The sequence below is a fragment of the Amycolatopsis sp. NPDC048633 genome (assembly GCF_040650695.1).
Classification (GTDB): Bacteria; Actinomycetota; Actinomycetes; order Mycobacteriales; family Pseudonocardiaceae; genus Amycolatopsis.
Genome location: NZ_JBEZHS010000021.1, coordinates 1 through 162,433, shown reverse-complemented (window position 1 = coordinate 162,433; position 162,433 = coordinate 1). Strand labels below are relative to the sequence as shown.

Annotated in this window: 166 protein-coding genes; 59 read left to right on the top strand and 107 right to left on the bottom strand. The window is 70.6% G+C overall.

From position 1 onward, the window contains the following. Nucleotides 1-96: 96 nt before the first annotated feature. Genes AB0C38_RS31465 through htpX form a run of 3 tightly spaced genes read right to left on the bottom strand, consistent with a single transcriptional unit; the run spans nucleotide 97 to nucleotide 3,408 of the window. Nucleotides 97-1,407: an NtaA/DmoA family FMN-dependent monooxygenase gene (locus AB0C38_RS31465; RefSeq protein WP_360680450.1), complete on the bottom strand. Its 1,311-nt coding sequence runs from the start codon at nucleotides 1,405-1,407 to the stop codon at nucleotides 97-99. Nucleotide 1,408: 1 nt separating this feature from the next. Then, on the bottom strand, nucleotides 1,409-2,503 hold the full coding sequence (locus tag AB0C38_RS31460; protein ID WP_360680447.1) for an LLM class flavin-dependent oxidoreductase: 1,095 nt from the start codon (nucleotides 2,501-2,503) through the stop codon (nucleotides 1,409-1,411). A gap of 53 nt (nucleotides 2,504-2,556) precedes the next feature. After that, the gene (htpX, locus tag AB0C38_RS31455; protein ID WP_360680444.1) at nucleotides 2,557-3,408 is read right to left on the bottom strand and encodes a zinc metalloprotease HtpX; all 852 of its coding nucleotides are present in this window, start codon (nucleotides 3,406-3,408) and stop codon (nucleotides 2,557-2,559) included. A 136-nt stretch (nucleotides 3,409-3,544) separates the two neighbouring features. Here htpX and AB0C38_RS31450 point away from each other — a divergent pair, with 136 nt between their 5' ends. Further along, nucleotides 3,545-4,513 (top strand): YncE family protein, encoded by a 969-nt coding sequence (locus AB0C38_RS31450; RefSeq protein WP_360680441.1) that lies wholly within the window; start codon nucleotides 3,545-3,547, stop codon nucleotides 4,511-4,513. A gap of 40 nt (nucleotides 4,514-4,553) precedes the next feature. Continuing rightward, nucleotides 4,554-5,429 carry an LLM class F420-dependent oxidoreductase gene (locus tag AB0C38_RS31445; RefSeq protein WP_360680438.1) on the top strand — a complete coding sequence of 292 codons (876 nt, stop codon included), beginning with the start codon at nucleotides 4,554-4,556 and terminating at the stop codon, nucleotides 5,427-5,429. Nucleotides 5,430-5,484: 55 nt separating this feature from the next. On the opposite strand, the gene AB0C38_RS31440 is transcribed toward AB0C38_RS31445, so the two are convergent. Then, complete coding sequence (locus AB0C38_RS31440; RefSeq protein ID WP_360680435.1) at nucleotides 5,485-5,853, bottom strand: YrdB family protein; 369 nt, start codon at nucleotides 5,851-5,853, stop codon at nucleotides 5,485-5,487. 210 nt (nucleotides 5,854-6,063) lie between these two features. On the opposite strand from AB0C38_RS31440, the gene AB0C38_RS31435 reads away from it, so the two are divergent. From AB0C38_RS31435 to AB0C38_RS31380, 12 genes are all read left to right on the top strand, one after another. Continuing rightward, a complete protein-coding gene (locus tag AB0C38_RS31435) occupies nucleotides 6,064-7,296 on the top strand; it encodes a class I SAM-dependent methyltransferase (protein WP_360680432.1) in 1,233 nt (410 codons plus the stop codon). Between the two features lies 1 nt (nucleotide 7,297). Then, entirely contained in the window at nucleotides 7,298-8,089 is a 792-nt protein-coding gene (locus tag AB0C38_RS31430) for a glucose-1-phosphate cytidylyltransferase (RefSeq protein ID WP_360680429.1), read from the top strand. Next, entirely contained in the window at nucleotides 8,086-8,733 is a 648-nt protein-coding gene (locus tag AB0C38_RS31425; protein ID WP_360680426.1) for a PIG-L deacetylase family protein, read from the top strand. The genes AB0C38_RS31430 and AB0C38_RS31425 overlap by 4 nt, the downstream gene beginning before the upstream one ends. 4 nt (nucleotides 8,734-8,737) lie before the next feature. Continuing rightward, entirely contained in the window at nucleotides 8,738-9,757 is a 1,020-nt protein-coding gene (locus AB0C38_RS31420) for an SDR family oxidoreductase (RefSeq protein ID WP_360680423.1), read from the top strand. Further along, on the top strand, nucleotides 9,757-11,037 hold the full coding sequence (locus tag AB0C38_RS31415; RefSeq protein WP_360680421.1) for a DUF4910 domain-containing protein: 1,281 nt from the start codon (nucleotides 9,757-9,759) through the stop codon (nucleotides 11,035-11,037). Before AB0C38_RS31420 ends, AB0C38_RS31415 begins: the two co-directional genes overlap by 1 nt. Nucleotides 11,038-11,042: 5 nt before the next feature. After that, nucleotides 11,043-12,425, top strand: a complete 1,383-nt coding sequence (locus AB0C38_RS31410; RefSeq protein ID WP_360680418.1) for a hypothetical protein — start codon at nucleotides 11,043-11,045, stop codon at nucleotides 12,423-12,425. 7 nt (nucleotides 12,426-12,432) lie between these two features. After that, the gene (locus tag AB0C38_RS31405; RefSeq protein ID WP_360680415.1) at nucleotides 12,433-13,377 is read left to right on the top strand and encodes a glycosyltransferase family 2 protein; all 945 of its coding nucleotides are present in this window, start codon (nucleotides 12,433-12,435) and stop codon (nucleotides 13,375-13,377) included. Beyond that, nucleotides 13,374-14,558, top strand: a complete 1,185-nt coding sequence (locus AB0C38_RS31400; RefSeq protein WP_360680412.1) for a polysaccharide pyruvyl transferase family protein — start codon at nucleotides 13,374-13,376, stop codon at nucleotides 14,556-14,558. The genes AB0C38_RS31405 and AB0C38_RS31400 overlap by 4 nt, the downstream gene beginning before the upstream one ends. After that, nucleotides 14,555-15,103: a dTDP-4-dehydrorhamnose 3,5-epimerase family protein gene (locus AB0C38_RS31395; protein WP_360680410.1), complete on the top strand. Its 549-nt coding sequence runs from the start codon at nucleotides 14,555-14,557 to the stop codon at nucleotides 15,101-15,103. The genes AB0C38_RS31400 and AB0C38_RS31395 overlap by 4 nt, the downstream gene beginning before the upstream one ends. 5 nt (nucleotides 15,104-15,108) lie before the next feature. Beyond that, on the top strand, nucleotides 15,109-16,425 hold the full coding sequence (locus tag AB0C38_RS31390) for a glutamate-1-semialdehyde 2,1-aminomutase (RefSeq protein WP_360680407.1): 1,317 nt from the start codon (nucleotides 15,109-15,111) through the stop codon (nucleotides 16,423-16,425). Between the two features lie 159 nt (nucleotides 16,426-16,584). Further along, a complete protein-coding gene (locus AB0C38_RS31385) occupies nucleotides 16,585-18,000 on the top strand; it encodes a right-handed parallel beta-helix repeat-containing protein (RefSeq protein ID WP_360680462.1) in 1,416 nt (471 codons plus the stop codon). Nucleotides 18,001-18,165: 165 nt separating this feature from the next. Further along, complete coding sequence (locus AB0C38_RS31380) at nucleotides 18,166-18,780, top strand: HAD-IA family hydrolase (RefSeq protein WP_360680404.1); 615 nt, start codon at nucleotides 18,166-18,168, stop codon at nucleotides 18,778-18,780. On the opposite strand, the gene AB0C38_RS31375 is transcribed toward AB0C38_RS31380, so the two are convergent. The 16 genes from AB0C38_RS31375 to ddaH all read right to left on the bottom strand — a co-directional run bounded on the left by AB0C38_RS31375 (nucleotide 18,767) and on the right by ddaH (nucleotide 39,101). After that, nucleotides 18,767-19,381 carry a maleylpyruvate isomerase family mycothiol-dependent enzyme gene (locus AB0C38_RS31375; RefSeq protein ID WP_360680401.1) on the bottom strand — a complete coding sequence of 205 codons (615 nt, stop codon included), beginning with the start codon at nucleotides 19,379-19,381 and terminating at the stop codon, nucleotides 18,767-18,769. The genes AB0C38_RS31380 and AB0C38_RS31375 overlap by 14 nt on opposite strands. 298 nt (nucleotides 19,382-19,679) lie before the next feature. After that, entirely contained in the window at nucleotides 19,680-20,327 is a 648-nt protein-coding gene (locus AB0C38_RS31370; RefSeq protein ID WP_360680398.1) for a phosphatase PAP2 family protein, read from the bottom strand. After that, the gene (locus AB0C38_RS31365; protein ID WP_360680396.1) at nucleotides 20,324-21,499 is read right to left on the bottom strand and encodes a glycosyltransferase; all 1,176 of its coding nucleotides are present in this window, start codon (nucleotides 21,497-21,499) and stop codon (nucleotides 20,324-20,326) included. Before AB0C38_RS31365 ends, AB0C38_RS31370 begins: the two co-directional genes overlap by 4 nt. Then, nucleotides 21,496-22,749 (bottom strand): O-antigen ligase domain-containing protein, encoded by a 1,254-nt coding sequence (locus AB0C38_RS31360; protein WP_360680393.1) that lies wholly within the window; start codon nucleotides 22,747-22,749, stop codon nucleotides 21,496-21,498. The genes AB0C38_RS31365 and AB0C38_RS31360 overlap by 4 nt, the downstream gene beginning before the upstream one ends. Nucleotide 22,750: 1 nt before the next feature. After that, nucleotides 22,751-24,274 carry a right-handed parallel beta-helix repeat-containing protein gene (locus AB0C38_RS31355; protein ID WP_360680390.1) on the bottom strand — a complete coding sequence of 508 codons (1,524 nt, stop codon included), beginning with the start codon at nucleotides 24,272-24,274 and terminating at the stop codon, nucleotides 22,751-22,753. A 9-nt stretch (nucleotides 24,275-24,283) separates the two neighbouring features. Next, a complete protein-coding gene (locus AB0C38_RS31350) occupies nucleotides 24,284-26,230 on the bottom strand; it encodes an alginate lyase family protein (protein WP_360680460.1) in 1,947 nt (648 codons plus the stop codon). Between the two features lie 31 nt (nucleotides 26,231-26,261). After that, entirely contained in the window at nucleotides 26,262-28,439 is a 2,178-nt protein-coding gene (locus AB0C38_RS31345) for a bi-domain-containing oxidoreductase (protein ID WP_360680387.1), read from the bottom strand. Further along, nucleotides 28,436-30,340 (bottom strand): asparagine synthase (glutamine-hydrolyzing), encoded by a 1,905-nt coding sequence (gene asnB / locus AB0C38_RS31340; protein WP_360680384.1) that lies wholly within the window; start codon nucleotides 30,338-30,340, stop codon nucleotides 28,436-28,438. Before asnB ends, AB0C38_RS31345 begins: the two co-directional genes overlap by 4 nt. Nucleotides 30,341-30,376: 36 nt before the next feature. After that, the gene (locus AB0C38_RS31335) at nucleotides 30,377-32,146 is read right to left on the bottom strand and encodes a Wzz/FepE/Etk N-terminal domain-containing protein (protein ID WP_360680381.1); all 1,770 of its coding nucleotides are present in this window, start codon (nucleotides 32,144-32,146) and stop codon (nucleotides 30,377-30,379) included. Then, nucleotides 32,143-33,498 (bottom strand): exopolysaccharide biosynthesis protein, encoded by a 1,356-nt coding sequence (locus AB0C38_RS31330; protein ID WP_360680378.1) that lies wholly within the window; start codon nucleotides 33,496-33,498, stop codon nucleotides 32,143-32,145. The genes AB0C38_RS31335 and AB0C38_RS31330 overlap by 4 nt, the downstream gene beginning before the upstream one ends. Before the next feature lie 109 nt (nucleotides 33,499-33,607). Next, nucleotides 33,608-34,789, bottom strand: coding sequence for a glycosyltransferase family 4 protein (locus AB0C38_RS31325; RefSeq protein WP_360680376.1), 1,182 nt, complete (start codon nucleotides 34,787-34,789; stop codon nucleotides 33,608-33,610). After that, nucleotides 34,779-36,095 (bottom strand): nucleotide sugar dehydrogenase, encoded by a 1,317-nt coding sequence (locus tag AB0C38_RS31320; RefSeq protein ID WP_360680373.1) that lies wholly within the window; start codon nucleotides 36,093-36,095, stop codon nucleotides 34,779-34,781. The genes AB0C38_RS31325 and AB0C38_RS31320 overlap by 11 nt, the downstream gene beginning before the upstream one ends. 185 nt (nucleotides 36,096-36,280) lie before the next feature. After that, complete coding sequence (locus tag AB0C38_RS31315) at nucleotides 36,281-36,544, bottom strand: helix-hairpin-helix domain-containing protein (protein ID WP_360680370.1); 264 nt, start codon at nucleotides 36,542-36,544, stop codon at nucleotides 36,281-36,283. A 62-nt stretch (nucleotides 36,545-36,606) separates the two neighbouring features. Then, on the bottom strand, nucleotides 36,607-37,305 hold the full coding sequence (locus tag AB0C38_RS31310; protein ID WP_360680367.1) for a glycoside hydrolase family 75 protein: 699 nt from the start codon (nucleotides 37,303-37,305) through the stop codon (nucleotides 36,607-36,609). A gap of 213 nt (nucleotides 37,306-37,518) precedes the next feature. Beyond that, a complete protein-coding gene (locus AB0C38_RS31305; protein ID WP_360680364.1) occupies nucleotides 37,519-38,175 on the bottom strand; it encodes a polysaccharide deacetylase family protein in 657 nt (218 codons plus the stop codon). Nucleotides 38,176-38,255: 80 nt separating this feature from the next. Then, entirely contained in the window at nucleotides 38,256-39,101 is an 846-nt protein-coding gene (gene ddaH / locus AB0C38_RS31300) for a dimethylargininase (RefSeq protein ID WP_360680361.1), read from the bottom strand. Nucleotides 39,102-39,175: 74 nt separating this feature from the next. On the opposite strand from ddaH, the gene AB0C38_RS31295 reads away from it, so the two are divergent. Further along, nucleotides 39,176-39,622 (top strand): Lrp/AsnC family transcriptional regulator, encoded by a 447-nt coding sequence (locus AB0C38_RS31295; RefSeq protein ID WP_026468878.1) that lies wholly within the window; start codon nucleotides 39,176-39,178, stop codon nucleotides 39,620-39,622. A gap of 406 nt (nucleotides 39,623-40,028) precedes the next feature. On the opposite strand, the gene AB0C38_RS31290 is transcribed toward AB0C38_RS31295, so the two are convergent. Then, on the bottom strand, nucleotides 40,029-40,418 hold the full coding sequence (locus AB0C38_RS31290; protein ID WP_360680357.1) for a hypothetical protein: 390 nt from the start codon (nucleotides 40,416-40,418) through the stop codon (nucleotides 40,029-40,031). Nucleotides 40,419-40,441: 23 nt separating this feature from the next. On the opposite strand from AB0C38_RS31290, the gene AB0C38_RS31285 reads away from it, so the two are divergent. From AB0C38_RS31285 to AB0C38_RS31270, 4 genes are all read left to right on the top strand, one after another. Further along, nucleotides 40,442-41,197: an enoyl-CoA hydratase gene (locus tag AB0C38_RS31285; RefSeq protein ID WP_360680354.1), complete on the top strand. Its 756-nt coding sequence runs from the start codon at nucleotides 40,442-40,444 to the stop codon at nucleotides 41,195-41,197. Nucleotides 41,198-41,458: 261 nt separating this feature from the next. Further along, nucleotides 41,459-43,384 carry a 2-oxoacid:acceptor oxidoreductase subunit alpha gene (locus AB0C38_RS31280; protein WP_360680352.1) on the top strand — a complete coding sequence of 642 codons (1,926 nt, stop codon included), beginning with the start codon at nucleotides 41,459-41,461 and terminating at the stop codon, nucleotides 43,382-43,384. Between the two features lie 34 nt (nucleotides 43,385-43,418). Further along, nucleotides 43,419-44,483 (top strand): 2-oxoacid:ferredoxin oxidoreductase subunit beta, encoded by a 1,065-nt coding sequence (locus AB0C38_RS31275; protein ID WP_360680349.1) that lies wholly within the window; start codon nucleotides 43,419-43,421, stop codon nucleotides 44,481-44,483. Between the two features lie 108 nt (nucleotides 44,484-44,591). Next, nucleotides 44,592-44,921 (top strand): VOC family protein, encoded by a 330-nt coding sequence (locus tag AB0C38_RS31270; RefSeq protein WP_360680346.1) that lies wholly within the window; start codon nucleotides 44,592-44,594, stop codon nucleotides 44,919-44,921. 64 nt (nucleotides 44,922-44,985) lie between these two features. Here AB0C38_RS31270 and AB0C38_RS31265 read toward each other — a convergent pair whose 3' ends face one another. The 3 genes from AB0C38_RS31265 to AB0C38_RS31255 form a co-directional block, all read right to left on the bottom strand. Next, nucleotides 44,986-46,290, bottom strand: coding sequence for a hypothetical protein (locus AB0C38_RS31265; RefSeq protein WP_360680343.1), 1,305 nt, complete (start codon nucleotides 46,288-46,290; stop codon nucleotides 44,986-44,988). A 16-nt stretch (nucleotides 46,291-46,306) separates the two neighbouring features. Further along, nucleotides 46,307-47,359 carry a polyprenyl synthetase family protein gene (locus AB0C38_RS31260; RefSeq protein ID WP_360680457.1) on the bottom strand — a complete coding sequence of 351 codons (1,053 nt, stop codon included), beginning with the start codon at nucleotides 47,357-47,359 and terminating at the stop codon, nucleotides 46,307-46,309. Between the two features lie 115 nt (nucleotides 47,360-47,474). Continuing rightward, on the bottom strand, nucleotides 47,475-47,789 hold the full coding sequence (locus tag AB0C38_RS31255) for a DUF6204 family protein (RefSeq protein WP_360680340.1): 315 nt from the start codon (nucleotides 47,787-47,789) through the stop codon (nucleotides 47,475-47,477). 171 nt (nucleotides 47,790-47,960) lie between these two features. Between AB0C38_RS31255 and AB0C38_RS31250 the strand changes: the two genes are divergently transcribed. The 5 genes from AB0C38_RS31250 to AB0C38_RS31230 all read left to right on the top strand — a co-directional run bounded on the left by AB0C38_RS31250 (nucleotide 47,961) and on the right by AB0C38_RS31230 (nucleotide 51,811). Then, a complete protein-coding gene (locus AB0C38_RS31250) occupies nucleotides 47,961-48,617 on the top strand; it encodes a hypothetical protein (RefSeq protein ID WP_360680337.1) in 657 nt (218 codons plus the stop codon). Between the two features lie 165 nt (nucleotides 48,618-48,782). After that, on the top strand, nucleotides 48,783-49,205 hold the full coding sequence (locus AB0C38_RS31245; protein WP_360680334.1) for a hypothetical protein: 423 nt from the start codon (nucleotides 48,783-48,785) through the stop codon (nucleotides 49,203-49,205). Further along, a complete protein-coding gene (locus AB0C38_RS31240; RefSeq protein WP_360680331.1) occupies nucleotides 49,205-49,813 on the top strand; it encodes a DUF3558 domain-containing protein in 609 nt (202 codons plus the stop codon). Before AB0C38_RS31245 ends, AB0C38_RS31240 begins: the two co-directional genes overlap by 1 nt. Beyond that, the gene (locus AB0C38_RS31235; RefSeq protein ID WP_360680328.1) at nucleotides 49,813-51,090 is read left to right on the top strand and encodes a PPE domain-containing protein; all 1,278 of its coding nucleotides are present in this window, start codon (nucleotides 49,813-49,815) and stop codon (nucleotides 51,088-51,090) included. Before AB0C38_RS31240 ends, AB0C38_RS31235 begins: the two co-directional genes overlap by 1 nt. A gap of 28 nt (nucleotides 51,091-51,118) precedes the next feature. Further along, nucleotides 51,119-51,811, top strand: coding sequence for an ESX secretion-associated protein EspG (locus AB0C38_RS31230; RefSeq protein WP_360680325.1), 693 nt, complete (start codon nucleotides 51,119-51,121; stop codon nucleotides 51,809-51,811). A gap of 28 nt (nucleotides 51,812-51,839) precedes the next feature. Here AB0C38_RS31230 and nuoN read toward each other — a convergent pair whose 3' ends face one another. The 17 genes from nuoN to AB0C38_RS31145 form a co-directional block, all read right to left on the bottom strand. Further along, complete coding sequence (gene nuoN / locus AB0C38_RS31225; protein WP_360680322.1) at nucleotides 51,840-53,411, bottom strand: NADH-quinone oxidoreductase subunit NuoN; 1,572 nt, start codon at nucleotides 53,409-53,411, stop codon at nucleotides 51,840-51,842. Nucleotides 53,412-53,413: 2 nt separating this feature from the next. Continuing rightward, nucleotides 53,414-54,964 carry an NADH-quinone oxidoreductase subunit M gene (locus AB0C38_RS31220; RefSeq protein WP_360680319.1) on the bottom strand — a complete coding sequence of 517 codons (1,551 nt, stop codon included), beginning with the start codon at nucleotides 54,962-54,964 and terminating at the stop codon, nucleotides 53,414-53,416. Continuing rightward, nucleotides 54,964-56,901, bottom strand: coding sequence for an NADH-quinone oxidoreductase subunit L (gene nuoL, locus AB0C38_RS31215; protein WP_360680316.1), 1,938 nt, complete (start codon nucleotides 56,899-56,901; stop codon nucleotides 54,964-54,966). The genes AB0C38_RS31220 and nuoL overlap by 1 nt, the downstream gene beginning before the upstream one ends. Nucleotides 56,902-56,911: 10 nt before the next feature. Then, a complete protein-coding gene (nuoK, locus tag AB0C38_RS31210; protein WP_360680313.1) occupies nucleotides 56,912-57,211 on the bottom strand; it encodes an NADH-quinone oxidoreductase subunit NuoK in 300 nt (99 codons plus the stop codon). After that, nucleotides 57,208-58,071: an NADH-quinone oxidoreductase subunit J gene (locus AB0C38_RS31205; RefSeq protein ID WP_360680309.1), complete on the bottom strand. Its 864-nt coding sequence runs from the start codon at nucleotides 58,069-58,071 to the stop codon at nucleotides 57,208-57,210. Before AB0C38_RS31205 ends, nuoK begins: the two co-directional genes overlap by 4 nt. Beyond that, nucleotides 58,068-58,592, bottom strand: coding sequence for an NADH-quinone oxidoreductase subunit NuoI (gene nuoI, locus AB0C38_RS31200; RefSeq protein ID WP_360680307.1), 525 nt, complete (start codon nucleotides 58,590-58,592; stop codon nucleotides 58,068-58,070). Before nuoI ends, AB0C38_RS31205 begins: the two co-directional genes overlap by 4 nt. Next, entirely contained in the window at nucleotides 58,579-59,928 is a 1,350-nt protein-coding gene (nuoH, locus tag AB0C38_RS31195) for an NADH-quinone oxidoreductase subunit NuoH (RefSeq protein WP_360680304.1), read from the bottom strand. Before nuoH ends, nuoI begins: the two co-directional genes overlap by 14 nt. Beyond that, nucleotides 59,925-62,402: an NADH-quinone oxidoreductase subunit G gene (locus AB0C38_RS31190; RefSeq protein WP_360680301.1), complete on the bottom strand. Its 2,478-nt coding sequence runs from the start codon at nucleotides 62,400-62,402 to the stop codon at nucleotides 59,925-59,927. The genes nuoH and AB0C38_RS31190 overlap by 4 nt, the downstream gene beginning before the upstream one ends. After that, complete coding sequence (gene nuoF, locus AB0C38_RS31185; RefSeq protein WP_360680298.1) at nucleotides 62,399-63,697, bottom strand: NADH-quinone oxidoreductase subunit NuoF; 1,299 nt, start codon at nucleotides 63,695-63,697, stop codon at nucleotides 62,399-62,401. Before nuoF ends, AB0C38_RS31190 begins: the two co-directional genes overlap by 4 nt. After that, entirely contained in the window at nucleotides 63,697-64,560 is an 864-nt protein-coding gene (gene nuoE, locus AB0C38_RS31180) for an NADH-quinone oxidoreductase subunit NuoE (RefSeq protein WP_360680295.1), read from the bottom strand. The genes nuoF and nuoE overlap by 1 nt, the downstream gene beginning before the upstream one ends. Continuing rightward, nucleotides 64,557-65,888 carry an NADH-quinone oxidoreductase subunit D gene (locus AB0C38_RS31175; protein ID WP_284750518.1) on the bottom strand — a complete coding sequence of 444 codons (1,332 nt, stop codon included), beginning with the start codon at nucleotides 65,886-65,888 and terminating at the stop codon, nucleotides 64,557-64,559. The genes nuoE and AB0C38_RS31175 overlap by 4 nt, the downstream gene beginning before the upstream one ends. Then, nucleotides 65,885-66,634: an NADH-quinone oxidoreductase subunit C gene (locus tag AB0C38_RS31170; protein ID WP_360680292.1), complete on the bottom strand. Its 750-nt coding sequence runs from the start codon at nucleotides 66,632-66,634 to the stop codon at nucleotides 65,885-65,887. Before AB0C38_RS31170 ends, AB0C38_RS31175 begins: the two co-directional genes overlap by 4 nt. A 4-nt stretch (nucleotides 66,635-66,638) precedes the next feature. Then, nucleotides 66,639-67,187: an NADH-quinone oxidoreductase subunit B gene (locus tag AB0C38_RS31165; RefSeq protein ID WP_155548771.1), complete on the bottom strand. Its 549-nt coding sequence runs from the start codon at nucleotides 67,185-67,187 to the stop codon at nucleotides 66,639-66,641. Between the two features lie 4 nt (nucleotides 67,188-67,191). After that, complete coding sequence (locus AB0C38_RS31160) at nucleotides 67,192-67,611, bottom strand: NADH-quinone oxidoreductase subunit A (RefSeq protein WP_360680290.1); 420 nt, start codon at nucleotides 67,609-67,611, stop codon at nucleotides 67,192-67,194. A gap of 446 nt (nucleotides 67,612-68,057) precedes the next feature. Then, nucleotides 68,058-69,344, bottom strand: a complete 1,287-nt coding sequence (locus tag AB0C38_RS31155; protein ID WP_360680288.1) for a geranylgeranyl reductase family protein — start codon at nucleotides 69,342-69,344, stop codon at nucleotides 68,058-68,060. Between the two features lie 10 nt (nucleotides 69,345-69,354). Beyond that, entirely contained in the window at nucleotides 69,355-70,044 is a 690-nt protein-coding gene (locus tag AB0C38_RS31150; protein WP_360680285.1) for a demethylmenaquinone methyltransferase, read from the bottom strand. A 9-nt stretch (nucleotides 70,045-70,053) separates the two neighbouring features. Beyond that, nucleotides 70,054-70,599, bottom strand: coding sequence for a DUF4386 domain-containing protein (locus AB0C38_RS31145; protein ID WP_360680282.1), 546 nt, complete (start codon nucleotides 70,597-70,599; stop codon nucleotides 70,054-70,056). A 53-nt stretch (nucleotides 70,600-70,652) separates the two neighbouring features. Between AB0C38_RS31145 and AB0C38_RS31140 the strand changes: the two genes are divergently transcribed. Next, a complete protein-coding gene (locus tag AB0C38_RS31140; RefSeq protein WP_360680279.1) occupies nucleotides 70,653-71,120 on the top strand; it encodes a MarR family transcriptional regulator in 468 nt (155 codons plus the stop codon). Here AB0C38_RS31140 and AB0C38_RS31135 read toward each other — a convergent pair whose 3' ends face one another. Both AB0C38_RS31135 and AB0C38_RS31130 read right to left on the bottom strand, forming a co-directional pair. Continuing rightward, nucleotides 71,121-72,224 (bottom strand): glycosyltransferase family 1 protein, encoded by a 1,104-nt coding sequence (locus AB0C38_RS31135; protein ID WP_360680276.1) that lies wholly within the window; start codon nucleotides 72,222-72,224, stop codon nucleotides 71,121-71,123. A 1-nt stretch (nucleotide 72,225) separates the two neighbouring features. Continuing rightward, nucleotides 72,226-73,296, bottom strand: coding sequence for a glycosyltransferase family 1 protein (locus AB0C38_RS31130; protein WP_360680274.1), 1,071 nt, complete (start codon nucleotides 73,294-73,296; stop codon nucleotides 72,226-72,228). A 177-nt stretch (nucleotides 73,297-73,473) separates the two neighbouring features. Here AB0C38_RS31130 and AB0C38_RS31125 point away from each other — a divergent pair, with 177 nt between their 5' ends. Next, nucleotides 73,474-74,310: an inositol monophosphatase gene (locus AB0C38_RS31125; RefSeq protein ID WP_360680271.1), complete on the top strand. Its 837-nt coding sequence runs from the start codon at nucleotides 73,474-73,476 to the stop codon at nucleotides 74,308-74,310. Between the two features lie 314 nt (nucleotides 74,311-74,624). Here AB0C38_RS31125 and AB0C38_RS31120 read toward each other — a convergent pair whose 3' ends face one another. From AB0C38_RS31120 to menD, 3 genes are all read right to left on the bottom strand, one after another. Continuing rightward, entirely contained in the window at nucleotides 74,625-75,074 is a 450-nt protein-coding gene (locus tag AB0C38_RS31120) for a DUF3592 domain-containing protein (protein WP_360680268.1), read from the bottom strand. A 22-nt stretch (nucleotides 75,075-75,096) separates the two neighbouring features. After that, the gene (locus AB0C38_RS31115; protein WP_360680266.1) at nucleotides 75,097-76,608 is read right to left on the bottom strand and encodes a M1 family metallopeptidase; all 1,512 of its coding nucleotides are present in this window, start codon (nucleotides 76,606-76,608) and stop codon (nucleotides 75,097-75,099) included. A 134-nt stretch (nucleotides 76,609-76,742) separates the two neighbouring features. Beyond that, nucleotides 76,743-78,419: a 2-succinyl-5-enolpyruvyl-6-hydroxy-3-cyclohexene-1-carboxylic-acid synthase gene (gene menD, locus AB0C38_RS31110; protein ID WP_360680263.1), complete on the bottom strand. Its 1,677-nt coding sequence runs from the start codon at nucleotides 78,417-78,419 to the stop codon at nucleotides 76,743-76,745. A gap of 51 nt (nucleotides 78,420-78,470) precedes the next feature. Here menD and AB0C38_RS31105 point away from each other — a divergent pair, with 51 nt between their 5' ends. Genes AB0C38_RS31105 through AB0C38_RS31090 form a run of 4 tightly spaced genes read left to right on the top strand, consistent with a single transcriptional unit; the run spans nucleotide 78,471 to nucleotide 81,646 of the window. Further along, the gene (locus tag AB0C38_RS31105; RefSeq protein ID WP_360680261.1) at nucleotides 78,471-79,394 is read left to right on the top strand and encodes a 1,4-dihydroxy-2-naphthoyl-CoA synthase; all 924 of its coding nucleotides are present in this window, start codon (nucleotides 78,471-78,473) and stop codon (nucleotides 79,392-79,394) included. 1 nt (nucleotide 79,395) lies between these two features. Continuing rightward, complete coding sequence (menE, locus tag AB0C38_RS31100; RefSeq protein WP_360680455.1) at nucleotides 79,396-80,529, top strand: o-succinylbenzoate--CoA ligase; 1,134 nt, start codon at nucleotides 79,396-79,398, stop codon at nucleotides 80,527-80,529. A gap of 51 nt (nucleotides 80,530-80,580) precedes the next feature. Further along, nucleotides 80,581-80,724, top strand: a complete 144-nt coding sequence (locus tag AB0C38_RS31095; protein WP_360680259.1) for a hypothetical protein — start codon at nucleotides 80,581-80,583, stop codon at nucleotides 80,722-80,724. Between the two features lie 49 nt (nucleotides 80,725-80,773). Next, a complete protein-coding gene (locus tag AB0C38_RS31090; RefSeq protein WP_360680256.1) occupies nucleotides 80,774-81,646 on the top strand; it encodes a 1,4-dihydroxy-2-naphthoate polyprenyltransferase in 873 nt (290 codons plus the stop codon). On the opposite strand, the gene AB0C38_RS31085 is transcribed toward AB0C38_RS31090, so the two are convergent. From AB0C38_RS31085 to AB0C38_RS31075, 3 genes are read right to left on the bottom strand one after another with little or no spacing between them, the layout of a single operon-like run. After that, on the bottom strand, nucleotides 81,643-82,725 hold the full coding sequence (locus AB0C38_RS31085; protein WP_360680253.1) for a PLP-dependent cysteine synthase family protein: 1,083 nt from the start codon (nucleotides 82,723-82,725) through the stop codon (nucleotides 81,643-81,645). The genes AB0C38_RS31090 and AB0C38_RS31085 overlap by 4 nt on opposite strands. Further along, nucleotides 82,722-83,009, bottom strand: coding sequence for a DUF4229 domain-containing protein (locus AB0C38_RS31080; protein ID WP_360680251.1), 288 nt, complete (start codon nucleotides 83,007-83,009; stop codon nucleotides 82,722-82,724). The genes AB0C38_RS31085 and AB0C38_RS31080 overlap by 4 nt, the downstream gene beginning before the upstream one ends. A gap of 11 nt (nucleotides 83,010-83,020) precedes the next feature. After that, the gene (locus tag AB0C38_RS31075; RefSeq protein ID WP_360680248.1) at nucleotides 83,021-83,494 is read right to left on the bottom strand and encodes an Lrp/AsnC family transcriptional regulator; all 474 of its coding nucleotides are present in this window, start codon (nucleotides 83,492-83,494) and stop codon (nucleotides 83,021-83,023) included. A 281-nt stretch (nucleotides 83,495-83,775) separates the two neighbouring features. Here AB0C38_RS31075 and AB0C38_RS31070 point away from each other — a divergent pair, with 281 nt between their 5' ends. Together AB0C38_RS31070 and AB0C38_RS31065 are read left to right on the top strand one after the other, a co-directional pair. After that, entirely contained in the window at nucleotides 83,776-83,988 is a 213-nt protein-coding gene (locus AB0C38_RS31070) for a BldC family transcriptional regulator (protein WP_072474890.1), read from the top strand. Between the two features lie 153 nt (nucleotides 83,989-84,141). After that, the gene (locus tag AB0C38_RS31065) at nucleotides 84,142-84,327 is read left to right on the top strand and encodes a hypothetical protein (protein WP_360680245.1); all 186 of its coding nucleotides are present in this window, start codon (nucleotides 84,142-84,144) and stop codon (nucleotides 84,325-84,327) included. A 71-nt stretch (nucleotides 84,328-84,398) separates the two neighbouring features. Here AB0C38_RS31065 and AB0C38_RS31060 read toward each other — a convergent pair whose 3' ends face one another. From AB0C38_RS31060 to AB0C38_RS31040, 5 genes are all read right to left on the bottom strand, one after another. Then, a complete protein-coding gene (locus tag AB0C38_RS31060; RefSeq protein ID WP_360680243.1) occupies nucleotides 84,399-85,751 on the bottom strand; it encodes an AAA family ATPase in 1,353 nt (450 codons plus the stop codon). Between the two features lie 75 nt (nucleotides 85,752-85,826). Next, nucleotides 85,827-86,795: a c-type cytochrome biogenesis protein CcsB gene (gene ccsB / locus AB0C38_RS31055; protein ID WP_360680240.1), complete on the bottom strand. Its 969-nt coding sequence runs from the start codon at nucleotides 86,793-86,795 to the stop codon at nucleotides 85,827-85,829. Nucleotides 86,796-86,799: 4 nt separating this feature from the next. Then, a complete protein-coding gene (locus tag AB0C38_RS31050; RefSeq protein ID WP_360680237.1) occupies nucleotides 86,800-88,395 on the bottom strand; it encodes a cytochrome c biogenesis protein ResB in 1,596 nt (531 codons plus the stop codon). Next, a complete protein-coding gene (locus AB0C38_RS31045) occupies nucleotides 88,392-89,165 on the bottom strand; it encodes a cytochrome c biogenesis CcdA family protein (protein ID WP_360680234.1) in 774 nt (257 codons plus the stop codon). The genes AB0C38_RS31050 and AB0C38_RS31045 overlap by 4 nt, the downstream gene beginning before the upstream one ends. Before the next feature lie 72 nt (nucleotides 89,166-89,237). Then, the gene (locus AB0C38_RS31040; protein WP_360680232.1) at nucleotides 89,238-90,299 is read right to left on the bottom strand and encodes an NAD(P)/FAD-dependent oxidoreductase; all 1,062 of its coding nucleotides are present in this window, start codon (nucleotides 90,297-90,299) and stop codon (nucleotides 89,238-89,240) included. Nucleotides 90,300-90,388: 89 nt separating this feature from the next. Here AB0C38_RS31040 and AB0C38_RS31035 point away from each other — a divergent pair, with 89 nt between their 5' ends. Beyond that, entirely contained in the window at nucleotides 90,389-90,940 is a 552-nt protein-coding gene (locus tag AB0C38_RS31035) for a TetR/AcrR family transcriptional regulator C-terminal domain-containing protein (protein WP_360680229.1), read from the top strand. A gap of 55 nt (nucleotides 90,941-90,995) precedes the next feature. Here the strand turns inward: AB0C38_RS31035 and AB0C38_RS31030 are convergent, their stop codons facing one another. The 4 genes from AB0C38_RS31030 to hemL form a co-directional block, all read right to left on the bottom strand. After that, nucleotides 90,996-91,367, bottom strand: a complete 372-nt coding sequence (locus AB0C38_RS31030) for a hypothetical protein (protein WP_360680227.1) — start codon at nucleotides 91,365-91,367, stop codon at nucleotides 90,996-90,998. Nucleotides 91,368-91,453: 86 nt separating this feature from the next. Continuing rightward, nucleotides 91,454-92,026, bottom strand: coding sequence for a TlpA disulfide reductase family protein (locus tag AB0C38_RS31025; RefSeq protein ID WP_360680225.1), 573 nt, complete (start codon nucleotides 92,024-92,026; stop codon nucleotides 91,454-91,456). Beyond that, on the bottom strand, nucleotides 92,023-92,649 hold the full coding sequence (locus AB0C38_RS31020; protein WP_360680223.1) for a histidine phosphatase family protein: 627 nt from the start codon (nucleotides 92,647-92,649) through the stop codon (nucleotides 92,023-92,025). Before AB0C38_RS31020 ends, AB0C38_RS31025 begins: the two co-directional genes overlap by 4 nt. Beyond that, nucleotides 92,646-93,947: a glutamate-1-semialdehyde 2,1-aminomutase gene (gene hemL, locus AB0C38_RS31015; protein WP_360680221.1), complete on the bottom strand. Its 1,302-nt coding sequence runs from the start codon at nucleotides 93,945-93,947 to the stop codon at nucleotides 92,646-92,648. The genes AB0C38_RS31020 and hemL overlap by 4 nt, the downstream gene beginning before the upstream one ends. Nucleotides 93,948-94,007: 60 nt before the next feature. On the opposite strand from hemL, the gene AB0C38_RS31010 reads away from it, so the two are divergent. Further along, a complete protein-coding gene (locus AB0C38_RS31010) occupies nucleotides 94,008-94,484 on the top strand; it encodes a TspO/MBR family protein (RefSeq protein ID WP_360680218.1) in 477 nt (158 codons plus the stop codon). Here the strand turns inward: AB0C38_RS31010 and AB0C38_RS31005 are convergent. From AB0C38_RS31005 to hemB, 8 genes are all read right to left on the bottom strand, one after another. Next, nucleotides 94,481-95,092, bottom strand: a complete 612-nt coding sequence (locus AB0C38_RS31005; protein ID WP_360680215.1) for a hypothetical protein — start codon at nucleotides 95,090-95,092, stop codon at nucleotides 94,481-94,483. The genes AB0C38_RS31010 and AB0C38_RS31005 overlap by 4 nt on opposite strands. A gap of 13 nt (nucleotides 95,093-95,105) precedes the next feature. Further along, nucleotides 95,106-96,311: an ABC transporter permease gene (locus AB0C38_RS31000; RefSeq protein ID WP_360680212.1), complete on the bottom strand. Its 1,206-nt coding sequence runs from the start codon at nucleotides 96,309-96,311 to the stop codon at nucleotides 95,106-95,108. Further along, a complete protein-coding gene (locus AB0C38_RS30995) occupies nucleotides 96,308-97,012 on the bottom strand; it encodes an ABC transporter ATP-binding protein (protein WP_360680209.1) in 705 nt (234 codons plus the stop codon). Before AB0C38_RS30995 ends, AB0C38_RS31000 begins: the two co-directional genes overlap by 4 nt. Next, nucleotides 97,009-98,310 (bottom strand): HlyD family efflux transporter periplasmic adaptor subunit, encoded by a 1,302-nt coding sequence (locus tag AB0C38_RS30990; RefSeq protein ID WP_360680207.1) that lies wholly within the window; start codon nucleotides 98,308-98,310, stop codon nucleotides 97,009-97,011. Before AB0C38_RS30990 ends, AB0C38_RS30995 begins: the two co-directional genes overlap by 4 nt. Nucleotides 98,311-98,372: 62 nt before the next feature. After that, nucleotides 98,373-98,711, bottom strand: coding sequence for a hypothetical protein (locus AB0C38_RS30985; RefSeq protein ID WP_360680204.1), 339 nt, complete (start codon nucleotides 98,709-98,711; stop codon nucleotides 98,373-98,375). 13 nt (nucleotides 98,712-98,724) lie between these two features. Continuing rightward, on the bottom strand, nucleotides 98,725-99,171 hold the full coding sequence (locus AB0C38_RS30980; RefSeq protein ID WP_360680201.1) for a hypothetical protein: 447 nt from the start codon (nucleotides 99,169-99,171) through the stop codon (nucleotides 98,725-98,727). Further along, nucleotides 99,168-99,725, bottom strand: a complete 558-nt coding sequence (locus tag AB0C38_RS30975; RefSeq protein WP_360680198.1) for a hypothetical protein — start codon at nucleotides 99,723-99,725, stop codon at nucleotides 99,168-99,170. The genes AB0C38_RS30980 and AB0C38_RS30975 overlap by 4 nt, the downstream gene beginning before the upstream one ends. 18 nt (nucleotides 99,726-99,743) lie before the next feature. Next, entirely contained in the window at nucleotides 99,744-100,715 is a 972-nt protein-coding gene (gene hemB, locus AB0C38_RS30970) for a porphobilinogen synthase (protein WP_360680196.1), read from the bottom strand. A gap of 111 nt (nucleotides 100,716-100,826) precedes the next feature. On the opposite strand from hemB, the gene AB0C38_RS30965 reads away from it, so the two are divergent. Both AB0C38_RS30965 and AB0C38_RS30960 read left to right on the top strand, forming a co-directional pair. Next, nucleotides 100,827-101,621, top strand: a complete 795-nt coding sequence (locus AB0C38_RS30965) for an AraC family transcriptional regulator (RefSeq protein ID WP_360680193.1) — start codon at nucleotides 100,827-100,829, stop codon at nucleotides 101,619-101,621. After that, a complete protein-coding gene (locus AB0C38_RS30960) occupies nucleotides 101,618-102,496 on the top strand; it encodes an NAD(P)-dependent oxidoreductase (RefSeq protein ID WP_360680190.1) in 879 nt (292 codons plus the stop codon). Before AB0C38_RS30965 ends, AB0C38_RS30960 begins: the two co-directional genes overlap by 4 nt. Nucleotides 102,497-102,547: 51 nt before the next feature. On the opposite strand, the gene AB0C38_RS30955 is transcribed toward AB0C38_RS30960, so the two are convergent. The 7 genes from AB0C38_RS30955 to AB0C38_RS30925 all read right to left on the bottom strand — a co-directional run bounded on the left by AB0C38_RS30955 (nucleotide 102,548) and on the right by AB0C38_RS30925 (nucleotide 111,187). Beyond that, nucleotides 102,548-104,080: a bifunctional uroporphyrinogen-III C-methyltransferase/uroporphyrinogen-III synthase gene (locus AB0C38_RS30955; protein WP_360680187.1), complete on the bottom strand. Its 1,533-nt coding sequence runs from the start codon at nucleotides 104,078-104,080 to the stop codon at nucleotides 102,548-102,550. 83 nt (nucleotides 104,081-104,163) lie between these two features. Then, on the bottom strand, nucleotides 104,164-105,093 hold the full coding sequence (gene hemC, locus AB0C38_RS30950; protein WP_360680184.1) for a hydroxymethylbilane synthase: 930 nt from the start codon (nucleotides 105,091-105,093) through the stop codon (nucleotides 104,164-104,166). Between the two features lie 21 nt (nucleotides 105,094-105,114). Further along, nucleotides 105,115-106,422, bottom strand: coding sequence for a glutamyl-tRNA reductase (locus tag AB0C38_RS30945; protein ID WP_360680181.1), 1,308 nt, complete (start codon nucleotides 106,420-106,422; stop codon nucleotides 105,115-105,117). Continuing rightward, nucleotides 106,419-107,333 (bottom strand): redox-sensing transcriptional repressor Rex, encoded by a 915-nt coding sequence (locus AB0C38_RS30940; protein ID WP_360680179.1) that lies wholly within the window; start codon nucleotides 107,331-107,333, stop codon nucleotides 106,419-106,421. Before AB0C38_RS30940 ends, AB0C38_RS30945 begins: the two co-directional genes overlap by 4 nt. A 342-nt stretch (nucleotides 107,334-107,675) precedes the next feature. Next, nucleotides 107,676-109,232, bottom strand: coding sequence for a molybdopterin-dependent oxidoreductase (locus AB0C38_RS30935; protein ID WP_360680176.1), 1,557 nt, complete (start codon nucleotides 109,230-109,232; stop codon nucleotides 107,676-107,678). A gap of 190 nt (nucleotides 109,233-109,422) precedes the next feature. Continuing rightward, the gene (locus tag AB0C38_RS30930) at nucleotides 109,423-109,659 is read right to left on the bottom strand and encodes a glutaredoxin family protein (RefSeq protein WP_360680174.1); all 237 of its coding nucleotides are present in this window, start codon (nucleotides 109,657-109,659) and stop codon (nucleotides 109,423-109,425) included. A gap of 10 nt (nucleotides 109,660-109,669) precedes the next feature. After that, nucleotides 109,670-111,187 (bottom strand): long-chain fatty acid--CoA ligase, encoded by a 1,518-nt coding sequence (locus AB0C38_RS30925; RefSeq protein WP_360680171.1) that lies wholly within the window; start codon nucleotides 111,185-111,187, stop codon nucleotides 109,670-109,672. Between the two features lie 313 nt (nucleotides 111,188-111,500). Here AB0C38_RS30925 and AB0C38_RS30920 point away from each other — a divergent pair, with 313 nt between their 5' ends. The 3 genes from AB0C38_RS30920 (at nucleotide 111,501) to AB0C38_RS30910 (ending at nucleotide 114,366) form a co-directional block, all read left to right on the top strand. Then, nucleotides 111,501-112,193, top strand: coding sequence for a sigma-70 family RNA polymerase sigma factor (locus AB0C38_RS30920; protein ID WP_155548730.1), 693 nt, complete (start codon nucleotides 111,501-111,503; stop codon nucleotides 112,191-112,193). Nucleotides 112,194-112,308: 115 nt separating this feature from the next. Further along, entirely contained in the window at nucleotides 112,309-113,382 is a 1,074-nt protein-coding gene (locus AB0C38_RS30915; protein WP_360680168.1) for a DUF5667 domain-containing protein, read from the top strand. A gap of 75 nt (nucleotides 113,383-113,457) precedes the next feature. Then, nucleotides 113,458-114,366: an HAD-IB family hydrolase gene (locus AB0C38_RS30910; RefSeq protein ID WP_360680165.1), complete on the top strand. Its 909-nt coding sequence runs from the start codon at nucleotides 113,458-113,460 to the stop codon at nucleotides 114,364-114,366. Nucleotides 114,367-114,369: 3 nt separating this feature from the next. Here the strand turns inward: AB0C38_RS30910 and AB0C38_RS30905 are convergent, their stop codons facing one another. The 5 genes from AB0C38_RS30905 to AB0C38_RS30885 all read right to left on the bottom strand — a co-directional run bounded on the left by AB0C38_RS30905 (nucleotide 114,370) and on the right by AB0C38_RS30885 (nucleotide 117,993). Next, nucleotides 114,370-115,389, bottom strand: coding sequence for a lysophospholipid acyltransferase family protein (locus AB0C38_RS30905; protein ID WP_360680163.1), 1,020 nt, complete (start codon nucleotides 115,387-115,389; stop codon nucleotides 114,370-114,372). A gap of 74 nt (nucleotides 115,390-115,463) precedes the next feature. Then, nucleotides 115,464-116,510, bottom strand: coding sequence for an NAD-dependent epimerase/dehydratase family protein (locus tag AB0C38_RS30900; protein WP_360680160.1), 1,047 nt, complete (start codon nucleotides 116,508-116,510; stop codon nucleotides 115,464-115,466). Between the two features lie 255 nt (nucleotides 116,511-116,765). Continuing rightward, complete coding sequence (locus tag AB0C38_RS30895) at nucleotides 116,766-116,867, bottom strand: AURKAIP1/COX24 domain-containing protein (RefSeq protein WP_007030867.1); 102 nt, start codon at nucleotides 116,865-116,867, stop codon at nucleotides 116,766-116,768. 166 nt (nucleotides 116,868-117,033) lie between these two features. Further along, nucleotides 117,034-117,249 carry a helix-turn-helix domain-containing protein gene (locus AB0C38_RS30890; protein WP_013222402.1) on the bottom strand — a complete coding sequence of 72 codons (216 nt, stop codon included), beginning with the start codon at nucleotides 117,247-117,249 and terminating at the stop codon, nucleotides 117,034-117,036. Nucleotides 117,250-117,438: 189 nt separating this feature from the next. Beyond that, a complete protein-coding gene (locus tag AB0C38_RS30885) occupies nucleotides 117,439-117,993 on the bottom strand; it encodes a carboxymuconolactone decarboxylase family protein (protein WP_360680157.1) in 555 nt (184 codons plus the stop codon). Nucleotides 117,994-118,032: 39 nt separating this feature from the next. On the opposite strand from AB0C38_RS30885, the gene AB0C38_RS30880 reads away from it, so the two are divergent. Continuing rightward, entirely contained in the window at nucleotides 118,033-118,365 is a 333-nt protein-coding gene (locus AB0C38_RS30880) for a helix-turn-helix domain-containing protein (RefSeq protein WP_360680154.1), read from the top strand. On the opposite strand, the gene proC is transcribed toward AB0C38_RS30880, so the two are convergent. The 8 genes from proC to AB0C38_RS30840 all read right to left on the bottom strand — a co-directional run bounded on the left by proC (nucleotide 118,353) and on the right by AB0C38_RS30840 (nucleotide 126,956). Then, on the bottom strand, nucleotides 118,353-119,162 hold the full coding sequence (gene proC / locus AB0C38_RS30875; RefSeq protein WP_360680150.1) for a pyrroline-5-carboxylate reductase: 810 nt from the start codon (nucleotides 119,160-119,162) through the stop codon (nucleotides 118,353-118,355). The two genes, AB0C38_RS30880 and proC, sit on opposite strands and share 13 nt — an antisense overlap. Before the next feature lie 24 nt (nucleotides 119,163-119,186). Beyond that, a complete protein-coding gene (locus tag AB0C38_RS30870) occupies nucleotides 119,187-120,014 on the bottom strand; it encodes a thioesterase family protein (protein ID WP_360680147.1) in 828 nt (275 codons plus the stop codon). A gap of 134 nt (nucleotides 120,015-120,148) precedes the next feature. Next, nucleotides 120,149-120,961, bottom strand: a complete 813-nt coding sequence (locus tag AB0C38_RS30865) for a sugar phosphate isomerase/epimerase family protein (protein WP_360680144.1) — start codon at nucleotides 120,959-120,961, stop codon at nucleotides 120,149-120,151. Between the two features lie 146 nt (nucleotides 120,962-121,107). Next, nucleotides 121,108-122,760 (bottom strand): hypothetical protein, encoded by a 1,653-nt coding sequence (locus AB0C38_RS30860; protein ID WP_360680141.1) that lies wholly within the window; start codon nucleotides 122,758-122,760, stop codon nucleotides 121,108-121,110. Nucleotides 122,761-122,917: 157 nt separating this feature from the next. Further along, on the bottom strand, nucleotides 122,918-123,901 hold the full coding sequence (locus tag AB0C38_RS30855; protein ID WP_360680138.1) for a Ppx/GppA phosphatase family protein: 984 nt from the start codon (nucleotides 123,899-123,901) through the stop codon (nucleotides 122,918-122,920). 112 nt (nucleotides 123,902-124,013) lie between these two features. Further along, nucleotides 124,014-124,703 carry a response regulator transcription factor gene (locus AB0C38_RS30850; RefSeq protein WP_285482158.1) on the bottom strand — a complete coding sequence of 230 codons (690 nt, stop codon included), beginning with the start codon at nucleotides 124,701-124,703 and terminating at the stop codon, nucleotides 124,014-124,016. Continuing rightward, nucleotides 124,700-125,941 carry an ATP-binding protein gene (locus AB0C38_RS30845; RefSeq protein WP_360680134.1) on the bottom strand — a complete coding sequence of 414 codons (1,242 nt, stop codon included), beginning with the start codon at nucleotides 125,939-125,941 and terminating at the stop codon, nucleotides 124,700-124,702. The genes AB0C38_RS30850 and AB0C38_RS30845 overlap by 4 nt, the downstream gene beginning before the upstream one ends. Before the next feature lie 145 nt (nucleotides 125,942-126,086). Next, on the bottom strand, nucleotides 126,087-126,956 hold the full coding sequence (locus tag AB0C38_RS30840) for an oxidoreductase (protein ID WP_360680131.1): 870 nt from the start codon (nucleotides 126,954-126,956) through the stop codon (nucleotides 126,087-126,089). Between the two features lie 66 nt (nucleotides 126,957-127,022). Between AB0C38_RS30840 and AB0C38_RS30835 the strand changes: the two genes are divergently transcribed. Both AB0C38_RS30835 and AB0C38_RS30830 read left to right on the top strand, forming a co-directional pair. Beyond that, on the top strand, nucleotides 127,023-127,661 hold the full coding sequence (locus AB0C38_RS30835) for a DNA-binding response regulator (protein WP_360680128.1): 639 nt from the start codon (nucleotides 127,023-127,025) through the stop codon (nucleotides 127,659-127,661). Beyond that, nucleotides 127,658-128,542, top strand: coding sequence for a hypothetical protein (locus AB0C38_RS30830; RefSeq protein WP_360680125.1), 885 nt, complete (start codon nucleotides 127,658-127,660; stop codon nucleotides 128,540-128,542). Before AB0C38_RS30835 ends, AB0C38_RS30830 begins: the two co-directional genes overlap by 4 nt. Nucleotides 128,543-128,606: 64 nt before the next feature. Here the strand turns inward: AB0C38_RS30830 and AB0C38_RS30825 are convergent, their stop codons facing one another. From AB0C38_RS30825 to AB0C38_RS30795, 7 genes are all read right to left on the bottom strand, one after another. Continuing rightward, the gene (locus tag AB0C38_RS30825) at nucleotides 128,607-129,356 is read right to left on the bottom strand and encodes a phosphoglyceromutase (RefSeq protein WP_360680122.1); all 750 of its coding nucleotides are present in this window, start codon (nucleotides 129,354-129,356) and stop codon (nucleotides 128,607-128,609) included. A 457-nt stretch (nucleotides 129,357-129,813) separates the two neighbouring features. Further along, nucleotides 129,814-130,701, bottom strand: a complete 888-nt coding sequence (locus AB0C38_RS30820; RefSeq protein ID WP_360680119.1) for a DUF4349 domain-containing protein — start codon at nucleotides 130,699-130,701, stop codon at nucleotides 129,814-129,816. Nucleotides 130,702-130,771: 70 nt separating this feature from the next. Beyond that, a complete protein-coding gene (locus tag AB0C38_RS30815; RefSeq protein ID WP_360680116.1) occupies nucleotides 130,772-131,284 on the bottom strand; it encodes a YbjN domain-containing protein in 513 nt (170 codons plus the stop codon). Continuing rightward, nucleotides 131,281-132,585 (bottom strand): D-inositol-3-phosphate glycosyltransferase, encoded by a 1,305-nt coding sequence (gene mshA / locus AB0C38_RS30810; protein WP_360680113.1) that lies wholly within the window; start codon nucleotides 132,583-132,585, stop codon nucleotides 131,281-131,283. The genes AB0C38_RS30815 and mshA overlap by 4 nt, the downstream gene beginning before the upstream one ends. 21 nt (nucleotides 132,586-132,606) lie before the next feature. Continuing rightward, a complete protein-coding gene (locus AB0C38_RS30805; RefSeq protein ID WP_360680110.1) occupies nucleotides 132,607-133,422 on the bottom strand; it encodes an alpha/beta hydrolase in 816 nt (271 codons plus the stop codon). Nucleotides 133,423-133,425: 3 nt separating this feature from the next. Continuing rightward, complete coding sequence (locus tag AB0C38_RS30800) at nucleotides 133,426-134,601, bottom strand: Ig-like domain-containing protein (protein ID WP_360680107.1); 1,176 nt, start codon at nucleotides 134,599-134,601, stop codon at nucleotides 133,426-133,428. Nucleotides 134,602-134,761: 160 nt separating this feature from the next. After that, on the bottom strand, nucleotides 134,762-135,817 hold the full coding sequence (locus AB0C38_RS30795; protein ID WP_360680104.1) for a UDP-N-acetylmuramate dehydrogenase: 1,056 nt from the start codon (nucleotides 135,815-135,817) through the stop codon (nucleotides 134,762-134,764). Between the two features lie 24 nt (nucleotides 135,818-135,841). Here AB0C38_RS30795 and AB0C38_RS30790 point away from each other — a divergent pair, with 24 nt between their 5' ends. From AB0C38_RS30790 to purU, 4 genes are all read left to right on the top strand, one after another. Continuing rightward, nucleotides 135,842-136,348 carry a DUF2505 domain-containing protein gene (locus AB0C38_RS30790; protein WP_360680101.1) on the top strand — a complete coding sequence of 169 codons (507 nt, stop codon included), beginning with the start codon at nucleotides 135,842-135,844 and terminating at the stop codon, nucleotides 136,346-136,348. Then, nucleotides 136,327-137,121 (top strand): class I SAM-dependent methyltransferase, encoded by a 795-nt coding sequence (locus AB0C38_RS30785; RefSeq protein WP_360680097.1) that lies wholly within the window; start codon nucleotides 136,327-136,329, stop codon nucleotides 137,119-137,121. Before AB0C38_RS30790 ends, AB0C38_RS30785 begins: the two co-directional genes overlap by 22 nt. A gap of 153 nt (nucleotides 137,122-137,274) precedes the next feature. Beyond that, nucleotides 137,275-137,976 carry a VTT domain-containing protein gene (locus tag AB0C38_RS30780; protein ID WP_360680094.1) on the top strand — a complete coding sequence of 234 codons (702 nt, stop codon included), beginning with the start codon at nucleotides 137,275-137,277 and terminating at the stop codon, nucleotides 137,974-137,976. Between the two features lie 123 nt (nucleotides 137,977-138,099). Further along, nucleotides 138,100-138,966 (top strand): formyltetrahydrofolate deformylase, encoded by an 867-nt coding sequence (purU, locus tag AB0C38_RS30775; protein WP_360680091.1) that lies wholly within the window; start codon nucleotides 138,100-138,102, stop codon nucleotides 138,964-138,966. 19 nt (nucleotides 138,967-138,985) lie between these two features. Here purU and AB0C38_RS30770 read toward each other — a convergent pair whose 3' ends face one another. Beyond that, the gene (locus tag AB0C38_RS30770; protein ID WP_360680088.1) at nucleotides 138,986-140,035 is read right to left on the bottom strand and encodes an NAD(P)-dependent alcohol dehydrogenase; all 1,050 of its coding nucleotides are present in this window, start codon (nucleotides 140,033-140,035) and stop codon (nucleotides 138,986-138,988) included. Nucleotides 140,036-140,126: 91 nt separating this feature from the next. Here AB0C38_RS30770 and AB0C38_RS30765 point away from each other — a divergent pair, with 91 nt between their 5' ends. The 3 genes from AB0C38_RS30765 to AB0C38_RS30755 are packed head-to-tail and all read left to right on the top strand — an operon-like array spanning nucleotide 140,127 to nucleotide 141,999. Continuing rightward, on the top strand, nucleotides 140,127-140,738 hold the full coding sequence (locus AB0C38_RS30765; RefSeq protein ID WP_360680085.1) for a helix-turn-helix domain-containing protein: 612 nt from the start codon (nucleotides 140,127-140,129) through the stop codon (nucleotides 140,736-140,738). A 9-nt stretch (nucleotides 140,739-140,747) separates the two neighbouring features. Next, nucleotides 140,748-141,362, top strand: coding sequence for a pyridoxamine 5'-phosphate oxidase family protein (locus tag AB0C38_RS30760; RefSeq protein WP_360680082.1), 615 nt, complete (start codon nucleotides 140,748-140,750; stop codon nucleotides 141,360-141,362). 4 nt (nucleotides 141,363-141,366) lie between these two features. Next, nucleotides 141,367-141,999 (top strand): haloacid dehalogenase type II, encoded by a 633-nt coding sequence (locus AB0C38_RS30755; protein ID WP_360680079.1) that lies wholly within the window; start codon nucleotides 141,367-141,369, stop codon nucleotides 141,997-141,999. Nucleotides 142,000-142,005: 6 nt separating this feature from the next. On the opposite strand, the gene AB0C38_RS30750 is transcribed toward AB0C38_RS30755, so the two are convergent. Together AB0C38_RS30750 and AB0C38_RS30745 are read right to left on the bottom strand one after the other, a co-directional pair. Beyond that, entirely contained in the window at nucleotides 142,006-143,016 is a 1,011-nt protein-coding gene (locus AB0C38_RS30750; RefSeq protein ID WP_360680076.1) for an NADP-dependent oxidoreductase, read from the bottom strand. 95 nt (nucleotides 143,017-143,111) lie between these two features. Further along, entirely contained in the window at nucleotides 143,112-143,546 is a 435-nt protein-coding gene (locus AB0C38_RS30745; protein WP_360680073.1) for an SRPBCC family protein, read from the bottom strand. 84 nt (nucleotides 143,547-143,630) lie between these two features. On the opposite strand from AB0C38_RS30745, the gene AB0C38_RS30740 reads away from it, so the two are divergent. Continuing rightward, entirely contained in the window at nucleotides 143,631-144,113 is a 483-nt protein-coding gene (locus AB0C38_RS30740; protein WP_360680070.1) for a MarR family transcriptional regulator, read from the top strand. Between the two features lie 30 nt (nucleotides 144,114-144,143). After that, nucleotides 144,144-144,917: a methyltransferase domain-containing protein gene (locus AB0C38_RS30735; protein WP_360680067.1), complete on the top strand. Its 774-nt coding sequence runs from the start codon at nucleotides 144,144-144,146 to the stop codon at nucleotides 144,915-144,917. A gap of 91 nt (nucleotides 144,918-145,008) precedes the next feature. Here the strand turns inward: AB0C38_RS30735 and AB0C38_RS30730 are convergent, their stop codons facing one another. Further along, a complete protein-coding gene (locus AB0C38_RS30730) occupies nucleotides 145,009-145,932 on the bottom strand; it encodes an ABC transporter substrate-binding protein (RefSeq protein WP_360680064.1) in 924 nt (307 codons plus the stop codon). A 137-nt stretch (nucleotides 145,933-146,069) separates the two neighbouring features. Here AB0C38_RS30730 and AB0C38_RS30725 point away from each other — a divergent pair, with 137 nt between their 5' ends. The 4 genes from AB0C38_RS30725 to AB0C38_RS30710 all read left to right on the top strand — a co-directional run bounded on the left by AB0C38_RS30725 (nucleotide 146,070) and on the right by AB0C38_RS30710 (nucleotide 149,750). After that, entirely contained in the window at nucleotides 146,070-146,768 is a 699-nt protein-coding gene (locus AB0C38_RS30725) for an ABC transporter permease (protein WP_360680061.1), read from the top strand. Further along, nucleotides 146,765-147,478: an ABC transporter permease gene (locus AB0C38_RS30720; protein ID WP_360680058.1), complete on the top strand. Its 714-nt coding sequence runs from the start codon at nucleotides 146,765-146,767 to the stop codon at nucleotides 147,476-147,478. Before AB0C38_RS30725 ends, AB0C38_RS30720 begins: the two co-directional genes overlap by 4 nt. Before the next feature lie 205 nt (nucleotides 147,479-147,683). Further along, nucleotides 147,684-148,835, top strand: a complete 1,152-nt coding sequence (locus tag AB0C38_RS30715) for a helix-turn-helix domain-containing protein (RefSeq protein ID WP_360680055.1) — start codon at nucleotides 147,684-147,686, stop codon at nucleotides 148,833-148,835. A 54-nt stretch (nucleotides 148,836-148,889) separates the two neighbouring features. After that, the gene (locus tag AB0C38_RS30710) at nucleotides 148,890-149,750 is read left to right on the top strand and encodes a hypothetical protein (RefSeq protein WP_360680052.1); all 861 of its coding nucleotides are present in this window, start codon (nucleotides 148,890-148,892) and stop codon (nucleotides 149,748-149,750) included. On the opposite strand, the gene AB0C38_RS30705 is transcribed toward AB0C38_RS30710, so the two are convergent. From AB0C38_RS30705 to AB0C38_RS30680, 6 genes are all read right to left on the bottom strand, one after another. Beyond that, nucleotides 149,740-151,164 (bottom strand): aromatic amino acid lyase, encoded by a 1,425-nt coding sequence (locus AB0C38_RS30705; protein WP_360680049.1) that lies wholly within the window; start codon nucleotides 151,162-151,164, stop codon nucleotides 149,740-149,742. The genes AB0C38_RS30710 and AB0C38_RS30705 overlap by 11 nt on opposite strands. Then, nucleotides 151,161-152,168: an ornithine cyclodeaminase family protein gene (locus AB0C38_RS30700; protein ID WP_360680046.1), complete on the bottom strand. Its 1,008-nt coding sequence runs from the start codon at nucleotides 152,166-152,168 to the stop codon at nucleotides 151,161-151,163. Before AB0C38_RS30700 ends, AB0C38_RS30705 begins: the two co-directional genes overlap by 4 nt. Continuing rightward, the gene (locus tag AB0C38_RS30695; RefSeq protein ID WP_360680043.1) at nucleotides 152,165-152,707 is read right to left on the bottom strand and encodes a YbaK/EbsC family protein; all 543 of its coding nucleotides are present in this window, start codon (nucleotides 152,705-152,707) and stop codon (nucleotides 152,165-152,167) included. Before AB0C38_RS30695 ends, AB0C38_RS30700 begins: the two co-directional genes overlap by 4 nt. A gap of 13 nt (nucleotides 152,708-152,720) precedes the next feature. Beyond that, nucleotides 152,721-153,014 (bottom strand): DUF2516 family protein, encoded by a 294-nt coding sequence (locus AB0C38_RS30690; RefSeq protein WP_155548692.1) that lies wholly within the window; start codon nucleotides 153,012-153,014, stop codon nucleotides 152,721-152,723. Between the two features lie 84 nt (nucleotides 153,015-153,098). Next, nucleotides 153,099-153,779, bottom strand: coding sequence for a hypothetical protein (locus AB0C38_RS30685; protein ID WP_360680040.1), 681 nt, complete (start codon nucleotides 153,777-153,779; stop codon nucleotides 153,099-153,101). Beyond that, on the bottom strand, nucleotides 153,776-154,201 hold the full coding sequence (locus AB0C38_RS30680; RefSeq protein WP_360680453.1) for a helix-turn-helix transcriptional regulator: 426 nt from the start codon (nucleotides 154,199-154,201) through the stop codon (nucleotides 153,776-153,778). Before AB0C38_RS30680 ends, AB0C38_RS30685 begins: the two co-directional genes overlap by 4 nt. Nucleotides 154,202-154,349: 148 nt before the next feature. Between AB0C38_RS30680 and AB0C38_RS30675 the strand changes: the two genes are divergently transcribed. Next, nucleotides 154,350-155,522, top strand: a complete 1,173-nt coding sequence (locus tag AB0C38_RS30675; RefSeq protein WP_360680037.1) for a methyltransferase domain-containing protein — start codon at nucleotides 154,350-154,352, stop codon at nucleotides 155,520-155,522. Here AB0C38_RS30675 and AB0C38_RS30670 read toward each other — a convergent pair. The 3 genes from AB0C38_RS30670 to AB0C38_RS30660 are packed head-to-tail and all read right to left on the bottom strand — an operon-like array spanning nucleotide 155,519 to nucleotide 156,897. After that, nucleotides 155,519-156,130, bottom strand: a complete 612-nt coding sequence (locus tag AB0C38_RS30670; protein WP_360680034.1) for a nucleoside kinase — start codon at nucleotides 156,128-156,130, stop codon at nucleotides 155,519-155,521. The genes AB0C38_RS30675 and AB0C38_RS30670 overlap by 4 nt on opposite strands. Nucleotide 156,131: 1 nt before the next feature. After that, nucleotides 156,132-156,503, bottom strand: coding sequence for a zf-TFIIB domain-containing protein (locus AB0C38_RS30665; protein WP_360680031.1), 372 nt, complete (start codon nucleotides 156,501-156,503; stop codon nucleotides 156,132-156,134). A gap of 25 nt (nucleotides 156,504-156,528) precedes the next feature. After that, nucleotides 156,529-156,897, bottom strand: a complete 369-nt coding sequence (locus tag AB0C38_RS30660; RefSeq protein WP_360680028.1) for a VOC family protein — start codon at nucleotides 156,895-156,897, stop codon at nucleotides 156,529-156,531. Between the two features lie 91 nt (nucleotides 156,898-156,988). On the opposite strand from AB0C38_RS30660, the gene AB0C38_RS30655 reads away from it, so the two are divergent. Then, on the top strand, nucleotides 156,989-157,459 hold the full coding sequence (locus AB0C38_RS30655) for a CGNR zinc finger domain-containing protein (protein ID WP_360680025.1): 471 nt from the start codon (nucleotides 156,989-156,991) through the stop codon (nucleotides 157,457-157,459). A gap of 302 nt (nucleotides 157,460-157,761) precedes the next feature. Here the strand turns inward: AB0C38_RS30655 and AB0C38_RS30650 are convergent, their stop codons facing one another. Beyond that, nucleotides 157,762-159,060, bottom strand: coding sequence for a DUF445 domain-containing protein (locus tag AB0C38_RS30650; RefSeq protein ID WP_360680022.1), 1,299 nt, complete (start codon nucleotides 159,058-159,060; stop codon nucleotides 157,762-157,764). A 29-nt stretch (nucleotides 159,061-159,089) separates the two neighbouring features. Here AB0C38_RS30650 and AB0C38_RS30645 point away from each other — a divergent pair, with 29 nt between their 5' ends. Continuing rightward, nucleotides 159,090-160,256: a pyridoxal phosphate-dependent aminotransferase gene (locus AB0C38_RS30645; RefSeq protein ID WP_360680019.1), complete on the top strand. Its 1,167-nt coding sequence runs from the start codon at nucleotides 159,090-159,092 to the stop codon at nucleotides 160,254-160,256. Nucleotides 160,257-160,949: 693 nt separating this feature from the next. Beyond that, nucleotides 160,950-162,122, top strand: coding sequence for a hypothetical protein (locus AB0C38_RS30640; RefSeq protein ID WP_360680016.1), 1,173 nt, complete (start codon nucleotides 160,950-160,952; stop codon nucleotides 162,120-162,122). Nucleotides 162,123-162,433 lie beyond the last annotated feature (311 nt).

Sequence of the window (162,433 nt, the reverse complement as noted above, 5' to 3'; positions counted from 1 at the left end):
GGGGTGGCTGCACTTCTACAATCACCACCGACCCCACAGCTCAACCGGCGGCAAGCCGCCGGTCACCCGACTGACCAACCTCCCCGGACATCACACCTAGAACAGCTGCTCGCGCAGCGTCTTCCCGGCGTACTCGGTCCGGAACACCCCACGTTCCTGCAGGAGGGGCACGACCTTCTCGACGAACTCGTCGAGCCCGCCCGGCGTCAGGTGCGGCACGAGCACGAACCCGTCGGCCGCGTCCGACTGGACGTAGTCGTCGATCGTCGAAGCGACCGTCGACGGCGTGCCGACGAACTGCTGGCGCGCCGTGGCCTCGATCACCAGCTCGCGGATGGAGAGCTTCTTCTCCTCCGCGAGCGCCCGCCACTTGCGCGCCAGCGCGAGCTGGTCCTTCTCGTGCCGGACGCGGCCCCAGGTCAGCGGCTCGGCGGCCGGGTCCGGGTCGATCTCCGGCAGCGGCCCGTCGACGTCGTAGGCGGACAGGTCGCGGCTCCACACCTGCTCGAGGAACTGGATCGCGGTGGCCGGCCGGACCTGCTGGAGCCGGATCTCGCGCGCGTGCTCCTCGGCTTCGGCGTCGGTGTCGCCGAGGACGAACGTCGCGGCCGGCATGATCAGCAGCTCGCCGTGGTCGCGGCCGTACGCGGCCAGGCGGCGCTTGACGTCGCGGAAGAACGCCTGGCCGTCCTCGAGGGTGCCGTGCCGGCTGAAGATGACGTCGGCGGTCTTCGCGGCGAACTCACGGCCTTCGTCGGAGTCGCCGGCCTGGATGACGATCGGCTGCCCCTGCGGAGTCCGCGGCAGCGTGAACTCACCGTGGATGTCGAACTGCTGTCCACTGTGGACGAACTTGCCGGGGTCGCGGGCGAAGACGCCGTTCTCCTTGTCCCCCACCAGGGTTCCGGGCTGCCAGCTGTCCCACAGCTCGCGCACGGTGGCCAGGAACTCCTCGGCGCGCGCGTAGCGGTCCTCGCGCTTGAGGAAGCCGCCGCGCCGGAAGTTCTGACCGGTCCACGCGTCCGGCGACGTCACGACGTTCCACGCCGCGCGCCCGCCGGAGAGGTGGTCGATGCTCGCGACCTGCCGGGCGACCTCGTAGGGCTCGTTGAACGTCGAGGACAGCGTCCCGGCCAGGCCGAGGTGCGTGGTGACGGCGGACAGCGCGGCCAGCACGGTGGTCGTGTTCGGCCGGCCGACGACGTCGGAGTCGAGGATCTTGCCCGCGTGCTCGCGCAGCCGCAGCCCTTCGGCGAGGAAGAGGAAGTCGAACTTGCCGCGCTCGGCGGTGCGGGCGAGGTGCTCGAACGAGGCGAAGTCGATCTGGCTGCCCGACGCCGGGTCGCTCCACACCGTCGTGTTGTTGACGCCGGGGAAGTGCGCGGCGAGCTTGATCTGCTTGGTCATCTCAGGCTCCCGGGGTGACGGCATAGGCGTTGACGGCCCGGCCGAGACCGAGGTGGTCGCGCAGGGTCGTGCCGCGGTAGCCCTCCCGGAACGCGCCGGCCGCGCGCAGCGCCGGGACGACCTCGCCGGCGAGCAGGTCGAGGTCGTCGGGCAGGACGGCGGGCCGCAGGTGGAAGCCGGCGACGCCGGTCTCGGCGGCCCAGCGGGGCAGCTCGGCGGCCAGCTGCGCCGGGGTGCCGGCGAACGACAGGCCGTCGGGCTCGAACGGGACCAGGGCGTCCAGCTCGCGCTGCCGGTCGCGGGCGCCCTGCTCGGTCTCGGCGAGCACGATCGACACCGTGGCCAGGACCTTGGCGCCGGGGAACCGGGCGGCCGCGGCACGCACGGCGTCGAGGTGGTCGGCGCGGGTGATGACCAGGTCGGCGCTGACGGCGTGCGGCGAGTCGCCGTAGACCGCGGTCACCGGGTGACCCTGCGGCGGGCGCGGGGTGATCGACGGGCCCTTCACGCTGAAGAAGCGGCCATCGAAGTCGACGTAGTGCAGCTTCTCCCGGTCGATGAACCGGCCGGTGGCGGCGTCGCGGACGATCGCGTCGTCCTCCCAGCTGTCCCACAGCCGGCTGATGACGTCGAGGACCTCGGCGGTCTCGGCCTGCGCGTCAGCCTCGCCGGGAGCCGCGCGACGGCCGAAGTGCGCGGCCTCGGCGTCCGTCGGGGACGGCACCGCGAGCACGCCGGCGCGACCACGGCTCGCGTAGTCCAGGGTCGCCACGGACGTCGAGACGTGGAACGGCTCGGTGTGGGTGGTGGTGACCGTCGGGACCAGGCCGATCCGGCTGGTCACCGGCGCGATGGCCGACAGCGTGAGCAGCGCGTCGAGGCGCCCGCGCACGACCTCCTCGCCGCCGGACTGCAGCGCCAGCGAGTCGTCGAGGGTGACGAAGTCGAGCGAAGCGGCTTCGGCCAGCTTCGCGTACTTCAGGTAGTGGCCGGAGGTGAACAGCGCGGCGGGTTCGGCCGCGGAGATCCGCCAGGCGGCCGGGTGGTACCCGGCCCCGTCGATGGCGACGCCCAGGTGCAGCTCTGCGGAGACCATGCCGGGAAAAACCCTGTGGGCGGAGCCCGGATTCCCACTCCCACCAGCTGGGATCAGATCCCGCGGCGGGCCATCTCCTCGAGCCGCGCGATGCGTTCGGCGATCGGCGGGTGCGTCGAGAACAGCTTGCTCAGGCCCTCGCCCGGCCGGAACGGGTTCGCGATCATCAGGTGCGACTGCGACACGAGCTGCGGCTCGGCGACCAGCGGCCGCGCCCGCGTCCCGGCCTCCAGCTTCCGCAGCGCCGAGGCCAGGCCCAGCGGGTCGCCGGTCAGCTCCGCGCCGGACGCGTCGGCCTGGTACTCCCGCGAGCGGCTCACGCCCATCCGGATGACGGCGGCCGCGATCGGCCCGACGAAGATCAGCATCAGGCTGACCAGCGGGCTCCCGTCGCGGTTGTTGCCGCCGAAGAACAGCGCGATGTTCGCCAGCACGCTGATCACGCTGGCCAGCGCGCCGGCGACGCACGAGATGAGGATGTCGCGGTTGTAGACGTGGGACAGCTCGTGGCCGAGCACGGCCCGCAGCTCCCGCTCGTCCAGCAGATCGAGGATGCCGGTGGTGCAGCAGACGGCGGCGTGGCGCGGGCTGCGGCCGGTCGCGAACGCGTTCGGCGCGACCGTCGGGCTCAGGTAGAGCTGCGGCATCGGCTGGCGGGCGACGTGCGCGAGCTCGCGCACGATCCGGTACATCGCGGGCTGCTCGACCTCGGACACCGCCCGGGCGTGCATTGCGCGCAGCGCCAGCTTGTCCGAGTTGAAGTACGCGAAAGCGTTCATCCCGAGGGCGATGACCAGGCCGATGACCAGGGCGCCCCGGCCGAACAGGCCGCTGATCGCGATGATGATCGCCGACAGCAGACCGAGCAGCATCGCCGTCTTCAGTCCGTTCTGGTGCCCGTGCACGCGCGCTCGCCTCCCGTCCGCTCATTCCCCGTGGTTACCCAGTGGAAACAACGCGATCGGGGGACGCGAAGTTCCTTCACGTGATGATCGCGCGGGTTAGGCTCGACGGGCGAGTTGATCACGAGCGGAGGCGCCGATGCGAGGTCGCCCGATAGGCCGACGGACCCTGTTCGCCCTGGTCACGGCCGGTGCCGGGGCCCTGGTTCTGCCGGGGGTCGCGCGGGCGGAGGATGTCCGGTCGATCGAGCTCGGCGGGGCTCCCACCGCGGTCGCGGTGAACCCCGTCACCGGGCTCGCGTACGTCACGGATCCCGAGGCCGGGACGCTCACGGTGATCGACCCGCGTGCCGCCGCGGCCGGCGCGGTGATCCGTGTCGGCGGCGCCCCGGGTGACGTCGCGGTCGACGCGAAGGCCAACCGGGTCTACGTCTCGAACCCGCCGGCCGGCACCGTCGTGGTGCTGGACGGCCGCACCCACGACGTCGTGAGCGTGATCGGCGCGGGCGTCGGCGCGTCCGCGCTGGCCGTGGACGAGCAGGCGAACCGCGTCTACGCGGCCAGCGGCGGCACCGGCACGCTCGCCGTGCTCGACGGCGTCAGCTGCACGCTCGCCGCGCTCGTGCCGGGCCCGAAACCGAGCCTCGGCGGGGTCGCGGTCGACCCCGGCCGCAAGCTGGCCTACTGCGCCAGCACCGGCACGGACTCGCTCGAGGTGTTCTCGATCGACAGCGGGAAGTTCGTCGCCAGCGTGAAGGTCGGGGCACGGCCGACCGCCGTCGCGGTGCACGCCGAGAGCGGTTCGGTGTACGTGGCCAACTCCGGCATCCACCACATGTCCATTGTGGACGCGGCGACGCACACCGAGCGCAAGACCGTGTTGCTGCGCAGCGAATCGTCCGCACTGGCCGTGCACCAGGGCACGAACACGGTGTACACCAACGGCGGCCAGAACGGGCTCAGCCGGATCGACGGCGGAAGCGGGACGCTGACCGGCGAGCTTTCGCTGGGCGTCAACCCCGGCGATGTCGCGGTCGACCAGCGCACGCGCACGGTGTTCGTCACGGATCCCTTGCACGGCAGGGTTTCCTTCGTCCGCGATTTCTGAGCACGCAGCTGGGGTAACTCCAGGTATACGGTCGGAGACTATGAAACTCGGACTGCAGATCCCCGACTTCACCTGGCCGAACGGGGCGTCCGCGCTGGGCGCCGACCTGGCCGCCGTCGTCCGCACCGCCGACAACGCGGGCTTCGACTCCATCGCCGTGATGGACCACTTCTTCCAGATCGGCGGGGTCGGCCCCGTCGAGAACGACATGCTCGAGGCGTACACGACACTCGGGTTCATCGCCGCGCACACCGAACGCGCCAAGCTGCTGACCGTCGTCACCGGCGTTCTTTACCGGCACCCGGGCCTGCTGGCCAAGGCGATCACGACGCTGGACGTGCTCTCCGGCGGCCGCGCGATCCTCGGCATCGGCGCGGGCTGGAACGAGGACGAGTCCCGCGGGCTCGGCTTCCCGTTCCCGCCGGTCGCGGAGCGCTTCGAGCTGCTGGAAGAGAACCTGCAGTACGTGCTGCAGATGTGGGCCGACGGCGACGAGCCGTTCAAGAGCAAGCACTTCGACGCGTCGCGGCTGCTGAACGTGCCGCAGGCGCTGTCGGACCCGCGCCCGCCGATCATGATCGGCGGCGGTGGCGAGAAGAAGACGCTGCGGCTGGTCGCCAAGTACGCCGACCAGTGCAACCTCTTCAACAGCCCCGAGCTGGAGCACAAGCTCGACGTCCTCAAGCAGCACTGCGAGAACGAGGGCCGCGACTACGGCTCGATCACCAAGACCGTCTACCACATCCTCGACATCGGCGAGAACGGTGAGAAGACCGGCGAGCTGCTGAAGGAGCTGGAGCGGCTGAACGGCCTCGGCATCGACGTCGCCCTCGGCATGGTCCCGCACGTCCACAACCCGGCGGTGCTGGAGAAGTTCGGCACCGACGTCATCCCGGCCGCCGAGAAGATCGGCTGAGCAACTCGCGATCGGCAACTTGCCTGAGCCCTCTCCGCCCACCGGCGGGGAGGGCTCAGCCGTCCTTGGCGACGACGCGGGTCAGCGCCGCGATCCCGATGCCGGCGACGGCCAGCACGATCCCCGCGACCAGCCAGCCCACCAGGGCGAGCACCACGCCGGTCACCGCGAACAGGGCGAACTCGACCAGGAAGCGAGCCGGTTCCGGGAGCCGGCGGCGGGCCCGCGGGGCGATGAACAGGCCCCACACCGCGGCCGCGGCGACCGGCAGCAGGACCGCGTCGACGATCGCCAGCGCCACGCCGCTGCCGAGCTGGGTGCCGGCCAGCGCCAAGCCGCCCAGCAGGGCCAGCTCCGTCAGGAAGCGAACCGTCAGCACCACGCCCGCGAACCCGCTCAGGCGGGGAGTCGGCTCCGAAGTCATCGGGCCAGCCTAGGACCCGGGTCCACTGTGGACGTTACGGGTCCGGGCCGTCGCCGTCCGTGATCTCGGCCACACGACACCCGGCCCCCATGATGATGTTGCGGTTCCGAATCGGTCCACCGGCCTGCCACGCGTCGCTGTAACGACGATCCACCCCTGCTCGACGTGTTAAGCGCATATCGCGACCGCGAGAGCCAAGGAGCCTGGTAGATGACCACATGTCGACTCTGCGGTTCGACAAATACGGCCAGCGTGGTGGACCTCGGAGCCACTCCCCCGTGTGAGCGATTCTTGACCGCCGAACAGCTCGATGAGCCGGAAGCCACCTTCCCGCTGCACCTCATCGTGTGCACCGAGTGCTGGCTGGCCCAGATCCCGCCGCTGATCGACCCCGACGACACCTTCACCGAGTACGCCTACTTCTCGTCGTTCTCGACGTCGTGGGTCGAACACGCGAAGCGGTTCGTCGACGGCTCCGTCGAGCGCCTGGGCCTGGACGAGAAGTCGTTCGTCGTCGAGGTCGCCAGCAACGACGGTTACCTGCTCAAGCACGTCGTCGGGCACGGGATCCGGTGTCTGGGAGTCGAACCTTCGGTGAACGTCGGGCAGGCCGCGCGGGACGCCGGCGTGCCCACCCTGACCGCGTTCCTCTCCGAGGAAACCGGCCGTCAGGTGCGCGAGGAGCACGGGCCGGCCGACCTGGTCGCCGCCAACAACGTCTACGCGCACATCCCCGACGTCCTCGGCTTCACCAAGGGCCTGCGCGCCCTGGTCGCGGACGACGGCTGGGTCTCCATCGAGGTCCAGCACCTGCTCACGCTGATCGAGAAGAACCAGTACGACACGATCTACCACGAGCACTTCCAGTACTACACGGTCGAATCGGCCCGCCGCGCGCTGGCGACCGGCGGCCTGACCGTGGTCGACGTCGAACTCGTGCCGACGCACGGCGGCTCGATCCGGCTGTGGGCGCGTCCCGACGAGGTCGCGGGCGAGCCCAGCGAGCGGATGACCGACGTCCTGGAGCGTGAGAAGGCCGCCGGGCTGCACGAGCTGTCCGGGTACACCGAGTTCGCCGAGCGCGTCACCCGCGTGCGGCTGGACCTGCTGAAGTTCCTCATCGAGGCGCGCAACGACGGGAAGACCGTCGTCGGCTACGGCGCCCCGGGCAAGGGCAACACCCTGCTGAACCACTGCGGCATCCGGACGGACCTGCTGCAGTACACGGTCGATCGCAACCCGTACAAGCACGGCCGGTTCACCCCGGGCACCCGGATCCCGGTGCTGCCCCCGGAGCGGATCGAAGCCGATCGGCCCGACTACGTGCTCGTCCTCCCGTGGAACCTCCGGGAGGAACTGACCGAACAGCTGTCGTTCGTGGGTGCCTGGGGCGGCAAGCTCGTGTTCCCCATCCCCCGCCTGGAAATCGTCGAGGTGTCTTGAAGTGAAGGTCGTTCTCTTCTGCGGTGGGTACGGGATGCGAATGCGCAACGGCGCGGCCGACGACGTCCCGAAGCCGATGGCGATGGTCGGTCCGAGACCGCTCATCTGGCACGTCATGCGCTACTACGCGCATTTCGGCCACACGGAGTTCATCCTGTGCCTGGGCTACGGCGCGGCGCACATCAAGAACTTCTTCCTGAACTACCAGGAAACCATTTCCAACGACTTCGTCCTGCGCAACGGGCAGCCCGAACTGCTGTCGACCGACATCGCCGACTGGACGATCACCTTCGTGCAGACGGGCATCGAGTCGCCGATCGGTGAGCGCCTGCGCCGCGTCCGCGACTACCTCGACGGCGACGAGATGTTCCTCGCGAACTACGCCGACGTCCTGTCCGACGTCCCGCTGCCCGACATGATCGAGCGGTTCTCCAACACCGACGCCGGCGCGTCGATGATGGTCGTGCCGCCGCAGTCGTCGTTCCACTGCGTGGAGATGGACGAAGGCGGGATGGTCGGCTCGATCACCGCCGTCAGCGAAATGCCGCTGTGGGAGAACGGCGGGTACTTCGTGCTCCGCCAGGAGGTCTTCGACCACATCCCGGAGAACGGCGACCTGGTCGCCGACGGCTGCGGCGAGCTGGCCAAGCGCGGCCGTCTCCTGGCCTACCCGTACCGCGGGTTCTGGAAGCCGACCGACACGGTCAAGGAGCGCGCGGCGCTCGACGACGCGTACACGCACGGCAAGAAGCCCTGGGCGCTCTGGGAGCAGCCCGCCGCGAGCATCGCGTGATCGGGCTGCGGCCGGGACGGCTCGGCGGCGTCGTCGCCCTCGGCGCGCACTGCGACGACATCGCGATCGGCGCCGGCGGCACTCTGCTGACGATGTGCGCTTCGCGGCCCGGCCTGCGGGTCGACGCGCTGATCCTCTCCGGCGGCGGCACGCCCCGCGAGGACGAGGAGCGGGCCGCGCTGGCGGCGTTCTGCCCCGGCGCGCAGGTCGACGTCACGGTGCTGAAGCTCCCGGACGGCCGGTTCCCGGCGCACTGGGAAGAGGCCAAGAACGCGCTGGAAGAGCTGCGGCGGCGGACCGACCCGGACGTCATCCTGGCGCCCCGGACCGACGACGCCCACCAGGACCACCGCGGCCTCGCCCAGCTCGTGCCGACGGCGTTCCGCGACCACCTGGCGCTGGGCTACGAGATCGTCAAGTGGGACGGCGACCTCGGCGCCCCCTCGGTCTACCAGCCGCTCGAAGACGACGTCGCGGAAGGGAAGGTCCGGCTGCTGCAGACGCACTACGCGTCCCAGCGGCACCGGCCCTGGTACGACCGCGAAGCGTTCCTCGGCCTGGCGCGGATCCGCGGGATCGAAGCGGCCGCGAAGTACGCCGAAGCGTTTTTCGTCAAGAAACTCACTCTCGACCTGAAGGGCTGATCCGATGCGGGTGTTGCTGACGGGACACAAGGGCTACCTGGGAACGGTGATGGCCCCGGTGCTCGCCGCCGCCGGCCACGAGGTCGTCGGCCTGGACTCCGGGCTGTTCGAGGACTGCCTGCTCGGGCCCGTCCCGGCCGACCCGGCCGGGCACGTCGTCGACCTGCGCGACGTCACCGCCGAGCACGTCGCCGGCGTCGACGCCGTGATCCACCTCGCCGCGCTGTCGAACGACCCGCTGGGCTCGCTCGCGCCGGACCTGACCTACGACATCAACCACCACGCGTCGGTGAAGCTCGCGAAGGTGGCGAAGGACGCCGGAGTCGGGCGGTACCTCTACGCGTCGACCTGCTCGGTGTACGGCGCGGGCGGCGACAACCTCGTCGACGAGGACGCTCCGCTGAAGCCGGTGACGCCGTACGCCGAGTCGAAGGTGCGCGTCGAGGCCGACGTCCACGAGCTCGCCGACGACGACTTCACCCCGGTCTACATGCGCAACGCGACCGCGTTCGGCTACTCGCCCCGGCTGCGCGGCGACATCGTGCTGAACAACCTGACCGCGCACGCGCACCTGTCCGGCGAGGTGCTGGTGCTCTCCGACGGCACGCCGTGGCGGCCGCTGGTGCACGCCCAGGACATCGCGCGCGCGTTCACGGCCGCCCTGACGGCGCCGAAGGAGGCCGTGCACAACAAGGCCTTCAACATCGGCACCGAGGACAACAACGTCACCGTGGCCGAGATCGCCCAGGAGGTCGTCGAGGCCGTGCCGGGCTCGACGCTGAACATCACCGGCGAGGCCGGCGCCGACCCGCGCTCGTACCGGGTCGACTTCTCGCGCTTCCGCTCGGCGATCCCCGGCTTCACCTGCGAGTGGTCGGTCAAGGACGGCGCCGTCGAGCTCATCGAGGCCTACCGCAAGTTCGGGCTGACCCGGGACTCGTTCGAGAAGCTGTTCACCCGGCTGGCCTGGCTGCGCAGCGAGGGCGAAGCCGGCCGCGTCGACGACACCCTGCGGCGGCGCTAGTGGCGGGCACGCAGCTGCGGACCGGGGCGGAACTGCACGCCCTGGTCGAGCGGCTGTACCCGATCTGCCGCAGCATCACCGGCGACGGCGTGCGACAGACCCTGGACATCATCGGCGAGCACATCGCGCTCGATCGGCACGAGGTCCCGACCGGCACCCAGGTGCTGGACTGGACGATCCCGCAGGAGTGGAACATCCGGGACGCGTACGTCGCTTCGCCTTCGGGTGAGCGGGTGATCGACTTCCGGGAGTCGAACCTGCACGTCGTCGGCTACTCGGTGCCGGTGAACGAGCGGATGCCGCTGAGCGAGCTGCGGGAGCACCTGCACACGCTGCCGGACCAGCCGTCGTGGGTGCCCTACCGGACCAGCTACTACGCCCCGGCCTGGGGCTTCTGCCTCGCGCAGGAGAAGCTCGACGCGCTGCCCGACGGCGAGTACGACGTCGTCATCGACTCCACCCTGGCGGACGGTTCGCTCACCTACGGCGAGCACGTTGTCCCGGGCCGCGTCACCGACGAGGTCATCGTGTCGTGCCACGTCTGCCACCCGTCGCTGGCCAACGACAACCTGGCCGGCATCGCGGTGGCGGTCTCGCTGGCGCAACAGCTGGCTCTCACCCAGCCCCACTACACGTACCGGTTCCTGTTCATGCCGGGCACGATCGGCTCGATCACCTGGCTGGCCCGCAATTCCGACCGGATCGACAAGGTGAAGCACGGGCTGGTGCTGGCGTGCGCGGGCGACCCGGGCTCGCTGACGTACAAGAAGTCCCGCCGCGACGACGCCGAGATCGACCGCGTCATGCAGCACGTTCTGCGGTCGCGCGAACACCGCGTCGTCGACTTCTCGCCGTACGGCTACGACGAGCGCCAGTTCTGCTCGCCAGGCTTCAACCTCGGCGTCGGGTCCCTGACGCGGACGCCGTACGCGGGCTACCCCGAGTACCACACCTCGGCCGACAACCCGGGCTTCGTCTCGCCGGCGGCCATGGAGGACACGCTCGGCGCCCTTCGCGACGGTTTCGGGGTCCTCGACCGCAACCGCCGGTACGTCAACCTCAGCCCCTACGGCGAGCCCCAGCTCGGCAAGCGCGGGCTGTACGAGTCCCTCGGCGGCCGCAGCGACGCCAAGGAGGCCCAGATGGCCATGCTCTGGGTGCTCAACCTCTCCGACGGCGACCACTCCCTCCTCGACATCGCCGAACGGGCCGGACTGCCCTTCGACATCGTCGACGTCGCGGCCCGTGCCCTGCACGACGCCGGTCTGGTCAAGGAGTGAACGACGTGGCCAACCATCGCCGGGCCTCCGGCTCGCTGCTCCGGAACGGCGCCGTGCGCGCCATGGCCGGGCGGCTGAGCTGGGGACTCGGCGACCAGGCGGTGTCGAGCCTGACCAACTTCGCGGTCGGGCTCTACGTGGCCCGCTCGCTCGGCACGTTCGCGTTCGGCATCTTCAGCCTCGCCTGGGTCACCTACGGCGTGGTGCTCAACATCTCGCGCGGGCTCGCCACCGACCCGCTGATGGTGCGGTTCAGCGCGGTGCCGGAGGACCGCTGGCGCCTGGGGGTCGCCAGCGCGTCCGGCACCGCGATCGGCGTCGGCTGCGTGACCGGGCTCGTCAGCCTGGCCGCCGGGCTGGCCGCGGGCGGCCCGCTCGGCAACGCGTTCGTCGCGCTCGCCGTCGTCATGCCGGGCCTGCTGCTGCAGGACGCTTGGCGGTTCGCGTTCTTCGCTCGCGGGCAGGGGAAGAAGGCGTTTTTCAACGACGTCGTGTGCGGCATCGCGCTGATCCCGGCGCTGGTGGTCGCCGCCGAGGTCGGCACGGTCGTCGCCTTCGTGCTCGCCTGGGGCGTCGCGGCCGCGCTCGCCGCGGTCTACGGCTGGTTCCAGACCGGGATCCTCCCGCACCCGCGAGAGCTTGTCGGCTGGCTTCGCAGCCAGCGCGACCTGAGTGTCCGGTACCTGATCGAGAACGTCAGCAACAGCGGCGCGTCCCAGCTGCGCGCGTACGGCCTCGGCGCCATCGCCGGGATCACCGCCGTGGGCGCGGTCCGCGGTGCCGAGCAGCTCCTGGGCCCGTTCCTGGCCCTGCTCATGGGACTGTCCCTGGTCACCGTGGCCGAGGGCGCGCGGGTGCTCCAGCGGGCACCGCACCGGCTGAAGCACTTCTGCGTGATCCTCGGCGGCGGCCAGGCCGCCGCCGCGCTGTGCTGGGGCCTCGGCCTGCTGCTCCTGCTCCCCGACGCCGCCGGCCGCTGGGTGATGGGCTCGGTGTGGGACTCGTCGTCCCCGCTGATCCTCCCGGTCACCCTCGCCGTGGTCGGCGCGAGCTTCGCCACCGGCGCCGCCGCCGGTCTCCGTGCCCTCGGCGCCGCCCCGCGGAGCCTGCGGTCACAGCTGATCGCCTCCCTGTTCTACGTCACGTTCGGCATCACCGGAGCCTTCATGGGCGGCGCGGCCGGATCCGCGTGGGGCGTCGCGACCGCGACGCTCACCGGGTCCATCGTCTGGTGGTGGCAGCTGCGGCTCGGGCTGCGCGAATACGTGCCGCCGGCCCCGGACGACGCCGGGGCCAACGAGACCACCATCGTCTTCGCCCCGCTCAGGGAAACGATCAACGAAACCACCGTGGTCTTCGAGCCGATCAAAGAGCCGATCAAGGAATGAGGACTCCATGACCACCGTCCCGCGGCTGAGCCTCGGCCTCCCGGTGTACAACGGCGAGGAGTACCTCGCCGAGTCGCTGGACGCCCTGCTCGGCCAGACCTACGAAGACTTCGAGCTGATCATCTCGGACAACGCGTCGACCGACGGCACCGACGAGATCTGCCGCCGCTACGCCGAGAAGGACTCCCGGATCCGCTACGTCCGGCAGCCGAAGAACATCGGTGCGACCCCGAACCACAACTACGTGTTCGACGTGTCCCGCACCGAGCTCTTCAAGTGGGTCTCCCACGACGACCTCTACGCCCGCGACCTGCTCAAGCGGTGCATCGAGGCCCTCGACGAGCGCCCGGCCATCATGCTCGCCCACTGCGACCAGGCCATCATCGACGGCGACGGCCGCATCGTCCAGCCGCTCGAGTACACGCTGGACACCGCGTCCCCGCACGCGCCGGACCGCTTCCGCAGCATCCTGTTCGAGCCGGGCGGCGACGACTTCTACGGCGTCATCCGCGCCGACGTCCTCCGCCGCGTCAAGCCGCTCGACAGCTACCACCACGCCGACCGGACGTACTCCGCCGAGATGGCCCTGCACGGCGCGTTCCACCAGGTGCCCGAGCTGCTGTACTTCCGCCGCGACCACCCGGGCCGCGCGGAACGGGCCAACCCGACCATCCGGAGCCGGTGCGCGAACCTGGACCCGCGGCGCGCGAACCGGCTCCGGAACCCCACCGTCCGCCTGCTCGGCGAGTACATCTACGGGTTCGCGGACCTGATCCGCCGCGCGCCGATCTCGGCCGCCGACAAGCGCGAGTGCTTCGGGCACCTCGGCGCCTGGCTGACCAACCGGGCGCGCTCCGGCCACGGCGAGCGCGTCGAGGACCGCGCGCCGACCGCCTCCGACGTCGCCACGGTCAACACGATCGTGGCCGGCCGCGAAGGCAGGCTCGCGTGAAGCGTGCCCCTCGCGTCGGCGTCTTCGGCCTGCTCGGCTCGGGGAACCTCGGCAACGACGGTTCCCTCGAGGCCGTGCTCGGCTACCTGCGCGCCGAGCACCCGGACGCCGTCCTGACCGGCCTGGTGGGCGGTCCGGACATCGTCCGCGAGCGGTACGGCGTCGACACCACGCCCCTGCACTGGAACCAGGCCGAGTACGAGACGGCGTCCGGCCTCCGGTCGATCGTCCTCAAGGGACTCGGCAAGCTGGTGGACGTCGGCCGCACGGCCGCCTGGGTCCGCGAGCAGGACGTCGTCATCGTGCCCGGCATGGGCGTGCTCGAAGCGACGCTTCCGCTGCGTCCATGGGGTTTTCCGTATTCGCTGTTCCTCCTCTCGGCCGCCGGGCGGCTGTTCGGCACGAAGGTCGCGCTGGTCAGCGTCGGCGCCAACGAGATCAGCGCGAAGGCCACCCGGACGCTCGTCCGCTGGTCCGGCCGGCTCGCCGCGTACCGCTCCTACCGCGACGACATCTCCCGCGACGCCATGCGCGCCATGGGTGTCGACACCAGCCAGGACGAGGTCTACCCCGACCTCGCGTTCTCCCTCCCCACTCCGGACGCCGACGGTGCCCCGGGCACCGTCGGAGTCGGCGTGATGGCTTACTACGGCGGCAACGACGATCGCGCCGACGGCGACCGCATCTACCGCCACTACGCGGACACGATGAACCGGTTCGTCGCGTGGCTCGTGGACCAGGGCAGACCGGTCCGGTTGTTCATCGGCGACCAGATCGACCGGCAGGTCGTCGACGAGATCCTCGAGAAGACCGCTTCCCCGCTGGTGACGGCGGCTTCGGCGGAGACCCTGGACGAGCTGATGCACGAGATGGCGGCGGTGGACAGCGTGGTGGCCACGCGCTACCACAACGTGCTCTGCGCCCTGAAGGTCGCGAAACCGACCGTCGCGATCGGGTACGCGCCGAAGAACGACGTGCTCATGGCGGAGATGGGCCTCGACGGCTTCACCCAGCGGGCCAAGACCGTCGGCTTCGACCGGCTCGTCGAGCAGTTCACCGAGCTCGAAAACCGTTCGCCGGAACTGCGCCAGATCCTGGCGGAACGGAACGAGAACAACGCTCAGCGACTCAAGGACCAGTTCGCCGCCCTTTCGGCGGCCCTCTTCGGGGGTGCGCGATGAAGGCCATTCCGGTGCCCGAGATCGAGGGCGTGTACCTGTTCGAACCGACGCCCCACGCCGACGAGCGCGGCTTCTTCAGCCGGACGTTCGACCGCGAGGTCGTCGCGTCGGTGGGGATCGACCCGGACGGCTTCGCCCAGGACAGTCTTTCCCGCTCCCGCAAGGGAGTCGTCCGCGGGATGCACCTGCGCGGCGGGGCCGGCGAATCGAAGCTCGTGCGGTGCTCGCACGGCGCGATCTTCGACGTCGTCGTGGATCTCCGACCGGATTCCCCGACATTTCGCAATGTCAAAACGTTCGAACTTTCCGGTGATACGCAGGTTTCCGTGTACATCCCGGCGGGCTGTGCGCACGGATTCCAGTCACTCACCGATATCTCGGACGTCTCGTACCGTATCGATCGGCCCCACGACCCGTCCGAAGACATCACAATTTCGTACAAAGACCCAGAATTGGACATTTCGTGGCCACTGTCGGTCACAATGGTCAGTGACCGGGATGAGCGCGCGCCGTCTCTCGGAGAGGCGTTGAAACCAACGAGGTGACCCCCATGGGAACGAACTTGCCCCGCTCCACGAAGGCGAACGAGCGGCTGCACCGGGTCATCCCGGGCGGTGCGCACACTTACGCCAAGGGCTCGGACCAGTATCCCGAAGCGATGGCTCCGGTCATCTCCCACGGCCTCGGCGGCCACGTCTGGGACGTCGACGGCAACGAGTACATCGAATACGGCGCCGGACTGAGAGCGGTCAGCCTGGGCCACGCCCACCCGCGGGTTCTCGACGCGGTCCGGGCCGAGCTCGGCAAGGGCAGCAACTTCATCCGCCCGTCGATCATCGAGGCCGAGGCCGCCGAGCGGTTCCTGGAGAACGTGCCGACGGCCGACATGGTGAAGTTCACCAAGAACGGCTCGGACGCCACGACCGCCGCGGTCCGGCTCGCCCGCGCCGCCACCGGACGCCGGCTCGTCGCCAAGTGCGCCGACCACGCTTTCTTCTCGACCGACGACTGGTTCATCGGCACCACCGCGATGAACGCGGGAATCCCGGATGAAACGACCGAAGCGGTCGTGTCCTTTCCGTACGGCGACCTGCAGGCCGCGGAGGAGCTGCTGCAGCGCCACGAGGACGAGATCGCGTGCATGATCCTGGAGCCGGCCGCCGCGGTCGGGCCGCCGGCGGGGTACCTGCAGGGCCTGCGGGAGCTCGCCACGCACCACGGGGTCGTGCTGATCTTCGACGAGATGATCACCGGGTTCCGCTGGTCGGCCCACGGCGCGCAGGGCCTCTACGGCGTGACGCCGGACCTCTCGACGTTCGGCAAGGCCCTCGGCAACGGCTTCGCCGTGTCCGCGCTCGCGGGCAAGCGGGAGCTGATGGAGCTCGGCGGGCTGCACACCGACCGGGAGCGGGTGTTCCTGCTCTCGACCACCCACGGCGCCGAGACCCACTCCCTCGCCGCCGCGATGGCGGTGATGGACGTCTACCGCGACGAGGACGTCATCGCCCGGCTGCACTCCCTCGGCGACCGGCTCGCCGCCGGCGTCCGCGAGGTGGCGGCCGGGATCGGCGTCGGGGACCACGTGGTCGTCCGCGGGCGCTCCAGCAACCTGGTTTTCGGCACCCTCGACGAGCAGCTCAAGCCGTCCCAGCCGTACCGGACGCTGTTCCTGCGCGAACTGGTCGGCGGCGGGGTGCTCGGACCGTCCTTCGTGGTCAGTGCCGCGCTCACCGAGGCGGACATCGACAAGACGATCGATGTGGTCGCCCAGGCCTGCACGGTGTACCGGAAGGCACTCGACGCCAACGACCCGACGCCGTGGATGGGCGGGCGCCCGGTGCAGCCCGTGTTCCGCAAGTTCGCCTGATCGCCGCACGGGCGGGCCGGATTCACCCCTTGGGTCCGATGAGGACACTTGAGGGTGACTGTTTTCCGGCCCGTACGTGCGTAACTTCCTTCCATGGGCAGACCTCGTGCGGTACTCGTCGCCGCTTGCTCGCTCCTGATCGCCGTGGCGTGCCCGGCGATGGCGCGGGCCACCGACGGGCCCGGGCCGGTGTGCGACCACCAGCCCGCGGAGCACGAGGAAGCGCCTCCCGGGGCCGTCCCCGTCGATCCGGGCGTCGACGGGGACCTCTCGGCCAAGACGGCGGCGAACCCGCCCGGCACGACGTTCTGGCTCCGCCCCGGCACCCACACGCTCGGCACCGACCAGTACGGCCAGGTCTCCCCGAAGGACGGCGACGTCTACCTCGGCGCGCCGGGGGCGGTCGTCGACGGCCGCGGCGTCAACCAAGCGGCCTTCACCCAGCGGGCCCGCAACGTCGAGCTCCGCGGGCTCACGATCCGCGGGTTCGCCGCGCTCCAGGACCAGGGCGTGGTGAACCACGACTCCGGCGACGGCTGGCTCATCGAGAACACGACCATCGAGGACAACGCCGGCGCGGGGCTGATGGCCGGCGCGCGCCAGGTCGTCCGGCACAGCTGCCTGCGCAATAACGGCCAGTACGGGCTCAACGCCTACCAGGCGGGTGACGGCATCACCGGGCTCGTGCTGGACGGCAACGAGATCACCGGCAACAACACCGGCGACTGGGAGACCAAGGTGCCGGGCTGCGGGTGCAGCGGCGGCGCCAAGTTCTGGGCCGTGAACGGCGCCGACATCAGCGGCAACTGGGTCCACGGCAACCGCGGTGCCGGCCTGTGGGCGGACACGAACAACAACGACTTCCTCGTCGAGGGCAACCTGTTCGAGGCCAACGACGCCGAGGCGTTGTTCTACGAGACCAGCTACAACCTCGTGCTGCGCGGCAACACCTTCCGCGGCAACACGCTGGTGCAGGGCCGCGCGTTCGCGGCGCGCGGCGACAACTTCCCGGCAGCGACGGTGTACCTGTCGGAGTCGGGCGGCGAGCCCCGCGTGCCGGCGCGGACATCGGCCATCGACATCAGCGGGAACACATTCGAGGACAACTGGGCCGGGATCACGTTGTGGGAGAACGCCGACCGCTTCTGCACCAGCCCGGCGAACACATCCACGGGCTACTGCACCAAGGTGACTTCGAAGTCTTCGTGCACGGCGGGCACGATCGCGACTCCCCCGGCGTACGACGACTGCCGCTGGAAGACCCAGCGCGTGGAGGTGCACGGGAACACCTTCCGGTTCGATCCAGGTCGGGTGGGCTGCACGAGCCTCTGCGGGCGGATGGCACTGCTGTCGAACTACGGGACCTTCCCGGACTGGTCTCCCTACAAGGGAACCGTCGTGCAGGAAGCGATCACCTTCCGGCAGGGCAACCGGTGGCACGACAACTCCTACGCCGGGCCGTGGACCTTCGTCGTGCATGACACCTCCAGGACGGTCGACGCTGCGGGCTGGCGGGCGGCGCCCTACTCGCAGGACGAGTGTTCTTCGTTCGGCGGTGGGCCCGCCGGCTGCTGATCAGGAGCTTGCCGAGGGGGTCCGACACTTTTCGCCACGACTCCCGAGTTCGGACTCTTCTTTCCTTGCTGTCAAAGGGAAAAGTCGCGAACGGAGAATTCCGGACAGCGCACATCACCCGATTCAGCGATGGCGTTCGCACAAGTGTTCGGTACGGTCGGAGACATGTCCGCCATCCCCGCACCCCTCGACCGCGACGCGATCGACATCGTCCTGTTTAACGCGATGGGCGTCCTCTACTCCGCCGCCGACGACGTCGGCGACCTGCTCGTGCCCTATCTCCGCAGCCACGGCTGCGTGCTGCGCCGGGAAGAAATCGTTCAGCTGCACCAGGAATGCAGCCTCGGCAAGATGTCCTCCGCGGACTTCTGGGCGACGGCCGGCGTGGCCGGTGCGTCGGACGAGGAGTACTGCCGGAACCACCGCCTGACCGAAGGCGTGGTCGCGGTCCTCGCCGAGCTCGACGCCACCGGAGTGCGGCTCGGCTGCCTGAGCAACGACGTCAGTGAGTGGTCGAAGCTCCTGCGCGAGCGGTTCGGCCTCGGCGAGTACCTGACCGACTGGTTCATCAGCGGCGACACCGGAGTGCGCAAGCCGGCTCCCGAAGCGTTCACGGGCCTGTGCCGGCGCCTCGACGTGGTGCCGAACCGGATCCTGCTCATCGACGACCGCGCGGAGAACGTCTCGGCCGCGCGTGCCGCCGGGCTGCAAGCACTGCGGTACGGCACGGCTCACCTGTCCACAATGGACGGTTTGCGGAAGGAGCTCAGACCGTGGTGAAGCGCGCGCTCGGCTCGCCCCGAAGACGGCCCGCCGGCAGCCGCCGGTTGCAGAGAACCAGCAGCAGGTCCTGGGCCAAGCCGGTGAGCGGCGTCCCGGTGCCGTACGACCAGTCGAGATCGTCGGCACGCAGGCAGACGCCGGTCAGGTCGGTGCCGAAGTACTTCGCCTGCTTCGGCTTGACCCCGCCGAGAACCACCTCCAGCCGTTCCAAGGGCACGCGCCGATCCAGCCTGAGGGCGGTCGTGATGTCGAGACCGTGGATGACGTCGTGGCTCAGAGCACCGTCCGGTCCACCGCCGGGCGGCCGCCACGGGTGGTCGGCGTTGTCCCGCAACGAGGCGACCAAGGCATCCCGCGAAAGCTCGGCGGCTTCCTGGCGAGCCAAGCGATCGGCCATCCGGTTGAAGCGGCCCGCGGACTTCACCATCTCGCGCACGAACCGCCCGGTCGAGAACCGGAAGGGCATCGTCATGTGGGCCACCACCTCAGGCACCCGCCAGCCGGCACACAAGGTCGCCGAACCCCACTCGGCGGGCGCCAGCTCACCGAGCACTACGGCCAGCTCCCGCCGCTCGGCGGCGATCAGATCTTGGATCATCGGTCTCTCCTTCGCAGGTAGGTCACCCCACCGACGAACGCGAACCGCCCAGACCGACACCCAGAACGCGCGATGGCGCCCGCGCGCCGGCTGGGCCGGGGCAGCCAGTCACCAGGACGGCCGGGCTGGGATCCCGGGCACCGGCTGCGAAGGCCACGCTCCGCGCGAAACTCGGCCGACCGCGGAGTCGCTTCTTCGCCGCCCAGCGGCCCCACCGCCCGCCGGGCCGGTTTCAGCAACCCATCAGAAAGCAGATTCGGCCGCCACCACAGCGGGCTCGGCCGGCCCCGCGCCGGTGTCAGAGCCGTTCGGCCACGCGATCCACCAGCCATGCCGTCGCCGGGACCGCGGCCAGCGCGGCGCAGAACCCGCCCACGGCATCCGTCGGGTAGTGCGCGCCCAAGGCCACCTCGGCCCATCCCATCGCGAACCCGGCGATCAAAGCCAGCACCAGGACCAAGACCATCGCCGGAGCCCGGCCGAGGCCCAGCCGGTCAGCCAGCACCAGCGCGATCACCACCGCCAGCGCGGTGGCCAACGCCGTGTGCCCACTCGGATAAGAAAGGAACTCGCCATGGATGGTGCGGCCGACGATCGGCTTCAGCAGCGTCGTCACGGCCACCGTGACCACCACGCCGAGCACCGTCACCACCGCCGCCCGGATGCGGTGGACCAGGAAGCACACCGCCGCGATCAGCGCGACCAGGATCGTCGACCCCAGCGGTTCGCCGCCGAAGTCGAAGACCAGGGCCACGTACCGCCACGGCGGCTGGACGCCGTCGACCGACGGGAGCACCGCCGCGTCGATCCCCGTCAGCCCCGAGTCGTGGAAGTGCAGGATGCCGAGCGCGACCAGCACGGCCGTCGCGAGGGCGGCCGTCATGGCCAGGGGGGCGCGCAGCGCGGCCGGCAGGGCCGCGGGTGCCGTCCGGACCTGCTGCCTCACCCGCGCGCCTCGATCGCCGCCTCGTATCCGGCGATCAACCGGTCGAGCCCCACCGCCGGGGTGAAGTCCTTCTCGTACCGGACCCGGGCCGCGTCCCCCATCTCGCGGTTGCGGTCGCCTGCCACCGCCCGGAGCCGGTCTGCCAGCGATGCCTCGTCGTTCGGCGAGTGCAGGAGGCCGGTGACACCGTCGTCCACCAGCTCCGGAAACGCGCCGTGCGACGCCGCCACCGTCGGCACACCCGCGGCCATCGCCTCGACGACCACCAGGCCGAACGCCTCCAGCCACGTCGACGGCGCCACCACCGCCACCGCGTCGGCCGTCAGCGCCCGACACTCCGCCGTGTTCTGCAAGCCGACGTACGAGACGTCGGCGCGGCCGGCCGCCCAGGCGGCGACCTCGTCCTGCATCGGTCCCGTACCGGCGATGACCAGCGGGATCCCCAGGGCGCCGCCGAGGCGGTCCCACGCCCGCATCAACAGGCCGACCCCCTTCTCCTCGGTGACGCGGCCGAGGAACAGCACGTGCTTGCCGTCGCCGGTGCGGCGGACGCCGGGGTCGGTGACGAAGTTGTGCTTCACCGCCATCCGCTCGCCGGGCATCCCGGCCGACACCAGGAGGTCACGTTGGGCCGCCGAAATGCAGAAGAACCGCGCGACGCCCGTCCACCACCGGCGCCGGTTCGCGGCCGTCCTCGCCGCCATCGGGAGCGTCGCCACGCGTGACCCGCGGTAGCAGCCGTGTTTCACCGCAGGCAGGGGCGAGCCGCCGACGCACTCGGTGCAGATGCGGCCGTCACGGTGGAGGGTGCCGGGTGGGCAGACCATCCCGTAGTTGTGCAGCGTCGCGACCGCGGGCACCCCCGCGTCCGCGCAGGCCGCGACCACCGACGGCGACAGCAGCGGGAACGTGTTGTGGATGTGCACGACGTCCGGGCGGGACGCACGCAGCCGGGCGGCGAGCTCCTTGCGCACCGCCGGGTTCCACGGCACCGTCAGCGGCACCGCGGCCTTGCGGGGCAACGGCATGGACGTGATGTCGTCGCTGCGGCGTTCGAACAGCGACACCTGGTGCCCGCCCTCGGCGAGCAGCGTCACCTCGGCGTCGACGACGTTGTTCTCGCCGCTCGGCTGCTCGGACCGGTACCGGTTGTGCACCACGAGCACCTTCACGCGACTGTCCCCTTCGCCGGGATGAATGCTTGTTCGTCGGTCTGCGGCACCCCGCGGACCAGCAGCGACGCGGCCACGGCCAGGTGCAGTAGGTACGGCGAGGCGTCGCCCAGACCGGCTTCGGTGTAGGAGGCCGAAATCGAGTAGGTGATCAGGAAGATCGCGCACGCGCGCGCCAGCGACGGCGGCCGCAGCACGGCCACCACGACCAACGTGAGGAGGAACCCCGCCACCAGCGCGATCCCGACGAAGCCCTGCTCGTGGTAGATCGCGAGCCAGCTGTTGTCGATCGGCAGGCCGTCGTAGGACTTGTCCGTCAGGCCGACCCCGAAGATGTACTCCGACGTCGTCCGCGGGGCCTCCAGCAGCGCGTCCCACACCTTCGCGCGGCCGGTCAGGCTGGAGAAGTTGTCCGCGCTCTGCCCGCGGAGGAACCACGCCTGCAGCGCGCCCGCCAGCACCACGCCGGCGACTCCGCCGACGCCGATCGTCCACGCGAACACCTTCCGCGCGCGGGCGCTGGTCAGCTGCATCGACAGGAAGGCCACCGCGAGCCCGGCGATGAGGCCGAGCGTCGCCGTGCGGGTGTGCGTGAGCAACAGCAGGCCCAGCACCGGCACCACGATCGCCAGCGCGCTGCGCCACGTCGTGCGGCGCCCGAACCAGAGGAGGAGCGTGAGCCCGGCGATGACCGCCGCGTACTGGCCGATCTGCGGCGGCGTGAGCGGCCAGATCGCGCCCGAGAGCCGGCCGCCGTACTCCTCCGGCATCGCGTTGCCGGGCGAGACCACGAGGCCGATCGCCACTGACGCGAGCACGACGGCATACGTGCGGATGTGGGACCAGACGAACGTGAACCCGCCGTCCCACCAGCGGGTCAGCAACCAGAGCGTGGAGACGAACACCGTGAGCCGGAAGCACCGGAACAACGCGCCGGCGCCCTCCTGCAGGTCGGCGCTGGACAGGATGCTCGACACCAGCAGCAGCGTCAGCAGCAGCAGGTACGCGCTCGGCCGGACCCGCAGGTGCTTGTTCAGCACCAGCGCGATCACGAACGCCGTCATCAGCGCGCCCATGGTGACCAGCTGGCTGACCGACCGCGGCAGCGGGATGACCGTCTTCGCGCCGGTCGAGCCGAGCGTGTTGATGATCAGCAGCGCCCACGCGACGCCCGCCCACTTCGGCGTCGCCGACGCGGGCTTGGCCGCGGTGTCGCCGCGGATGCCCGCGATGCCGGTGTCCGCCGCCATGTCAGCCTCCGGCCTGTGCGGTGTACGTGCTGCCCGAGTCCTGCGAGTACGGCGAGCCTTCCCACTCGCCGACCTCGAGGATGCGGTCGGTCGTGTACGCGATGAAGGTCCACGGGCCGGCGTAGCTGTTGTCGTGCCAGCGGTTGTCCTGCTTGTACGTGATCGCCTCCTGGACGATCTCGCCCTTGTACGGCGACCAGTCCGGGTAGGTGCCGAAGTTCGAGAGCAGGCCCATCCGGCCGCACGACGCCTGGCAGCCGACGACCGCCGGGTCCAGGACGAACTTGTTGTCGTGGATGTCGACGTGCTGGGTCTTCCAGCGGCAGTCGCTCAGCAGCGGCCCGCTCGTGATGGCCGGGTCCGCGCACGTCTTGACGTCCGGGACGAGCCGGGTGCAGTCCCCGGACGAGGTGTTGGCCGGGCTGTTGCAGTACCGGTCGGCGTTCTCCCACAACGTGATCCCGGACCAGTTGTTCTCCAGGTAGTTGCGGGAGATCTCGATCTTCGCCGTCCGCGCCTTGACCCGCGGCTCGCCGCCGGACTCGGAGATGTAGATCGCCGGGGTCGGGAAGTTGTCGCCCTTGTCGGCGTACCGGCGGCCGTCGACCCAGTTGTTCTTGCGGATCGTGTTGTCGCGGATGATCGCGTTGTAGCTGATCTCGTAGATCAGCGCGGCGCTGTCGTTGTTCTCGATGAGGTTGCCCTCGATGAGGAAGTCGTTGTTGTTCGTGTCGGCCCACAGGCCGGTGCCGTGGTTGTCGTGCACCCAGTTGCCGCGCACGTCGGCGCCGTTGACGTCCCAGAACTTGACGCCGCCGGTGCAGCCGCAGCCGTCGATCTTCGCTTCCCAGTCGCCGGTGTTGTTGCCGGCGATCTCGTTGCCCTCGACGACCAGCGCGGTGATCGGAGTGTTGCCGGAGAAGGCGTTGATCCCGTACTGGCCGTTGCGGCGCAGGCAGTTGCCGCGGACCTGCTGGCGCGCGCCCGCCATCAGGCCGGCGCCGTCGTTGTCCTGGATGGTCGAGTGCTCGATCACCCAGCCGTCGCCGGAGTCGTGGTTGACGACGCCTTCGTCGCGAGGCGCGGCGAAGCCCTGGACGGTCAGGTAGGTGAGCTTGACGTTCGTCCCGTGGCCGGTGAACGCGTACTGGTTGATCTTGCGGCCGTCGACGACCGCGCCCGGGGCACCGATGTAGACGTCGCCGTCCTTGGGCGAGACCTGGTCGTACTTGTCGTCGCCGAGGATGTGCTTGCCCGGCTTGAGCCAGAAGGTCGTGCCGCCCCCGGCCGAGCGCGTCTTCGCGGCGAGGTCGCCCGGCACCGCCGGATCGACGACGACCGCGCCGGCCGGGGCGCTCGCCGGACCGGCCGGCTCCTTGTCGCAGACCGCCGCGACCGACCCGCTGGGGGCCGGGGTCGCCTGGGCGGGGCCGGTGGCGTCCGGGCTGCTCGAGCACGCCGCGACCGTGAGGAGGACGCCGACCAGCGGGGCGGCGCGGCGGAGGCGGAAGCGGCGGGCAGTCACGGGCGGGTCCTAACTGAAGCGGAGCACGGTGGCGAGGAGTCCGGGGGTCCCGGAGCCGACGAGGGTGGTCGAGGGTTCCTTGCGGCCGAAGCCCGCGGAGTACCAGCCGAGGGGCGGGTCGATCTCGCCGCGGTGGGCCGTCCACGACAGCTCGGGCGGCAGTTCCATGACGGCGGTGTGCACCGGGGCCACGGAACCCGTGGCGGTGCCCTGCCAGCGCAGGTGGGCGACGTTCCCCGCCAGCCGGACGGTGACCGCCGGGCCGAGGTGGAACGCCAGCCGCGCGGCCGGGCGGGTGTCGCCGAGCACTTCGTCGACGATCTTCAGCACGTCGCCGTCGAGGTCGACCGTGCGGCGGTGGACCGCGGGAGCGTAACCGTCGTGGGCCGCCGTCCAGCGGGAGGGTCCTTCGTCGGGAGTGCGCACGTCGAGCACTTTCGTGACCGCGTGCCGCGTCCACAGGAAGGGCCCGCCGGACACCGACTGGTCGGTCCCGCCCAGCTCGAGGGTGTTGTGGCCGAGCGTCGACCGGAAGTACGACCGCCACCGCGGCTCGCCGTGGTAGCAGAAGGTGCCCGGGTCGGCCAGGATGTCGACGCCGTCGTGGCGGACCTCCACCGACAACGCGTCCGCGTGGGCGTGCGCGGCGATCGACAGGAAGCCGTGCGGCCCGCCGTCGCAGCGGGCCCAGACGCGGCCCGACCGCAGGATCGTCATGCCCGCGTCCCGCAGGTGCGCGGGACGGCGGCCGGGGCGGACCCCGGAAGCCCGCGGGGTGCGCGAAGCGAGCGACGCGAACAGGGGTGTGCGGACGTCGTCGCCCGGGATCGGCGGCCACCAGCCGAGCCGGCCGAACAGCGCCTCGCCGGTCGCCAGCAGCGACGCCCAGCGGTCGGTCTCGAGACCGTCGACGATCAGGCCGAAGCCGTCGTCGGCGTCGCCCTGCCGCGGCGGCCGGAGCCGGTTGTCCACAATGGACGCCAGCGCGTCGGTCATCCGGAGCAGGACAGCCCACGTCGAATCCGGCACCGGCGTGCCCGCCGCGTCGGCCTCCACCGCCGCGGCCAGCCCCAGCTCCAGCACCAGGCCGTGGTACTCGGACGCCAGTTCGGCGTTCAGCCCGGAGTCGAAGGTGTTGCGGGCCAGCTGGACGTCCAGCGACCGCATCGCCTCGGTCCGCCAGCGCGGCGACTCCGGGAACCAGCCGAACGCGCACGCCGCGGCCAGCAGCCCGGCGTCCTCGGCGATGACGTGGTTGTTCGCCGACGAGCCGTGGCTGCGCAGCGTGGCGAGCCAGTTCTGGTGGTGCCACAGCTGGAGCTGGAAGTCCGGGTTCTCCTCGAACAACTCGGCGGCACCGGCCCAGCCGTCGAGCAGGCGGCGCGTCCAGACCCACGACAGCAGCCGGATGCCCAGCTCGATGCCGCTGACCCAGTGCGGCCCTTGCAGCGGCGGGTTCTCCGCCCACCACGAACGCAGGTGGGCGGCCACGCGCACGGCGTAGGCGTCCGAGCCCGTCAACGCGTACGCCGCGGCCAGCACGGTCAGGTGCTGGTGCCGCGACGGCTCCCAGATCTGCTTGATGTCGCCGACCGTGTCCTCCGACCGGTACGGCACGTCGAAGGCGTACACGTCCGAAGGCGCGCGGCGGCCGGTCTTCGGGTCGAGGAACCAGTCCGGCCCGACCAGGTCGTCGCGGACCACCCCGAAGTACTCGGCGCGGCCGGCCAGCAGTTCGTCGGCCGTCGCCAGCAGCCGCTTGACGGCCTCGCCGGACACCTTGCCCAGCACGCCTTCCGGCAGCACAGCCGTGAAACGCGGGTGCGACGGCCAGTCGGGCGGCTCCGGCAATGCGGACCGCCACTGCCGCTGGACGATGGCGTGCCGCGCGCGGCCGACGACCTCCGCCGGCCCCATCCGGGACAGCCGGCGCAGGTACCAGCCGGGACCCATCATGTCCGGGCCCCTGCCGCCGATGCCACGCTCGTCACGCCTGGACACCTGCCCTGGTCGGCAGCTCGATCCGGACCGGCGCCGCGTTCGAGACGCTCGCCTGCGCGGCGAGCGTGGCCAATGTCGTCGCGGCCAGGGAGGCCACCGAGATCGGCATCGGGCCACCCGTCCGCACCGCCGACAGGAACGCGTCGACCTCGGCGGCCTGGCCCTTGTCGCGGCCCTTCGGGATCCGGGAGCTGGCCCACTTCTTGCGCGAGTACACCGATGCGCGCACGAAGTCGTCGAACTTGAGCACCTTGCCGTCGGCCGTGAGGTCGAGCGTCTCCTTCGGGAAGCCGGACGAGCCGGTCTCCGCGTAGGTGATGACGGCCGTCGAACCGTCCGGGTAGCCGAGCGTCACCTGGACGTCGCCGGTGGCGTAGACGGACACCGGGTCGGCGTCGAGCAGCCAGCTCACCGTGTCGATGAAGTGCCCGCCCTCGCCGGCGAAGCGGGAGCCCTCGGTGGCGGTCTGGTTGTACCAGCTGCCGTGGTCGAGACGGCCGGCGTTGACCAGGTACCGGACGGTCGCCGGGCCGACACGCGGGCCGAACTGGCCGCGGGCCTCGTGCAGCAGCGGCGCGAACCGGCGGTTGAAGCCGACCTGCAGGCGGTCGTTTCCGGACTCCTCGATCGCGTCGAGGACCTTCTGGAGCTCCTCCGGGGACAGCGCCAGGGGCTTCTCGACGAACACCGACTTGCCCGCCAGCAGCGCCTGGCGGGTCAGCTCGGCGTGCGAGCTGTGCCGGGTCACGACGAAGACGGCGTCGATGGACGAGTCGCCGAGCACGTTGTCGATGTCGGTGGACGCGTCGGCGAAGCCGAACTTGCGCCGTGCGTTGGCACCGGAGAGCGCCGACGTCGTCGCGACGTGCTTGAGCTGGACGTCGTCGCGCTCGGCGAGGTGCGGCAGCAGCATCGACGACGCGTAGTTGCCCGCGCCGACGAAGCCCAGCCGCACGGGCTGCCCGGCCGGCAGCGGCGCGGCCTTGTGCTCGACCAACCCGACTCGGGCGGACGTGACCACGGGCTCCGTACGAGCGACCGCGTCCGGGTAGCGGAACAGCACCGCGACGGCCTTGAGCTCGCCCTCGTTCAAGGACTTGTACGTCGAAACCGCCTCGGAGAAGTCCGAGACGTGCGTGATCAGCGGCTCGACGTCGAGGCGGTCACGCGCGATCAGGTCGAGGACGCACTCGAGGTTGCGGCGCTCGGTCCAGCGGACCTGGCCGATCGGGTAGTCGCGGCCTTCGAGCTCGTACGACGGGTCGTAGCGGCCCGGGCCGTACGAGCGGGAGAACCGGACGTCCAGTTCCTTCTCGTAGTAGGCGTTCCACGGCAGGTCGAGCTTGCACTTGCCGATGTCGATCACGCGGCCGCGGTCGCGCGAGAGCTTCGCGGCCAGCTCGACCGGGTCGTTCGTGTTGCCACCGGCGGCAAGATACGTCTGGTCGACGCCCGCGCCGTGCGTCAGCTCGTCCACGGCGGTGTCGACGATGCCGGACGCCGGGTGCGCGCAGGTCAGCGCGCCGAGGCTCTCGGCGAGCTTGCAGCGCTCCGGGTCGGGGTCGACGCCGACGACGCGCACGCCGGACGACGTCAGCAGCTGCACGACGAGCTGTCCGATCAGGCCGAGCCCGATGACCAGCGCGACGTCGCCGATCTGCGGCTCGCCGCGGCGGACGCCCTGCATGGCGATCGACCCGACGGTGCCGAACGCCGCGTGCCGCGGGTCGACGCCGGCGGGCACACGCGAGTAGAGGTTCTTGGGCACCCAGTTGAGCTCGGAGTGCAGCGCGTGCTCGTTGCCCGCGCAGGCCACGAGGTCGCCGACCGCGACGTCGGTGATGCCGTCGCCGACCTGCTCGACGATGCCGCAGAGCGAGTAGCCGAGCGGGGTGTAGGAGTCCAGTTTGGATGTGACCTTGCGGTAGGTCGCCGAAAGGCCGTTGGTGGCGACGCTCTGCATGACCTTCGCGACCTGGTCCGGGCGGGCCTTCGCCTTGCCCACCAGGGACAGGCTGGCCTCGGACACCTTCATCATCTCGGTGCCCGTCGAGATCAGCGAGTACACCGTCCGCACCAGCACGCCACCCGGCTTGCACGCGGGCTCCGGGACCTCCAGCAGTGCCAGCTCACCGCTCTTGTAGTTCTGGACTACCTGCTTCACTTCGCTCCCGCCAATGCGTTCCGGTACCAGTATTCGAGGGTCAAGACGTGCCACAGATGCTTGCTGCGGTCCTGCTGACCGGCGGCGTCCTCGTCGACCATGCGCTGCAGCGCCTCGCGCCGCAGGAAGCCGGACTCGACGAGCACGCCCTCGTTGACGACTTCGCGCACCAGCGGCGCCAGGTCGCGGCTCATCCACGCCCGCAGCGGCGCGCTGAACAGGCCCTTCGGCCGGTGCACGATCTCGCTGGGCAGGATGTTCAGCGCGGCGTTCTTCAGCGCCATCTTCCCGCCGCGGCCGACGATCTTCTTGTTCCCCGGGATCTTGAACGCCGCGCGGACGACCTCGACGTCGACGAACGGCGTCCGCACCTCGGTGGACGCGGCCATCGTCGAGCGGTCGGTGTAGGTCAGGTTCAGGCCGGGCAGGAACATCCGCGAGTCGGCCAGGCACATGCGGTTGACGAAGTCGTCGAGCGCCTGGTCGTTGTAGGTGTCCGCGTGCTCGGTCAGGACGTCCTCGACCGAGGGCGCGAAGTCCGGGTTCACCAGCGAAAGCAACTCGTCCTGGTCGTACATCGTGTAGCTGCGCCGGAACGCCGTCTCCTCGGGCAGGCCCGCGAAGGACAGGAACCGCTTGGCGAACCGCACCGACCGGTACCCGCGCTTGGCCGACGCCACCGGCAGCCGGTCCACAATGGACTCGACCGGACGCCGGACCGCGCCCGGCACCTTGTGGTAGCGCAGTGCGATCAGGTTGGCGAGGTGCTTGCGGTACCCGGCGAACAGCTCGTCGGCGCCCATCCCGGACAGCATCACCTTGACGCCGGCGTCGCGCGCGGCCGTGCAGATGAGGAACGAGTTGATCGCCGCCGGGTCACCGATCGGCTCGTCGAGGTGGTAGGTCATCTTCGGCAGCAGGTCGAGCACCTGCGGCGCGATCTCGATCTCGTGCAGGTCGACGCCGAACTGCTGCGCGACGATCCGGGCGTACTTCAGGTCGTCCGGCATGGCCTCGAACTTGGCGTCCTCGGCGCGGAACCCGATGGTGTACGCGGAGATCCCCGGCTGCGAGCGCGCGGCCAGCGCCGTCAGGTAGCTGGAGTCCAGCCCGCCCGAAAGGAACGTCGCGACCGGGACGTCGGAGATCAGGTGCTTGGCCGTCGACTCGGCGATCACCTCGTGCAGGTCGACCTCGCCGTCGAAGGCCGCGCCCTCCTCGGCGACCTCGCGCAGCGACCAGAACCGGCCGCGGTCGACCTGGCCGTCCGGGCGGCAGCGCAGCCACGTACCCGGCTGCAGCTTCTCCGCGCCCTGGTAGGCGCAGCGGCTGTCCGGCACCCAGTAGTAGAGCAGCGACGCGATCAGCGCGGCGTTGTCGACCTGCAGCGACCCGCCGAGCTCACCGGCGAGGGCCTTGAGCTCCGACGCGAAGGCGACCCCGCCGGCGCGCTGGACGAAGAACAGCGGCTTGATGCCCAGCTGGTCGCGGACCAGGAACAGCTCGCCGGTGCCCTCCTCGAACATCGCGAAGGCGAACATCCCGCGCAGCTTCGGCAGGCAGTCCGTGCCCCAGCGCCGCCACGCCTGCAGCAGCACCTCGGTGTCGGACGTGCCGCGGAAGCGGACACCCGCCGCTTGCAGCTCGGCCCGCAGTTCCGGCGCGTTGTACAGCTCGCCGTTGTAGCTCAGCGCGAGGCCGTCGAGGACCATCGGCTGGGCGCCGGTCTCGGTCAGGTCGACGATCGAGAGCCGCCGGTGTCCCAAGTGGACTTCCCCGGCGCCGGCGCGGTGGTCGTAACGGCCGGAGCCGTCCGGGCCTCGGTGGGCCAGGGTCTTGGTCAGCCGGTCGGTCAGCGGTCCGCCGTCCGGCCAGAGATAGGTGCCTGCGATGCCGCACATCTCGAGTGCGTCCCCTTCGGTTGCGGCGCGGGGAGGTCAGGAGACCTCCGCGCTCTTTTCGGGCTCGAGCTCGGCGTTCAGTTCGCCTTGGTGCGTCGGCTCGCCGTGGTCGCGCTTGAACGGCGTCGGCCGCTTCGGCGGCTTGACCGGGGCGAACTTCTTGGTCGGCGCGTCCAGGTGGTCCGGGACGCTGACCTTGCCGGGTTCCGGCAGGGGCGCGGCAGGAGGCTTGGCCGGCGCCGGCGGCGGGGCGACCGGCCGGACCGGCGCGATCCGCCGTGTCGGCGGCTCCACGACCGCGACGCGCTCGGCGATGCGGGCGGCCAGTTCGTCGATGCGGTCCTCGTGCTCGACGACCGAAACGCGGTGTTCCGAGGGTGCCGGTTTCGCGCGGCCGCGCAGTGCCGTGTGCAGGCCGTCCCAGAGCGTGCCGTCGGACTTGTCGCGCGGGTCCGGGTCGACCAGCACCACCCCGACGATCGGGATCCGCTGGTCGGCGAGCTGCCGCGCGACCGTGTGCAGCCACAGCGTGTTCGCGTGCCCGGCCTTGACGACCAGCACGGTCTCCTGGCCGAGGTGCTCCAGGTCCGTCCACGCGGTGCCCGGGGACACCGAGCCGACGCCGATCCGGCGCTCCCCCGGATCTCCGGCGGGCGCGTCGGAGGAGATCACGGTGACGTCGTGGATCTCGCCGACGAGCGTGCCGACGGCCGCGCCCGGCAGGTCGTCGATGACGCTCACCTCGCCGTCCGCCGCCAGCTCACGGGCGATGTCGATGGCCAGCGCGGCCGCGACCTGGGGCGCGCCGAGCTCCAGCAGCGAGATCTCGCGAAGGTCCTTCTTGATCGCGCGGACCAGCGTCGTGGCGACGCGCTTGCGTTCGGTGACCGCGCGCGAGCGCCGCCAGAACTTCGCCGGGCCCCGGCGCTTCGACGCGAGCTGGGCGATCACGGACGCGCCGAGGTGCGTGGAGATCTCGCGACGCAGCACCGGCCGGTCGCGCGAGACCGCGCCGACCGCGGCGAACGCGAGCCCGAGGGCCAGGCCCAGCGCGAAGCCGATGCCGGCGTTGGTCCCGAACGTCTTGAGGAGCGCCTTCGGCAGCGCGCGGGGCGCGTCGACGATCTGGGTGCCCGCGGCGACCTGCGGGCTGCCGATGCCGGCCTGCTGCGCGCGGGAGTCGAAGTCGGAGATCTGCGACGCGAGCGCCGCGCGGCGGCCGTACATGCCCTCGAGGGTGCTGGCGTTGGCGTTGCGGCCCTTGCCGGTCTCGTCGGCGATCTGCTGGTCGACCTTGGCCAGCTCGTCCTGGGCGTTCTTCCGCTGGTCGAGGATGGCCTTGGACTCCGCGGCCGCGGCGGCCTGGCTGCGCTGGACGTGGTCGGCGATGAACGTGTCGGCCAGCGCCTGCGCCTGCGCCACGGCCTCTTCGTTGCTCTTCGCCTTGACGGTGATCTGCATGACGTTGTTCGTCAGGCCCAGCCCGGAGTAGTTCTTCATGAACTCTTCGGGCGCTTCGGTGCTGTTGAGCTTCTTCAGCGCGCCTTCGGCGATCTGGGTCGTCTGCAGCACCGCGACGTCGGTGCGCATCAGCGTGCCGGCGTCGGTCGGCGAGTCGTCCTGGTGGACCACGATCACCTTGGTGACCGCGGTCGGTGGCGTGGGGAGCACGAAACCCACCAGCGCCCCGGCGATCAGCCCGAGCAAGGCGGCCGCCAGCCAGAACCGCTTGCGGCGGCGGATCGTGACGAAGATGCGATGGAGGTCGATCAGGGGTGCGGCCTGGGTTTCCGTCGTAGTCGTCACGCCGAACCTGCCAAGGCTTTCTCAGGGGCTTCCGCCGCGGGTTCGGTCATCGGCTCCAGCGGCCGGACGGGATGGGTGAGGACCGCGCCGATGATCTCCTGGCCGGCCTCGGCGCAGGCCTCGGCGAGCGCGACGAGCTCCCAGGCGGTGCGCGTGCCGGAGCCGAGCACCAGCACGACGCCGGTGTCGTGGCCCGCGTCCGGCACCGTCGGCCGCGCGGCCGTGAACTCGAAGACCCGCAGCGGCAAGGACTGCCGATCGGCGAGCTCGGCGAGCTGCGAAGCGGCCAGCCGGCCCGTCTCGTCGTCGTCGGCCACCAGCAGCAGGACGTCGGCGGGTCCGGTGGCCAGCCGGGTCAGCACCCGGCGGTAGCGGATACCGCGGTTGGCCTCGTCGGCCGAGGTCTCGATCGGCGGCAGCACCCACGGCTGGTCGCCGCCGAGCAGCCGCCGGACCTTGCCGTAGAGGCCGGTCGCCGGGAGGCGGTCACCCTGCGGCGTCGTGACGTCGACGCCGGCGAGGATCGGCGAGCCGAGCGCGGACGCGATCTCCGGCTCACCTCGCAGCCGCCGGTCGGCGCGCGCGGCGAACAGGTGGCCGAACACGCCGGCGAGGAAGAACAGGACCGCGCCCCCGGCGACGAGCTGCACCATCGTCGGGGCGGCCGGCCCGGTCGGGCGCTCGGACGACCCGAGCACCACGGTGTTGCCGATGCCGGTCGCGAGGTCGGCCTGGTTGAGGTCGTTGATGGCCTGCTCCAGCGACGTGCGCAGGCCTTCGAGCTGCGTGCGGACCTGGACGCTCTCGACGGTCAGGTCCCCGCCGACCGTCTTGGCGAGGTCGCTGATCTTCTGCGTGGTCAGCTGGACCTGCTGGCGCAGCGTCTCGCGCTGCTCCTGGGCCAGCTGCACCGACGCGTCCGCGGAGTTGCTGGCCAGCTGGCCGGAGTACTTGACGAACTGCTGCGCGACCTGGTCGGCGAGCTGCTGGGCGTGCTCGGCGGTGTCGGCCGAGACGGTGACCGTCACGACGTTGCCGTTCGCCACGGACGCCGTGACCTGCTTCTTCAGGTCGGCGCCGCTCGGGTGCCACGGCAGCACGGCCGCGGCGCGGTCGAGGACGACCGAGCTGGTCGCGACCTCGGCCTGGGTGAGCAGTTCGTCCGCCTGACGCGGTCCCTGGAGCAGCACGCTCGAGGAGGTCTGGTAGCCGGGCGAGAAGAGCACCGACGCGCCGGCACCGACCGCCGCGCCCAGTACGGCGAGGGCGGCCAGCAGCCGCCAGCGCCGGCGGAGGACCTGCCCGATCAGGGCCAGGCGCACCGTGTCGTCAGTCAACGGCGGTATCTCCATTCCTGAGACGGGTACGCCGAACGGGTTCACATGATCGGCCGGTTACCCGATCCGTCGTCGAGCCGCGAGCTTTGGTTACAAGTCCGGTGACTTCTTGACCTAACGGCGATCAAGACCTCACGGCGTGTTCATACGCCGCGAGCAAGTTCTTCGCCGAGTTCTCCCAAGACAGCGCGCCGGCCACCCTGGCCTGCCCGAGCTTGCCCATCCGGACCCGCTCTTCCGGGTCGTCGAGCAGCTGCGAGACGAGCTTCGCGAACGCCGACTCGTCGTTCGCCGGGGCGTAGACCGCCGCGTCGCCAGCCGAAACGCGAGCTTCGCGCAGTTCGAACGAGACGATCGGCTTGCTCATCGCCATGTACTCCATGACCTTGTTCATCGTGGAGACGTCGTTGAGCGGGTTGAGCGGGTCCGGCGACAGGCAGACGTCGGCGGCGGAGAGGTAGCGGACCAGGTCCTCGTCCGGGATCCGGCCGGTGAACTCGACCTGGTTGGCCAGCCCGAGCTTCGCCGAGAGCGCCACCATGTCGTCGAAGGCGTCGCCGGAGCCGACGAACACCGCGTGCCAGTCGGTGCGCCCGATCTCGTCCCGCAGCTTCGCGAGCGCGCGCAGGGCGTAGTCGACGCCGTCCTGCGGGCCCATCACGCCGAGGTAGGCCAGCAGGTGCGGCTTGCCCTTCTTCAGCTCGGGCTCGACGGGGACCTCGTGGAACCGCTCGACGACCGGGGCGCTGCGCACCACGAAGACGTCCTCGGGACGCTTGCCGCCGCGGATCCGGGCGACCTGCTTGTAGCTCTCGTTCGTCGAGATCACGACGTCGGCGGCGCGGTAGGTGGCGCGTTCGAGCGCGCAGACCCCGCGGTAGAGGAGGTCCTGCCCGCGGTCGAACCGCGAGAGGTACAGCTCCGGGCAGAGGTCGTGCTGGTCGAAGATGAACTTCGCGCCTTGCCGCTTCAGCACCTTCGCGACCAGGTACAGCAGGTCCGGCGGGTTGCAGGCGTGCACGACGTCGACCGGGCCGATCTTGCGCGCCAGCCGCAGCGTGTGCCACAGCGCGGTGCCGTACTCCTGCAGGTAGCCGGCGGGCCCGCCGGTCGCCGCCTTCAGCGGGTACCGGTGGATGTGGACGCCGTCGACGACGGCTTCGGCCTCGGTGTCGCGTTTCGTGCCCTGCGGGCAGATCACGTGGACTTCCCAGCCGGCGTCGCGCAGGGTCGTGGACTCCTGCCAGACCCGCCGGTCGAAGGGGACGGAGAGGTTTTCGACGAGGATGAGCGCTTTACCAGGCAAGGCCGGCGTATCCCTCTTCAAGGCGACGCTCGGCGGCGTCGGGCAGGCGGACGAGGTCGACGATCGCCCGGTCGCCGCCGTGCGGCAGGGCCGCCAGGACGTCCGGGTCCTTGGTGCCGACGAGCAGGACGTCGGCGTGGTCCATGACTTCTTCGACGGACCCGGCGAGCAGCTGGCCGAGGTGCGGCAGCCGGCCCTCGATGTACTCGCGGTTGGCGCCCATCAGCCGCGAGAGGCTGACGTTGGCGTCGTAGATCTTGAGGTCGAAGCCCTTGCCGAGCAGCTTCTCGGCCAGCTCGACCAGCGGGGACTCGCGCAGGTCGTCGGTGCCCGGCTTGAACGACAGCCCGAACAGCCCGACCTTGCGCTTGCCGGTGCGCGCGACCAGGTCGAACGCGCGCTGCAGGTGGTCCGCGTTCGACGCGAGCACGTGCGACAGGATCGGCACGCTGACGTCGGCGCGGTGCGCGGCGTGGACCAGCCCGCGCAGGTCCTTCGGCAGGCAGGAGCCGCCGAACGCGAACCCGGGCCGGAGGTAGGCCGGGCTGATGTTGAGCTTGGTGTCGGCGAGGAAGACGTCGATCACCTGGTGCGAGTCGAGGCCGAGCGCCCGGCAGACCGCGCCGAGCTCGTTGGCGAACCCGATCTTCAGACCGTGGAAGGAGTTGTCGGCGTACTTCGTCATCTCCGCCACCGGGATCGGCACGCGGAAGACGGGGCCGGGCAGGCCCTCGTACAGCGCCGCGACGGCGTCGCCGCTGGCCGCGTCGATCTCGCCGATCACGGTCTTCGGCGGGTCGAAGAAGTCGCGGACGCTGGTGCCCTCGCGCAGGAACTCGGGGTTCACCGCGACGCCGAAGTCGACGCCGGCGGTGCGGCCCGAGGACTTCTCCAGGATCGGGACCAGCAGGTCCAGGCAGGTGCCCGGCAGCATCGTGCTGCGGAACACGACGGTGTGCCGCTCGCTCTTCTTCGCGATCGCCTCGCCGATCTCCTCGGCGACGCGCTCGAGGTAGACGGTCGAAAGGCTGCCGTTCGGCGCCGACGGCGTACCGACGCAGACCAGCGAGATCTCGCTGCCGGCGACGGCTTCCGCGACGTCGGTCGTGGCTCTCAGCGCGCCACTCGCGACGACTTCGGCGGTCAGCTCGCCGATCCGCTCCTCGACCACCGGGGCCTTGCCCTGGGTGATGAGGTCGATCTTGACCGGGTTGACGTCCACGCCGACCACCCGGTGCCCCTGCCCCGCCAGGCACGCGGCGGAGACACAACCGACGTAACCGAGCCCGAAGACACTGATCTCCACGCCAAAACCTCCGCTATTCCGCGCGACCCTCAAGTTGGTCGGCGGGCGCCCCTGGATCGTTACCGCGAGGACGGCGAACGGGGTAAAGCGTGAGACGGCCGTTAGGCGTAACGGTTTTCGCGTAAAAATCGGATCTCGAATTGCAGGTTGCACGTGGGTGATCAACCCGGTGGACGCGGTTTCGGTCAGCGAGTCCCGAAAAGGCGTTTCCGTTCCGGGGTGTAGGTCCACCACGGCCGGGGCGGGGCGCCGTCGGCTTGGTCGACCGCGGACATGAACGTGTCGAGCACGCAGGGGTCGTGCCGGACCCCGTCGGTCTCGCAGAGGCGTTCGTACAGCTCGACCGGGTCGCGCCCGGCCAGCTGCCCGGGCTCCGTGATGCCGAGCCGGCCGAGGTCGCGGACCATCGCCGGGCCGATGTTCGCCAGTTTCCGCAGTTCCTTGCTCATGCCCCCAGCACAGCAGCCGGGGCCGACCCGGTCTTGAACGGATCGGCCCCGGAATGCGTGGGTCAGTTGTTGTTCACGAAGGTGGCGGCCAGGCTCTCGCCCTTGCTCACCGCGTTGCCGTGGTTCTCGATCGGCGAGACCGTCGAGTTCTTGAAGCAGATGTACGTCACACCGGAGTCGGTGCCGCCGTTCGACGGGTCGGGGTTGATCCCGAGGTCCTTCGCGGTCGCGTAGGAGGCTTCACCGATGATCTGCGACGGCCCGGTGTCGCCGATGACCGCGTACTCGACCTTGCCGTTGTAGATCACGGCGCAGGAGCCGCCGCCCTTCAGCTGCGACGACGAGTACTTCCAGATGCTGCTCGAGCTCGGCACGACGATGTAGGGCAGCTTCGCGGCGTTGAGCGGCTTGCCGTCGGACTGGTGGAACGCCGTGTCGTCCTGGTAGCAGCAGTCGGTGTCCTCGTTGCACTGCGTGGAGCGCTGGCCATCGCAGTCGATGTCCATGTCGGCCTTCCAGAAGACCGCGCCGTTGGCGTCGCAGACGGCGACCGTCTTGCCGGAGACGTCCTCGTCGGTCTTGTACTTGCCGTTGGAGATCTGGGTGCAACTGTTCGTCTTGGCGAGCAGCTGGGCCGCGGTCGGGGCGGCCGCGGTGGTGGCGGGTGCCGCCGCCGGGGCTGCCGGGGCTGCCGACGCGAGAGCCGAAGGCAGCACGGCGGCGGCGAGCGCCATGGTCGCGAGCAGGATCAGTTTCCGCATTCCTGGTGCTCCCTTTAGTTAGGAAACTTTCCTTACGGCGGCGAGGCGACCAGGATGCACCCGGGCGAGGACTGGTACAAGACCCGGCGGTGCGGGAATTTCCCATCAGGCGGGCCGGATTGACGAAAAGGCTGCTCACCGGAGGTGGGCGCGGAGAAGCGGTCCGAACAGTGTGTCGGCCACCGGGAAAGAGCCGGCCACGACGAACCCGACTTAACGGTCACCCCGGCGGAACAGCCGGCCCACCCAGGTCCGGCGACGGCGTCCGTCCGCGAGTACGCCGTCCAGCCAGTCGTCGTCGAGGTCGTGCCTCAGCTCCGTGCGCGCCTGCAGCCACCCGTCCCGGCTCGCCGCGCCGCCGTCGCTCGTGTAGACGCGGGTCGCGCCGGCCTGCTTCAGCCGCGTCAGCACCTGCCGGTCGTACGCGCCGAACGGCAGCGAAAACCGCCGCACCGGGTGGCCGCACAGGTCACCGAGGAGCTTCGGCGCTTCCGTCAGCTCGCGGCGGGCGTGCCGGTCGTCGAGGCGGCGCCAGTCGCGCGGCTCCCAGCCGTGCGAGCCGATCTCCATCCCGGCGCGAGCGAGCGCGCGGACGCCGTCGCGGTCGAGGTAGCCACGCTGGCCGAGGCGGCCGGCGAGCGGGAAGAACTCCGCCGTCAGCCCGCGGTCGACCAGCCGTGGCAGGGCGATCTCGACGTCGGACTCGTTGCCGTCGTCGAAGGTGAGGTGGACGTCGTCGCGCTCGGCGACGGTCTCCAGCACGTGCTCGAACTGCTCGACCGTCACCCAGCGCTCGTCCTCGCCGGGGTCGAGCTGACGAGCGGGCCGCCCGATCCCGTGCAGGGCAAGGTTCACCGTCACCGTTTCCACCGCCTGCCACCGCGAGTAGTCGATTTGTTACTTCGATTAATCGCGATGGCAAACGGGTGAGTTACAGGTTTCGGCGAAATTCATCCCTTCCGGATTTCCAGGGTGCAGCACTTCGGACCACCGCCGGCTTTCCGCAGCTCGGAGATGTCGACATAGACGGGCTCGTACCCCCGATCGGCGAGGAGTTCACCCAGCCGAGTGGCCTCGACGGGCAGGACGACGTTGCGTCCGTCGGAAACGCCGTTCAGGCCGAAGCACTCCGCGTCTTCCTTCGTCGCGAGCACGGCGTCCGGGAACAGCCGCTCCAGCACGCGGCGCGAACCGGCCGAGAACGCCTCCGGGTAGTAGACGATCTGCGCGCGCGTCGTGTCCGTCGACTCGGCGAGCACGAACAGCGCCGTGTCGAGGTGGTAGTAGCGCGGGTCGACCAGGTGCAGCGAGACGACCGGGACGCCGAGGACCTCCTGGGCTTCGGCGTGCGCGGCCGGGTCGGTGCGGAAGCCGGTGCCGGCCAGCAGCAGGGTGCCGGTCCAGGCGAAGTCGCCCTCGGCCTCGTTGATCTTCTCCGGCATGGTGATGTCGCGGTAGCCGTGCTCGACGAACCAGCGGCGGAAGTGCTCGGCCTCGGCAGCGCGCTGCGGCGCGCGGAACCGCGAGCCGAGCACGCGGCCGTCGATGACCGTGCCGGAGTTCGCGGCGAAGACCATGTCGGGCAGGCCGGGCTGGGCGTCGATCTCCTGGACGGTGTGGCCGAGGCGGCGGTAGGTGTCGCGCAGCTCGGTCCACTGCGCGACGGCGACGTCGGCGCTGACCGGCTGGGTCGGGTCCATCCAGGGGTTGATCACGTAGTCCACCGCGAAGTGACGCGGGGGGCACATCAGGTATCGACGGGTGGTCGGTACGCGCATTGGCGATGATCCCTGCATGATTGCAGGGTAAGGTGCGCCTAATCTCGCAATCAATCGCTGTTCGCTGCGCGTATCTGTGCTAAGTGTTGCGTGTGAACACCATCGACCAGCGAATCGTTTCGTGCCTCGTGGCGAACGCGCGCTCCAGCTACGCGGAGATCGGCAAGGTGGTCGGCCTGTCCGCCCCGGCGGTCAAGCGAAGGGTCGACCGGCTCCTCGAAACGGGCATCCTCCGCGGGTTCACGGCGGTGGTCGACCCGGAGGCGCTGGGCTGGGGCACAGAGGCGTTCGTCGAGGTCACGTGCCAGGGCAACATCACACCGGCCCGCATTCGGGCGCGCTTGGAGCCGTTGCCGGAGGTGGTGGCGGCATACACGGTGTCAGGAGCGGCGGACGCGATCGTCCACCTCCGGGCGGCGGACATCCATCACCTGGAGACGGCACTGGAGCGGCTGCGCGGGCTGGAGATCGTAGACCGGACGGTATCGACGGTGGTGCTTTCGAGGCTGCTGGAGCGGCCGCCGACGCCGGAGGAGTGAGCCCGGGGCGCGCCTCCGGCCCCCGTCTTCCAGCCTATCGGCGGGCACCGACGGTTTCGGCTGGTTCTGGCTGGGTGCGCGTGGTCTGTACACAGGTTGCGGCGACTGTGCACAGGTCCGCGGTACGTGCGGATACGTCCGTGGCGCTCGCGCACAAGTCCGTGGCACCCTGCGCCCACGTCCGGGGCATCTGTATACAAACCCGCGGCACCTGTGCACACGCCCGTGGACCCGCACATGAGTCAGCAGCACCTGTGCACAAGCCGGCCGGACCTGTGGACAGCTTCTCGATACCTGTGCACAGACCCGCGTCGCCTGTGGACAGATCCGCGCCCCCGAGCGTCGGGCCAGCGAAACTGTCGGCCGTCCTCGCTACCGTGGAAACCGGGGGGCCGGAGGCCCACCCTCAACCGGCGAGCGCCCGCAGGACCAGCGGGGCCTCGTCCGGGTGCAGCCGCAGCTCCGTGCGGCCGCCCGCCGCGTGGAACGTCACCGCCTGCCGGTCCACCGCCTGCATCGTCAGCTCGCCCGGGTCGAACACCGCCGGTTCGCCACCCAGCGGGAGCCAGCGCACCGGGCCGTCGCCCACCGCCAGCCTGCCTCGGCGCTCGCGGCCGTCCGTCAGCTCCTCGTCGCGCAGCACGCACGGGATCTCGACCAGCGAGCCGCACTCCAACGCCGAGGCCCGCGCCCGGCGGCGGCGACCGCCGAACAGCTCGGGCAGGTCCAGCACCGTCAGCGCGTTGCCCACCAGCACCACGATCCCCCGGATCAGCACTCCGGCCAGTTCCCCCATGCCCCCACTAATACCCTGGCCGGATGACCGACAGCATCATCAGCGAGCACACCGATGGCGTCGCGCTGCTGACCGTCGACGCGCCCGGCAGCCGCAACGCGCTCACCCTCGAGCTCTCCGCCCAGCTCGTGGCCGCCGTCGAGGCCGCGGAGCGGGACGAGTCCGTCCACGCCGTCGTCGTCACCGGCACTCCACCCGCCTTCTGCGCCGGTGCCGACCTCTCCGCGCTCGGCCAAGCCGACGAGGCCGGCCTGCGTGCCATCTACGAAGGCTTCCTCGCCGTCGCGCGCTGCACGCTGCCGACCATCGCCGCGGTGGGGGGTGCCGCGGTCGGCGCCGGGCTGAACCTCGCGCTGGCCGCCGACGTCCGCCTCGCCGGGCCGCGCGCGAAGTTCGTCGCCCGGTTCCTCGAGCTCGGGCTGCACCCCGGCGGCGGGATGACCTGGATGACGCAGCGGCTGGCCGGCCCCCAGCAGGCCGCCGCGATGACGTTGTTCGGGCAGCCGCTCGACGCCGAAGCGGCCGTGCGCGCCGGGCTGGCGCTCAAGGTGGTCGAAGGCGATCTCATCGCCGCCGCGAAAGAGCTCGCCGCCCCCGCCGTCGCCGCGCCGCGTGAAGCCCTGCTGGCCACCAAGCGCAGCCTCCGGACGACCGCGTCGCTGGCCGCGCACGCCGACGCAGTCGACGTCGAGATCGAGCCGCAGCTCGCGTCGCTCGCTTCGCCGGAGTTCGCCGAGCGGCTCGAGGCCATGCGGGCCCGGATTCGTTCCCACTCTTGATCCCACCAGGTGGACACCCCTAGGCGAGACCCGAGTCACAGCGAGGACAGGGGTTTACCCGTTACCATCGGTCACACATATTTGTCGGACCAGCACAGAAGAGCCGATAGCGCAGCATTGAGGTCGAACCGGACGGTGGGAGTCTAGGAACATCGTGGTCGAGCGCGAGCTAACCTCGTGGTAGGGCCTGGTGATCCGCCTGTCACGACACCGGGCAGGTGACCGATGGCCACACGTCGGGAGAGAGGGAATCCCTGACCCATGAGCACGAGTGCGAACGGCAACGGCGCTGGTCACGGCTCGCTCGCCGCGACCAGGCACACCGAGGTCAGCAAGCTCGACCGGGTCGTCATCCGGTTCGCGGGCGACTCGGGTGACGGCATGCAGCTGACCGGCGACCGCTTCACGTCGGAGGCTGCCGCGTTCGGCAACGACCTGTCGACGATGCCGAACTTCCCCGCCGAGATCAGGGCTCCGCAGGGCACGATCCCCGGCGTCTCCTCGTTCCAGGTGCACTTCGCCGACTACGACATCCTCACCCCCGGCGACCGCCCGGACGTGCTGGTGGCGATGAACCCGGCCGCGCTCAAGGCGAACGTCGCCGACGTCCCGCACGGCGGGACGATCATCCTCAACACCGACGACTTCATCAAGCGCAACCTGACCAAGGTCGGCTACGCGACCGACCCGCTCGACGACGACACGCTCGCGGCCTACCAGGTCCACCGGGTCGCCATGTCGACGCTGACCCAGGGCGCGCTCGCCGACACCGGCCTCGGCAAGAAGGACGCCGAGCGCTGCAAGAACATGTTCGCCCTCGGCCTGCTGTCGTGGATGTACCACCGGCCCACCGAGGGCACCGAACGCTTCCTGCGCGAGAAGTTCGCGAAGAAGCCGGACATCGCCGAGGCGAACATCCTCGCCTTCCGCGCCGGCTGGAACTACGGCGAGACCACCGAGTCGTTCGCGACGACGTTCGAGGTCGCCCCGGCGAAGCTCGCCCAGGGCACCTACCGGCAGATCACCGGCAACACCGCGCTGGCGTACGGCATCGTGGCGGCCGGCCAGCAGTCCGGGCTGCAGATCCTGCTCGGCACGTACCCGATCACCCCGGCGTCGGACATCCTCCACGAGCTGTCCAAGCACAAGCACTTCGGCATCCTCACGTTCCAGGCCGAGGACGAGATCGCCGGCATCGGCGCCGCGCTCGGCGCGTCCTACGGCGGCGCGCTCGGCGTCACCTCGACGTCCGGCCCGGGTGTCGCGCTGAAGTCCGAGACCATCGGCCTCGGCGTGATGATGGAGCTGCCGCTGGTCGTCATCGACGTCCAGCGCGGTGGCCCGTCCACCGGCCTGCCGACCAAGACCGAGCAGGCCGACCTGCTGCAGGCGATGTTCGGCCGCAACGGCGAGTCGCCGGTGCCGATCGTCGCGCCGCTGTCCCCCGCGGACTGCTTCGACGCGGCCGTCGAGGCCACCCGGATCGCGCTGAAGTACCGCACCCCGGTGCTGCTGCTCTCCGACGGCGCGATCGCCAACGGCTCCGAGCCGTGGCTGATCCCGGACGTCGAGACGCTGCCCGACCTGCGCGTCGAGTTCGCGTCCGAGCCGAACGCCGACAACGACTCCGGCGAGTTCTGGCCCTACGTGCGCGACCCCGAGACGCTCGCCCGAGCGTGGGCGATCCCGGGCACGCCGGGGCTGCAGCACCGCATCGGCGGGCTGGAGAAGGCCGACAAGACCGGCCACATCTCCTACGACCCGGACAACCACGACAAGATGGTCCGCCTGCGGCAGGCGAAGATCGACGGCATCGACGTCCCCGACCTGGTCGTCGACGACCCGTCCGGCGGCAAGGCGCGGGTGCTGGCGCTGGGCTGGGGCTCGTCCTACGGCCCGATCGGGGCCGCGTGCCGCCGGGTGCGCAAGCTGGGCATGCCGATCGCGCAGGCGCACTTGCGCAACCTCAACCCGCTGCCGGCCAACCTCGGCGACATCCTGCGCAGCTACGACAAGGTCGTGGTGCCGGAGATGAACCTGGGCCAGCTGTCGCTGCTGCTGCGCGCGAAGTACCTGGTGGACGTCCATTCGCACACGAAGGTCGCCGGGATGGCGTTCAAGGCCGAAGAGCTGCAGAACCTGTTCTCGGAGATCATCACCGGCGTTACTACGGAGGCGGCGAAATGACCACCGCCGACGCTCTCTTTACCGCGGAGGCGGCATGACTACTGTCGACATCGGGCTCCCCACTCTCGGCGGCCTGGACCTTGTGCCCACCACCGAAGAGCCGCAGAAGGCCAAGGACTACAAGTCCGACCAGGAAGTCCGCTGGTGCCCGGGCTGTGGCGACTACGTCGTGCTGAACGCGGTCCAGTCCTTCCTGCCCACGCTCGGCCTCAAGCGCGAGAACATCGTGTTCGTCTCGGGCATCGGCTGCTCGTCGCGCTTCCCGTACTACCTCAACACCTACGGCATGCACTCGATCCACGGCCGCGCGCCGTCGATCGCGACCGGCTTGGCCACCACGCGGCCGGACCTGTCGGTGTGGGTCGTCACCGGTGACGGCGACGCGCTGTCCATCGGCGGCAACCACCTGATCCACGCGCTGCGCCGCAACGTGAACATCAAGATCCTGCTGTTCAACAACCGGATCTACGGCCTGACCAAGGGCCAGTACTCCCCGACGTCGGGCCAGGGCATGGTCACGAAGTCGACGCCGATGGGGTCGGTGGACACGCCGTTCAACCCGCTCTCGCTGGCGATCGGCGCGGAGGCGTCGTTCGTGGGCCGGGCCATGGACTCCGACCGCAAGGGCCTCACCGAGGTCCTGCAGGCCGCGGCCGAGCACCGCGGATCGGCGCTGGTGGAGATCTACCAGAACTGCCCGATCTTCAACGACGGCGCGTTCGACGTCCTCAAGGACGCCGACGAGGCCGCAGCCCGGCTGATCCCGCTGCGCGCCGGCGAGCCGATCCGCTTCGGCCCCAACCAGGAGTTCGGCGTCAAGCGCGGCGAGTGGGGCGGCTTGGACGTCGCGAAGGTCGCGGACATCGGCGAGGACAACGTCGTGGTGCACGACCCGTCGATCTTCGACACGTCGTACGCGTTCGCGTTGTCGCGCCTCGGCGACCAGAGCCTCAACCACGTCCCGACGGGCATCCTCCGCCAGGTCGAGCGCCCGACGTACGACGACGGCGCGCGCGCCCAGGTCGACCAGGCCCGCGCGGCCCGCACGCCCGACCTGCAGGGGCTGCTGCGCGGCAAGGACACCTGGACGGTCGCGTAACCGCTTTCGTCCGTGAAGGCCTCCTTACCGGCTCAAGGTGCCGGCAAGGAGGCCTTCACGGCTTTTCGGGGTTGCCAGGGTTAGGACACTTGTCCTAAGTTTTGGGTCATGCGACCTTTCGTGTTCTTCGACGTCCGGACGTCCGATGTGGACGGCAGCAGGCGGTTCTTCGGCGAGCTGCTGGGCTGGCAGACGTCCGGCCCGCTGCTGACCGCCGACGGCAAGCCCTGGGGCGGCCTGACCGAGCTGGCCCCGGACGACGACCGCGCGCCGCAGTGGCTGCCCTACGCGCCGGTGTCCGATGTGGACGCCGCGGCGGCGAAAGCCGTTGAGCTGGGCGGAAAGGTCGTGCGGGAGCGCACGGACCTGCCGGTCGGCTCCCTGGTGGTCGTGACCGATCCCGGCGGCGCGGCCATGGTTCTGTTCCAGGCGGCCTGAAACGCCGTGAGGGGCACCTTCAGGAACTCTGAGTCCCTGAAGGTGCCCCTCACGGCAGTCGAACTCAGCTGAGCGGCCGGAACCCGACCCGCTCGGCGTCCTCGGCGGTCCGGAACCACACCTCGGCCACCATCTTCGGGTACTGCGCCGAATCGTCGGTGCAGTACCGCAACGCCGTCACGCTCGCCTTGACCTCGAACCCGTCACCCGGCCGCCCGCCACCGGGGCGCGGCATCGCCGAGCCGGGGCCGAACGGGCCGGGCGGGACCGCGTCCTCGGCTGCCTCCCGCGCGGGCGGAGGCTCCGGCGCCGCAAGCGCCGTCTGGTTCGGCTGCACCGACGGCTCGAACAGCGAACCGCTGTGGGCGCCGGACAGGTCAGTCTCGCGTCGCTCGACGGTGCGCATCGACGGCTCGATCGGCTGCGGCGCATCGAATCCGCCGCGCAGCGCCTCCCGCGGCTGCCGCTTCGGCAGCACCTGCGTCGACTCGGCCGGAGTCTCGGGCGGCACGTCCAGCTCGCCGTTGGCCCCGGCGTCCTCACCGGCGAACGCGTACTGCGGCGCCTCCTCCGGCTCGGCCTCTTCGACCTCTTCGGACTGTTCGCCGCCGACCGCCAAGTAGCGCGTGCGCTCCATCGGCTCTTCGAACGCCGACCGCTCGGAGGGCGGCTCGTGGTCGAACCAGTCCGGCGCCGGCGCGTGCGTCTCCTCCGCCGGCGGCTGGAACAGCGAGCCCGCGGGGTCCGGGTCGAGCTTCTGCTCGAGTCGCGAGAGCGCCGGCGAGACCGGCTCGGCGTCGAGCTCCTCGTCCGGGACCAGGTACTCCGTCGCGGGGGCCCGGTACGGGTCCTCCGGTTCCGGCTCGTCGACCGGCGTCATGAACTGCGTCGCCGCCGACTGGTACGGGTCGTCCCTCTCGGGCTCCGGCCGGTACGCGTTCTCGGGTTCCGGCTCCGGCCGGTACGCGTTCTCCGGTTCCGGCTCCGGCCGGTACGCGTCGTCGGCTGCCGGCGGCGTCCGCGACGGCACCTGCGAGTCCAGCTCGGCGAAGTCCTGGTCGATGTCGTCGTGGACTTCGCCGCGGTGGATCGGCGGCGCGGCGACCAGCGTGCCCGGGTACGACGTCTCCTGCCGCGTCGGCGGCAGCTCGGGCCGCCGCTCCGCCCGGGCGTAGATCTCGGTGCCCGGCGCGGCCAGCCCCGCGGCGTTCGCGGGAGTGCGCGCGGCGTCGGCGTGGGCCTGCGCCAGCGAACTCTCCAGCTTGCGCACGCTCTTGCGGAGCGGCAGCACCAGCACCAGCCAGGTGAGGAGAACTCCGACGAAGAACGCGGCGAGGCTCCACAGCCAAACCTGTCCGAATATGGACATCTATCCCTGCCCCTGTTTAGTGCGTGCGCGCGACCAGGTAGTCGGCGACCGACTCGCACGCGTCCCGGGCGGGTGACGCGGGCAACGCGGCAAGCTCGGCTCGCGCGCGCTGAGCGTAGTCGGAAAGGGTGACGCGTGCGCGTTCGAGTCCGCTACTCGCCCGCAGCAGCTCCAGGGCCTCCTGGACGACGGCATCTTCGGCGATCGGGCCGGAAAGCAGCTCGGTCAGCCGCGGATCCGTGTCCGGGTCGGCCAGCGCGTACAGCATGGGCAGCGTCCGGACGCCTTCGCGCAGGTCGGTGCCCTGTGCCTTGCCGAGCTCGTCGGACGGCGAGGCGATGTCGATGATGTCGTCGGAGATCTGGAACGCGGTCCCGATGATGTCGCCGAACCGGCGCAGCGCCTGGATGTGCTCCTCGGCGGCGCCGGACATCATGCCGCCGAAGCGACCGGACGTGGCGATCAGCGAGCCGGTCTTCTGCGCGATCACCGTGAGGTAGTGCGCGACGGCGTCGTCACCCGGCCCGGGGCCGACGGTCTCGCGCATCTGGCCGGTGACCAGCTCGCCGAAGGTCTCGGCGATGATCCGCGCCGCGTCCGTGCCGAGGTCGGCGACCAGGCGCGAAGCGTGCGCGAAGAGGAAGTCGCCGGTGAGGATGGCGATGGTGTTGTCCCAGCGCGCGTTGACGCTCTCGGCGCCGCGGCGCATGTCCGCCTCGTCCATGACGTCGTCGTGGTAAAGCGTGGCGAGGTGCACCAGCTCGACCGCGGCGGCGGCGATCACGACGTGGTCGTCCTGCTTCGGCCCGAACTGCGAGGACAGCAGGGTGAACAGCGGACGGAAGCGTTTGCCCCCGGCCTCGACCAGGTGCAACGCGGCGTCGTTGACGGCCTGGACGTCACTGCGGACGACCTCGCGCAGCAGCTTCTCGACGTCGGCCAGCCCGGTAGCGATCGCGCGCAGCAAGGTTTCGTCGGCGATCTGCAGGCCGACCGACGCGCGCAGGTCCTCGAGGGCGCCACCCGGCGCAGCGGGGAGGGATCCCGCCCCGGGGGCTGGGGAAGGCACAGACACGTCGGCTCCGCTCTACTCGTGCACCGGTCGGGTTATGCCTTGAGCGTAGTGGCTACCCCGCGCGCTCGTTTACCCGCTGTCCTGCGGAAACGGTGACGAACATGACACCTCAGCGGCGCTTGATCCGGATGTCGTCCATGCAGGTCGAGCTGACGGTGAGGTCGCGGTAGGGATAGCCCTCGCGCTCCAGCAGCTCCATGGCCATCAGCTCGGCCTGGTCGTGGGCCTGCCGGGTGGCGTCGTCACCGGGAGCGACATCGAGCGCGACGCGGAAGCTGAAGCCGCCGAGGTGATGACTGTAGGTGAACGTGCCGGTCTCGGTGAAGAGCTGGCCGGGTTCTTCGAGGGCGCTCAGGAGCTTCTCGCGGGTGGCCTGGGTGGGCCGGTCGAACTTGCCCCGGACGAGGACGCGGTAGGTCGGCATGGACGTCAATATACAGAGCTGTATCCGAATACCGACGGGATTATCCACCGGGTGGTTCATGATCCACGAAGGGGTGATCAGCGGTTTCGGGCGCAACGGACGTCTCCGGCGGGCGGATATTCAGCTTCGAGGAAGAGCGTCGCTCTCCCCGGTCGTCAAGGAGGACGCGACATGCGCAACACCATCGCGAGGCGGGCGGCGCTCGCCGGGACAGTGCTGGTGGCGGGACTCACCATGGCCGCGGCGCCGGCGCAGGCGGCACCGCAACCGGGCGTGGCCCAGATCGGCTCGGCCGACTTCACCAAGGGTGAGACGGCGATCAAGGTGCCGGTCCAGGGCAAGTGCTCGCTCGACGGCCCGAAGAGCGCAACGGCCCAGAAGGTGACGAAGACGGGCATCACCTTCGGCGGCGGCACATCGTCCTGCACGACGACGGTGACGGACCCGAAGACGGACGCCACAGCAACGGCTTCGACGGCGACGGGCAAGAACTTCGAGCTGTCCGCTCTCGTCAGTGCGGGTGGTCCGCGCATCAAGCTGTCGACGTTCTCGGTGAAGTGCACGGCGACCCAGAAGCAGACGAGCTCGAACTGGAGCTACGGCGGCATGTCGGGCATCCCGAACCCGCCGAACCCGGTCCCGGTGGGCTACGTGTCGCCGATCAAGAAGTCCAACGGAACGGTGCTGGCGAACGCGGTGTTCAACATCCAGAACCTCCCGGGCGACGGCAGCATCGGCTTGACGATGCTGCGCATCAACTTCCTCCCGGCATCGGGAATCAGCGGCCAGGTGGTGCTGGGCCACACATCCTGCTCACCGACCCCGTAGGGACAGCGAGGGCCGCAGCCGAGGGGGCCGCGGCCCTCGTTCTTTCCCTGCTTTTGGGGTGTGGGAACCCTGGTAGTCTGCTCGCCGTCGGATACGCAGGGTGCCCGGGGCGGAGCACACTGCGAGCTAGGGGAGAGCTGATGACGACTGTTTCGGTGGTGGGCTGTGTCTGAGGGGCCGGTTTACGACCCTCACGGCACGAGGCGGGCGCCGCTGCGTTCGTTGACGCATCATGCGGGGTCTTATGGGGGCCAGGAGACGCCGGGTGCGGGTGGCTCGGGGTTCCAGTACGACGAGGCGACGCTGCACGAACTCGTACGTGAGTGGAGCGACCTGGCGAACGAGTTTCAAGACGATCGTGAGCAGGCTCGGTCCATCGCAACGACCCACGGGCCCGGCCTCGAGTACGCCAGCACCGGCAACGCCGACCGAATCCGCGCGTCGGGCGATGCTCTCGATAGCGCCCTCGAACAACGGGTGGAGTATTGCCGAGCGATGGCGGCCAAGTTCGTGACGGCACTGGGCAAGTACGCCACCGCCGAGGAAGCTCAGGTAACCGAGATCAAGCAAACAGGAGGCACGCTGTGATGCGCCGCTCGGTAGTACTGTTGAGCGCATCGTTGCTCGTATTAACAGCTTGCTCGGATACAAAAGCAGGAACAGCCACACCGGTCGTCACATCGTCGGGTTCTGCGGACACACTGCCGGCTCCCGGCGTACCCAAAGTCGAGACACCGGTTGACACGACTCGGTTCAAGCACACGCCCTGTGAAGCCTTGACGAAGGAAGAAATCACCACCCTGCTCGGCTCAGGCGCAACAGCCAGGGAGCAATTGGATGCTCCTGGTGGTCCAACGTGCGACTGGCACCCAGGCGGAACGACGCAGGCAAAAGTCGGCGTAATCTTCAACAAAGTGAACCAGGCTGGCCTCTCTGGGATTTACGAGAAGCAGGGTTCGACATTCCGCCTGTTCATGCCCATGGATCCCGTCGAAGGTTTGCCAGCAGTCGCGTACGGGCTGAAGGACGAACGTACCAGCAGCGGGCGATGCGCTGTCGCCATCGGTACCAGCGACCAGGAAATGATCGATATCTCCATCACACAGTCCGAAGTCAACGTGGGCAAAAAAGACCCTTGCGCCGACGCACACGAAGTCGCAGAAAAGGTAGTAGACAACATCAAGGGGGCGCAGTGATGGCCGCTGAGACTCCGCTGACCGCAGCAGAGATCTACACTCAGATCACCGGCGGCGAAGGATCGCAGTCCCTGTCCGACGCTGAACGCGACGCCAACCATCTGACCAGTCGGATGGTTGAGCGGGCTCAGCGGATCAGCTCTCTCCGCGCCAAGACCATGTCCGGGTGGCAGGGTGGGGCAGGACAGTCCGCCGCCGATGCCACTCTTCCTCTGGTTCAAGCCGCTGGTGATGATGCTGTTCATCTTGAGACTGCTCAGGCTGCCGTTGGTGCTCAGATGGATGCCTTTGGGACCGCCAAGAACTCGGTCAAGCCTGTTGCTGCTCAGCCTCCGCAGATCAGCTCTGAGGATGTTCATCAGGTTCTCAGCGGGGAAGGTTTCGGGACCTACAACACCAAGGTTGCCGGGTGGCAGGCTGATAGCCAGGCCAACATCGATGCCTTCAGTGCCTATCACTCCGCCAGTGGCACCAATGGTGGGCAGATGCCCGCCCAGTATGCACAGCTGACCGACTCCGGTGCGCCCATTGGCATGGCCTCTCCCGGGGATGGCACGCACAGCAAGACCACAGGCAAAGCCGGGCCCACCGATACCGGTGAATGGGCCAGGAACCCTCGGCAGACTCAGGTTCCCTCGCAGCAGAACCGGCAGACCGTCCAACCCGGACAGAACCAGGTTCAGGACCAGGTTCGGGACCAGGTTCGGGACCAAGTCCAGAACCAGTACACGAACCAGAACCAGACGCAAAACCCGAACCAGGCTCAGCAGCCCGACAACGACACCCACGCCAACAGCTACGTCCCCAAGCCGGTCATGCCTCCCGCCGCTCAGGGTGGGTATGAGTTCGGGCCCACCGGGCAGCCCGGCGGCAACTTTGGTGGGAGCACCGCCTTCGGGCCCGGTACCGGTGGCTACTCCGGCGGATTCGGACCCGGCAGCGGGTACCAGCCAGGAACACAACCAGGCACCGGGTACCGACCGGGCACAGGGCCAGGAACACCGGGCACCAACCTGCGCGGCCCAGGAGCCAACACCGGCGCCCGGATGCCCGAAGAACGGCTCCCCGGTGGCGCACCCGCCCGAGGCGCCGCGGGAGCCCGGGGTGCCAACGGCATGCCCATGGGCTCCCCCGCCGGCGGCCGGGGCGGCAAAGAAGAAGACAAAGAAAAGAAAACCGCGCCCTACCTCCGCAACCCCGATCCGGACGAGACCTTCGGCGGGTTCACCGAAAAGCCGATGCCTCCGGTGATCGGCGAGCACCGGCCCAAGAACTAGAGCACCTGGAAACGGGGAGGAATCAACGGTGCTCAAGGCCGAGTTCGAGCTGAACACCCTGCTCACAGCCATGCGCAACGTCGGCTGCGGCGACCCGCACCCGGTCTTCGCGCAGGGACTCAGGTACATCCCGCCGTCAGCGAAGAACACCATCAATCGGGCAGCCTTCGAGGAACTCAGCAGCTACGGCTTCACCCAGGGCGACGGCTTCACGCCCGAATTCGAAGACGTCCTGCGCCTCATCGACCACCCGCAGCAAGAGTTCTTCGCCTACGCCCGCGACACCGAAGAACAGATCGGCATCCTCGTCGCCGCGCAGAATCGCAGCGCCGTAACCGTTGTCTGCCGGGGCGAACGGATAGAACTCGCCGGGGTCGACCCCGATACCCATCCTGCCGACGCGCTCGTGAAGCTCCTGCCGCCCTACGAGCCCGCAGCGATCAAGCCCTTCTCGCTTCCTCAGGATGACTTCAAACCGCAGGAAGAAAGCGACATCTTCGACGACGCCCCCGCGCGGAGCCGGGAAGCGCAGGAGCTCGACGCCCTCTTCCAGCAGCCCCACTTCGGCATCGGGCAGCTCTACGCCGGGAACACCACCGTCAACTACCTCGACCTCGATGCCGGGCGCGTCGGGATCGCCCTCGCCGACGGCTACATCAGTGTCCTGCCTGGAGAACCCAAGCAACTGAGCCACAAACTAAAGGCCGCCACCCCCCGATAAAAAGGGAGTGGCGGCCCGAAGAGAAACCTCAGGAAGCGAAACCGCCCGCGCCGGCCCAGCCCAGGGCGAAGGCCGGGACCAGGCCGAGGATCAGCGTCACCGCGGTGCCGAGGAAGATCGCCGCTCCCGTGCCGAAGCCCGGGATCGTCACCGTGGGGCCGTCCGCCGCCGGCTCGGAGAAGTACATCAGCACGATCACTCGCAGGTAGAAGAACGCCGCCACCGCGCTGAACACCAGGGCGACCACCACCAGCGGGGCCATCCCGTCCGACAGCGCCGCCGAGAACACCACGAACTTCCCGACGAAACCGGACGTCAACGGGATCCCCGCCAACGCCAGTAGCAAGAACGTGAAGATGCCGGCCACCAGGGGCGACCGCTTCGCCAGCCCAGCCCACGCCGAGAGGTGCGTCGCTTCGCCCGAGGAGTCACGCACCAGGCTGATCACGCCGAACGCCGCCAGCGTCGTGAAGCCGTACGCCAGCAGGTAGAACAGCGTGCTCGACAAACCATCGCGAGTCATCGCGATCGCGCCGATCAGCAGGAAGCCCGCGTGCGCGATCGAGGAGTACGCGATCATGCGCTTGACGTCCGTCTGCGTCAGGCCCAGCACCGCGCCGATCACCATCGAGATGATCGCGACGGCCCAGAGGACTCCGCGCCACTCCCAGCTGGTCGAACCGAACGCCACCGACAGCACCCGCAGGATCCCGCCGAACGCCGCGACCTTCGTGCACGCCGCCATGAACGCCGTCACCGGCGTCGGCGCTCCCTGGTACACGTCCGGGGTCCACGTGTGGAACGGGCCGACCGAGCCCTTGAACAGCAGGCCCACCACCAGCAGGCCGAGGCCGGCGAACAGCAGCGTGTCCGACCGGTCCGAACCCGCCGCCGCGGCCGCGATGTCCGCCAGCTTCACGGAGTTCGCGTAGCCGTACAGCAGCGCGAGTCCATAGAGGAAGAACGCCGAGGAGAACGCGCCGAGCAGGAAGTACTTGACCGCCGCTTCCTGCGACAGCAACCGCCGCCGGCGGGCCAGGCCGCACATCAGGTACAGCGGCAGGGAAAGCACTTCCAGCGCGATGAACATCGTCAGCAGGTCGTTCGACGCGCAGAACGCCATCATGCCGCCGAGCGCGAACAGCGTCAGCGGGAAGACCTCGGTCTGCATGACGGTCGCCGTCTGGGCGCGGTCCTGGACCGTGCCCGGGCGGATACCGGCCTGCGCCACCAGCGCGCCGCCCGGCTCGACCACGCGGTCGGAGATCAGCAGCACCGCGCCGACGCCCAGGGCGAGCAGCGTGCCCCAGAGGAACAACGCCGGCTTGTCGATCGAGATCGCGCCGCTGAACGTCTTGACGCCGCCCGCGGGCGCGTTGCCCGTGGCGTAGAGGAACAGGCTGACGCCCGCCGCGACGATCGCCGCCAGGCTCAGCCCGACCTGCAGGCCGAAGCGCGAGCGCTTCGACGCGAACGCCTCGACCAGCACGCTGACGCACGCCGCACCGAAGACGATCAGCATCGGCAGGACCGCCGGGTAGTCCACCGACGGCGTCACGATCGGCGGCTCCGGCGCCTGGGTCAGGAGGATGTCGAGCACGGTTACTTGCCTCCCTGGACCGCGGACAGCGTCTGCTGCACCGTCGGGGTGACTGTGTCGAGCACCGGCTTCGGGTAGAAGCCGAGGAAGAGGACCAGCACGACCAGCGGCGCCACGATCGCGATCTCACGGCCGCTCAGGTCCCGGATGGCCTTCTTCGCGCCCAGCTCCGGCGCGATGGCCGTGCCCGGGCCGCCACCGACGCCGATCAGGGCGTCACCTCGGACCGGCCCCTGCATGACGCGCTGGTAGAGCCACAGGACGTACGCCGCGGCGAGGACCATGCCCACCGTGGCGAGGATCGTGTACACCGGCTGGTCCACGAAGGCCCCGATGAGCACCAGGAACTCGGAGACGAACGAGTTGGTGCCCGGCAGCGAAAGCGTGGACAGACCGGCGAGCAGGAACAGGCCCGCCAGCAACGGCGTCACCTTGGCCATGCCGCCGTAGTCGGAGATCTTCGTCGACCCGCCGCGCGCGACGACCAGGCCGATCACCACGATCAGCATGCCGGTCGCGATGCTGTGGTTCAGCATGTACGTCGCCGAGCCGACCATCGCCTGCTCGTTGAACGCGAAGATGCCGAGCGAGATGAAGCCGAAGTGCGCGATCGAGACGTAGGCGATGAACCGCTTCATGTCCCGCTGCCCCGCGGCGAGGATCGATCCATAGAGGACACCGATCACCGAGAGCACCAGCACCAGCGGCGCCAGCGTCCGGCTCGCGTCCGGGAACATCGGCAGGCAGTAGCGCAGGAACCCGAACGTGCCGACCTTGTCCAGCACGCCGACCAGCAGGACGGCGACGCCGATCGGCGCCTCCCCCGCCGCGTCCGGCAGCCAGGTGTGGAACGGCACCAGCGGCGCCTTGATCGCGAAGGCCAGGAAGAACCCGAGGAACAGCCAGATCTGCGTGCTCAGCGGCGCGTCGCGGACGACCGTGACGAGCGTGGCCCAGTCGAAGGTGCCGTGCCCGAGCTTGTCCTTCGCGAGCGAGTACGCCCCGATCGCCGACGCCAGCATGATCAGGCCGCCGAGGAACGAGTAGAGGAAGAACTTGACCGCCGCGTACTGCCGGTTCCCGCCGCCGTAGCCGCCGATCAGGAAGTACATCGGGATCAGCATGATCTCGAACAGCACGTAGAACAGGAAGACGTCGGTCGCGGCGAACACGCCGATCGTGAGCGCTTCCTGCAACAGGATCAGCGAGAGGAACCCGCCCGCGCTGCGGCCCGGCGGCAGCTTGTCCAGCGTGCCGAGCCCGCCGACGACGATCGGCACCAGCAGCGCGATCACCGCGATCATGATCAGCGAGATGCCGTCGGTGCCGAACGCGATGTGCACGCCGAAGCTGGGGATCCAGTCGAAGCTCGACGTCTGCTGCAGCCGCGCGCCCGAAGGCGAGTAGCTCAGCCAGAACGGGATCACGAGCAGGAACTCGAGGATCGAGAAGCCCAGCGCGGCCAGCACCGCGGCACGGTCGTTCCCCTTGAGGAACGCCAGTACCAGGGAACCGGCGAGCGGCACCAGGATGAGGATGAGCAACCAGGTCATCAGGAGAACCTCACCAGCAGGAGAGCCGCCAGAAGCAGGAACGCGCCGCCCAGCATCGAGAGCGCGTAGGACCGGACGAACCCGGTCTGGAGCCGCCTCAGCCGGCCGGAGCCGCCGCCGAGGGAGGCGGCCAGACCGTTGACCGCGCCGTCGACGCCGCGGTTGTCGACGAACACCAGCGCCCGCGAAAGCCAGGTGCCCGGACGGGCTACCAGCGTCTCGTTGAGCGTGTTGCCGTAGAGGTCCTTGCGCGCGGCGCGGGTGACGAACGAGACGCGCTGCGGCTGTTCGACCGGGATGTCACGGCGGAAGATCAGGTACGCGATCAGCACGCCCAGCACGGAGAACACGATCGCGGCGACGGAGATCACCCAGGCGTCGAACGGCGCGTGGTGGGCTTCCTCCAGCTCGCCGACCGAAGGGGTCAGCCACTCGGCGAAGCGGTCGCCGAGGGCGAAGAACGCGCCGGCGCCGACCGAACCGACCGCCAACACCGCCATCGGGACCCACATGATCGCCTTGGACTCGTGCGGGTGGAAAGGTCGTGGGCCGTCGCCCGAAGATCCGCTTGCGGGATCGAGCTCCAACGCTGTGTTGATGTCCTTCCAGCGCTCCTTGCCGAAGAACGTCATCACCATCAGGCGCGTCATGTAGAACGCGGTGAGCCCGGCGCCCAGCAGCGCGGCGCCGCCCATCACCCAGCCGCGCCAGCCGCCCTGGCCGAACGCCGCTTCGATGATCGCGTCCTTGGTGAAGAAGCCCGACAGCGGCGGGATGCCGATCAGGGCCAGGTACCCGAGGCCGAACGTGATGAAGGTGATCGGCATCTTCTTGCGCAGGCCGCCGAACTTCCGCATGTCGACCTCGTCGTTCATGCCGTGCATGACCGACCCGGCCCCGAGGAAGAGCCCCGCCTTGAAGAAGCCGTGCGCGACCAGGTGCATGATGCCCAGCGCGTACGCGATGGGCCCGAGCCCGACCGCCAGCATCATGTAACCGATCTGGCTGACCGTGGAGTACGCGAGGACCTTCTTGATGTCGTCGTACGCGCAGCCGATGATGCACCCGAGCAGCAGCGTCACCGTGCCGACGAGCGTGACGATCAGCCTGCCGTCCTCGGTGGCGTTGAAGATGTCCTTCGAGCGGGCCACCAGGTAGACACCGGCGGTGACCATCGTCGCCGCGTGGATCAGGGCCGACACCGGGGTCGGGCCCTCCATCGCGTCCGGGAGCCATGCCTGCAGCGGGAACTGGCCGGACTTACCGCAGGCGCCCAGCAGCAGCAGGACCGCCATCGCGGTGATCGCCGCCGGCGAGAACTTGCCGTCGGCGACCGCCTGGAAGACCTGCGCGTAGCCGGTCGAGCCCGCGTACTTGAACATGATGAAGATCGCCAGCGCGAGGCCGACGTCCCCGACGCGGTTCATCAGGAACGCCTTCTTCGCCGCGGTCGCGGCGGACGGGCGGCCCTGGTACCAGCCGATGAGCAGGTAGGACGCGAGACCCACGCCTTCCCAGCCGAGGTACAGCGTCACGAAGCTGTTGCCCAGCACCAGGATCAGCATCGACGCGACGAAGAGGTTCAGGTACGCGAAGAAGCGGTACCGGCCTTCGTCGTCGGCCATGTAGCCGATCGAGTAGTAGTGGATCAGCATGCCGACGCCGGTGATCAGCAGGACGAACGTCAGCGAAAGCGCGTCGATCCGCAGCCCGAAGTCCACCTGCAGCTGGCCGACCGGGATCCACGAGTAGAGCTTGGTGTCCGTCGTGGTGCCGGTGTCGGCGGTGAAGAACAGGATCAGGCCCCAGACGAAGGCCAGGGTGACGGTGGCGGTGCCGAGCAGATGCCCCCAGGCCTTCGCGCGCTTCCCTGCCAGCAGGAGGATCAGGGCGCCGAGGGCAGGGAGGGCCACCAGCAGCCACGATGATGCGGTCACTCGGTGTCTCCTAGTACTTCAGCAGGTTGGTGTCGTCGACCGAGGCCGAGCGCCGGGTGCGGAAGATGGCCATGATGATCGCCAGGCCGACCACGACCTCGGCGGCCGCGACGACCATGACGAAGAACGCCATGATCTGGCCGTCGAGCCCGCCGTTGATCCGGGCGAAGGTGACCAGCGTCAGGTTCACGGCGTTGAGCATCAGCTCGATGCACATGAACACGACGATCGCGTTGCGCCGCACCAGCACGCCGACCGCGCCGAGCGCGAACAGCAGCGCCGACAGCAGCAGGTAGTACGTCGGGGTCATTCCTTCTCCCCCTCGGTTTCCGAAGCGTCGGAGCCGACCAGCGCGTGCGCGTCCGGGTGCGGGCCCTCGTCCTTGACGAGCTTGCGTTCCTTGGCCAGCTCGATCGCCGAGGTGGACTCGATGATCGCCGAGAGCGACTCCGGGGCGACCGAGCCGTCCGGCAGCAGCGCCGGCGTCGCGACCGAGTTGGCGGTGGCGAAGACACCGGGGCCGGGCAGCGGCGAGGGCCGGTCGTGCTCACCGCGGAAGCGGGCGACGACCAGTTCCTTCTGCGTCTGCTTGCCGCCCTTGCCGTGCCGGTCGGTGAAGGCCAGCACCATCGCGCCGACCGCGGCGGTGATGAGCAGCGCCGACGTCAGCTCGAACGGGAACAGGTAGTCGGTGAAGATCAGCCGGCCGAGGCCCTTCGGCCCGCCGCCGGCCGAAGTGGCCGAGTCGAGCGGGATGGCCGGGGTGACGTTGTCCATGGCGCGGTAGATGCCGGTGGCCAGCAGCGCGGCCAGGCCGATGCCGAGCACGGTCGCGGCGAGCCGCTGTCCACGGAGGACTTCGACGACCGAGTCGGAGCTCTCGCGGCCGACCAGCATCAGCACGAACAGGAACAGCATCATGATCGCGCCGGTGTAGACGATGATCTGCGTGAAGCCCAGGAACGGCGCCGACTGGATCATGTACAGCGCGCCCAGGCTCAGCATCGTGAGCACCAGCCACAGCGCCGAGTGCACGGCGTTGCGGGAGAAGATCATGCCGAGGCCGCCGAGCAGCGAAAGCGGGCCGAGGACCCAGAACGCGATGGCCTCGCCGGTGGTGACACCCGCGGCGGCACCGGTCGGGGCCTGGGCCAGGAGGGCGGTGATCACTTGATGCCCTCCCCGCGCGCGAGTTCGGGGCCGTTCACGTAGTAGTCCTGCTCGTTGTCGCCCAGCCGCATCGGGTGCGGCGGCTGCTCCATGCCGGACAGCAGCGGCGCGAGGAGGTCTTCCTTCGTGTAGATCAGCCGCTGGCGGTCGTCGTCGGCCAGCTCGTAGAAGTTGATCATCGTCAGCGACCGCGTCGGGCACGCTTCGATGCAGAGGCCGCACCCGATGCAGCGCAGGTAGTTGATCTGGTAGTCCGCGCCGTACCGCTCGCCCGGGGAGTACCGGGCTTCCTCGGTGTTGTCACCGCCCTCGACGAAGATCGCGTCCGCCGGGCACGCCCACGCGCACAGCTCGCAGCCGACGCACTTCTCGAGGCCGTCCGGGTGCCGGTTCAGCTGGTGCCGGCCGTGGTACCGCGGGGCGGCGGGTGCGCCGGCTTCCGGGTACTCCTCGGTGGCGACCTTCTTGAACATCATCCCGAAGGTGACGCCGAAGCCCTTGACGGGATCAAGAAACCCCATCTTGCGCTCCTTCCTTTGCGGTACCGACGGCTGCCGGCTTGCGCCGGGCCGCCTTCGCCTCGGCCTTGGCCAAAGCCTTCTGACGCGGGGTGGTCTGCGGGACCTTGAGGTCCAGCGGCGGGACCGGGAAACCGCCACCGGTCACCGGCACGGTTTCGCTCTCCTCCTCGCGGCCCGACGCGCGGACGTAGAAGAACAGCGCGATGACGATGAAGAGCGCGACCGCGGCGATGATGATGGACGCGGTGTTCCAGGCGATGACCTTCGCGAAGGTCACCATGACGATCCACACCAGGTTCAGCGGGACCAGGACCTTCCAGCCCAGGCGCATGAACTGGTCGTAGCGCAGGCGGGGCAGCGTGCCGCGCAGCCAGATGAACCCGAACAGCAGGACGAACATCTTCGCGAAGAACCACAGCACCGGCCACCAGCCGGTGTTGAGCACGTTGTTCCCGATCAGCGACAGCGGCCACGGAGCCATCCAGCCGCCGAGGAACAGCGTCGTCGCGAACGCCGAGACGATCACCATGTTGACGTACTCGGCGAGGAAGAACATCGCGAACTTCATCGAGCTGTACTCGGTGTGGAAGCCGCCGACCAGCTCCGACTCGGCCTCGGGGAGGTCGAACGGGGCGCGGTTGGTCTCGCCGACCATCGAGATCAGGTAGATCACGAAGCTCGGGACCAGGTAGAGGAACCACACCGGCTGCTGCTTGCCGACGATGTCGGCCAGGTCCAGCGAACCGGCCTGCAGGATCACCGCGACGATCGACAGGCCCATCGCGATCTCGTACGAGATCACCTGCGCCGCCGAGCGCATGCCACCGAGCAGCGGGTACGGCGAGCCGGACGCCCAGCCGGCGAGCACGATGCCGTAGACGCCGATCGAGGAGCAGGCCAGCACGACCAGCAGGCTGACCGGCAGGTCGAGCAGCTGGAGGACGGTCCGCTCGCCGAAGATCGAGACCACCGGGCCGAACGGGATGGCCGCCAGCGCGATCAGCGGCGGCACCACGCAGATGACCGGGGCGAGGAAGTACACCTTGCGGTCGGCGGTGTCCGGGATGATCTGTTCCTTGAACGGCAGCTTGATCGCGTCCGCCAGGGACTGCAGGTAGCCGTTCGGGCCGACGCGGTTGGGGCCCGGCCGGTTCTGCATCCGGCCGACGGCCTTGCGCTCCCAGACGATCAGCAGGATCGTCAGGATCGGCCCGATCAGCAGGATGACCACGGACTTCAGCAGGATCATCCACAACGGGTCGTCCGCCAGCAGCGCCGCCCGCGTCGCCGCGTCCGGCACACTCCCGACCGCGACCTCGGTCAGCATCGGTGTCACTGTTCACCCCCAGCGAGGTTCACCACGGCGCCGTGCCCGGCACCGAGCGTCTTGAACACGGCGGAGCCGTCGGAGTTGCCCGGCAGCCACACGACGCCGTCGGGCAGGTCGGCGACCTCGATCGGCAGCGTGATCGCACCGCGTTCGGTGCTCACCTTCACGGTGGTGCCCAGCCCTTCGGCGGTCGTCGCGGACAGCCGCGCGACCGGCGTGCGCTGGGTGCCCTTCAGGTGCGGCTCGCCGTCCTGCAGCGATCCGTTGTCGATCAGCTGACGCCAGCTCGACAGGACCGCCTGGCCGGCACCGGGAGCCTTGGTGGCCCCAGCCCCGATCTCGGCGGAGACGTTGCCCCAGCGCAGCGCCGAGGCCGGGCCGAGCTTCTCGAAGTCACCGCGGGCGGCGGCCGGCGTCTGCGTGAACAGGTCGGCGTCCATCTCGACGGCGAGGGTGTCGAGCACCCGGCAGTCCGGCATCGCGCCGGTGCCTTCGATCGTGATGTCGAACGGGCGGGTCCGGCCCTCCCAGTTGAGGTAGCTGCCGGCCTTCTCGTCGGAGGCGGCCACCGGGAGCACGACGTCCGCGCGCTCGGTCACCGCGCTGTGGCGGAGTTCGAGGCTGACGACGAAGCCGGCGGTGTCCAGCGCGCGCAGCGCGAGGTCCGGGTCCGGCAGGTCGAACGGGTCGACGCCGCCGACGACCAGGCCGCCCAGCTCACGGCCCGACGCCGCCCGCAGGATGCCGGTGGTGTCGCGGCCCGGCGCGGCCGGGATCGGGACGCCCCAGGCGTTTTCGACGGCGACGCGGGCCGCGTCGTCGCCCACCCGGTGGCCACCCGGCAGCAGCGTCGGCACGCAGCCGGTCGCCAGCGCGCCCCGGTCACCGGCGCGGCGCGGGATCCACGCGAGCCGGACGCCGGTGCGCTCGACCAGATCGTGCAGGGCGGAGAAGAGACCGGGCACCTGGGCGGCGCGCTCGCCGACCAGGACGACGGCGTGCTCGCCCTGCAGGGCCTCGTCGAGGTCCGGCGCGTGCTTGGCGATGGCTTCGACGGCCGCGGCCTCCTGACCGGGGACGCAGGCGAGCAGCTCACCGTAGGTCTTGCTCACCGACGACGTCGTCCACTGTCCCAAGTGGACGACACGGGTGCGGTTCTTGCGGGCCGCCTTGCGCAGCCGCAGGAACACGATCGGCGCTTCGTCCTCGGGCTCGAAGGCCACGCACAGCACGGTGCGGGCCCGCTCGATCTCGGCGAAGGTGACGCCGGACTCCGGCGTCACGCCCACGACGTGCGAGGTGAGGAACGCGAGCTCCTCGGCCGAGTGCGCGCGGGCGCGGAAGTCGACGTCGTTGGTCTGCAGCGCGACGCGGGCGAACTTCGAGTACGCGTAGGCGTCCTCGACGGTCAGCCGGCCGCCGGGCAGGACGCCGACGCCGCCGTTGGCGCGGGCCTCGGTGAGGCCGGCGGCGGCGATGCGCAGCGCGTCGGTCCAGGACGCCTCCTCCAGCTCACCGGTCTCGCGGTTGCGGACCAGCGGACGCCGGATGCGGTCCTCGGCGCCGGTGTAGCGGAAGGCGAAGCGGCCCTTGTCGCAGATCCACTCCTCGTTGACCTCGGGGTCGTCGCCGGCCAGCTTGCGCTGGACCTTGCCGCGCCGGAAGTCGGTGCGCTCGGCGCAGCCGGACGAGCAGTGCTCGCAGACGCTCGGCGCGGACACCAGGTCGAACGGGCGGGAGCGGAACCGGTAGGCGGCACTCGTGAGCGCACCGACCGGGCAGATCTGGATGACGTTGCCGGAGAAGTAGCTCTGGAACGGCTGGCCGCTGGTGGTGCGCGACGCGAGGTCGAGCACGTCCGCCGTCTCCGCGGTGCCGATCTGCTGGTGGGCGCCGCGTTCGAGGAGTTCGATGAACGGGTCGCCGGCGATCTCGCGGGAGAACCGGGTGCACCGCTGGCAGAGCACGCAGCGTTCGCGGTCGAGCAGCACCTGCGTGGAGATCGGCAGCGGCTTCGGGAACGTCCGCTTGGTGTCCACGAACCGCGACTCCGTGCGGCCGTGCTCCAGCGCCTGGTTCTGCAGCGGGCACTCGCCGCCCTTGTCGCAGATCGGGCAGTCCAGCGGGTGGTTGATGAGCAGCAGCTCCATCACACCCTGCTGAGCCTTGTCCGCGACCGGCGATGTCAGCTGCGTCTTGACGACCATGCCGTCGGCGACGGTCATCGTGCAGGACGCCTGCGGCTTCGGCATCGGCCGGCCGCCCATCTCGACCTCGACCAGGCACTGGCGGCAGGCGCCGGCCGGGTCGAGGAGCGGGTGGTCGCAGAACCGCGGGATGACCGTGCCGAGGCGTTCGGCCGTGCGGATCAGCAGCTCACCCTTGGGGGCGATGACCTCTTCGCCGTCGATGACCAGCTTGACGTGGCCTTCGGGGACCGGCGTCACAGCCGTGTCGGGCTTGTCGGGCGCGATCGTCATGATGCCTGCGCTCCCACCAGTTCGGGCTTGGTCGCTTCGTGCCGGTTCTTCTCGCACAGCGCCAGGAATTCGTCGCGGAAGTACTTGATGCCGCTCTGGATCGGCGACACCGCGCCGTCACCGAGGGCGCAGAACGACCGGCCGAGGATGTTGTCGCAGACGTCGAGGAGGGTGTCGATGTCCTCTTCGGTGCCGTGGCCCTCGACCATGCGCTCGAGGATCTGCGCGAGCCAGTACGTGCCCTCGCGGCACGGCGTGCACTTGCCGCAGGACTCGTGCTCGTAGAACTGCGTCCACTTCATCACGGCCCAGGGCACCGACACCGTCTCGTTGAAGACCTGCACGGCGGTCGTGCCCAGCATCGACCCGGCTTCCGCCGCGCCTTCGAAGTCCAGGGGAACGTCGAGGTGCTCGGCGGTGAACATCGGGGTGGACGAGCCGCCCGGGGTCCAGAACTTGAGCGGGACGCCGTCCTTCATGCCGCCCGCCATGTCCAGCAGCTCGCGCAGCGTGGTGCCGAGCGGGCACTCGTACTGGCCGGGCTTCTCGACGTGGCCGGAGATCGAGTAGATCTTCGGGCCGGGCGACTTCTCGCGGCCCATCTCGCGGAACCAGCTCGACCCGCCGTTGACGATGAAGGGCGCGCTCGCGATGGTCTCGACGTTGTTGACCGTGGTCGGCGCGGCGTAGAGACCCGCGGCGGCCGGGAACGGCGGCTTGAGCCGCGGCTGGCCACGACGGCCTTCCAGCGAGTCGAGCAGCGCCGTCTCCTCACCGCAGATGTACGCGCCGGCGCCGGCGTGCACGATGATCTTGAGGTCGAAGCCGGAGCCGAGGATGTTCTCGCCCAGGTAGCCCGCCGCTTCGGCCTCGCGCACGGCCGCGTTGAGGCGGCGGATGCAGTGCAGCGCCTCGCCGCGGACGTAGATGAAGCAGTGGTTCGAGCGCATCGCATACGAGGCGATGATGCAGCCCTCGATGAGCGAGTGCGGGTCCGCCATCATCAGCGGGATGTCCTTGCAGGTACCCGGCTCGCCCTCGTCGGCGTTGATCACCAGGTAGTGCGGCTTGTCGAAGTTCGGCGGCATGAAGGACCACTTGATGCCGGCCGGGAAGCCCGCGCCGCCGCGGCCGCGCAGGCCCGAGTCCTTGACCAGCTGGACGAGCTGCTCCGGCGTGCCGGCCAGCGCCTTGCGGATGGCGGTGTAGCCCTCCAGCGCCTCGTACGTCCCGATCTGCCAGGAGTTCGGCGACAGCCAGCGCTTCGTGAGGACCGGCGTAATGGGATCTGCCATTACTTCTTCTCCACTTCGGGAAGCGGGACGTCCTGGGCGACCGGGGCGACCCAGCCGCGCTCCTGCGCGATCTGCGCGCCCCGCAGGGTTTCGACGGCCTGCGAAGGACCGTCGATGTCCGCGCGGTACTGGCGCTCGTCCTCCGGGAAGAACCCGGCGAGCTGCAGCTCGGCGCCCTTGAAGTTCGTCAGCGGGGCACCGCGCGTCGGGGCCGGGCGCTTGCCCGCCTGCAGCGCGTCGACCAGCGCGACGGCCTTGTCCTCGGTCTGGTTGTCGAAGAACTCGTAGTTGACCTGGATGACCGGCGCGAGGTCGCAGGCCGCGAGGCACTCGGCGTGCTCGAGGGTGATCGAGCCCGGCTCGTTCGGCGTGCCCGCGGTCTCGTTCTGCCCCAGCGGTTCCGACTCGGACCCGAGGTGCGTCCGGAGCTTCTTGTAGATCGCGTCGCCGCCCATGGCCGCGCACAGCGTGTTGGTGCAGACGCTCACGAGGTGTTCGCCGCACGGCTTGCGCTTGTACATCGTGTAGAACGTCGCGACCGCGCTGACCTCGGCGTCGGACAGGTCGAGCTGCTTCGCGCAGAACGCGATGCCCTCCTGGCTGACGTAGCCCTGCACCGACTGCACGAGGTGCAGCAGCGGCAGGAGCGCCGAGCGCGACACCGGGTAGCGCGCGATCAGGTCCTGGGCCCGCGCGACGACACCTTCGTCGAAGATGTCCTCGAGCGGTGTGTCTTCGATGATCCCGGCGGCGACCTCGGGGTCGGGCGCGATGGCGATCACGTCGACGTCGCCACCCGCGGCGGCGTGCGTCCGGTCCGCCGCGTTCGGTCCCGGTTCCGGGACTGCGGTGCTTGAGGTCATCGGTCCACTCCCCCCATGACGGGGTCGATCGAGGCGATCGCGGCGATCACGTCCGCGACCAGGCCGCCTTCGGCCATGGCGGGCATCGACTGCAGGTTCACGAAGCTCGGTTCGCGCACGTGAACCCGCAGCGGCCGCGTGCCGCCGTCGGACACCAGGTGCGCGCTCAGCTCGCCGCGCGGCGACTCGACCGAGGTGTACACCTGCCCGGCCGGCACCTTGAAGCCTTCGGTGACCAGCTTGAAGTGGTGGATCAGGGACTCCATCGACTGGCCCATGATCTTCTTGACGTGCTCGAGCGAGTTGCCCATGCCGTCGCTGCCGATCGACAGCTGCGCGGGCCAGGCGACCTTCTTGTCCTCGACCATGACCGGGCCCGGCTCGAGCTTCTCCAGGCACTGCTCGATGATCTTGAGGCTCTCGTGCATCTCGTGCACCCGGATCAGGTAGCGCGACCAGCAGTCGGCGCCGTTGTCGACGGGCACGTCGAAGTCGAACTCGTCGTAGCAGGAGTACGGCTCGGTCTTGCGCAGGTCCCACGGCAGGCCCGCGGACCGCAGCACCGGGCCGGTGACGCCGAGCGCGAGGCACGCGTCGACCGGCAGGTACCCGACACCCTTGAGCCGGTTGCGCCAGATCGGCTGCCCGGTGAAGAGCTTGTCGTAGAGCGGAAGGCGTTCCTTCATCGTCTTGACGAATTCGGTGACCTTCTCGCGGTAGTCCTCGGGCATGTCCTGCGCGAGGCCGCCGGGGCGGATGAACGCGTGGTTCATGCGCAGGCCGGTGAGGTGCTCCAGCAGGTGCAGCACGACCTCGCGCTCGCGGAAGCCGAGCGTCATCGCGGTGGTGGCGCCGAGCTCCATGCCGCCGGTGGCGATGTAGACCAGGTGCGAGCCGATCCGGTTGATCTCCAGCAGCATCACGCGCAGCAGCTCCGCGCGCCGCGGCGCCTGGATGCCCAGCAGCTTCTCGACGCCGAGGCAGTACGCCATCTCCGTCGACAGCGGCGCCAGGTAGTCCATGCGCGTCACGAACGTGACGCCCTGGGTCCAGGTGCGGTACTCGCAGTTCTTCTCGATGCCGGTGTGGAGGTAGCCGATGACCGACCGCAGCTGCGTGACGGTCTCGCCCTCCATCTCCAGCACGAGCCGGAGCACGCCGTGCGTCGACGGGTGCTGCGGGCCCATGTTGATGACCATGCGCTCGTCGTGCGCCGCGTCGGCGATGACGTCGTCCCAGTCACCGCCGGAGACCGAGTAGACGCGGCCTTCGGTCGTGTCGCGGCTGTCCGCCTCGGGAACTTCCGTCGTTTCGTCGTTGACAGTCACGAGTACGACCTCCGCTGGTCCGGCGGCGGGATCTCCGCGCCCTTGTATTCGACCGGGATCCCGCCGAGCGGGTAGTCCTTGCGCTGGGGGTGGCCGTCCCAGTCGTCCGGCATGAGGATGCGGGTGAGCGCGGGGTGGCCGTCGTAGACGATGCCGAACATGTCCCAGGTCTCCCGCTCCTGCCAGTCGGCGGTCGGGTAGAGCCCGACCAGCGACGGCACGTGCGCGTCCTCGATGTCGAGGGTGACCTCGAGCCGGATCCGGCGGCGGTAGGTCAGGGACGTGAAGTGGTACACCGAGTGCAGCCGCTGCGGGACGTCGACGCCGTAGTCCACGCCGGACACCGAGCTGAGCAGCTCGAAGCGGAGGCCGCCGTCGTCGCGCAGGACCTTCGCGATCGCGACGAGGTGCTCGCGGGCGACGTAGAAGGTGATCTCGCCGCGGTCGACCGTCGTCTGCAGGACCGCTTCGGCGGGGATCTTGTTGTCCGACAGGGCGGCGTAGAACTCGTCGGCGAACTGGTCGAACCAGCCGCCGTACGGGCGCTCGGCCGGCGCGGGGCTGTAGGCCGGGAGCCGGACGCCGCCGTAGCCGGACGTGTCGCCGGTGCCGTGGACGCCGAACATGCCCTGGCGTTCGCGGCCGGTGACGACCGGTTCGGCGGGCCGGGTGCCCTGCGGCTCGAGGCCGCCTTCGGGACGGTCGGCGCTGGACTGCTCGCCGCCGGTCTCAGGGGTTTCAGTCATCGCTCTACTTCTTCGCGTACTTGATCGACGACGCGACGAGCTCGGTGCGGGCCCCGCTGGCGGCGCGGATGGCGGCGCGGCGGGCGTTGATCGGCTCGTCCTGGATCTTGGCGTGCAGCTTGAGGATCGCGTCCAGCAGCATCTCCGGCCGCGGCGGGCAGCCGGGCAGGTACATGTCGACCGGCACGACGTGGTCGACGCCCTGGACCACGGCGTAGTTGTTGAACATGCCGCCGGAGGAGGCGCAGACGCCCATGGCGAGGACCCACTTGGGCTCGGCCATCTGGTCGTAGATCTGGCGCAGGACCGGCGCCATCTTCTGCGTGACCCGGCCGGCGACGATCATCAGGTCGGCCTGCCGCGGCGTCGCGCTGAAGCGCTCCATGCCGAAGCGGGCGATGTCGTAGCGGGAACCGCCGACGGTCATCATCTCGATCGCGCAGCAGGCGAGCCCGAAGGTCGCGGGCCACATCGAGTTCTTCCGCGACCAGTTGACGAGACCTTCGAGACTGGCCAGCAGGATGCCGTTGGGGAGTTTCTCTTCGAGGCCCATGGGTCTAGTTCCAATCCAGGCCGCCGCGCCGCCACACGTAGGCGTACGCGAAGCCGACCGTCGCGATGAACAGCAGGATCTCCACCAGGCCGAACGTGCCCAGCGCGTCCGCCTGCACGGCGAACGGGTAGAGGAAGACCATCTCGATGTCGAACAGGATGAACAGCATCGCGGTGATGTAGTAGGCCACCGGCATCCGCCCGGCGCCGACGAGCGGCTGCGGGGACGGTTCGATGCCGCATTCGTAGGCCTCGAGCTTGGCCTTGTTGTACCGGCTGGGGCCGACGAGCGGGCCCAGCAGGACCGACAGCACGGCGAACGCCAGTGCCAGCACGAACAACAGGACCAGGGGCAGGTAGGGCTTCAGGCTCGGGGCCTCTTGCGCCAGCTGCACCGTCTCGGTTCGGGTCAGCAACGTCAGCACGGGGTCTTCGCCATCCTTTCCGCGCCGATGCGGTTGTGCTTGTGGTGGGGAACCGCTTGGCCTCGTCGGCACCCTAAGGGACCTGGGTCACACCGCCGAGGGTCAGGGTCTCCTTACGGCCCGTGGCCGGGCCGGGTGGGGGAAAACAGAGTGCTTGTGAAATAGTTCACAAGCCACTCGTCGTGGATGTGAAGGGATTCACAAAGCATGGGGGGAGTGTAGGACGCGACTCACATTCTTGTCCCTAGGCCCCCGTGTTATAAGGGTGCCCTAACCTCCGGCGCCAACGTTGTCACGACCCGGCAACGGCGCGCGTGCGACCTGCGCGAAGACCCTTCAAGATCGCCCTTCGGCCGGACAAACAGGGCGCTGACCTGTGAGCTATCCCACTGACCGCACGGCCAACTTGTTAGGCCACCCGTGTGTCCGCGCGCGCATAAACCGGGTCAGCGCGGGCTGGGGGCCGCCTTCGCGAGGGCCGAGATCAGGCGGTCGACGCCGTCGCCGCCCTTGGCGTCGTAGCAGCCCGAGAGGCCCTTGTAGACCAGCGGCAGGAGCTTGTTGATGCGCAGCCCGTACTTGGTGCACGCGTGCATGATCTTCGGCTTGCCGATGATCTTCGCGAAGACGTTGCCCAGCTGGTAGTAGCCGCCCATGAGCTCGCGGACCGCGCGCGGGTACGCCTCCAGCGCCCGCTCTCGCGAAGGCCCTTCGCGCCGGGCCAGGGCCTGGACGACGACCTCCGCCGCGATCTGCGCGGACTCCATCGCCGCCGAGATGCCTTCGCCGTTGAACGGGCTGACCATGCCGCCCGCGTCGCCGAGCAGCAGGAGGCCGTCGCGGTAGTGCGGGGTGCGGTTGAAGCCCATCGGGAGGCCGGCGCCGCCGACCTTGCCGATCGCGTTCTCCTCGCGGTAGCCCCACTCCTCCGGCGTCCCGTCGAGCCACTGGCGCAGCAGCGCGCGGTAGTCGGTGTTCCGGAACGACGCCGACGTCGAGAGCATGCCGAGGCCGACGTTCACCGTGCCGTCGCCGAGCGGGAACGCCCAGCCGTAGCCCGGTAGCAGCTTCGGGTCGCGCGGGTCCGAGCGGTCCCACAGCTCGAGGTGGCCCTCGATGAACGGGTCGTCGTGGCGCGGGCTCTTGTAGTACTGGCGCACCGCGACGCCCATCGGGCGTTTCTCGTTCTTCTGGATGCCGACGCTCAGCGCGAGCCGCGCGGAGACGCCGTCGCAGGCCAGGACCAGCGGCGCGCGGTACTTCACCGGCGTCCGCTCCGGGCCGACCTTCGCCTCGACGCCGACCACGCGCCCGGTGGCGTCGGTGATGGCGCTGGTGACGGTCGTGCGCTCGTACAGCCGCGCGCCCGCCTTCACCGCGAGCTTCGCGAGCAGGTCGTCGAAGTCGTGACGCGTGCGGGAAACGCCGTACGGCGGGTAGCTCGTCAGGTCCGGCCAGTCGAGCTCGAGCGTGAGGTCGCCGGTGAGGATCCGCAGGCCGCGGCTGTGCACCCAGCCCGCGTCCTCGCTCGTGTCGATGCCGAGGTCGATCAGCTGCTTGACGCCGCGCGGGGTCAGGCCGTCGCCGCAGACCTTCTCGCGGGGGAACTCGGTCTTCTCCAGCAGCAGTACGTCGACGCCCGCGCGGGCCAGGTAGGTCGCGACGGTGGACCCGGCGGGTCCGGCGCCGACGACGATGACTTCGGCGTCCTGGTCAGGGCTTCGACGACTCATGTACGCGAGTTTAGGCAGGCTTGCGCGCGCGGTGGATCGCCACGACGCCGAATGTGAGGTTCAACCACTCGACGTCGGCCCAGCCCGCGCTCGCGATGATCTCGCCGAGCGTGCGCTGGTCGGGCCAGGCGAGCATCGATTCGGCCAGGTAGGAGTAGGCCTCGGGGTTGGACGACGTCCGCTTGCCGACCCACGTGAGCAGCTTCAGCATGAAGCGCCGGTGGATGAACCGGATCGGGGCGAACGGCGGCGTCGAGACCTCGCAGATCACCAGGCGGCCGCCCGGCTTGACCACGCGGGCGATCTCGGTGAGCGCAGCCTTCGTGTCGACGAAGTTCCGCAGCGCCAGCGAGATCGTCACGGCGTCGAAGCTCTCGTCGGCGAACGGCAGGTTCAGCGCGTCCGCCGCGACCATCGGGACCTTGCGGTGCAGCCCGGCGCGCAGCATGCCGAACGAGAAGTCCGCGGCCAGGCACCAGGCGCCACCGCGGGCGTACTCGACGGTGGACACCCCGGTGCCGGCGGCGAGGTCCAGGACCTTCTCGCCGAGGCGGGCGTCGAGCACGCGGGCGGTGGTGGTGCGCCAGCGGCGGTCGAAGCCGAAGGTCATGAACGAGTTCGCCCGGTCGTACCCGTCCGCGACACCGTCGAACATGGCGGCGACTTCGTGCGGGTCCTTGTCCAGGCTTGCGCGTGACATGGCTTGAGATTAGTCGCGGGGTTTGAGGAAGCTCGCGAGCACCAGCCAGATGAGGCCGCCGAAGCGTCCGACCGGGATCAGCGGGTAGAGCACGTTGGTCAGCATGCCGAACGCCGAGAGGCCGGCCAGTGCGGCGATGACGTAACCGGTGACCGCCAGCCACTTTCGTTCGGTGCGAGCCATGACCGCGATGAGCAGCGCGAGGGGCACGGCGAACCCGAAGGCGCCGGCGGCGAACGCCAACGAGGTGAAGGCGCGGGCGACGTCCGGGGCCTGGGCGGCCGTCCAGGTGGCGAGGCCGCTGAGTACCAGGCTCCCGGACGCGAGCAGGCCGCCGGCGAAGCCGAGCCGAGGCGGTCTGGCCGCCGCGGTCCACGTCGCGAGGGACAGGCCGGCGCCGAAGACGACCAGCGCGAGCAGCTGCACCAGGCCCTGGTGGGAGGCGTTGTAGGCCGCGACGTCGGCGGCGGAGGAGCCCGGGCGGGTGCCGGTGGCGCCGAGGACGCCCCCGGCGATGGTCAGGAGGCCGTAGATGATGATCGCGATTCGTTTCATGACGTAAACGATTACACTGGTGTAATCAATTGTCAACGACTATCGTTCCGGCCATGGAAGCCCCCCGGTTCGGCAGCGCGTTCCTGCTGGCCCAGGTCGGCGCGCACGCGGCGCAGCGGTTCACCGAGCGGATCGGCGAGCTGGACCTGACGCCGGCGCAGACCGGCCTGCTGCGGCTGGTCGCGTCGCGGCCCGGGCAGAGCCAGCAGGCGCTGGCCAAGCAGCTCGGCACGCCGGCGACCCGGCTGGTCCCGCTGGTCGACGGCCTGGAGAAGCGCGGCCTGATCGAGCGCCGCCGCAACGCCGAGGACCGGCGGCTCTACGCGCTGGAGCTGAGTCCGGCGGGCCGGGAGCTGATGGGCCAGGTCGCCCAGACGGCGATGGCGCACGAGCAGGCGGTCACGTCGGCGCTGTCGGACGACGAGCGGGCGACACTGCGCGAACTGCTGGCGAAGATCGCGGAGGAACAGGGACTCAGTCCGGGGGTTCATCCGGGCTACGCGCGCGGGAAAGTCACCTGATCAGCGGAAGGCGGCCAGCATCCCGGCCACCGCGGCGGGCCAGGTGAACTCCTCCGCCCGGGCGCGGGCCGCCGCGCGGCGCAGGTCCTCCGGGCTTTCGAGGAGGTCCGTCACCGCCGTCGCGAACGCGGGCGCGTGGTCGTCCACCGCCGCGCCACAGCCCGGCCGCACGATCTCCCGCAGCGCCGACGACGCCGACACCACGACCGGCGTCCCCGACGCCAGCGCTTCCAACGCGGCGAGCCCGAACGTCTCGTGGGGGCCGGGCGCCAGGGAGACGTCGGCGCTGGCCAGCAGCCGCGCGACGTCGCCGCGGCCGGACAGGAACCCCAGGAACGTCACCGGCAGGCCGCGCGCCCGGCGTTCCAGCGCCCGCCGTCGCGGCCCGTCGCCGGCCACCACCAGCCGGACCCGCGCGCCCGCCTCCGTCAGCTCGGCGACGGTGTCGACGCTGCGCTCTACGTGCTTCTCTGGCGACAAGCGTCCACAGTGGACGAGCAGCGCGTCCGCTCCCCCGGCGAGGCCGGTGCGCCAGCCGTCGTCGCGCATGGCGGGCCGGAACGTCGCGAGGTCGACGCCCAGCGGCACCCGGTGGACGTTCGGCGCCTCGATCCGGTCGAACTCGGCGCGCGCGAACGCCGTCGTGCAGACGACGGCGTCGTAGCTCGCGGCCATCCGGCGGTTCGCGACGTCGGCGACGCGACGCGCCACCGGCTCCGGCAGCAGGAACTGCTCCAGCAGCCGGTCGAGGCGTTCGTGCGAGATGACCGTGCTCGGGACGCCGTGGCGCCGCGCCCAGCCACCCATCCCCCGCAGCGTCAACCGGTCCGACACCTCCAGCCGGTCGGGTTCGAGTCTGCGCAGGACCGCGCGGACTCGGTGCGGGTCGACGGCGCGGTAGCCGCCGGTGCCGGGGATCTTCGGCGCCGGCAGGGAAAAACGGCGCACGCCGGTCGGCAGGACCTCGTCGGCGTATCGCGTGCCGGGCACCACGAGCGTCACCTCGTGCCCGCTCGCGACGTACCCGGCGCCGAGGTGGTGCAACGCCGTGCGCAGCCCGCCCGAGCGCGGCCCGTAGAAGTTCGCGAGCTGGACGATGTGCATGTCAGGCCGCGCGGGCGGCCCGGCCCTGCACGGCTTCGTAATGCCCCATCAGCTCGCGGCAGACGGCGGGCCAGGTGCGCCCGAGGACCACCTTGCGCGCCTTCTCGCCGAGCCTCGCCCGCAGCGCGGGGTCACGCAGGGCGTCGACCTTCTCGACGAGCGCCGGGCCGAACCGCTCACGGTCCGCGGGCAGCAGGTAGCCGGTGCGGCCGGGCAGGACGAGGTCCTTCGGGCCCCCTGCGTCCGGCGCGAGCACCGGCAGGCCGGACGCCATTGCCTCCTGCACCGCCTGGCAGAACGTCTCGTGCGGACCTGTGTGGACGAAGACGTCGAAGCTCGCGTACGCCTTCGAGAGCTCTTCGCCGTACTTCGCACCGAGGAAGGCGGCGCCGGGCAGCTGCTCCCTCAGATTTCCGAGTTCGGGCCCGTCGCCGACGACGACCAAGCGGATCCCCGGCACCCCGGCCAGCGCGGCCAGCCGGTCGACCTCCTTCTCGGGCGCCAGCCTGCCGACGAACCCGACAAGCAGCTCGCCGTCCGGCGCCAGCTCGGCCCGCAGCGCCGGGTCGGCGTGCGCCGGGGAGAACCTCTCGATGTCGACGCCTCGGGCCCAGCGGTGCACGCGCGGGACGCCGTGCAGCTCCAGCTGCTCGACCGCGTCGCTGGACGGCGCCAGCGTCCGGTCGGCCCGCGAGTGCAGCCGCCGCACCCAGCGCCACGCGGCGCGCGCGGCGATGCCGAAGCCGTACGCGGCGGCGAACCCGGCGATGTCGGTCTGGTAGACGGCGATGGACGGGACGCGCAGCCGTCGCGCGGCGGCCAGCCCGCGCGCGCCGACCACGAACGGCGAGGCCAGGTGCACGACGTCCGGGCCGAACGCGGCGAGCGCGTTCAGCACCGTGCGCGTCGGCAGGCCGATCGGCAGGGAGTTGACCCCGGGGACGTCGAACGCGGGGATCCGGACCACCGGGGCGCCGCGGTAGGAGTCCGGGCCCGGGCCGGGGGCGATGATCAGCACGTCGTGCGCGCGTTCGCGCAGGTGCTCGACGACCCGCAGGACAGAGTTGGTCACGCCGTTCACCTGGGGCAGGAAACTTTCGGTGACTATGGCGACTCGCACGTCTTGGACGATCGCACCCGATCCTGGCGGCGGCGTGACACTGCGGCCAACGCTGCCGGAACAGATCCGCCACGACATGTCATCTCAAGGTCGTGTCCCGGAAACCAGCGGGGCCCAGACTAAGCAGGCATGACCCTCTTGTCCTCCCGGCCGCCGCGGCCCGTCGAGCCCGGCCTGCTGTCGAGGGCGCTCGAAGTGGCCGGACGGCTGGCCAACGACGCCACCGACGTGATCACCGCGACCGCCGGCCGCGGCGCCCACCCGTCGACGCTGGATTCGCCGTTCGACTGGGTCACCGACACCGACCGGATCCTGGAGCGGCACACCCGGCGTGTGCTGACCGCGGAGTTCCCGGGTATCCCGGTGGTCGGCCACGAGTTCGGCGCGGACCACGGCGCGGACATCGCCGAGTACCGCTGGGTGGTGGACTCGGTGGACGGCACGGCGAACTACGTGGCGGGCGTGCCGTGGTGCGCGTACAGCCTGGCGCTGGTCGACGCGGCGGGACCGGTGGTGGGAGTGGTGGCGGACCCGTACCGCGCCCAGATCTACGCGGCCGCGCGCGGACGAGGGGCCCGCGCGAACGGCAAGCCGGTCAAGCTGACGGACCGCTGCGTGACGGCGGGCGCGCTGGTCTGCACGGAGTTCGCCCGCCGCGGGCCATGGCCGGGAATGGGCGGCTTCATCGAGCGCGCGGCGGCGGCGCACGCGGGGGTGCGGGTGCTGGGCTCGGCGGCGCTGTCGATCGCCCAGGTGGCACTGGGTCACGCGGCGGCGGCGGTGCTGCACAGCTACCACGAGTGGGACGTGGCCGGCTCGGTGGCGATGGCGATCGAGGCCGGCGCGGTGGTGCTGGACAAGCACGGGGAAGACACGGCGCTCCCGACGGACGGGCTGCTGGTGGCGGCGCCGGGGGTGGCGGACGAAGTGCTGGGGTGGTGGCAGGAGACGGCCCACGCGGGCTGATCGGGTTGCGCGCGCGGGTTCGGCTTCTGGCTGGGCTTCGCCGGCGCGGACTTCGCCGGCCGGTGGATCCTGCGCCCGCCGCACGGCCCGGACCGGTTGCTGCGGCGGGGTACGCGCGCGAAGGCTTACTTGAGCTGCCGACGGACGGGCTGCTTCGAGGTGCTGGGGTAGTGGCAGGAGACGGCCCACGCGGGGTGAGTTGTCCACATCGGGTCCGGCTGTCCACAGATTTGCCGCGTCACCCCTTCGAGGAGCCCGCCGCCGATAGACTGGGACAGGGCACGGCCCCCAGGGTGTGGCGGGGTTCTGTCTGGTCAGGCCGGGGTCGGCGCTTCTGCGACAGCTCGCTTGTTCTGCCGCCGGATCCACCACAGCAACGGTCCCGCCACCAGCCAAGTGAAGAACACGAAACTCCCCAGCGGCAACAGCGTCAAAGCCGCCGACCGGCCCGCCACCCGCGCCAGCTCAGGGTCCGATGCGTCGTACTCGATGCGGATCAGCTGGCCCGCCGCCAGGCCGTCCGGGTACAGGACGCCGTTCGCCGGGCTGTGGACGATGCCGTCCGGGGTTTCGAAGTGGATGATCGTGCGGTCGAACGCCACCGAGTCCACCGTTGCGTTCGCCGTGCCCAGCTGGGCCGCTATCGCGCCGTCGTTGCGGATCGCCGCGAACAGGAGGCACACGCACATCACGGTGAGGAGCGAGGCGACGCCGAGGGTGGTCCACCACCCGACGCGCCTCACCCGCTCACCTTTCGTGCTCACGCCGCGAGCGTAGCGGTCTCGCTCAGTGCGAGTGCTCCGCGGCGAGATTCCGGTGGTTCGCCTGGATCTGGTCGAACGACTTCGGCTTCACGGACGCCGCGCGCGCCGTGAAGGCCGCCGCACCGTTCGGGCCCACGGACGGCTTGCCCGCCGTGTACAGCCACGTCTGGAACAGGTCGTACAGCGGCTTGCCCGAAACCTTCTCGGCCAGCGCGATGAACTCCTGGATCCGCCCGTGCGACCCGCCCTTCTGGACCTGCCAGCCCTGCAGGATCTTGAAGAACGCGTCGTCGCCGACGGCCGTGCGCAGCGCCTGCAGCGTCAGCGCGCCGCGGTCGTACACGGCGTTGTCGAACTGGTTGTCCGCGCCCGGGTCGGCCGGGACGAGCTTCCACAGGTCGGCGTCCGCCGCGTTGGAGTCGTACGTGTACTGCGCGAGCTCGGCGACCGTGCCCTCGCCCTCGTGCTCCGACCACAGCCACTCCGCGTAGGACGCGAAGCCCTCGTTCAGCCAGATGTCGCTCCAGCGGCCGAGCGAGACGTTGTCGCCGAACCACTGGTGGGCGTTCTCGTGCGCGATCAACGTCGTGTTCGAGCCCGCCGCGAAGTTGCGCGCGCCGTAGGTCGGCCGGGTCTGGTTCTCCAGCGAGAACGTGATGCCGCTGGTCACGACACCGCCCTCGGCCTCGAACGGGTACGGCCCGAACTTCGTCGCCAGGAAGGCGTCGATCTCCGGCGTCCGCTCGACGCTGGCCTTCGCCGCGTACAGCGAGTCGCCCAGGTCCGACCCGTACGCCGAGATGAACGGCCTGCCGTCCGGCGTCGTCGACTGGTTCAGCTCGTACTTGCCGACGATGAACGACGTCAGGTACGTGGCCTGCTGCTTGGTGCTGCGCCACTGCCAGCGGGTCCAGCCGGCGCGGCTCTTCGTCTTGCGGACGAGCGTGCCGTTGGTGACGGCAACGTTGTCATCCGGAGCCTCGATGGAGACGTCGTAGGTCGCCTTGTCGGTCGGGTGGTCGTTGGCCGGGAACCACCACGCGGAGCTCTGCGGCTCGTCGACGCCGAGCGCGCCGAAGGAGCCCTTCTTCCACGCGTTGAGGCCGTCGACCTTCTCGGTCGACGGGGTGTCCGAGTAGGCCACGACGACCGTGGCGGTCTGGCCCTTGAGCAGCGGCTGCGCCGGGGTGACGACGAGCTCGCCGTTGCCGTTCTGGTTCGCGAACTGGGCCGGCCGGTTGTTCACCAGCACGCTCGACGCCTTGAGCGCGAAGTCCAGGTCGAACCGCGAAAGGTCCTGGGTGGCGGTGAGCAGCAGCGTCGTCGTGCCCGCGAGCACGTCGGTCGCGGGCTGGTAGGTCAGGCGGATGTCGTAGTGCAGCACGTCCGTGCCGCCGTTGCCGGCGTTCGGGTAGTACGAGTCACCGACACCGGGCGCGCCGGGGGTCGGAGCCGCACTGGCGGTACCGGCGAGCAGCACCGAGGCGACCCCGGCCGCGAGCACACCGAGGCCGGTGCGAGTTCTTGCACGCATTCGAATCCCTCCAACGGGTGAGGTTCAGCGCGCTCGAACGTAGCCAGCCAAGGGGGTGCCAGGTACAGCCAAAGGAAGGTTCTTGCCTACTGGGATCAAGATCGGAAACCGCTTGACGTGCCGATTCGCCCCGGTCAAACGGCCGAAACCGCGCTCGACACCGCAGCCCGCAGGCGGCCGTGCAGGTCGCGGTGCCGCGAGCGGTCCACGCGCACCTCGACGACCCGCAGGCCCGGGGCCGGGCGCAGGGCCGCCCGGAACTCCGTCAACGTCTCCGCGACCACGTGCGGCACCCGGTACCCCGCGCACAGCGCGCCCAGGTCGGCGCCGTGCGGGGTGCCGAACACCCGCTCGAAGCTCGCCGCGTGCTCGGGCGCGCCCTGCTCCAGCAGGGAAAAGATGCCGCCGCCGTCGTCGTTGCACACCACGATCGTCAGGTCCGGGCGCTGCTCCGCCGGCCCGGTCAGCAGCCCCGACGCGTCGTGCAGGAACGTCAGGTCGCCCAGCAGCGCGTACGACGGCCCGCGGTGGACGTACGCCGCGCCGATCGCCGTCGACACCGTGCCGTCGATGCCCGCCACTCCGCGGTTGCGGTGCACCAGGACGTCCGGGCGCAGCCGGCCCGCCAGCGCCACGTCCCGCGTCGGGTTGGACGAGCCGACCACCAGCAGTGAGTCCGCCGGCAGCGAGTCCACCAGCTCCGACGCCAACCGCAGCCCCGAGGGCCACGGCTCCGAATCCAGCACCGACGCGACCGCCGAGGACGCCGCCGCGTCGGCTCGGCGCCAGCTCGCCAGCCACTCCGGGTCGGCCGGCTTCGTCGGCTCGTCGAACCACTGCCCGACCTGCCGGACGTTGTGCGCGGGCGCCGGCCAGTCCGAGTCCGGGCGCACCAGCAGGACCTCGATCGACGGGTCCGAGATCACCTTCTGGATCTGCCGGAACACCGTCGGCCGGCCGAGGCAGAGCACCTGTTCCGGCTTGTGCTTCGCGATGAACTCCTCGACGCCCAGCAGCCACGCGCCGGACGAGATGGCCGTGCCGCCGGACAGCCCCAGCCCGCCGGTCTCCGACACCACCGGCCAGCCGTGCTGCTCGGCCCATTCGCTGGCCGCCTGGACGCCGGTGTCGCACGCGATCACCAGGCCGTGGCGCGCCGAAGGCACCACGAACGACGGCAGCGCGCCGAAGTCCGGCAGCTCCGTCCAGCGGGACCCGTCGGGCCGGCCGTCCAGGGACTCGTACCACTCGCCGTCGTCGTCCAAATCCGGCACGAGGGGCTCGCGGAACGGGATGTTCAGGTGCACCGGCCCGCAGCGCCACTCGCCGTAGGCCGCGTTCCAGGCCCGGCAGATCTGGCTGCGCCAGTACGAGTTCTGGCCGGCCCGCCGCTCGGCGACGGCCAGCTCGTCGAAGTAGCGGATGGCGTTGCCGAACAGCCGGTGCTGGTCGATGACCTGCGACGCGCCCGCGGCCCGCAGCTCCGGCGGCCGGTCGGCGGTCAGCACGATCAGCGGGACGCCGGCGCGGTCGGCCTCCAACACGGCGGGGTGGAAGTTCGCGGCCGCGGTCCCGGACGTGCAGAGCACGGCCACCGGGCGGCCGGTGCGCGCGGCGATGCCGAGGGCGAGGAACCCGGCGCCGCGCTCGTCGATGCGGACGTGGAGCTGGAGCTTCCCGGCCGCCGCCGCGTCGTACAGCGCGATCGACAGCGGTGCGTTGCGGGAGCCCGGGCAGAGGACGACGTGCGAAACGGTGTTGCGGACGAGTTCGTCGACGATGACCCTGGCCTGCGCGGTGGAAGGGTTCACCGGCAGGCTCCAGACTGATCGCTTGTGTCCACAGGTTCTATTCTCCCAAACGTGGATGACGCCCGAGTTTCCGAGCTGTTCGACCCGGCCGCGTGGACCGAGGTCGAAGGTTTCGCCTTCACCGACATCACCTACCACCGTTCCGCTGAGAACCGCGGCGGCAAACGCGTGGTGCGCATCGCGTTCGACCGTCCGGAGGTCCGCAACGCCTTCCGGCCGCACACCGTCGACGAGCTTTACCGGGCGCTCGACCACGCCCGGATGAGCTCCGACGTCGGCTGTGTCCTGCTGACCGGGAACGGCCCGTCGCCCAAGGACGGCGGGTGGGCGTTCTGCTCCGGTGGTGACCAGCGTATTCGCGGACGCTCCGGGTATCAGTACGCGAGTGGCGAGACCTCCGACACGGTGGACCCCGCGCGGGCCGGCCGGCTGCACATCCTCGAGGTCCAGCGGCTGATCCGGTTCCTGCCGAAACCGGTGATCGCGGTCGTGCCGGGCTGGGCCGCGGGCGGCGGGCACTCCCTGCACGTGGTGTGCGATCTCACGCTCGCTTCCGAAGAGCACGCGAAGTTCAAGCAGACCGACGCCGACGTCGGCTCGTTCGACGGCGGCTACGGCTCGGCCTACCTGGCGAAGATGGTCGGCCAGAAGTTCGCCCGGGAGATCTTCTTCCTCGGCCGGGAGTACTCCGCCGAGCAGATGCACCGGATGGGTGCTGTGAACGCCGTCGTCCCGCACGCCGACCTCGAAAAAGAGGCGCTGGACTGGGCGTGGACGATCGCCGCCAAGTCGCCGACGGCGCAGCGGATGCTGAAGTACGCGTTCAACCTCACCGACGACGGCCTGGTCGGCCAGCAGCTCTTCGCCGGCGAGACCACCCGGTTGGCTTACATGCAGGACGAAGCCGTCGAAGGCCGTGACGCGTTCCTGCAGAAGCGCGACCCCGACTTCAAGGACGTCCCCTATTACTACTGAGCTGCTCCCGATCGAACTAGACGGCTCCCCCGAAGCGCTCGAAACGCTGAAAAGAGCCGTCGCGGACGCGCTGGGCGGCGGCCCGGCCGTGCTGCCCTTCACCGACCCCGCGCTGCGCGATGCGATGACGCCGGCCGAGCCCGCCGAGCCGGACACCGCCGTGGTCATCGCCACCTCCGGCTCCACCGGCGCGCCCAAGGGCGTGCTGCTCTCGGCCCGCGCGCTGGTCGCGTCCGCCGAGGCCACGCACGTGCGGCTCGGCGGACCCGGGCACTGGCTGCTGGCGACGCCGGCGCACTACATCGGCGGCCTGCAGGTGCTGGTCCGGTCGCTGCTGGCCGGCACGAACCCGGTGCTGCTCACCGGCCAGGGCTTCCGGCCGGACGACTTCGCCGCCGCGGCCGCGAAGCTGACGGGCGGTCCGCGGTACACGGCGCTGGTGCCGACCCAGCTGGTCCGGCTGCTCGACGACGGCGGTGCCGGGCTGGCCGCGGCGAAGGCGTTCGACGCGATCGTGGTCGGCGCGGCGGCGACGTCGGCGAACTTGCGCGAGCGCGCGACCGACGCGGGCGTCCGGATCGTGCCCGCGTACGGCATGAGCGAGACGGCGAGCGGCTGCGTCTACGACGGCTTCCCCCTCGACGGCGTCCGCGTCGACCTCGACGGCGGCCGGATCCGCATCGCGGGCGACGTCCTCGCGCACGGCTACCGGCTCCGGCCCGACCTGACGGCGGAGTCGTTCGACGGCGGCTGGTTCACGACGTCCGACCGTGGGGTTCGTCACGACGACGGCCGGATCGAGGTCCTCGGCCGGGCCGACGACATGATCAACACCGGCGGGGTGAAGGTGTCGGCGAACGCGATCGAGCGGTGTCTCTGCGCCCAGCCGGGCGTGCGCGACGCCTGCGTCGTCGGCCTGCCGGACCCGGAGTGGGGCGAGGCCGTGGTGGCGCTCGTCGTCCCGTCCGGTGAACCTCGTGAAGCGGACGAACTGCGGGCCGCGGTCCGGTCCGAGCTGGGTGCGGCGGCGACGCCGAAGCGCGTCGAATATGGCTCCGAGCTGCCTCTTCGCGGGCCGGGCAAGATCGACCGGGCGGCGGTGAAGGCGCGACTTCAGTCGGGTTTGCGCGGCTGAATGGCGGCAGTTCGTTGACATGTACGGCGTGCACCCGCTTGGCTACCCACCATGACGCGCTGGATTCGGACCGCTCTGATCAGCACCGCCGTCACCCTGGGGGTCCTCCTTCCCGTAGGCACGGCCCTGGCCGATGGCCCCGCCGTGGACCCCAACGGCGGCACGCTCACCTGGCAGCTGCCGACCACCGACTGACTTCCCGGGTTCCCGCTCGCGGGTGATCACCATGGCGTTGAATGGCGCCATGGCGAGCTTGAGCGAGTGGATCGAAGGGGCCCGGCCCCGGACGCTGCCGAACGCGGTGGCGCCGGTGGTGGCGGGCGTCGGCGCGGCGATCGCGCTGGACGCGTTCTCGTGGTGGCGCTCGGTCCTGGCGCTGCTCGTCTCCCTCTCGCTGATCGTCGGCGTCAACTACGCCAACGACTACTCCGACGGCATCCGCGGCACGGACGAGAACCGCGTCGGCCCGTTGCGGCTGGTCGGTTCCGGGGTCGCCGCGCCGAAGGCCGTCCTCACCGCGGCGCTGATCGCGCTGGGCCTGGCGGGGGTGCTCGGCCTGCTGCTCGTCGTGCTCAGCGGGCATTGGTGGCTGCTGGCGATGGGCGCGCTGTGCATCCTCGGCGCGTGGTTCTACACGGGCGGCAAGAAGCCTTACGGCTACTACGGTTTCGGCGAGATCGCCGTGTTCGTGTTCTTCGGCCTGGCCGGCGTCCTGGGCACGGTGTACGTCCAGGCCGGGCGGGTCAGCTGGGCGGCGCTGGCGTGCGCGGTCGCGGTCGGCAGTTTCTCGACGGCGGTCCTGACGGCCAACAACCTGCGTGACATCCCGACCGACATCGAGTCCGGCAAGCGCACGCTCGCGACGCGGCTCGGCGACCAGGGCACCCGGCGCCTCTACCTGACGCTGGTGGCGGTGCCGTTCGTGCTCGCCCTGGTCATGGGGTTCGCGACGCACTCGCTCGCCGCGCTGCCGCTGATCAGCGTCTCGCTGCTGTTCCACTCGGTCAGCGCGATCCGGCACGACGCGGTGGGCCGCGACCTGATCCCCGCGCTGCGCGACACCGGGCTGGCGATGCTGGCGTGGGCGGTGCTGGCCGCCGTCGGCCTCAACATCTAGCTCTCCGGGACGAACTTCCCGGTCGCCAGGAACTCTTCGAACAACGCCGTGTGCGGCGCCAGGTCGAGCTGCTGCTGCGCGACCCACTCGTCGTTGTAGTACGTGTGCGCGTACCGCTCGCCGCCGTCGCACAGCAGCGTCACGACGCTGCCCGCCTGGCCGTCCTCGACCATGCGCGAGATGAGCCTGAACGCGCCGTAGAGGTTCGTGCCCGTCGAGCCGCCCGCCCAGTGCCCGGTGCGCTCGCGCAGCAGCCGGATCGCCGCCAGGGAGCCCGCGTCGGGGATCTGGAACATCTCGTCGATGACGCCCGGCACGAACGACGGTTCGCAGCGCGGCCGGCCGATCCCCTCGATCCGCGACGGCATGCCGGTCGCGTAGTCGAGCGCCCCGGTCTCCCAGGCGCCGTAGAACGACGAGTTCTCCGGGTCGACGACGCAGATCTTCGTCGTGTGGCGCTTGTAGCGGACGTACCGGCCGAAGGTCGCGCTCGTGCCGCCCGTGCCCGCGCCGACCACGATCCACGCCGGCACCGGGTGGCGCTCCGAGCGCATCTGCGCGAACACCGACTCGGCGATGTTGTTGTTGCCGCGCCAGTCCGTCGCACGCTCGGCGTAGGTGAACTGGTCGAGGTAGTGCCCGCCGCACTCGGCCGCGAGCCGCTCCGCCTCGGGGTACATCGCCGGCGCCTGGTCGACGTAGTGGCACTCACCGCCGTAGAACTCGATGAGCGCGATCTTCTCCTTGCTCGTCCGCCGCGGCACCACGGTGATGAACCGCAGGCCGAGCATGCGGGCGAAGTACGCCTCGGAGACCGCGGTGGACCCGCTGGACGCCTCGACGAGCACGGTGTCCGGCCCGATCTGGCCGTTGACGAGCCCGTAGAGGAACAGCGACCGGGCCAGCCGGTGCTTCAGCGAGCCGGTCGGGTGGACGGACTCGTCCTTGAGGTAGAGGTCGATGCCCCACTCCGGGGGCAGCGGGAAGACGTGCAGGTGGGTGTCGGCGCTGCGGTTCGCGTCGGCCTCGATGATCCGGACGGCCTCGCGAACCCAGCTGCGGGCGTGCAGGCGGCTCATTCGGGCTGGCCGGAGACGTCTCCGCGCAGCTGGGCGCGCAGGTCGGCACGAGCCCGGGCGCGCGTCTCGTTGCGCTTGGCCAGGCCGGCCGTGACGCGGGCGTTCAGCGGGCGGAACAGCAGCAGCCCGAGCGGCAGCCCGACGACCAGGCCGACGAGCAGCGCGACCAGCAGGGGCACGCCGACCAGGGACAGCACCCACGCGATCGCCGCGACCAGCACGAACCGCGCCAGCAGGTACAGCGTCAGGTCACGGGCCAGCTGCGGGGTCTTCTCGTCGCTCACACCAACGCAGGCTACGCGCCGCCCGCCCGGTCCCGCTGCAGGCCCGCGTTGTTCGGACGGCCCTCGAACCGCGTCGAAAGCACGACGGTCGTGTTCGTCCGCCCGACGCCGGGGATGCGCCTGAGTCGGCCGAGCGTGCGCTCCAGCTCGTCGACGGTCGGCACGCGCACCTTGACGACGAAGGCTTCGTCCCCCGCCACGGCGTAGCAGCTCTCGACCTCGTCGAGTTCGCCGAGCGCGTCGGCGACGTCGTCCTCCGTCGCCGTGTCGGTGGGATGGATGCCGACGAGGGCGGTGACGCCGAGGCCGACCGTGCTCGGGTCGACGACCGCGTGGTAGCCGGTGATCACGCCGGCGGCTTCGAGCTTGCCCACCCGCTCGTGCACCGACGACGCGGAGAGCCCGACAGCCCGTCCGAGGTCCGCATAGGTGGCCCGTCCGTTGATACGCAACGCCGCGATGATCTTCCGGTCCAACTGATCCACGGCATCACTCTATGCGGTTGGACAATCCCCCATTGGCACCACGCCTCGCGGCCGATGACCGGGCCGAACGGCATCCGGGCACGTCAGGTCACCACAAAATTAGTTGCACTGCGTAAGCAAACTGTCCGTTTTGACCTTTAAGGGCTCTTTACTCTTGGACAACCGTTCGAGTACCTGACGGGTGAAGTGCAACGATTGCCGTGTTGGCTACCCCGGCGCGACGGGCCAAAATGGCCCGGATTGCCTCCGGTATAGCAGTTAGGTCGTTAAGGAGGCGGAAAATGACCGCGACGATGGGCGGACGACTGCTCACCCCTGGTGAGGTGGCAGCACTGTTCCGGGTGGACCCCAAGACGGTCACCCGGTGGGCGACGGCGGGCCGGATCGGCTCGATCCGGACCCCGGGCGGGCACCGGCGGTTCCGGGAGTCCGAGGTGAACGAACTCCTGGCGGAGCTGACCACGGACGCCAGCGAACCGGCCCGCAAGGCCTGAACCATCCCGAGCGCCGGGCCGTGTCGGGTACGGGGGACTTTCCCCCGCCCCGCGCGGCCCTTCGTGTTCTGGTCGTCACCCCGCCTGACGGGGTTCGGGCCGAAACCCGGCTCGACGGGTTAACCTCGGGGGACCCACACGGAAGGATCCGGCATGCTCGCTCTGCTCGCAGCGGTCGGCGCCCTGGTCGTCGCCCTGCTCCTGTGGCGGTCGTTCGCCGGTCAGCGGGTCGGGGTCGCATCGCCCCCGCGCCGCGCCCCGATCGCCCCGGACGACGACCCCGACTTCCTGCGCCAGCTGTCCGAACAGCAGCGCAAGCGGCGGGACGAAGAGGGCTGAGCCGCTCCTGATGCGCCGAAAGCCACCTTCGGCGCATCGAAGAGCCCCGATGGTGGCTTTCCGGCCTTTACCTAGCGATAGCCCTGCGAGAGCGGGGTGGCGAAGCCGTCCGCCACGGTCGCGGCCAGGTCCAGCAGGGCCAGGCGCGTGTCACCGGACAGGCGGTCCAGCTCGATTTCGGCGCCCTCTTCGAGGTGCGGGTCGAACGGCACCTTGCACACCGCCCGGACCTTCGCCCCGAAGTGGGCCGAGAGCTTGTCGAGGTCGACCGAGCCGCCCTTGGGGCGGACCGAGTTGATCACGGCCACCGAACGCTTCACCAGCTCGCCGTACCCGTGGGCCTCGAGCCAGTCGAGCGTCGCCGAGGCGCTGCGGGCACCGTCCACCGAGCCGGAGGACACCACGACCAGCGCGTCCGCGACGTCGAGGACGCCCTTCATCGCCGAGTGCATCAGGCCGGTCCCGCAGTCGGTGAGCACGATGTTGTAGAAGTGCTCGAGCAGGTTGACCGTGCGCCGGTAGTCCTCCTCGGAGAAGGCCTCGGAAACGGCCGGATCCTGCTCGCTCGCGAGGATTTCCAGCCGGCTGGCCCCCTGGGACGTGTAGGACCGGACGTCGCTGTAGCGCGTGATGCGGGCCGCGTCGCGCAGGAGGTGGCGGACCGTCGCGGTCGTCTCCAGCGGGAGCTTCTGCGACAGCGTGCCGCGGTCCGGGTTGGCGTCCACGGCTACCACGCGGTCACCCCGCAGGGACGCGAACGTCGCCCCCAGCGTCGTGGTCACCGTCGTCTTGCCGACGCCGCCCTTCAGCGACAGCATCGCGATCTTGTAGCACCCGCGCAGCGGCTGGTTGACCCGCGCGATGAGGTCGCGGCGCTGGGTGTCGGCCGGGCTCTCCCCCGGGTTGAGCAGCTTCCCGGTGCCGACGTAGACGGCCTTGCGCCAGCCCGACTGCGGCGGCCGCTTGACCTGCTTGACCAGGTGCGCGGTCGACAGGTCGTGGCCGTGGCCCGGTTGCTGCGGCGGCGCCGCGTGCCGGCCACCCTGGGGCTGCGGCAGGCCCGAAGGCTGCTGCGGCGGCTGCTGCGGGTACTGGGCCTGCGCCTGGGCGTACTGCGGCTGCAGCGGCGGGAGGTTCTGGTCGTAGCCGTACTGGGGCACCTGGTGGGGTCCCGAAGCACCCGGCACCTGGTGCGGTCCCGACACGGCCGGGTTCGGCACTTGGTGGGGCCCGGACACCGCCGGGTTGGGCGGCGGCGCGACGGCCTGGGTCGGCTGCACGTCGAAGGCGCCCGACGTCTCCGGGTGCGGGTGCGAGTCCGTCCGATCCTCGGCGAACAGGCTTACCTCCGGCTGCTGCGGGGCAGCGGCCGGTTCAGCCTGTTCTGGGTGGCCAGGAGCCGATTCTTCGCTGGGTCCGGTCACCGGTGTAAACCTCCGCGCACTCCGCCCGACATCTTCCCCCTGATGACGACGGTAGTCGGAGTACTCGCGGGTTGCTCAGCCCACCCCGGCGTACGAGTGCAAGCCCGCCGTGACGAGGTTCACGAAGAACAGGTTGAAGATCATCGCGGCGAACCCGACGATGTTGATCGCCGCGGCCCGGGCCCCGCGCCAGCCGGCGGTCGCCCGCGAGTGCAGGTAGGCGGCGTAGATGACCCAGGCGATGAACGCGACGGTCTCCTTGGGGTCCCAGCCCCAGAACCGGCCCCAGGCCGACTCGGCCCAGACCGCGCCGCAGAGCACGCCGAAGGTGAAGACCGGGAAAGCGAAGATCGTCGTCCGGTAGGCGATCCGGTCGAGGACGTCGGCCTCGGGCAGCTTCGAGGCGAACCGGGCGAACTTCGTCTGGTCCTTGTCGTAGGCCGCGCGGAACAGGTAGAGCACGCTGGCGACACCGGGAACGAGGAAGACGCCGGAGCCGATGATGGCCGCCGAGACGTGGATGACCAGCCAGTACGACTGCAGCGCGGGCTGCACCGGCGCCGCGGTCGTGTAGAGCAGCGTGCCGTTGATGAACATCAGGATCACGACGGGCAGCAGCAGGAAGCCGGTGAGGTGCCGGACCGGGAACTTCCCCATGACGACGATCCAGGTGACGACCGTGATGAAGGTGACCGCCATGCCGTACTCGTACATGTTGCCCCACGGCGCGCGGTGCACGGCGAGCCCGCGCAGCACGATCGCCGACAGCTGCAGCAGCGCGCCGAGCACGAGCAGCGACGCGCCCATCTTGCCGATCCGCTCGGGGCGGCCGGCCGTGCGCTGCGCGGCCTGGACCTCCTCGATCGGCGGCCCGCCGGCGCCGACGAGCTCACGCGCCCGCAGCTTGGCCCGCTCGGTGGCGAGCCGGCCCTTGGCGCCGAAGCCCTGCTCGATCAGCGTCATCATCAGCGCGACGACGTAGATCGCCGCGGCGGTGGTGTAGAGCCAGTCGCTGTACTGCGACAGCGTCTCGTCGATCGGCATTGCTTCAGCCCTTCTGACCACTTATCAGGCGTTCGCTGATCCGGTGGAACTCTTCGCCGTACCCGGCCTGGTCGGTGCGGGCCAGCCCGGCGACCTCGATCACCGTACTCGGCTCGTCCTCGGTCCCCGGCTTCACCCGGACCCACAGCCGACGGCGCTTGACCAGCAGGGATGCGCCGAGACCGAGGAACATCGAGATGGCGAAACCGAGCACGAACCCTTGGGTCGGGTCGTGGGAGACCTGCAGGGAGACCCAGTGGTTGACGCCGTCGAAGCGGACCTTCGTGCCGTCGTCGAGCTTGATCTCCTGGCCGACCTTCATGTTTTCGCGGGCGATCTTCTTCAGCCGGCCGTCGTCGACCATCGACTGGTCGACCTCGAACACCGACTGGCCGCGCCCGGCGTCCAGGCCGAGGTCGCCGCGCAGGATGTCGACGGCCACCGCGGGGTCGTTCAGCTCCGGCGCCGCCGACGTCAGGACGTTGCCGTGCAGGAACGACGTCGGCGCGAACAGGCCGGTGATGGCCAGCTGCCGGGTCCGCCGCTGCACCTCGTCGGTGACGCCGGGCTGGTCGAACTTCGTCGCGCCCTCGGCGAGCATCGTGGTCGGGTCGACCGTGCGCCACTGGGTGTTCTGGGTGCGCTTCGTGCCGTCCGGGAAGGTCACCGTGAACTGCGGCGAGTAGCCCTGGCCGAGCAGGTAGACGCGGTCGCCGGCGGTGCGCAGCGGCGAGTTGACCTCGAGGCCGTACGGGCGCCAGGTGTTCGTGTCGAGGTCTCCGCCGGACTGGTACTGGATGTTCGCGTGGTAGTACTCCGGCTCGCCGGCCGGGGTGTACCGCACCGTGAAGTCGTTGACCTTCACGCAGAACGGGTCGAGGTCGGTGCCGTCGACGCGCAGACCCGCGTTGAAGGAGTCGTAGTTGTAGATGCCGGAGTTGCAGAAGCTGTCGCCGTCGGCCTGGACGATGACCTGGCCCTCGTAGCCGAAGAGCTTGCCCAGGGCGAAGAACACGATCAGGCCGAGCATGCTGAAGTGGAAGAGCAGGTTGCCGGTCTCGCGCAGGAACCCGCGTTCGGCGGAGATCGTGCGGACGCCGTCGGCCTCTTCACGCTCGACTCGGCGCCAGCCGGACAGCTGCTTGTGGACGGCCGCGATCTCGGCGCCGACGTCGGACTTGCCGCGGCCCAGCCGGTAGTGCGGCATCCGGGCGAGGTTGCGCGGGGTCAGCACCGGCTTGGCGCGCATCGCCTTGACGTAGTCGAAGCTGCGCGGCGTGAGACAGCCGATCAGCGAGATCATCAGCAGCAGGTAGATCGCCGAGAACCAGATGCTGGAGTAGACGTCGTAGAACTCGAGCTTGTCGAGCAGGGTGCCCCACCAGCCGTGGGCGCTGATGTACTCGTCGACCTTGGGGGCGTTGAGCTTCCGCTGCGGCAGGAGCGCGCCGGGCAGGGCGGCGAGGGCAAGCAGGAACAGCAGGACGAGCGCGGTGCGCATCGACGTCAGGCCGCGCCAGGTGTTGCGGACGAAGGCGAAGGTGCGCTTGGCGGGCGTCGGGCCCTTGGGGGCGGCCGGCGGGGCCTCGGTGGTCGTCACAGCGGCAGCTCCAGGCTGCCCGTGAGCTCGTTGCGGAGCCAGCCCATCAGATCTCCCCACACGCCGGTGACCAGCAGGATGCCGACGATCATCAGCAGCGCGCCGCCGAAGACCTGCACCTGGCGGCCGTGCCGGCGCACCCAGTCGGTGGCGCGCACGGCCCAGCGGGCGCCGAGCGCGATGAGCAGGAACGGCACCCCGAGGCCGAGGCAGTAGACGGCGATCAGCAGGTAGCCGCGGGCCGCGGCGCCGCCGGTCGCGCTGGCCAGCGAAATGACGGCGGAGAGCGTCGGGCCGATGCAGGGCGTCCAGCCGAGGCCGAAGACGGCACCGAGCAGCGGGGCGCCCCAGACGCCACCACCCGGGACGCGGTGCGAGCGGAACTCGCGCTGCAGGCCGGGGATCCAGCCGAGGAACACCAGGGCCATCGCGATGGTCAGGACACCGCCGATGCGCTGCAGCAGGTCCTGGTTGAGCGTGAGCGTGTCGGCCAGCCAAACGAGGGTGCCGAGCGTGGCGACGAAGACGACGGTGAACCCGAGCACGAAGAGGAGGGCGGCCCCGAGAACGGCCCAGCGACCCTCTTTGCGCTCCTCATCGGCACTGACGGCAGGGGCGTCCGCACCGACCAGCGCGGCGAGGTACGCGAGGTACCCGGGCACGAGCGGCACCACGCACGGCGAGGCGAAGGAGATGGTTCCGGCCAGCAGCGCGACGCCCGCGGCGAGCAGCAGCGGTCCGGAGATCGCCAGCTCGGTCACGGAGTTCACCCCGTTGAGGGTAGGCAGTGAGGTCCTGGTGAGAACTCCGGGGCCGGTTCACAGGACCTCGGTCACAGCAGTTCAGGACCTTCGTCCCGCCCGTCCCGGGAGGAACTGGTCGAGCATGGCGACACTGTGGTCGACGGCTTCGGCGCCGTAGGCGAGCATCTGCGTCTCGTATTCCTCGACGGCTTCGGGGACGTCTCGCTGGACGAGCAGGTCGCGCAGCAGCCGGGCATCGTGCAGCGCGGCGTTGGCGCCGTTGCCGCCGCTGGGCGACGTCGCGTGGATCGCGTCGCCGAGCAGCGTGACGCGGCCGGGCGACCAGCGCCGTTCCGGCCGGACGACGCTGATCGACAGCCACGCCGAGTGGGCCGGGTCGGTGGCCTCGACCAGCGCGCGGACCCGCGGGTGCCAGCCTTCGACGGCTTTCCCCGGAGCCTCCGGGGCCGGGAGGAGCACCCAGCGGACGTAGTCGGGCGTGTCGGGCAGGTCGACCCCCAGCTCACGGCCGGCCTCGCGCGGCGGCCGGCGGAAGCGCATCAGGCCGAGCATGAGCTGCACCTTGCCGTCACTGACGCCGCTGCCGAAGCCGGGGACGAGCATCTCGTACTCACGAGTCAGGGTGGTGCGGCCGATGACACAGCGGACGCCGGTGTCCGTCGGCCGGATGTCCGGGGCGAGCTGAGCGCGGACCGCGGAGGCGATGCCGTCGGCCCCGACGATCAGATCGGCGTCGACGTGGGTCCCGTCGGCGAACTCGGCTCTGGTGCCGCGGTAGCCGGTGAACTCCTTGCCGAAGTGGACGTCCACGCCGTCGAGGAGGACGTGCCGCAGGACGTGCCGGTCGACGGCGGTCGCGGTCATCGGCGGCAGCTCGCGGAGTTGCCGGAGCTGGGTGTCGAAGAAGACCCGGCGGCCGCTGAGGGTGCCGGTGACGGCATCGAGCAGCGGGTGGAGCCGGGCGGGCAGGCAGGCGAGCAGGGCGTCGCGGCCGATGTCGGCCAGGCCGATCCGGTACCCCTGGAAGCGGGCGTGGACGCCGGGGTCCCGCTCGAACACCTCGACGTCGATCCCGGCTTCGCGCAGGCCTTGCGCCAGGCACAGGCCACCCAGCCCGGCCCCGATGACGGCTACTTTCACGACGAACCTCCTGAACAGTGCTCAATTGAACACTGCTCAAGTTACCTGAACACCGCTCAAGTACGCCAGGCATGATGAACTTGTCCTTGATGACCCTCAACCAGACCGTGGTGCTGGACGCCGCGATCGAACTGCTCGACGAGACCGGGCTGGACGAGCTGACCACGCGCAAGCTCGCCGACCGCCTCGGCGTGCGCGTCGGCGCGCTCTACTGGCACTACGCGAACAAGCAGGCCCTGCTGGATGCGATCGCGGAGCACATGCTGGCCGTGGCTTCGCGCGGCTTGAGCGCGAACGGGACGTGGCGTGAGCGCGTGACGGCGTTCGCGAACGCCCACCGCGAGACGATGCTGTCGCACCCGGACGGCGCCCGCGTGATCGCGACGATGAGCACCCCGGGACCGCACGCGATCGAGTTCCTGGTGTACCTGCTGGCAACGCTCGCGTCCGCGGGGATGCCGTCCCCGGAGCGCGAGGCGTGCGCGGACGTTGTGACGAGCTACGTGAACGGCTTCACGGTCGAAGAACAGGCCCGCCGCACGGCCGTGCCCCGCGCACAGCGGGACGCGGCCTTCACGACGGGCCTGTCGGTGGTCATCGACGGCTTGGCCGTCTGGGTCTCCCGCACCGAAAAGCCGTGAAGGCCTCCTTATCGGCCATAAGAGCCGGTAAGGAGGCCTTCACGGCTTTCGTGGGTCAGAGGTAGAGCTGGCCGCCGTTGGCGAGGACGCCGCCGATCCGGGGGCCGTAGTTGCCGTACTCCTGGGTGTTCAGCTCGTACTGGCCGGTGCTGGTCACCGTCTCGTACGTGACGTACGGGTAGCAGCAGTTGCCGATGTACAGCTGGTCGCCGTACTGGGCGCCCGACAGGTTGCCGTGCACCAGGCCGTTGCCGGTGTTCTGCCACAGGCGGAGCGTGCGGCCGTAGCCGCTCGTCTGCTTGAGCAGCGTGAACCCTTCGATCGTGACCGGCGCCGCCGCAGCGGACGGTGCCGCCGAGGCGGGCGCCCCCACAGCCGTGGTCACGGCGAAGGCGATGAACGCCGCGGCCGCCAACTTCTTCATCATGAGAAACCCCCGGTTTCGGACAAAACGATCACGGGGAACGTACCGGGAACCGTGCGGCCGGTGTAGGGGTTTCAGCCTGGGCCGAATCAGGCCTGCTCCGCCTCCAGGCGCTGCGTCACCGGCAGCAGGTCCTGGGCCAGCACCTGCCGTAGGAAGACCGCCGCCACGCGGTGCTGTTTGTCCAGGACGATCGTCGACGGGATGATGTTGCGCGGGTAGCCGCTCAGCTTGAGCAGGACCCGGCCGTCCGGGTCGTAGATCGACGGGTACGTCAGCTTCCGGTCCTGCACGAAGTCCTGCGCCACGTCGCGCGCCGGGTCGCGGACGTCGATGCCCACCACCTGGACGCCCGGTGCCTGGCGAGCCAGCGACTCCAGCTCCGGGACCTCCGTGCGGCACGGCCCGCACCACTGGCCCCACAGGTTGAGCACGACGACCTTGCCGGGGAAGTCCGCCAGCGACAGCTGCTTGCCCTCGTTCATCAGGTCGTCGCCCGCCAGCACCGGCGCCGTCTGGCGCTGGGACAGGTCGTACGTGATGTCGACCTTGCCGCCCGGGGAGACGAAGCTGAAGCTGCTCCCCTGCACCACCGCGTCCTTGCCGCCGCTGCAGCCCGCGAGCGCCAGCAGCGCGACCACCCCGGCGACCAGCCGTTTCATGCCCCGGTCACCTTCGGGTCGGTGGAGCCGGCGGGCTCGCTGTAGACGATCTCGCGCAGCTCGTCGCCGTCGAAGACCAGCGAAGTCAGCGACGCCAGCGAGCACTGACGACGTCGCGGGTCGTGCCACAGCTTCCGGCCCTCGAGGAACCGCCGCAGCGTCCAGATCGGCAGCTGGTGCGACACGCAGAGCGCCTCGTGCCCCTCGGCCGCCTCCCGGGCCCGGTGGACCGCGCCCAGCATCCGGTGCGCGATCTCGAGGTAGGGCTCGCCCCACGACGGCTTGAACGGGTTGACCAGCTTCGGCCAGTGGCGAGGCTCCCGCAGCGCGCCGTCGCCGACCGCGACGTGCAGGCCCTCGAACTGGTTGCCCGCCTCGATCAGCTCCGAGTCGGTCGCGATGTCGAGCCGGTGCGCCGCGGCGATCGGGCCCGCCGTCTCCTGCGCGCGCTGCAACGGCGAGGCGACGACGTGCACGAGGTCGTGGCCGGCGACGGCCTCGGCGACCGTCAGCGCCTGCCGCTGGCCGCGCTCGGACAGCCGGTAGCCCGGCAGACGGCCGTAGAGGATCTTCTCGGGGTTGTGCACTTCGCCGTGGCGAAGCATGTGGACGACGGTGGTCACTTGACCGCCTCCGCCGCCGCGCGGGCCGCCGCCGGCAGGGCCGCTTCGATCACCGAGAACGCGTCGTCGTCCATGGCCGCGTTGACGAACCAGGCCTCGTACGCGCTCGGCGGCCCGTACACGCCCGCGTCGAGCAACGCGTGGAAGAACGCCGGGTACCGCCACGTCTCGGACGCCTGCGCGCCGGCGTAGTCGCGGACCGGCTGCTCACCGAAGAACACGCTGACCAGGTTGCCCGCGTACTGCACGTTGTTCGCGACCCCGGCGGCGCTCAGCTCGCGGCGGAAGAGGTCGCCGAGGCGCTTCGCGTTGGCGTCGAGCGCCGCGTACACGGCGTGGTCGGCCGTGCGCAGCGTCGCGAGGCCCGCGGCCACCGCGACGGGGTTCCCGGAAAGCGTCCCGGCCTGGTAGACCGGCCCGCCCGGAGCGAGCTTGGCCATCACGTCGGCGCGGCCGCCGAACGCCGCCGCCGGCAGGCCGCCGGACATCACCTTGCCGAACGTGTAGAGGTCGCCGGCCACGCCTTCGAGGCCGAACCAGCCCGCGGCCGACACGCGGAAGCCGGTCATCACCTCGTCCATGACGAGCAGCGCGCCGTGCTCGTGGGCCAGGTCGCGCAGGCCGGCGTTGAAGCCTTCGTCCGGCGCGATCGCGCCCATGTTGCCCGCCGCGGCCTCGGTGATCACCGCCGCGATCGCGTCCGGGTTGTCCACAAAGGACTGCCGGACGGCGTCGAGGTCGTTGTAGGGCAGCACGATCGTGTCCGCGGCCTGAGCACCGGTGACGCCCGGCGACGTCGGCAGCCCGAGCGTCGCGACGCCGGAGCCGGCCTGCGCGAGCAGCGCGTCGACGTGACCGTGGTAACACCCGGCGAACTTCACGATCTTCGACCGGCCGGTGAACCCGCGGGCCAGCCGGATCGCGCTCATCGTCGCCTCGGTGCCCGAGTTGACCAGGCGCACCTGCTCGACGGGCTCGACCCGGCCGATGATCTCCTCGGCCAGCTCGACCTCGCCGATCGTCGGCGTGCCGAACGACAGCCCGGACGACGCCGCCTCGCGCGCCGCCTCGACGACCCGCGGGTGCGCGTGGCCCAGGATCATCGGCCCCCAGGAAGACACCAGGTCGACATAGCGGTTTCCGTCGGCGTCCCACAGGTGGGGGCCCTCGCCGCGGACCATGAACCGCGGGGTGCCGCCAACCGAGTTGAACGCCCGGACCGGCGAGTTCACCCCGCCCGGGACGGCCGCCTTCGCGCGTTCGAACCATGCCTTGGACTGCTCGGTTCCAGTGCTCACCTGCCCAGTCTCGCAAACCCCCCTAGGATGGCCGGACGCCGCCCGGGAGGGGAACAGCCGGTGACCGAACGTGCGTCACAGCGCAACCCGTGGCTGGTGCTGGCCTGCTTCCTCGGCGTCGTCGCCGTGGTGGCCGTGGTCGGCGCCTTGGCCGCGTCGTCCTCGCGGGACGTCTACGCCCGCCTCGTGCTGCCGTCGTGGGCACCGCCCGGGTCGCTTTTCGGTCCGGTGTGGACGGTGTTGTACGTCCTGATCGCGGTGTCCGGCTGGCTGTACTGGCGCACGGACGGCGAAACCCGGGGCTTCGCCGCGTACGGCATCGGGCTGCTGGCCAACCTGCTGTGGACACCGCTCTTCTTCGAGGGCGGCGCGGCGAAGGCGGCACTCGTCGACATCGTCGTGCTGGACGTCGTCGTGATCGTGACGATCGTCCTGTTCGCCCGCCGGTCGAAGCCGGCCGCCGCGTTGCTCGCGCCGTACCTCGCCTGGATCCTCTACGCGACGGCGCTCAACACCGCGATCGTCGCGCTCAACTAGCGCCCGGCCTGCTGGGTGATGGCCTGCGCGGCCACCGTCCCGTCGTCGCCGGCCTGCCCCTGGACGACGACCGTCGAGCCCGGCTTGAGGTCCGAGAGCTTGCCCTGCTGGGTCACGCCGACCGTGGTCGAGTCCGAAGTGGACACCTTGACGTCGGCGCCCTGCGCGGTCTTCACGTACACCGTGGTGCCGTCGACGTGGTCGACCGTGCCCGTCGTGCCGCGGCCGCCCGCGCCGCGGAAGCCGCCGCCCTGCTGGCCGGTGCCGCCGGTCTGCCCGGTACCGCCGGTCTGGCCGGTGCCGCCCTGGGCCTGCTGACCGCCGAAGCCGCCGCCCTGGCGCCCAGTGGGCGTCGAGGAGGACGACGAGCCGAACGCGGCGTGCGTCCAGGCACCGCCGCCGAACGCGATCGCGAGCACCACGATCCCGGCCAGCACCAGCGTGGCGCGGGAGAACGGCTTCGCGGCGCGGCGCATCTCCGCGTTCAGGTCACCGCCGACCGCCGGGTTGGCGATGATCTGCTCCGCGGTCGGCTCGACGGCCGGGAGGACGGCCGTCGGCTCGTCCTGCGGCGCCGGTCCCGGCGGGGTCGTCGTGGACGAAGACATAGACGGAGACTCCTTATTCGTGACGCAGGGCGTCGATCGGCCGCAGCTTGGCGGCCCGGTTCGCCGGGAAGCTGCCGAAGAACAGCCCGATCAGGGCGGATACCGCGAAGGCGAGCAGGATCGACGAGGGCACCACGACCGGTTTGATCCCGGAGATGGTGAACTCGCTGCCGATCAGCCCGATCGCGACGCCGAGCAGCCCGCCGAACAGGCTGAGCATGGTCGCTTCGGCGAGGAACTGACCGAGGATGGCCGCGCGCGGGGCGCCGATGGCCTTGCGGATGCCGATCTCGCGGATCCGTTCGGTCACCGTGACGAGCATGATGTTGGTGACGCCGATCCCGCCGACGAGCAGGGAGATCGCCGCGACCGCCGCCAGCAGGACGGTGAACGTCTCCGTCGCCGACGTCCGCGTCGCGAGCAGCTGCTCGGAGTTCTGGATCTGGTAGTCGGCGGTGCCGCCGAGCCGGATGCCGTGCCGCGCGTTGAGGATCGCGGTGATCTCGGACTGGGCCAGCGAGACGGAGTCCGCGCTGGTGGCCTGGACGGCGATCTGGCTGAGGCTGCCGTAGCCGGCCAGCGAGTTCTGCACGGCCGAGATCGGCGCGATCGCGACGTCGTCGGCGTTCTGCAGCCCGGTGCTGCCCTTGGCCTGGAGCACCCCGACCACGGTGAACTGGATGCTGTTGAGCAGCACGTTCTTGCCGACCGCGTCGGTGCTGCTGCCGAAGATCGACTCCGCCGTCGTCGGGCCGAGGACGACGACCTTGCGCGCGGCCGTGACGTCCTCGCTGGTGAACAGCTGCCCTTGGGCGAGGTCGCGGTTGGTCGTCGCGAAGTACGCCGGTTCGGTGCCCGCGACGGTCGAGATGTCGTACGACGTCTGCCCGTAGGTCGCGGTCGCCGTCGTGTTCACCACCGGCGAGGCGGCCTTGACGTCCGGCGCGCCGACGGGGTCGACGAGCGCGTGCGCGTCCTGGACGGTCAGCGGCCGCGCCGACGCGCCCTGCCCGCCGCCGCGCGCCGGGGAGACGTTGACGACGTTGGTGCCGAGGCCCTGGATGCTGGCCGCGATGGCCGCCGACGCGCCGTTGCCGACCGCGACGAGCAGGATCACCGCCGCGACGCCGATGGTGATGCCGAGCGTGGTGAGCGCCGAGCGCAGCTTGTTCGCGGTGAGCCCGCGGACGGCGAAGCGCAGGACTTCGAAGAAGTTCACGAGACCGCTCCGACCGCACGCGTGACCTCGTCCGACACGATGAGCCCGTCGTCCACCCGCACGACGCGGTGCGCGTGCGCGGCGACCTCGTCCTCGTGCGTGATCACGACGATGGTGCGGCCGAGCCGGTTGAGCCGGTCGAACACCCCGAGGACGTCCTCGGTGCTGTGGCGGTCCAGGTTGCCGGTGGGCTCGTCGGCCAGCAGCATCGCCGGGCCGGTGACCAGCGCCCGCGCCACGGCGACGCGCTGGATCTGCCCGCCGGACAGCTCACTGGGGAGGTGCTTGGCCCGGTCCGAAAGCCCGACCATCTCGAGCGCCGCGAGCGAGCGACGGCGGCGTTCCGACCGCTTGAGTCCACTGTAGACGAGTGGGAGTTCCACATTGGACAGCGCGGACGTCCGCGGCACCAGGTTGAACGACTGGAAGATGAAGCCGATCTTCCGGTTGCGCAGCAACGCCAACTGCCGTTCGTTCAGCTTCCCGACGCCGAAACCGTCCAACAGGTACTGGCCGGACGTCGGGATGTCGAGGCAGCCGAGCATGTTCAGCAGCGTCGACTTGCCGGAGCCCGAGGCGCCCATGATGGCGACGTACTCGCCGGGCCACACGGTGAGCTCGACGCCGCGCAGCGCGTGCACGGCCGTCTCCCCGGCGCCGTAGGTCTTGCGCAGCCCGGAGACCGCGATCACCGGGTTCACCCGCGGCCGCCGAAACCGCCGCCACCGGTACCCGTGCCGCGCTGGCCGCCGCCGGGGAAACCGCCGGTCCCGCCGCCGGGGAAGCCGCCGGTGCCGCCCGTCCCGGTGCCGGTGCGGCCGGTGCCCGTGCCGCCGGTCGCGGCCGTCGCGGTGAGCACCACGTTCTCGCCCTCGGTCAGCCCGGAGGTGATCTGCACCGTCGACTCGCCGCGGATGCCGACCTGCACCTGCCGCGTGACGTTCCGGCCGTTCTCCTGCACGGTGACGACGTTGGTGTTGCCGGCCGTCGTCACGGCCGCGGCCGGCACGCTCAGCGCGTTCTCGGCGGACGCGACGGTGATCACGACACTCGCCGACTGGCCGGGCCGCAGCCCGTCCGGCGGGTCGGTCAGGGCCAGCTGCGCGCCGTAGGACACGACGCTGCCGCTCGTCGTCGGCGTCAGGTTGATGCTCGAGACGGTCGCCTGGACCGGCTTGTCCGGCAGCGCGTTGAGGGTCACGGTGGCCTTCTGGCCCGCCTTGACCTTGCTGACGTCGATCTCGGCGACCGAGGTGTTCACGACCAGGCCGGTCATGTTCGTGATGGTGATGAAGCCGCTGCTGCTGGTGCTGCTGCTCGACGCGGTGCCGGAGTTCGACGAGCCCTGCCCGCCCTGCCCGCTACCGCTCGAGGACGCCTGCGAGCTGCTGCTCGACGCCGCGCCGCTGGAGGACTGCTGCCCGACGGTGCCGTTGACCGCGGTGACCGTGCCGGCGCCGGGCGCGACGAGCGTGGTGTTGTCGAGCGTCTCCTGCGCGGTCTGGACGTCGAGCTCGGCCTGGTCCAGCTTCGCCTGCGCCGACGTGACGCTGTTGGCCGCCGACTGCGCGCTGTTCTGGGAGCTCTGGCCGTTCTGCCCGGTCGCCGGGGTGTCTTCGGCGTCCTCGGCGGAGTCCAGGCTGTCCTGCGCGACCGCGAGATTCGCCTTCGCGACCTGAAGCTGCTTCGACGCCTGCGTGCTGTCGATGGTGGCGAGCTTCTGGCCGGCGCTCACGACGTCGCCGACCTTCACGTCGATCGAGGTGACCTTGCCCGCGCTCGAGAAGTTCGCGGCGCCGGTGTAGCTGCTGGCGAGCGTCCCGGCGGCGGAGATGGTTTCGGTGACCGTCGCCCGGCGCACCGCGGTGCTGCGCGTCTGCGCCTGCGCCGTGTTCGGTTCGGGGCTGAATGCCTGGTATATCCCGAAACCGGCTCCGGCCAGCAGTACGACCAGAGCACCGTTGATCACCCATGCCTTCGAGGCACGCACGCGCGTCATGCGGCAACAGTGGTGCCGCCGCTTAGCAATTGACTGTTCGTTCCCTGTGCGGGAGCTGTGTATCAGGCCTTGGGCTTCGGGTGCCGCGCACGGACCGCGAGCGAGAGCTGACGCACCGCGTCGACCAGCAGGATCGCGGCCACGGTCCCGAGCCCGATGGCGGCGGCGAGCATCCCGCCGAAGTACCGGTGCGACTCGAGGATCGCACCGTCGTCGGTGCGCGTGACCACGGTGGCGGACCCGCCGTGCCAGAGCGCGTAAGCGGCCCAGCCGCCGGCGACGGCGAGCACGACCTCCACGACGGCGACGAGCGTCCGCCACGGCTTGTGCAGCCGGGCGCGCGGACCGGGCTCTTCGGGTGGCCAGAGCTCGGCCCCGGTGGGCTGCGGAAGGTCGATCACGGAAGCGATTTTCTCATGCTTCCTTCGGCGTCGCCCGGACGAGCCGGTCGAGCGCGTCCTGGAGGGCTTCGACGTCCTTCGCCCACGCCAAGACCACCGTGCCGTCCGCGAGCTCCACCGGCAGCGAGTCGTACTTGCGCGGCACCGACCAGCCGCCGCCCAGCACCCGCGCGCCGGTCGGCGTGCCGACGTCCGTCACCGAGGCGAGCTGGTCCGCCTGCACCTTCTCCCGGCCCTGGCGCAGCTGCTTCGTCGTGACTTCCAGCGAGAGGAACCGGCGCCGCGCGTACACCCACGGCACCGTGATCACGCACAGCCCGGCGCCGACCAGCACCCAGCCCACGATGTGCACCGGACCGCCCGTGGCGAGCTCGGCCAGCGCGCCGACCAGCGCGAACACCGGGCCCCACACGATGGCGGTCCAGCTCACGCCGGACTCGGCGTAGAGCCGGTCGCTCACGGCTTGCGGCCGGCCTTCGGGAAGTAGCCGGCCACCGACGGCAGGTACATCATGACCAGCGCGATGACGAACATCAGCACCGCGACGAGCGTCAGGTAGTTGATGATCGGCGCGACGACCATGATCAGCAGCACCATGACGATCGGCAGGACGGTGAGCACCGTCCGGGCCGAGCGGGTGCCTTCGCGGGCCTTGTACGCGAAGAGCAGGAACAGCAGCACGAACACGATCGCCCCGCCGAGCAGGTACCAGAGCAGCGCCGTGACGCCGTCCGCGATCATCTGCGGCGTGTACTTCGGGTCGGTGGTGCCCTTGACGTACTGGTCGATGACGGCGGACTTGCTGGTCAGCAGCTGGACGTAGCTGAGGATCAGCACCACGCCACCGGCGAGCCACAGCCAGAACGAGATCGCCACGGGCCGCGGCGGCGTCGCCTTCGGCGCCTTCTGACCCGGCATCAGCGGGTCCGGCGAGCGGCCCTTCTTGCGTCGTTCGTCGTCGGTGAGACCGCTGAGGTCCTCGATGTCGGCTTTTTCGGGGTTGCTGTCCGCCACGCGGGTGAATATAGCTGGTCAGTCCAGCCAGGCAGCGGCCTCGGCGGCCCAGTACGTGAGGATCATGTCGGCGCCGGCGCGGCGGATCGACGTCAGGACCTCGAGGACCGTGCGCTCGCGGTCGAGCCAGCCGTTCGCCGCGGCCGCCTCGACCATCGCGTACTCGCCCGAGATGTTGTACGCCGCCACCGGGACCGGGGAGATGTCCGCGGCCGCCTTGACGACGTCCAAATAGGACAGTGCAGGCTTGACCATGATCATGTCCGCACCCTCGGCGAGGTCCAGCTCGATCTCGCGCAGCGCTTCGCGGGCGTTGCCCGGGTCCTGCTGGTAGGTCTTGCGGTCGCCCTTGAGCTGCGAGTCGACGGCCTCGCGGAACGGGCCGTAGAAGGCGCTGGCGTACTTCGCGGCGTACGCGAGGATGGCCTTGTCGTTGTGGCCGACCTCGTCGAGCGCGCGGCGGATGACGCCGATCTGGCCGTCCATCATCCCGGACGGCCCGAGCACGTGCGCCCCGGCTTCGGCCTGCGCGACGGCCATCTCGGCGTACAAGCGCAGGGTGGCGTCGTTGTCGACCCCGCCGTCGGCGTCCAGGACGCCGCAGTGGCCGTGGTCGGTGAACTCGTCGAGGCACGTGTCGGCCATCAGCACGGTCGCGTCGCCGAGCTCGTGGCGCAGGTCGCGCAGGGCGACGTTGAGGATGCCGTTCTCGTCGACCGCCCCGGAGCCCTCGGCGTCACGGGTCTCGGGGATGCCGAACAGCATGAGCCCGCCGACGCCGGCGTTGACCGCGTCGACGGCGGCCTTCCGCAGCGTGTCGCGGGTGTGCTGGACGACGCCCGGCATGCTCGAGATCGCCTTCGGCTGGTCGAGGCCCTCGGCGACGAACATCGGGAGGATCAGCTGGCGCGGCCGCAGCGTCGTTTCACCGACCAGCCGGCGCATAGCGGGCGTGGTGCGGAGCCTGCGGGGACGATGCTCGGGGAACACCCTTCCAAGTTACTCCGCGCGGTCCGGCGCGAGTTCCGCAAGGGTGCTCAGCGGCACTTTCCGCTCGGTGAATGGCTTGACGCCGTTCGGCCCGGACGATTCGGTGAAGACGTGACCGAGTACGTCGAGCGCCTGCCCGTGCCGGAGCTGGCCGGGATCGTGCGGACGGTCTGGGTCCAGCGCACCGGCGACGCGCCGTACGCGCAACGGCACCTGCCCACCGGCGGCGTCGAGCTGCACTTCCCGATCGGCGGCCGGCCCCGGCTGCTCGGCCCGCTGACCGCCGCCCGGATCGAGGTCGTCCCGGCGCACACCACCCTGGTCGGGGTGCGGTACCGGCCGGGCGCCGCGCCGCCGCTCCCGGTGGCCCTCGACGAGCTGGTCGACCAGCACGTCGACCTGGCGGACGACCGGCTGGCCGACGCGGTGGCCACGGCCGGATCCCCGGAACGCGCGCTCGCGGTCCTGCAGGCCCACCTGCCGCGAAGCCCGGTGGACCCGCTGGTGGGCGCGGCCGTCGAGGCGCTGATGCCGTGGCGCCCGGTCGACATCGACGCGCTGGCCGGTCACCTCGCGCTGTCGCCCAGCCAGCTACGGCGCCGTTGCCTGCGCGCCGTGGGTGTCTCGCCGAAGGTCCTGCAGCGGACGCTGCGGTTCCAGGGCTTCCTCGCGCTGGCCCAGGCCGGGCTCCGGAGCGCGGCCGGGCTCGCCGCCGACGCCGGGTACGCCGACCAGGCGCACCTCAACCGGGAGTGCCTCCGCCTGACCGGCCTCACCCCGCGCGGGCTGCTGGGCGGCAGCGTCGAGGAGTGCGCCTGCGGCCACGACCACTCGGCGTCCTACCTGCCGTTCCTGCGCGATTCGTTCAAGAACGGCCGGCCCGGCGTCCCTAGCCTGGCGCGATGATCCTCGTCACCGGCGGCCTCGGCATGATCGGCGCCCACACCGCCCGCGCGCTCCTCGCTCTCGGCCACGACGTCGTCGTCACCGCCCACCGGCGCGTCGAGGTCCCGGCCTTCCTCGAGGGGCGGGTCACCGTGGAGACCCTCGACGTCACCGACCGGGCCGCGTTCCTCGCGCTGGGCGAGCGGCACGCGATCAGCGACATCGTCCACCTGGCGGGCAGCATCCCCGGCGACGATCCGGTGGACTTCTTCCGCACGGACCTGACCGGCCTGGTCAACGCCCTCGACGCGGCCCGCACCTGGGGTGTCCGCCGGTTCGCCGTGGCGAGCAGCCTCGGGGTGTACGCCGGCCGCCCGGAGATCCCCTGGACCGAGGACCTTTCCCTGCCGACGACCGCCCTGCCGCACTTGATCATCGCGTTCAAGAAGGCGGTCGAGCCGCTCACGACGCACAGCCTCGCGGGCAGCGGCGTCCAGCCGGTGGTGCTTCGGATCGGGACGATCTGGGGTCCGCTGGTGGATCCGGCGTCGCCGTTCTGCCCGATCCCCTCGTTGGTCAACTCGGCCTCGCCGCCCCCGGACTTGCACACCGGCGACGGCGGCGACGTCTGCTACGCGCCGGACGCGGGCCGCGCGATCGCGTTGCTGACCACGGCACCGACGTTGCAGCACGACACGTACAACTTGTCCAGCGGCCGCCCGTTCACCTACGGCGAGTTCGCTGCTGTGATGGGGATCGACCTCCCGCCCGGAGGGGTGAACAGCCCGCACCTGGACATCTCCCGCCTGACGGCGGACACGGGCTTCAAGCCCCAGTTCGACGTCGCGGCTTCGGTGGCCGACTACAAGAAGTGGCGCGAGACCAACCCCCGCTGAACGAACGAAGGCCGCCCCGGCGAACCGGAGCGGCCTTCGTCACGCAGTACTTCAGGAGCGGCGAGCCCGCTTCGCCTTGCGCGGCGGCGGCAGGGCGCCTTCCGCGCGAAGCCGCGCGGCGTGCTCGGCCAGAGCGTCGACCAGGTGCGGGACGTCGGCCTTCTCCGGCTGGACGTCGACGCGGAGCCCGAACTCGACCGCGGTCTCCGCGGTCTTCGGGCCGATGCACGCGACCAGCGTGCGGGTGTGCGGCTTGCCGGCGATGCCGACCAGGTTCCGCACGGTCGAGGACGAGGTGAAGCAGACCGCGTCGAACCCGCCGGTCTTGATCATCTCGCGGGTCTCGGCGGGCGGCGGCGCGGCCCGAACGGTCCGGTAGGCCGTCACGTCGTCGATCTCCCAGCCGCGCTCGCGCAGGCCGGCCGACAGCGTTTCGGTGGCGATGTCCGCCCGCGGGAGCAGCACGCGGTCGACCGGGTCGAGCACGTCGTCGTACGGCGGGAACTCGGCCAGCAGGCCTTCCGAAGACTGCTCACCGGAGGGAACGAGCTCCGGGATGATGCCGAACGAGCGCACCTTCTCCGCGGTGGCCGCGCCGACGCAGGCGATCTTCACGCCGGAGAACGCGCGGGCGTCCAGGCCGAACTCCTCGAACTTCTCCCACACCGCGCGGACCGCGTTGGTGGAGGTGAAGACGATCCACTGGTAGCGGCCGTCGACCAGGCCCTTGACCGAACGCTCCATCTGCGCCGGGCTGCGGGGCGGCTCGACCGAGATGGTCGGCACCTCGTGCGACGTCGCACCGTGGCCGCGCAGGCGCTCGGCCATCTCGCCGGCCTGCTCCTTGGTGCGCGGCACCAGGACCTTCCAGCCGTAGAGCGCGCGGGACTCCCACCACGACAGCTTCGAGCGGTGCCCGGCGGCCTGGCCGATCGTGACGATCAGCGGCCCGACGAGCTCGCCCGCGTCGTTGGCGACCTTCTCGAGCGTGGTGTCGAGGGTGCGCTGGGTGTTGATGGTGCCGTTCGCGGTGACCGCGACCGGGGTCGACGCCGGCACGCCGTTGCCGGTCAGCGCCGACGCGGCCTCGGCCAGGTGGGCCGACGTCGCGTGCAGCACCAGCGGGCCCGGCGAGGCGGCCAGTGCCGCCCAGTCGACGTCGCCGCGGACGTCGACCTCGGTGTGCGTGCCGCCCAGTGCGACGCCCGCGTACGCCGGGACGGCCGCGCCCGGGGAAACGCCCGGGATGACGTCGAACACGGCGCTCGTGCGCGCGACCGCCTGCACCTCGGCCACCACGGCCGGGGTGGTCAGCGGGTCGCCCGCGACCAGGCGCAGCACCAGCCGGCCGGCCTTGGCCTCGGCGGTGAGGTCCTTGGCGACCTCGGTGGCCTCGCCGACGGCGGGCCGGACCTCGGCGCCCTCGGCCGCCATGGCCAGCACGGCCTGGGGCACGTCGGGGTCGGTCACCACGACCTCGGCCTTGGCGAGCAGTTCCTGGGCACGGACCGTGAGCAGGCCGGCGTCGCCGGGCCCGGAGCCCACGAACGCTACGCGCCCGGTGGTCTTTCGCGCGGGGGTCATCTGTGCGTTTCTCCTCTTGCGGCGGCCGTGCGGGATCGCACGGACGCAGGTCTCCTACGTCTTTTAGAAGCGCTCGGTAAGCGCTACTGAGCGGGACCGGAGAGGGCTCCGGCTCCGAGGTCCAGCAGCTCGGCGGCCAGGTCCTTGCCCAGCTGGGCGGCCTGGTGCTTGTCGGCCAGCGCGATGGCCCGGACCATGTCCACCGCACCTTCCTCGCCCTCGATCGCGGCGGTGCCGCGCAGCGAGATCCGTTCCACGACCTTGCCGTCGGCGTCGAGATCTTCGACGATCTCGGCGAGCGCGCCCACCGGCGCGCTGCACCCCGCCTCGAGCGCGGCCAGCAGAGCACGCTCGGCCGTCACCGCGGCCCGCGTGCCCTCGTCGTCCAATGTGGATGCGAGCAGGTGCTCGAGGTCCACGTCGGCGGTCCGGCACTCCACCGCCAGCGCACCCTGGGCGGGCGCGGGCAGCATCTGGATCGGGTCGAGGGTCTCGGTGATCACCTCGACCAGTCCGACCCTGGCCAGTCCGGCACGCGCCAGCACCACGGCATCCAGCTCGCCGTCGGTGACCTTGCGCATGCGGGTGTCGATATTGCCGCGAATCGGCACGATTTCCAAACCGAGACCCAGCGCGTTCAGCTGCGCGATGCGCCGGGCCGCGCCCGTGCCCACCTTCGAACCCGGCGGCAGCTCTCCCAAAGTCAGCCCGTCACGCGCGATCAGCGCGTCTCGCGGGTCCTCGCGCGGCGGCACGGCGGCGAGCGTGATGCCCGGCTCGGGTGCGGTCGGCAGGTCCTTGTACGAGTGGACGATGACGTCGACCTCGTTGCGCAGCAACGCTTCCCGCAGCGCGGAGGTGAACACGCCGACGCCGATCGTCGCGATGGGCGCCATCGACTTGTCGCCGGGGGTGGTCACCTTGACGATCTCGACCTCGACGCCGGTGGCGCGCAGGGCGTCGGCGACGATCCCGGTCTGGGTGAGCGCGAGCTTCGATCCGCGCGTGCCCATGCGAATGACTCTGGTCACTTACTACTTCTTCTCTGGTGGGGGCGTCGGGCTCGCCACCGCGGCGGGTGCCTGCGGGTCGAGGCAGAACAGTTCACGCAACGCGTTCGCGTAGTCGGTGTCGGCCGTCTCGGCGGCCAGCTGCTTGACCCGCACCGTCGGCGCGTGCAGCAGCTTGTCGACCACCCGGCGGACCGTGCGGCCGACCTCTTCGCGGACGGCGCCGTCGAGGTCGGGCAGGCGGTGGTCCAGCCGTAGCAGCTCGGCGTCGACGACCTCGGCCGCGCGGCGGCGCAACGCCGTCACCGTCGGAGTCACCTCGGCGCTGCGCTGCCCGGCGAGGTAGTCGCGCACCTCGTCGAGGACGATGCCGGTCGCCTTGGCCGTCTGGCGGTCGGTGGTCGGGGTGCCGGCTTCGCGCATCCGGCGCTGGATGGTGGCCAGGTCGACCACCCGCACGGCGGCCAGCTCCCCGACCGCCGGGTCGACGTCGCGAGGCAGGCCGAGGTCGCAGACCACGAGGTCGCGGCCGCCGCGCGGCAGCACGTGCTCGGGGCCGAAGACGGCGTCCTGCGCGCCGGTGCAGCAGATCACGATGTCGGCGTCACGCACCGCGTCGGCGACGTGGGACAGCGGGACCGCGCGGGCGGGCACGCCCTGCTCGGTGACGTTCGCGGCGAGGCGGCGGGCGCGGGCGTCGGTGCGGTTGGCCACGGTGATCTCGCCGATGCCGGCCTTGCGCAGCTGCGACGCGCTCAGCGCGCCCATCGAGCCGGCGCCGACGATGACGGCGTGCTTGCCGGTGACGTCGCCGGCTGCGGCGAGCGCTTCGGAAACGACCGATGCGCCGAGCTGGTCGAGGCCGGTCTCGGAGTGCACGCGCTTGCCGACGCGCAGCGTGGTCTGGATCAGCTCGTGCAGCGTGCGGCCGACGGTGCCGGCCTCGCGCGCGGTGGCGTAGGCGGACCGGACCTGGCCGAGGATCTGCGTCTCGCCGACGACCATCGAGTCGAGGCCCGAGGTGACCGAGAAGAGGTGTTCGACGGCCGCGCCGGCGTAGTGCACGTACAGGCTGTCGTAGAGATCAGCAGGCTCCATCCCGGCCTGGCGGGAAAGCACTTCGGAGACGTCGTTGAGGCCGCCGTGGAAGGTCTCGACGACCGCGTAGACCTCGATCCGGTTGCACGTCGAGACGAGCATGACCTCGCTGACGTGCTCGGCCTGCTGCAGCTCGTCGAGGATCTTGCCCACCTCGGGCGCGGGTACCGCGACACGCTCGAGCGTGCTCAGCTCCGCACTCCGATGCGAAAGCCCGACCGCCAACACGCTCATCCGCGCACCACCATTCCCCGTCCGCTGTCCGGACCCGACCCGTTCCGGCCGCCCTTCCCATTGTCGGACGGCAGACCCGTGCCGGGTAATCCGGAATTGCCCTGATTGCCGGCGGCATCATCCGCGCGGCGGGCCACATGGAACGAGAGTATCTGCAGCTCCACGGCCAAATCCACCTTGCGGACCTCGATGTGAGCAGGAACCTGCAGCACGACCGGAGCAAAATTGAGGATGCACTGGACACCGCCCGCGACCAAGCGGTCACACACCGATTGCGCGGCGGTGGGCGGAGTGGCGATCACGCCGATGGAGATACCGCGCTCGGCGCAGACCCGCGGGATGTCGTCCATGTGCGACACCGGGAGGCCGCCGACGGGCACGCCGATCAGGTCCGCGTCCAGGTCAAAGAGGGCCTCGACCGGGAATCCGCGCCCGGGGAAGCCGCCGTAGTTGGCCAGCGCGTGGCCGAGGTTACCGATGCCGACCACGGCCACTTTGTGCTGCCGGGTCAGGCCGAGGATGCGCTCGATCTGGCTGACCAGGACGCTGACTTCGTAGCCGACGCCGCGGGTCCCATAGGAGCCCAGGTACGAGAGGTCTTTGCGCAATTTCGCGGAATTGACGCCCGCCGCCTGCGAGAGTTCCTCGCTCGAAACGGTCGTCGCGCCCTGTTCGGACATTCCGGACAACACGCGGAGGTAGACGGCGAGGCGGGCGACCGCCGCCTCGGGGATCTGCTTCGCCCGGACGGCCTCGGGGGCATCCCCGTTGCGGCCGGTGCCCTCGGCGGGTACCGCGGGGATCTCGGCGGTCGGCGCGTTGTCGGCGTCCGGGGTGTCCTGGCGCCGGGACCGGCGAGGCGGCCGGCCCGGGGAGCCCGCATCGTCGCGCCTCCCCCGCTGTGTCACCACGCCGTTGTCTCCTGCCCGCTGCGCACCCGGCGGCCATCGCCACGGCCGGTCCGAACTGTGTCTTGACCCAGGGCGCGGGGTCCGGTTCGATGCGGACCGCCCGGGGGCGATGGTCTTACGGTAGACCACTTGTGAACGCGCGCACAAAGTCACTGGTCGGAGGCGGTTCCCGGGGACTGGGAAGGGCCCGCCGATCATGACACGGCGTCAGAATCCTTGCCCGGCAGGCACTTCCGGGGGCCGGCGCGCGTCGAGGGTGATCGAGTGCCGGCCGGTGGCGCCGGCCGCGACGCGGCGAGCGGGCCACCGGACACGGTGAACGGCCCCCGGGTGCGGGGCGGCTCAGCGGGCGTCGAGGGTCACCGAGTGCCAGCCGGTGGCCCCGTCCGGGACCGGGTCCGCGCGGTTCTCCGTCTGCGTGTAGCCGTCCTGGTCGGTTGCCCGGACGAACGCCTGGTGCGTCCCCTGCGGCACGTCCAGCTCGATCCACCACATGCGCCAGGTGTCCTTGCTCACCTCGGCCGAGAGCATCGCCGGCTGCCACGCGCCCTGGTCCAGCCGGACCTCGACCTTCGCGACGCCGGTGTGCTGCGCCCACGCCGTGCCGGCCAGCCGGACCTTGCCCGCCGGCACGTGGCCGGACGCGGCCGGGGTGTCGATCCGGGACTCCGTCTTGATCGGCGCCTGCTCGGCCCAGCCGCGGCTGAGCCAGTACGCCTGCCGGTCGTCCCACTTGGCGAATTCGAGGGACTCGACCCACTTCGTCGCGGACACGTAGCCGTACAGGCCGGGGATGACGATCCGCGCCGGGAAGCCGTGCTCGACCGGCAGCGGTTCGCCGTTCATGCCGATCGCCAGCATCGCGCCGCGCGCCGGGTCGAGCGCGACGTTCGCCGGGGTGCCGCACGTCCAGCCGTCGACGCTGGTGGCGTACATCTGCTCGGCGCCGGGCTGCACGCCGGCTTCGTCGAGCAGGTCGACGAGGTCGACGCCGAGCCAGGTCGCGTTCGAGATCAGCGGGCCGCCGACCTCGTTGGAGACGCAGGTCAGCGTGACGCGGCGCTCGACCAGCGGCCGGTTGCGGAGGTCGGCGTAGGAGAAGGAGACCTCCTTGTCGACCATGCCGTGGATCTTCAGGCTCCAGTCCTCGGTGCGGATCTGCGGCACGACCAGCGCGGTGTCGATGCGGTAGAAGTCGCCGTTCGGCGTGATGAACGGCGGCGAGCCCAGCTTCGCGAAGTCGGCGTCCGCGGGCAGCGCCGGCTCGGTGCGGGCGGGGACGAGCGGCCCGACGGCGGCCCGGGAGTCCTCGGCGTCCGAACTGGTCCCCGCCACCTCCCCGACGAGCGCGGCGATCCCCGAACCCGCGGCGACGCCGACCCCGGCGCGCAGGAACTTCCGGCGGTCGAAGCCGCGGTCGTGCACGACGTCCTCGGGCAGCGCGAGCCGGTGCAGCATGGTGAACACGACGAGCCCGGCGACGAGGGCCGCGACCGGCGCGAGCAGCGAAACCTGCCCGAGGTCACTGCGCGCGTAGACGGCGGCGACCCCGGCGGCGCCGAGCAGGAAGACGAGCACCTGCCCGGCCCGCGGCGTCCGGCGCGAGAGCTGCCCGGCGAGCAACGCGAAGAGAATGAGCACGACGGCGAGGCCGACCTTGAGGATCGGCTTGTCCCAGGTGCCCAGGGTCCGCTCGGCCCACTTCACGATCCCGGTCGGACTGTGGTCGATGACGTAGTTGGCGACCGCGATGAACGGCGAAGCGGTGTAGCCGACGAAGCCCGCGACGAGATGCCCGACCCCGAGGGCCGCGGCCAGCGCGAGGAGCCCGATGAGGGTGGCGACGGGCAGCGAAAGCCGCCTCGGCGCTTCGGGCGGCGCTTCCTGCAGAGTGCTCACGCCTCCATCTTCGGAGCACCGGGCCCCGAAGGCGGCCCGATGTGCCTTACGGACGTGTTACGGCTCAAGCCGGCGCCGCCCCCGGTGTCGCGAATGACTCATTCGCGGCGTCCGGAGCGAGGTCATGAACGACTCTTTCATGGCGTCCGGCGACATGAACGACTCTTTCATGACGTTCGGAGCCGGCCGCTCAAGCCAGCGCTCGCCGCAGCCGGTCCTCTTCCACCCGCCAGTACCCGTGCTCGGCGCCGTCGACCAGGATCACCGGGACCCGGTCGCCGTACTCCGCGCGCCACTCCGGGTCCGTGTCCACGTCCTCCGTCTTCCACGCGAGACCGAGCTCGCCGCAGATCCGGGCGACGTCCGCCTCCGCGACCTCGCAGAGGTGGCAGCCCACCCGGCTCATGACCGTCACTTCGTGCGCCATGCCGTCCTTACTACCGCAACCGCACGCGCCGCAGCTTGCCGGTCGCCGAATGCGGCAGCGACTCGGCGAACTCCACCGCGTGCGGCACCTTGTACCCGGCCAGGTGGGCCGCGCAGTGGTCGACGACCTGCTGCTCCGACAGCGACGCCCCGGCCGCCGGCACGACGAACGCCTTCACCGCTTCGCCGCTTCGCTCGTCCACGACCCCGACGACCGCCGCCTCGGTGACCTCCGGCAGCAGCCCGATGACCGACTCGACCTCGTTCGGGAAGACGTTGAAGCCGTTGACGATGATCAGGTCGTTGGCCCGGTCGACCAGGTGCAGGTCGCCGTCGACGTCGAGGTAGCCGACGTCGCCCGTGCGGAACCAGCCCTCGTCGTCCGGGCCGTGGCCGCCGTCGGGCCAGTAGCCGGAGAACAGGTTCGCGCCGCGGATCGACACCAGCCCCGTCTCGCCGTCGGCCTCGAAGACGTCGTCGACGTCGTCCGGGTCGAGCGGCACGGCCTGGTCGGTGCCGTCGCTGTCCACCAGCCGCAGCTCGACGCCGGGCAGCGGCCGCCCGACCGAACCGGGCTTCGGGTAGCCGGTGACCAGCGTCGACGTCACCACCGGCGCGCACTCGGTGAGCCCGTAGCCCTCGTAGACGTCGAGGCCGGTGGCCTCGCGGATCGCGCCCAGCACCTTCGGGTGCAGCGGCGCGGCACCCGACGTCATCCGCCGGACGGTGGCCAGCCCCCGGCTCAGCTCTTCGGTGCCGAGCGCGGCGAACTCGCCGTACATCGTCGGGACGCCGGTGATCGTCGTGACGCCGTGTTCGGCGCAGTCGTCCAGCGTGCGCTGCGCCTCGAAGCGCTCCGACAGGACGGCCGTCGCGCCCACGGACACGGCCTGCAGCAGGCCGGGCCCGAGGCCGTAGACGTGGAAGAGCGGGATGGTGATCAGCACGCGGTCGTCGTGCGTGAGGACGCCCTCGACGCCGCTGAGCTGCTCCAGGTTCGCGAGCAGCGCGCGGTGCGACAGCATCACGCCGCGCGGTGGGCCGGTGGTGCCCGACGTGTACGAGACGACGGCGATGTCCTCCCCGGAGCCGGCCTGGCCGGCGTCGGCGGCCTCGGCTACTCCATCCGGGTCGGATTCCGGAGTGAGCCCGCTCACGCCGTCCGGGAGCGCCTCTTCAGCGTCGCGCGTGATGACAACCTTGGCACCGCTGTGCTCGAGCAGCTTCTCGAGCTCGGGCCCCGGCGCCTGCGGCGACAACGGCACGACGACCGCCCCGGCGCGCAGCGCGCCGAAGAACGCGACCACGAAGTCCAGCGACGTCGGCAGCCGCAGCGCGACCCGGTCGCCGGGCTCGACGCCCGCGGCGGCCAGCCGCCTGGCCTGTGCCTGCACGGCCGCCTCGACCTGGCGGTAAGTCAGGCCCCGCCCGCTGCCGGTCTCGTGCGCGGCCGGGTGGTCCGGCCACGTGGCCGCGGCCCGTGTGAGCAGCCCGCCGACCCCTGACTGCGTCCCCTCTGGAGCACTCACCCGCGGTCCACCTCTCCTCGCCCGGCCCAAACCGTTGCAAGTCTGTCATTCGGAGCGACGTCATGGGTGCTGACCGCGAACGTCGCGTTTGTGCAACCCCGGAGCCACTACCTACTTCGCGGTAACTACACGTATGCTGCACTGCGTCGCGGGGTGTTGTTGATCACCGCCGCGACCGGAGAGAGGGAGTCGCCGTGACGAACTTGCCTGCCCACGAGGTCGTGGGGCATGCGAGCCGGCAGGCCCCTGCTCGTCCGGGTGCCGGGGGTACCGTGGCCCACTGGGCCGAAGCCGCCGCCGGAGGTGCCGCCCGATGACCGTGCCGACCGCCGTGAGCCGTGGGCCCGTCTTCATGTTCGCCGAGCGCGTGTTCGGCCGATCGCCGTCCGTGCCGTTGAGCAGGCAGGCAGTCGACGAGGAGCGCGCCGAGGCGGCGAAGGCCGAGGCCTGGGACCTGGTGCGCGCCGCGCAGGACGGCGACTCGTCCGCGTTCGGCCGGCTCTACGACCGCTACGTCGACGTCGTCTACCGGTACGTGCTCTTTCGCCTGGGCGACCGCGACCTCGCCGAGGACGTCACCAGCGAGACGTTCCTGCGCGCGCTGCGCCGGATCACGTCGGTGAGCTACCAGGGACGTGACGTCGGCGCCTGGTTCGTCACCATCGCCCGCAACCTCGTGCTCGACCACGTGAAGTCGAGCCGGTTCCGCCTCGAGGTCGTCACCGACGAGGTGACCGAGCCGGGTTCGGCGCCCTTCAGCGTCGGCGCGAGCGTCCAGGCTGGCCCGGAGCAGGAGGCGATCAGCCGCGCGACCCGCACCGAGCTGCTGCGCTGCGTCGCCGAACTGGGCGATGACCAGCGGGAATGCATCATCCTGCGGTTCCTGCAGGGGCTGTCGGTGGCGGAGACGGCCGAGATCATGAACCGCAACGAGGGCGCGATCAAGGCGCTGCAGCACCGCGCGGTACGCCGTTTGGCACAACTTCTGCCGACCGGATTGCGCTGATCCCGCGAAGTTTTCGGCCCATCGACCGAAACCGGTAACCCTGACGCCTTCTTAATCGTTACTCCTGCCAGACCGGTGTCAGGACCGGCCACGGGCCCGAGATGGAGCTGGCGCAGTGAGGTTTGCGCGTGAGCGAGCCGACATCGATCGGTTCGCGCGTGCTTTGGAGCCGTCCCCGGTACGCCGGGACGGCGAGTTCGCCGACGAACTGGCCCTCGTCGGCGCGCTGCGCGAGCTCGGTGCGGCCGGGGCCCCGGACCTGGAGACGCGGCAGCGGATCCGCGCGGAGATCGCGGGCCGCCTGGAGACGGCGGCGGCCACCCCACGTCGGAGGTGGCGGCCGCGGACCGCCGACCTGGTGGCCGCCGCGCTCTTCCTGGTCCTCGTCCTCTCCGGCCTGACCATGGTGCTCTCGCGCAACGCATTGCCGGGCGACCCGCTGTACGGCGTCAAGCGGGCCGGCGAGTCGACGGCGCTGGGCCTGACCTTCGGCGACCAGGCGAAAGCGCGCAAGCACCTGGAGTTCGCCACCAACCGCGTCACCGAGCTCGGCGAGCTGGCCGAGCAGGGCGCGAGCCCGACCGACTACAAGACGGCGTACGACGACTTCGCCGCCGACCTTCGCGCCGGGGTCGCCCAGACGGCCGCGGTGGCGACCAGCGACGGCGGCGGCGCGCAGGCGCTGTCCGACGTCCGGCTGTGGGCGCGGAACCAGGCGGCGCGGCTCGCGGCGCAGCAGACCGCCCTCCCTGCGGACGCGGCGACGGTGTTCGGCGACGTGCGTGACCTGCTCGGCAAGGTCCAGGAGCGCACGAGCGGGCTGGCCGCGCGGATGAGCTGCTACGAGATCACCACCGGCACGTCCGACGAGCTGGGCCCGCTCCCGGCGACCGGCGAGTGCACGCAGCGGCCGGCTCCCTCGTCCGGCGGCGAGCCGACATCGGCGTCGACCGGGCCGTCGTCGGCCGAGAGCAGCACCCCGACGCCGACCGGCACCGAGCTGCCGCCGTCGGACACGACGGCGACGTCGGGTTCGCCCCTGCCGACGGGCGGGGTGACGCCGCCGCCGGTGTACGGGCAGGACCCGACGACCACCCAGCGGCCCCCGGTGACGTCGACCACGCGGCCGCCGCCACTGGTTTCGATCCCGCCGCTGCTCCCGGGCCTGCCGCCGATCGTGATCGGCTGAGGTCCGGGCCACACCTGCGACGGCTCGGTGGGCGGCTCGCTACGCTGTGCGAAGGATCCGGACGTTCGCAGGGACGTGGAGGCGGTGTGCGTGTCAGCTTGGCGTGGCAGGGATAAGAGTCAGGAGCTGGAACGGCTCGCCGCGCTCGCGGGCGAGGCGTCGGCCGAGGCCGCCCACGCCCAGGTGGTCGCCGAACCCCCCGGCCCGCCCGCCCCGCCGGACCTGACCGCGGCCGCGTTCTTCGACGTCGACAACACGATGATGATGGGCGCGTCGATCTTCTACTTCGCCCGCGGGCTCGCGGCGCGGAAGTTCTTCACGTCGTCGGACCTGGCCGGTTTCGTCTGGGGCCAGATCAAGTTCCGGCTCGGCGGCCGCGAGAACAAGGAAGACATCAAGACCCACCGCGAACGCGCACTGTCCTTTGTGGCCGGTCGCACGGTGGCGGAGCTGACGTCGATCAGCGAAGAGATCTACGACGAGCTGATGGCGGACAAGATCTGGTCCGGCACGCGCGCACTGGCCCAGATGCACCTGGACGCGGGCCAGCGGGTCTGGCTGGTGACGGCGACCCCGATCGAGCTCGCGGCGATCATCTCCCGGCGGCTGGGGCTGACGGGAGCGCTGGGCACGGTGGCGGAGGCCCGCGACGGCGTCTACACGGGCCGTCTGGTCGGCGACCTCCTGCACGGCCGCGCGAAGGCGCACGCGGTGCGCGCGCTGGCGTCCCGTGAAGGCCTGAACCTCAAGCGCTGCACGGCTTATTCGGACTCGGCCAACGACATCCCGATGCTGTCGGCGGTGGGCACCGCGGTGGCGGTCAACCCGGACGGCGGCCTGCGGGACGTGGCCCGGGCTCGCGGCTGGGAGATCCGCGACTTCCGCACGGGCCGCAAGGCGGCGAAGATCGGCGTGCCCTCGGTGCTGGGCGCGGGCGCTTTGGCCGGCGCGGTGGCGGCCGGCATGGCCTACCGCCGCCGCTGAGGCTCAGCCTCGGAAGACCGACTTCCGCTGCGAAAGCCGCTGGTAGAGCGTCTGCTGGATCGACTCGCGCACCTGGTCCGTCAGCTGGAACACCAGCATCGGGTCTTCCACGGCCTCCGGCTCGAACTGGTCCGTCCGGATCGGCTCGCCGAACTCGATGCTCCACTTCGTCGGCAGCGGGATCGCGCCCAACGCGCCGAACAGCGGGAAGAACGGCGTCACCGGGAAGTACGGTAGCCCCAGCATCCGCGCCAGGATCTTGATGTCGCCCAGCTTCGGGTAGATCTCCTCGGCGCCGATCACCGACACCGGGATGATCGGCACGCCCGCGCGCAGCGCCGCCGACACGAAGCCGCCGCGGCCGAAGCGCTGCAGCTTGTAGCGGGACGAAAACGGCTTGCCGACGCCCTTGAAGCCTTCCGGCCACACGCCGACCAGCTCACCGTTGCCCAGCAGGCGTTCCGCGTCCGCGTTGCAGGCCAGCGTCTGGCCGGACTTGCGGGCGAACGAGCCCACCAGCGGCACCTGGAACACCAGGTCCGCGCCGAGGCCGCGCAGGTGCCGGCCGCCCGTCTCGTCGTGGACCGCCACCGCCGTCATCAGCGAGTCGAGCGGCAACGTGCCCGAGTGGTTCGACACCAGGAGCGCGCCGCCGTCGAGCGGGAGGTTCTCGACGCCGAACGTGTCGACGCGGAACCACTTCTTGTACAGCGCGCGCAGCGGCGGCAGGAACACCGCGTCGGTCAGCTCGGCGTCGAAACCGAACTCGTCGACCGTGTAGTCGCCGGTCAGCCGGTCGCGGATGAAGCCGAGCGCGGAACGGGCCGCGTCCGAGAGCACCTCGGGGGCCGGCGCCGGCTGGTCCGCGCCCGGGAAGGCGACGACCGGCGCGTCCTCCCGCGCGGCTCCCTCTTCACGGAGGTCGCGTTCGGCTTCCGGCTTTTCCCGGCCCGGTCCGTGCAGGGGGATGACCTGCGCCTCGGCACCGCCCACCGTCTCCGCCTCGCTTCCGAAGTCGTCCAAGTCGTGCGCTCTGTAATAACCGGAGCTTCGCTCCGGGCCGGGGGCTCCGCCACCCGGACCCCCGAAAGACCTGTTCACCGGCTCGACTGCCCCGTCGCGGCGGCGACGAGCACCTTGCCGGCCAAGCCCGCCAGCTTGCCGCCGTCGAGCACCGGCCGGAGCCCGCGTCCGACGATGTAGTCGTCGAACGCCTCACGCGTGGTCCACCGCGGGGTGTAGCCGAACTCGCTCTTCAGCTTGGCGATGTCGACGACCCGGCCGAAGTTCAGCAGCCGGACCTGGTCGGCGGAGAAGTCCACCACCCGGGCGCCGCGCAGAACCTTGCCGACCGACGGCACCACGCTCCGCGGCATCGGCAACTCGACCCGGCCCGCTCGCCGGATCGCCTGCGAAAGGGTGAGTACCCCTTCCGAGCCGACGTTAAAAACGCCGGGCTTGTCCGTCAGCGACGCTCGCTCCAGGACGGCCAGCGCGTCCGAAGAGTGCAGCAGCTGGATGCGGGCGTCGTAACCGAAAACGGTCGGGACGACCGGCAGCGCGAAGTAGCGCGAAAGGACGGTGTCGGTCGACGGCCCGATGATGTTGGCGAAGCGGAACAGCGTCGTGGTGATGTCGGGACGGCGCCGCATCAGCCCGCGCACGTACCCCTCCATCTCGACGGCGTCCTTCGCGTACCCGCTGGAGGACGTCGGGATGAGCTCGGAGTCCTCGGTGAACACCGCCTGCGAGCGGGCGCCGGCGCCGTAGACCGCCGCCGTCGACTTCACCACCAGCTTGCGGACCAGGGGCGAGCGCTGACACGCGGCCAGCAGCCGCATGGTGCCGATGACGTTGACTTCCTTGATCGCGGTGCGCCGCCCGGGCCCGGCCGGGTGCGCGGTGCAGGAAGCGTGCACCACCGTGTCCACTTCGGCGGTGCTGATCACCTTGGCGATCAAGGGGTTCCGGATGTCCGCGCGGACGAACTCCGCGTGGCCCATGCGCTGCAGCACCGCTTTGTCCGGGGCGACCGTGTCGACACCGATGACTCGCTCGAAGTCGGGGTTGTTGCCCAGCCGGGCGAGGAGTTTTCCGCCCAGCTCCCCGGCCACTCCGGTGACGAGCACGATGTTCGACGGCATGCGACTCCCTGCGGCGTAGGGCGTGATGGGGGTGGACGATCACCCGAAGTGCGCGAGCCTGCACTCACTGGAAGCATCGCGCGGACACCCTTGAGATGTTACCGCTCTTCAGTGGTAGCTCAGGGTTGTCTTACGTGCTATTAACCGCTATTCCCCCGGAAAGCGACGAAGGCCTCACTCGAACGGGGGGACGGGCCCACCACATGGACGTGGCCCGTCCAGAGACTGGACGGGCCACGGCTACGCACGGCTGGCTTACTTGCCGGCCTTCCGTCGCTGCACTCGCGTGCGACGCAGCAACTTGCGGTGCTTCTTCTTCGACATGCGCTTGCGGCGCTTCTTGATCACAGAGCCCATGGGCGCTCCTTAGGTCGTCGTCGGTCACGCTGCCCGGCGCAGCGTCCAACGGGTGGAGCGCACAGGCACGAGCGGTCTTCCAGGTTACCCGTCACCTCGCGCGGGCCGGTCGGCGGGCACGTTGTAGCGCTGCGCGCCGCTGGCCACGGCGTGCCCGGCAACCGGTTCATCCCACGTCGTAATACGCACCTTGGAGGTACTCGTGCACTGCTTTCTCCGGCACCCGGAACGACTTGCCCACCCTGACGGCGGGCAGCTCACCCGAGTGCACGAGACGGTAGACGGTCATCTTGGAGACCCGCATCAGCGTGGCCACTTCGGCGACCGTCAGGAACTGGACCTGCCCGACTGCCGGCAGATCCTCCTTCTTGTTCGGCGACATGATTCACCGCGTCCTTCGACACGCGTCGCGCCACGAGGCTTCCCCACCTGTGGTACCGACACGCACGTGCTCTATCGAGAGTAGCGGGACTGGTGGGACTAATGCGACGCCTGTCACCGAGATGGGCTCCTACCAGCGCTAACGCACAAGCACTCGCGCGTGCAAGAGGGCTTCAATCGCCCATTACGGCTAATCCGGACACGAAGTACCCGGTTCGAGGGGGAGCCGGAGCGCCCGGACGGTGAACGAAATGGCGTGGTACCACCCGCAGACGAGCAGCAGATCGAGCGCGCCGTCCTCCCCGGCCGCCGCCACCAGGTCCGCCCACGCCTCGTCCGACAGGTCCGACGTCGCGTGCAGCTCGTCCACGGCGGTCAGCACCGCACGGTCCCCCGGGCCCCAGCAGTCGTCGGCCGGACTCCCGCCGGCCAGCGAACGGACCTGTTCGGCGTCGAAACCGGCCTTGCCGGCGAAGGCGGCGACGTGCACGCCCCACTCGTAGCCGGCGCCGCACAGCGCGGTCGTCCGGTCGATGACCAGCTCACGCTGCCGGACGCTCAGCGCGGATTGCCGAGAGAAGTAGTAGCGACCCCAGCTCGCGACCCCGCGGGCGAGGTCGGGACGCCGGGCCCAGACGCGGAACAGCTGGAGGGGCGGCCCGAGTTCGTCGAGCACCGCGCCGGTCTCGGCGTCGAACGGCGGCTCGAGAGGCACGATCCGAGGCCGCTTCGATTTCAGAGGCATGACCGGCACGCTAACATCGGTGCTTCGGAAAGGAAAGCAATGACGACTCCCCTGCCCGGCCACCCCGTCCGTGGTTCGACGACCGGCCGCCCGATCATGGCGCTGCTCGACCTGCTGGGACGGCGCTGGACGCTACGGATCCTGTGGGAGCTGCGCGACGGCGCGAAACCGACGTTCCGCGAGCTGCAGCAGCGGTGCGACGGCGTCTCGTCGAGCGTGCTGGCGACGCGGCTGCGCGAGCTGGGCGAAGCGGACCTGGCCGACCACGCCGGCGACGGCTACGCGCTCACCGAGCAGGGGAAGTCCCTGTTCGAGACGCTCGTGCGGCTCGACGCCTGGGCCGCGGACTGGCGGCCTCGTCAGTCTTCGTGAGCCTTGCCCAGCGCCTCGGACCGGTCCTTCGCCGCCTCGATCGCGTCGAGCAACGCCGCCCGGACGCCGTGCTTCTCCAGCTCGCGGATCGCGTTGATGGTCGTGCCGGCCGGCGACGTCACGGCCTCGCGCAGCAGCACCGGGTGCTCCTCCGACTCGGCCAGCATCTTCGCCGCCCCGACGGCCGACTGGATGATCAGCTGCCCGGCCAGCGCCCGCGGCAGCCCCAGCAGGATGCCGGCGTCGATCATGGCCTCGACCAGGTAGAAGAAGTACGCCGGACCGGAGCCGGACAACGCCGTGACGGCGTCCTGCTGACCCTCGGGCACCTCGACGACCTGGCCGACGTGCGAGAGCAGGTCGCGCACGACGGCGAGGTGGGCGGCGGTGGCGTGCCGCCCCGCCGAGATGGCGCTCATGGCCTCGTTGACCAGCATCGGCGTGTTCGGCATGACCCGCACCACGGGGACGCCTTCGGCCAGGCGGCGCTCGTACAGCGACGTCGGCAGGCCCGCGCACAGCGACACGACCAGCGACGACGGGCTCAGCAGCGGCGCGAGCTCGTCGAGCACCGGGTCGATGTCCTGCGGCTTCACGGCCACGACCAGGACGTCGGCCTGCTTCGCGGCTTCCTCGACCTCGACGCCGCGGACGCCGTAGCGCGCGGTGAGCTCTTCGACGCGCGCCGGGTACCGCTCGGTGAAGAGGAGGTCGCCCGGCTCGTGGCCGCCGTGCAGCAGCCCCGAGAGCAACGCCTCGCCGATCTTGCCCGCACCCAGCACCGCGATGACCGTCATGGCGTAAAGCGTGCCAAACGCGGCTCAGCCGCCCGGTGCCGGGGCGAGCCCGAGCTGCCGGGCCTGGCACACCAGCCGGCCCTGGGAGTCCACCACCGTGGCGTCCGAGTCGAACCACGACTCGTGCACCGACCTCGACTCGACGATCACCCGCAGCCAGCCCGGGGCCGGGCGGGTGCGCAGCAGGGCCGTCAGCTGGACCGTCGGCGCCCAGCCGATCCGGCCGAGGTTCATCACCACCGGCGGGTTGACGTCGGAGGCGAGCAGCGTGAAGTACGGGTCGACCAGGCCGTGGCGCGGCCGGACCCACAGCCGCATCCGCGGCGGCTCACCCGTGCGCCCGGCCAGGTAACCCGCGGTCGCCGGGTCGAGCCGGACCTCGCAGCCCTTGGCCAGGTTGAACGGGCCCTCGGTGCTCTCGGCCATGGCGAGCGCGCCCGGCGACGGCTCGACGGGCATCGACGGCACGTCCGTCCACTCCGGGCGCCGCATCGGCAGCCGCCCGGTCGTCACCCTGGCCTCGACGCAGCTGCGGCCGCGCTGCTCCAGCCGGACCTCGACGACCGTCGCGCGGCGGCCGACCTTCCGGACGTCCGTGCGCAGCAGCACCGGGCCGAGCGCGGGCGCGTGCAGGAACTCCGCGCTGACGACGAGCGGCTCCGCGTGCGGCTCACCCCGTTCGTGCAGCGCGGAGATCGCCGCTTTGGCCAGCAGGGCCAGCAGGAAACCCCCGTGCGGGTGCGAGCCGATGGCCCATTCCGCACGCAGCACCGCGGTGAAGGTGCCGTCCCCCAGCGACCGCGCCGCACTCGCCGTGTCGAAGGACACGGCGGTGCCGTCCGTTCCGCTCACGAACGCGCCGTACCAATGGGGGAATCCGGAGAGGTGACGATCAACGAGCGCGACGGGTTCACAGTCCGAACTTTACGTGTTCGTCCGGGATTAATGGACCCGGGAGTAGTCGTGTCCGTGGCGAAAGTGCGCAATTACTGCCCGAGGTGGAATCGCGCGAACAGCAATGCCTCGGCCAGGTCCCGGACCCGCTGGGCGCCGGTGCCGGCGTGCCGGGTGTTGATCTCCAGCACGATCTGCCCGGCGAAACCGCTGCTGACCAGCTTCTCCAGCAGCTGGGCGCAGGGCTGGCCACCCCGGCCGGGCACCAGGTGTTCGTCCTTGGGGAGGCCGGTGCCGTCCGCCAGATGGAGGTGCGAAAGGCCTTCGCCCATCCGCTCCGCGAGCGCCATGGCGTCCATCCGGGCTGCCGCCGTGTGGGACAGGTCGAGCGTGTAGTGCCGGAAACCGACGTCCGTGGGGTCGATCGAGGGCCGGAACGCGGAGACGCGCGAATTCTTCGAACCACCCGGCGGGCGCACCTTGAACATGTTCTCGACGGCGATTTCGATCCCGCTGGACTCCTCCAGCTCGTCGACGAGATCACCGAACGCGTCGCCGTACCGGCGCTGCCACCGGAACGGCGGGTGCACGACGACGGTCCGCGCGCCGAGCTCGAGCGCGGCGTCGACGGACAACCGCAGCCGCACCTCGGGATCGGGCGACCAGATCCGCTGGGTGATCAGCAGCGACGGCGAGTGGATGGACAGCACGGGCACCCCGGTGCGGCGCGACCACCGGCGCAGCGCGCTGACGTCCTGGCTGACCGGGTCGGCCCAGACCATGACCTCGACGCCGTCGTACCCGAGCTCGGCGGCGAGCTCGAAGGCGGTCCCGGCCTTGAGGGGCCACACGGACGCCGTGCTGAGCCCGACGGGGACCGGCTTCTCGTCTGTCACGCGCGCCATCCTGCCTCGTCACCGAGGGTGCGGAGCAGGGGCGTGCGCCGAAGGGGGACGCGGGTCACCGCACCCCGGCCGACGACGTCATGAACGACTCGTTCACCTCGCCGGACGTCATGAACGAGTCGTTCATGACGTCCGGCGAGCGAACGTCAGCGGCCGACGAGCAGCAACGCCGCCGGGGAGACCGTCACCACCAGGCCGACCAGCACCGCCAGCACCGTGGTCTGCAGGTCTTCGGCGCGGCGGATCTTCCGCACGATCCAGACCAGCGCGACGACCACCAGCAGCGCCGCCACCAGTGCGGCCGCGGGGATGTTCACCCACAGCCAGTTGAAGCCCAGCCACACCGCCGCGCCGCCGACGACACCCATCGCCAGCTGGCCGGCCAGCGCGAGCCACGCCTTGCCGGGCGACGTCGCGGGCTCCGGCTCGGCGACCGGCTCGGGCGCGTCGTCGTACTCGTCGTCCTCGTAGCCCTGCTCGTAGCCGTATTCGTCCTGCTCGAAGTCCGGGCCGCCGGCCGGGTAGCCGTCGGCGAACTCGCGCTCGTAGGGCTCGAGGTCGTCCGGGACCGGCGCCCGCGAGGCGCGGTCGCCCGGGGCGAACGGCATCGGCGGCGGGTACGTGCCCGTCGGCGGGCCCGCGTCGTAGGCGGCCTGGTAGCCGCTGCTCTCCGGCGCGAAGCCCTCGGGCTCGAAGTCGTCCTCGGGGTAGCCGTCGTCCGGGGTGCCGGTGGGCACCACCGGCATGACGCCGATCTCGGTGTCCTCCAGCTGCTCCTTCTGCCGGCGCTTGCGCCAGTTCGCGAGCCCGCCCGGCGACGACGGTTCGGGCCCGTCGGGCTTCTTCTTGCCCGGCGCCGGCGGGAGCAGCGGTTCGCCGGCCACCGCGTCGAACTGCTCGGTGTACGCCTCCTGCTGCGGCTGCGGACGGCGCGCCGGGCCGCGGCGCGGGCGGCCGGGTGCGGCCGGCGGCGGCGCGAAAGTGCCACTGGCCATCGGGCCCGGGACGTCGATGTCGGCGTCCGGGGTGCCGTTGAGGCCGTCCAGCCGGGCCGACAGCGGGCCGCTCGGCGGCGGCGTCGGCAGTTGCTGCGACGGCTGCGGCGGCGGGGTGGGCAGCTGCTGGGAAGGCTGCGGGGGCGGGCGGCGCCGGACCGGCGGGACGGCGTTGCGGGTCTCCTCGGCCGCGGGCGGCGGCGGGGTCGGCAGCTGCTGCGACGGCTGCGGGGGCGGCGGCTGACGCCGCGGCGCGCGCGGCGGCACGGGCAGCTGCGCCGACTCCTGGGGGCTCGCGAACTGCCCGGACTCCTGCGGCGGCCGCGGCGGCGGGCCGGCGAACTGGCCGGAGTCCTGCGGCGGCCGGGCGTACTGGCCCGACTGCTGCGGCGGCGCCGGCGGGCGCTGGTACTGGCTGGACTCGGCGCCGCCCGGGGCGGGCCGGCCCGGGGGCGGCGGGACCGGCCGCGGCAGCGGCTGGGAGTCCTGCGGGACCGCGCGGGGTGCGGGCGGCGGCGGGGACGGCGGTTCGGCGCGACGGCGCCCGGCGGGCCGGTTCGCCGGCGGCGGCGTGCCTTCACCGGCGACCCGGTCGATGATCGCCTGCGGGCCGGTGTCGCTCACCCCCGGGCGCCGGTGGGAACCGGTCGCGCCGGGCGGGGTCTCCGGGGTGGCGGGCTCGTCGTCGTCCTCGGCCGCGCGCCGCCGGCGACGGCGGCTACCGCCGTCGACCTGGGCACCGTGCTGGGCGAGCAGCTCAGCCACGGTCTTCTGCGGCTGGTCGCCTCCGGTCTGGTCCGTCATACCTGGTCGTCCCCTGCGCGCTCCGGCTCCTCGGCACTCGGTGAAGCGGTAAACGACGGCACGCCGGCGGCGCCGCGCGCGCTGAACGCCGACCTCTGCATGTCCGTCACCTCTCCACCGTGCCCGTCAACATTCCGGGAAGTCCAGCCGCCTGCTTTCACCGGTCCTCCTGTGCGCCGAAGCGCGCCACGAGGGCGGCTCCAGTTTCATCCGCGCCGGTGGAATGGTCCAGCCGCCGCAGGATGACACCTTCTCGCAGAGCCCACGGGCAGATCTCGAGTTCCGGCAAACCGAGCGCCCGCATCGTGGCCTGCGCGACGAGTGCGCCCGCCACCAGCTGGTGCGACCGGCTCGAGCTGACGCCCTCGAGCTGTGCGAGATCGGCCGAGGGCATCCGTGAAATGAAGGCCAGGAGCTGGCGCAATGCGGTGTCGGTGAGCGTACGTCGCACGCGCGGGCCCGCCGCCGAGGGGGCGGCGCCGGTCAGCCGGGCGAGCGACCGGAACGTCTTCGACGTGGCGACGACCCGGTCGGGTTCACCCCATTTGGTGACCTTCCGCGCGAGCTCGGTGAGCTGGTCGTCGAGCCACGCCGACGTCGCGACGAGCTCGGAGCGCGTCGGCGGGTCGTGCTTGAAGCGGGTGCGCGTGGTCCGGCCGGCGCCCAGGGGCAGCGATTCGGCGAGGACGGGCTCTTCGTCGCGGCCCATCGCGATCTCCAGCGAGCCGCCGCCGATGTCGAGCACCAGCAGCTGCCCGGCCGACCAGCCGTACCAGCGGCGGACGGCGAGGAAGGTGAGCCGCGCTTCGTCGACCCCGGAGAGAACCTGCAGCTCGACGCCGGTCTTGTCGGCCACGCGGGCCAGCACCTTGGCGGAGTTCTTCGCTTCGCGGACCGCGGAGGTGGCGAAGGCCATGACCTCTTCGCAGCCGAGCCGGGCGGCGGCTTCCTTCGCGGACTCGACCGCGGTCACCAGGTCGTCGGCGCCGGCCTTGCTGAGCTCGCCACCGGGGGTGAGCTGCTCGGCCAGGCGGAGCACGGACTTTTCGGAATGCATCGGCGTCGGGTGGGCGCCACGGTGGGCGTCGACCACGAGCAGGTGGACGGTGTTGGAACCGACGTCGAGTACCCCTAGGCGCACGGGGGTCCAGGGTACCGGGCCCAGCGCCAGGTCTCGAACTTGTAACCAACAACACTCGGTGCGGTAGCGCCCCGGCGCGCCTGCGCGGGGGCGATACCGCCCGAAACGGGTCTTACGTCTCGAACTTGTAGCCGAGACCGCGGACCGTCACCAGGTGCCGCGGCGAACCCGGGTCCGGCTCGATCTTCGAGCGCAGCCGCTTCACGTGGACGTCCAGCGTCTTCGTGTCGCCGACGTAGTCCGCGCCCCACACCCGGTCGATGAGCTGGCCGCGGGTCAGCACGCGGCCGACGTTGCGGAGCAGGTATTCGAGCAGGTCGAACTCCTTGAGCGGGAGCGAAACCTCGCCACCGTCCACGGTCACGACGTGCCGCTCGACGTCCATCCGCACCGGGCCGGCCGAGAGCACCAGCGGCGCCAGCTCCCCTTCGGAGCCGGGCTCGCCGCCGCGGCGCAGCACGGCCCGGACCCGGGCGATCAGCTCGCGCGCCGAGTACGGCTTCGTCACGTAGTCGTCCGCGCCGAGCTCCAGCCCGACGACCTTGTCGATCTCGCTGTCGCGGGCGGTCACCATGATCACCGGAACGGCCGAGCGCTGGCGCAGCTGCTTGCAGACGTCGGTGCCGCTCATCCCCGGCAGCATCAGGTCGAGCAGCACGATGTCGGCGCCGTTGCGGTCGAACTCCTCCAGCGCGGCCTGGCCCGTGCCCGCGACGGCCGCGGTGAACCCTTCCTTGCGCAGCAGGAAGGCGAGGGGGTCGGCGAACGACTCCTCGTCCTCGACGATGAGAACCCTGGTCACAGGTTTCCTCCATGATCTGGGCTGTCCTGCCCGGTAACCACGAGCCTCGGGGTGCGCTCGGGGGTCTTCTCCTGCCGTGGTGCCGGCGAGGTCTTGGTGGCCCGCGCCGGCTCGGGTGCCGGGTCGGGACGGACGTGCGCGGGGATGCGCAGGGTGAACGTCGAGCCGGTGCCCGGCCGGCTCCACAGCCCGACCGAGCCGCCGTGGTTGGCCGCGACGTGCTTGACGATCGCCAGGCCCAGGCCGGTGCCGCCGGTGGCGCGCGAGCGGGCCTTGTCGGCGCGGTAGAAGCGCTCGAACACGCGCTGCTGCTCGTCCTCGGCGATGCCGATCCCGCGGTCGGTGACGGCGATCTCGACCATCCCGTCGGCGAGCCGGCGGGAGATCGACACGGGGCTGCCGGCCGGCGAGTACGCGACGGCGTTCTCGAGCAGGTTGGACAGCGCGGTGACCAGCAGCGTCCGGTCGCCCTCGACGAGCAGGCCGCTGGGGGTGTCGGTGGTGACGCGGATGTCGGCCGACTCGGCCGAGAGCGTCGTCCGGCCGAGCGCCTCGCGGACGACCGCGTCGACCTCGACGACGTTGAGGTCCGGCAGCCGCTCGGCGCCCTGCAGCCGCGAAAGGGCGATCAGCTCGGTGACGAGCTGGCCGAGCCGGGTGGACTCGCGGAGGATCTTGCCGCCGAAGCGGCGGACCTCCTCGACGTCCTCGGCGGCGTCGAGCACGGCCTCGGTGAGCAGCGCGATCGCGCCGACCGGGGTCTTGAGCTCGTGGCTGACGTTGGCGACGAAGTCGCGGCGCACGGCCTCCAGCCGGATGGCCTCGGAGTGGTCGACGGCCTCGACGACGGCGAATCCGTCGCCGAGGGGCCGGACCTCGCCGAGCACCGCTTCCGGCTGGCGCCCGCGCGCTTCGAGCGGCGAAAGGTCGATCTCCATCGGCTCGTCGGTCTCGGCGACCTGTTCGGCGGCCTTGCGGGCCCGCGGGTCGGCCTGGTTGACCTTCACCAGGCCCAGCTCGTAGGCGCGCGGGTTGTGCAGCACCATGTCGCCGAACCGGTTGAGGACAACGACGCCGTTGTGGGACGAGCGGACCAGCCGTTCGAGGAGCTCCGCGACGGTCGGGCCCGGCGGCCGGGCCTCCTCGCGCCGGGTCCGTGCCCGCGCGACGAGGTAGCCGACCACCGCACCGGCCACCAGAGCTCCGATGGCCAGTGCGAGTGAAACAGGCGTGGTCACAGGCCGATCGTAAGCTGTGATGTGGCCCTTCGGCCTAGCGTTGGCCGCCTTGTCGTGAGCACCGCGACACCTGGGGAGGACTTGTTCGCCGGGGCGTCAGCCCACGTTCACCCGATCGATTCCCCGGCGAGACATTCCGGGTGATTCACCCGGTGGCGTCGAGGGTTTTCAGGTCATCGTCGGAGAGCTCCAAGGCCGCCGCGGCGACGTTCTGCTCGAGGTGCGCGACGTCGCCGGTGCCCGGGATCGCGAGCACGTGCGGTCCTTGGTGGAGGGTCCACGCGAGCCGGATCTGGGCCGGGGTGGCGTCGTGCCGGCGCGCGACTTCGGCGACGCGCGCGTCCTCGCCCTGCCCGCTCGCGACGGCGAAGAACGGCACGAAGGCGATCCCGCGCTCGGCGCACATCCGGACGATCTCGTCGTCCTCCCGGCGCGCGGTGAGCCCGTACTGGTTCTGGACGCAGACGACCGGCGCGATTTCGAGCGCCTCCGTCAGGTGGTGCGGCGCGACGTTGGAGATGCCCAGCTCGCGGATGAGGCCCGCCTCGCGCAGCTCCGCGAGGGCGCCGAAGCCGTCGGCGAGCGAACCCTCCCCGCGGTCGAGGCCTTCGCCGATCCGGTAGTTGGCGACGTCGAGGTGGTCGATGCCCAGCTCACGGAGGTTCTCTTCGACCTGGGCCCGCAGCTGGTCCGGCCGGGCGGTGTAGAACGCGCCGGTGAAGTCGCGGCCCGGCCCGACCTTGGTGGTGATCGTCAGGTCGTCGTACGGCGCGAGGGCGCGGTTGATCAGCTCGTTCGCCGAGCGCGGCCCGGCGAAGTAGAAGACGGCGGTGTCGATGTGGTTGACGCCGAGCTCGACGGCGCGGCGGAGCACGGCGATCGACGTCTCGCGGTCACGGATGCCGCCGTCCGAAGTGGACATCAGGCGCATGGCGCCGAAGCCGAGCCGGTTGACTTCGAAGGAGCCGAGCTTCCAGGTACCCGCCGCGGCGGCGGGAGAGGTGTTCGTGGTCATGGCTCCAGCCTCGCGACCTGGCCCGACCGCCGCCGGGAATGGCACTTTGCTGCCAGACTGGAATACGTGGAGAGAGTCAGTGACGTAGTCGTGGTGCGGGGCGAAGCCGAGCTGTTCGAGCGGACGGCCCACCTGTTCGCGGCCGCGACGGAGGTTTCGTGCGCGGCCCGCGACCTGCACACGTGGTCGGTGGCGCACCCGACGGCGCCCGAGCGGGAGCAGGCCGTGCGCGACACGAACGTGCGCAAGATGTACCTGCCGGGCGTGCTGTTCGACCCGGCGCTGGCCGGCCACCTGCGGTTCATGGCCACGCACGGCGCGCGGATCCGGATCACCGAGCGCGAGATCAACGAGACGATCCTGCTGGACCGGCGGATCGCGATCGTCGCGGGCGACAGCGTCGGCGAGGTCCGCAGCTACACCGTGATCAGCAGCCCGGATCTGGTCCAGGGCATCCAGTCGCTGTTCGAGGCGGCCTGGGCCGGCGCCACCGACCTGGAGTCCTACCAGGCGCGGTTCACCGAGCTGGGCGCCCGCGAAATCCTCGAACAGCTCGCTTCGGGCTGCAAGGACGAGACGGCGGCGCGCACCCTCGGCGTCGGCCTGCGGACCTACCGGCGGCGGGTGGCGGAGCTGATGGAGCTCCTCGGCGCGTCGTCGCGGTTCCAGGCCGGGGCCCGGGCCCGCGAGGCCGGTCTCCTGTGAAGCGAGCGCTGCTGGCACTGGTCCTGGTGACGTCGGCGTGTTCTTCGGCGGTCGCCGGCACGGCCACCCCGATCCCGGGCGCCGAGAACCTCGCGGTGATCGACGCCCCGGCCACCGCGGCCGGGCTCGCCGCGGTGAAGACCGCGGCCGAGGCCGTCTTCAGCTACGACTCCGCCGACAAGGCCGCCTTCGACCGGACCGCCGGGACGTACCTCACCGGCACCGCGAAGGCGCAGTACACCGCCCTGTTCGAGCAGGTCCGGAGCAGCCCGCAGCCGGTGCGCCTGACCACCCGGGTGCTGACGGCCGCGGCCCTCGAGCTGACCGGGAGCCGGGTGCGGGCGCTGACCGTGCTCGAACAGGTCAACGGCACGACGAAGGGCCTGGCGACGGTCGCGTTCACCGCGCTCGCGACCGGCGGGCAGTGGCGCCTGTCGGACATCGCGGTCAGCCCGGCCCAGCCGCCGCCCGCACCGCACCCCGAGGACGGCAGTGCGGCGGGTCTGCGCGACTCGGCGCTGGCCGGCGCGCGGGCGGCCGTGACCGCCTTGGCGTCGTCGGACAGCGCGGATCCCGAAGGCTCGTACGCGCGGGCCGAAGCCGTCACCGCCGAGCCGCTGCTGAGCGAATACCGGACGAACAAGACCGCGTACGTCGACGGGATCCGCAAGGGCGGCGTGCGGGCGGTCGTCCCGCCGGACCTGATGACCGGCGTGACGACCGTGACCGGCGACAAGGCGAACGTGCTGGTCTACGTGAACGTGCAGGTGACGGACGCCGCGGGCCAGACGACCACGAAGCCCGTGACGGCCACGCTCGACCTGGTCCGCGCCGACGGCCGCTGGAAGGCGTCCGGCCTCCGGTCCGTCACCACGTCCTGAAATGCCGTGAGGGGCACCTTCAGGGCTTATATGTCCCTGAAGGTGCCCCTCACGGCGTCGAGCGTCAGCGGCCCTGGTTGGCGACCGCGGCAGCGGCTTCCTTGGCGGCCTCGGGGTCGAGGTACTCGCCGCCCGCCTTCAGCGGCTTCAGGTCGGCCGTGAGGTCGTAGCGCAGCGGGATGCCGGTCGGGATGTTGAGGCCGGCGATGTCGGCGTCGGAGATCCCGTCGAGGTGCTTGACGAGCGCGCGCAGCGAGTTGCCGTGCGCGGCGACCAGCACGGTCTTGCCCGCGCGCAGGTCCGGCACGATCTCGGACTCCCAGTACGGCAGCAGCCGCTCGACGACGTCCTTGAGGCACTCGGTGAGCGGCGCGTTGTCGCCGAGGTTCGCGTAACGCGCGTCGCCGGCCTGGCTCCACTCGTCCTTCGGGTCGATCTCCGGCGGCGGGGTGTCGTACGAGCGGCGCCAGAGCATGAACTGCTCCTCGCCGAACTCGTCGAGGGTCTGCTTCTTGTTCTTGCCCTGCAGCGCGCCGTAGTGGCGCTCGTTGAGGCGCCAGTCGCGCTTCACCGGGATCCAGTGGCGGTCGGCGGCGTCCAGCGCGATGTTCGCGGTGGAGATCGCGCGGCGCAGCAGCGAGGTGTGCACCACGTCCGGCAGCAGCCCGGCGTCCGCCAGCAGCGTCCCGCCCTTGCGCGCTTCGCCCTCGCCCTGCTCCGAAAGCGGTACGTCCACCCAGCCGGTGAACAGGTTTTCCGCGTTCCACGTGCTCTGCCCGTGCCGCAGCAGCACCAACGTCCCAATCTCGGCCATGGCCCCAGCCTGCCAGAACGGACCAGTGCGCCCACCGGTGACCTCCGGCATCGGCGTGTCCTACGGAGAGTGTGTTACCCCGGAGTAACACCTCACCCTTCATCAAGTCCAAGTGCCAACAACGCGCAAAATCCGGGCAGCAGGCTGCACTCCGTTATCGTCGCGGACAAAGTTCACTCGAACGGACTAGTGAGTAGTCTTGTGATTACAGGTCGAGATCTGACAGGTTGACTTACGTCCTGAGCGGCCGGATTCCACGCACTCCCCGGCCGTTTCGGGCTTCGACCGCGGCTCGTCTCCCCCCTGCCGAGCCGCGGCCCGCCGGCCCCGTTGGCATCCCCCTCGTCACCGGGTCCTGATCGGCGGGAACTTCAGCGGGGCGGCTCGAGATCGCGACTCCCCCCTCCCTCGAGCCGTCCCGCCTGTTCCGCTCACCTCTCTCGGGCCCGGCGCAGGCTCACCCCTCGGTGGGCACCGGCGCCGGCTTCACCGGACGGCGACGGCGGTTCAGCCGCCAGCCGGCCCACGCCAGGGGCACCACGATCAGCAGGAACGGCGCGATCGCGCCCAGCACCGTCAGCAGGCCCCCGCCGAAGGTCAGGAACGCGTCCCAGCCGCCGGCCAGACCACCGAGGAACCCGCTGCGATCCTCGGAAACCGGCGCCGGCGCGGCCACGCTGCGGATGCTCATCGCCACCGTCGCCATCGCGACACTGCCCGCCAGGGAGTTCCGCTGCTGCTCCAACGACTCGAGCGCCGACTCACGACTCGTCAGCTCGCTTTCGATCGACGTGATGTCCGACACCGAAGTCGCCTGCGAGAGCAGCGCGCGGATCCGTTCGACCGACTTCCGCTGCGTCGCCAGCCGCGCTTCGACGTCCACGACCTGCTCGGTCACGTCCTGGGTGTTCAGCTCGCGCTTGACCAACGACGAGCCCAGGTGCGAAAGCTGGTCGAGCACCGGGTCCAGCTTGTCCGCGGGCACCGCCAGCGACAGCGTCGCCGAGGTCTCGCCCGTGGCCTCCTGCCCGGTGTAGCCGCCGGCGCCCAGCGCGATCCCGCGGGCCTCCGCGACGACGTCGACGACCTTGGTGGCGGTCAGCTCCAGCCGGGCACTGCGTGAGAGCTTCCGGTCGGTGGCGCCGGCCTGCGGCGGCGTGACCTGCTGTCCCTTGCCTTGTTCGGGCTTCCCGGTGTTACCGGTGCCCTGCTGCGGCGCGGCGGGCACGCGCGCCGAACCCGCGCTGTCCGCCATGGGCGCCGCCCCGTTCTCGTTCGCCGAGCACCCGGCCAGCACGAACGCCACACCCGCGACCGCGAGCGCGGCTCTCCATCGAGTCCGCATCCTGCGTCTCCCTCCAGTTTCGACTGGCGGTGAGACGGATGTCCGGTTCAGCCCCGTTGCACGGGCCGGGTCACGACTCGGTCAAGCCCGGTTCGTGCGGCTTCGCGGGCGCCACGAGGTGCTTGAACGCCTCCAGGTTGGCCAGCGACTCGCCGCGGGAGACGCGCCAGTCCCACTCGCGCTTGATCGACGTCGCGAAGCCGATCTCCAGGAGCGTGTTGAAGTCGCCGTCGGCGGCCTCCAGGACCTGGCCGAGCACCTTGTCGAGCTCGTCGGCGGACATCGTGTCCTTGCCGAACCGGCCGACCAGGTAGATGTCGCCGAGACTGTCCACTGTGTAGTGCACGCCGTACAGCTTCGCGTTGCGCCGCAACAGAAACCGGTAAACGTCCTCATGGGACTCATCGGGACGTCGGCAGACGAAGGCCTCCACCGAAAACGCGTGGTCGCCGTCGACGAGCCACGCGTTCGTCTGCAGCTTCTTCGTCCCCGGCAACGTGACGAAGTACTTGCCAGGACCGCGCTTGTCGTACTTCAGCTCCGAAGAGTCCAAAGTAGACTGGATCAGCTCGTCCAGGCTCACACCGCCACCTCCGCGCGCAGGTCCAGCGCGTGCCGGAAAGCGCTGGTGGCCTGAGCATAGATGTCCAGGAGCGCGTCCGTCGTGCGGCGCCAGGAGAACCGCCGCGCGTGCACGACGGCGTTGGCGCCCATCTCGGCGCGCCGGTCCGGGCGCAGGGCGACGGCGGCCAGCGCGTCCGCCCACTCCTCGGCGCCGTGCCCGGGGACCAGCAGGCCGGACACGCCGTGCGGCACCGCCACCGGCAGCCCGCCGACCTCGGCCGCGACCACCGGCGTCCCGCAGGCCTGCGCCTCCAGGGCGACCAGCCCGAACGACTCGTTGTAACTGGGCACCGCGACGACGTCGGCGGCGCGGAAGACCCGGGCGAGCGCCTCGCCCGGCTGCGGCGGCAGGAACCGGACCTGCCGCTCGATGCCGAGGGTGACGGCGAGCTCGCGCAGGGCCTGCGGCTGCTCCAGCCCGGTGCCCGACGGCCCGCCGACGATCAGCACGACCAGGCGAGGGGCCAGCTCGGGACGGCGGCGCAGCAGGGCCGCCGCGGCGTGCAGCAGCACGTCCGGCGCCTTGAGCGGCTGGATCCGGCCGGCGAAGGCCAGCACGACGTCGTCGGCGGCCAAGCCCAGCTCGGCCCGCGCGACGGCCTGCGAGCCCGGCGTGAAGCGTTCGAGGTCGACGCCCGGCGGCACGGCGTGCACCGCGTGCGGCTCGGCGTCGTAGAGGTCGATGAGCTGACGGGCTTCGACCGCGGTGTTGGCGACCAGCCGGTCGGCCTCGGCGACCACCTGCTCCTCGCCGATCACGCGGACGCGCGGCTCGGGCTTGTCCCCTTCGGCGAGCGCGGCGTTCTTGACCTTCGCCAGGGTGTGCGCGGTGTGCACCAGCGGCACGGACCACCGGTCGCGGGCGAGCCAGCCGACCTGGCCCGACAGCCAGTAGTGCGAGTGGATGAGGTCGTAGTACCCGGGCTCGTGGAACGCCTCGGTGCGCAGCACGCCGGAGGTGAACGCGCACAGCTGCGCGGGCAGCTCGTCGCGGCTCAGCGGCTCGAAGGGCCCGGCCTGCACGTGCCGGACGGTGACGCCCGGCGCCAGCTCGGCCACCGGCGGCTGGTCCGACGCCGTCGCGCGGGTGAACACCTCGACCTCGACCCCGAGGCGGGCCATCTCCATCGCCGTCTGGCTGACGTAGACGTTCATCCCGCCGGCGTCGCCGGTCCCCGGCTGTTCGAGCGGCGAAGTGTGCACGGACAGCACCGCGACCCGTCGCGGCGCAGCACGGAACCCCCGGATGGAGCTGGTCACCTGGTCTTCTCCCGCGTTACGTCAGCATTCCTCGGCGAACTGCCGGAGCACCGCGTCGAACTCGTCCGCGGACTCGGCGAAGGGCGCATGCCCCCCGTCAAGGAACCAACGCCCGGTGGCACCCGGAATCTTCCCGATCGTGTGCTCCGCCGTCGAAGAGTCGATCACGCGGTCCTGCGAGCCGTGCACGACGAGGGTGGGTTTGTCGATCGCGGCCAGGACTTCGTCGCCGCCGATGTCCCGGCGGAACAGGGCCGCGCGAACCGAAGGGGGCACGCTCAGCGAAGCCCCGAGCAGGGCCTGGACCTGCGCTCCGGGCACCGGGCCGCCGGCCATGTCACGGCAGAACGCGGTGAGCGCCGGGACGGCGATGTCCGGATCGTCCGAAAGCATCGCGCGCATGTGCTCGCGCATCAGCGGGCCGACGCGCCCGCCGGCCCGGTCGCGGCCGATTTCGGTGAGCGCGCCGACGAGCACGATCCCGCGCAGCCGTGCGGTGCCGTGCACCCGGATGTGGTCGGTCAGCACCAGGCCGCCGTAGGACCAGGCGACGACGATCGCGTCGGGGCCGGCGAAGTCGAGCACCGCGGCGAGGTCGTCGGCCCAGACCACCGGGTCGTCGTAGTCCGCGGCCGGGACGTCGGACGCGCCGTGCCCGCGCAGGTCCATCGCGACCAGGCGGAACCGCTCGGTCAGCGCCGGGTCGGCGAGCTGCGCGGCCCAGCAGCCGGACGACTGCGCCCAGCCGTGCACGAACACGATCGGCCTGCTGTTCTCGGCGCCTTCGACCCGCAGGCCGAGCCGCGTCCCGCCGTGCCCGACGACTTCGGTGCGCACGGGTTACTTCGCACCCATCCCTTGCCAGGCCGACCAGCTGAAGTTCCAGTCCTTGACGTCCGAGGCCATCGGCGCGCCCAGCTTCGAGCCGGTGATCTCGACGGGGTCGCCGACCAGCGCGGAGTCGAAGAAGTCCTTGGCGTCGGCCTCGAGGAGGTTGACGCAGCCGTGGGAGTTGTTGGTCTTCCCGATGTTGGCCGCGTTGTCCTGGTTCTCGTGGATGTACTCGCCGTGGTTCGAGAACCGGCAGGCCCACTTCTTGTTGACGTTCGTGTAGCCGTAGCGGGCGTTGTCGAACACCGCGGTCGGCTCCTTGCTCATGATGATGTAGGTGCCGTTCGGGGTGTTGCGGTCGACCTCGGCGTCCAGCCCGTTCGCGCACGGGTAGCTCTTGACCTGGGAGCCGCCGCGGTAGACGTGCATCTGGTGCTCGGGGGTGTTGACCTTGACCACCTGGTTGCGGCCGATCTTGAACTTCGTGGTGACGTCGGCCTTGCCGTACGCGCCGCCGCCCAGCTCGACGCCGTACAGCTTCGCTTCGACGCTCACGGTGATGTTCTGCGGCCAGTACTCCTTCGGCCGGTAGTCGACCTGGCTGTCGGACAGCCAGCCCCAGGCGCCTTCGACTTCCTTGTCCGTCTTCACCGACAGCGCCTTCTCGACGGCCGCGCGGTCCTTGACCGCCGAAGCGAACTTGACGCTGATCGGCATGGCCACGCCGACCTGCTGGTTGTCGGCCGGGTTGAGCGTGGCGCGGACCTGCTTGGCCGGGGTGAGCGTGCTGAAGGTGCCGGTGAGCTCGACCGGCTTGCCGTCGGTGCCGGTGGCCTTGGCCGCGTACGTGTACTTCTTGCCGTAACCGAGCGGCTCGGAGCTGGTCCAGCTGAGGCCGTCCGGCGCGGTGTCGCCCTTGACGTCCTTGCCGCCGTCCGCGGTCACCTTGCACTCGGTGAGCTTGCCGTCGGCGACCTTGATCACGACGGGCTTGAGGACCGGAGCGTCCTTGGCGTTGACGGCGGGCTCGGCCGTGATCTTCGCCACGGGCTGCGCGCCCTCACCGTCGGCGCCCGCGGCGCCGGTGGGCAGCGCGATCCCGTCGTTCGTGCTCGAACACGCCGCGGCGACCAGTGCGGCCCCCGCCGCAAGAGCGGCCTTGAAGACCGTACGCCGTTCGATCACCGAAACCTCCCGAGTTCCCCCGCCTGACCAGCGAGGCACACGCCCTTAGCGCTGGTGGCGCGCTCGACGTTACCCGCCGAAAGGTAAAGACCATCCGATCAGGTGGCGCCGCCCTTGTCGACAAAGACGTCTCATACACGTCCAGGTTGCCCGGTTCGGCTCAAATGACGCAGTTGATCAAGAGCGGTTCGGGGTGCAGCCGGACGCCGAACCGCTCGAAAACACCGTCGCGGACCTCGCGGGCCAGCCCCAGGAGGTCTTCGGTCGTCGCGTCACCGCGGTTGGTCAGGGCGAGGGTGTGTTTCGTCGACAGCGAGACGCGGTTCCCCGGCCCGGGGTAACCCTTCGCGAAGCCGGCGCGCTCGATCAGCCAGGCCGCCGACAGCTTGACGCCGCCCTCGGCCGGGTACTGCGGGGCCTCGGCGCCGACGCTGTCCGTGATGCGCGCCAGGACCGCTTCCGCCTCGGCCGACGGGACGATCGGGTTGGTGAAGAACGAGCCCGCGCTCCACGTGTCGTGGTCGTCCGGGTCGAGGACCATGCCTTTGCCGCGACGCAGCTTGAGCACGGCTTCGCGCGCTTCGGCCGCCGGCACGCGGGACCCGATCTCGACGCCGAGCGTGCGCGCCAGTTCGGCGTAGCGGATCGGCGCGGAGAGGCCGTCCTCGCGGATCTCGAAGCGGACCGAGAGGACGACGCCGGTGTCGGTGCCCTTGAGGACGCTGGTGCGGTAGGCGAACCCGAGCTCGTCCGCCTTGAGCGTGCGCACTTCGCGCGTCCGCCGGTCGTACAGCTCCACCGAGACGATCGACTCGGCGACTTCGCAGCCGTACGCGCCGACGTTCTGGATCGGCGTCGCGCCGACGCTGCCCGGGATGCCGGAGAGGCATTCGAGCCCGCCCAGGCCCGCTTCGACCAGCCCGGCGACGAACGCGTCCCAGTTCTGGCCGGCTTCGACGTCCACGAGGTCACCGTCACGCCGCCAGCCGGTGTTCGCCACCGCGATCAGCGCGCCGTCGAACCCCGCGTCGCCGACCACCAGGTTCGAGCCGCCGCCCAGCAGCAGCACCGGCTCGCCCGCCGCGTCGGCCTCGCGGACCGCGGCGACGAGGTCTTCGCTGGTCACGGCGCTGACGAAGTGGCGGGCCGGGCCGCCGAGGCGCAGCGTGGTGTACGCCGAGAGCTTCGGGAGCGCGGGAGTTCGGGCGGTGTTCACGCGCCTGACGGTACTGTCCGGCGCATGGGATCCCGGATCGAGCACCGTGCTGAGTTCTCCGCCGACGTCGCCGCGGTCTACGCGGCGGTCGCCGGCGAAGACGCGCTGCGAGCGCGGCTCGAGGAGCTCGGCGGGCACAGCGCGGCCCTGCTGTCGTACGAGGTGTCCGGCACGAACCTGCGGTACGAGCTGCGGCAGGGGATCAGCGCGGACAAGCTGCCGCAGGCGGTGCGGACGCTGCACAAGGGCGACCTGATGGTGACCCGCACGCAGGACTGGCGCGTGAGCAACGACGGCACCGGCCGGCAGGGCCAGGCGTCGGTCGAGGTCGGCGGCGTCCCGGGCGAGATCGTCGCGCGGACGGCGTTGCTGGCCAACGGCGACAAGACGGTGCTGCGGATCAGCGGCGAGGTCACGGTCCGGATCCCGCTGTTCGGCGGGAAGCTGGAGGGCGTGATCGCCGAGCAGGTCACGAAGCTGTTGGAGCGCGAAGCCGAATTCACGGCGAAGTGGCTCACCGAACCAAACTGAGCCCGGTCGGCGCACCGACCCGCGGCACGACCAACCCGAACCGCCTCCGCCGGGTCGACCGGTGGATCACGTACGCGCCCGCGACGACCCGGCTGCTGCGCGCGACGGACTCGCCGTTGGTCGTCGATCTGGGGTACGGCGCTTCCCCGGTGACGACCGTCGAGCTGGCCCGGTGGCTGCGGCGCGTGCGGCCGGACGTCCGGGTGCTGGGCCTGGAGCTGGATCCTGCTCGCGTGGCTGCCGCTTTGCCTGCCGCGTCGCCGCCGCTGCTGGACTTCCGCCGGGGCGGGTTCGAGCTGGCCGGGACGCGGCCGGTGCTGGTGCGGGCGTTCAACGTGCTGCGGCAGTACGCGGAGGACGAGGTCGCGGGCGCGTGGGGGCTGGTGCTGGACTCGATGGCCCCGGGCGGTCTGCTGGTCGAAGGCACGTGCGACGAGATCGGCCGGCTGTCGACGTGGGTGCTGGTTTCGGCGGCCGGGCCGGTCTCCCTGACGTTGTCGATGCGGCTGGCGGGACTCGAGAGGCCGTCGACGATCGCCGAGCGGCTGCCGAAGGCGCTGATCCACCGGAACGTCCCGGGTGAGCGGGTCCACGCGCTGTTGTCGTCCCTCGACGCCTGCTGGGCCACCGCGGCCCCGCACCAGGCGTTCGGGGTGAAGTCGCGCTGGCGGGAGACGGTCCGGCTGCTGGTCGCCCGCGGCTGGCCGGTGGCCGACCCGCGGGTCCGCTTGGGCGAGCTGACGGTCCCCTGGTCCGCGGTCGCCCCCGCCTGACCAAAGCGCCCCGATGTGGCCTTGGTTGCGTCCAACGCACCCAATGTGGCCTTCGGTGCGTTGAACGCACCGAAGGCCACATTGGGGCGCTTGTTCACCGGGGGACCCCCGCTGCGTCACCCCGAAGTGACCTGGGGTGATCACCATTGAGCCGTGGAACTCCTGGCACACGTCACCGAGCTGGTGCGCGGCGCGCTCGGCTCGCCGTGGCTGTGGGTGCTCGTCTTCGCCGTGTCCGGGTTGGACGCGCTGCTGCCGTTCATGCCGAGCGAGACGACCGTCGTGACCGTGGCCGTGCTGCTCGGACCTGACCCGGCGAACCTCACGCTGCTCGCCGCCGTCGCGGCCGGGGGCGCGTGGGCGGGCGACTGCCTCGGGTACGCCGTCGGCCGGGCCGCCGGGCCGCGGGCGATCGCACGGCTGCAACGCGGCCCCGAAGGGCAACGGCGCTACACCTGGGCGCGCGACCAGGTGCGCCGCAACGGCGGGCTGTTGATCATCGCCGCGCGCTACCTGCCCGGCGGACGCGTCGCCAGCGCGCTCGCCAACGGCAGCCTCGGCTATCCCCTGCGCCGCTTCCTGCCGCTGGACCTCGCCGGCGCGGCGATCTGGGCGGTCTACAGCGTGCTGATCGGCCTCGCCGGCGGAGCCGCCTTCGCGGACGAACCGGTGAAGGGCCTGTTGCTGTCCTTCAGTCTCGGGCTCGGTCTGGTGGTCGCGATCGAAACCGGGCGACGCCTACGGTCGGCCCGTGCCGGAAGCGATCGACATCCACGCGGACGCGCTGAAGCGGGCGGCGCTGACGCCCGGCCCGGCAGCCCGGGTGCCGAACTGTCCGAAGTGGACTGTTCATGATCCGGTGGCGCACATCGCCGACGACGTCGACCGCGCGCTGTGGGGCCGTCCGCAGCAAGCGGTCGTCACGGGTGACCTCGCACCGCTCGCGGCGCCCTGACCAGCGCGAGGGACAATGCCGTCGTGACCGCTCCCGAACGCCGCTACGTCATCACCTTCGGCTGCCCCGACCGCACCGGCATCATCGCCCGGATCTCCGGGTTTCTCGCCGAGCACGGCGGCTGGATCGTCGAAGCGGCCTACCACACCGACCCGGACACGGGCTGGTTCTTCACCCGCCAGGTCGTCCGCGCGGACTCACTGCCCTTCGACGCCGCCGAGCTGCGCGGCCGCTTCGGCGAGGTGGCCGCGGACCTGTCGGCGGACTCGAGCTGGCAGGTCAGCGACACCGGTGAGCGACGCCGCGCGGTGGTGCTCGTCTCGAAGGCCGGGCACTGCCTGTACGACCTGCTCGGCCGCGTCGCGTCCGGCGAACTGGACGTCGACATCGCGGCGGTGATCGGCAACCACGAGTCCCTCGCCGACATCACCCGCGCGCACGGCATCCCGTTCCACCACGTGCCGTTCCCGGCCGGCGACAAAGCAGCGGCGTTCGAAGAGGTGCGCAAGCTGGTCGACGAGCACGAGCCGCACGCGGTCGTGCTGGCCCGGTTCATGCAGATCCTGCCCGCCGACCTGTGCCGCGACTGGGCCGGCCGCGCGATCAACATCCACCACAGCTTCCTGCCGTCGTTCATCGGCGCGAAGCCGTACCACCAAGCGCACACGCGTGGCGTGAAGCTGGTCGGTGCGACCTGCCACTACGTGACGGCGGACCTCGACGCGGGCCCGATCATCGACCAGGACGTCATCCGCGTCGACCACGGCGATTCGGTCGAGGACATGGTCCGCAAGGGCCGGGACATCGAGAAGGTGACGCTGGCCCGCGGCCTGCGCTGGCACCTGGAGAACCGGGTGCTGGTGCACGGCAACCGGACAGTGGTGTTCTGACCGGTTGCCGTGCGAGCCGTCACGCCCCGATGGTCGAGGCGTCGATGACGAAGCGGTAGCGCACGTCGGAGTTCTCGACGCGCTCGTAGGCGTCGTTGACCTTGTCGGCCGGGATGGTCTCGATCTCCGCGCCGATGCCGTGCTCGGCGCAGAATTCGAGCATCTCCTGGGTCTCGGCGATGCCGCCGATCATCGACCCGGCCAGCACCTTGTTGCCGCCCAGCAGCGAGAAAGCGTTGTACGACAGCGGTTCCCCGGGCGCACCGACGTTGACCATCGCGCCGCCGACCTTCAGCAGGCCGAGGTAGGAGTCGATCGGCAGCTTCGCCGACACGGTGTTGAGGATGACGTCGAACTTGCCCTTGAGCACGTCGAACGTCGCCTCGTCGCTGGTCGCGTAGTAGTCGGTCGCGCCGAGCTTGAGGCCGTCTTCCTGCTTCTTGAGGCTCTGGCTCAGCACCGTCACCTCGGCGCCCATCGCGGCGGCGATCTTGACGCCCATGTGCCCGAGCCCGCCGAGGCCGATCACGGCGACCTTCTTGCCCGGCCCGGCGCCCCAGTGGTGCAGCGGCGAGTAGGTGGTGATGCCCGCGCACAGCAGCGGCGCGGCGATGTCGAGGCTGATGCCTTCGGGGATGCGGCAGACGAAGGCGTCCTTCACGACGATCTGGTTGCTGTAGCCGCCGTAGGTGTTCTCGCCGTCGAAGCCGACGCCGTTGTAGGTCTGGACGTTGCCCTTGACGCAGAACTGCTCGGTCCCCGCCTGGCAGTACTCGCACTCGCCGCAGGAGTCGACCATGCAGCCGACGCCGACGCGGTCACCGACCTGGTACTTCGTGACGTCGGAGCCGACCGCGGCGACTACACCGGCGATCTCGTGGCCCGGAACCATCGGGAAGATGGCCTGGCCCCAGTCTTCCTTGGCCTGGTGGATGTCGCTGTGGCAGATGCCGGCGTAGGCGATGTCGATCAGGACGTCGTCCGCGCGCAGGTCACGGCGCTCGATCGTGGTCGGTGCGAGCGGCGCACCCGGCGCCGGGGCGGCGATGGCGTGCGTGGTGGTGCTCATGGAACCCTCCAGGTTCAAGTACCGTTGGTCCTCGTAAGAGGTCTCTTACATTTCTACGTAAGAGGGGTCTTACATATTTCGATCGGGAGATGTGATCCAGGTCATGGGCGGCAAGTACCACCACGGCGACCTCCGGGCCGAACTCGTGCGCGTCTCGCTCGACCTGATCGCCGAGCAGGGCCTCGAAGGCTTCTCGGTCGCGAAGGTCGCGAAGCTGGCGAACGTCAGCCCCGGCGCGCCGTACCGGCACTTCTCGACCCGGGAAAGCCTGCTGGCCGAGATCGCCTGCCACGTGGCCTGCCAGCTGGCGGAACGCGTCGCGGCCGCGGCGGCCGAGCACGAAGACCCGGCCGACGCGCTGGCCGCGGCCGCGGGCGCCTACACGCGCTACCTGATCGAGCGCCGGGCCGGGATGAACGTCATCTACGCCGAGGGCCTCCACGGCCCCGAGTACGTCGAGCTGCACGAGCAGACCCGTCGCCTGACCGATGAGTTCCTGATGCGCTGCCTGGCGGTCGCCCCCGACCCGGAAACGGCGCTCGAGCTGATGGAGCAGCTGTTCACCCAGGCCCACGGCTACGGCACGTTCCAGCTCGACGGCGTCTTCGTGAAGCACGGCTATTCGGTGGACCTGGTGGTGCACAAGTCGACGGAGGCCGCGCGGATCGCGATCGCGGGCCGGACTGTCGGTGGTCCGCGCTAGCTTGGAGACATGGGGACCATCACCACGCACGAAGCCTTGCGCGACCTGATCGGCGAGGCGAAGCCGAGGACACAACAGAAGATCATCGACCACGTCGACGAGCACGCGCGCACCCTGATCGCGCACTCGCCGTTCGTACTGCTGGCGACGTCGGCGCCGGACGGCAGCTGTGACGTCTCACCCCGCGGCGACCCGGCGGGCTCGGTGCTGGTGCTCGACGACCGGACGCTGGTGCTCGCGGACCGGCCGGGCAACAAGCTGGCCGACAGCTTCCGCAACATCATCGACAACCCGCACGCGGGGTTGCTGTTCCTGGTGCCGGGGATGAACGAGACCCTGCGGATCAACGGCCGGGCGAAACTGCTGTCCGACGCGCCGTTCTTCGATTCGCTGGTGGTGCAGGGGAAGCGGCCGAAGCTCGCGGTGGTCATCGAGGTCGAAGAGCTCTACATGCACTGCGCGAAGGCGTTCCTGCGGTCGTCGCTGTGGGACCCGTCGACGTGGCCGGAGCGCTCGACCCTGCCGACACTGGGCACGATCCTGCGTGACCAGCTGGCGCTGGCGACACCGGCCGACGAGCTGGACGCGGACCTCAACGAACGGTCGCTGAGCCAGCAATACTGAACCCATGCTCTGCGTCTTCGACGTCAACGAGACCCTGCTCGACCTCGCCGCCATGGACGACCTCGTCGGTGGGCCCGAGCTGCGGCGGGAGTGGTTCGGGCTGGCCATCCACACCGTCCTGACCGTCACGGCCACCGGCGGCTACCGCGACTTCGCCGGCATCGCGGGCGAAGCCGCCACCGAAGTCGCGGCGCGGCACGGGCGTGCGGTGGACCTCGCGAAGGTCGGCGAAGGACTCCGGAATCTCCCTGCCCATCCGGACGTCGAAGAAGGCCTCGCCAAGCTGCACGAAGCCGGCCACGACGTCGTCGCGCTGACGAACTCGCCGCTCGCCACCGCCGAGGCCCAGCTGCAGAACTCCGGCCTCGCCCAGCGCTTCGACCGGATCTTCTCGGCCGAGCAGGTGGGCCGCCTCAAGCCCGCGCCGGAGCCGTACCGCCAGGTGCTGGACGCCTACTCGGTGGCGCCGGCCGACGCGGTGATGATCGCCGCCCACGACTGGGACATCGCGGGCGCGCAGGCGGCCGGGCTGCGGACGGCGTTGCTCGCCCGCTCCGGCGTCCGCCCGCTGCCCGGCTCGCCCGAGCCCACGTACACGATCTCTACGCTGCCCGAGCTGGCCGGACTGCTGGGTTAGCCCGCTTTACTCCGCGATCCGGACCAGCATCTTGCCGGTGTTGGCCCCGGAGAGCAGGCCGAGGAAGGCGTCCGGCGCGTTGCGGATGCCGTCGACGAACGTCTCCGAGTACTTGATCTCACCGGAGCTCACCAGCGGCGCGATCTCGCTGACGAACTGCTGCTGCAGGCCCCAGTGGTCGAGCACCAGCAGGCCGCGGATGGTGATCCGCTTGGCGATGATCTGCGCGAGGTTGCGCGGCGCCGGCGTCGGCTCGGTGGCGTTGTACTGCGAGATCATGCCGCAGACGGCGATCCGGCCGTGCAGGTTGATCGCGCTGATCGCGGCTTCGAGGTGCTCGCCGCCGACGTTGTCGAAGTAGACGTCGATGCCTTCCGGCGCCGCCTCGTGCAGCTGCTCGGCGACCGGGCCGTCCTTGTAGTTGAAAGCGGCGTCGAAGCCGAGGTCCTCAACCAGGTGACGCACCTTCTCCGCCGACCCGGCCGAGCCGATGACGCGCTTGGCGCCCTTCAGCTTCGCGAGCTGCCCGACGAGCGAGCCGACGGCACCGGCGGCGCCGGAGACGAACACGGTGTCGCCCGGCTTGAACTCGGCCGACTCCAGCAGGCCCGCGTACGCGGTCAGGCCCGGCATGCCGAGCACGCCGAGGTACGTCGAGAGCGGCGCGGCTTCGGCGTCGACCTTGACGAAGCGCTTGGCGTCGAGCACGGCGTGGGTGCGCCAGCCGGACTGGTGCAGCACGTGGTCGCCGGGCTTGACGTCGTCCACATGGGACTCGACGACCTCGCCGACCGCCCCGCCGTACATGACCTCGCCGACCTCGAAGGGCGGCGCGTACGACTTCACGTCGCGCATGCGGCCGCGCATCGCGGGGTCGACGCTCATGACCAGGTTGCGCACCAGGATCTGCCCCTCGCCGGGGATGGGGATCTCGGTGTCGACGACGTCGAAGTTGTCGTGCGTCGGGACACCTTCCGGGCGCGAAGCCAGCCGGATTTCCGTCGCCTGTGCGTTCACCGTCGAACTCCTCAAGTCTCTCGAAGCGGGGCAGGCGCCCCGGATTCCACCGGGTAGAACCGGCTAACCGGGGCGCACATTCCGATTGTGACTGGTCACACGATCTCGGCGAGCTTCCCGAGGACACCGTCGTAGATCTTCTTCAGGCCGCCGGGCGCGAAGGTCTTCTCGAAGAAGCCGCCGATGCCGCCGGCGCCGTCCCAGCTGGTTTCGATCCGGACGAGGCTCTTCTCGCCGGCCTCGGAAACCGTCCAGGTGGTGACCATGCTGGAGTTCGCGTCGGTCTCGACCAGGGTGCCGGGCTTCGGCTCGCTGACCGTGGCCTGGACGTCGCGCACGCGCTTGGACGTCGCCTGCAGCTTCCAGCCCGCCTGGGTCCCGGCGCCGACGCCGCCCTCGGTCACCTCGTAGTCGCGGTAGTGCTCAGTAAGCAGCTTCGGGCGCGTTTCGGCGTAGTCGGCGACGAGCGCGCGGACCTTGTCGGCCGGGGCATCGATGGTGCGCTCCGCGGTGGCCGTGACCTTTCCCATTTCGCTCCTTCTCCTTCTGGCGTCGATTGTGGTCCACGATTCCACCACCGGTCCGGAGGCGGCTCACCGCGTTAGGCTGACGGCATGAGTTCCACGACGGACGCCGTCGGGCGCCGACGCGCGACCGTGGCACTCAAGGACGCGCTGCGGGACCTGCGCAACCAGCTCTCACTGCTGAACCACCAGGTCAGCGCCCGTGTCGCGCTCAAGGACGTCGACCTGGACTGCCTGGAGCTGATCGGCCGGCACGGGCCGCTGAGCCCGAGCGCGCTGGCCCGCCGCGCGGGGCTGCACCCCGCGACGATGACGGGCATCCTCGACCGGCTCCAGAAGGGCGGCTGGATCGTCCGCGAACGCGACCCCGAGGCGGCCGACCGCCGCGCGGTCGCGGTGCGTGCGGTCCGCGGCCGGAACGCGGAGCTGTTCCGGCTGTACGCGGGGATGAACACCGCGATGGACGACCTCTGCGCCGGCTACAGCGAGGAGGAGCTGGCGCTGATCGCCGGTTTCCTGCGGCGCGCGACGTCAGCCGGCAACACCGCAACGGGTGATCTGGCTAACGGCTGACCAGCGGTTTTTTGTGTTGTACTCCCAGGTATGTGGCAGACGGGCGACGCGTACGAGGCCTACATCGGGCGGTGGAGCCGCCGGATCGCGCCGATCTTCGTGCGGCAACTGGACGTCCCGGCGAGCCGCCGCTGGCTCGACGTCGGCTGCGGCACCGGCGCGCTGACGTCGGCGGTGCTGGCCGCGGGTGATCCCGCCGAAGTCGTCGGCGCCGACCCGTCCGAGGGGTTCCTGGCGACGGCCCGTGCTCAGGTGACCGACCCGCGGGCGTCGTTCGAGGTCGCCGACGCGCGTGAGCTTCCCTTCGCGGACGACAGCTTCGACGTGGTGGTGTCCGGCCTGGTGCTGAACTTCGTGCCCGACCCGGCGCGCGCGGCGAGGGAGATCGCCCGGGTGACGCGCGGCCTGGCCGCGGCGTACCTCTGGGATCTCGCGGAGGGCATGGAGCTGATCCGGCACTTCTGGGAGGCCGCCGCCGAGCTGGACCCGGCGAAGGTGGCCGAGCTGGACGAAGGCCGCCGGTTCACGCTGTGCCGGCCCGAGCCGCTGGGCCGGCTGTGGACCGAGGCGGGCTTCACCGGGGTGTCGGTCGGCGAGATCAAGATCCCGACGGTGTTCACCGGCTTCGACGACTACTGGCAGCCGTTCCTCGGCGCGCAGGGCCCGGCCCCGGCGTACCTCGCGACGCTGCCGGAAGCCCGCCGCGACCAGGTGCGTGAGCTGTTGCGCAGCCGCCTCCCAACGAACCCGGACGGCTCGATCCCGCTGTCAGCCCGCGCCTGGGTGGTCCAAGGCACGGCGTAAAGCGCCCCAATGTGGCCTTCGGTGCGTTCAACGCACCCAAGGCGGCCTTCGGTGCGTTGAACGCAACCAAGGCCGCCTTGGGGCGCTGGGGTCAGAGACCGGCCTGCGAGAGCCAGTCCTTCGCGACGTCGGCCGCCTTCTCGCCGTCCGAGTCGACTCGCTTGTTCAGGTCGCGCATGACGTCCGTCGTCAGCTTCGCGCTCACCGCGTTGACCGCGGTCGCGAAGTCGGCGCCGCGTTCGTCGAGCACCTTCTTGTTCACCGCCGGGACGACGTTCTCCGTCGGCACGATGTTCAGGTCGTCCTTGAGCACCGTGTAGTTCGAGTCGCCGGTCAGCGGGCTGACCGAGTCGACCGGGATCACCGTGACGGCGCCCGACTTCAGCTGCTCGACCCGCGGCCCGGCTTCCTGGATGGTCTGGAAGGTCGCGTTCGTCAGCTTGTAGACGTCCTTGAAGCCCTGGAAGCACGGAAGGCGCTTCTCGCACTCCGGCGGCCCCGCCATGACGACCTTGTCGAGCTTCTTCAGGTCGCTGATCGACGCGATGCCCTTTTCCTTGGCCAGGTCGGACTTGATGATGTAGGTGTTCTTGTCCTCCGCCGCGGCGAAGTCCAGCAGGCCGACGCCGCTGGGCTCGAACAGCTTGGCCAGCTGGTCGTGCTCCTCCTGCGCGGTCTTGCCGGCCTCCTTGCCGAAGCCGGTGGTGATCGCCGCACCCTGGTACTCCGGGATGAACTGCAGCTCACCGGACTTCAGCGACGGGTAGATCAGCTCCCGCGAGCCCAGGTTCAGCTTCCGCGTCACCGGGTAGCCCTTGGCCTCCAGGGCCTGCGCGTAGATCTCCGCCAGAATCTGGCTGTCGGTGAAGTTGAAGGACGCGACGACGATCGGCGCCCCACCCTTGCCCTGCGCGGCGGGCTTGTCACCGCTGTCGCTGCCACCCCCACAGGCGGCCAAACCGAGCGTCGCCGCGACGGCCACCGCCACCACGGACGCGTTCCGGAACCAGCGCACGAATCCCACTCCCTCGTCACTCGAACAGACGAAAGGACCCTAGCCCCGCGGACCGACAAGTATCCACATGTTGGGAGAAAACCGCTCAAATTCCCAGTCTTCGGAATCAGAACGCCCGAACGGGGTAGGGTCGCCGGGTGCACGTGACCGCGGTGACCCCGCTGGCCGCCGACAGCGGACCCCCGATCTTCCAGTGGAAGTGGGTGGACCGCAACGCGGACGACATTGTCCAGCGCCTCGGCGAACACATCTCGCTGACCGCCGCCGCGCTCGGCGTCGGGCTGGTCGTCTCGATCGGGCTCGCGGTGCTCTCGCTGCGGTACCGCTGGTCGTACCCGGTCATCCTGGGAACGGCCGGCGCGCTCTACGTGATCCCGAGCCTCGGCGCGTTCGCCGTGCTGGTGCCGTTCTTCGGGCTGACGTTCCTCACCGCGATGATCCCGCTCGCGACGTACACGCTGCTCATCCTGGTCCGCAACATCGTCACGGGCGTCGACCAGGTGCCGAACGAGGTCCGCGAGGCCGCCGTCGGCATGGGCTACACGCGCGGCAGGCTGCTCTGGCAGATCGAGCTGCCGCTGGCGCTGCCGGTGGTGATCGCCGGGCTGCGCGTCGCCGCGGTGACGACGATCGGCCTGGTCACGGTGACGTCGATGCTCGGCCTCGGCGGCTTGGGCTACTTCATCCGCGCGGGCATCCAGACGGCGACGCCCAACCCGACGGAGATCATCGTCGGCGTGGCGCTGTCCGTGGTCCTGGCGGTGGTCGTGGATCTGCTGCTGTGGCTCAGCGAGCGCCTGCTGGCGCCTTGGTCGCGGAAGGTGCGGGCGCGATGAGCTTCCTCGACCAGCTGAACGCGTGGCTCGCGGACCCCAACCGCTGGAGCTGGACCGACAAGGCCGGCATCCCGTACCGGACGGTGGAACACCTCCGGTTTTCGTTGCTGGCACTGGTGATCGCGGCCGTCCTGACGATCCCGGCGGCGCTGTGGCTGGCCCACTACCGCAAGGGCGCGTTCCTCGCGAGCAGCGCGGTGAACATCGGCCGCGCGATCCCCAGCTTCGGCCTGATCATCCTGTTCTGGTTCCTGGCCAGCCGCTGGGAGTTCGACACGACGTTCTGGCCGTTGCTGCTCGCGCTCGTCGCGCTGGCGATGCCCCCGCTGTTCACGAACACGTACGCGGGGGTGGTGTCCCTGGAGCAGGAGACGGTCGACGCGGCCCGCGGCACGGGTTACCGCGAGTGGCAGATCATGCTGCGCGTCGAGCTGCCGCTGGCGTCCCCGGTGCTCCTGGCGGGTGCCCGGGTGGCGTTCCTCCAGCTGATCGCAACGGTCGCGATCGGCGCGATCGTCAACGACGGAGGCGGCCTCGGCCGCTACATCGTCGACGGCTTCGCATTGGGAGCATCGGGCTACGGCGAGATCTTCGCGGGCGGTTTGGCGGCGGTGGTCCTGGCGTTGGCGTGCGACGGCCTGTTCGCGCTGATCACGCGTCTGGCCACACCCCGGGGTCTGGCTCTGCAGAACGCTCGGCGCGAGTCGTAGGAATCTCACCCTACGCAGTCGCGTCTTACGATCCGTGCATGGACCGGCCGAAGCCCAACGCCCCAAAGATCGTTCTTGCCCGCGAAGGGAAAGTCACCCATCTAGGTAACTTTCCCTTGAGCGTCAACTTTCCCGGACGGGTAAAGTTGCGCTTCTGGGGCAAGTTTTCTTGCCCACCAAGCTGACCACGTGTCACACTCAGCCCGTGGACGATGCGAACGACAGCGAAGAAGGCCTGGTCAAGCGGGCCGCGCAGACGTTGCGGTCGCTGCTGGGACCAGACTGGCAAGTAGCCGATATGACCCCCGGTGACGCGCAGGCGTCGCGCTCCTTCTTCGATGCTCGCCTGCAGATCACCCCACCGGACCGCAGCCGCTACACCGACGTGCTGGTGTCCGCATATCGCAGCCTGACGCCTCGGGCGGTGGAGCGGAACGTAGGTCCGATTCACGAGATTCTCGGTGAGACGAGCAACCCTCCCGTACTGCTCGTGGTGGCGCCGTGGCTTTCCCAGCGGACGCAGAACGAACTGCGCACACGAGGAATCGGGTACCTGGACCTGACCGGCAACGTCGACTGGTCGGTGGGCGCGCCCGCCATCAGGATCCTCACGCAAGGCGCCTCGAAAGCCCCCAAGGCGAACGGCGGAGAAGAGACGAAGTCCGTAACGCTCGCGGGGCCTCGCGCCGGCCGAGTCATACGCTTCCTCACTGATTTCCAGCCGCCCTACCGGGCAACACAAATCGCGGACGAGGCCGGGACCAGCTTGCCTTGGGTGTCGCGGCTGCTCGGGCAACTGGAAGATCAGTTGCTGGTCAGCCGTGACGGACGGTCGATCGTGAAGACCGACTGGGAGGGCCTCCTCCGCGCTCGCGCGGAAACGTACAGTTTGCTCCGCCACAATTCCTTCGTCGGCATGACTTCTCCCCACGGCCCCCAGGCTGTCCTTCGGGATCTCCGTGAGCTGATGAATTCGAAGGCATCGCAAAACGGCGACCGTTCCATCGCCGTGACCGGCCCGCTTGCTTCACGCGCGATCGCACCTTTGACCGCCGGCGGCCAGCTGATGCTCTACGTCCAGGCGGGCCCGCGCAGTCCTGATATCTGGGCCGACGAACTCGGCCTCCTCCGCACCGAAGACGATGCCGACGTCTTGTTCCTGCGCGCTTACGACGACATCGTCTTCAGCCGGACCCGGCAGGTCGACGGCATCCCTCACGTGGCGCTCACCCAGCTGGTGCTCGATGGCCTGGGCGGTCCCGGGCGAATGCCCGCCGAAGCCGAGGCGATATTGCAGCACATGGCCATGGATACAGATCATTGGCGAATGTCGTGGAACAAGGACGCTCGCGGATAGCCACGCAGACTTGAAACCAACCGTTCCCACATCAGCAAGAATGTGAGAGTTCAGGTGTCGAAGACCCCCGGCGGCGTCGAAATCGACGAATTGGCGCCCGTCGCCCGACGAGTTCTCCTCAATGGATTGATCGCCCTCGAAGCACATCGGGAAGCCATCACGGTGGTCGGAGCGCAGGCTGTGTATCTTCACACCGAGCGGGTGCCGATCACGGCCGGTGCGTATACCTCGGACGGCGACCTCGGCCTGGATCCCGCCCAGCTCGTCGACGAGCCACTGATCCAGGAAGCCCTACGCGAAGCAGGCTTCGAACGCCTCGACTCCCACCAGGCCGGCCTGTGGTTCAAATACGAGGAAATAGCGGGAAAGAGAGTGCCCGTGGAACTCGACCTCCTCGTGGGCGCCACTCTGGCGAAGACCGGGCGGCGCAGTGTCGAAATCCGCCCACACGACAAGATGGCCGCCCGGGCGGTCCCCGGCTTGGAAACCGCTGTGGTCGACCGGGAGCCCATGACCATCACCGCATTGGAAACAGCGGACCCACGCGTGGTTACCGTGCACGTCGCCGGGCCCGCGGCGCTGTTCGTAGCGAAGAGTCACAAGCTCCACGATCGGTTCGCCGACAGTGCGACGAACCCCAGCCGTCTCCACGACAAGGACGCCGGTGACATCTACCGGCTCATGGCTGGAACGCGTCCCTCCGACGTAGCGGCCCGATTCAGGCAACTGCTCGCCGACGACCGAGTCGGCGAGGTCACCGCGACGGGATTGACCTACCTGCGGGAGCAGTTCGGCGGCCGGGACACACCGGGCGTAAGGCTGGCCGTCTCGGCGCTTACCGGAGCAGTAGCCGAAAGCACGATTCGCACCTTCGCGACGGCCTATATCGCAGCCCTTCCTGAGGTCACCCGCTGAACGAGCGGCAAGCCGCGACCAGCCGCTCCACCTCGGGCCCCAACGGCCGGTCCTCCTCCACCGGGGGCACCACCGACCGCACCCATTCGTAAGCCGCACTCATGCCCGCGACTCCGTCCGAAGCCAGGTACCGCGCCTGCGACCCGGTGATCAGCTCACAAGCCGTGATCGCGAACAGGTGCGTCGCAGAGGAACGAAGCTGCTCCCCCGCCGCCCACGCAAACGCTTGCACGTCCTCCTGACCGGCCGAGGTATCCAGAGAACCGATCGTCGCCGGCGTTGCGAGACGGCGCAGCGCGTGCAGCTCGCCGACCGCCCTCTTGTGCAGCGGGACCAACCCCGCCCGCGGGCCGGGATCCGTCGTGAGCTGGGCCGGGAGCCCGCTGAAACGCTCGTCGAGCAGGCGGTGCATGCGCTGCACCGAGATCTCGCCGAGGTGCACCAGCGCCGCCGTCACCGCGTCCATCCGCAGCCCCAGGTCCACCGCGTGGTAGCCCGTCCCCGGGATGAACTCCCCTTCGACGAACGACGGCGAGTCACCCGGCATCGTCCCCCAGCGGCGCCGGGCCTCGGCGAGTTCGTCGTTGACGCGGGACGCGTGGGCCAGCGCCCGCGGCGCGACCCGCACCGACAGCGGCGCCTGCACGACCCCCGAACGCACCGGACCCACGCCCACCATTCCGGTCAGGGCCTCCAACAGCCGCCGCAGGTGGTCGTCGCCGCCCGCCATCACCGGGGCGAACACCTCGCGCGGCGCGCCGAGAACGTCGATCGCCATCGCTTCGGTGAGCGTCTGCAGCTGGATGAGCTGACGCGCTTCGCCCCAGCCGCGCTGCGCGTGCATCACGGCCAGCGGAGAACCCTGAAGCAGCGAAGCGCCTTCTTTCGGCCCCAGGACATACGGTTCGACGCCCCGCCGCGCGAGAGCGTCCGAAGCCGCGACCTCGACGCCGTCCTCGAGGACCGTGCCAATGCCGAGGAACGTCTGAAAAGCGTGCGACAGCGGGATGATCTCGCCCGAACTGCCGAGGCCGCCGCGCGGGACAGCGGGCGTGAAGCCGTCGTTGAGGCGGTCCACGAGGAACTGCACCAGCTCCGGGCTCACCCCCGACCACGGCTGCAGGAAATCACGCAGCCGCGCGATAAGCAACGCGCGGACGTCTTCGGGCGGCAGCCACGGCGGTCCGCCGACCGCGCGGCCGATCAGCAGGTTGCGCTGGTGCTCCGCCTGCTGTCGCTCGTCGAGCGCGACACCCGCCAGGCGACCCATCCCGGTGTTGACGCCGTAGACGGGCTTTTCGCGGCTTTCGAGCGCCGTCAAGAGCTCCTTCCGGCGCCGCCGCACCGTCTCCACCAGCGGTTTGTCCAGAACCAACCGTTCACCGTCGGCGAACTCGCTTCCGTCGACGATCATCGGTACGGCAGCATGGTGCCGACGCCGGAAGCCTCGGCACGGGCCAGGATCATGTCCGCCACCGCGACGTCCGTTGTGGACAGTCCGCGGTGCCAGAACAGGATCCGCTCGGCGTCGTGCTCGCGGCCCGGCTTCTTCCCGGCCACGATGTCGCCGATCTCGGCGTGGACCCCGTCCGCGGTGAGGAGGCCGGCGTTGAGCTGCGGGCGCAGGGCGCCGAACCGCGGGTTGCCGGACTGCGATTCGCGCCAGTCGTCGACGACGACCTTGTCGACGTCGTCGAGCAGCGTGAGCTCGAGCGCGCTGATCGTTCCGTAGGGCACCAGGAAGGTGCCCGGCCGGAGGAACTCGCGCCGCACCAGCGGCTCGGGCTCGACCAGCCGGGAGGCCTCGACCTGGATGTCCGCGCCGTCCAGGGTCTCCTCGGCCGTGGCGCAGACGCGGACGTCCTTGCCGAGCCGCTCCGACAGCCGGCGGCCGAAGTCCTCACGGGACTCCGGGCGCTTGCTGGTCACGCGGATCTCGGCGAAGTCGAACAACGAGTCGAGGAGCACGACGTTCCACCAGGCGGTACCGCGGGCGCCGATGTGCCCGAGCACCCGGGAGTCCGGGCGCGCCAGGTACTTCGCGCCGACGGCGGTCATCGCGCCGGTGCGGGCCTCGGTGATCATCGTGCCGTCGACGATGGCCCGCGGCATGCCGGTGTCCGGGTCGAGCAGCAGGATCAACGCCATTTCCGAAGGGAGGCCCCGTTCGAAGTTCCCCACGAAGTCACCGACGACCTTCACACCACTGACCTGCTTGGCGGAGAGGTGGCCGCGAAGGATGTTGAAGTGGCCCTTGCCGCCGTTGTCGGGCACGAGGTGCGTACGCGGTTCGAAGACGACCTGACCGCGGCCGTGGTCGGCGAGCACGTCCTCGACCGCGCCGACGATGTCCGCGTCCGTGATGCCGAGCGAGTCGATGTCGGCACCGGTCAGGTACCGGAGCCAGACGGACGTCACCGGGCGAGGTCCTCGATGACCTCGGCGCCGGGCAGCGAGGCCAGCGCGGTGCCGGAGATCAGCAGCTTGCTGCCGCGGATCCCGCTGCCGATGACGAGCTCGGGAGCGTCGGCGACCCGCTTGTCGACGAGGATCGGCCAGTCGGCGGGCAGGCCGACCGGCGTGATGCCGCCGTACTCCATCCCGGTCAGGGAGACGGCTTCGTCCATCGGCGCGAACGACGCCTTGCGGACGTCGAGCCGGCGCTTGATCACGCCGTTGACGTCGGCGCGGGTGGTCGCGAGCACGAGCGCGGCCGCGAACCGGACTTCGCCCGCGCGCTTGCCGGCGACGACAACGCAGTTCGCGGACGCTTCGAGCGGCGAACCGTACGTCTCGCAGAAGGCGGCGGTGTCGGCGAGCGCCGCGTCGATCTCCGCGACGCCGACGGCGTCCGGGTCGGCGAGCGCGGCCAGCGCCTTGGCGACGGGATCGGCGAGCAGGTCGGTACGCGAGGGGGCGGGAACCACGGTGAGGCTCCCGGCAATCGTCCAGGTCACCCCGCCAGGGTAGCTACCAGTTGGAGCCGCCGCGCTGGACCTCGATCAGCTTGGGTCGGACGTCCACGATGTAGACCAGGGCCGCGGCCATGGCCGGCACCCAGAAGATCATCCCCGGGCCCATCACGCTGAACAGCGCCATCGCGAGCGTCGCGCCGCCGGTGATGAGCATCCAGATGGGCTTGGTCTTGCGGTCGGCCGCGGAATAGGCGTCGGCGCGCTGAAGGAGCGCGTGCACGAACGCGAAGAGCCCGACCAGCGCGCTGCCCCAGTGGACTACTTCGAGGATCCAGATGGCAACCAGCACAGCGACAGCTTACGGCAAACCGCCCGAACGACCCCGGCCCCGCCACCGGGGTGCGGTGGCGGGGCCGGGGTGTTCACGGCGTTTTTACTTGTCGGCCTTGGGCGCGGCCGGCTTCTTCGCGGCGGCGCTGGTGGTCGTCCGGCGGGCCGGGGCGGCCGTCTTCGGGGCCGTCTTGTTCGCGACCTTGCGGCTCGCGGAACGGGTCTCGTGGGCGACGTCGTCACCCAGCTCCTCGATGGCCTCGGCGGCGTCGCCGGCGACCTCGGTCACCTTGCGGGCGGTCTTCTCGCCGACCGAGCGGGTGCGCTTGGTGAAGGTGCCCAGCACGCCGTCGACGCGGTCGCGGACCTCGGTGGTGACGCCCTCGACCTGACCCTGCGCGGTGGTCAGGGCCTCCTCGAGCTGCTCGATGGCTTTCTTGACCTGCGGCTGCGTGGAGAACTTGTCCCACGCCTGCTCGCCCGACTCGGCCAGCTTGTTGTACAGCTTGAGCGCGGCCTCGGTGTACTCGTCGATGACCTTGCGCAGCTCGGCCGGGTCCAGCTTCTCGCGGAAGCTCTCGACGTCGGTCGGCAGCTCCTGCAGGTTCTTGCGGGCCGTCTCGCTGCCCTTGGTCACGTTCTCCTTGGCCTTCGCCACGGCGTCGGTGACGGCCTGGCCGGCCAGGTTGCCGGCGCCGAGCGCGGCGAGCAGCGGGGTGCGGACCTGGTCGAGGGCGCTGGTCACGGCCTTCTTGACGTCTTCGGTGGTCTTGGGGGTCGTCATGGTGACTCCTTGGAGTTTGCGGCTGGAGTGGTGTCTGGGGTGTCTGCGGTGGGAGACGACTCGGCGGCCGGCCGTGCCGCGGCGTTCTCCCGGCGGAAGGACTCGTAGACGTCGAGCAGGACCTGCTTCTGCCGTTCGGTCAGCTCGGCGTCGGCGCGAATCGCGTCGCCCACCGGCCCACCCGTCGGCAGATCGAGGATCCCGGCCTGCACGTACAGCGCTTCGGCTGAAATGCGCAGTCCCTTGGCGATCTGCTGCAGGATCTCCGCGCTGGGCTTGCGCACCCCGCGCTCGATCTGGCTCAGGTACGGGTTGGACACGCCGGCGAGCTTCGACAGCTGGCGCAACGAGATCTTCGCGGTGTTGCGCTGCTGGCGGATGTACTCGCCGATGTCGGAGGCGATGTCCGCGACCTTCTCCATGGGACTGCCGGATCCTGGCGTCCCACCGGTTTCTGCCATCCGGTCACCTCCTCGCGACACCAACGACGCTACGCTCGTGTGCTAGCTATTGCAAGCACTCTGCTTGCAACTATCGGGCGTGATGGTCCTCACCCGCTAACGTGAGCACATGACGCGCTCGGCCCGGCTGCGGCGGCGCCTCGTCGAGCACTTGCTCGACGAGGACGTCCTGCACGCCCCGGAATGGATCGCCGCCTTCCGCGCGGTTCCGCGCCACGTCTTCCTGCCGCGGTTCTTCGCGCCGGCGGGCGGGCTGTGGGCGGCGGTCGACCGGGAGGACCCGGGCTGGCTGGAGACCGTCTACTCGCGCGACGTGCTGGTCACGCAGCTGGACGACGACCCGGACCGATGGGACCTCGCCCGGCGCACCGGGCCGGTGGCGGGAACGCCGACGAGCTCGTCGAGCATGCCGTCGATCATGGCGATCATGCTCGAGGAGCTGCGGGTGCGCGACGGGCAGCGCGTGCTCGAGATCGGCACCGGCACCGGCTACAACGCCGCGCTGCTGAGCCACCGCTGCGGCGCCGGTCAAGTGTCCACAGTGGACGTCGACCCGGTGATCGCCGGCGAGGCGCGTGAACGGCTGGCCGTGGCCGGCTACCGGCCGGCGTGCGCGGTGGGCGACGGCGCGCTCGGCTTCCCGGCCGGCACGCTGTTCGACCGGGTGCTGTGCACCGCTTCGGTTTCCTCGATCCCGCTCGCGTGGCTGGCGCAGACCGCGCCGGGCGGGCTGGTCGTGACGACGCTGAACCGGCCGATCGGCGCCGGGCTGGTCCGGCTCGTCGCCGGCGAAGACGGCACCGGGCAGGGCCATGTCCTCGCGCGCGACGGCCGCTTCATGCCGCTTCGCGCGCACCGGCTGGCGGAGGCCGACCCGATGCCGTCGCCGCGGCGCGACGACTGGGAGCAGACGCGGCTGCCGCTGTCCACGGTGATCCAGCCGCGCAAGCAGTTCGAGTTCTTCGCCGGGCTGGCGATGCCGGGCGTCCGGCCGGTGCGCGACCAGGACGGGACGGACCCGCACGCGGCGGGCGGGCCGGGCGACAGCGGGCTCGCGCTCGTCCACCCGGACGGCTCGTGGGTCCGCCACCGCAAGCGCGGCGGCGCGGACGAGGTGGCCCAGGGTGGCCCGCGAGCGCTGTGGGAGCTGGCCGAGGCCGCCTACGTCGAGTGGTGCGAGCTGGGCAAGCCGGAACGCGACCGCTTCGGGGTGACGGTCACCGGGGAGCGCCAGGAGTTCTGGCTCGACTCACCGGACGGCCGGACCTGGCCACTCGACTAGGGCAGCCGCGCCCGGATCCACTTCTCCACGTGGTCCGCCGCGTCCTCCGCCGAGGCCTCCGTCGTGTCGAAGAGGTCGACCCCCAGCTCCGACGCCGACTTCTGGAGCCAGTCGTTGAACTCCAGCATCTCCTCGATGCGCGGCTCGTCCCACTCCCGCCAGGCCGGCCGGGCCCGCAGCCGGCGGCGCAGCGACTCCGGTGAGCCGACCAGCGCCAGGTAGTGGATGTCGCTGAAGAACGCGCGCTCCGGGAGCGGCTCGAACTCCGGGGGCGCGACCGTGCCGCACAGCACGACCGGGCGGCCGTTCTGGTGCAGCATCGCCGCCATCCGGAGCCAGACCGCGCGGAACGCCGCGACGTCGTCGCGCAGCGCACCCGTCCAGAGGACGTCCTGCTCCAGCACGACGACGTCGCCGGCGAACCGTGCTGCGAGCAGCGGCCCGAGCGTCGACTTGCCGGCGCCGCTCGGGCCGGTCAGTGCGAACAGCGGCAGCCGCCGGAACGGCCACCGGTGCCCGCAGCGAGCGCACTCGAGGGTGCCGCCGGAGACGACCGGGCGGTCCGCCCGGTCGCCGCACGACGAACAGATCCGCAGGTCGAGACCCACCTCAGTCGAAGAGGTTTTCGAGGAAGCCGCGCTTGCGGTGGCCATGCCCGTGCGGCCGCGGGGAATCCGAGTACCCGCCGCCGCGATAGCCCTTGGGTGAATCCGCGTAGCCGCCGCCCCGGTAGCCCTTCGGCGAGTCCGGGTAGCCGCCACCGCCGCGGTACGGGCGTGGCGAGTCGGACCGGCCGTAGGGCGCCGGGCCTCCTCCCTGGTAGGGCGGTGGCTGCCCGCCGTAGAACGAACTCTCCGCACCGGAGATCGCTTCGAGCTCACCGCGGTCCAGGAAGATCCCGCGGCAGCCTTCGCACTGGTCGATGTGGACGCCGTTCTTGTCCACGGTCCGCATCTGGTTCTGACACTTCGGACAAATCACACATCAGAGCCTACGCATAAACGCGTCAGCAGGCGCAGAGGCAGAACGGGTGGCCCACCGGATCGGCGTAGACGCGGAACGTCTTCGGCGCGTCATCCAGCAGTTTCGCGCCCAGGCCGAGCACGCGCTCGTGCGCCGCTTCCAGGTCCGTGACGTCCAGGTCCAGGTGCAGCTGCTGCGGGTTCTCCGCGGACGGCCACGACGGCGGCCGGTAGTCGGGCACCCGCTGGAACGCGATCCCCGCGCCGCCCGCGGGGTTGGGCAGCGTGACCCAGTGGCCGTCTTCGGCGACTTCGGGCGCGCCCCACTCCAGCACCGCCCGGTAGAACCCGGCCAGCGCGACCGGGTCGGGGCAGTCGAGGGCCACCACACCCAGCGTCGGTACCGCACTCATTCGTCGCTCCCTTCGATCGCAAGTAACCAGTCAATGCAGTATGTGGGTTAGCGCACGCGGGGGCAACCACCGACCGCCGTACACTGGCGCAGTGCACACCGACGCATCCCTCGTCGTGGAGTTCCTCAACACGGTCAACGTCGAAGAGGGCACTGACCTGCTCGAAGATCCCGGGCAGTGGCGGGGGTGGGCGGCCGGCCGCGCGTTGACGGCCAACCCGGCCGCCGAGGCCCGCGCGGCGCGGGACGCCCTGCGCGCCGCGATCGGCGACCCACGGCTGCCCGGCGGAAGCCTCGACGTCGGCACCCGCATCTCCCTGACCGACGACGGCCCGGCCCTGGTCGCGGACGACGTCGTGGGCGCGGTGTTCGCGGCCTGCGCACGGCTCGTGGTGCGGGGCGACTGGATCCGGCTGAAGATCTGCCCCGCGGACACGTGTTTGTGGGCGTTCTACGACGAGTCCCGCAACCGGTCGCGCACGTGGTGCTCGATGCGGGTGTGCGGAAACCGCGAGAAGGCGCGGGGCTGGCGGGCCCGCGCCGCCGAGACCGCGGCGGGCTGACTGCCACGGGCGGACCCGATCGTCATGAAAGGGTCGTTCACCGCGCCCGGCGACAGGAAAGAGTCGTTCATGACATCCGGCACCGGGCCGACGGGCTCATCCGAGCGGCGGACCCCCGGAAGACTGTGGACAACTCCGCAACCGAGCACCACATATCCACGCCCCGACCGGCCCACCCCCCACACGTTGTGGACAGCGATTAGGCCATCACCGTGAAAACCTGTGGATAACCCCGGGGATAACTCAGCTTCCTGTGGACAACTGGTTTGAACGTCCCCCAGGTGTGGTATACGACCTAGCCGTCAGAACAGCAGCTCCGCCACCGCGTAGATGACGAGCCCGGCCAGCGCACCCACGACCGTGCCGTTGATGCGGATGAACTGCAGGTCGCGGCCCACCTGGAGCTCGATCTTGCGTGACGTCTCCTCCGCGTCCCAGCGCTCGACCGTGTCCGTGATGATCGTCGTGATCTCGCCCGAGTAGTTCTTCACCAGGTACGCCGCCGCGCCCTCGACCCAGCCGTCGGCCTTCGAGCGCAGCTGGTCGTCGGTCACCAGCCGCGACCCCAGCGACATCAGACCCAGGCGGACGCGCCGGCGCAGCTCGCTCGACGGGTCCTCCGCCGCGTTCAGCAGCATCTCCTTCGCCGTGCTCCACGCCGAGCCGATCAGGCGCTGGACCTCTTCGTGGTTCACGATCTGGCCCTTCACCTGCTCGGCGCGGGCCATCACGTCGGGGTTGGTCTGCAGGTCCTGGGCGAACTCGCCGAGGAACTTGTCCAGCGCCAGCCGCATCGGGTGGTTGACGTCGGTCTTCACCGCCCACGCGAAGGACAGCACCTCGCCGTAGACCTTGTCCGCGAGCATCTCGTCGACGAACTTCGGCGACCAGCTCGGCGCCCGGTCGGACACCACGCGCAGCATCGTCGTGTGGTTGTCGCGGACCCACTCGTAGCCGCGGTCGCACATCAGGTCCACGAGCTTGTGGTGCGCGCCGTCGGCGAACACGCCCTGGAGGATCTTGCCCAGCGGCGGGCCCCACGGCTTGTCGATGATCCGCCGCGCGACCGCCTGCTCCATGATCGCCTGGACGTCCTCGTCCCGGAGGACGCGAACGGCCGCGCGGACGACGGTGGCCAGTTCGGACGTGACGCGCTCGGCGTTGTCCTCCTGGGCCAGCCACCCACCCAGGCGGCGGGCGATCTCGACGCGCTTGAGCTTGTCGCGGATGACCTCCTCGGAGAGGAAGTTCGACCCGACGAACTCGCCGAGGCTGCTGCCCAGCGCGTCCTTCTTGTTCGGGATGATCGCCGTGTGCGGGATCTTCAACCCCAGCGGATGGCGGAACAGCGCCGTGACGGCGAACCAGTCGGCCAGCGCGCCGACCATGCCGGCTTCGGCCGCGGCTCGCACGTAGCCGACCCAGCCCGGCCAGCCGCTCGACTGCGCCCAGCTGGTCAGCAGGAACACGACGGTGGCGCCGATCAGGAAAGACAGCGCGACCAGCTTCATCTTGCGCAGCGCGCGCCGCTTTTCCGCTTCGCCGGCAGGGCCGCCCGGCGGATCGGCGGGCGTCACCTTGGCGGGGGTCAGTTGCTCCACACCGCCATTGTCCGCGAGGATCGCTGATCGTGCGCGAACCTGCTCTCGTCCCCCGCCTCCGGCCGTTCACGTCGACCATCTTCGCCGAGATGACGGCGCTGGCCGTCCGGCACGACGCCGTCAACCTCGGCCAGGGCTTCCCGGACACCGACGGCCCGGCCGGCATGCTCGACGCGGCAAAGAACGCGCTGTTCGGCGGCGCCAACCAGTACCCGCCGGGGCCCGGGCGCCCCGAGCTGCGGGCCGCGATCGCGCGGCACCGGCTGCGCTACGGCACCGAGTACGACCCGGACACGGAGATCCTCGTCACCGCGGGCGCGACCGAAGCCATTGCGGCAGCGTTGATGGCACTGACCGAAGCCGGTGACGAGGTCATCGTCATCGAGCCCTACTACGACTCCTACGCGGCCGCGGTCGCGATGGCGGGTGCCCAACGCCGGGTCGTCGGGCTGGTCGAAGGCCCGGACGGCCGGTTCGGCCTCGACGTCGAGGGGCTGCGCGCCGCCGTCACGCCGCGGACGCGGGCGATCCTGGTCAACTCGCCGCACAACCCGACCGGCACCGTGTTCACCCGCGCCGAGCTGGAGGCGCTCGCCGCGCTCTGCGTCGAGCACGACCTGATCGCGATCTGCGACGAGGTCTACGAGCACCTGGTCTTCGACGACGCGGAGCACATCCCGCTGGTCACGCTGCCCGGGATGCGGCCGCGGACGGTCAGCATCTCGAGCGCCGGGAAGACGTTCAACTGCACCGGCTGGAAGATCGGCTGGGTCTGCTCGACGCCGGAGCTGGTCGCGGCGGTGAAGGCGGCGAAGCAGTTCATCACCTTCGTGTCCGGCGGCCCGCTGCAGCCAGCCGTCGCGCACGCGCTCGACCACGAGCTGGCCTGGGTCGACGGCCTGCGCGAGAGCCTGCAGGAGAAGCGTGACCGGCTTTCGGCCGGGCTCGCCGACGCCGGGTTCGCGGTGCGGCCGACGGCGGGCACGTACTTCGTCTGCGTCGACGTGCGGCCGCTCGGCTTCACCGACGCCGCCGACCTCGCGTGGGAGCTGCCCGGGCGGGTCGGGGTCGCCGCGGTCCCCGTGAAGGTGTTCACCGATCACCCGGACGAGTGGAAACACCTCCTGCGTTTCGCGTTCTGCAAGCGCAATGACGTCATCGACGAGGGCGTCACCCGGTTGCGCAAACTGGTCTGACGACCGCGACGGCGAGGCGGAAACTTTCCGGCCGCCGAATCGGGAGCGAAACCCGGCGGGCCGCGCCCGACGCGCCCGGCGACCGGTGCGGCACGCGCGGGCACCGGCCGGGCGGGGTTGACCGATTGCCGTAGCCGGTGGTCACGCTCCGCGATCATGAAGGTGACTTCGGGTCTTCGGCGCAGCCTGGCGAGCTCGGGCCGGGCCAGCGGTCAGTCGGCCGACGATGATCACGGACCGGAGCCGCAGGAGCGACGTGGATCCGAGCCCGGCGGACCACTGTGGACCCATTCGGCCCAGCGCACGTCCCACGCTCCGGGCGCCTGCCCGATCGTCCGGCTGAAACCCGGGCCCACGCACCGAAAGCCACCGTACCGGCACGGAAAGCGACCGAGGTGTCGGAAACATCAGGTCAACGCTCGAATGTGCAAATTGCAGAACTCGTCCGAATGGCCGCAGAGTAGCCCCCGAACGGCACTGAGAGTGATCAACTCGTCGGCCGCAGATACCTTGCCCGGTAGGGCCGTTCCGTCTTACGGGCTGGATCGAACGCGGGAGAGATGAAAGACTCCCGAGCGGTGCTAGAAAGAGTGCAGCCCCGGGGGAACTGCGACCTGGCCGGAGAAAGACCCCAGCAAGAACAAACTCGAGCGGGCGTCGCTGGAGTTTCAGGCGCGGACGGTGGTGGTGGCGGTGAGCATTACGGCGTACGCGCGCCGCAGCGCCCCCGCGCAGCCTGCGCTCACAGCGGGTGAATCCGCGCGCGCCCCGCGGCCCTGGGCCGCCGCGCTGCAGCGGCCCGCCGCCAAGATCCTGGTCACCGGGGGCCTGGCCGTCGCCGGGTGGCTGCTCACCGCCGCCCTGACCGGCAACACCGCGTCGGCCGCCGAAACGGCGAGCTGCCCGGACGCCCCCGCCGCCTCCACTGTGGACCATTCGGCGAAGCTCTTCACGCACCACAGGCACCACAAGAGCCACCGCGAAGCCGCCGTCACGTGCACGCGGCAGTCGGACGAAACCCAGGCCGACCAAACGACGGCTGACGAGACGACGGCCGGCGAGGCCACGGCCGACGAGACCGCGAAGCCGGCCGCAGAGACCAAGACCGTCGCGAAGCAGAGCGCGGCGAAGTCCACGAAGGACACTCAGACCACCGAAGAGCAGGCGACCACGACGAAGGCGACCTCGTCCGGCGGCCTGCTCGGCGGGCTCGTCGGCGGCGTCCTCAACGTGGTCGGCGGCACGCTGAACACCGTCACGGCCACCGTCAGCGGAACGCTGAGCACCGTCGGCGTCGTCACGGACACGCTGTCCCACACCGTCCTCGCGCCGCTCACCCAGCCGCCCGCGGACGACCCGGACGCGCCCGTCCTGCTCCCCCTCGACGACATCCTGAACCCGATCCTCAACGGCGGCTCGAACTCGGGCGGCGTCACGGTCACCGTGCCCGGCGTCGTCGGCGACAGCGTCACCCAGGTGACCGCCACCGCCGCCGAGACCGCCCCCGCCGCGGCGGAAACGACGACTACTACCTCGCAGACCTCCCGGGTCGCGGTCGTGCACCTCGTCGAGGTGCAGAACACGCTGCCCGCCCAGCAGGAGCAGCCGCGCGACTCCGGTGTCCACGCCCGCAACGGCGGGGGCGGCGACAGCACCCCGGGCCTGCCCGGCGGCACGAGCGCCCCGAGCGCGCCGGCGCCGACCGCGGCCGCCGGCCACGACGGCCCCGGTGGCGCCCGCCACCCGTTCGCCGTCCACACCGACAGCGCCACCACCACCCAGCTGAAGCTCATCGGCGCCAGCCTCGACCGCGACGTCGACGGCGCGGGCAGGGAAGCCTCCCTGCCCACCACCTCCCCCGACTGACCCCTGACCGGGCAGCCGGGGAGAACTGCGTCCAAAACAAGATCAACTAGACGCGTGTGCACGCCGTGAAGGCGTGACACTTCCCCTGCTCCAGTACGCGATCCGTGACTCTTTCACGTCTCGTGACGCTCATTCGCGTCCGACGTACCCCAGGGGCTGAAAGCCATGCGAAACCACAGTCTTCCCGACCGGCCGACCGCGCCCGGCCGAGTCGGATCCCGGTCCCGGCGCCGCGCTGCCCCCGCGGCCCGACACCAACATCGTGCTCGCCCGGGTGCCCGACATCCCGACCGCGCTGGCCTGGCTCGACT

Coding starts and splice junctions, on each gene's coding strand:
- AB0C38_RS31465 (WP_360680450.1), bottom strand. CDS start 1,407: ATGACCAAGCAGATCAAGCTCGCCGCGCACTTCCCCGGCGTCAACAAC.
- AB0C38_RS31460 (WP_360680447.1), bottom strand. CDS start 2,503: ATGGTCTCCGCAGAGCTGCACCTGGGCGTCGCCATCGACGGGGCCGGG.
- AB0C38_RS31450 (WP_360680441.1), top strand. CDS start 3,545: ATGCGAGGTCGCCCGATAGGCCGACGGACCCTGTTCGCCCTGGTCACG.
- AB0C38_RS31445 (WP_360680438.1), top strand. CDS start 4,554: ATGAAACTCGGACTGCAGATCCCCGACTTCACCTGGCCGAACGGGGCG.
- AB0C38_RS31440 (WP_360680435.1), bottom strand. CDS start 5,853: ATGACTTCGGAGCCGACTCCCCGCCTGAGCGGGTTCGCGGGCGTGGTG.
- AB0C38_RS31435 (WP_360680432.1), top strand. CDS start 6,064: ATGACCACATGTCGACTCTGCGGTTCGACAAATACGGCCAGCGTGGTG.
- AB0C38_RS31420 (WP_360680423.1), top strand. CDS start 8,738: ATGCGGGTGTTGCTGACGGGACACAAGGGCTACCTGGGAACGGTGATG.
- AB0C38_RS31405 (WP_360680415.1), top strand. CDS start 12,433: ATGACCACCGTCCCGCGGCTGAGCCTCGGCCTCCCGGTGTACAACGGC.
- AB0C38_RS31395 (WP_360680410.1), top strand. CDS start 14,555: ATGAAGGCCATTCCGGTGCCCGAGATCGAGGGCGTGTACCTGTTCGAA.
- AB0C38_RS31390 (WP_360680407.1), top strand. CDS start 15,109: ATGGGAACGAACTTGCCCCGCTCCACGAAGGCGAACGAGCGGCTGCAC.
- AB0C38_RS31385 (WP_360680462.1), top strand. CDS start 16,585: ATGGCGCGGGCCACCGACGGGCCCGGGCCGGTGTGCGACCACCAGCCC.
- AB0C38_RS31380 (WP_360680404.1), top strand. CDS start 18,166: ATGTCCGCCATCCCCGCACCCCTCGACCGCGACGCGATCGACATCGTC.
- AB0C38_RS31375 (WP_360680401.1), bottom strand. CDS start 19,381: ATGATCCAAGATCTGATCGCCGCCGAGCGGCGGGAGCTGGCCGTAGTG.
- AB0C38_RS31360 (WP_360680393.1), bottom strand. CDS start 22,749: ATGGCGGCGGACACCGGCATCGCGGGCATCCGCGGCGACACCGCGGCC.
- AB0C38_RS31350 (WP_360680460.1), bottom strand. CDS start 26,230: ATGATGGGTCCCGGCTGGTACCTGCGCCGGCTGTCCCGGATGGGGCCG.
- asnB (WP_360680384.1), bottom strand. CDS start 30,340: ATGTGCGGCATCGCAGGCACCTATCTCTGGCCGGACGGCGGACCGCTG.
- AB0C38_RS31330 (WP_360680378.1), bottom strand. CDS start 33,498: ATGGAGATACCGCCGTTGACTGACGACACGGTGCGCCTGGCCCTGATC.
- AB0C38_RS31315 (WP_360680370.1), bottom strand. CDS start 36,544: ATGAGCAAGGAACTGCGGAAACTGGCGAACATCGGCCCGGCGATGGTC.
- AB0C38_RS31310 (WP_360680367.1), bottom strand. CDS start 37,305: ATGCGGAAACTGATCCTGCTCGCGACCATGGCGCTCGCCGCCGCCGTG.
- ddaH (WP_360680361.1), bottom strand. CDS start 39,101: ATGCAGGGATCATCGCCAATGCGCGTACCGACCACCCGTCGATACCTG.
- AB0C38_RS31290 (WP_360680357.1), bottom strand. CDS start 40,418: ATGGGGGAACTGGCCGGAGTGCTGATCCGGGGGATCGTGGTGCTGGTG.
- AB0C38_RS31285 (WP_360680354.1), top strand. CDS start 40,442: ATGACCGACAGCATCATCAGCGAGCACACCGATGGCGTCGCGCTGCTG.
- AB0C38_RS31280 (WP_360680352.1), top strand. CDS start 41,459: ATGAGCACGAGTGCGAACGGCAACGGCGCTGGTCACGGCTCGCTCGCC.
- AB0C38_RS31275 (WP_360680349.1), top strand. CDS start 43,419: ATGACTACTGTCGACATCGGGCTCCCCACTCTCGGCGGCCTGGACCTT.
- AB0C38_RS31270 (WP_360680346.1), top strand. CDS start 44,592: ATGCGACCTTTCGTGTTCTTCGACGTCCGGACGTCCGATGTGGACGGC.
- AB0C38_RS31265 (WP_360680343.1), bottom strand. CDS start 46,290: ATGTCCATATTCGGACAGGTTTGGCTGTGGAGCCTCGCCGCGTTCTTC.
- AB0C38_RS31255 (WP_360680340.1), bottom strand. CDS start 47,789: ATGCCGACCTACCGCGTCCTCGTCCGGGGCAAGTTCGACCGGCCCACC.
- AB0C38_RS31250 (WP_360680337.1), top strand. CDS start 47,961: ATGCGCAACACCATCGCGAGGCGGGCGGCGCTCGCCGGGACAGTGCTG.
- AB0C38_RS31240 (WP_360680331.1), top strand. CDS start 49,205: ATGCGCCGCTCGGTAGTACTGTTGAGCGCATCGTTGCTCGTATTAACA.
- AB0C38_RS31235 (WP_360680328.1), top strand. CDS start 49,813: ATGGCCGCTGAGACTCCGCTGACCGCAGCAGAGATCTACACTCAGATC.
- AB0C38_RS31220 (WP_360680319.1), bottom strand. CDS start 54,964: ATGACCTGGTTGCTCATCCTCATCCTGGTGCCGCTCGCCGGTTCCCTG.
- nuoK (WP_360680313.1), bottom strand. CDS start 57,211: ATGACCCCGACGTACTACCTGCTGCTGTCGGCGCTGCTGTTCGCGCTC.
- nuoI (WP_360680307.1), bottom strand. CDS start 58,592: ATGGGGTTTCTTGATCCCGTCAAGGGCTTCGGCGTCACCTTCGGGATG.
- AB0C38_RS31190 (WP_360680301.1), bottom strand. CDS start 62,402: ATGACGATCGCGCCCGACAAGCCCGACACGGCTGTGACGCCGGTCCCC.
- nuoF (WP_360680298.1), bottom strand. CDS start 63,697: ATGGCAGATCCCATTACGCCGGTCCTCACGAAGCGCTGGCTGTCGCCG.
- nuoE (WP_360680295.1), bottom strand. CDS start 64,560: ATGACCTCAAGCACCGCAGTCCCGGAACCGGGACCGAACGCGGCGGAC.
- AB0C38_RS31170 (WP_360680292.1), bottom strand. CDS start 66,634: ATGACTGAAACCCCTGAGACCGGCGGCGAGCAGTCCAGCGCCGACCGT.
- AB0C38_RS31165 (WP_155548771.1), bottom strand. CDS start 67,187: ATGGGCCTCGAAGAGAAACTCCCCAACGGCATCCTGCTGGCCAGTCTC.
- AB0C38_RS31155 (WP_360680288.1), bottom strand. CDS start 69,344: ATGAGTCGTCGAAGCCCTGACCAGGACGCCGAAGTCATCGTCGTCGGC.
- AB0C38_RS31150 (WP_360680285.1), bottom strand. CDS start 70,044: ATGTCACGCGCAAGCCTGGACAAGGACCCGCACGAAGTCGCCGCCATG.
- AB0C38_RS31145 (WP_360680282.1), bottom strand. CDS start 70,599: ATGAAACGAATCGCGATCATCATCTACGGCCTCCTGACCATCGCCGGG.
- AB0C38_RS31140 (WP_360680279.1), top strand. CDS start 70,653: ATGGAAGCCCCCCGGTTCGGCAGCGCGTTCCTGCTGGCCCAGGTCGGC.
- AB0C38_RS31135 (WP_360680276.1), bottom strand. CDS start 72,224: ATGCACATCGTCCAGCTCGCGAACTTCTACGGGCCGCGCTCGGGCGGG.
- AB0C38_RS31125 (WP_360680271.1), top strand. CDS start 73,474: ATGACCCTCTTGTCCTCCCGGCCGCCGCGGCCCGTCGAGCCCGGCCTG.
- AB0C38_RS31115 (WP_360680266.1), bottom strand. CDS start 76,608: ATGCGTGCAAGAACTCGCACCGGCCTCGGTGTGCTCGCGGCCGGGGTC.
- AB0C38_RS31095 (WP_360680259.1), top strand. CDS start 80,581: ATGACGCGCTGGATTCGGACCGCTCTGATCAGCACCGCCGTCACCCTG.
- AB0C38_RS31090 (WP_360680256.1), top strand. CDS start 80,774: ATGGCGAGCTTGAGCGAGTGGATCGAAGGGGCCCGGCCCCGGACGCTG.
- AB0C38_RS31085 (WP_360680253.1), bottom strand. CDS start 82,725: ATGAGCCGCCTGCACGCCCGCAGCTGGGTTCGCGAGGCCGTCCGGATC.
- AB0C38_RS31070 (WP_072474890.1), top strand. CDS start 83,776: ATGACCGCGACGATGGGCGGACGACTGCTCACCCCTGGTGAGGTGGCA.
- AB0C38_RS31065 (WP_360680245.1), top strand. CDS start 84,142: ATGCTCGCTCTGCTCGCAGCGGTCGGCGCCCTGGTCGTCGCCCTGCTC.
- ccsB (WP_360680240.1), bottom strand. CDS start 86,795: ATGCCGATCGACGAGACGCTGTCGCAGTACAGCGACTGGCTCTACACC.
- AB0C38_RS31035 (WP_360680229.1), top strand. CDS start 90,389: ATGACCCTCAACCAGACCGTGGTGCTGGACGCCGCGATCGAACTGCTC.
- AB0C38_RS31030 (WP_360680227.1), bottom strand. CDS start 91,367: ATGATGAAGAAGTTGGCGGCCGCGGCGTTCATCGCCTTCGCCGTGACC.
- AB0C38_RS31025 (WP_360680225.1), bottom strand. CDS start 92,026: ATGAAACGGCTGGTCGCCGGGGTGGTCGCGCTGCTGGCGCTCGCGGGC.
- AB0C38_RS31005 (WP_360680215.1), bottom strand. CDS start 95,092: ATGTCTTCGTCCACGACGACCCCGCCGGGACCGGCGCCGCAGGACGAG.
- AB0C38_RS30990 (WP_360680207.1), bottom strand. CDS start 98,310: ATGACGCGCGTGCGTGCCTCGAAGGCATGGGTGATCAACGGTGCTCTG.
- AB0C38_RS30960 (WP_360680190.1), top strand. CDS start 101,618: ATGATCCTCGTCACCGGCGGCCTCGGCATGATCGGCGCCCACACCGCC.
- AB0C38_RS30955 (WP_360680187.1), bottom strand. CDS start 104,080: ATGACCCCCGCGCGAAAGACCACCGGGCGCGTAGCGTTCGTGGGCTCC.
- hemC (WP_360680184.1), bottom strand. CDS start 105,093: ATGGGCACGCGCGGATCGAAGCTCGCGCTCACCCAGACCGGGATCGTC.
- AB0C38_RS30945 (WP_360680181.1), bottom strand. CDS start 106,422: ATGAGCGTGTTGGCGGTCGGGCTTTCGCATCGGAGTGCGGAGCTGAGC.
- AB0C38_RS30930 (WP_360680174.1), bottom strand. CDS start 109,659: ATGGCGCACGAAGTGACGGTCATGAGCCGGGTGGGCTGCCACCTCTGC.
- AB0C38_RS30920 (WP_155548730.1), top strand. CDS start 111,501: ATGACCGTGCCGACCGCCGTGAGCCGTGGGCCCGTCTTCATGTTCGCC.
- AB0C38_RS30900 (WP_360680160.1), bottom strand. CDS start 116,510: ATGCCGTCGAACATCGTGCTCGTCACCGGAGTGGCCGGGGAGCTGGGC.
- AB0C38_RS30895 (WP_007030867.1), bottom strand. CDS start 116,867: ATGGGCTCTGTGATCAAGAAGCGCCGCAAGCGCATGTCGAAGAAGAAG.
- AB0C38_RS30890 (WP_013222402.1), bottom strand. CDS start 117,249: ATGTCGCCGAACAAGAAGGAGGATCTGCCGGCAGTCGGGCAGGTCCAG.
- AB0C38_RS30885 (WP_360680157.1), bottom strand. CDS start 117,993: ATGCCTCTGAAATCGAAGCGGCCTCGGATCGTGCCTCTCGAGCCGCCG.
- AB0C38_RS30880 (WP_360680154.1), top strand. CDS start 118,033: ATGACGACTCCCCTGCCCGGCCACCCCGTCCGTGGTTCGACGACCGGC.
- proC (WP_360680150.1), bottom strand. CDS start 119,162: ATGACGGTCATCGCGGTGCTGGGTGCGGGCAAGATCGGCGAGGCGTTG.
- AB0C38_RS30865 (WP_360680144.1), bottom strand. CDS start 120,961: ATGGCGCGCGTGACAGACGAGAAGCCGGTCCCCGTCGGGCTCAGCACG.
- AB0C38_RS30860 (WP_360680141.1), bottom strand. CDS start 122,760: ATGACGGACCAGACCGGAGGCGACCAGCCGCAGAAGACCGTGGCTGAG.
- AB0C38_RS30840 (WP_360680131.1), bottom strand. CDS start 126,956: ATGACCACGAACACCTCTCCCGCCGCCGCGGCGGGTACCTGGAAGCTC.
- AB0C38_RS30825 (WP_360680122.1), bottom strand. CDS start 129,356: ATGGCCGAGATTGGGACGTTGGTGCTGCTGCGGCACGGGCAGAGCACG.
- AB0C38_RS30820 (WP_360680119.1), bottom strand. CDS start 130,701: ATGCGGACTCGATGGAGAGCCGCGCTCGCGGTCGCGGGTGTGGCGTTC.
- AB0C38_RS30790 (WP_360680101.1), top strand. CDS start 135,842: ATGGGATCCCGGATCGAGCACCGTGCTGAGTTCTCCGCCGACGTCGCC.
- AB0C38_RS30770 (WP_360680088.1), bottom strand. CDS start 140,035: ATGAGCACCACCACGCACGCCATCGCCGCCCCGGCGCCGGGTGCGCCG.
- AB0C38_RS30760 (WP_360680082.1), top strand. CDS start 140,748: ATGGGGACCATCACCACGCACGAAGCCTTGCGCGACCTGATCGGCGAG.
- AB0C38_RS30755 (WP_360680079.1), top strand. CDS start 141,367: ATGCTCTGCGTCTTCGACGTCAACGAGACCCTGCTCGACCTCGCCGCC.
- AB0C38_RS30745 (WP_360680073.1), bottom strand. CDS start 143,546: ATGGGAAAGGTCACGGCCACCGCGGAGCGCACCATCGATGCCCCGGCC.
- AB0C38_RS30740 (WP_360680070.1), top strand. CDS start 143,631: ATGAGTTCCACGACGGACGCCGTCGGGCGCCGACGCGCGACCGTGGCA.
- AB0C38_RS30735 (WP_360680067.1), top strand. CDS start 144,144: ATGTGGCAGACGGGCGACGCGTACGAGGCCTACATCGGGCGGTGGAGC.
- AB0C38_RS30720 (WP_360680058.1), top strand. CDS start 146,765: ATGAGCTTCCTCGACCAGCTGAACGCGTGGCTCGCGGACCCCAACCGC.
- AB0C38_RS30705 (WP_360680049.1), bottom strand. CDS start 151,164: ATGATCGTCGACGGAAGCGAGTTCGCCGACGGTGAACGGTTGGTTCTG.
- AB0C38_RS30685 (WP_360680040.1), bottom strand. CDS start 153,779: ATGACGACCCCCAAGACCACCGAAGACGTCAAGAAGGCCGTGACCAGC.
- AB0C38_RS30680 (WP_360680453.1), bottom strand. CDS start 154,201: ATGGAGAAGGTCGCGGACATCGCCTCCGACATCGGCGAGTACATCCGC.
- AB0C38_RS30675 (WP_360680037.1), top strand. CDS start 154,350: ATGACGCGCTCGGCCCGGCTGCGGCGGCGCCTCGTCGAGCACTTGCTC.
- AB0C38_RS30660 (WP_360680028.1), bottom strand. CDS start 156,897: ATGAGTGCGGTACCGACGCTGGGTGTGGTGGCCCTCGACTGCCCCGAC.